This is a genomic window from Gordonia rubripertincta (genome assembly GCF_038024875.1).
GTDB classification, from domain to species: Bacteria; Actinomycetota; Actinomycetes; order Mycobacteriales; family Mycobacteriaceae; genus Gordonia; species Gordonia rubripertincta.
In genome coordinates this window covers 4,081,164-4,311,849 of sequence record NZ_CP136136.1, presented here as the reverse complement: position 1 = coordinate 4,311,849, position 230,686 = coordinate 4,081,164, and the positions used below count along the sequence as shown (strand labels likewise).

At 68.3% G+C, this 230,686-nt stretch carries 201 protein-coding genes, 1 tRNA gene, 10 pseudogenes and 1 riboswitch (2 of these 213 only partly in view); of the genes and pseudogenes, 152 read left to right on the top strand and 60 right to left on the bottom strand.

Features of this window, described 5'->3' with window-relative positions:
* The 14 genes from RVF83_RS19545 to RVF83_RS19480 form a co-directional block, all read left to right on the top strand.
* On the top strand, positions 1-414 hold the 3' portion of the coding sequence (locus RVF83_RS19545; protein ID WP_005197189.1) for a hypothetical protein. Its footprint begins 348 nt before the window's first position; 414 of the gene's 762 nt are visible here — the last part of the coding sequence; its start codon lies beyond the left edge, outside the window; it ends in the stop codon at positions 412-414.
* Positions 415-633: 219 nt separating this feature from the next.
* A complete protein-coding gene (locus RVF83_RS19540; RefSeq protein WP_005197187.1) occupies positions 634-1,113 on the top strand; it encodes a helix-turn-helix transcriptional regulator in 480 nt (159 codons plus the stop codon).
* A 45-nt stretch (positions 1,114-1,158) separates the two neighbouring features.
* Positions 1,159-2,013 (top strand): acyl-CoA thioesterase, encoded by an 855-nt coding sequence (locus RVF83_RS19535; protein WP_005197184.1) that lies wholly within the window; start codon positions 1,159-1,161, stop codon positions 2,011-2,013.
* The gene (pdxT, locus tag RVF83_RS19530; protein WP_005197183.1) at positions 2,010-2,630 is read left to right on the top strand and encodes a pyridoxal 5'-phosphate synthase glutaminase subunit PdxT; all 621 of its coding nucleotides are present in this window, start codon (positions 2,010-2,012) and stop codon (positions 2,628-2,630) included. Before RVF83_RS19535 ends, pdxT begins: the two co-directional genes overlap by 4 nt.
* A gap of 144 nt (positions 2,631-2,774) precedes the next feature.
* The gene (locus tag RVF83_RS19525) at positions 2,775-3,530 is read left to right on the top strand and encodes a YebC/PmpR family DNA-binding transcriptional regulator (protein WP_039880264.1); all 756 of its coding nucleotides are present in this window, start codon (positions 2,775-2,777) and stop codon (positions 3,528-3,530) included.
* Positions 3,531-3,639: 109 nt separating this feature from the next.
* On the top strand, positions 3,640-4,209 hold the full coding sequence (ruvC, locus tag RVF83_RS19520) for a crossover junction endodeoxyribonuclease RuvC (RefSeq protein ID WP_039880249.1): 570 nt from the start codon (positions 3,640-3,642) through the stop codon (positions 4,207-4,209).
* Positions 4,206-4,799 carry a Holliday junction branch migration protein RuvA gene (gene ruvA, locus RVF83_RS19515; RefSeq protein ID WP_005197177.1) on the top strand — a complete coding sequence of 198 codons (594 nt, stop codon included), beginning with the start codon at positions 4,206-4,208 and terminating at the stop codon, positions 4,797-4,799. Before ruvC ends, ruvA begins: the two co-directional genes overlap by 4 nt.
* Positions 4,799-5,887, top strand: coding sequence for a Holliday junction branch migration DNA helicase RuvB (ruvB, locus tag RVF83_RS19510; RefSeq protein ID WP_005197175.1), 1,089 nt, complete (start codon positions 4,799-4,801; stop codon positions 5,885-5,887). The genes ruvA and ruvB overlap by 1 nt, the downstream gene beginning before the upstream one ends.
* A gap of 175 nt (positions 5,888-6,062) precedes the next feature.
* On the top strand, positions 6,063-6,449 hold the full coding sequence (gene yajC, locus RVF83_RS19505; RefSeq protein ID WP_005197173.1) for a preprotein translocase subunit YajC: 387 nt from the start codon (positions 6,063-6,065) through the stop codon (positions 6,447-6,449).
* 191 nt (positions 6,450-6,640) lie between these two features.
* Positions 6,641-8,335: a protein translocase subunit SecD gene (gene secD, locus RVF83_RS19500; protein WP_005197171.1), complete on the top strand. Its 1,695-nt coding sequence runs from the start codon at positions 6,641-6,643 to the stop codon at positions 8,333-8,335.
* Positions 8,332-9,537 carry a protein translocase subunit SecF gene (gene secF, locus RVF83_RS19495; RefSeq protein ID WP_005197170.1) on the top strand — a complete coding sequence of 402 codons (1,206 nt, stop codon included), beginning with the start codon at positions 8,332-8,334 and terminating at the stop codon, positions 9,535-9,537. The genes secD and secF overlap by 4 nt, the downstream gene beginning before the upstream one ends.
* A gap of 10 nt (positions 9,538-9,547) precedes the next feature.
* Complete coding sequence (locus tag RVF83_RS19490; RefSeq protein ID WP_005197168.1) at positions 9,548-11,263, top strand: ABC transporter substrate-binding protein; 1,716 nt, start codon at positions 9,548-9,550, stop codon at positions 11,261-11,263.
* Positions 11,264-11,291: 28 nt separating this feature from the next.
* Positions 11,292-11,867, top strand: a complete 576-nt coding sequence (locus tag RVF83_RS19485) for an adenine phosphoribosyltransferase (RefSeq protein ID WP_005197166.1) — start codon at positions 11,292-11,294, stop codon at positions 11,865-11,867.
* A gap of 52 nt (positions 11,868-11,919) precedes the next feature.
* Complete coding sequence (locus tag RVF83_RS19480) at positions 11,920-14,274, top strand: RelA/SpoT family protein (protein ID WP_005197165.1); 2,355 nt, start codon at positions 11,920-11,922, stop codon at positions 14,272-14,274.
* 108 nt (positions 14,275-14,382) lie between these two features.
* Here the strand turns inward: RVF83_RS19480 and RVF83_RS19475 are convergent, their stop codons facing one another.
* Positions 14,383-15,303, bottom strand: coding sequence for a peptidylprolyl isomerase (locus RVF83_RS19475; RefSeq protein ID WP_005197164.1), 921 nt, complete (start codon positions 15,301-15,303; stop codon positions 14,383-14,385).
* A 218-nt stretch (positions 15,304-15,521) separates the two neighbouring features.
* On the opposite strand from RVF83_RS19475, the gene RVF83_RS19470 reads away from it, so the two are divergent.
* Both RVF83_RS19470 and hisS read left to right on the top strand, forming a co-directional pair.
* Entirely contained in the window at positions 15,522-16,268 is a 747-nt protein-coding gene (locus RVF83_RS19470; protein WP_005197162.1) for an MBL fold metallo-hydrolase, read from the top strand.
* On the top strand, positions 16,265-17,530 hold the full coding sequence (gene hisS / locus RVF83_RS19465; RefSeq protein WP_005197161.1) for a histidine--tRNA ligase: 1,266 nt from the start codon (positions 16,265-16,267) through the stop codon (positions 17,528-17,530). The genes RVF83_RS19470 and hisS overlap by 4 nt, the downstream gene beginning before the upstream one ends.
* On the opposite strand, the gene RVF83_RS19460 is transcribed toward hisS, so the two are convergent.
* Together RVF83_RS19460 and ypfJ are read right to left on the bottom strand one after the other, a co-directional pair.
* Positions 17,511-19,214 (bottom strand): DUF885 domain-containing protein, encoded by a 1,704-nt coding sequence (locus RVF83_RS19460; protein WP_005197151.1) that lies wholly within the window; start codon positions 19,212-19,214, stop codon positions 17,511-17,513. The genes hisS and RVF83_RS19460 overlap by 20 nt on opposite strands.
* A gap of 12 nt (positions 19,215-19,226) precedes the next feature.
* Entirely contained in the window at positions 19,227-20,087 is an 861-nt protein-coding gene (gene ypfJ / locus RVF83_RS19455) for a KPN_02809 family neutral zinc metallopeptidase (protein ID WP_005197150.1), read from the bottom strand.
* 193 nt (positions 20,088-20,280) lie between these two features.
* On the opposite strand from ypfJ, the gene aspS reads away from it, so the two are divergent.
* From aspS to aroB, 14 genes and pseudogenes are all read left to right on the top strand, one after another.
* Positions 20,281-22,113, top strand: coding sequence for an aspartate--tRNA ligase (gene aspS / locus RVF83_RS19450; RefSeq protein WP_005197148.1), 1,833 nt, complete (start codon positions 20,281-20,283; stop codon positions 22,111-22,113).
* 92 nt (positions 22,114-22,205) lie between these two features.
* Positions 22,206-22,394: pseudogene (locus tag RVF83_RS19445) on the top strand (transglutaminase family protein); the annotation flags it as partial.
* On the top strand, positions 22,391-25,147 hold the full coding sequence (locus tag RVF83_RS19440) for a circularly permuted type 2 ATP-grasp protein (protein WP_005197147.1): 2,757 nt from the start codon (positions 22,391-22,393) through the stop codon (positions 25,145-25,147). The pseudogene RVF83_RS19445 and the gene RVF83_RS19440, both read left to right, overlap by 4 nt.
* Positions 25,144-26,103, top strand: a complete 960-nt coding sequence (locus RVF83_RS19435) for a transglutaminase family protein (RefSeq protein WP_005197145.1) — start codon at positions 25,144-25,146, stop codon at positions 26,101-26,103. Before RVF83_RS19440 ends, RVF83_RS19435 begins: the two co-directional genes overlap by 4 nt.
* A 131-nt stretch (positions 26,104-26,234) precedes the next feature.
* Positions 26,235-27,467: a hypothetical protein gene (locus RVF83_RS19430; protein ID WP_005197144.1), complete on the top strand. Its 1,233-nt coding sequence runs from the start codon at positions 26,235-26,237 to the stop codon at positions 27,465-27,467.
* Positions 27,468-27,474: 7 nt separating this feature from the next.
* Positions 27,475-28,848 carry a replication-associated recombination protein A gene (locus RVF83_RS19425; protein ID WP_039880247.1) on the top strand — a complete coding sequence of 458 codons (1,374 nt, stop codon included), beginning with the start codon at positions 27,475-27,477 and terminating at the stop codon, positions 28,846-28,848.
* 101 nt (positions 28,849-28,949) lie between these two features.
* Positions 28,950-31,625 (top strand): alanine--tRNA ligase, encoded by a 2,676-nt coding sequence (alaS, locus tag RVF83_RS19420; protein ID WP_005197141.1) that lies wholly within the window; start codon positions 28,950-28,952, stop codon positions 31,623-31,625.
* Positions 31,625-32,074, top strand: a complete 450-nt coding sequence (ruvX, locus tag RVF83_RS19415) for a Holliday junction resolvase RuvX (protein WP_005197140.1) — start codon at positions 31,625-31,627, stop codon at positions 32,072-32,074. Before alaS ends, ruvX begins: the two co-directional genes overlap by 1 nt.
* On the top strand, positions 32,061-33,860 hold the full coding sequence (gene mltG, locus RVF83_RS19410) for an endolytic transglycosylase MltG (protein WP_005197138.1): 1,800 nt from the start codon (positions 32,061-32,063) through the stop codon (positions 33,858-33,860). Before ruvX ends, mltG begins: the two co-directional genes overlap by 14 nt.
* Positions 33,857-34,711 carry a shikimate dehydrogenase gene (locus tag RVF83_RS19405; RefSeq protein WP_005197137.1) on the top strand — a complete coding sequence of 285 codons (855 nt, stop codon included), beginning with the start codon at positions 33,857-33,859 and terminating at the stop codon, positions 34,709-34,711. Before mltG ends, RVF83_RS19405 begins: the two co-directional genes overlap by 4 nt.
* Before the next feature lie 51 nt (positions 34,712-34,762).
* Positions 34,763-35,146: an A24 family peptidase gene (locus tag RVF83_RS19400; RefSeq protein WP_005197135.1), complete on the top strand. Its 384-nt coding sequence runs from the start codon at positions 34,763-34,765 to the stop codon at positions 35,144-35,146.
* Between the two features lie 42 nt (positions 35,147-35,188).
* Positions 35,189-36,397, top strand: a complete 1,209-nt coding sequence (aroC, locus tag RVF83_RS19395) for a chorismate synthase (RefSeq protein ID WP_005197134.1) — start codon at positions 35,189-35,191, stop codon at positions 36,395-36,397.
* Positions 36,394-36,957: a shikimate kinase gene (locus tag RVF83_RS19390; RefSeq protein WP_005197131.1), complete on the top strand. Its 564-nt coding sequence runs from the start codon at positions 36,394-36,396 to the stop codon at positions 36,955-36,957. Before aroC ends, RVF83_RS19390 begins: the two co-directional genes overlap by 4 nt.
* On the top strand, positions 36,954-38,066 hold the full coding sequence (gene aroB / locus RVF83_RS19385) for a 3-dehydroquinate synthase (protein WP_005197130.1): 1,113 nt from the start codon (positions 36,954-36,956) through the stop codon (positions 38,064-38,066). Before RVF83_RS19390 ends, aroB begins: the two co-directional genes overlap by 4 nt.
* Positions 38,067-38,139: 73 nt before the next feature.
* Here aroB and RVF83_RS19380 read toward each other — a convergent pair whose 3' ends face one another.
* Positions 38,140-38,631 carry a B-4DMT family transporter gene (locus RVF83_RS19380; protein WP_005197128.1) on the bottom strand — a complete coding sequence of 164 codons (492 nt, stop codon included), beginning with the start codon at positions 38,629-38,631 and terminating at the stop codon, positions 38,140-38,142.
* A 109-nt stretch (positions 38,632-38,740) separates the two neighbouring features.
* Here RVF83_RS19380 and RVF83_RS19375 point away from each other — a divergent pair, with 109 nt between their 5' ends.
* The 18 genes and pseudogenes from RVF83_RS19375 (at position 38,741) to RVF83_RS19290 (ending at position 58,710) form a co-directional block, all read left to right on the top strand.
* Positions 38,741-39,859 carry a M24 family metallopeptidase gene (locus tag RVF83_RS19375; protein WP_005197126.1) on the top strand — a complete coding sequence of 373 codons (1,119 nt, stop codon included), beginning with the start codon at positions 38,741-38,743 and terminating at the stop codon, positions 39,857-39,859.
* Positions 39,860-39,880: 21 nt separating this feature from the next.
* Positions 39,881-40,444 carry an elongation factor P gene (gene efp, locus RVF83_RS19370; RefSeq protein WP_005197124.1) on the top strand — a complete coding sequence of 188 codons (564 nt, stop codon included), beginning with the start codon at positions 39,881-39,883 and terminating at the stop codon, positions 40,442-40,444.
* Between the two features lie 3 nt (positions 40,445-40,447).
* Positions 40,448-40,921, top strand: coding sequence for a transcription antitermination factor NusB (gene nusB / locus RVF83_RS19365; RefSeq protein WP_005197122.1), 474 nt, complete (start codon positions 40,448-40,450; stop codon positions 40,919-40,921).
* A gap of 162 nt (positions 40,922-41,083) precedes the next feature.
* A complete protein-coding gene (pyrR, locus tag RVF83_RS19360; RefSeq protein WP_005197120.1) occupies positions 41,084-41,668 on the top strand; it encodes a bifunctional pyr operon transcriptional regulator/uracil phosphoribosyltransferase PyrR in 585 nt (194 codons plus the stop codon).
* Entirely contained in the window at positions 41,668-42,618 is a 951-nt protein-coding gene (locus tag RVF83_RS19355; RefSeq protein ID WP_005197119.1) for an aspartate carbamoyltransferase catalytic subunit, read from the top strand. Before pyrR ends, RVF83_RS19355 begins: the two co-directional genes overlap by 1 nt.
* Positions 42,619-42,658: 40 nt before the next feature.
* Positions 42,659-43,969, top strand: coding sequence for a dihydroorotase (locus tag RVF83_RS19350; protein WP_168432561.1), 1,311 nt, complete (start codon positions 42,659-42,661; stop codon positions 43,967-43,969).
* Entirely contained in the window at positions 43,966-44,586 is a 621-nt protein-coding gene (locus RVF83_RS19345) for a hypothetical protein (RefSeq protein WP_039880244.1), read from the top strand. Before RVF83_RS19350 ends, RVF83_RS19345 begins: the two co-directional genes overlap by 4 nt.
* Positions 44,583-45,752 carry a glutamine-hydrolyzing carbamoyl-phosphate synthase small subunit gene (gene carA / locus RVF83_RS19340; protein WP_005197112.1) on the top strand — a complete coding sequence of 390 codons (1,170 nt, stop codon included), beginning with the start codon at positions 44,583-44,585 and terminating at the stop codon, positions 45,750-45,752. Before RVF83_RS19345 ends, carA begins: the two co-directional genes overlap by 4 nt.
* Entirely contained in the window at positions 45,752-49,087 is a 3,336-nt protein-coding gene (carB, locus tag RVF83_RS19335; protein ID WP_005197111.1) for a carbamoyl-phosphate synthase large subunit, read from the top strand. The genes carA and carB overlap by 1 nt, the downstream gene beginning before the upstream one ends.
* Positions 49,084-49,929 (top strand): orotidine-5'-phosphate decarboxylase, encoded by an 846-nt coding sequence (gene pyrF, locus RVF83_RS19330; protein WP_005197108.1) that lies wholly within the window; start codon positions 49,084-49,086, stop codon positions 49,927-49,929. Before carB ends, pyrF begins: the two co-directional genes overlap by 4 nt.
* A gap of 472 nt (positions 49,930-50,401) precedes the next feature.
* On the top strand, positions 50,402-50,716 hold the full coding sequence (mihF, locus tag RVF83_RS19325; protein ID WP_004021989.1) for an integration host factor, actinobacterial type: 315 nt from the start codon (positions 50,402-50,404) through the stop codon (positions 50,714-50,716).
* 40 nt (positions 50,717-50,756) lie between these two features.
* Entirely contained in the window at positions 50,757-51,386 is a 630-nt protein-coding gene (gmk, locus tag RVF83_RS19320; protein ID WP_174351881.1) for a guanylate kinase, read from the top strand.
* A gap of 41 nt (positions 51,387-51,427) precedes the next feature.
* Positions 51,428-51,727, top strand: a complete 300-nt coding sequence (rpoZ, locus tag RVF83_RS19315; RefSeq protein WP_005197101.1) for a DNA-directed RNA polymerase subunit omega — start codon at positions 51,428-51,430, stop codon at positions 51,725-51,727.
* A 13-nt stretch (positions 51,728-51,740) separates the two neighbouring features.
* Positions 51,741-53,000: a bifunctional phosphopantothenoylcysteine decarboxylase/phosphopantothenate--cysteine ligase CoaBC gene (gene coaBC, locus RVF83_RS19310; RefSeq protein ID WP_168432562.1), complete on the top strand. Its 1,260-nt coding sequence runs from the start codon at positions 51,741-51,743 to the stop codon at positions 52,998-53,000.
* Positions 53,001-53,103: 103 nt separating this feature from the next.
* Positions 53,104-54,312 carry a methionine adenosyltransferase gene (gene metK / locus RVF83_RS19305; protein ID WP_005200096.1) on the top strand — a complete coding sequence of 403 codons (1,209 nt, stop codon included), beginning with the start codon at positions 53,104-53,106 and terminating at the stop codon, positions 54,310-54,312.
* Between the two features lie 60 nt (positions 54,313-54,372).
* Complete coding sequence (locus RVF83_RS19300; RefSeq protein ID WP_005200095.1) at positions 54,373-56,340, top strand: primosomal protein N'; 1,968 nt, start codon at positions 54,373-54,375, stop codon at positions 56,338-56,340.
* Positions 56,341-57,300 carry a methionyl-tRNA formyltransferase gene (fmt, locus tag RVF83_RS19295; RefSeq protein WP_005200094.1) on the top strand — a complete coding sequence of 320 codons (960 nt, stop codon included), beginning with the start codon at positions 56,341-56,343 and terminating at the stop codon, positions 57,298-57,300. It abuts the gene before it with no gap.
* Positions 57,297-58,710: pseudogene (locus RVF83_RS19290) on the top strand (RsmB/NOP family class I SAM-dependent RNA methyltransferase). Before fmt ends, RVF83_RS19290 begins: the two are co-directional and overlap by 4 nt.
* 4 nt (positions 58,711-58,714) lie before the next feature.
* Here the strand turns inward: RVF83_RS19290 and RVF83_RS19285 are convergent.
* From RVF83_RS19285 to RVF83_RS19275, 3 genes are read right to left on the bottom strand one after another with little or no spacing between them, the layout of a single operon-like run.
* Positions 58,715-59,128, bottom strand: a complete 414-nt coding sequence (locus RVF83_RS19285; RefSeq protein WP_005200092.1) for a dihydrofolate reductase family protein — start codon at positions 59,126-59,128, stop codon at positions 58,715-58,717.
* Positions 59,125-59,604, bottom strand: a complete 480-nt coding sequence (locus tag RVF83_RS19280) for an SRPBCC domain-containing protein (protein WP_005200091.1) — start codon at positions 59,602-59,604, stop codon at positions 59,125-59,127. Before RVF83_RS19280 ends, RVF83_RS19285 begins: the two co-directional genes overlap by 4 nt.
* Positions 59,601-59,936 carry an ArsR/SmtB family transcription factor gene (locus RVF83_RS19275; protein WP_039880970.1) on the bottom strand — a complete coding sequence of 112 codons (336 nt, stop codon included), beginning with the start codon at positions 59,934-59,936 and terminating at the stop codon, positions 59,601-59,603. Before RVF83_RS19275 ends, RVF83_RS19280 begins: the two co-directional genes overlap by 4 nt.
* Positions 59,937-60,125: 189 nt before the next feature.
* Between RVF83_RS19275 and RVF83_RS19270 the strand changes: the two genes are divergently transcribed.
* The 19 genes and pseudogenes from RVF83_RS19270 (at position 60,126) to ppc (ending at position 82,392) form a co-directional block, all read left to right on the top strand.
* Entirely contained in the window at positions 60,126-61,385 is a 1,260-nt protein-coding gene (locus RVF83_RS19270; protein WP_174351909.1) for a DUF222 domain-containing protein, read from the top strand.
* A gap of 31 nt (positions 61,386-61,416) precedes the next feature.
* The gene (locus tag RVF83_RS19265; protein WP_005200088.1) at positions 61,417-62,010 is read left to right on the top strand and encodes a GNAT family N-acetyltransferase; all 594 of its coding nucleotides are present in this window, start codon (positions 61,417-61,419) and stop codon (positions 62,008-62,010) included.
* Between the two features lie 82 nt (positions 62,011-62,092).
* On the top strand, positions 62,093-62,398 hold the full coding sequence (locus RVF83_RS19260; protein ID WP_005200087.1) for a hypothetical protein: 306 nt from the start codon (positions 62,093-62,095) through the stop codon (positions 62,396-62,398).
* The gene (locus tag RVF83_RS19255) at positions 62,398-64,911 is read left to right on the top strand and encodes a hypothetical protein (protein WP_005200086.1); all 2,514 of its coding nucleotides are present in this window, start codon (positions 62,398-62,400) and stop codon (positions 64,909-64,911) included. Before RVF83_RS19260 ends, RVF83_RS19255 begins: the two co-directional genes overlap by 1 nt.
* 846 nt (positions 64,912-65,757) lie before the next feature.
* Positions 65,758-66,462, top strand: a complete 705-nt coding sequence (gene rpe, locus RVF83_RS19250; protein ID WP_039880968.1) for a ribulose-phosphate 3-epimerase — start codon at positions 65,758-65,760, stop codon at positions 66,460-66,462.
* 8 nt (positions 66,463-66,470) lie between these two features.
* Positions 66,471-67,496, top strand: a complete 1,026-nt coding sequence (gene ribD / locus RVF83_RS19245) for a bifunctional diaminohydroxyphosphoribosylaminopyrimidine deaminase/5-amino-6-(5-phosphoribosylamino)uracil reductase RibD (protein WP_005200079.1) — start codon at positions 66,471-66,473, stop codon at positions 67,494-67,496.
* A gap of 94 nt (positions 67,497-67,590) precedes the next feature.
* Positions 67,591-67,747: riboswitch (FMN riboswitch) on the top strand.
* Between the two features lie 44 nt (positions 67,748-67,791).
* Positions 67,792-68,415 (top strand): riboflavin synthase, encoded by a 624-nt coding sequence (locus RVF83_RS19240; RefSeq protein ID WP_341261970.1) that lies wholly within the window; start codon positions 67,792-67,794, stop codon positions 68,413-68,415.
* A gap of 57 nt (positions 68,416-68,472) precedes the next feature.
* Positions 68,473-69,786: a bifunctional 3,4-dihydroxy-2-butanone-4-phosphate synthase/GTP cyclohydrolase II gene (locus tag RVF83_RS19235; RefSeq protein WP_039879908.1), complete on the top strand. Its 1,314-nt coding sequence runs from the start codon at positions 68,473-68,475 to the stop codon at positions 69,784-69,786.
* Positions 69,783-70,295, top strand: a complete 513-nt coding sequence (gene ribH / locus RVF83_RS19230) for a 6,7-dimethyl-8-ribityllumazine synthase (protein ID WP_005194856.1) — start codon at positions 69,783-69,785, stop codon at positions 70,293-70,295. Before RVF83_RS19235 ends, ribH begins: the two co-directional genes overlap by 4 nt.
* Positions 70,292-70,756 carry a PH domain-containing protein gene (locus tag RVF83_RS19225; RefSeq protein WP_005194859.1) on the top strand — a complete coding sequence of 155 codons (465 nt, stop codon included), beginning with the start codon at positions 70,292-70,294 and terminating at the stop codon, positions 70,754-70,756. Before ribH ends, RVF83_RS19225 begins: the two co-directional genes overlap by 4 nt.
* A 10-nt stretch (positions 70,757-70,766) precedes the next feature.
* Positions 70,767-72,860: an excinuclease ABC subunit UvrC gene (gene uvrC / locus RVF83_RS19220; RefSeq protein WP_005194860.1), complete on the top strand. Its 2,094-nt coding sequence runs from the start codon at positions 70,767-70,769 to the stop codon at positions 72,858-72,860.
* On the top strand, positions 72,853-73,803 hold the full coding sequence (rapZ, locus tag RVF83_RS19215) for an RNase adapter RapZ (protein WP_051989240.1): 951 nt from the start codon (positions 72,853-72,855) through the stop codon (positions 73,801-73,803). Before uvrC ends, rapZ begins: the two co-directional genes overlap by 8 nt.
* Positions 73,800-74,820: pseudogene (locus RVF83_RS19210) on the top strand (gluconeogenesis factor YvcK family protein). The gene rapZ and the pseudogene RVF83_RS19210 overlap by 4 nt, the downstream one beginning before the upstream one ends.
* Before the next feature lie 70 nt (positions 74,821-74,890).
* On the top strand, positions 74,891-75,868 hold the full coding sequence (whiA, locus tag RVF83_RS19205; RefSeq protein WP_174310871.1) for a DNA-binding protein WhiA: 978 nt from the start codon (positions 74,891-74,893) through the stop codon (positions 75,866-75,868).
* A gap of 180 nt (positions 75,869-76,048) precedes the next feature.
* Positions 76,049-77,068 carry a type I glyceraldehyde-3-phosphate dehydrogenase gene (gene gap / locus RVF83_RS19200; RefSeq protein WP_005194868.1) on the top strand — a complete coding sequence of 340 codons (1,020 nt, stop codon included), beginning with the start codon at positions 76,049-76,051 and terminating at the stop codon, positions 77,066-77,068.
* A gap of 37 nt (positions 77,069-77,105) precedes the next feature.
* Complete coding sequence (locus tag RVF83_RS19195; RefSeq protein ID WP_005194870.1) at positions 77,106-78,317, top strand: phosphoglycerate kinase; 1,212 nt, start codon at positions 77,106-77,108, stop codon at positions 78,315-78,317.
* A 3-nt stretch (positions 78,318-78,320) separates the two neighbouring features.
* On the top strand, positions 78,321-79,109 hold the full coding sequence (gene tpiA / locus RVF83_RS19190; protein ID WP_005194872.1) for a triose-phosphate isomerase: 789 nt from the start codon (positions 78,321-78,323) through the stop codon (positions 79,107-79,109).
* Positions 79,110-79,219: 110 nt separating this feature from the next.
* On the top strand, positions 79,220-79,453 hold the full coding sequence (gene secG, locus RVF83_RS19185) for a preprotein translocase subunit SecG (RefSeq protein WP_006357231.1): 234 nt from the start codon (positions 79,220-79,222) through the stop codon (positions 79,451-79,453).
* Between the two features lie 98 nt (positions 79,454-79,551).
* Positions 79,552-82,392 (top strand): phosphoenolpyruvate carboxylase, encoded by a 2,841-nt coding sequence (ppc, locus tag RVF83_RS19180; protein WP_005194877.1) that lies wholly within the window; start codon positions 79,552-79,554, stop codon positions 82,390-82,392.
* On the opposite strand, the gene RVF83_RS19175 is transcribed toward ppc, so the two are convergent.
* Genes RVF83_RS19175 through tkt form a run of 7 tightly spaced genes read right to left on the bottom strand, consistent with a single transcriptional unit; the run spans position 82,389 to position 90,019 of the window.
* Positions 82,389-83,102 carry an NAD(P)H-dependent oxidoreductase gene (locus RVF83_RS19175; protein WP_005194878.1) on the bottom strand — a complete coding sequence of 238 codons (714 nt, stop codon included), beginning with the start codon at positions 83,100-83,102 and terminating at the stop codon, positions 82,389-82,391. The genes ppc and RVF83_RS19175 overlap by 4 nt on opposite strands.
* Positions 83,103-83,138: 36 nt before the next feature.
* A complete protein-coding gene (locus RVF83_RS19170) occupies positions 83,139-83,459 on the bottom strand; it encodes a pyrimidine/purine nucleoside phosphorylase (RefSeq protein WP_005194881.1) in 321 nt (106 codons plus the stop codon).
* Between the two features lie 19 nt (positions 83,460-83,478).
* Positions 83,479-84,219: a 6-phosphogluconolactonase gene (gene pgl / locus RVF83_RS19165; RefSeq protein WP_005194883.1), complete on the bottom strand. Its 741-nt coding sequence runs from the start codon at positions 84,217-84,219 to the stop codon at positions 83,479-83,481.
* A 5-nt stretch (positions 84,220-84,224) separates the two neighbouring features.
* Positions 84,225-85,226, bottom strand: coding sequence for a glucose-6-phosphate dehydrogenase assembly protein OpcA (locus RVF83_RS19160; RefSeq protein ID WP_005194884.1), 1,002 nt, complete (start codon positions 85,224-85,226; stop codon positions 84,225-84,227).
* Positions 85,223-86,791, bottom strand: coding sequence for a glucose-6-phosphate dehydrogenase (gene zwf / locus RVF83_RS19155; protein WP_005194885.1), 1,569 nt, complete (start codon positions 86,789-86,791; stop codon positions 85,223-85,225). The genes RVF83_RS19160 and zwf overlap by 4 nt, the downstream gene beginning before the upstream one ends.
* Positions 86,792-86,798: 7 nt before the next feature.
* Positions 86,799-87,920, bottom strand: coding sequence for a transaldolase (tal, locus tag RVF83_RS19150; RefSeq protein WP_005194886.1), 1,122 nt, complete (start codon positions 87,918-87,920; stop codon positions 86,799-86,801).
* Positions 87,921-87,940: 20 nt separating this feature from the next.
* On the bottom strand, positions 87,941-90,019 hold the full coding sequence (tkt, locus tag RVF83_RS19145; RefSeq protein ID WP_005194888.1) for a transketolase: 2,079 nt from the start codon (positions 90,017-90,019) through the stop codon (positions 87,941-87,943).
* 240 nt (positions 90,020-90,259) lie between these two features.
* Here tkt and RVF83_RS19140 point away from each other — a divergent pair, with 240 nt between their 5' ends.
* Complete coding sequence (locus RVF83_RS19140) at positions 90,260-91,252, top strand: heme o synthase (protein ID WP_005194890.1); 993 nt, start codon at positions 90,260-90,262, stop codon at positions 91,250-91,252.
* A gap of 46 nt (positions 91,253-91,298) precedes the next feature.
* Here the strand turns inward: RVF83_RS19140 and RVF83_RS19135 are convergent, their stop codons facing one another.
* Complete coding sequence (locus tag RVF83_RS19135; RefSeq protein ID WP_005194892.1) at positions 91,299-92,273, bottom strand: quinone oxidoreductase family protein; 975 nt, start codon at positions 92,271-92,273, stop codon at positions 91,299-91,301.
* Positions 92,274-92,348: 75 nt separating this feature from the next.
* On the opposite strand from RVF83_RS19135, the gene RVF83_RS19130 reads away from it, so the two are divergent.
* Positions 92,349-92,732, top strand: coding sequence for a hypothetical protein (locus RVF83_RS19130; RefSeq protein ID WP_039879909.1), 384 nt, complete (start codon positions 92,349-92,351; stop codon positions 92,730-92,732).
* A 67-nt stretch (positions 92,733-92,799) separates the two neighbouring features.
* Here RVF83_RS19130 and RVF83_RS19125 read toward each other — a convergent pair whose 3' ends face one another.
* From RVF83_RS19125 to mptB, 4 genes are all read right to left on the bottom strand, one after another.
* On the bottom strand, positions 92,800-93,831 hold the full coding sequence (locus RVF83_RS19125) for a COX15/CtaA family protein (RefSeq protein WP_005194896.1): 1,032 nt from the start codon (positions 93,829-93,831) through the stop codon (positions 92,800-92,802).
* Positions 93,828-94,631 (bottom strand): ABC transporter permease, encoded by an 804-nt coding sequence (locus RVF83_RS19120; RefSeq protein ID WP_005194898.1) that lies wholly within the window; start codon positions 94,629-94,631, stop codon positions 93,828-93,830. The genes RVF83_RS19125 and RVF83_RS19120 overlap by 4 nt, the downstream gene beginning before the upstream one ends.
* Before the next feature lie 11 nt (positions 94,632-94,642).
* The gene (locus tag RVF83_RS19115; RefSeq protein ID WP_005194900.1) at positions 94,643-95,593 is read right to left on the bottom strand and encodes an ABC transporter ATP-binding protein; all 951 of its coding nucleotides are present in this window, start codon (positions 95,591-95,593) and stop codon (positions 94,643-94,645) included.
* A 109-nt stretch (positions 95,594-95,702) separates the two neighbouring features.
* The gene (gene mptB, locus RVF83_RS19110; RefSeq protein WP_005194902.1) at positions 95,703-97,535 is read right to left on the bottom strand and encodes a polyprenol phosphomannose-dependent alpha 1,6 mannosyltransferase MptB; all 1,833 of its coding nucleotides are present in this window, start codon (positions 97,533-97,535) and stop codon (positions 95,703-95,705) included.
* A 176-nt stretch (positions 97,536-97,711) separates the two neighbouring features.
* Here mptB and RVF83_RS19105 point away from each other — a divergent pair, with 176 nt between their 5' ends.
* From RVF83_RS19105 to RVF83_RS19075, 7 genes are read left to right on the top strand one after another with little or no spacing between them, the layout of a single operon-like run.
* Positions 97,712-98,515 carry a helix-turn-helix transcriptional regulator gene (locus RVF83_RS19105; RefSeq protein WP_039879911.1) on the top strand — a complete coding sequence of 268 codons (804 nt, stop codon included), beginning with the start codon at positions 97,712-97,714 and terminating at the stop codon, positions 98,513-98,515.
* Positions 98,512-99,966, top strand: coding sequence for a Fe-S cluster assembly protein SufB (gene sufB, locus RVF83_RS19100; protein WP_005194908.1), 1,455 nt, complete (start codon positions 98,512-98,514; stop codon positions 99,964-99,966). Before RVF83_RS19105 ends, sufB begins: the two co-directional genes overlap by 4 nt.
* Positions 99,966-101,189, top strand: coding sequence for a Fe-S cluster assembly protein SufD (gene sufD / locus RVF83_RS19095; protein WP_005194910.1), 1,224 nt, complete (start codon positions 99,966-99,968; stop codon positions 101,187-101,189). The genes sufB and sufD overlap by 1 nt, the downstream gene beginning before the upstream one ends.
* A 55-nt stretch (positions 101,190-101,244) precedes the next feature.
* Positions 101,245-102,018, top strand: coding sequence for a Fe-S cluster assembly ATPase SufC (sufC, locus tag RVF83_RS19090; RefSeq protein WP_005194912.1), 774 nt, complete (start codon positions 101,245-101,247; stop codon positions 102,016-102,018).
* Between the two features lie 26 nt (positions 102,019-102,044).
* Positions 102,045-103,331: a cysteine desulfurase gene (locus tag RVF83_RS19085; protein ID WP_005194914.1), complete on the top strand. Its 1,287-nt coding sequence runs from the start codon at positions 102,045-102,047 to the stop codon at positions 103,329-103,331.
* Positions 103,332-103,333: 2 nt separating this feature from the next.
* Entirely contained in the window at positions 103,334-103,816 is a 483-nt protein-coding gene (gene sufU, locus RVF83_RS19080; RefSeq protein ID WP_039879912.1) for a Fe-S cluster assembly sulfur transfer protein SufU, read from the top strand.
* Positions 103,813-104,190: a metal-sulfur cluster assembly factor gene (locus RVF83_RS19075; protein WP_005194918.1), complete on the top strand. Its 378-nt coding sequence runs from the start codon at positions 103,813-103,815 to the stop codon at positions 104,188-104,190. Before sufU ends, RVF83_RS19075 begins: the two co-directional genes overlap by 4 nt.
* Before the next feature lie 13 nt (positions 104,191-104,203).
* On the opposite strand, the gene RVF83_RS19070 is transcribed toward RVF83_RS19075, so the two are convergent.
* Positions 104,204-104,527, bottom strand: coding sequence for a hypothetical protein (locus tag RVF83_RS19070; RefSeq protein WP_005194920.1), 324 nt, complete (start codon positions 104,525-104,527; stop codon positions 104,204-104,206).
* Between the two features lie 100 nt (positions 104,528-104,627).
* On the opposite strand from RVF83_RS19070, the gene RVF83_RS19065 reads away from it, so the two are divergent.
* Positions 104,628-105,704 (top strand): response regulator transcription factor, encoded by a 1,077-nt coding sequence (locus tag RVF83_RS19065; protein WP_005194922.1) that lies wholly within the window; start codon positions 104,628-104,630, stop codon positions 105,702-105,704.
* Positions 105,705-105,738: 34 nt separating this feature from the next.
* On the top strand, positions 105,739-106,131 hold the full coding sequence (locus tag RVF83_RS19060; RefSeq protein ID WP_005194924.1) for a DUF1992 domain-containing protein: 393 nt from the start codon (positions 105,739-105,741) through the stop codon (positions 106,129-106,131).
* Between the two features lie 14 nt (positions 106,132-106,145).
* On the opposite strand, the pseudogene RVF83_RS19055 reads toward RVF83_RS19060, so the two are convergent.
* Together RVF83_RS19055 and RVF83_RS19050 are read right to left on the bottom strand one after the other, a co-directional pair.
* Positions 106,146-107,298 (bottom strand): annotated as a pseudogene (locus tag RVF83_RS19055) (lycopene cyclase family protein).
* A 41-nt stretch (positions 107,299-107,339) separates the two neighbouring features.
* The gene (locus RVF83_RS19050; RefSeq protein WP_005194927.1) at positions 107,340-108,155 is read right to left on the bottom strand and encodes an SDR family oxidoreductase; all 816 of its coding nucleotides are present in this window, start codon (positions 108,153-108,155) and stop codon (positions 107,340-107,342) included.
* 99 nt (positions 108,156-108,254) lie between these two features.
* Here RVF83_RS19050 and RVF83_RS19045 point away from each other — a divergent pair, with 99 nt between their 5' ends.
* Positions 108,255-109,883 carry an ABC-F family ATP-binding cassette domain-containing protein gene (locus RVF83_RS19045; RefSeq protein WP_005194929.1) on the top strand — a complete coding sequence of 543 codons (1,629 nt, stop codon included), beginning with the start codon at positions 108,255-108,257 and terminating at the stop codon, positions 109,881-109,883.
* Positions 109,884-109,886: 3 nt separating this feature from the next.
* On the opposite strand, the gene RVF83_RS19040 is transcribed toward RVF83_RS19045, so the two are convergent.
* From RVF83_RS19040 to RVF83_RS19025, 4 genes are all read right to left on the bottom strand, one after another.
* Positions 109,887-111,431 carry an AMP-binding protein gene (locus RVF83_RS19040; protein WP_039879915.1) on the bottom strand — a complete coding sequence of 515 codons (1,545 nt, stop codon included), beginning with the start codon at positions 111,429-111,431 and terminating at the stop codon, positions 109,887-109,889.
* Positions 111,432-111,570: 139 nt separating this feature from the next.
* On the bottom strand, positions 111,571-113,181 hold the full coding sequence (locus tag RVF83_RS19035; RefSeq protein WP_005194932.1) for a GMC oxidoreductase: 1,611 nt from the start codon (positions 113,179-113,181) through the stop codon (positions 111,571-111,573).
* Positions 113,182-113,277: 96 nt separating this feature from the next.
* Positions 113,278-113,844 (bottom strand): TetR/AcrR family transcriptional regulator, encoded by a 567-nt coding sequence (locus tag RVF83_RS19030; RefSeq protein WP_005194933.1) that lies wholly within the window; start codon positions 113,842-113,844, stop codon positions 113,278-113,280.
* 15 nt (positions 113,845-113,859) lie between these two features.
* Positions 113,860-116,661, bottom strand: a complete 2,802-nt coding sequence (locus RVF83_RS19025) for an aconitate hydratase (RefSeq protein ID WP_005194934.1) — start codon at positions 116,659-116,661, stop codon at positions 113,860-113,862.
* A gap of 299 nt (positions 116,662-116,960) precedes the next feature.
* Between RVF83_RS19025 and RVF83_RS19020 the strand changes: the two genes are divergently transcribed.
* The 10 genes from RVF83_RS19020 to RVF83_RS18975 all read left to right on the top strand — a co-directional run bounded on the left by RVF83_RS19020 (position 116,961) and on the right by RVF83_RS18975 (position 127,876).
* Positions 116,961-117,596: a DUF6676 family protein gene (locus RVF83_RS19020; RefSeq protein ID WP_005194935.1), complete on the top strand. Its 636-nt coding sequence runs from the start codon at positions 116,961-116,963 to the stop codon at positions 117,594-117,596.
* A 371-nt stretch (positions 117,597-117,967) separates the two neighbouring features.
* On the top strand, positions 117,968-119,503 hold the full coding sequence (locus tag RVF83_RS19015) for an NlpC/P60 family protein (protein WP_005194936.1): 1,536 nt from the start codon (positions 117,968-117,970) through the stop codon (positions 119,501-119,503).
* A 142-nt stretch (positions 119,504-119,645) separates the two neighbouring features.
* Entirely contained in the window at positions 119,646-120,851 is a 1,206-nt protein-coding gene (locus RVF83_RS19010) for an AAA family ATPase (RefSeq protein WP_005194938.1), read from the top strand.
* Entirely contained in the window at positions 120,841-121,779 is a 939-nt protein-coding gene (locus RVF83_RS19005; protein ID WP_005194939.1) for a DUF58 domain-containing protein, read from the top strand. Before RVF83_RS19010 ends, RVF83_RS19005 begins: the two co-directional genes overlap by 11 nt.
* A gap of 3 nt (positions 121,780-121,782) precedes the next feature.
* Positions 121,783-122,751, top strand: coding sequence for a VWA domain-containing protein (locus tag RVF83_RS19000; protein WP_005194941.1), 969 nt, complete (start codon positions 121,783-121,785; stop codon positions 122,749-122,751).
* Between the two features lie 85 nt (positions 122,752-122,836).
* Entirely contained in the window at positions 122,837-123,571 is a 735-nt protein-coding gene (fabG1, locus tag RVF83_RS18995; RefSeq protein ID WP_005194943.1) for a 3-oxoacyl-ACP reductase FabG1, read from the top strand.
* Between the two features lie 70 nt (positions 123,572-123,641).
* Positions 123,642-124,481, top strand: coding sequence for an NADH-dependent enoyl-ACP reductase InhA (inhA, locus tag RVF83_RS18990; RefSeq protein WP_005194945.1), 840 nt, complete (start codon positions 123,642-123,644; stop codon positions 124,479-124,481).
* Between the two features lie 17 nt (positions 124,482-124,498).
* A complete protein-coding gene (locus RVF83_RS18985) occupies positions 124,499-125,584 on the top strand; it encodes a ferrochelatase (protein ID WP_005194946.1) in 1,086 nt (361 codons plus the stop codon).
* Positions 125,585-126,023: 439 nt separating this feature from the next.
* A complete protein-coding gene (locus tag RVF83_RS18980; protein WP_005194947.1) occupies positions 126,024-126,734 on the top strand; it encodes a hypothetical protein in 711 nt (236 codons plus the stop codon).
* Positions 126,735-127,168: 434 nt separating this feature from the next.
* A complete protein-coding gene (locus RVF83_RS18975) occupies positions 127,169-127,876 on the top strand; it encodes a hypothetical protein (RefSeq protein ID WP_005194948.1) in 708 nt (235 codons plus the stop codon).
* On the opposite strand, the gene RVF83_RS18970 is transcribed toward RVF83_RS18975, so the two are convergent.
* On the bottom strand, positions 127,846-128,676 hold the full coding sequence (locus tag RVF83_RS18970; RefSeq protein WP_005194949.1) for a hypothetical protein: 831 nt from the start codon (positions 128,674-128,676) through the stop codon (positions 127,846-127,848). The genes RVF83_RS18975 and RVF83_RS18970 overlap by 31 nt on opposite strands.
* A gap of 120 nt (positions 128,677-128,796) precedes the next feature.
* Here RVF83_RS18970 and RVF83_RS18965 point away from each other — a divergent pair, with 120 nt between their 5' ends.
* The 3 genes and pseudogenes from RVF83_RS18965 (at position 128,797) to RVF83_RS18955 (ending at position 131,349) form a co-directional block, all read left to right on the top strand.
* Positions 128,797-129,624 carry a DUF3097 domain-containing protein gene (locus RVF83_RS18965; RefSeq protein ID WP_005194950.1) on the top strand — a complete coding sequence of 276 codons (828 nt, stop codon included), beginning with the start codon at positions 128,797-128,799 and terminating at the stop codon, positions 129,622-129,624.
* 66 nt (positions 129,625-129,690) lie between these two features.
* Positions 129,691-130,119: an NfeD family protein gene (locus tag RVF83_RS18960; RefSeq protein ID WP_005194952.1), complete on the top strand. Its 429-nt coding sequence runs from the start codon at positions 129,691-129,693 to the stop codon at positions 130,117-130,119.
* A gap of 44 nt (positions 130,120-130,163) precedes the next feature.
* Positions 130,164-131,349 (top strand): annotated as a pseudogene (locus RVF83_RS18955) (SPFH domain-containing protein).
* Between the two features lie 5 nt (positions 131,350-131,354).
* Here RVF83_RS18955 and RVF83_RS18950 read toward each other — a convergent pair.
* The 3 genes and pseudogenes from RVF83_RS18950 to RVF83_RS18940 all read right to left on the bottom strand — a co-directional run bounded on the left by RVF83_RS18950 (position 131,355) and on the right by RVF83_RS18940 (position 133,432).
* A pseudogene (locus RVF83_RS18950) lies at positions 131,355-131,985 on the bottom strand (hypothetical protein).
* Entirely contained in the window at positions 131,982-132,620 is a 639-nt protein-coding gene (locus tag RVF83_RS18945) for a hypothetical protein (RefSeq protein WP_005194958.1), read from the bottom strand. The pseudogene RVF83_RS18950 and the gene RVF83_RS18945 overlap by 4 nt, the downstream one beginning before the upstream one ends.
* A 53-nt stretch (positions 132,621-132,673) precedes the next feature.
* The gene (locus RVF83_RS18940) at positions 132,674-133,432 is read right to left on the bottom strand and encodes a TVP38/TMEM64 family protein (RefSeq protein WP_005194961.1); all 759 of its coding nucleotides are present in this window, start codon (positions 133,430-133,432) and stop codon (positions 132,674-132,676) included.
* A 164-nt stretch (positions 133,433-133,596) separates the two neighbouring features.
* Here RVF83_RS18940 and RVF83_RS18935 point away from each other — a divergent pair, with 164 nt between their 5' ends.
* From RVF83_RS18935 to meaB, 3 genes are read left to right on the top strand one after another with little or no spacing between them, the layout of a single operon-like run.
* Positions 133,597-135,546, top strand: a complete 1,950-nt coding sequence (locus tag RVF83_RS18935; protein ID WP_005194963.1) for a methylmalonyl-CoA mutase family protein — start codon at positions 133,597-133,599, stop codon at positions 135,544-135,546.
* Positions 135,543-137,813: a methylmalonyl-CoA mutase gene (gene scpA, locus RVF83_RS18930; protein ID WP_005194965.1), complete on the top strand. Its 2,271-nt coding sequence runs from the start codon at positions 135,543-135,545 to the stop codon at positions 137,811-137,813. The genes RVF83_RS18935 and scpA overlap by 4 nt, the downstream gene beginning before the upstream one ends.
* Complete coding sequence (meaB, locus tag RVF83_RS18925) at positions 137,813-138,811, top strand: methylmalonyl Co-A mutase-associated GTPase MeaB (RefSeq protein ID WP_005194967.1); 999 nt, start codon at positions 137,813-137,815, stop codon at positions 138,809-138,811. The genes scpA and meaB overlap by 1 nt, the downstream gene beginning before the upstream one ends.
* Before the next feature lie 97 nt (positions 138,812-138,908).
* Here meaB and RVF83_RS18920 read toward each other — a convergent pair whose 3' ends face one another.
* Positions 138,909-139,940: a nucleoside hydrolase gene (locus RVF83_RS18920; RefSeq protein ID WP_168432563.1), complete on the bottom strand. Its 1,032-nt coding sequence runs from the start codon at positions 139,938-139,940 to the stop codon at positions 138,909-138,911.
* Positions 139,941-140,053: 113 nt separating this feature from the next.
* Here RVF83_RS18920 and RVF83_RS18915 point away from each other — a divergent pair, with 113 nt between their 5' ends.
* Together RVF83_RS18915 and RVF83_RS18910 are read left to right on the top strand one after the other, a co-directional pair.
* Positions 140,054-141,298: a M23 family metallopeptidase gene (locus tag RVF83_RS18915; protein WP_005200053.1), complete on the top strand. Its 1,245-nt coding sequence runs from the start codon at positions 140,054-140,056 to the stop codon at positions 141,296-141,298.
* 80 nt (positions 141,299-141,378) lie between these two features.
* Complete coding sequence (locus tag RVF83_RS18910) at positions 141,379-142,308, top strand: mechanosensitive ion channel family protein (protein ID WP_005200052.1); 930 nt, start codon at positions 141,379-141,381, stop codon at positions 142,306-142,308.
* Between the two features lie 62 nt (positions 142,309-142,370).
* Here RVF83_RS18910 and RVF83_RS18905 read toward each other — a convergent pair.
* Positions 142,371-142,456, bottom strand: a tRNA-Leu gene (locus RVF83_RS18905).
* A gap of 107 nt (positions 142,457-142,563) precedes the next feature.
* On the opposite strand from RVF83_RS18905, the pseudogene RVF83_RS18900 reads away from it, so the two are divergent.
* Both RVF83_RS18900 and RVF83_RS18895 read left to right on the top strand, forming a co-directional pair.
* Positions 142,564-143,899, top strand: a pseudogene (locus RVF83_RS18900) (M20/M25/M40 family metallo-hydrolase).
* Positions 143,900-143,959: 60 nt separating this feature from the next.
* Positions 143,960-144,505 carry a YbhB/YbcL family Raf kinase inhibitor-like protein gene (locus RVF83_RS18895; protein ID WP_005200049.1) on the top strand — a complete coding sequence of 182 codons (546 nt, stop codon included), beginning with the start codon at positions 143,960-143,962 and terminating at the stop codon, positions 144,503-144,505.
* Positions 144,506-144,573: 68 nt separating this feature from the next.
* On the opposite strand, the gene RVF83_RS18890 is transcribed toward RVF83_RS18895, so the two are convergent.
* From RVF83_RS18890 to RVF83_RS18880, 3 genes are all read right to left on the bottom strand, one after another.
* Entirely contained in the window at positions 144,574-145,710 is a 1,137-nt protein-coding gene (locus tag RVF83_RS18890) for a quinone-dependent dihydroorotate dehydrogenase (protein ID WP_005200048.1), read from the bottom strand.
* Entirely contained in the window at positions 145,704-146,027 is a 324-nt protein-coding gene (locus RVF83_RS18885; RefSeq protein ID WP_005200046.1) for a DUF5703 family protein, read from the bottom strand. The genes RVF83_RS18890 and RVF83_RS18885 overlap by 7 nt, the downstream gene beginning before the upstream one ends.
* A gap of 113 nt (positions 146,028-146,140) precedes the next feature.
* Complete coding sequence (locus RVF83_RS18880; RefSeq protein ID WP_005200039.1) at positions 146,141-147,199, bottom strand: hypothetical protein; 1,059 nt, start codon at positions 147,197-147,199, stop codon at positions 146,141-146,143.
* Positions 147,200-147,356: 157 nt separating this feature from the next.
* On the opposite strand from RVF83_RS18880, the gene RVF83_RS18875 reads away from it, so the two are divergent.
* The 6 genes from RVF83_RS18875 to RVF83_RS18850 all read left to right on the top strand — a co-directional run bounded on the left by RVF83_RS18875 (position 147,357) and on the right by RVF83_RS18850 (position 152,321).
* Entirely contained in the window at positions 147,357-148,199 is an 843-nt protein-coding gene (locus RVF83_RS18875; RefSeq protein ID WP_005200038.1) for an undecaprenyl-diphosphate phosphatase, read from the top strand.
* A 58-nt stretch (positions 148,200-148,257) separates the two neighbouring features.
* A complete protein-coding gene (locus tag RVF83_RS18870) occupies positions 148,258-148,995 on the top strand; it encodes an MSMEG_4193 family putative phosphomutase (RefSeq protein WP_005200037.1) in 738 nt (245 codons plus the stop codon).
* A 25-nt stretch (positions 148,996-149,020) separates the two neighbouring features.
* Positions 149,021-149,725: a DUF3090 domain-containing protein gene (locus RVF83_RS18865; RefSeq protein WP_005200036.1), complete on the top strand. Its 705-nt coding sequence runs from the start codon at positions 149,021-149,023 to the stop codon at positions 149,723-149,725.
* Between the two features lie 16 nt (positions 149,726-149,741).
* The gene (locus RVF83_RS18860) at positions 149,742-150,617 is read left to right on the top strand and encodes an SCO1664 family protein (protein WP_005200035.1); all 876 of its coding nucleotides are present in this window, start codon (positions 149,742-149,744) and stop codon (positions 150,615-150,617) included.
* Between the two features lie 88 nt (positions 150,618-150,705).
* Positions 150,706-151,956, top strand: coding sequence for a cysteine--1-D-myo-inosityl 2-amino-2-deoxy-alpha-D-glucopyranoside ligase (mshC, locus tag RVF83_RS18855; protein ID WP_005200034.1), 1,251 nt, complete (start codon positions 150,706-150,708; stop codon positions 151,954-151,956).
* 56 nt (positions 151,957-152,012) lie between these two features.
* The gene (locus RVF83_RS18850; RefSeq protein ID WP_006360419.1) at positions 152,013-152,321 is read left to right on the top strand and encodes a hypothetical protein; all 309 of its coding nucleotides are present in this window, start codon (positions 152,013-152,015) and stop codon (positions 152,319-152,321) included.
* 1 nt (position 152,322) lies between these two features.
* Here the strand turns inward: RVF83_RS18850 and RVF83_RS18845 are convergent, their stop codons facing one another.
* Together RVF83_RS18845 and RVF83_RS18840 are read right to left on the bottom strand one after the other, a co-directional pair.
* Complete coding sequence (locus tag RVF83_RS18845; RefSeq protein ID WP_341261969.1) at positions 152,323-153,390, bottom strand: alpha/beta hydrolase; 1,068 nt, start codon at positions 153,388-153,390, stop codon at positions 152,323-152,325.
* Positions 153,391-153,432: 42 nt separating this feature from the next.
* Positions 153,433-154,311, bottom strand: coding sequence for a PAC2 family protein (locus tag RVF83_RS18840; RefSeq protein ID WP_005200031.1), 879 nt, complete (start codon positions 154,309-154,311; stop codon positions 153,433-153,435).
* Between the two features lie 51 nt (positions 154,312-154,362).
* Here RVF83_RS18840 and metH point away from each other — a divergent pair, with 51 nt between their 5' ends.
* Together metH and RVF83_RS18830 are read left to right on the top strand one after the other, a co-directional pair.
* On the top strand, positions 154,363-157,953 hold the full coding sequence (metH, locus tag RVF83_RS18835; RefSeq protein WP_039880955.1) for a methionine synthase: 3,591 nt from the start codon (positions 154,363-154,365) through the stop codon (positions 157,951-157,953).
* Between the two features lie 25 nt (positions 157,954-157,978).
* Positions 157,979-158,755 (top strand): crotonase/enoyl-CoA hydratase family protein, encoded by a 777-nt coding sequence (locus RVF83_RS18830; RefSeq protein WP_005200029.1) that lies wholly within the window; start codon positions 157,979-157,981, stop codon positions 158,753-158,755.
* Between the two features lie 18 nt (positions 158,756-158,773).
* On the opposite strand, the gene RVF83_RS18825 is transcribed toward RVF83_RS18830, so the two are convergent.
* Positions 158,774-159,694: a manganese-dependent inorganic pyrophosphatase gene (locus tag RVF83_RS18825; RefSeq protein WP_005200028.1), complete on the bottom strand. Its 921-nt coding sequence runs from the start codon at positions 159,692-159,694 to the stop codon at positions 158,774-158,776.
* Between the two features lie 82 nt (positions 159,695-159,776).
* On the opposite strand from RVF83_RS18825, the gene RVF83_RS18820 reads away from it, so the two are divergent.
* Together RVF83_RS18820 and RVF83_RS18815 are read left to right on the top strand one after the other, a co-directional pair.
* On the top strand, positions 159,777-160,229 hold the full coding sequence (locus tag RVF83_RS18820; protein WP_005200027.1) for a MarR family winged helix-turn-helix transcriptional regulator: 453 nt from the start codon (positions 159,777-159,779) through the stop codon (positions 160,227-160,229).
* The gene (locus RVF83_RS18815; protein WP_005200026.1) at positions 160,226-161,701 is read left to right on the top strand and encodes an MFS transporter; all 1,476 of its coding nucleotides are present in this window, start codon (positions 160,226-160,228) and stop codon (positions 161,699-161,701) included. The genes RVF83_RS18820 and RVF83_RS18815 overlap by 4 nt, the downstream gene beginning before the upstream one ends.
* 9 nt (positions 161,702-161,710) lie before the next feature.
* Here RVF83_RS18815 and RVF83_RS18810 read toward each other — a convergent pair whose 3' ends face one another.
* A complete protein-coding gene (locus RVF83_RS18810; protein ID WP_005200025.1) occupies positions 161,711-162,010 on the bottom strand; it encodes a hypothetical protein in 300 nt (99 codons plus the stop codon).
* A gap of 208 nt (positions 162,011-162,218) precedes the next feature.
* Positions 162,219-162,458, bottom strand: a pseudogene (locus RVF83_RS18805) (alpha/beta fold hydrolase); the annotation flags it as partial.
* A 181-nt stretch (positions 162,459-162,639) separates the two neighbouring features.
* On the opposite strand from RVF83_RS18805, the gene RVF83_RS18800 reads away from it, so the two are divergent.
* From RVF83_RS18800 to hisG, 5 genes are all read left to right on the top strand, one after another.
* Positions 162,640-163,107: a CinA family protein gene (locus tag RVF83_RS18800; RefSeq protein ID WP_005200024.1), complete on the top strand. Its 468-nt coding sequence runs from the start codon at positions 162,640-162,642 to the stop codon at positions 163,105-163,107.
* Between the two features lie 4 nt (positions 163,108-163,111).
* Complete coding sequence (locus tag RVF83_RS18795; protein WP_005200023.1) at positions 163,112-163,906, top strand: helix-turn-helix transcriptional regulator; 795 nt, start codon at positions 163,112-163,114, stop codon at positions 163,904-163,906.
* Positions 163,903-164,628, top strand: a complete 726-nt coding sequence (locus RVF83_RS18790; RefSeq protein ID WP_005200022.1) for an HAD family hydrolase — start codon at positions 163,903-163,905, stop codon at positions 164,626-164,628. The genes RVF83_RS18795 and RVF83_RS18790 overlap by 4 nt, the downstream gene beginning before the upstream one ends.
* Positions 164,625-164,888 (top strand): phosphoribosyl-ATP diphosphatase, encoded by a 264-nt coding sequence (locus tag RVF83_RS18785; RefSeq protein ID WP_005200021.1) that lies wholly within the window; start codon positions 164,625-164,627, stop codon positions 164,886-164,888. The genes RVF83_RS18790 and RVF83_RS18785 overlap by 4 nt, the downstream gene beginning before the upstream one ends.
* A 71-nt stretch (positions 164,889-164,959) precedes the next feature.
* On the top strand, positions 164,960-165,805 hold the full coding sequence (gene hisG / locus RVF83_RS18780; protein WP_005200020.1) for an ATP phosphoribosyltransferase: 846 nt from the start codon (positions 164,960-164,962) through the stop codon (positions 165,803-165,805).
* 6 nt (positions 165,806-165,811) lie between these two features.
* Here the strand turns inward: hisG and RVF83_RS18775 are convergent, their stop codons facing one another.
* Both RVF83_RS18775 and RVF83_RS18770 read right to left on the bottom strand, forming a co-directional pair.
* Complete coding sequence (locus RVF83_RS18775) at positions 165,812-166,672, bottom strand: thioesterase family protein (protein ID WP_005200019.1); 861 nt, start codon at positions 166,670-166,672, stop codon at positions 165,812-165,814.
* A gap of 48 nt (positions 166,673-166,720) precedes the next feature.
* Positions 166,721-167,602 (bottom strand): RecB family exonuclease, encoded by an 882-nt coding sequence (locus RVF83_RS18770; RefSeq protein ID WP_005200018.1) that lies wholly within the window; start codon positions 167,600-167,602, stop codon positions 166,721-166,723.
* A gap of 163 nt (positions 167,603-167,765) precedes the next feature.
* Here RVF83_RS18770 and RVF83_RS18765 point away from each other — a divergent pair, with 163 nt between their 5' ends.
* The 3 genes and pseudogenes from RVF83_RS18765 (at position 167,766) to RVF83_RS18755 (ending at position 173,199) form a co-directional block, all read left to right on the top strand.
* The gene (locus tag RVF83_RS18765) at positions 167,766-168,596 is read left to right on the top strand and encodes a tRNA (adenine-N1)-methyltransferase (protein ID WP_005200017.1); all 831 of its coding nucleotides are present in this window, start codon (positions 167,766-167,768) and stop codon (positions 168,594-168,596) included.
* A gap of 182 nt (positions 168,597-168,778) precedes the next feature.
* Positions 168,779-170,566, top strand: coding sequence for a proteasome ATPase (arc, locus tag RVF83_RS18760; protein ID WP_005200016.1), 1,788 nt, complete (start codon positions 168,779-168,781; stop codon positions 170,564-170,566).
* Positions 170,567-170,681: 115 nt separating this feature from the next.
* A pseudogene (locus tag RVF83_RS18755) lies at positions 170,682-173,199 on the top strand (FHA domain-containing protein).
* A gap of 70 nt (positions 173,200-173,269) precedes the next feature.
* On the opposite strand, the gene glgP reads toward RVF83_RS18755, so the two are convergent.
* Positions 173,270-175,816 (bottom strand): alpha-glucan family phosphorylase, encoded by a 2,547-nt coding sequence (gene glgP / locus RVF83_RS18750; RefSeq protein WP_039880954.1) that lies wholly within the window; start codon positions 175,814-175,816, stop codon positions 173,270-173,272.
* 81 nt (positions 175,817-175,897) lie between these two features.
* Between glgP and dop the strand changes: the two genes are divergently transcribed.
* The 11 genes and pseudogenes from dop (at position 175,898) to RVF83_RS18695 (ending at position 188,156) form a co-directional block, all read left to right on the top strand.
* The gene (gene dop / locus RVF83_RS18745) at positions 175,898-177,397 is read left to right on the top strand and encodes a depupylase/deamidase Dop (RefSeq protein ID WP_005200013.1); all 1,500 of its coding nucleotides are present in this window, start codon (positions 175,898-175,900) and stop codon (positions 177,395-177,397) included.
* A 194-nt stretch (positions 177,398-177,591) separates the two neighbouring features.
* Positions 177,592-177,783, top strand: a complete 192-nt coding sequence (locus tag RVF83_RS18740; protein ID WP_004019064.1) for a ubiquitin-like protein Pup — start codon at positions 177,592-177,594, stop codon at positions 177,781-177,783.
* The gene (prcB, locus tag RVF83_RS18735; protein WP_005200012.1) at positions 177,780-178,676 is read left to right on the top strand and encodes a proteasome subunit beta; all 897 of its coding nucleotides are present in this window, start codon (positions 177,780-177,782) and stop codon (positions 178,674-178,676) included. The genes RVF83_RS18740 and prcB overlap by 4 nt, the downstream gene beginning before the upstream one ends.
* On the top strand, positions 178,673-179,476 hold the full coding sequence (gene prcA, locus RVF83_RS18730) for a proteasome subunit alpha (RefSeq protein WP_005200011.1): 804 nt from the start codon (positions 178,673-178,675) through the stop codon (positions 179,474-179,476). Before prcB ends, prcA begins: the two co-directional genes overlap by 4 nt.
* Positions 179,477-179,548: 72 nt before the next feature.
* A complete protein-coding gene (pafA, locus tag RVF83_RS18725; protein ID WP_005200010.1) occupies positions 179,549-180,907 on the top strand; it encodes a Pup--protein ligase in 1,359 nt (452 codons plus the stop codon).
* Between the two features lie 45 nt (positions 180,908-180,952).
* Positions 180,953-181,946, top strand: a pseudogene (locus tag RVF83_RS18720) (helix-turn-helix transcriptional regulator).
* Positions 181,946-182,914 carry a helix-turn-helix transcriptional regulator gene (locus RVF83_RS18715; RefSeq protein ID WP_005200008.1) on the top strand — a complete coding sequence of 323 codons (969 nt, stop codon included), beginning with the start codon at positions 181,946-181,948 and terminating at the stop codon, positions 182,912-182,914. Before RVF83_RS18720 ends, RVF83_RS18715 begins: the two are co-directional and overlap by 1 nt.
* Before the next feature lie 74 nt (positions 182,915-182,988).
* A complete protein-coding gene (tatA, locus tag RVF83_RS18710; RefSeq protein ID WP_005200007.1) occupies positions 182,989-183,249 on the top strand; it encodes a Sec-independent protein translocase subunit TatA in 261 nt (86 codons plus the stop codon).
* A gap of 20 nt (positions 183,250-183,269) precedes the next feature.
* A complete protein-coding gene (gene tatC, locus RVF83_RS18705; protein ID WP_005200006.1) occupies positions 183,270-184,244 on the top strand; it encodes a twin-arginine translocase subunit TatC in 975 nt (324 codons plus the stop codon).
* Positions 184,241-187,069, top strand: a complete 2,829-nt coding sequence (locus RVF83_RS18700) for a DEAD/DEAH box helicase (RefSeq protein ID WP_005200005.1) — start codon at positions 184,241-184,243, stop codon at positions 187,067-187,069. The genes tatC and RVF83_RS18700 overlap by 4 nt, the downstream gene beginning before the upstream one ends.
* 181 nt (positions 187,070-187,250) lie before the next feature.
* On the top strand, positions 187,251-188,156 hold the full coding sequence (locus RVF83_RS18695) for a DUF4333 domain-containing protein (RefSeq protein ID WP_005200004.1): 906 nt from the start codon (positions 187,251-187,253) through the stop codon (positions 188,154-188,156).
* Positions 188,157-188,167: 11 nt separating this feature from the next.
* Here RVF83_RS18695 and RVF83_RS18690 read toward each other — a convergent pair whose 3' ends face one another.
* Positions 188,168-189,124: a 5'-3' exonuclease gene (locus RVF83_RS18690; protein ID WP_005200003.1), complete on the bottom strand. Its 957-nt coding sequence runs from the start codon at positions 189,122-189,124 to the stop codon at positions 188,168-188,170.
* An 84-nt stretch (positions 189,125-189,208) separates the two neighbouring features.
* On the opposite strand from RVF83_RS18690, the gene RVF83_RS18685 reads away from it, so the two are divergent.
* Entirely contained in the window at positions 189,209-190,351 is a 1,143-nt protein-coding gene (locus RVF83_RS18685; protein WP_005200002.1) for a M24 family metallopeptidase, read from the top strand.
* Here the strand turns inward: RVF83_RS18685 and RVF83_RS18680 are convergent, their stop codons facing one another.
* Positions 190,352-190,753, bottom strand: a complete 402-nt coding sequence (locus RVF83_RS18680) for a pyridoxamine 5'-phosphate oxidase family protein (RefSeq protein WP_005200001.1) — start codon at positions 190,751-190,753, stop codon at positions 190,352-190,354.
* A gap of 64 nt (positions 190,754-190,817) precedes the next feature.
* Between RVF83_RS18680 and RVF83_RS18675 the strand changes: the two genes are divergently transcribed.
* From RVF83_RS18675 to RVF83_RS18660, 4 genes are read left to right on the top strand one after another with little or no spacing between them, the layout of a single operon-like run.
* On the top strand, positions 190,818-191,585 hold the full coding sequence (locus tag RVF83_RS18675) for an SDR family NAD(P)-dependent oxidoreductase (RefSeq protein ID WP_005200000.1): 768 nt from the start codon (positions 190,818-190,820) through the stop codon (positions 191,583-191,585).
* Positions 191,582-192,820, top strand: coding sequence for a bifunctional cobalt-precorrin-7 (C(5))-methyltransferase/cobalt-precorrin-6B (C(15))-methyltransferase (locus RVF83_RS18670; RefSeq protein WP_005199999.1), 1,239 nt, complete (start codon positions 191,582-191,584; stop codon positions 192,818-192,820). The genes RVF83_RS18675 and RVF83_RS18670 overlap by 4 nt, the downstream gene beginning before the upstream one ends.
* Positions 192,817-193,590, top strand: a complete 774-nt coding sequence (gene cobM / locus RVF83_RS18665) for a precorrin-4 C(11)-methyltransferase (protein WP_005199998.1) — start codon at positions 192,817-192,819, stop codon at positions 193,588-193,590. The genes RVF83_RS18670 and cobM overlap by 4 nt, the downstream gene beginning before the upstream one ends.
* Complete coding sequence (locus tag RVF83_RS18660; RefSeq protein ID WP_005199997.1) at positions 193,587-194,330, top strand: cobalt-precorrin-6A reductase; 744 nt, start codon at positions 193,587-193,589, stop codon at positions 194,328-194,330. The genes cobM and RVF83_RS18660 overlap by 4 nt, the downstream gene beginning before the upstream one ends.
* On the opposite strand, the gene RVF83_RS18655 is transcribed toward RVF83_RS18660, so the two are convergent.
* From RVF83_RS18655 to cobG, 3 genes are read right to left on the bottom strand one after another with little or no spacing between them, the layout of a single operon-like run.
* Entirely contained in the window at positions 194,283-195,860 is a 1,578-nt protein-coding gene (locus RVF83_RS18655; protein WP_005199996.1) for a precorrin-2 C(20)-methyltransferase, read from the bottom strand. The genes RVF83_RS18660 and RVF83_RS18655 overlap by 48 nt on opposite strands.
* 2 nt (positions 195,861-195,862) lie before the next feature.
* Positions 195,863-196,486, bottom strand: coding sequence for a precorrin-8X methylmutase (locus RVF83_RS18650; protein WP_005199995.1), 624 nt, complete (start codon positions 196,484-196,486; stop codon positions 195,863-195,865).
* A 13-nt stretch (positions 196,487-196,499) separates the two neighbouring features.
* Positions 196,500-197,681, bottom strand: a complete 1,182-nt coding sequence (gene cobG, locus RVF83_RS18645) for a precorrin-3B synthase (RefSeq protein WP_005199994.1) — start codon at positions 197,679-197,681, stop codon at positions 196,500-196,502.
* 204 nt (positions 197,682-197,885) lie between these two features.
* Here cobG and RVF83_RS18640 point away from each other — a divergent pair, with 204 nt between their 5' ends.
* The 5 genes from RVF83_RS18640 to RVF83_RS18620 all read left to right on the top strand — a co-directional run bounded on the left by RVF83_RS18640 (position 197,886) and on the right by RVF83_RS18620 (position 206,370).
* Complete coding sequence (locus RVF83_RS18640) at positions 197,886-201,521, top strand: cobaltochelatase subunit CobN (RefSeq protein ID WP_005199993.1); 3,636 nt, start codon at positions 197,886-197,888, stop codon at positions 201,519-201,521.
* A 97-nt stretch (positions 201,522-201,618) separates the two neighbouring features.
* A complete protein-coding gene (locus RVF83_RS18635) occupies positions 201,619-202,155 on the top strand; it encodes an FxsA family protein (protein WP_005199992.1) in 537 nt (178 codons plus the stop codon).
* Positions 202,156-202,220: 65 nt separating this feature from the next.
* Positions 202,221-203,861, top strand: coding sequence for an amidohydrolase (locus RVF83_RS18630; protein WP_005199991.1), 1,641 nt, complete (start codon positions 202,221-202,223; stop codon positions 203,859-203,861).
* Positions 203,858-205,540, top strand: coding sequence for an apolipoprotein N-acyltransferase (gene lnt, locus RVF83_RS18625; protein WP_005199990.1), 1,683 nt, complete (start codon positions 203,858-203,860; stop codon positions 205,538-205,540). Before RVF83_RS18630 ends, lnt begins: the two co-directional genes overlap by 4 nt.
* An 8-nt stretch (positions 205,541-205,548) precedes the next feature.
* A complete protein-coding gene (locus RVF83_RS18620; protein WP_005199989.1) occupies positions 205,549-206,370 on the top strand; it encodes a polyprenol monophosphomannose synthase in 822 nt (273 codons plus the stop codon).
* A 72-nt stretch (positions 206,371-206,442) separates the two neighbouring features.
* Here the strand turns inward: RVF83_RS18620 and RVF83_RS18615 are convergent, their stop codons facing one another.
* Positions 206,443-206,787 carry an RNA polymerase-binding protein RbpA gene (locus RVF83_RS18615; RefSeq protein WP_005199988.1) on the bottom strand — a complete coding sequence of 115 codons (345 nt, stop codon included), beginning with the start codon at positions 206,785-206,787 and terminating at the stop codon, positions 206,443-206,445.
* Between the two features lie 284 nt (positions 206,788-207,071).
* Here RVF83_RS18615 and RVF83_RS18610 point away from each other — a divergent pair, with 284 nt between their 5' ends.
* The 6 genes from RVF83_RS18610 (at position 207,072) to RVF83_RS18585 (ending at position 211,056) form a co-directional block, all read left to right on the top strand.
* Positions 207,072-207,356 (top strand): hypothetical protein, encoded by a 285-nt coding sequence (locus tag RVF83_RS18610; protein WP_005199987.1) that lies wholly within the window; start codon positions 207,072-207,074, stop codon positions 207,354-207,356.
* Positions 207,353-208,450, top strand: coding sequence for a DUF475 domain-containing protein (locus RVF83_RS18605; RefSeq protein WP_005199986.1), 1,098 nt, complete (start codon positions 207,353-207,355; stop codon positions 208,448-208,450). Before RVF83_RS18610 ends, RVF83_RS18605 begins: the two co-directional genes overlap by 4 nt.
* Positions 208,451-208,662: 212 nt before the next feature.
* Positions 208,663-208,884, top strand: coding sequence for a DUF3263 domain-containing protein (locus RVF83_RS18600; protein WP_005199985.1), 222 nt, complete (start codon positions 208,663-208,665; stop codon positions 208,882-208,884).
* 53 nt (positions 208,885-208,937) lie between these two features.
* Positions 208,938-209,267 carry a hypothetical protein gene (locus tag RVF83_RS18595; RefSeq protein WP_005199984.1) on the top strand — a complete coding sequence of 110 codons (330 nt, stop codon included), beginning with the start codon at positions 208,938-208,940 and terminating at the stop codon, positions 209,265-209,267.
* Positions 209,264-209,998 (top strand): VOC family protein, encoded by a 735-nt coding sequence (locus RVF83_RS18590; protein WP_005199983.1) that lies wholly within the window; start codon positions 209,264-209,266, stop codon positions 209,996-209,998. Before RVF83_RS18595 ends, RVF83_RS18590 begins: the two co-directional genes overlap by 4 nt.
* 89 nt (positions 209,999-210,087) lie before the next feature.
* A complete protein-coding gene (locus RVF83_RS18585) occupies positions 210,088-211,056 on the top strand; it encodes an oxygenase MpaB family protein (protein ID WP_005199982.1) in 969 nt (322 codons plus the stop codon).
* Between the two features lie 74 nt (positions 211,057-211,130).
* On the opposite strand, the gene RVF83_RS18580 is transcribed toward RVF83_RS18585, so the two are convergent.
* A complete protein-coding gene (locus tag RVF83_RS18580) occupies positions 211,131-212,255 on the bottom strand; it encodes an NAD(P)/FAD-dependent oxidoreductase (RefSeq protein WP_005199981.1) in 1,125 nt (374 codons plus the stop codon).
* A 69-nt stretch (positions 212,256-212,324) separates the two neighbouring features.
* Between RVF83_RS18580 and RVF83_RS18575 the strand changes: the two genes are divergently transcribed.
* The 5 genes from RVF83_RS18575 to RVF83_RS18555 all read left to right on the top strand — a co-directional run bounded on the left by RVF83_RS18575 (position 212,325) and on the right by RVF83_RS18555 (position 218,712).
* Positions 212,325-213,554 (top strand): glucose-1-phosphate adenylyltransferase family protein, encoded by a 1,230-nt coding sequence (locus RVF83_RS18575; protein WP_005199980.1) that lies wholly within the window; start codon positions 212,325-212,327, stop codon positions 213,552-213,554.
* Positions 213,533-215,233, top strand: coding sequence for a phospho-sugar mutase (locus tag RVF83_RS18570; RefSeq protein ID WP_051989340.1), 1,701 nt, complete (start codon positions 213,533-213,535; stop codon positions 215,231-215,233). Before RVF83_RS18575 ends, RVF83_RS18570 begins: the two co-directional genes overlap by 22 nt.
* A 34-nt stretch (positions 215,234-215,267) precedes the next feature.
* A complete protein-coding gene (locus tag RVF83_RS18565; protein WP_005199978.1) occupies positions 215,268-215,699 on the top strand; it encodes a helix-turn-helix transcriptional regulator in 432 nt (143 codons plus the stop codon).
* 20 nt (positions 215,700-215,719) lie between these two features.
* The gene (locus RVF83_RS18560; protein ID WP_005199977.1) at positions 215,720-216,130 is read left to right on the top strand and encodes a VOC family protein; all 411 of its coding nucleotides are present in this window, start codon (positions 215,720-215,722) and stop codon (positions 216,128-216,130) included.
* Between the two features lie 170 nt (positions 216,131-216,300).
* The gene (locus RVF83_RS18555; protein WP_168432565.1) at positions 216,301-218,712 is read left to right on the top strand and encodes an ATP-binding cassette domain-containing protein; all 2,412 of its coding nucleotides are present in this window, start codon (positions 216,301-216,303) and stop codon (positions 218,710-218,712) included.
* 153 nt (positions 218,713-218,865) lie between these two features.
* On the opposite strand, the gene RVF83_RS18550 is transcribed toward RVF83_RS18555, so the two are convergent.
* Together RVF83_RS18550 and RVF83_RS18545 are read right to left on the bottom strand one after the other, a co-directional pair.
* Complete coding sequence (locus RVF83_RS18550; protein WP_005194994.1) at positions 218,866-220,143, bottom strand: HNH endonuclease; 1,278 nt, start codon at positions 220,141-220,143, stop codon at positions 218,866-218,868.
* A 347-nt stretch (positions 220,144-220,490) separates the two neighbouring features.
* Positions 220,491-221,306: a hypothetical protein gene (locus RVF83_RS18545; RefSeq protein WP_247602307.1), complete on the bottom strand. Its 816-nt coding sequence runs from the start codon at positions 221,304-221,306 to the stop codon at positions 220,491-220,493.
* Between the two features lie 192 nt (positions 221,307-221,498).
* On the opposite strand from RVF83_RS18545, the gene RVF83_RS18540 reads away from it, so the two are divergent.
* The 3 genes from RVF83_RS18540 to RVF83_RS18530 all read left to right on the top strand — a co-directional run bounded on the left by RVF83_RS18540 (position 221,499) and on the right by RVF83_RS18530 (position 224,827).
* Positions 221,499-221,936 (top strand): globin domain-containing protein, encoded by a 438-nt coding sequence (locus tag RVF83_RS18540; RefSeq protein WP_005194997.1) that lies wholly within the window; start codon positions 221,499-221,501, stop codon positions 221,934-221,936.
* Positions 221,937-222,027: 91 nt separating this feature from the next.
* Positions 222,028-223,305, top strand: a complete 1,278-nt coding sequence (locus tag RVF83_RS18535) for a glycosyltransferase 87 family protein (protein WP_005194998.1) — start codon at positions 222,028-222,030, stop codon at positions 223,303-223,305.
* Between the two features lie 106 nt (positions 223,306-223,411).
* On the top strand, positions 223,412-224,827 hold the full coding sequence (locus RVF83_RS18530; RefSeq protein WP_174351871.1) for a cytochrome P450: 1,416 nt from the start codon (positions 223,412-223,414) through the stop codon (positions 224,825-224,827).
* 298 nt (positions 224,828-225,125) lie between these two features.
* Here the strand turns inward: RVF83_RS18530 and RVF83_RS18525 are convergent, their stop codons facing one another.
* The 8 genes in view from RVF83_RS18525 to RVF83_RS18490 are tightly spaced (at most 40 nt apart) and all read right to left on the bottom strand, a layout consistent with a single transcriptional unit that may run on beyond the window.
* Positions 225,126-225,725 (bottom strand): FKBP-type peptidyl-prolyl cis-trans isomerase, encoded by a 600-nt coding sequence (locus tag RVF83_RS18525; protein WP_005195000.1) that lies wholly within the window; start codon positions 225,723-225,725, stop codon positions 225,126-225,128.
* 35 nt (positions 225,726-225,760) lie between these two features.
* Entirely contained in the window at positions 225,761-226,228 is a 468-nt protein-coding gene (locus RVF83_RS18520; protein WP_005195001.1) for an SRPBCC family protein, read from the bottom strand.
* A complete protein-coding gene (locus tag RVF83_RS18515; protein WP_005195003.1) occupies positions 226,228-227,262 on the bottom strand; it encodes an LLM class F420-dependent oxidoreductase in 1,035 nt (344 codons plus the stop codon). Before RVF83_RS18515 ends, RVF83_RS18520 begins: the two co-directional genes overlap by 1 nt.
* A complete protein-coding gene (locus RVF83_RS18510) occupies positions 227,259-227,672 on the bottom strand; it encodes a nuclear transport factor 2 family protein (protein WP_005195005.1) in 414 nt (137 codons plus the stop codon). Before RVF83_RS18510 ends, RVF83_RS18515 begins: the two co-directional genes overlap by 4 nt.
* Positions 227,638-228,648, bottom strand: a complete 1,011-nt coding sequence (locus RVF83_RS18505; RefSeq protein WP_005195007.1) for a DMT family transporter — start codon at positions 228,646-228,648, stop codon at positions 227,638-227,640. Before RVF83_RS18505 ends, RVF83_RS18510 begins: the two co-directional genes overlap by 35 nt.
* Positions 228,645-229,772 carry an MSMEG_0565 family glycosyltransferase gene (locus tag RVF83_RS18500; protein ID WP_039879922.1) on the bottom strand — a complete coding sequence of 376 codons (1,128 nt, stop codon included), beginning with the start codon at positions 229,770-229,772 and terminating at the stop codon, positions 228,645-228,647. The genes RVF83_RS18505 and RVF83_RS18500 overlap by 4 nt, the downstream gene beginning before the upstream one ends.
* A complete protein-coding gene (locus RVF83_RS18495) occupies positions 229,769-230,632 on the bottom strand; it encodes a carbon-nitrogen hydrolase family protein (protein ID WP_005195012.1) in 864 nt (287 codons plus the stop codon). The genes RVF83_RS18500 and RVF83_RS18495 overlap by 4 nt, the downstream gene beginning before the upstream one ends.
* A gap of 40 nt (positions 230,633-230,672) precedes the next feature.
* Positions 230,673-230,686: the end of an MSMEG_0567/sll0787 family protein gene (locus tag RVF83_RS18490; RefSeq protein ID WP_005195014.1), read on the bottom strand. The gene runs 1,432 nt beyond the window's last position; 14 of the gene's 1,446 nt are visible here — the last part of the coding sequence; the start codon falls outside the window, past its right edge; its stop codon occupies positions 230,673-230,675.

Genomic DNA, 230,686 nt, shown 5'->3' with positions numbered 1-230,686 from the left:
TACGAGTTGAGCGTCTTCGCCCGTGCGCCACAGGTGAAGTCGGTGACCCGCCCCGAATTCAGCGGCGGCCACACCACCCAGGGTGTCCCGACCCTCACCGAGAGCCAGAAGCTGCTGATCGTCGTACTGGCGGAGGAGATCCTGCGCCGTGAGGGGACCGGCGCCTCGTCGATCCCGTCGTCGGCCCAGGCCGCCCGACGCCTCGGTTGGCCGCTGACCAAATTCAACCGCAAGCTCGACAACGTCTGCGACAAGCTCGATCAACTCGGCGTCAGCGGGATGCGCGGTGGTGGCGGCAAACTCGCCAGCAACCGCCGGACCAAGCTCGTCGAGTACGCGGTCTCCTCGCGCATCGTGACCCGGGAGGACCTACCGCTGATCGACGCGGAGGCCGCGCGGAACGCCGCCGGCTGAACCGGCCGGGGAGGCGAGGGGTAGTTCTGGGTACCCGTCGCGTCGCGCAGGGGCAGCCACCTCTCTGACCTGTGGTTATGGCATGGGTAGTTCTCCCCATGCGGTGGGGAGTTCTCCCCATCGACCCCGGCGCGGAACGCCCATAATCTTCATCTCATCGCCGGAACGACAGACCGGCACCACCACCGCCCGGTTCGATGAGTGAAGAGGAAGCACACAATGACCGCGATCGCCCACCAGGCCCCCCAGCACCTGCGCCAGATCAACGCTCGACGCGACGCCGAGGCGCACGCCCGCCGCCAGGAGGCCTTGGCCCGTCTCGCGGCCCGCCGGATGCCGCTCCCCGGACAGGTCTCCCGCCAGAACCAGCCCGGCCTCGGCCACCGCGCCGGACACCCGCACCTGCACCGTGTCGCCTCGCCGATGCCGACGCCGGAGACCGCGGCGACCGCCGAGGCGTCCACCGGTCGCGCCAAGCCGAACCTCACCTCCCGCGAGGTCGAGGTGCTGCGGACCTGGATGCTCGTCGACTCCAAGCCGGCCGTCGCCCAGGAGCTCTACATCTCCCTCGGCACGGTCAACACCCACCTGACCCGCATCCGCGCCAAGTACGCCGAGATCGGTCGTCCGGCCCCCACCAAGGCCTCGCTCGTGGCGCGCGCCATCCAGGACGGGATCATGACGCTCGACGAGCTGTAGAGGCTGACGTCGGGTTCGGTCGCCTCGTGCGGGATACTGGTCTGCGTGGCAGCCATCGAGGACATACTGCAGGTCGAGCAGATCGAGACCGACATCTACCGGGGTGGTGCGATCCCCAGCCACCTCCAGCGCACCTTCGGCGGACAGGTCGCCGGCCAGGCGCTGATGGCGGCGACGCGGACCGTCGACGCCGACCACTACGTCCACTCCCTCCACGGATACTTCCTGCGGCCCGGCGATCCCGACATCCCGGCGGTGTTCCTCGTCGACCGGATCCGCGACGGGCGGTCGTTCGTCACCCGGCGGGTCACCGGCATCCAGCGGGGCGAGGCGATCTTCACGATGTCGGCCTCCTTCCACGTCCGGACCGATCAAGGCTACGAGCACCAGGACCGCATGCCGCCGGTGCCGGATCCCGAGGAACTCACCGACCGCCTCGACGAACTCGGCGAGGAAGAGCGCGCGGTGTTCAAGGAATGGCGCAACTTCGATCTCCGCATCGTGCCGCCGGAGAAGATGGTCACCTCTCCGTATCTCGCTGCGCAGCAACGGGTCTGGTTCCGCTACCGCCACCCGCTGCCGGACGACACGGTGTTCCACGTGGGGACGCTGGCCTACATGAGCGACATGACGCTGCTCGGGTCGTCGCGCGTGCCGCACCCCGAGTCCAATCCCCAGGTCGCCTCCCTCGACCACGCGATGTGGTTCATGCGCCCGTTCCGCGCCGACGACTGGCTGCTCTACGACCAGACGTCGCCGTCCGCGGACGGCGGGCGTGCCCTGACGCAGGGTCGCATCTTCGACCGGAAGGGACGCATGGTCGCGGCGGTCACGCAGGAGGGGCTCGCCCGTACCGGACGCCAGATGCCCGAGGACCAGCACGCCCGGACCGATCGGTGAGCGCCGGATCGCGACCGCGGATCGGGGTTCTCGCACTCCAGGGTGACGTGCGCGAACACGTCCACGCCCTCGAGGCCAGTGGCGCCGACGCGCTGCCCATCCGCAGGCAGGCCGAGCTCGACGAGATCGACGGCATCGTCATCCCCGGCGGGGAGTCGACGACGATGAGCAAGTTGCTCGGCATCTTCGACCTGTTCGACCCGCTCGTCGAGCGGCTCTCCGACGGGTTGCCCGCCTACGGGTCCTGCGCGGGCATGATCATGCTCGCCTCCACGATTCTCGACACCCGTCCCGACGCGCGCCACCTCGATGCGCTCGACATCACGGTGCGGCGCAACGCATTCGGCCGTCAGGTGGAGAGTTTCGAGACCGATCTCGACTTCGCCGGCATCACCGATCGGGCCGGTGCGCAGCCGATGCGGGCGGTTTTCATCCGGGCTCCCTGGGTGGAATCGGTGTCACCCGACGTCGAGGTTCTGGCTCGGGTCCCGGAGGGGCCGGCCGAGGGGCGGATCGTCGCGGTGCGCCAGGGAACTGTGCTCGCGACGTCGTTCCATCCGGAGGTCACCGGAGACCGACGCGTACATGAATACTTCGTGGAGATGGTGCGTCGGTAAGATCGTGCCGAACCAGCGACAGTGCAAGCGCCTGCGGCAGCAGTCGGCAGGCTTGAGGATCGCCGGATGCGGGGCCACCGGCCCGGCATGCGTGCCGCGGGCACCCACCCGCCGCGCACCGGCACCGGGAAAGGATGCGACGACATGAGCGGCCATTCCAAATGGGCCACCACCAAGCACAAGAAGGCGGTCATCGACGCCAAGCGCGGCAAGATGTTCGCCAAGCTGATCAAGAACATCGAGGTGGCTGCCCGGACCGGCGGTGGTGACCCGGCCGGCAACCCGACCCTCTTCGACGCCATCCAGAAGGCGAAGAAATCGTCGGTGCCCAACGACAACATCGAACGTGCCCGCAAGCGAGGCGGTGGTGAAGAGGCGGGCGGCGCCGACTGGCAGACCATCATGTACGAGGGCTACGGCCCCAACGGCGTGGCGATCCTGATCGAGTGCCTCACCGACAACCGCAACCGCGCGGCCGGTGAGGTCCGCACCGCGATGACCCGCAACGGCGGCAACATGGCCGACCCGGGCTCGGTCTCGTACCTGTTCACCCGCAAGGGCGTCGTCACCCTCGAGAAGAACGGCCAGTCCGAGGACGACATCCTGATGGCCGTGCTCGACGCCGGTGCCGAAGAGGTCACCGACCTCGGCGACACCTTCGAGATCATCAGCGAACCCACCGACCTCGTCGCGGTGCGCACCGCCCTGCAGGACGCCGGTATCGACTACGACTCCGCCGAGGCGAGCTTCCGGGCATCGGTGGAGGTCGCCGTCGACGCCGACGGTGCGCGCAAGGTGTTCAAGCTGATCGACGCGCTCGAGGACTCCGACGATGTGCAGAACGTCTACAGCAACGTCGACATCAGCGACGAGGTCCTTGCCGAGCTCGAGAACGACTGATCGCCGACCGCCCTCCTGAGGGCGTGTTGATCAACGGAGTTGTCCGCCCGCCCCGATAGAATCTCGAACAATTGTTCGTAACATCGTTCGGATGCCTGGGAGGGTACGAGTGCGCGTCATGGGCGTCGATCCCGGACTCACGCGGTGCGGTATCGCGCTGGTGGAGTCGGGTCGCGGGAGGTCGGTGACCGCACTCGACGTGGACGTGGTGCGGACCCCGAGCGACATGGACCTGGCCGAGCGGCTGCTCGCGATCTACACCTCGGCGTGCCACTGGCTCGACGTCCACCAGCCCGACGTGGTGGCCATCGAGCGCGTGTTCGCGCAGAACCAGGTGTCGACCGCGATGGGCACCGCGCAGGCGGGCGGCGTCATCGCGCTGGCCGCGAGTCAGCGTGGCGTCCCGGTCCGTTTCCACACGCCGTCGGAGGTCAAGGCCGCAGTCACCGGCAGCGGTCGTGCCGACAAGGCACAGGTGACCGCGATGGTGACGCGAATTCTCGGCATGCAGACCAAGCCGAAGCCGGCCGACGCCGCAGACGCGCTCGCGCTCGCGATCTGTCACTGCTGGCGCGGACCCATGATGGAGCGGATGGCAGCCGCGCAGAAACAGGCCGACGCGGCCGCCGCGAAGCATCGTCAGCGGCTCGCCCAGGCACGAGAGGGGAGTCGCGCATGATCGCGTCAGTCCGCGGTCCGGTTCTGGAGATCGCCCTCGACCACGCCGTGATCGACTGTGCGGGAGTCGGTTACCGCGTACTCGCAACGCCGGCCACGCTGTCGCGGTTGCGTCGCGGCGACGAGGCGACGCTGTTGACCTCGATGATCGTCCGCGAGGACTCGATGACGCTGTACGGGTTCACCGAACCCGACGCCCGCGCGCTGTTCGCTCTGCTGCAGACCGTCACCGGCGTCGGCCCGCGGCTCGCGATGGCGACCCTGGCGGTCCTCGAACCGGAGTCGTTGCGACGCGCCCTGGCCGACTCCGACACCAAAGCGCTGACCTCGGTGCCCGGCATCGGCAAGCGTGTCGCCGAACGACTCTGCGTCGAACTGCGGGACAAGGTGGACCGTCCGTCGGGTGACACGGCCACCGGCACCGTCCCCGCCGGCGGGATCCGCGAACAGGTCGCCGAAGCGCTCGTCGGGCTCGGCTTCACCGCCGCGCCGGCCGAAAAGGCAGTCACCGCGATCCTCGCCGAGAACCCCGACGCCGACGCATCGACCGTGCTCCGTCGCTCGCTGGCGATGCTGGGCAAGGCCTCGTGATGACCGGCGATCCCGACGACCTCGAGGATCGCGAGGTCAACGCCACGCCGGTCCGTTCCGACGGCGACCTCGACGCCGGTCTGCGGCCCCGGTCCCTGGCCGACTTCATCGGCCAGCCGCGCGTCCGCGAACAGCTCGAACTCGTCCTGCACGGCGCCAAGGGGCGCGGCGGCACCCCCGACCACATCCTGCTGTCCGGTCCTCCGGGACTCGGCAAGACGTCGCTGGCCATGATCATCGCCTCGGAGATGGGCGCCGCGATCCGCGTGACCTCCGGGCCGGCGCTCGAACGCGCCGGTGACCTGGCGGCCATGCTCTCCAACCTCGTCGAGGGCGACGTCCTGTTCATCGACGAGATACACCGCATCGCCCGGCCTGCCGAGGAGATGCTGTATCTCGCGATGGAGGACTTCCGAGTCGACGTCGTCGTCGGCAAGGGGCCCGGAGCAACCTCCATCCCCCTGGACGTCGCCCCGTTCACCCTGGTCGGGGCCACCACCCGGTCCGGGTCGCTGACCGGCCCGCTGCGCGACCGCTTCGGGTTCACCGCGCACATGGAGTTCTACGAGCCCGCCGAACTCGTCCGGGTCCTCAACCGCTCCGCCGGCATCCTCGGCATCGAACTGGGGCCGGACGCCTCCGCGGAGATCGCACGCCGCTCGCGCGGCACGCCGCGAATCGCCAATCGCCTGCTCCGCCGGGTCCGCGACTACGCCGAGGTCCGGGGCGACGGCTCGATCACCGTCGACGTCGCCCGTGCCGCCCTGAAGGTCTACGACGTCGACGAACTCGGCTTCGACCGACTCGACCGCGCCGTCCTCGACGCCCTGATCCGGGCCTTCGGCGGGGGACCGGTCGGGGTGTCGACGCTGGCCGTGGCGGTGGGCGAGGAGCCCGCGACCGTCGAAGAGGTCTGCGAACCGTTCCTGGTCCGGGCCGGGATGATCGCCCGCACCCCACGGGGACGCGTCGCCACCGCGGCGGCCTGGCATCACCTGGGCCTGACACCGCCCGCCGGCGCGATGAACGCCTCCTTCGGCGCCCGTCCCCGCGAGATCGGCGGCGAGTCCCTGTTCGACGAACTCTGACCCGACCCGAGCCGGAACCCAGTGTGACGCGGGGCACCACCTGCGGGGATGCCTTCACAGGAGGACGTGGCACACTGTGTGGAGCACAGCGTGGCCATCGGACGCCTCGCGCCGATCGGCGCGGGGTGGTGGTGCACGCGGTACAACCCGAAACACAAAGGACTGACTCTCACCCATGGACACTCTGCTCTTCCCCCTCTTGCTGGCACTGCTCGCCGGCTTCATGTTCTTGTCGATGCGGAAGCAGAAGAAGCGCGCGACCGAGATGCAGGAGATGCAGGCCTCGGTGTCGACGGGTACCCGTATCCAGCTGACCTCGGGCCTGTTCGGCACCGTCATCGACGCGGCGTCGTCCGACTTCGTCGACGTGGAGATCGCCACCGGTGTGGTCACCCGCTGGAACCGTCTCGCGATCATGCGCGTCATCCCCACCGACGAGGCCGCCGCGACCTACCCGGGCCACACCGAGCCGGAGGCCGACTACAGCGACTACGCCGACGACTCGGATTCGGTCAGCCTCGACAAGCCGTCGTCCGACGACGCGCGCGACACCGACAAGTAATCCCGGAGCAGCGCCGCGCCGTCGACCGGCGTGGCGCCTCCTGCCCACCTCCCGCGCATCGCCTGTCTTGCCGAGGTCTGCGTGCCCCGCTGTGGTGAACAGCGTGTGCGCGTAGACCTTTCGGAGTCGGTGGGTCATGCGGTCCGAGCGCCCTCGGCCGGTTGACGTTCCCAAAGGAGACCTGAACAGCTGTGACAAGTCCTCGTTCGACCGCGAAGGCGGCCAAGTCCGCCGGCAAGCGGTCGCGACCGAGTCGAGAGATCCCGCCGTGGCGTCCGCTCGTGGCCTTCCTCGCTCTGCTCGCGGTCGTGTACGGGTTGATCTACTTCACCGGCCCCAAGACGCTCGAGCCCAAACTGGGCATCGACCTGCAGGGCGGAACCCGGGTGACGCTGACCGCGCGCACCGAGGACGGGAAGGAGCCGACCCGCCAGCAGCTCGATCAGGCCAAGCAGATCATCGAGCAGCGTGTGAACGGTCTCGGTGTCTCCGGATCCGAGGTCGTCGTCACCGGCAACAACCTCGTGATCACGGTGCCCGGTGAGGACGGCGCGCAGGCCAAGTCGCTGAGCCAGACCGCGCGTCTGTACGTGCGGCCGGTCGTCGGTGCCACGGCGGCGACGCCGCAGCCGCCGAAGCCGGAGGGCCAGGACGAGGACCAGGCCGACGGGATGCCCACCGAGGTGGCCGCGGCGGCAATCGCCGAACAGCGCAAGATCCGTCAGGCTCCCGGTGACGCCAAGCAAGAGCAGCTGGTCCCACTGCAGGAGCAGATGGCGAAGATGGACTGCTCGCCGACCGCCAACGACCCGCTTCGCGGCAACGACCTGCCCGACCAGTACCTGGTGGCGTGTTCCACCGACGGCAAGGAGGTCTACCTCCTCGGTCCGCAGATCATCGACGGCCGCGACATCAAGGACGCGTCCGCGGGCACCGATCCGCAGACCGGTGAATGGGTCGTCACCCTCGAGTTCAAGGGCAAGGCCGCGGACTTCTGGCCGAAGTACACCGCTCAGGAAGCGCCGAACCGCACGCAGACCGCGTTCACCCTCGACTCGGCCGTCGTCTCCGCACCCGCCATCAACGAGCCCATCCCGGGCGGCCAGACGCGCATCAGCGGCAGCAGCGCCGATCCGTTCACCGAGAAATCGTCGAACGAGCTCGCCAACGTGCTGAAGTACGGCTCGCTGCCACTGTCGTTCAACGCCTCCGACGCCGAAACCGTCTCGGCGACACTGGGTCTCTCGTCGCTCAAGGCGGGTCTGCTCGCCGGCGCCATCGGCCTCGTGGCGGTGTTGATCTACGCGCTGGCCTACTACCGGATGCTCGGCATCCTCACGATGCTGTCGCTGGTCCTCGCCGGCGCGATGGTCTACGGCATCATCGTCCTGCTCGGCCGCTGGATCGGGTTCACCCTCGACCTCGCGGGCATCGCCGGTCTGATCATCGGTATCGGTATGACCGCGGACTCGTTCGTCGTCTACTTCGAACGCATCAAGGACGAGATGCGTGAGGGCCGGAGTTTCCGCTCGGCGGTGCCACGCGGTTGGGCGAGTGCCCGCCGCACGATCTGGTCGGGTAACGCGGTCAGCTTCATCGCCGCCGCGGTGATCTACATCCTCGCGATCGGTGAGGTGCGCGGCTTCGCGTTCACCCTGGGACTCACCACGATCCTCGACGTCATGGTCGTCTTCCTGGTGACCCATCCGCTGGTGGTCTACGCGAGTAGATCGTCGTTCCTGTCGAAGCCGAGCGTCAACGGTCTCGGCGCGGTCAGCGAGGTGGCCCGCGAGCGCAAGGTCGCGGCCCGCCGCCAAGCCGAGGCCGCCGACGCCGAAGCGACCCCCGCCGACGCGTCCACCAGCGAGAAGGGGATTGTGCGATGACCCGTCCGGACAACCCGAACAAGGACTCGAGGGAGGCCGGCCAGACCGCGGTCGTCGAACCGCCGTCACCGTCGACCGGTACCGACGCGGACTTCGTCTCCGACAACAAGCGCGGCTTCTTCGCCCGGCTCTACACCGGTACCGGCGCCTTCGAGATCGTCGGCAAGCGCAAGACGTGGTACATCGTCGCCGCGGTGATCATGCTGATTTGCCTGGCGTCGATCGCGATCCGGGGCTTCACCTTCGGGATCGACTTCGAGGGCGGCACCCAGATGTCGGTGCCGGTCGCCTCGTCGGAGATCACCGCCGACTCGGTCGAGAAGGTCGTCACCGAGGCCCTCGGCGAGGAGCCCGAGTCGGTCCAGACCGCCGGTGCCGGCAACAGCGCCACCGTGCAGGTGCGCACCGAGACCCTCGACCTCGCCCAGGCCGAGGCGGTGACCCGAGCGCTCACCGAGGAGTTCGGTCCCGCACTGACGGCCTCCGAGGTCAGCATCTCCGACGTCAGCTCCACTTGGGGCCGCGAGATCACCGAGAAGATGGCGCTCGCGCTCGCGGTGTTCCTCGTCATCGTCTTCGTCTACATCGCGGTCCGGTTCGACCGGGAGATGTCGATCGCGGCGATGGCGTCGCTGGCCTTCGACATCGTCGCCACCGCGGGTGTCTACTCGCTGGTCGGCTGGGAGGTCACACCGGCCACGGTGATCGGTCTGCTGACCATCCTCGGCTTCTCGCTCTACGACACGGTCGTCGTGTTCGACAAGGTGCAGGAGAACACCCGCTCGGTGTTGCAGACCTCGCGCCGGACCTATGGCGAGCAGGCGAACCTGGCGGTCAACCAGACGCTGATGCGGTCGATCAACACGACCATCATCTCGGTCCTGCCGATCATCGCGCTGATGGTCGTGGCCGTCTGGCTGCTCGGCGTCGGCACACTGAAGGACCTGGGTCTGATCCAGCTCGTCGGCGTCGTGGTCGGCACATACTCCTCGATCTTCCTGGCCGCGCCGCTGCTGGTGACGCTGAAGGAACGCCGTGAGGACGTCTCCCGGCACACCGCCAAGGTGTTGAACCGCCGCGCCGGGATCGAGTCGGGTGTGGCGCCGGGCGCCGACGCCCGGCCGGTGCGCCGCCGTCGGGGCGCGTCCGACACGGACGACGCCGAACGGGTACCGACCGGCAAACGCCGTCGCAACCGCTAGTCTCACCCACGTGATCGTCAGGCACCGGGAGTTCATCAGGGTCCTGAGCCTGCTCGTCGGGATCGTCACGGGCGCCGGCGTCCTGACGGCCTGCGGCGACGACGGGCCGCCGACCATCGACTACGTGGTCGACGCCCACGTGACCAGCTACAACGCGAACACCGTCGACGGCAACGCCGACGGTGTGCTGATGGCGACCAGTCGTCTGCTGCCGGGTTTCAGTCTGCTCGGGCCCCAGGGGCAGGTCATCCCGGACCGCGACGTCGGCACGGTGTCCCGGATCCCGGGACGCGTACCGGCGTTGCGCTACGAGTTCACGCCCGAGGCGACCTTCACCGACGAGGTCGCACTCGACTGCGACGACCTGATGCTGGCCTGGGCGGCCATGAGCGGACGTTTCCCGGGGTTCACGCCGGCAACGACCGCCGGGTACCGCGACATCGAGAAGGTGGAATGCTCGCCGGGCGAGAAGTCGGCGACGGTCACGTTCGAACCGGGACGTGAGTACCGGGACTGGCTGTCGTTGTTCGGCGCGGGCACCTTGCTCCCGGCGCACATCGTGGCCCGCGAGGCCGGGCTCGCCAACGTCGTCGACCCCATCCGGGCGAAGGACCGCGGAGCGCTGGCCCGCATCGCGACGGCCTGGAACACCGGCTTCGACCTGACCTTCGGTCCGGTCGACCATGCCCGCTTCCCGGCGTCCGGGCCGTACCGCATCGACCGCTACTCGCGGTCCGGCGGACTGGTCCTGGTCGCCAACGAATCGTGGTGGGGGGACAAGCCCGAGACCTCGCGCATCGCGATCTGGGGACGCGGAACCGATTCCACGCGCCGACTGCCCGACGGCAAGTTCGACATCGTCGACGTGACCGCGGGCATCGTCGAAGGCGACCTCGCCGGGACGTCCGGACCGGACGGACCGGCGTCACCTGCCCGGGCGATCGGTGTGGAACAGATCGTGCTCTCCGGCAAAGGCGTCTTCGGGGACGTCCGGATGCGCCAGGCGTTCGCCTCGTGCGTGCCGCGCGCCGACCTCGCCCGCGACTTCTCCGGTGGCGCCGCCGTCTGGAATCTGCGCGTCCTCGCACCCGCCGACAACCTCGCGGGCCCGATGAACCCCGAGTTCGGCCGCGCCTATCAGACTCCCGACCGCGAGCGGGCGCGGAACCTGCTGCGCGCCGCGACCGGTCAGGGCGCGGGGGACGGGACCACGACCACCGCGAGCCTGCAGCCGCGTCGCGTCCGCATCGGTTACGTGGCGCCGACCCTGCGCTGGCAGCAGATGGTCGCGGCCATCGCAGCGTCGTGCCGGGAGGCCGGCTTCGTCGTCGAGGACGTCGCCACGCCGGACGTCCAGCCGAGCTCGTTGGGCAAGGACGTCGACGCGGTGATCATGGCCAGCGGCGCCTCCTTCGCCGCCGCCGGTGCCGCTGACCCGAGCCGGGACGCCTATTCGCTGCGCGGTGGCGACCCGCTCAATCTCTCCGGAACGCGGGACCCGCAGGTCAGTCGCGGGATCGATCAGTTCGCGGTCACCGTGTCCCAGCCCGACCGGCTCCGGCTGGCCCGCGCGATCGAGAACGCGAGCTGGTCGTCGATGCCGTCGATACCACTGTTCGGCTCACCGCGTATCCGGCAGTGGAAGGATCAGGTGGGTGGCGTCGCCGCGGGACTCAGTCGCGCGGGCACCGGATGGAACATGGATCGATGGACGATCAGCAAGTGACGGTGGAACAAGTGGCAGGGGAGTTCTGATGGGCGGCGTGGTACCCGAACGGACCGCGGAAGCTGTGACACGTGCCCAGGCGGCGATCGCCCGGCACACGCGACTCGTCGACGACTTCCCGAGCCCCGGGATCGCCTTCAAGGACCTCACCCCGGTCCTCGCCGACCCGGAGGGATTGTCGGCGATCGTCACCGCGCTGACGCACGGCTGTACCGAGATCGACCTCGTCGCCGGCATCGACGCTCGCGGCTTCCTCCTCGGCGGTGCGGTCGCCCGTGAACTCGAGGTCGGGGTCCTCGCGGTGCGCAAGGGCGGCAAGCTCCCGCCGCCGGTGCACGCGGTCACCTACAGCCTCGAATACGGCTCCGCGACGCTGGAGATCCCCGCCGACGGTCTCGACCTCACCGGGCAGCGGGTGCTGCTCGTCGACGACGTCCTGGCCACCGGCGGTACCGCGGTCGCCGCGGCGGACCTGCTCAACCGGACCGGAGCGAGGGTTGCCGGGGTGGCGGTGATCATGGAGCTCGTCGGACTCGGCGGCCGGGACACGATCGCCCGCGGACTCGGCCCGGACGTACCGGTCCACTCGGTGGCGCTCGACTGACCGTCGGGGATCTAGACTCGAAAAGACCACGACAGACGGAGGAGGACCGGAAATGCCCGATGAATCCGGCACGGCTCAGCACTCCGTGACTCCTGCCGACGCGTCCGGCGACGGCGTCGTCCAGGGTGCACCCGCCTCGACGTCGACCTCCCCGTCCGCCTCACGGCGCGTGCGGGCCCGCCTCGCCCGCCGGATGACCGCCACCCGCAGCCAGGTCCGCCCGGTCCTCGAGCCGCTGGTCACCCTGCACCGCGAGATCTATCCGAAGGCCGACGTCGCCCTGCTGCAGCGGGCCTACGACGTCGCCGAGGAGCGCCACAGCGGGCAGAAGCGCAAGTCCGGTGACCCCTACATCACCCATCCGCTGGCGGTCGCGACGATCCTCGCCGACCTCGGCATGGACACCACGACCCTGATCGCCGCGCTGCTGCACGACACGGTCGAGGACACCGGTTACTCGCTGCAAGCGCTGGAACGCGACTTCGGTCAGGAGGTCGCGCATCTCGTCGACGGTGTGACCAAACTCGACAAGGTCGCGCTGGGCAGCGCCGCCGAGGCCGAGACGATCCGCAAGATGATCATCGCGATGGCCCGCGACCCGCGCGTCCTCGTGATCAAGGTCGCCGACCGGTTGCACAACATGCGGACGATGCGCTTCCTCCCGCCGGAGAAGCAGGCACGCAAGGCTCGCGAGACACTGGAAGTCATTGCGCCGCTTGCACATCGACTCGGTATGGCCACGGTCAAGTGGGAGCTGGAGGACCTCTCCTTCGCGATCCTGCACCCCAAGCGGTACGAGGAGATCGTGCGCCTGGTCGCCGACCGCGCCCCGTCGCGCGACACCTACCTGGCGCGGGTGCGGGCCGACATCAACAACGCGCTGTCCGCGGCGCGGATCCAGGCGACGGTCGAAGGCCGGCCCAAACACTACTGGTCGATCTATCAGAAGATGATCGTCAAGGGACGCGACTTCGACGACATCCACGACCTCGTCGGCATGCGCATCCTCTGCGAGGAGGACCGCGACTGCTACGCCGCGGTCGGCGTCGTCCACTCGCTGTGGCAGCCGATGGCCGGACGCTTCAAGGACTACATCGCGCAGCCGCGGTTCGGCGTCTACCAGTCGTTGCACACCACCGTGATCGGGCCCGAGGGCAAGCCGCTCGAGGTCCAGATCCGCACGCACGAGATGCATCGGACCGCCGAGTTCGGTATCGCCGCGCACTGGCGCTACAAGGAGAGCGGTTACCGGAAGTCGGGGAAGAAGTCCGACACCGCCGAGATCGACGACATGGCGTGGATGCGTCAGCTCCTCGATTGGCAGCGTGAGGCCGCCGACCCTGGCGAGTTCCTCGAGTCGCTGCGCTACGACCTCGCCGTCCGCGAGATCTTCGTCTTCACCCCGAAGGGCGACGTGGTCACGCTGCCCGCCGGGTCGACCCCGGTCGATTTCGCCTACGCCGTCCACACCGAGGTCGGTCACCGGTGCATCGGTGCCCGCGTCAACGGTCGGCTGGTCGCGCTGGAACGGAAGCTCGAGAACGGTGAGGTGGTGGAGGTGTTCACCTCCAAGGCGCCGACCGCCGGACCGTCGAAGGACTGGCAGGGCTTCGTGGTGTCGCCGCGGGCCAAGGCCAAGATCCGCCAGTGGTTCGCCAAGGAACGCCGCGAGGAGGCCCTCGAGGCCGGTAAGGACGCGATCGCCAAGGAGGTCCGTCGCGGCGGACTCCCGTTGCAGCGCTTGCTGTCCGCGGAGTCGATGGCGGCGATCGCCAAGGAGTTGCGGTACCACGACGTCACCGCGCTGTACGCGGCGGTGGGCGAGAACCACGTCTCCGCACGGCATGTCGTCAACCGCCTGGTCGCATCCCTCGGCGGCATCGAGGACGCGGAGGAGGCCCTCGCCGAACGATCCACTCCGTCGACGATGCCGACCCGCTCGCGTCAGGGCGGGGATGCCGGCGTGGTCGTCGACGGCGTCGACAACGTGGTGATCAAACTCGCCAAATGCTGTACGCCCGTACCGGGCGACGACATCATGGGCTTCGTCACCCGCGGCGGCGGCATCAGCGTGCACCGCACCGACTGCACCAACGCGACCTCGCTGCAGCAGCAGTCCGAACGCATCCTCGACGTGTCGTGGGCGCCGTCCCCCGAATCGGTGTTCCTGGTCGCGATCCAGGTTGAGGCACTCGATCGTCACCGCCTGCTGTCCGACGTCACCAAGGTGCTCGCCGACGAACGCGTGAACATCCTGTCGGCGTCCGTCACCACCAGCCGCGACCGGGTCGCCATCAGCAAGTTCACCTTCGAGATGGGCGACCCCAAACACCTCGGCCACGTACTGAACGTGGTCCGCAACGTGGAGGGCGTCTACGACGTCTACCGCGTCACCTCGGCTGCGTAGTCGGACCCCGGAATGTAGTCGGACCCCGGAATCCAGAAATCCCGTTGCGTTCGGTCCCGGTGACCGGGAGGGAACGCAACGGGATCTCCGTCGGCTCAGCGGGTTTGGTCAGTCGATGACTGCGGTCTCGATGGTCACCGGGGTCTTCGGCTTGCCGTCGCCGGGCTGGCTGCCGGCCGGGCCCGGGGTGATCCCGCCCTCGTAGACCTTGTCCAGCACCGCGAGTCCGGGCTCGTCGACCTTGCCCACGATGGAGTAGTCGGCACCCAGCTCGCTGTCGTTGATGACGATGAACAGCTGGCTCGACCCGGTGTTGGGGTTCTGGCCGCCCTGGCTGCTGTTGGCGATGGCCACGGTGCCGCGCGGGTAGACGACCGGCTGCGATCCGCTCATCGGATCGGGCTGTCCGACCTTCTTCAGGTCGGTCGGCGGCTCGTCGGGGCTGGTCCAGCCGGGACCGCTCATGCCGGTGCCGGTCGGGTCGCCGCACTGCAGGATCTTCAGCTTGTCGCTGGTGGTCATGCGGTGGCAGGTCGTGTCGTCGTAGAACTTGTTCTCGATCAGCGAGGTGACCGCGGCGACGTTGCAGGGGGCGCCGTCACGTTCCAGGGTGATCGGCAGAACACCCTGGGTGGTCGTGAAGGTGGCCTGCTCGGTACCGGACTTCAGGACCTTGTCATCGGGCTTGGGGGACTTGCGTTCGTTCTTCGCCGCCGCCTTCAGCTCGTCGAGTTCGGCCTGGTACTGCGGCCGCTGATCGGCGGGCACGTTGTCGGGCACCTGGTCGGGAAGCTGGTCGAACCGGCTCGGGGAGTCCTCGAACGCACAGCTGGTCCAGCGTGCGGCCTCGCGGTCGTCCATGATCTTCTTCACCACGACGGCGGTCACGCCGGCGACGACGGCGACCACGACGGCGGTCGAGACCGAGGCGATGACGATCTTCCGCTTCCGGCGGGCGAGGCGCTCGGTTTCGAGGCGTTCCTCGAGCTTCCGCTTCGCTGCCTCGCGGCGCTCCTCATTGGTGGTCACGCGGGTGGATCCTCCTGAATCTCGGCATAGTCGTGCCGACAATCTGCGCGGATGTCACTTACTCGAGAGGCAAGTCTGCCAGTTGTACCTGAGAACAGCGTTCAGCGGGTGTTGGAGTGGGGTGTCGCGGACGGGGAAACGGCGGGTGGAGAACCGGTTGTCGGCCGCCGTGGGCAGCTAGGACACAATGGAGGGACCCGCGACCCTCGAGGAGTGCCATGCTGATCACCGGATTCCCCGCCGGCATGTTCCAGACGAACTGCTACCTCGTGGCGGCCGAAGCCGGGTCGGATGCGGTGATCATCGACCCGGGCCAGGACGCCGCGCCCCGCGTGCGTGAACTGCTCGCCGAGAACGACCTCACCCCGGTGGCCGTTCTGTTGACCCACGGACACCTGGACCACACCTGGAACGCCACGCAACTCTGCGACGAGTACTCCATCCCCGCCTACATCCATGCCGCCGACCGGCCGATGCTGACCGATCCCGGCCGGGGCATCGGGCGCGCGCTCGGCGCGATGATCGGCGACGAGGAGTTCCGCGAGCCGGAGAAGGTCATCGAGTTCGACGACGGTGAACCGGTCGAGCTCGCCGGCATCCACTTCGCGGTGGACCTCGCGCCCGGCCACACCCAGGGTTCGGTCCTGCTGACCGTCGACGTGGACGTACCGGGGGAGTCGGAGTCCGACGCCCCGACGACCGTGCCGGTCTGCTTCTCCGGCGACGTGCTGTTCGCCGGGTCCATCGGACGCACCGACCTGCCCGGCGGCAGCCATCAGCAACTGCTCGACTCCATCGCCGCCAAGCTGCTGCCGATGCCGGACGACACCCTGGTGCTGCCCGGCCACGGACCGCAGACCACCATCGCGCAGGAGCGCGCCACCAACCCCTTCCTGGTCGACCTGCGGGCTCCGGGAACCGACACCATCGCGACTGATCGACCGAAGGGACGACACGGACTGTGAGCGGAGCATTTCAGGCACCCCGGGGCATCCCGGACTACTTCCCGCCGAACTCGGCGGATTTCCGGAAGGTGCGGGACACGCTCACCGACGCGGCGCGTCGTGCGGGATACGGACACATCGAGTTGCCGATCTTCGAGGACACCGCGCTGTTCGCCCGCGGCGTCGGCGAGTCGACCGACGTCGTCAGCAAGGAGATGTACACCTTCAACGATCGCGGTGACCGGTCGGTGACGCTGCGCCCCGAGGGCACCGCGGGTGTGGTGCGCGCGGTCATCCAGCACGGACTCGACCGCGGACAGTTGCCGGTCAAGGTCTGTTACGCGGGACCGTTCTTCCGCTACGAGAAGCCGCAGACCGGTCGCTACCGTCAGCTGCAGCAGGTGGGCGTCGAGGCGATCGGCGTCGATGACCCCGCACTCGACGCCGAGGTCGTGGCCGTCGCCGACGAGGGTTACAAGCGTCTCGGACTGTCCGGATACCGCCTCGAGATCACCTCGCTCGGCGACGACGCGAGCCGCCCCCGCTACCGGGAGGCGTTGCAGGAGTTCCTCTTCAAGCTCGACCTCGACGAGGCGACCCGCAAGCGTGCCGAGATCAACCCGCTGCGCGTGCTCGACGACAAGCGTCCGGAGATCAAGGCGGCGACCGCGAACGCGCCGCTGCTGATCGACTACCTGTCCGACGAGGCGAAGGCCCACTTCGATCTCGTACTGGCCAACCTGGACCGCCTCGGCGTCGCCTACGAGATCAACCCGCGACTTGTGCGCGGCCTGGACTACTACACCAAGACCACCTTCGAGTTCGTCCACGACGGCCTCGGCGCGCAGTCGGGCATCGGCGGCGGTGGCCGCTACGACGGTCTCATGCGTCAGCTCGGCGCCAAGCAGGACCTGTCGGGCATCGGCTTCGGCATCGGTGTCGACCGCACGATGCTGGCCCTCGAGGCCGAGGGTGTCGCCGGCACGCAGGCGGCGCGCTGCCAGGTCTTCGGCGTTCCGCTCGGCGCGGACGCCAAGGCCGAACTGGTCGGTGTCGCGGGCGCTTTGCGCGCCGCGGGCGTCAGCGTCGACCTCGCCTACGGCGACCGTGGCCTCAAGGGTGCGATGAAGGCCGCCGACCGTTCCGGCGCCCGCCTGGCCCTGGTCCTCGGTGAGAACGAACTCGCGGAGCGTCGTATCGAGGTCAAGGACCTGAGCAACGGTGAGCAGCACCGCATCTCCCTCGACGACGTCGTTGCCGAGGTCACCCGCCTCCTCGGCTGAGGTCCCGCTGGTCGTCGGCGCCGGTCATCTCGTCGGCCAGCACATCCAGCGACACCCCGCCCAATGCCAATGCGCGCGTGTGGAAGTCCTTGAGCGTCCACTCCGGGTGGGCGCTGAGGGCGGCGTGCCGGGTCTGTTCCCAGACCCGTTGTCCCAGTGCGTACGACGGCGCCTGGCCCGGCCAGCCGAGGTAGCGGTCGAGTTCGAAGCGCAACACCGAATGGTCCATGGCCACCGAGGCGGTCAGGAACTCCCAGGCCTTGTCGGCGTCCCAGATCCCGCCGCCCAGAGACTCCGGCGCGGGCAGACGGCAGTGCACGCCGATGTCGACGACCACCCGCGCCGCGCGCAGTCGCTGGGAGTCGAGCATGCCCATCCGGTCGCCCGGATCTTCCAGCCAGCCCAGTTCGTCCATCAGCCGCTCGGCGTAGAGGGCCCAGCCCTCACCGTGGCCCGAGGTGAACGACGCCAGTTTGCGCCAGGCGTTGAGGTCGGGATCGACGATGGCCGAACCGAGTTGGAGGTGATGGCCGGGGACGCCCTCGTGGTAGACGGTCGTCTTCTCCTGCCACGTGTGAAAGACCGTCTGGTCGTCGGGGACCGCCCACCACATGCGGCCCGGCCGGGACAGATCGGCGGTCGGCTGGGTGTAGTAGATGATCCCGGTCGACGACGGCGCGAGCCGGCATTCGAGCCGCGACAAGCGGGCGGGGATGTCGAAGTGCCGCCCGGCGAGTCCGGTGACGGCGGCGTCGGAGGTCTCCTGCATCCAGTCGACGAATTCGTGGCGGTCGTGAATCTGGTACTGCGGTTGGCGATCCAGCCAGGCGAGTGCCTCGGCGACGCCGCGTCCGGGGAGGAGCGACTCGGCGATCTCGTGCTGTTCGGCGACGATCTGCTCGAGGCGGGTCAGCGCCCAGGCGTAGGCGTCCTCGGGATCGGCATCGGCACCGAGATACGACGGCAGGTGGAGCAGATAACGTTCGCGGCCCACCGCGTCGTCGTCGACGGAGCCCGGTAGGACCTCGGTCTCCAGGTAGTTGGCGAACGTGCCGAACGCGGTGCGGGCCGCGTCGAGGGCGGTGCCGAGGGTGCCGGCGAGCGCCGGGTCGGCGGCGATCGACGCGGTGTTGTCGGTGATGGCGTCGGTGGCCGAATCGGCTTGTCGCACCACGGCCGCGACCTGTCGACGCGCAACCGGGGGGCCGTGCCGCAGGCGGTGCGCCAGCCCGTCGACGGCGCGGTTCAACGCACCCGGGATGGCGGTGAGCCGGGCGAGGAACACCTCGCGGTCGGCGCGGGTGTCGGTGGGCATCAGGTCGAAGATGTCGCGCAGAGCCTGGAGTGGTGACGCGATCACGTTGCATTCGCCGATGTGCTCACCGGCGTCGGCGAGCGCGAGTTCCCGCCGCAGCGATGCGGACATCGTCGCGACCGTCACCCGGTCGATCGCGTCGACGACGGGTGCCCGGCCGAGTGCCGCCAGGGTGTCGGCGGCGACCGCGGCCCGTTCGGCACAGGCCTGTGCGGAGAAGTCGGTCAGGGCGTCGTCGTGTTCGCCGTGGCCGATCTCGGTGCCCAGCAGGGGATCGAGTTCACACAACCGGTCGAGGTGCGCCTCGGCGATCGCATCCACCTCGGTGCGTTCGCGGGCGCTCGTGGGGGTCGCGGCGGTGGGGGTCATCTCGAGGTCGTGTCAGAGATCGTTGGTCGCGAAGGTGTCGCACCGGTTGGGGTCGCCCGACTGGTATCCGATGCCGAACCACTTCGCGCGTTGCGTGGCCGAGCCGTGCGTCCAGCCCTCGGGGTTGGAGCCGGGCCCCTGGATGGTGTCGTCGCCGATCGCCTTCGCGGTCTGGATGACGGTCGCGATCTGCTGCTCGGAGATGGGGGCGAGGAGCGCGTCGGGACCGTTGTCCGCGTGGTACGCCCAGACGCCGGCGAGGCAGTCGGCCTGCAGTTCCACGCGCACCGACCCCGACCGCGGTCCCTGCGAACCCATCCGCTGGCCCTTGGCCAGGGCGCCGGTCAGGTTCTGCACGTGGTGGCCGTACTCGTGGGCCACCACGTACTCCTGGGCGAGGGGGCCGTCGCTGCCGCCCATGCGGCGCAACTGGGTGAAGAACGACGGATCGAAGTAGGCGGTCCGGTCGGCGGGACAGTAGAACGGCCCGGTCGCGGCACTCGCCGCACCGCACCCGGTGTTCACGGAGTCGGCGAAGATGACCGTCTTCGGCGGCTGGTAGCCCGGCATGAGTTCCGACCACACGTCGTCGAGGCTGACCGTGGTCGCCTTGATCCGGCAGATGGTGTTCTCGTTCGCCATCTCCCAGGTGCAGGAGTCGAGCTGCTGCTGGATCTCGGCCGCACCCGACGAAGTGCCCTGCTGGGGAGTCTGGCTGCCGAGGAGTTCGCCCGGGTTCACGCCGAACAGCAACGCCACGATCGTGATGATGAGACCCGCACCACCGCCGAGCGCGATCCGCCCGACACCGCCACCACCGCCCCCGCCGGAGACGTTGCCGGTGCCGATCGATCCGCTGCCTTGGAATGTCACGCGGTCATTCTGGCACGCCGCGGTGCGCGGACCGGGCATCTCGGGGTGGCCGGGTTCAGGACACCGACGCCGATGCGGCACGATGGATACCTGGCCTGCGTTTCCACCGGGTCACGAACAAGCCGACAACAAACAACGCCTCCGTCGCCGCCCGCGAGACCGGCCGGCCGCACGACGTTGGGAAGGACTCTCAGTGCTCCGCACGCATTCCGCAGGTTCGCTGCGCCGGGCCGACGCGTCGCAGACCGTCACCGTCGCCGGTTGGGTCGCGCGCCGACGCGACCATGGCGGTGTGGTGTTCATCGACCTGCGCGACTCCACCGGCCTGGTGCAGGTGGTGTTCCGCGAGGAGTCGGTCGCCGCGGCCGCCCACCGTCTGCGCGCCGAGTACTGCGTCGCCGTCACCGGCGTGGTCGAAGTCCGTCCCGAGGGCAGCGAGAACCCGAACCTGAGCTCCGGCGAGATCGAGATCAACGCCGTCGGACTCGAGGTGCTCAACGAGTCGGCGCCGCTGCCGTTCCAGCTCGACGAGTCGCCGGGTGAAGAGGCGCGTCTGCGTCACCGCTACCTCGACCTCCGCCGCGAGGGCCCGAGCGCCGCCCTGCGCCTGCGGTCGAAGGCCAACGCGGCAGCCCGCGGTGTCCTCGCCGCCCGCGACTTCGTGGAGATCGAGACCCCGACGCTGACCCGCTCGACGCCCGAGGGGGCCCGCGACTTCCTGGTGCCCGCGCGTCTGCAGCCGGGCACCTTCTACGCCCTGCCGCAGAGCCCGCAGCTGTTCAAGCAGCTGCTGATGGTCGCGGGCATGGAGCGCTACTACCAGATCGCGCGTTGCTACCGCGACGAGGACTTCCGCGCCGACCGTCAACCCGAGTTCACCCAGCTCGACATCGAGATGAGCTTCGTCGACCAGGACGACGTCATCGCGGTCGCCGAGGAGATCCTGGTGGCGCTGTGGAAGCTGATCGGCGTCGACATCTCGACCCCGATCCCGCGCATGACCTACGCCGACGCGATGCGCCGCTTCGGTTCGGACAAGCCCGATCTGCGTTTCGGCATCGAACTCGTCGAGTGCGCCGAGTACTTCGCGAACACCCCGTTCCGCGTCTTCCAGGCCCCGTATGTCGGCGCCGTCGTCATGCCGGGCGGTGCATCGCAGCCGCGTCGTCAGCTCGACGCCTGGCAGGAGTGGGCGAAGCAGCGCGGCGCCCGCGGCCTCGCGTACGTGCTCATCGCCGAGGACGGCACGCTGTCCGGTCCGGTCGCCAAGAACCTGTCCGAGGAGGAGCGCGCCGGTCTGGCCGCCCACGTCGGCGCGAAGCCGGGCGACTGCGTGTTCTTCGGTGCGGGAGAGGTCAAGCCGACCCGCGCACTGCTCGGTGCGGCCCGCGGCGAGATCGCCTCCAAGCTCGGTCTGATCAACCCGGACGACTGGGCGTTCGTGTGGGTTGTCGATGCGCCGATGTTCGAGCCGACCGCCGACGCCACCGCGTCCGGCGATGTCGCGCTCGGCCACTCGGCCTGGACCGCGGTGCACCACGCGTTCACCTCGCCCAAGCCGGAGTCGATCGAGAAGCTGGACACCGATCCGGGCGAAGCCCTGGCCTACGCCTACGACATCGTCTGCAACGGCAACGAGATCGGCGGCGGCTCGATCCGTATCCATCAGCGCGACGTCCAGGAGCGCGTCTTCGAGATCATGGGCATCGGCCACGACGAGGCGCAGGAGAAGTTCGGCTTCCTCCTCGACGCCTTCGCCTACGGCGCCCCGCCGCACGGCGGCATCGCCTTCGGCTGGGACCGCATCACCGCGCTGCTCGCCGGTGAGTCCTCCATCCGCGAGGTCATCGCCTTCCCGAAGTCCGGCGGCGGCGTCGACCCGCTGACCGATGCGCCCGCGGCCATCACCCCGCAGCAGCGCAAGGAGTCGGGCATCGACGCCAAGCCGGCACCGCGCGGTGGAGCCGAGCAGGCCGAGGGCGCCCCCGAGAAGGCTGCCGGGGAAAAGGCAGCAGCCGACAAGTAGCGAGAACAACGAAAAGCGGTGGCCGAGCGCGAGTTCGGCCACCGCTGCCGTCTGCGCGAGGCAGGTGTGCAGACGCCGGAGTACACGCTGTCGCCTACGATCGGCCGCCGGTGAACGCCGTGGAGGCCGAGTCACGTCGCAACGGGCGCTTCGCGGCGTCCGGTCACACCACCGGCATCGTCGACGTCGGCGTACTCCGGGAACGGCAGGCCCGACAGGCCATCGACTTCGGGGTCCCCGGGATCCTCGATCTACGACGGCCACGTACAGTTCTTCGGTGACCTCCACCCCGGGCAACGCTTCTGCGGTGTTCGATGCATCCACGGTTTTCGACCGTTACCGGAACGAGGGTTACACACTCTTCGACCTTGCCGGACCGGGCGATCCCGACCTCGTCTCGGGGGCCCACTACGACGAGCTACTCGACTCCGCCGGCATGGTGCGTCCCGCGTGGGAAGACCTTGTGCGGCTGTATCAGCGGCGCGGTGACAGCCGCCTGCGCGAGTCCGCGGACCGGGTCGCCGCGGCCGTCCGCGACGACGGCGTGGTCTACAACGAGTTCGACGGCCAGACCACCCACACCCGTGACTGGGACATCGACGCGGTGCCGCTCATCGTCGATGGCGTCGAGTGGGCCGAGCTGGAGAAGGCGATCACCCAGCGCTCGATGCTGCTCGATCTGCTGCTGCGCGATCTCTACCGCGATCAGAAGACCATCACCTCCGGTCTCGTGGCGCCCGAGATGGTCTTCGGGCATTCCGGTTACATCCGCAAGGCGGCGCGACTCGAGGTCGCCGGACCCCACGCCCTGTTCTTGCACGCGGTCGACGTCTCGCGTTCTGCCGACGGCCGGTTCGTGGTCTACCGGGACCGCACCCAGGCCCCGTCGGGCATCGGCTTCTCGATCGTCGGCCGGCGCCTGCTGACCAAAGCCCTCCCGCAGCTCTTCCAGGCGTGCGCGCCGCGTCCGGTGACCGGTTTCGCCGGGACGATGCGCCTCGCGCTCGCCGAGTACGCCCCGCCCGGCGTCGACGACCCCACGGTCGCCGTCCTGAGCCCAGGCAGCATGTCCGAGACCGCGTTCGACCAGGCCTATCTCGCGTCGTCGCTCGGCTACCCGCTGGTCGAGGGCGCCGACCTCACCGTCCGTGACGGGGCGGTCTACATGCGTTCCCTCGGGCGGTACAAGCGCGTCGACGTCCTGCTGCGCCGCGTCGACGCCGCCTACGCCGATCCACTCGATCTACGGACCGACTCCCGGCTCGGCGTGGCCGGTCTCGTCGAGGCGATCTCGCGCGGCAATGTCACGGTGCTGAACACGCTCGGTTCCGGTGTTCTCGAGAACCCCGCCCTGCACACGGCGCTCGAACGACTCGCGCCCGTCCTGCTCGACGAGGAGCTCGCGCTCGGCTCGGTCACCACGTACTGGGCCGGAGATGACTTGGAGCGCAGCAAGATCCAGAGCCGGATCGGATCGCTGGTGCTCACCAACACCCGCACCGACGAAGAGTTCGTCGGTCCGCTGCTCGACGCGCGGACGCGTGCCGAGATCGCCGCCCGGATCGACGCGCAGACCTGGCAGTGGGTCGGACGCGAACTCGACGCGTACTCGGTGGCGCCGACCATCACCACCGGCGCACGACCCGGACGCCACACCACCGCGTTGCGCGCCGCACCCGTGTCGATACGCGCGTTCAGCGTCGCCCAGGGCCCCACCTACGCCGTCATGCCCGGCGGTCTCGGTGCCGTCCTGGCCGACGGGGTCGAAGGCGCCGCCCACCACGTCGTGTCGGCCAAGGACGTCTGGGTCACCAGCACCGAGGTCGGCGGCCACGTGTCGCGCCGCTCGGAGACCCGCGTCGAACCGGCCGGTGAGGTCATCCCGGAGGCGGGGCGTGCCGTGTCGCTCGAGTATTCCGAGGTCGCGGCCGCCGCGAGTCCACGTGTGCTCGCCGACCTGTTCTGGCTCGGCCGCTACGCCGAGCGCACCGAGCAGGTCACCCGCCTCGCGAAGGTCTCGCGCCAGCGATATCAGGACTTCCAGTACCGGCCGTGGATGTCGGGGACCCCGGCCGTACCGCTGCTGCTGCATACGGTCACGACGATCACCGGCACCGACGGTTACCTCGACACCGCGGATCTGGTGCTGTCGGGAACCGACCGCCAGCCCTCGCCGGATCAGGTCAACGAGGCCATCGAGAAGATCGCCGACCTGACGGTCGCCCGCTCGATCCCGGGCTCGGTCGCCTACTCGGTCGAACGCCTCGTCGCTTCCGCCCGCGCGGTCCGCGATCAGATGTCCACCAGCACGTGGATGGTCCTGGCGCCTGTCGAACGTGTGGTCGCGAGCACCGCGCGCCTGGTCGCCCGGTCGCGGGCCGATTCCGCCGGCGCGGGCACGGAGGGTCTGGGCGACGCCGCCCTCGACCTCGGTCCCGACCTCGGGCGGACGCACGAGGAGATCCTGCACGGCGTGCTCGCGCTGACCGGACTCCAGGAGGAGTCCATGGTCCACGACCCGGGCTGGATGTTCATGGACCTGGGTCGGCGCATCGAGCGGGCGATCACGCTCGCCGACCTCACCAGGGCGATGTTCACGGAGGCCCACGACACCGACGTCGAACAGGCGTTGCTGGAGTCGTACCTGGCCGCCAACGAGTCGTCGGTGATCTACCGGCGCCGCAACCGCGGTCTGTACCGGTTCTCGAGCGTCGCCGAGCTGCTGCTGTTCGACCCGACCAACCCGCGCTCGATGATCTTCCAGCTCGAGAAGATGAACCACGATCTGACCTCGGTCCCCGAACCGTTGCGCTCGGCCGGTGCCGAACGAGGAGTGCAGGACATGATCGCCGAGCTGCGCCGCAGCGGACCGGCCGACCTCGCCGGCGTCGACCCGCAGGGCAACCGGACCGGGCTCGCGGAGCTGATGACCACGCTGCGCACCGGTTCGCGCGACCTGTCCGACCTGCTCAGCAGGACCCGCTTCGCCGTGCCGCAGCAGGCGCAGCCGATCTGGGGCGGGGGTGAGATGTGAGCACCCGTGTCCACCGGGTGATGCATCGCACCCGGTACACCTACAACGACGACGTGTCCTCGTCGTACGGCCGCTGCTACCTGACCCCGCGCGACCTTCCCGGGCAGCGGGTGCTCGAGGCCACCGTCGACATCGAACCCGAGCCCGACGACCGGTCGACGGGGATCGACGTCTACGGCAACAACGACACCTACTTCCACGTCCGCACCGCCCACCGGGAGCTCACGGTCACCGCGCGTTCGGTCGTCGAGGTGGACGGCGTCGACCAGGGCATGCTCATCGGGCCCGCGGCGCGGGCGACGTGGGAGTCCGCACGCCCGGCCGTGGTCGGGAGTCGCGAGGCCGCGCTCGCCGCCGAGTTCGTCCTCGACCTCGACCCGCCGGAGATCACCGCGGCGGTGCGCGACTACGCGGCGCAGGTGTTCACCCCGGGACGACCGCTGATCGAGGCCGTCACCGACCTCACCACGAGGATCTTCAACGACTTCACCTACCGCTCCGGATCGACGGCGATCTCGACGAAGGTCGACACGGTGATGGAGCGGCGCGAGGGTGTCTGCCAAGACTTCGCCCGGGTCGCGATCGCGTGCCTGCGCTCGGTCGGACTCGCCGCCCGCTACGAGTCCGGCTACCTGGCGACCGACCCGCCGCCGGGCAAGGAGAAGATCTTCGGCGCCGACGCGAGCCATGCGTGGGCGGCGGTGTGGATGCCCGACGACCGCTGGCTGCCGTTCGATCCGACCAACGACAAATTGGTCGACGAGCGTCACGTCACGCTGGCCTGGGGCCGTGACTACGACGACGTCCCGCCGCTGCGCGGGGTCATCTACACCGACTCGACCAAGAGCCACATCGACGTCTCGGTCGACGTCAGTCCGGCTGAGGACGAACCGGCGGACGCCGGTGCGACGCCCGCGGTTGCGACCGGCGAGGGCGCAACCCGGCACGATTTGTGAGCCGGCCCGCTAAACGCCTGGGAGGCGGCCGAATCGGTGTGTCTGAATCTCGATTCACCGGTCACGACGTCGTACAGAAGGATGAACACCGGTGTTGCGACAGGGTTGCAACGGGTACCTTGGGACACGACATGACGGTCATTACTGAAAGCCGCATCACCAGCGTGGTGCGGGCGGCAGAGGCGCTGCTGTCACACCGCGCCGGTTCCTCCGTTGTCCTCGACGACCCGGAGGACCTCGGGGGTAGCGGCCGTACGACGGTGGTTCGGGTGAGGGTGGCGCAGAACCCCCTCAGCCTGGACCGTTCGCTGGTGATCAAGGCACTGCCCGAGCACGAGGACCCGCAGGCATTCCACCGCGAGATCGCCTCGTACAAGTACGCCACCGCGCTCCCGAACGAGTCGCGGCCCGGTCCGCAGCTCATCGCCTCCGATCCCGACCAGCGGCTCATGGTGCTCTCCGACCTCGGCCACGGCCGGTCGATGCTGGAGTTCCTCGACGGCGTCGACCCGGTGGAGACCTCCCGTGCGGTGAGCGCCTGGGGCCAGGCCCTGGGCCGCATGCACGCGGCGACCGTCGGCGGCGAGATCGACTTCGACGCCCTGGTCCGCCGCGGCCCGTCGGGCACCGAGGGACGCGACATCCTCCGGGACGAGGCCCGCCGCTCCGTCGAGGCGCTCACCGGACACGCCACCGCACTAGGCGTGCGGGTGCCGGACCGCGTGATCGAGGCCCTCGAAACCGCCGCCGCCCTGTTCGACGACGGTGAGCACCGCGCGTTCAGCCCGTCGGACGTCGGACCCGAGAACATCATGCTCAACGACGACGGCGTGCAGTTCATGGACTACGAGTGGGGCGGTTTCCGCGACGCCACCCTCGACATCGCCTACGCCGTGGTCACCATGACCGCGCAGCTGCCGGCGCGTGCCGCGGCACGCGCCACCGACCTCGAGGTGTCGATGGTCGACGCCTGGCGGTCGGAGGTGAACCCGATCTGGCCGACCCTCGCGCACGAACGCGAGATGCAGCGCAAGGTGCTCGTCGCCCGGTTGCTCTGGGTGTGGCTGTCCACCGCGTGGATGCTGCCCGCCGACCCCGACCTCGTCGACCCGGACACCGCGGACGCGGACGCGAGCGTGGAGATCACCCCGTTCGATCCCGACCTGCAGAACTCCGCCGCGGGCACCCCCACCGAGGGCACGGGCGGATTCACCCACGACTGGGCACTGCACACCAACGACCCGCGCGTGCTCGTGTCTCGCTGGACCGACCTCGCGGCCGCCGCCGGTCGTGCCGGTGAGGACGAGATCGCCGACTTCGCGACTGCAACGGGTCTGGCGTTGCAGCGCCTCTGGATGGCCTGATCGGCTCGTGGACGGATTGTTCGACCCGCCCGTGGATCCCCGGGCCGGAGCCGGTGGGCTGACGCCCGGCGCGGACGGCCTGACCGCGTCACCCATACCGACGGCCCCGCTCGCGGTCCGTATGCGCCCGCAGACCCTCGACGAGATCGTCGGTCAGCAGCACCTGCTCGGCGACGGCTCACCGCTGCGTCGTCTGATCAGCGGTGTGGGAGCGGCCTCGGTGCTGCTCTACGGTCCGCCCGGTACCGGCAAAACGACGATGGCGTCGCTGATCGCGCGCGCGACCGGTGGCCGGTTCGAGGCGCTGTCCGCTCTCTCGGCGGGAGTCAAAGAGGTCCGCGCGGTCATCGACATCGCCCGTCGCCGACTCATCGACGGTCAGCAGACCGTCCTGTTCATCGACGAGGTCCACCGCTTCTCCAAGACCCAGCAGGACGCTCTCCTGGACGCGGTCGAGAACCGGATCGTGCTGCTCGTGGCGGCGACCACCGAGAACCCGTCGTTCTCGGTCGTCGCGCCGCTCCTGTCGCGGTCGCTCGTGCTGCAGTTGCGGTCCCTCACCGACGACGACATCCGTGAGGTCCTGACCCGGGCCGTCGCCGACCCGCGGGGCCTCGACGGGCAGGTCGAGGTGACCGAGGCCGCCTACGATCACCTGGTCGCGGTCGCCGGCGGCGACGCCCGGCGCGCACTGACGGCACTCGAGGCCAGCGCCGACTCGACGACCCACGTCGACCTCGCCGACGTCGAGACCGCGATCGACCGGGCGGCGGTGCGCTACGACCGTGACGGCGACCAGCACTACGACGTGACCAGCGCGTTCATCAAGTCGATCCGCGGTTCCGACGTCGACGCCGCCGTGCACTACCTGGCGCGGATGATCGCGGCGGGGGAGGACCCGCGGTTCATCGCCCGGCGTCTGATGATCCACGCCAGCGAGGACATCGGGATGGCCGATCCCACCGCGCTGCAGACCACCGTGGCCGCCGCGCAGGTGGTCAACCTCGTCGGCATGCCGGAGGCCAAGCTGGCCCTGACCCAGGCGACGATCCACCTGGCGACCGCACCGAAGTCGGCCGGCGTGGTCTCGGCGATCGGAGCGGCGCTCGCCGACGTCGAGGCGGGCAAGGCCCGGGCGGTGCCCGCCCACCTGCGTGACAGCCACTACGCGGGCGCCAAGAAGCTCGGCAACGGCGTCGCCTACCGGTACCCGCACGACCATCCCGACGGCGTGGTGTCGCAGCAGTACCCGCCCGACGAGCTCGTCGGCGTCGACTACTACGAGCCCACCGACCACGGGCTCGAACGCGAGATCGGGCCACGCGTGGCGCGCCTGAGATCCATCGTTCGTGGTGCCGTCACCCGCCGCCGATCCCGCTGATCGCGCCCGATGCGCCGGCGATGACGCCCGGAACCGGTTCCGCGACGCGCCGACGGTACTCTGGGATGTCGCGACAACCAACGGCGAGGACGAGACCAACAGTGCAGACGCATGACATCCGGAAGCGTTTTCTGGACCACTTCATCAAGGCCGGCCACACCGAGGTGCCCAGCGCCTCGCTGCTGCTCGACGATCCCAACCTGCTGTTCGTCAACGCCGGCATGGTTCCGTTCAAGCCCTACTTCCTGGGCGAGCAGACCCCGCCGTACGCCCGCGCGACGAGCGTCCAGAAGTGTGTGCGCACTCTCGACATCGACGAGGTCGGCATCACGACCCGCCACAACACCTTCTTCCAGATGGCGGGCAACTTCTCCTTCGGCGACTACTTCAAGCGCGAGGCGATCAACTTCGCCTGGACCCTGCTGACCAACAGCGTTGACGACGGCGGCTACGGCATCGACCCCCAGAAGCTGTGGCCCACCGTCTATCTCGACGACGACGAGGCCGAGGCGATCTGGCGGGACGAGATCGGCGTGCCCGCCGAGCGCATCCAGCGTCGAGGCCTGAAGGACAACTACTGGTCCATGGGCGTCCCCGGACCATGCGGCCCGTGCTCGGAGATCTTCTACGACCGCGGCCCCGAATACGGCGTCGAGGGCGGCCCGGAGGCCGACGAGGACCGCTACATCGAGATCTGGAATCTCGTGTTCATGCAGAACGTCCGCGGTCCGGGCGGCGGCAAGGACAACTACGAGATCCTCGGGCCCCTGCCCAAGAAGAACATCGACACCGGCATGGGCGTCGAGCGCGTCGCCTGCATCCTGCAGGGCGTCGACAACGTCTACGAAACCGACCTGCTCAAGCCGATCATCGACCTGGCCGCCGAACTCACCGGCCGCGCCTACGGCGCCGGATCGCACGCCGACGACGTGCGCTTCCGCGTGATCGCCGACCACGCCCGCACCTCGGCGATGCTGATCGGCGACGGCGTGCTGCCCGGCAACGACGGTCGCGGCTACGTGCTGCGTCGCCTCCTGCGCCGCGTCGTCCGCTCGATGCGATTGCTGGGCGCAGGCGACAACCAGGCCACCATGGGCACGATCATCGGCAAGGTCATCGACCTGATGGCCCCGTCGTACCCGGAGCTCGACACCAAACGCGACCACATCGTGAACGTGGCGGTCGGCGAGGAGACTTCCTTCGCCAAGACCCTCGCCGCCGGCTCCAAGCTCTTCGCCGACGCCGCGACCGCCACCAAGAAGTCCGCGAGCACCACCATCACCGGTGCCGACGCGTTCACCCTGCACGACACCTACGGCTTCCCGATCGACCTCACGCTCGAGATGGCGGCCGAGGCCGGCCTGGAAGTCGACCAGGAGGGTTTCACCGCCCTGATGGCCGAGCAGAAGCAGCGCGCCAAGGCCGACGCGACCGCCCGCAAGACCGGGCACGCCGACCTGAGCGTGTACCGCGACTTCCTCGACCGCGGACCCACCGAGTTCACCGGCTTCGACGAACTCGTCTCCGAGGCACGGGTTCTCGGTCTCGTCGCCGACGGCGCCCGGGTGCCCGTGGCGACGGCCGGGCAGGAACTCACCGTGGTGCTCAACCGCACCCCGCTCTACGCCGAGTCGGGCGGTCAGATGGCCGACGTCGGCACCATCACCACCGGTTCCGGTGTGCGCCTGTCGGTCACCGACGTGCAGAAGCTCGGAAAGTCGGTGTGGCTGCACAAGGTTCGCGTGGACGAGGGCGAGATCGAGGAGGGCGACGAGGTCCTCGCCGCCGTCGACACCTCATGGCGTCACGGCGCGACGCAGGGCCACTCGGGCACCCACATGGTGCACGCAGCACTGCGTGAGGTGCTCGGACCCGGTGCTACACAGGCGGGTTCGCTCAACCGGCCCGGTTACCTGCGCTTCGACTTCAACGCCAGCGGCCCGGTGACCGAGTCCCAGCGCCGGGAGATCGAGGAGATCGCCAACGCCGCGGTCGAGGCCAATTACCAGGTCAACACCTTCGAGACCGGGCTCAACGAGGCCAAGGCGATGGGCGCGATGGCGCTCTTCGGCGAGAACTACGGCGACGTCGTGCGCGTCGTCGAGATCGGCGGCCCGTTCTCGATGGAGCTGTGTGGCGGCACACATGTCGTGTCGTCGTCGCAGATCGGCCCGATCACCCTGATCGGCGAGTCCTCGGTCGGCTCCGGTGTGCGCCGCGTCGAGGCCTACGTCGGGATGGACTCGTTCCGCTTCCTGTCCAAGGAGCGTGCGCTGCTGGCCGGTCTGGCGTCCTCGCTCAAGGTGCCCTCCGAGGAGGTACCCGGCCGCGTCGAGCAACTCGTCACCAAGCTGCGTGACGCCGAGAAGGAACTCGCCCGCGTGCGTGCCGAGCAGGCGCAGGCGGCCGTGTCCGGTCTCCTCGACACCGCGACCACCGTGGGTTCCACCCTCGTGGTCGAGGGCCGGGTCCCCGGACTCGACGCCAACGGACTGCGTTCGGTCGTCACCGACCTGCGCGGCCGGGTCGCCGACCGCAAGGCCGTGATCGCCCTGTTCTCGCCGAGCGGCGACGGAGCGGATGCCAAGGTGCCCTTCGTGATCGCCACGACCGCGGCCGCCCGCGACGCCGGCATCAAGGCCGGCGACCTCGTCAAGGAGGTGGCTCCGCTCGTCGGTGGACGCGGCGGTGGCAAGCCCGACCTCGCCCAGGGATCGGGAACCGAACCCGGCGGGATCGACGCCGCCCTGTCGCGTATCCGCGAGTTCGTCGGCTGATGCCCATCGACCAGGATCCGCGACTGCAACGAGGGCGCCGCCTCGGCATCGACGTCGGGAGCGTCCGGATCGGCGTCGCGGTCTGCGACCCCGACGGGATCCTCGCCACACCGGTGGAGACCGTCCGTCGAACACCCTCCGCGACAACCGATCTCGATCGGATCGTGGAACTGGTCGCCGAATACGAGGCGATCGGCGTCGTCATCGGGCTGCCGAAGACGCTGAAGAACACCACCGGGGTCGCCGCGGAGACCGCGCGTGCCTTCGGTGATCGACTCGCCGAGCGCATCGCGCCGGCCGAAGTGCATTGGCAGGACGAACGATTCACCACCGTGACCGCGCAGCAAGCACTGCACGCGAGCGGCCGGACGGTGAAGTCATCTCGAGGAGTCATCGACCAAGCGGCCGCGGTAGCTATCCTTCAGGGATGGCTGGATGCGCGACGGTGAATCCGATGATCCCTCGACAGAGTCGGGAGGGGAGCCGGCGGTGACCGAAGAACGGCGTCGCACGCGACACCGGGACAGCCAGGGACGCCGTGCCGACGCGCGCCAGAGCGGTTCCGAGGGCATGGACCCGGAGCGTCTGCGGTACTTCACGCAGCCCGGCGAGGGAGCGCCCCACACCCGGCACCGTCGCCGGCGTGCGGCCCCGCCCGCGCCGCCCGGAGAGTCCACGCCCGCGGCCCAGAGCGGTCGGCCGGGTGAGGTTCCGGGGCGTGCGCAGCCCGTCCGGATCCCGCCGGGCGGTCAGCCCCCACAGCCGCCGCGCGCCCAGCAGGCACCACCGCCGCCCGCGGCCCCGCGCCGGCCCGAACCGGAATACGTCGAACCCCGTTACGACGACCGGGAATTCAGCGACGTCGACGCCCAGCCCGCCTACGACGAGCCCGTGTACAGCGAGCCCGTACATGACGAGCCCGTGTACAGCGATCCCGTGTACCGCGATCCCGTGTACAGCGAGCCGGCACGCACCGAGCCCGTGGCGACGACGCCGCGCGGCGTGCGCGGTCGCGCCGAGGACGACTGGTGGCCGGGTGCCGACGAGGCGGAGCCGGCGCCACGACGCCCGCGCCGACGCAGCCGCGAGAACCAGAAGAAGCGCCGCGTGGTGCTGGCACTCGCGATCGTGTTCATGCTCGCGCTCGTCGGCGGCATCGGCTACTACGGTCTGCGCTCCATGGGAGTCCTGGAGTCGCGCAAGGACTACACCAACACCGCCGGCGCCAGCGACGTGATCGTCGACATCCCGGAGAACTCGACCCTGTCCGACTTCGGCCGGATCCTGGTCGACGCCGATGTCGTCGGCAGCGTACGTGCCTTCATCGACGCCGCGGACAACCAGCCCATGTCCGGTGGCCTCTACAAGATGCGGACCCAGATCCCGGCGTCGACCGCTGTGGAGATGCTCACCGACGACAGTGCCCAGCACCGCGTCGGACGGGTGGTGATCCCGCCGGGGCTGCAGCTCGATTCCAAGACCGGTATCGACGGCAAGATCACGCCGGGCATCTTCCAGTTGATCCAGGACGCCACGACGACCGAGATCAACGGTCAGCCCGAGGGTGTCACGGTGGCGCAGCTCGAACAGGCGGCCGCCACCTCGACCCCCGAAGCGCTCGGGGTGCCGGACTGGGCGAAGGAGAACGTCGCGTCGATGACCGGCGACCACCGCCGCATCGAGGGTCTGATCGCACCCACCACCTGGGAACGCGTCGAACCCGATCACACCGCGGTGCAGATTCTCAACGAGATGATCACCAAGAGCGCGGCGATGTTCGACCAGTGGGGTCTGGTGGACGGCAACAAGTCCGGGCTCTCGCCCTACGAGACGCTGGTCGCCGCGTCGATCGTCGAACGCGAGGTGCGGCATGTCGAAGATGCGCCGAAGGTCGCCCGCGTCATCCGCAACCGGCTCGACGAGGATCAGCGGCTCGAGATGGACTCGACCCAGAACTACACCGCCGCCGTCACCAACATCGACGTGCACGGTGAGGCGTACAAGGCCGACAACGAGTGGAACACCTACCGCTACAAGGGTCTTCCGCCGACCCCGATCGCGGCCGTCGGCGTCCCGGCACTCGAGGCGATGCTCGACCCGGCCCCGGGTTCGTGGCTGTACTTCGTCACCGTCGACACCGCGGGCACCACGCTGTTCGCCGACACCTACGAGGAACACAAGCGCAACCGCAACGTCGCCTGCAAGAACAAGCTCGTGTCGACGGGATGCCAGTGAGCCGTTCGCCCTACGGTGACCGTCGACGGGCGGCGGTCCTCGGTTCGCCGATCGCGCACTCCAAGTCGCCCGCCGTCCACCTGGCCGCCTACCGGGCGCTGGGCCTGCACGACTGGACCTACGATCGGGTCGAGTGCACGGCCGACCGGCTGCCCGAGATCGTCTCCGGCGCGGCGCCGGAGTTCGTCGGGTTCTCGGTGACCATGCCGAACAAGCTGGCCGCCCTGGACTTCGCGTCCGAACGGACCGAGCGGGCCGAGCTCGTCGGATCGGCGAACACGCTCGTCCGCATCGACGACGGCTGGCGGGCCGACTGCACCGACATCGACGGGATGACAGGCGCGCTGGCCGAGCTGGGCGTCGACGCCGACCTCGCCGCGGGGGCCGCGCCCGACGCGGTCGTGGTCGGAGCCGGCGGCACGGCGCTGCCGACCGTCATGGCGCTCGCCGGGTTGGGCGTCTCGACGATCTCCGTCGTCGCGCGTGACGCGGGCCGGGCCGCGTCCGTCCTGGAGCTGTGCGAGCGGCTCGGCATCGCCGGTGAGGTCGTCCCCTTCGACGCCGGGACGGCGCTCGAACATCGTTGCCGGAACGCGTCCGTCGTGGTGTCGACGGTGCCCGCGCCGGCCGCCGAGACGCTCGCGCCCGCACTCGCCCACGCGGGCAAGGTCGTCGACGTGATCTACGACCCCTGGCCGACCCCGCTGGCCGCCACCGTGGCGGCGGCCGGTGGCGTGGTCGTCGGGGGACTGGTCATGCTGCTGAACCAGGCCTTCCGTCAGGTCGAGCTGTTCACCGGGCTCCCGGCACCCCGCGAGGCGATGACCAAGGTGCTCATCCCCAACGCCTGAGGCTGTGGAGACCGTCGAGGACGCTGCCCGGACACGCGCGATCCTCGGCACATGGTCGAACCCGCGATCCTGTTCTGGTTGCTCGCAATCGCCGCCACCGATGCACGCACCCGACGCATCCCCAATGCGATGGTGTGGCCCGGACTCGGCGCGGTGGCCGTTGTCGCGATCACCCAGCCCGCCGTGGGACTCGCTGCCGGGGTGGCCGCGGCACCGTACCTGCTGGCGTTCACGGCCCGATGGTGCGGCGGTGGTGACGTGAAGCTCGCCTTCGTCTGCGGCGGTCTCGCGTTGCGCTGGGACACCGCGATGGTGATGGTGGCGTGCGCCTCCCTCGTGACACTGGTGATCGCCCTGACGAGCGTCGGGCGGCGGGGACACGCACATGCCCCGGCGCTCGTCGGCGCGCTGATCGCCGTGTCCGATCTGGCCTGACGACGCCCGCCCCACGACCGCTGTCGGGGAGTTGCGGGGCACATGGAACAATTGATCACTGTGCTGCGCTGGATAACTGCCGGAGAATCCCACGGACCCGCCTTGGTCGCCCTCGTCGAGGGCATGGTCGCCGGGGTCGAGGTGACCTCGTCGGACATCGCCGAACAGCTCGCCCGTCGTCGCCTCGGCTACGGCCGCGGCGCGCGGATGAAGTTCGAGGCCGACAAGGTCACCGTGATCGGTGGCGTGCGCCACGGCCGCACTATGGGCGGCCCGGTCGCCATCGAGATCGGCAATACCGAATGGCCCAAGTGGGAAACCGTCATGGCGGCTGACCCGGTCGATCCCGCCGAACTCGAGGGCAGCGCCCGCAACGCGCCGCTGACCCGCCCGCGTCCCGGTCACGCCGATTACTCGGGCATGCTCAAGTACGGCTTCGACGACGCCCGTCCGGTCCTCGAACGCGCCAGTGCGCGCGAGACCGCGGCCCGCGTCGCCGCCGGCACCGTCGCCCGGAACTTCCTGCGTCAGGTCTTCGGCATCGAGGTGGTCTCGCACGTCATCTCGATCGGCGCGAGTGATCCCTACGTCGGTCCGCCGCCGCGCCGCAGCGACCTCGAGGCCATCGACGCCAGCCCGGTCCGCGCCTTCGACGCCGTCGCCGAGAAGTCGATGATCGACGAGATCGAGGCCGCCAAGAAGGACGGCGACACCCTCGGCGGCGTCGTCGAGATCGTCGCCACCGGTGTGCCCGTCGGACTCGGCTCGCACGTCAGCGGTGAGACCCGCCTCGACGCACGTCTGGCCGCCGCACTCATGGGCATCCAGGCGATCAAGGGTGTCGAGGTCGGCGACGGCTTCACAACCGCCCGCCGCCGCGGCAGCGAGGCCCACGACGAGATGGTTCCCGGACCCGACGGCGTGCTGCGCTCGACCAACCGCGCGGGCGGCCTCGAAGGCGGCATGACCAACGGCGAGGACCTGCGCGTACGCATCGCGATGAAGCCGATCTCGACGGTGCCGCGCGCCCTCTCGACGGTCGACATGGAGACGGGGGAGACCGCCAGCGCGATCCACCAGCGCTCCGATGTGTGCGCCGTGCCCGCGGCAGGTGTGGTCGCCGAGGCCATGGTGGCGCTCGTCGTCGCCCAGGCGGCACTGGACAAGTTCGGTGGCGACTCGGTCGCCGAGACCACCGCCAACCTCGGTGCCTACCTGACTGCCATCCACGCGCGCCCGCCGCGCCCATGACCCAGACGCCGACCCCCACACGGGCGACCACGGGGCGACGCCCCAGCGCCGTGCTGATCGGCTTCATGGGCGCCGGCAAGTCGACCGTCGGGCGGCTGCTCGCCGACCGGCTCGGGGTCGACTTCGTCGACACCGACATCGAGTTGGTCCGCCGTACGGGGCGCTCCATCCCGGAGATCTTCGAATCCGACGGCGTCGACGGGTTCCGCACGATCGAGGAGAACGTCGTCTGCGACGTCCTCGACAACCACGGCGGCGTGGTCTCGCTCGGCGGGGGCGCGGTCACCACGGCCGGTGTCCGCGACGCACTGGCCGCCCAGCGGGTGGTCTACCTGCGCGTCAGTCCCGAACGCGGCTACGAGCGGGTGTCCGGCACCGACCGGCCGCTGCTGGCCACCGCGGACCCGGCCGCCCGCTACGCGGAACTGCTCGCCGAGCGCACCGACATCTACTCGTCGGTCTGCACCTTCGAGGTCGACGCCGACGCCGCTCCGGACGCCGTCGTCGACGCCATCGTCTCCGAACTCGCCCGCGAACTCGACGTGAGGACATCAGAATGACCGACACCGAACCCGTCGCGATCCGCGTCAACGCCGGCGCGCCCTACGACGTCACCATCGGCCGCGGGCTGCTCGGCGAGGTCGCCGAAGCCGCCGCGGGCGCCGACCGTATCGCGATCCTGTACCAGCCGCCGCTGAACAAGACCGCCGAGCAGATCCGGGAATTCTTGGCAGACAGGGGATTCGATGCCCACCGCATCGAGATCCCGGACGCCGAGGCGGGTAAGGACCTCTCGGTCGCCGCCTTCTGCTGGGAGGTCTTCGGCCGGATCGGTCTCAAGCGCAACGACAAGGTCATCAGCCTCGGCGGCGGTGCCGCGACCGACGTCTCCGGCTTCGTCGCCGCCACCTGGATGCGCGGCATCGGCGTCATCCATGTCCCGACCACGCTGCTGGCGATGGTCGACGCCGCGGTGGGCGGCAAGACAGGTATCAACACCGAGGCGGGCAAGAACCTCGTCGGCTCGTTCCACGAACCCGACGCGGTCCTGATCGACATCGGCACCCTCGAGACCGTGCCCCGCAACGAGATCGTCGCCGGGCTCGCCGAGGTCATCAAGACCGGTTTCATCGCCGATCCGTCCATCCTCGACATCATCGAGGCCGACCCGGAGGCCGCGCTCGACCCCACCAGCCCGGTCCTCCCGGATCTGATCCGCCGCTCGGTGCAGGTGAAGGCCGACGTCGTCTCGGCCGATCTCAAGGAGTCCTCGCTGCGGGAGATCCTCAACTACGGCCACACCCTGGGCCACGCGATCGAGCGACGCGAGCGTTACCGCTGGCGCCACGGCGCGGCGGTGTCGGTGGGCCTGGTCTTCGCCGCCGAGCTGGCGCGCCTGGCCGGGCGTCTCGACGATGCGACCGCCGACCGCCACAAGTCGGTGCTGGAACTGGTCGGCCTGCCGACCACCTACGACCCCGACGCCTTCGCCGACCTGCTGGAGGGCATGGCGGGGGACAAGAAGAACCGTTCGGGTGTGCTGCGCTTCGTCGTGCTCGACGGGCTGGCCAAGCCGGGCCGTCTCGAAGGTCCCGATCCGGGTCTCCTCGCCGCCGCGTACTCGGCGGTCGCCGGTGGGGCGGGCAAGAGCACGTCGGTCCTGCTCTGACCGCGATCAGGCCGAGAACGAGCGAACCCCACGACCTCGAGGTCGTGGGGTTCGCTCGTTCTCGGAGTGGGCTCTACTGCGCGTTCGCGTCGGCGTGCCGGTCTTCGTGGACCGACCAGTCGTCCTCGGGGGCGCCCTTGTTCTGGTCGCGGCGGACCAGCCAGCGGCCGATGGCCGCGCCGACGAACGCCGGGACGAACACGAGCAGGGCGGTGAACGATGCGCCGGCGATCAGCTCGACGAACAGTCCGGCCTGGCCGATGCCGGCGAGGATCGTGTTGCCGAGGATCCAGGAGATCAGCCCGGCGAGCACACCGGCCAGGACGCCGGCCTTCAGCCAGCGCACGGTGAGGTCCCCGTAATCGTCCGGGTCGGGGTTCGCGCGCGCATCACGGATGCCGTCGAATCCGCCCCAGACCAGGGCGATCAGGACCACCGCGGCGATGGCGACGGTGCGCCACACGGTGGAGTTCAGCGGGGCCTCGACCACCGCGACACCGAGCAGGACCCGGGCGAGGACGTGAACGGCGGTCATCGTCAGACCGCGTACCAACCACGTAGACATGGGCGTCATACTACGCATCTGTGCCGTGATCGCGGACACACCCGGTCGATGTGACCGACTCCGCGTGCCGGGTTCGCGCCGTGCGACGTCCCGCCGTAGCGTTCCTCGGGTGCCGATCATCCACGACACAGCCGGCCGGCGAGACCGGCTGCGGAACGAGCTACGCGACCGCTCGGACGCCGACGGGCAGGTCTCGGCCTTCGTCGTCTCCGACCTCGTCAACGTCCGCTATCTGACGGGCTTCACGGGGTCCAACGCGGCGGTCCTCATCGACGTGTCCGATCCCGCGGGGGACCGGATCGCCACCGACGGCCGCTACATCACGCAGGTCGCCGCGCAGGTCCCGGACGTCGTGCCCGTCATCGAACGCGCCTGCGTCCCGGCGCTGGTCGCGCACGCGCGGACCGCGGGTGCCACGCGCATCGGCTTCGAGGCCGACGCCGAGACCGTCGCCGGCCACCGCGCCCTGACCGCGTCGATCGAGGACTCCGGGGTCGAACTGATCGGCCTCACCGGCGTCGTGCAGGGACTGCGGTCCGTCAAGGACGCGGGGGAGATCGCGCTGCTGCGCGCCGCCTGCGCGATCGGTGACGCCGCCCTCGCCCAGATCATCGCCGACGGCGTCCTGCGTGCCGGCACCACCGAACGCCAGGCCGCCCGTGCGCTGGAGTTCGAGATGTACCGCCTCGGCGCCGACGGCGTCGCCTTCGAGACCATCGTCGCCGCCGGCGCGCATTCGGCGATCCCGCATCACCGGCCCACGCACGCCGCGCTGGCCGACGGCGATCTCGTGAAGATCGACTTCGGCGCGGTCGTCGGCGGGTACCACTCCGACATGACCCGCACCTTCGTGCTGCGCCGCGCCGCGGACTGGCAGCGCGACATCTACGACCTCGTCGCCACCGCGCAGGCCGCCGGACGGGCGGCTCTGCGCCCGGGCGCAGAGCTGCGGAAGGTGGACGCCGCCGCACGCGACGTCATCGACGACGCGGGGCACGGCGACCACTACGTGCACGGCCTCGGCCACGGCGTGGGCCTCGAGATCCACGAAGCGCCGGGAATCGGCAAACTCGCGGCGGGTACACTGCCATGCGGTGCTGCGGTCACCGTGGAGCCCGGTGTGTACCTACCCGGATGGGGTGGGGTCAGGATCGAGGACACCCTGGTCGTCACACAAGGCGACCCGGAACTGTTGACCACCACCGACAAGACATTCACCGTCATCTGACTGCAAGGGAAGAAACACCACATGGCGACCACCGCCGATTTCAAGAACGGCCTCGTGCTGCGCATGGACGACCAGCTCTGGCAGATCCAGGAGTTCCAGCACGTCAAGCCGGGCAAGGGCCCCGCGTTCGTGCGCACCAAGATCAAGAACGTACTGAGCGGCAAGACCGTCGACAAGACCTTCAACGCCGGCGTCAAGGTCGAGACCGCCACCGTCGACCGTCGGGACATGACCTTCCTGTACAACGACGGCACCGACTACGTCTTCATGGACGCACAGGACTACGAGCAGTTCTCGCTGCCGCCGGCCGTCGTCGGCGACGGCGCACGCTTCCTGCTCGAGAACATGACCGTGCAGGTCTCGCTCAACGAGGGCAACCCGCTGTTCGTCGAGCTCCCGGTCACCGTCGAGCTCATCGTCGCCCAGACCGACCCGGGTCTGCAGGGTGACCGCTCCACCGGCGGCACCAAGCCCGCCACGCTCGAGACCGGCGCCGAGATTCAGGTGCCCCTGTTCATCAACACCGGTGACAAGCTGAAGGTCGACTCGCGTGACGGCAGCTACCTCGGCCGCGTCAACTCCTGACCTGTGAAACAACCCGGAACCCGACACAAGGCGCGACGCCGCGCGGTCGACCTTCTCTTCGAGGCCGAAGCCAAGAAGGTCAGCCCCGCGCAGCTCGTCGCCGAACGCCGTGAGTACGTCCGCAGCGACGAGAGCGTCGGCTCGATCCACGACTACACCGCCACGGTGATCAACGGTCTCGCCGACGATCAGGACCAGATCGACGCGGTCATCTCCTCCCATCTGCGGGAGTGGACGCTCGAGCGTCTGCCCGCCGTCGATCGCGCCATCATGCGCCTGGCGACCTGGGAGCTGTTCAACTCGCTCGACGTCGACACCATCGTGGTGGTCGACGAGGCGGTGGAGCTCGCCAAGGAGCTGTCCACCGATGACTCGCCGGCCTTCGTCAACGGCGTGCTCGCCAAGATCGCCGAACTCGCGCCGCAGGTCCGTGCCGCCGCGTCCGCCGAGGCGCGGCCGTCGGGTGACGCCGAGTAGTACGGAAGATCTCATGCCATCGGTCCCGGTCGTGTTCGCGACCGGGACCGATTGTTGTGGCGTAGGTCGCTGAAATTCGTCTGTCTCGCGACGCGGTGTAAAGTGTCGCAAGACAGACATCCTTTAACGATCCGTCCTGTGAGGCGGAGAAGGAGGTCGGCTTTGGCCAGCCCCGCCCCCAGGGTGCTGCTCGATGCCGCTGACGTGTCGCGCACGATTGCTCGTGTCGCACACCAGGTGATCGAGAAGACAGCTCTGGACTCGCCCGACGCCCCGCGCGTCGTTCTCATCGGAATCCCCACTCGCGGAACGTCTCTCGCGACCCGACTGGGTTCCAAGATCGGCGAGTTCGCCAACGTCGAGGTGCCGGTCGGCTATCTCGACATCACTCTCTACCGCGACGATCTGCGCGGAAAGCCCCATCGCCCGCTCGAACGGACCATGGTCCCGGCCGGCGGCGTCGACGGCGCGATCGTGATCCTGGTCGACGATGTGCTCTATTCCGGACGCACGGTCCGCGCCGCCCTCGACGCTCTCCGCGACCTCGGCCGCCCCGCCGCGGTCCAGCTCGCCGTGCTGGTGGATCGCGGTCACCGCGAACTCCCTTTGCGCGCAGACTATGTCGGCAAGAACATCCCCACCGCTCGCGACGAGCAGGTCTCGGTGCACCTCACCGAACACGACGGGATCGACCAGGTCGTGTTGAGTTCTGCCGCGAATACGGTTGCCGCCGAGGGTGATTCCTGATGCGGCATCTGCTCTCCACGCAGGACCTCAGTCGCGACGAGGCCACTGCGCTGCTCGACGACGCCGAGCGTTTCGAGCAGGCGCTGACGGGCCGCGAGGTTCGCAAGCTGCCGACGTTGCGGGGCCGCACCGTCATGACGGTGTTCTACGAGAACTCGACGCGCACCCGCGTTTCCTTCGAGGTCGCCGGAAAGTGGATGAGCGCCGACGTCATCAACGTCAGCGCCTCGAGTTCCTCTGTGGGCAAAGGGGAGTCGCTACGGGACACGGTCAAGACCCTGCACGCCGCAGGCGCCGACGCGCTGATCGTCCGGCACCCCGCCTCGGGCGCGCCGGCCCAGATCGCCGACTGGACCACCGGTTCCGACGGTGAGGGTCCGGCGATCATCAACGCCGGCGACGGCACGCACGAGCACCCGACGCAGGCGTTGCTCGATGCGCTCACCCTGCGCCAGCGGCTCGGGTCGCTGGACGGGCGCCGGATCGCGATCGTCGGCGACGTGGTGCATTCGCGGGTCGCGCGGTCCAACGCGCACCTGCTGTCCACCCTCGGTGCCGAGGTCGTCCTCGTCGCCCCGCCGACCCTGCTCCCGGCGGGTGTGGGCGAGTGGCCGGTCACCGTCTCGGGCAACCTCGATGCCGAACTGCCGTCGGTCGATGCGGTCATGATGCTGCGCGTGCAGGCGGAGCGCATGAACGGCGGGTTCTTCCCGAGTACCCGCGAGTACTCGGTCCGCTTCGGTCTCAACGACCGTCGCCTGGCGATGCTCTCCGACGACGCGGTCGTACTGCACCCCGGCCCGATGCTGCGCGGCATGGAGATCGGCTGGTCGGTCGCCGACTCGCCGAAGGCCACCGTCCTCGAACAGGTCCGCAACGGTGTGCACGTCCGCATGGCGGTGCTCTTCCGCCTCCTCGTCGGCTCCGATTCGGCGGGAGCCCAGCTGTGACACCGAGTACGCCCACCCCCACCACGTCAGGAGTTCGCACGTGACCGCCCCGGCAACCGGAACCGTCCTGCTCGGTGATGTTCGCCCCTACGGCGAAGACGAGCCGGTCGACGTTCTCGTCGTCGACGGTGTGATCACCGGGATCGGAGCGGGACTGTCCGCACCCGAGGGCGCCGAGCGCATCGAGGGCAAGGGCGGGGTGCTGCTGCCCGGTTTCGTCGACCTCCACACACATCTGCGCGAACCCGGCCGCGAGGACACCGAGACCATCCGGTCCGGCTCCGAGGCCGCCGCCCTCGGCGGCTACACCGCGGTCTTCGCGATGGCCAACACCAGCCCGGTCGCCGACAACTCGACCGTCACCGACAACGTGTGGCGCTCCGGTCGCGAGGTCGGCCTCGTCGACGTGTACCCGGTGGGTGCGGTCACCGTCGGACTCGAGGGCCGCCAGCTCGCCGAGATGGGCATGATGAACGCCGGCGCCGCGGGCGTCCGGATGTTCAGCGACGACGGCAAGTGTGTCTACGACCCGCTGCTCATGCGCCGTGCCCTCGAGTACGCGACCGGCCTGGGCGTGCTCATCGCCCAGCACGCCGAGGAGCCGCGCCTGACGGTCGGCGCGGTCGCCAACGAGGGCCCCACCGCATCCCGGCTGGGCCTGGCCGGCTGGCCGCGTGCCGCCGAGGAGTCGATCGTCATCCGCGACGCACTGCTCGCCCGAGATGCCGGCGCCCGCATCCACATCTGCCATGCCTCGACCGAGGGCACCGTCGAACTCCTGCGCTGGGCCAAGGACCAGGGGATCGCGATCACCGCCGAGGTGACCCCGCACCACCTGCTCCTCGACGACAGCAGGTTGCAGACTTATGACCCGGTGAACAAGGTCAATCCGCCGCTGCGGGAGGTCCGGGACACCGAAGCCCTGCGCCAGGCCCTCGCTGATGGGATCGTCGACTGTGTGGCCACCGACCATGCGCCGCACGCGGCGCAGGAAAAGTGCTGCGAGTTCGCCCAGGCCAAGCCGGGCATGCTCGGGCTGCAGACCGCGCTCCCGATCGTCGTCGAGACCCTGGTCAAGCCCGGGCTCCTCGATTGGCGAGGCGTCGCGCGGGTCATGAGCGAACGGCCGGCGCAGATCGTCGAACTGACCGATCAGGGCCGCCCGATCGAGGTCGGCGAGCCGGCAAACCTCACCGTTGTCGATCCGGACACCTCCTGGGTGGTCCGCGGCGCCGAACTGGCGAGCCTGTCGCGCAACACCCCGTTCGAGGAGATGACGATGCCGGCGACCATCACCGCCACCGTCCTGCGCGGCGTGGTCACCACTCGCGAGGGCCGGGTGACCCGATGAGCGTCGAGTCCCGGCGCGGACTGGTCCCGGGCGTCTTCCTCATCCTCGTGGCCGCGTCGCTCTTCGCCACCTGGCTCGGTTACGGCAAGTTCGTGTTCAACGCGTGGTTCATCGGCGTGTGTGTGCTGATCGTGCTCGGCCTGCTGTCGATGTTCTACCTGCTGATCACCGGCAACAAGAAGAAGCAGGCGGCACAGGCCGAGCTCATCGGCGAACTGCCGCCCACCCCGGCCGATCTCGGGGCGGAGCAGCGCGGCCCCGACACCGGCCTCTACCTCGGCAGCACCATCGCGCCGAGCTGGCAGAACCGCGTGGTTGCGGGAGACATCTCCGACCGCGCGTCGGCGACGATCGCCGAGTTCGCGCAGGGAATCCTCCTCTCCCGGCAGGGTGCGAGTGACATCTGGATCCCACGCGAGGCGATCACAGCGGTACGCACCGAACGCGGCATCGCCGGCAAGGTGATGAGCGCCGACGGTGTCCTGGTGATCCGATGGGTTCTGCCCAGCGGCACCGAGATCGACACGGGTATCCGCGCCGACGACAAATCGATCTATCCCGGCTGGGTGAATGCCTTTGCCGGGCAGCATGAAAGTGGACAGGGGACACAGGAATGAACACAGCGGTCTTGGTGCTGGAGAACGGCCAGGTGTTCACCGGCCGGAGCTTCGGCGCAGTGGGCGAGACCCTCGGTGAAGCGGTGTTCTGCACCGCGATGACCGGCTACCAGGAAACCCTGACCGACCCGAGTTACCACCGGCAGATCGTCGTGGCCACCGCGCCACAGATCGGCAACACCGGCTGGAACACCGAGGACGGCGAGAGCACCGGCAGCGCGGGCAGCACCGGGGTCGAGGGTGACTCCGGGAAGATCTGGGTGGCCGGATATGCGGTACGCAATCCCACGCGACGTGTCTCGAACTGGCGCGCCACCACCTCGCTCGAGGACGAACTCGTCAAGCAGGGGATCGTCGGCATCGGCGGCATCGACACCCGCACCGTGGTCCGCATCCTCCGCGACCACGGCTCGATGAAGGCCGGCATCTTCTCCGGCCCGGCGCTGGCCGACACCGAAGAACTGGTCGGCCGGGTCCGCAACCAGCCGGACATGAAGGGCGCCAAGCTCGCCGACGAGGTCACCACCTCCGACGGGTACATCGTCGAGCCGGTCGATCAGCACCGGTTCACCGTCGCGGCCATCGACCTCGGGATCAAGACCAACACCCCGCGCATGTTCGCCGAGCGCGGCGTCCGCACGCACGTGCTGCCGTCGAACATCGCGCTCGACGCGATCGCCGACCTCAAGCCCGACGGCGTGTTCCTGTCGAACGGTCCCGGTGACCCGGCGACCGCCGACGACGTCGTGGAGCTCACCCGCGGCGTTCTCGGCCGGGATCTGCCGCTGTTCGGCATCTGCTTCGGCAACCAGATCCTGGGCCGGGCCCTGGGCCGGTCCACCTACAAGATGAAGTTCGGGCACCGGGGCATCAACATCCCGGTTGTCGACCATGCCACCGGCAAGGTCTCGATCACCTCGCAGAACCACGGCTTCGCACTCGAGGGTGAGGCGGGGGAGGAGTTCGACTCCGACTTCGGCCGCGCGCGGGTCAGCCATGTCTGCGCCAACGACGGAACCGTGGAGGGCCTCGAGCTGCTCTCCGGCCGCGCCTTCTCCGTGCAGTACCACCCGGAGGCGGCCGCCGGTCCCCACGACGCCGCGTATCTGTTCGACAAATTCGTCACCCTGCTCGAGGGTGACCGTGCGCAAGGAGCGAGTGCCTGATGCCGCGCCGCGAAGACATCAACCACGTCCTGGTCATCGGTTCCGGCCCGATCGTCATTGGCCAGGCCTGTGAATTCGACTACTCAGGTACCCAGGCGTGCCGCGTGCTCAAAGCCGAGGGCCTGCGCGTGAGCCTGGTGAACTCCAACCCGGCGACGATCATGACCGACCCGGAGTTCGCCGACGCCACCTACATCGAGCCGATCACGGCCGAGTTCGTGGAGAAGGTGATCGAGGCCGAGCGTGACGCCGGTCATCCCATCGACGCCGTGCTCGCCACCCTCGGCGGGCAGACCGCGCTGAACACCGCGGTCGCACTGCACGATCGCGGGTCGCTGGAGAAGTACGGCATCGAGCTGATCGGCGCCGACTTCGACGCCATCCAGCGCGGCGAGGACCGCCAGATGTTCAAGGACATCGTGGAGAAGGTCGGCGGCGAGAGCGCCCGCTCCCGCGTGTGCCACACCATGGACGAGGTCCGCGAGACCGTCGCCGAACTCGGCTTCCCGGTCGTCGTGCGGCCGTCGTTCACCATGGGCGGGCTCGGTTCCGGCATGGCCTACGACGACGCCGACCTCGAGCGGATCGCCGGTGGCGGTCTCGCCGCCTCGCCGACCGCGAACGTCCTCATCGAGGAGTCGATCCTCGGTTGGAAGGAGTACGAGCTCGAGCTCATGCGCGACAACCGCGACAACGTGGTGGTCGTCTGCTCGATCGAGAACCTCGACCCGGTCGGTGTGCACACCGGCGACTCGGTGACCGTCGCCCCGGCGATGACCCTCACCGACCGCGAGTACCAGATCATGCGCGATCTCTCGATCGACATCCTGCGCGAGGTCGGCGTCGACACCGGCGGCTGCAACATCCAGTTCGCCCAGGACCCGCGCGACGGCCGCCTCGTCGTCATCGAGATGAACCCGCGTGTGTCGCGGTCGTCGGCCCTGGCATCGAAGGCCACCGGCTTCCCGATCGCCAAGATCGCCGCGAAGCTCGCGATCGGCTACAGCCTCGACGAGATCGTCAACGACATCACCAAGGAGACCCCGGCCTGCTTCGAGCCGACGCTCGACTACGTCGTGGTCAAGGCACCACGGTTCGCGTTCGAGAAGTTCCCCGGCGCCGACGACACGCTGACCACCACGATGAAGTCGGTGGGCGAGGCCATGAGCCTCGGCCGCAGCTTCGCCGAGGCGCTCGGCAAGGTCATGCGTTCGCTGGAGACCAAGGCCGGCGGCTTCTGGGTGGAGGCCAATCGGCCCGACCCGAAGACCGTCGACCTGCCCGCGCTGCTCGAGGAGATCAGGACACCGAAGGACGGGCGTCTGTACAAGCTGATGCTGGCCTTCGACGCCGGCGCCACGATCGAGCAGCTCTACGAGGCCACCGCGATCGACCCGTGGTTCCTGGCCGAGATCGGCGGCATCGCCGCGCTCGGTGCGGAGATCCGCGACGCCGACACCGTCGACGAGGCGCTGCTGCGCGAAGCCAAGTCGAACGGCTTCTCCGACCGTCAGATCGCTGCTCTCCGCCCGGAGTTCGAGGACGAGGCCGCGGTGCGCGCGCATCGTCTGTCGCTGGGTGTGCGCCCGGTCTACAAGACCGTCGACACCTGTGCGGCCGAGTTCGAGGCGAAGACGCCCTATCACTACTCGACCTATGAGCTCGATCCCGCGGCGACCAGCGAGATCGCGCCGCAGCCGGATCGTCCGAAGGTGCTGATCCTCGGTTCGGGCCCCAACCGCATCGGTCAGGGCATCGAGTTCGACTACTCGTGTGTCCACGCCGCGCTCACCCTGAGCGAGGCCGGGTACGAGACCGTGATGGTCAACTGCAACCCGGAGACGGTCTCGACCGACTACGACACCGCCGATCGTCTGTACTTCGAGCCGCTGACCTTCGAGGACGTCCTCGAGGTCTACTACGCGGAATCCCAGTCGGGCACCGTCGCCGGTGTCATCGTGCAGCTCGGCGGCCAGACCCCGCTGGGTCTCGCGCGCCGGCTCGAGGAGGCGGGTGTCCCGATCGTCGGCACCAGCCCGGCCGCCATCGACCTCGCCGAGGATCGCGGCGAGTTCGGCAAGGTCCTCACCGAGGCCGGCCTCCCGGCGCCGGCGTTCGGTACCGCGACCAGCTTCGCCGAGGCCCGCGACACCGCCGCCCGCATCGGTTACCCGGTGCTGGTGCGCCCGTCCTACGTCCTCGGTGGCCGCGGCATGGAGATCGTCTACGACGAGAAGTCCCTGGAGGACTACATCTCTCGCGCCACCGAGCTCACCCCCGACCACCCGGTGCTCGTCGACCGCTTCCTCGAGGACGCGGTGGAGATCGACGTCGACGCGCTGTGCGACGGCGACGAGGTCTACATCGGCGGCGTGATGGAGCACATCGAGGAGGCCGGTATCCACTCCGGTGACTCCGCGTGTGCGCTGCCGCCGGTCACCCTCGGACGCGCCGACCTCGAGATGGTCCGCACCTCCACCGAGGCGCTCGCCAAGGGCATCGGGGTGAAGGGCCTGCTCAACGTCCAGTACGCGCTCAAAGACGACGTCCTGTATGTCCTGGAGGCGAATCCGCGCGCGAGCCGCACGGTTCCGTTCGTCTCCAAGGCGACCGCGGTGCCGCTGGCCAAGGCCTGTGCCCGCGTCATGCTCGGTTCGACGATCGCCGAGCTGCGCGAGCAGGGCATCCTGCCGGAGACCGGTGACGGCGGCGAGGCCCCCTCGTCCGCGCCGATCTCGGTGAAGGAAGCGGTCCTGCCGTTCAACCGGTTCCGGCGTCACGACGGCAGCGGCGTGGACAACCTGCTGAGCCCGGAGATGAAGTCCACCGGTGAGGTCATGGGCATCGACGCCGACTTCGGTCGCGCGTTCGCCAAGTCGCAGACCGCCGCCTACGGCTCGCTGCCCACCAGCGGCAAGATCTTCGTGTCGGTGGCCAACAAGGACAAGCGGGCGCTGATCTTCCCGGTCAAGCACCTCGCCGATCTCGGCTTCGAGATCCTGGCCACCGAGGGCACCGCGGATGTGCTGCGCCGCAACGGGATCAAGTGCGAGACGGTGCTCAAGCACTTCGAGGCCGCCGAGGGGCAGCGGACCGTGGTCGACATCATCCGCGCCGGTGAGGTCACCATGGTGATCAACACCCCGTACGGCAACTCCGGCCCGCGCGTCGACGGTTACGAGATCCGCAGCGCCGCGGTGTCGGTCAACATCCCGTGCATCACCACCGTGCAGGGTGCGAGTGCCGCGGTACAGGGCATCGAGGCCGCGATCAACGGTGACATCGCGGTGCGCTCCATCCAGCGACGCCACGCGGACATGGCCGGCCGGTCATGACGGGAGCGTCCGGCTTCGGCGCCCGCTACCGGCAGGTGACGGCCGAACGCGGACGCCTGTGCGCGGGCATCGACCCGCATGCGGCGCTGCTGACCGACTGGGGTCTGGACGTGTCCGTCGACGGGTTGTCGCGTTTCGCCGACATCTGCGTCGAGGCGCTGGCCCCGGTGGCGGCGGTCATCAAACCGCAGGTCGCCTTCTTCGAGCCGTTCGGTTCCGCGGGTTTCGCAGTGCTCGAACGGGTCATCGCGGGTTGCCGCGAGGCCGGTGCCGTGGTGATCGCCGACGCCAAACGCGGTGACATCGGCTCGACCATGTCTGCCTACGCGCAGGCCTGGCTGGCCGATGCCTCGCCGCTGTGCGCCGACTCGGTGACCGCGTCGCCCTACCTCGGGTACGAGTCGCTGCGCCCGGCCCTGGATCTGGCGCGTGCGGGGCAGCGCGGCGTGTTCGTCCTCGCCCGTACGTCGAACCCGGAGGGCGGCGTCGTGCAGAAGGCCCTGACATCGTCGACGGTGACAGGGGAGCGGACGGTCGCCCAGTCCATCGTCGACGCCGCCGCGGCCGAGAACGCCGACGGCACGGCCACGGTGGGTCTCGTCGTGGGCGCCACCCGTGAGCACGGACTCGATCTCGCCGACCTGAACGGTCCGATCCTGGCACCCGGCCTGGGTGCTCAGGGAGCCACCGCCGAGGACCTGAAGGTGGTCTTCGACGGTGCCGATCCCGCCTGGGTTCTGCCGGCGAGTTCGCGCGGCGTGCTGCGGGCAGGTCCCGACGTCGCCGCACTGAGGGACGCGTTCGTACAGGCCCGGGACGAGGTCGAGGCCGCGCTCGGCTGACGCCGAGGCGTCCGGGGGAGCACGCGACACGCTCGAACTGCGATCGAATTCCGGGCGGATCTGGTCACATCACTCCAGTCACACCCGTCTCAGCGCGTGAATCGCGCGATCGCGGGTATTTCGCATTGCTATCGACCTCCGCCGACAGTGTCACTGCCGTGACCTGCGGCTTCGTTGCAAAAGCCGTAGTCAGAGCGTTGCGAAGATGAGTGACGCGTCGAGGCGGCGGAGCGAACCACTGCGGTGCACTACAACATGAGAAAACACCGCGAAAACGGGGGGTCGCGCTCGCAAATGCCTGCTCACGTCGGTACGGTCGCATTCGCCGCCAACAATCGGTGGTGCCGGACGGGTACCCCACCCGACCGCATCGTTGCGAAGACGACGCAGCCCCACCAGTGTGGCAACAGCCGTCGGACGCCTCAGGGCGGACGATGACAGTCCCAATCAAGAACGAAAGACGGAGGAACCCGTGGCCCTTCCCCAGTTGACTGACGAGCAGCGCGCCGCTGCGTTGGAGAAGGCAGCTGCCGCTCGTCGCGTCCGCGCGGAGCTCAAGGAGCGCCTGAAGCGCGGTGGCACCGATCTCCAGCAGGTGCTCAAGGATGCCGAGAATGACGAGATCCTGGGCAAGATGAAGGTCTCGGCGCTGCTCGAGGCCCTTCCCAAGGTCGGCAAGGTCAAGGCTCAGGAGATCATGACCGAGCTGGAGATCGCTCCGACCCGCCGCCTGCGCGGTCTCGGCGACCGTCAGCGCAAGGCTCTGCTCGAGAAGTTCAGCTCCTGAGCGTGAGCATCGCAACCGAACACGGCAGCGTGACGAGCTCGTGGGACCGGCGGTGACCAACCGGCCGGATACCGCGGGAGCCGCACGCACGAGGGGTCGACTGATTGTCTTGGTCGGCCCCTCGGCCGTCGGCAAGTCCACCGTGGTCGCCAGGGTGCGCGCCGCGTTGCCCGACCTGTATTTCAGCGTCTCGGCGACCACCCGCGCACCGCGTCCCGGTGAGGTCGACGGCCGCGACTACCACTTCGTGTCCGCCGAGCAGTTCGACGCGATGATCGCCGGTGACGAACTCCTGGAGTGGGCGGAGATCCACGGTGGCCTGCAGCGATCGGGTACGCCGCTCGCGCCCGTCCTCGCCGCTCTGGAGGCCGGCAAGCCCGTGCTGGTGGAGGTCGACCTCGTCGGTGCGCGCAACGTCGTCAGCCGACTCCCGGAGGCGACCACCGTCTTCCTCGCGCCGCCGAGCTGGGACGAACTGGTGGCCCGGCTGACCGGTCGCGGCACCGAGAGCCCCGAGGCGATCGAGCGCCGCCTGGCCACCGCAAAGGTCGAGATGGCCGCGCGAGACGAGTTCGACCACGTCATCGTGAACAGCGAAGTCGACCGAGCGGCCTCGGACTTGGTATCCTTGCTGGTCGGACCTGAACAGCCCACCGCGCCCGCGACCTGACCAGCCTTTCTGACATCCCAGACCTCGACGCAGGAGTTTGTGTGACCACCCCGACCAATTTCGACATCACCGAGATCGCCGACGCACCGGCATACGACACGCCGCTGGGTATCACCAATCCGCCGATCGACGATCTCCTCGACCGCGCCTCGTCGAAGTACGCCCTCGTCATCTACGCGGCCAAGCGCGCCCGCCAGATCAACGACTACTACAACCAGCTCGGCGACGGCATCCTCGAGTACGTCGGCCCGCTGGTCGAGCCCGGCCTCCAGGAGAAGCCGCTGTCGATCGCGATGCGCGAGATCCACTCCGACCTGCTCGAGCACACCGAGGGCGAATAGCCTCGGCGTCGGGATGACCACACCGACCAAGACACGACGCCGCATCCTCATCGGCGTCGGTGGAGGTATCGCCGCATACAAGGTGTGCTCGGTGATCCGCCACTTCACCGAGTCCGGGCACGAGGTCCGCGTGGTGCCGACCTCCGCCGCGCTCAAGTTCGTCGGCAAGGCGACCTTCGAGGCGCTCAGCGGCAATCCGGTCAGCACCACCGTCTTCGACGACGTCGACGAGGTCGCGCACGTGCGTCTGGGCCAGGGCGCCGACCTCGTGATCATCGCGCCGGCGACGGCGGACCTCATGGCGCGCGCCGCTCAGGGGCGCGCCGACGACCTTCTCACCGCATCGCTGCTCACCGTGCGGTGCCCGGTGCTCTTCGTGCCGGCCATGCACACCGAGATGTGGGAGCACCCGGCCACCCAGGCCAACATCGCGACGCTGCGCGCACAGGGATCGACGGTCATGACCCCGGCGTCCGGCCGGCTCACCGGAACCGACTCCGGTCGCGGCCGGCTGCCGGATCCGCAGGAGATCGCCCTCGTCGGTGAACTGCTCCTCGACCGCCCCGAGGCGTTGCCCTACGACCTCGCCGGTGTCCGCGTGCTGATCAGCGCCGGTGGCACCCGCGAGCCGCTCGACCCCGTCCGCTACCTGGGCAATCACAGCTCCGGCAAGCAGGGCTTCGCGCTGGCCCGTGCGGCCGCGCAGCGCGGCGCGAGCGTCACCGTCGTCGCCGGTTCGACCGCTGATCCGGGCGATCCCGCCGGCGTGCAGATCGTGCGGATCTCGACCGCCCAGGAACTCGCGGAGGAGATGACCAAACGCGCGGCCGACGCCGATGTCGTCATCATGGCCGCCGCCGTCGCCGACTTCCGTCCCGTCGCGGTGGCCGACGCCAAGATCAAGAAGGGCGACCAGGGCCCGGCCCCGATCGAGCTGACCACCAACCCCGACATCCTCCGCGGGCTCGTCGAAGCACGCGACGACGGTCGGATTCCGGCCGAGACCGTCATCGTCGGATTCGCCGCCGAGACCGGTGACGAGACGGGCGGGGTCCTCGACCACGGCCGCGCGAAACTCGCCCGCAAGGGATGTGACCTGCTGGTGGTGAACGCCGTCGGCGACGGCAAGGCGTTCGGCACGGAGGACAACACCGGCTGGCTGCTGTCGGCCAAGGGCGACGAGACCGCGCTGCCCTTCGGGTCGAAAACACTCATGTCGAGTCGGATACTTGACGAAGTGCGTCAACTGGTGCCTGATGGTCGGGGGGCCTGAGCGGCACCGTAGTTTTGAACTGACTCCACCGGCCACCACGACTGGCCGTACACCTGCCAAACGGCGCCGGAACCATCCGCGCGCGAGATCTCGAGAGGATCTGATGACCACGTCGTCACGCCTGTTCACGAGCGAATCCGTCACCGAGGGGCATCCTGACAAGATCTGTGACGCGATCAGCGACTCGATCCTCGACGCCATCCTCACCGACGACCCGAAGGCCCGGGTCGCGGTCGAGACGCTGGTGACCACCGGCCAGGTCCATGTCGCCGGTGAGGTCACCACCACCGCCTACGCCGACATCCCCGGCATCGTCCGCGCCAAGATCCTCGAGATCGGCTACGACTCCTCGACCAAGGGCTTCGACGGTGCGTCGTGCGGCGTCAACGTCGCCATCGGTGCGCAGTCCCCGGACATCGCGGGCGGCGTCTTCAACTCCCACGAGAGCCGCAGCGGTATCTCCGAGGACGAGATCGACAGCCAGGGCGCCGGCGACCAGGGCCTCATGTTCGGCTACGCCACCAACGAGACCCCCGAGCTGATGCCGGTGCCGATCGCACTCGCGCACCGCCTGTCGCGCCGTCTCACCGAGGTCCGTAAGGACGGCACGCTGCCGTACCTGCGTCCCGACGGCAAGACCCAGGTCACCATCGAATACGACGGTGACACACCGGTCCGCCTCGACACCGTCGTCCTGTCGACCCAGCACGCTGCCGACATCGACCTCGACAACCTCCTGGCTCCCGACATCAAGAAGCAGGTCGTCGACGCCGTTCTCGCCGACATCGACCTGCCGACCCTCGACACCTCCGACTACCGGTTGCTGGTCAACCCGACCGGCAAGTTCGTCCTCGGCGGTCCGATGGGCGACGCCGGCCTGACCGGCCGCAAGATCATCGTCGACACCTACGGCGGCATGGCCCGCCACGGCGGCGGTGCCTTCTCCGGCAAGGACCCGTCGAAGGTCGACCGCAGCGCTGCCTACGCCATGCGCTGGGTGGCCAAGAACGCGGTGGCCGCGGGCCTCGCCAACCGCATCGAGGTCCAGGTGGCCTACGCGATCGGCAAGGCGGCACCTGTCGGCTTGTTCGTCGAGACCTTCGGCACCGAGCACGTCGACCCGGCGGTCATCGAGCGTGTCATCAAGGAGAACTTCGACCTGCGTCCGCTCGCGATCATCCGCGACCTGGACCTGCTGCGTCCGATCTACGGTCCGACCGCCGCGTACGGCCACTTCGGCCGCACCGACGTCGATCTGCCGTGGGAGCGGACCGACCGCGCGGACAAGCTGCGCGCGGCCGCCGGTCTCTGACCCCGACGGGCGCAGTCCCTGCCCCCGAAAGGCGCACGGGTCCCGGCTGATTCGCTGCCGGTGGCCCGTGTGCTGCCCATTCTCGGACTCGCACACCTCGATCGACCGTTCGACTACCTGATCGACTCCGATCAGGATGCGACGGCGGTCCCGGGGGTGCGGGTCCGCGTTCGGTTCGCCGGTCGGCTGATCGACGGGTTCCTGCTCGACCGCATCGAGAAGAGCGATCACCCCGGCAAGCTGGGTTGGCTCGATCGTGTCGTCTCGGCCGAGCCTGTCCTGTCGCCGGAACTGGCATCGCTGTGCCGCGCCGTCGCCGATCGCTATGCGGGCACCATGGGAGATGTTGTCCGGCTGGCCATCCCGCCCCGGCATGCGCGGACCGAGAAGGAGACGACGCCGGAACCGACGACCGTCGTCGAGGCCCCGGACCTCGAGGCGTGGCGACGCTATCCGCTGGCCGAGTCGTTCTTCGAGGCGATCGCCGACGGTGGCCACCCGCGTGCTGCGTGGCAGGCGCTGCCGGGGGAGGACTGGCCCCGCCGGCTCGCCGAACTCGCCGCGACGACCCTGGCGGCCGGCCGCGGCTGCATCATCGTCGTGCCCGACCAACGCGACCTCGACCGGGTCTGGGCGGAATGCGAACCACTCATCGGCGATCAGGGGGTGGCGCTGGCGGCCGGACTCGGACCCACCGCCCGGTATCGGCGCTGGCTCGCCGCACGACGCGGTGCGGCGAAACTCGTGATCGGCACGCGCAGTGCGGTGTTCGCCCCCGTTCGCGACCTCGGTCTCGTCGTCGTCTGGGACGACGGCGATGACAGCATGGCCGATCCGCGCGCGCCGTACCCGCACCCGCGCGAGGTCGCGGTACTGCGGTCGCATCAGGAACGCTGCGGACTCGTCCTCGGCGGCTTCGCCCGGACCGCGGAGGCACAGGCCCTCGTGGCATCGGGGTGGGCACACGACCTCGTCGCCGATCGTCCGCTCGTCCGTCACCGAAGCCCGCGCGTACAGGCCATCTCCGACGACGACCGCCAGATCGCCCGCGATCCGATGGCGAGGTCCGCGCGAGTCCCCGAGGTCGCCTTCGACGCCGCACGTTCGGCGTTCGCCGCCGGCCGGCCGGTGGTGTTCAGCGTCCCGCGTCGCGGTTACGTGCCGTCGCTGGCGTGCACCCGCTGTCGTGAGCACGCTCGTTGCCGCGCTTGCAACGGACCGCTGCAGATGGACGGGAACCAGCGTCTGAGTTGCCGCTGGTGCGGTCGTCCGGAGCCGACCTTCCGCTGTCCCGAGTGCGGCAACACGAAAGTGCGTGCGACGGTCACCGGCGCCCGACGCACCGCCGAGGAACTCGGACGCGCCTTCGCGGGCGTGCCGGTCCACACGAGCGGCGGCGACTCCATCATCGACGAGATCGAACCGGGCGCACGGCTCGTCGTCGCGACACCGGGCGCCGAACCGGTCGCCCCGGACGGTTACGGCGCGGCGATCGTCGTCGACACCTGGGCACAACTCGACCGCGCCGATCTGCGCGCCGAAGAACACGCCGTCCGACGCTGGATGGCGCTGGCCGGCATGGTTCGGCCGCACGGCGAGGGCGGCCGCGTGGTCATCGTCGCCGACTCGACCCTCGCTCCCGTCCAGGCCCTGATCCGTTGGGACCCGGTCGGATTCGCATTGCTCCAGCTGAACCAGCGCGTCGAACTCGGGTTCCCGCCGGCGGTCACGATGGCCTCGGTCGACGGACCCACGCAGGTCATCACCGACTTCGTCGAACACCTCGAACTTCCCGAGGGTGCGGACGTTCTCGGACCGGTGCCACTTCCGCCCGGGGTGCGACCGCCGGCCGGTAGCGCCGAGTGGGAGGCCGCCGCGGACGACGAGATGGACCGCATCCTGGTGCGGTTGCCGCGCAAGCACGGCCGACTCCTGGCGCAGGCTCTCGCCGCCGGGCAGGCGCGGCGCAACACGCACCGGCAGACCGGGCCGATCCGGGTCCAGGTGGACCCGCCTACGATCGGATGAATGCGCATCGTTTTCGCCGGCACCCCCGAGGTGGCCGTGCCGTCGTTGCAGGCCCTTCTCGACTCGCTGTCGCACGAGGTCGTCGGCGTCATCACCCGGCCCGACGCGGTGTCGGGTCGTGGTCGCAAGGTGGTGCGGTCACCGATCGGCGTGCTCGCCGACGAGCACGGCCTCGAGGTGATCACCCCCCGACGCATGTCCGAACCCGACGTCGCCGAGACGTTGCGACGCTGGGCGCCGGACTGCGCGGCAGTGGTCGCCTACGGCGGCCTCGTACCCGAGGATCTGCTGGCGCTCCCGACCCATGGCTGGATCAACCTGCACTTCTCGGTGTTGCCCGCGTGGCGCGGCGCGGCGCCGGTGCAGGCCGCGATCGCCGCGGGTGACGAGGTGACCGGTGCCAGCACGTTCCGCCTCGAGAAGGGCCTGGACACCGGGCCCGTCTTCGGAATCCTCACCGAGACCATCCGGCCCACCGACACCAGCGGCGATCTGCTCGCACGTCTCGCCGACGCCGGGTCCGGCCTGCTCGTCAACACGCTCGACGGCATCGAGGCCGGGGAACTCATCCCCGAACCGCAACCCGCGGCCGGCGTCAGCCATGCGCCGAAAGTCGAGGTCGAGGATGCGCGCATCCGCTGGGATCTGCCCGCGCACATCATCGATCGCCTCATCCGCGCCTACACACCGGCTCCCGGGGCGTGGACGGGTCTCGACGACGCCCGGATCAAGGTGGGCCCGGTGCGTCCCGTCGCCGAGGACGATGCGTCGCTACCGGAACCGGTTCGTGCCGAGCCGTTGCCCGCGGGGGCGATCGCGGTGACCAAGAAGGCGGTGTTCGTCGGGACCGGTTCGACGCCGGTGAAACTCGGCACGGTGCAACCGCCGGGGAAGAAGCCGATGCCGGCCGCCGACTGGGCGCGCGGCGCCCGACTGACCGATGGGACGGTACTGGGATGAGTGCGGATCGCCGACCCAGCCAGGGCAAGCGGGACAACTCCGCGAAGTTCCGGCAGAAGGATCTGGACCCGGCGCGCGTCGCGGCCCGTGACACCCTGCGTGCGGTCCGGGAGCGTGACGCGTACGCGAACCTGGTTCTCCCGAAGATGCTGCGGGACCGAAAGATCGAGGGTCGCGATGCGGCTTTCGCCACCGAGCTCGCCTACGGCACCGCCCGTGCCCAGGGCCTTCTCGATGCCGTCATCGCCGCGGCGGCCAAGCGACCCGTCGACGAGATCGACGGCCCGGTGCTCGATGTGCTGCGATTGGGGTGCCTACCAGTTGCTGCGCACCCGTGTGGGTTCCCATGCTGCGGTGTCGACGTCGGTGGACCTGGTCCGTTCCGAGAACGGGATGGGCCCTTCGGGTTTCGCGAATGCCGTGCTGCGCAAGGTCTCGCAGAAGGACGAGGAGATGTGGGTCGACGAGCTCGCACCGTCGCCTGCCGAGGATCTCGTCGGCTACCTGGCCTTCCAGTACGCGCACCCTCGCTGGATCGCCGAGGTCTTCCGGGACGCGCTGGGCGGTTCGGCCGGTCAGTTGCAGGCGGCGCTCGCCGCCGACGACGAACGGCCGCCCGTCCACCTGGTTGCCCGGCCCGGTTACATCACCGCCGAGGAACTGGCGCTGACCAGCGGGGGAGAGGAAGGCAACTTCTCTCCCTATTGCGTGTACCTGCCCAGCGGTGATCCCGGCGACGTCGACGCGATTCGCGAGGGCTACGCCGGTGTTCAGGACGAGGGCAGCCAGCTGATCGCGCGGGCGGTCACGGTCGCCGAGGTCGCCGACGACTCCGGCCGCTGGCTCGACATGTGCGCCGGTCCGGGAGGTAAGGCCGCGCTGATCGGTGCGCTCGCCGAGATCGACGCTGCGCGTCTGGACGCGATCGAGGTGTCGAAGCACCGCGCCGAGTTGATCCGCAAGGTGGTCAGCGACCTGCCGGTGACGATCCACGTCGCCGACGCCCGCTCCAGCGGTCTCGAACCCGGATACGACCGCATCCTGCTCGACGCGCCCTGTTCCGGACTCGGCTCGCTGCGCAGGCGCCCCGAATCCCGTTGGCGTCGAACCCCTGCCGACGTCGACGAGCTCGTCGTCCTGCAGAAGGAGCTGCTGACCGAGGCGTTGCGCCTCGTCAAACCCGGTGGCGTGGTCGTCTATTCGACGTGTTCCCCGCATCCGGCGGAGACCACTGCGGTCGTCGCCGACGTGCTGGCATCGATCGACGGGGCCCGTCAGCTCGACGCCCGGCCGTTGGTGACCGTCGGCAAGCTCGGACCGGAGCTCCTCGGCGACGGACCGCACGTTCAGCTGTGGCCGCACATCCACGGCACGGATGCGATGTTCCTGGCGGCGCTCACTCGGGACTAGGCGTTCAGTTCCGCTGTGCGTCGACCACCGAGGCGACGCCCTCGCGGCCCGGCTTCGATCGCAGCGCGGACACTGCCTTCGCCGCATCGCCACCGAGGAGGGTCGCAGGCTGCCAGGGGAGCTCGGTGAGGGTGCTGCTGACGACGTACTTGGGTAGGTTGTTCATCCGCTCGGTGAACGGGTCGTCGGGGTCGGTGATCTCGGGCCAGTCCCGCGCGAAGGCCTCATAGGTCCGACGCCCCAACAGTAGTCCGTCGGCCAGGTCGAGCCACTCCGATGCCTGTCGGATGAAGGTCGCGTCCATGTGCGGGACGAGCCACCCGCCGGCGGTGAAGCCGCCGGAGGTGTCCTCGTCGGCCGACCCCGGACCCTGGGTGACGCCGTCGAGCGTCATGAACTCGGTGACGGTAATCCTCATTTCCCGGCTCCGTTCTCCACCAGTTCGGCGAGCGCGGTGGTGACCGAACCCCAGCCGTCGTAGAAGCCGAGGTTGTTGTGCCGGTTGCGGTCGGACGGATTGCCATGGCGCACAACCACGTTGTACTCGGTCCCGTCAGCATGCTCGGTGAGCGTGATCTCCGCGGTCATGGGGACGGGCGCGGGTACGGCCGGACGCCAAGAGCTGTCGATGGCGTTGGTGAACACGAGCCGTTCGCTGGGCTCGGCGACGAGGAAGACGGCATCCATGTGCGGCACGAAGGCCTCGCCGTCGTCGCTCATCTGCGTGACCAGTGCCCCACCGGGACGCGGTTCGAGCCGCTCGACCCGGGTGACGGTCGGGGACGGCGTCCACCACTTCGCGAACTGTTCGGGTCGCGTCCAGGCATCCCAGATCCGTTGGCGCGGAGCGCGGATGATGCGGTGCAGGGTCAGGTCGAGTTCGGGGTCGATCACGGTGTCTCCTCGGATTCGGTGACGAAGGCTTCGAGTCGGTCGGTGCGTTCGGTCCAGACGACGCGCTGATGTTCGAGCCAGGTCTGCAGACGTCGCAGGCGTCGACGGTCGAGCGTGCACATTCGGATTCGCCCGGTCTTCTTGGTCATGACCAGTCCGCTCTCCTCGAGAACCTTCAGGTGCTTCATGAAGGACGGGAGGGACATGGGGAAGGGGTCGGCGAGTTCGCCGACGCTCGCAGACCCGCGCCCGAGACGTTCGACGACGGCCCGTCGAGTCGGGTCCGACAAGGCGCCGAAGATCTCGTCGAGAGTCGCCGTACGGTTTGCCATGTGGCTAAGTGTCGCACGGCTCGTCACTTAACTCAATGGTTAAGTGAAGGATCTTCTTCGGGTTGTGGAAAACTCCGGCCGAGCCGGCGATATCGGCGTAGTATCGAATGTATGTACGAATCACCCTCGCGCGGAACATCGGGTCTGTCGACGGACGGTCTACGTGCCCTCCGGGGCCTCCTCGCCGGGATGCCTGCAGGCGTCGACGAGGCCGAGTCGGTGCAGCGGCTGACGCTGCTCGAGGAGATCAAGTCCGCTTCGACTGCGGCTCAGGTTCGAGAGACTGCAAACCTCGATCAGTTGCGTGCAGCAGATGAGGCCGCGCGAAATGTCCCGCCGCAGCGGCGGGGCCGGGGACTCGCCGCCGAAGTCGGGCTGGCACGGAAGGTCTCACCGAAGAAGGGGAGTCAGTACCTCGGGTTCGCTCGTGCTCTGGCACACGAGATGCCGCATACGATGTCTGCGCTCAGGGACGGCGTGCTGACCGAATGGCGGGCGACCATCCTCGTTCGCGAGACCGCTCATCTGACCCGAGAATCGCGGGAGGAGATCGACCGGCGGGTGTGTTCCGACCGCGAGGCCCTGGTCGCTGTGTCCGATCGCGAGATCGAAGCGCGGGCGAAGAGTCACGCCTACGAACTCGAGCCGGCGGCAGTGGTCGCGCGAAAGGCCAAGGCCGAGAAAGATCGCCATGTCAGTGTGCGGCCGGCGCCGGATCTGATGACCCAACTCTCGGCGTTGTTGCCGATGACACAGGGAATCTCCGTGTACGCCTCGCTCAAGAAGCACGCCGACTCTGTCCTCGGTGCCGACGATCGCACGCATGCTCAGATCATGGCCGACACGCTGGTCGAACGAGTCACCGGTCGATCCGCAGCGGAACCGGTTCCGGTGTCGGTAGACATGGTCTTGTCCGACGAGTGCCTGCTCGGGCTCAACGATTCGGCGGCCGAAGTGAGGGGGTACGGACCGATTCCGGCAGCAGTGGCACGGGAACTCGTCGCCGCGTCGGTGTCGACCGATGGTGAGACCGCCTCGACGATGCGTCGTATCTATGCACGTCCGTCGGATGGCGCACTGGTGTCGATGGAGTCGAAATCGCGAACCTTTCCGGCCGCGCTCGCGCACTTCGTCCGACTCCGAGACCAACGCTGCCGAACTCCGTACTGCGGTGCGCCCATCGCGGAGATCGACCACGCGAAACCACACCGCCACGATGGCCCGACCAGCGAGGCCAACGCCGACGGCATCTGCGTCATCCACAATCGGGCCAAAGAGGCCGACGGCTGGGGATATTCGGTTCGCATGGCCGGTGACACCCGGGTCATCGACGTCATCACCCCGACCGGTGCCCGTCATCGGAGCACCGCACCACCGGCGGTCGGGCACCAAAGTCCTGACCGCAGCGTCGTCGAGACGAAGCTGCTGCAGCTGCTCGCGGTCGCCTGAGCGGTGCCGGCGCCGGGTAACGTCCAACGGCGTGACGATCCGCCCTGTGATTCGGCCGGCGACTCCGGCTGACGTCGACGCTGCCGCAGATACTCTCGGCCAGGCCTTCGCCGACTATCCGTTCACCAGGCACACGGTGGATTCGCGCGACCATGGCCACCGGGTGAGGTCGTTGCAGCGATTGTTTCTCGCCGAAATCGGCATGCGGTGCGGCCGCGTCTGGGTCTCGGACGACCTTGCCGCCGTGGCGGTGTGGATCACTCCGTCCTCGACAGGTCTCGATGAGGCGTTCGGCAACATCGCACCCCGAGTCGTCGAACTGTACGGAGACAGAGCGGACATCGCCGCGCGGGCGGACGAGGCAACGGCTGGTCTTCGGCCGGCCGAACCTGTCTGGCACCTGGCCACGGTCGGGGTCGCGCCGCATGCTCAGGGCCGCGGACTCGGCAGAGCTGTGCTCGAGCCGGGGCTCGAGGGGGCGCGGACAGAGGGGTGTCCTGCATACCTGGAGACCTCATCCCCGGCGAACGTCTCGTTCTATGAACGACTCGGGTTCGAGGTGACCGGGAAGGTGTCTCTGCCCGACGATGGCCCGGACGTGTGGGCGATGACGTGTGGAAGGTGAATCCCCGCATCTCGTTGTCTCGTACTAAGTTGTCCGAGGGGAGTGGTGTCAGCACGCTGGCACCGGGGACGGGGGACTCACAGTGACTTATCGCCTGGAAGCCGAGAAGGGTGTGATCGAGGGCGTCGGCAAGACGTTGGCCGAGTGCTCTGATGTCACCCGGGCGCTCTGGTCGGGCAGTACCGGATTCGCTGACGCAGCTGCGGCGATGCCGGGTTCGGCATTCAATGGCGCCTGCGCCGGCAAGGACGACGTCGTTCGAACCCTTCTCGGTCGCGCAGCTGCTCGCATGGACGCGGTGTCGCAGACCTGCTACCAGGTTGCGACCGAGTTCGCCGACACCGACGAAGAGTTGGCGAGCGGCCTTCGAGCCATTTCCGTGTTCTGATGAGCCGTCCGACACGGTCGACCGTCAACAGCTGGGACGTGACGGTCCTGCTCCAGTCTGCGGAATCGCTGGAGACAACAGCCGAGAACTTGCGAACCCAGACCAAGACGATGGCCGATGCTCCCATGAACGTGGACGGTTGGTCGGGCAAATCCAGGCGCGCGTGCGAAGACCGTACGACATCCGACCGAGACGAGATCAACAAGCTCGGCATTGAACTCAGAGCGGCCGCGAGGGTGCTGCACGACACGGCCGCCGCGATCAGCCCCAACCGAAGCACTGCTCTGACGAAGGCACTCGGCCTCGAACTCGACAAGTTCAGCGTCTCGGATGACTGGACCGTGCGCGACGCCCGTGACTACGCGTCGGAGTTGGACGGTGTGGAGGCCGGAAGCGCGGCCGAACAGTCGATCCGAAACGACCAGGCCAAGCGCGCCGAGGAGGCGAAGACAGCGACGCTGTCGTTGCAGTCGCTGGCGGACCAGATCGGGGAGGACGACCGTAACGGTGCCCGCGCGCTGAATGTGGTCTTCGGCAACGCCGAGATCAACGCTCCGCTCAGCTCGAGCTTTTCCGCAGGACAAGCAAGCCGCGATGCTCAGGCGATCATGAGGGGGAACGCGACGCCTGATCAGAAGGAGCGGTTCTACCGTGCGACCAGTCTGACGCCCGAGCAGCGCGCGGCACTGGCGAGGGGCGACGATGCTGTCATCCCGAAAGAGCAGTTCGATTATCTGAAGGCCATCTACACCCCCATCTGGGGACAGAATGCGGATGGGCCCGCGCCCTATTCTCTCGACGCGTTGAAGCGTTTCGGAGACGAATACTCCGGCGCAGAACGTCTTCAGCTCAAGAACGCGCTAGGCGACGGTATCTACCTGCTCGGTAACCCGAGTTTGCGAACAGACCAGCAGGTCGAGCCGACGTTCCTTGCCGGACCACTGCAACAGATGGGATTGGCGCCGGGGCCTCGGTTTGTAGGAGGCGGGATAAATCAGCTGTCTACTCCGGTTAGGGAGGTGTTGACCAGTCCCGCGGCCGGCAGGGGGCACGTGAGTGTTCCGGACACGGGTCCTCATTCGGGCGGGGATCGACCGGTGACCGATCTGAAAACCTTCGAGCAGTTGCAGATTTTGATGGAAATCCTGGAGCATCGTTCAGTCGACACCGAACAGGGTTCCACGTCAGTTCAACTCGGCAGTGATGTAGACCGGGCCCTGATTGCCCGAGCCGGTGAGATTGCGGCTGTCGGGGGTGATGATCTCGTATCGAACCCAGGACTTTTCAATCATGGCGGCGTATCGAAGGCGGATGCCGAAGAGCTGATGATTCGCATGCTCGACATCGCCGGCAGCGATCACATCGCGGTGCATGATGCGGTGATGGCTGGGACTGGCGCTGCGGCAGATGGCTCTATGCCCACCGTGTCCGATGTCGACGGCAATGAGCACACTTTCAAAGGCTCGGGCATCTTGAAGGACTTGCTCACTTTCGATTGGACGGACGGCGCGGGCAAAGAGAGTTCCGGCGTGAACAAGCTGTTCAGCTGGATGACAGAATCCGCATATGCTTCGGAGGGAAGCTCGGCGGAGGCCTTGGCGGACAGTCGACGGGCAGGGCAGACTGCTACCGCGCTCACCCAGTTCTTTGGTGAGAACAAGGACGCATTCATCGACATCGGTGATGATAAGCGCGCCCTCGGTGAATTGAACGGTGAACTGGCCCGTACCCTGGCTTCGGCGCTGGGTCCCCACACTGCTGTGATGGGGGGTGCAGACCCTGAACACTTTGACTCACATGGGGTGTCTGAGGTTGATCTAACCGATCTGAAATCTACTTTTCAGATTCTGAACTCGGACGCCGAAGCCGGGAGAATCGTCAATTCATTGACTGCACTTCAGATCGACGTCCTGCAAGAACAGTTTGGCCGCAACCCGCACGACTATGGGCTCGGCGAGATCACCGGTCGTCTGGAAGGTGCGATGGCCGGCGGTCTGGATTCGCACATCGAGGAAACCAAGATTGACGGGCGTCACTTGGCGGCGCGCGATGCGGCTGCCAGGGGTGCAATGTTCGAGAGTGCGTACGGTTTGCTCTCGGCAGTACCGGGTCTGGACCCTGCTGTGAGAGTCTTGCTCGGTGGTGTGGCCCCACAGGCACAACTTCATTTCTCGGGGCTGCCTACGGACCCGGACACGATAATCGCAGATCCTGAGCTACAAGAATTGCGCGCTGAGATGTACACCCCGCAGATTGATCCCAACGCCAAATACTCACAGATTCTGGAGGGTTACTTCAGATCACATCCTGAGATAGTTGATGACCCAGATTTCCGTAGGCTTTTTGCGGCGGATGGTGAGATCGATTTTGAGCAGATGAAAAACAGCAGAACTATGCCTGAAGTAAGCGACAGTAGGGAGGCTGCTTCCTATGCTCAGCGCTTGCTGGGTTCCGATATCAATTCTTTCGGGCTCCGCCATAACGAAAACTTCGAACATGCGTACAAGAGGTAATCGCATGGGTGGGGGAGTCTCGGGAAGGGTACGTCTTCCGTATTCTCTCGTCGCGGTGCTTGCGATCATAGTTGCGGGCTGCAGCGAGGTTGCGGATTCGCGCACAGATTCCGAAGAATCTGATACTACGAAACCTCCGGTGGCGGCTGGCATGCCACCGAACCTGGACATGACCTTTCGCTGGGTACCTGCAGGCGGTCTCGACTTCATGAGCTCCGAAGGAACGTTCGTTCGTGCTTACGTCGAATCCTTTGAGCTCGCTTCCGAAGGACAGTCAACTGAGTGGGGGTACCCGGGGTTCGTGGAAGCGTCTCCGACAGGCATCGACGAACAAGTGAAGTTGGTGACGGGTAACAGTTTCAATCGCAAGGTTGTCAGCACCGTTTTCTATCGACCTCTACGGCGCGTCGTCAGCGGCGCGACGAGTCGCTTGGTCTTGTGCCGGAGTGAGAGCTTGTCTATTGAGCAACGATCTCCATCCCGCGATTCGGTGTGGAGAAGAATAGGAAAACCGTGGGGCTATGCGGTCATTATCGAGTTCACTCGATCTGCGAACGGAGGTCCGCCGGCGAAACAGGAAGGTGACAGGCGGGCTCCTTCGCATTCGGTGTTCGGAGACTGGCACGTCACCTTCTATGACCGGCTCGGCATGGGACCCGAAAACCGTGCTTACACCGTGGCGTGCGACGCCCTTCCTCCAAACCCGGATCTGCCTGCGGTCGGTGTCGAGATGGGACCGCAACCCTGGCCGACTCTGCCTCCGTCCCCAGGGTGGCCGGCCAACGGAGTCTGAGACGCCCGAACGCTTTCGTCCGCACCGCACCCCGCGCCCTACACTTGTCCACCATGTGCACCGCTGGTAACGCGCCGATGATCGCTCCGTCCATCCTGTCCGCGGACTTCGCGCATCTCGCCGACGAGGCGGCTGCAGTGGCCAAGCCCGGTGCGACTCGTGCCGATTGGTTGCACGTGGACGTCATGGACAACCACTTCGTGCCGAACCTGACCCTCGGGCTGCCCATTGTGGAGAGCCTGCTGAAGGCGACCGACATCCCGCTCGACTGCCATCTGATGATCGAGAACCCGGAGCGGTGGGCGCCGCCGTACGCCGAGGCCGGTGCCTACAACGTCACCTTCCATGCGGAGGCCACCGAGAATCCGATCGGGGTCGCCCGCGACATCCGTGCCGCCGGCGCGAAGGCCGGTCTGTCGATCAAACCGGGCACCGCGCTCGAGCCGTACCTGGAGATCCTCCGCGACTTCGACACCCTGCTGATCATGAGCGTCGAACCCGGCTTCGGCGGGCAGAAGTTCATCCCCGAGGTTCTCGAGAAGGCCCGTGCCATCCGGAAGTTCATCGATGCCGAGGACCTGAGACTGCTCGTCGAGATCGACGGGGGCATCAACGCCGACACCATCGAGGAGGCCGCCGAGGCCGGAATCGACTGTTTCGTCGCCGGATCCGCCGTCTACGGTGCCACCGACCCCGGTCAGGCCGTTGCCGCCCTGCGCGAGTCGGCAGCGACCGCACGCGCCCACCGCGACATCTGATCCCGCACATGGACATCGCCGCCGCCATGGACCGCGCCGTCGAGGCGTCGTCTGCGGCCATGGGTGTCAGCTCACCCAATCCGCCTGTCGGAGCGGTGATCCTGGCCGCCGACGGTAGCGTCGCCGGTGTCGGCGCGACCCAACCGCCGGGTGGCCCGCACGCGGAGGTCATGGCCTTGCGGGCGGCGGGTGAGGCCGCCCGGGGCGGTACCGCGATCGTCACGCTCGAACCCTGCAACCACACCGGACGCACGGGTCCGTGTTCGCAGGCACTCATCGAGGCCGGCATCGCCGAGGTCCACTACGCGGTCAGCGATCCCAACCCCGTCGCCGCGGGTGGCGCCGACACCCTGCGGGCCGCCGGGATCCGGGTGACCGGGGGAGTCGCGGCCGACACCGTGGCGAATGGTCCACTGCGTCCGTGGCTCACCCGGCAACGACTCGGCCGGCCGATGGTCACCGCCAAGATCGCGGCCGGCATCGACGGCCGCATCGCCGCCCCCGACGGCACCAGCCAGTGGATCACCGGCCCCGCCGCCCGCGACCACGCCCACGCCCAACGGTCACGCCTCGACGCCATCGTCATCGGCACCGGCACGGCCCTCGCCGACAACCCGACCCTCACCGCCCGAACCACCGACGGCGGGCTCTACCCGCACCAACCGGCCCGCGTGGTTCTCGGACACCGCGCCCTGCCGGCCGACGGCAACCTCCGCGGCGACACCGGCGGACCGCTGGTCCTCGTCGACTCCCACGACCCGGCCGACGTTCTCACAGCTCTGCCCGACGCGCTCTGGGTCCTGGTGGAGGGTGGCCCGCACATCCTCGGGGCCTTCTTCGCCGCGGGCCTCGTGGACGAGGTCCACGCCTACGTCGCGCCGATGGTCCTGGGCGCCGGACGCAGCTCCGTCGAGATCCCGGGGGTCACCACCCTGGGCGACGCCAGACGGTTCGAGACCCGCGAGGTCGCGACGCTCGGCAGTGACGTCTTGGTCACACTCGACCGCTCTCTGCAGGCATCGGCGCAGGACTGAGCGGGGAGAGATGCGCGACACACCCTTCGCCGACTGTTTCGCTCAGCGAAATTCCAATGCGACTCCGTTCTTGCATCGTGCTAGCGTCGATATCACCAGTTCTCGGGGCGGGGTGAGATTCCCCACCGGCGGTGATGAGGGTGCTATGGATATGCACCTTCCAGCCCGCGAGCGCCTGTCGGAAGACGGGGACAGCAGATTCGGTGAGATTCCGGAGCCGACGGTTATAGTCCGGATGCGAGAGAACAGGCGACACAGTGCCGCCCTGTCTGCTCCGAGCGAGCAGGAGGAGTGCGTGTTCACCGGAATCGTGGAGGAACTCGGCGTCATCGCCGACCGCGAGGATCTCTCTGATGCGGCCCGCTTCACCGTGCGGGGCCCCATCGTCACCGCCGATGCCGGCCACGGCGATTCCATCGCGGTCAACGGCGTGTGTCTGACCGTCGTCGACCTCCGGCCTGGCGAGTTCACCGTCGACGTGATGGGTGAGACGCTTCGTCGCAGCTCCCTGTCCGATCTCGCCGCGGGCAGCACCGTCAACCTCGAACGCGCCATGCCCGCGAACGGGCGTTTCGGCGGCCACATCGTGCAGGGTCACGTCGACGGGACCGGTCGCGTCCTGTCCGTGAGCCCGTCGGAGAACTGGACCGTCGTGCGTATCGGCGTGCCCGCGAAGCTCACCCGCTACCTCGTCGAGAAGGGTTCGATCACCGTCGACGGTGTGTCGCTGACCGTCTCCTCCGTCGGCGGAACGGGTGACGACTCGTGGTTCGAGATCTCCCTGATCCCCACCACCCTCAACGAGACCAACCTCGGTGCCACCGAGCCCGGCACCGTGGTCAACCTCGAGGTCGACGTGATCGCCAAATACGTCGAACGTCTGCACCTCGGAAACACCCCAAGCCGGCCCTGCGCATGAAGTCACAGGGACGAAATGAGCACAGCGGGCGAAATGAGCACAACGAGTGAGGTTCTGATGAGCGAATCGCCGCGTGAAGGTGAAGGCGCGACCACCGAAGGACGAGTCCAGCTCGACTCGATCGAACGCGCCATTGCCGACATCGCCGCCGGCAAGGCGGTCGTCGTGGTCGACGACGAGGACCGGGAGAACGAGGGCGACCTGATCTTCGCGGCTGAGAAGGCCACCCCGGAGCTCGTCGCTTTCATGGTCCGCTACACCTCGGGCTACCTGTGCGTCCCGCTCGACGGCGACGCCTGCGACCGTCTGGGTCTGCCCCCGATGTACTCGATGAACCAGGACAAGCACGGCACCGCCTACACCGTGACCGTCGACGCCCGCGAAGGCATCGGCACCGGTATCAGTGCGTCGGACCGCGCCACCACCATGCGTCTGCTCGCCGACCCGGAGGCCACCGCGGGTGACTTCACCCGTCCCGGCCACGTCGTCCCGCTGCGCGCCAAGGAGGGCGGCGTCCTGCGGCGTCCCGGCCACACCGAGGCCGCCGTCGACCTGGCCCGCCTCGCCGACCTCGCGCCGGCCGGCGTCATCTGCGAGATCGTCAGCCAGAAGGACGTGGGTTCGATGGCCCGCTCCGACGAGCTGCGTGTCTTCGCCGACGAACACGACCTCGCCATGATCTCGATCGCCGACCTCATCGCGTGGCGGCGTCGCCACGAGAAGCACGTCGTGCGCGTCGCCGATGCCCGGATCCCCACCCGCCACGGCGACTTCCGCGCGGTCGGCTACTCGAGCGTCTACGACGACGTCGAGCACGTCGCCCTGGTGAAGGGCGACATCAACAGCAACGACGGACACGACGTCCTCGTCCGCGTGCACTCGGAGTGCCTGACCGGCGACGTCTTCGGTTCGTTGCGCTGCGACTGCGGTCCGCAGCTCGACGCCGCGATGGAGATGGTGGCCGAGGAAGGCCGCGGCATCATCCTGTACATGCGTGGCCACGAGGGCCGCGGCATCGGCCTGCTGCACAAGTTGCAGGCCTACCAGCTGCAGGACGCCGGTGCCGACACCGTCGACGCCAACCTGGAACTGGGTTTGCCCGCCGACTCCCGGGACTACGGCCTCGGAGCCCAGATCCTCGTCGATCTCGGTGTGTCGTCGATGCGTCTCCTGACGAACAACCCGGCCAAGCGCGTCGGCCTCGACGGCTACGGTCTGCACATCGTCGACCGGGTACCGATGCCGGTGCGCGCCAACGCCGAGAACCTGCGCTACCTTCGCACCAAGCGCGATCGGATGGGACACGACCTCGTGGGCCTCGACGATCACGCACATACCGGCGACGACGCATCCGAAGGAGCCCCAGCATGAGTGGCCACGGCGAACCGACCCTCGAACTCGCCGATGCCGGCAAGCTCCGGCTGGCGATCGTGTCGTCGCAGTGGCACGAGAAGATCTGTGGCGCACTGCTCGACGGCGCGGTCCGCGCGGCCAACGAGAACGGTGTCACCGAGCCGACCGTCGTGCAGGTGGCGGGCGCCATCGAGTTGCCGGTGATCGTGCAGGCGCTGGCCCGCACCCACGACGCCGTCGTCGCACTCGGCGTCGTGATCAAGGGTGAGACACCGCATTTCGAGTACGTGTGCGACGCGGTGACCGCGGGTCTGACCCGCGTCTCGCTCGACGAGTCGACCCCGGTCGGCAACGGTGTGCTGACCACGCTCACCGAGGAGCAGGCCATCGCCCGCGCGGGCCTGCCCGGTTCGACCGAGGACAAGGGCGCCCAGGCGACCGTCGCCGCACTGGCGTCGGCCCTGACCCTGCGCGCACTGGCACGCGGCGAGGCCCTGCCGAATGCGGTCGGAGGAGCATCGGCGTGACCTCCCCGCGATGGGACCTGGTCTACCGGCCGCGCAAGTTGCCCCGCTGGGCGATCATCGCGGCCGTGATCGTGATGGCCATCCACATCACCTTCGGGTTGCTGCTGACGATCGAGGACGTGGGGGTCCGCAACCTCGGCAGCTCCGACCAGGTCGCGATCATTCTGATCGGCGTCCTCGTCTCGGGTGCCATTCTCCTGCTGACCCGTCCGCGGCTGCGCGTCGGGCCAGAAGGAGTCGAGGTGCGCAACCTCGTGCCGGTCCGGCTGTTCGGCTGGGATCAGGTGCTCGGACTGACCTACCCGGAGAAGGGTTACGGCGCCTGGCTGCTGTTCCCGTCCGACGAACACATCACCGTGCTGGCCGTGCAGGCGAACGACGGTCCGCGGGCCGTCGAGGCGATGGCCCGGTTCCGCGAGCTCGAAGAGCGCTATCGCGGGACCGTCCGACCCGCCAACTAGCCTGGAACACGTGGCCGACCCGACTACCTACCGTCCTGCTCACGGAACCATCCCGACCGAACCCGGGGTGTACAAGTTCCGGGACGAGCACGGCCGTGTCATCTACGTGGGCAAGGCCAAGAACCTCCGGTCGCGTCTGACCTCGTACTTTGCCGACATCGCCTCGCTGCACCCGCGCACCCGCCAGATGGTGACGACGGCGGCGTCGGTCGAGTGGACCGTCGTGGGCACCGAGGTCGAGGCACTCCAGCTCGAATACAACTGGATCAAGGAGTTCGATCCGCGGTTCAACGTCCGCTACCGCGACGACAAGAGCTATCCGATGCTCGCCGTGACCCTCAACGAGGAGTACCCGCGGCTGTTCGTCTACCGCGGGCCGCGCCGCCGCGGCGTGCGCTACTTCGGGCCGTATGCGCATGCGTGGGCCATCCGCGAGACCGTCGACCTGCTGACGCGGGTGTTCCCGGCGCGCACCTGCTCGGCGGGCGTGTTCAAACGGCACCGCCAGATCGACCGCCCCTGCCTGCTCGGGTACATCGACAAGTGCTCCGCCCCCTGTATCGGGCGGGTCGACGCCGAGGAGCACCGCGAGATCGTCGAGGATTTCTGCGACTTCCTGGCGGGCCGCACCGACCTGCTGATCCGCAAGCTCGAACGCGACATGACCGCCGCGGCGGAGGATCTCGACTTCGAGCGGGCGGCCCGACTGCGCGACGACATCGGAGCTCTCCGGCGCGCCATGGAGAAGCAGGCCGTGGTCCTCGGGGACGGCACCACGGCCGACGTCGTCGCGATCGCGGGCGACGAACTCGAGGTGTCGGTACAGGTCTTCCACGTGCGCGACGGGCGCGTCCGCGGTCAGCGCGGCTGGGTCGTCGAACGCAGCGACAACGGCACCGACGGCGACGTCATCGGCGAGTTCATCACCCAGTTCTACGGTGCGCAGGTCGATTTCGACGCCACCGTCGACGTCGGTGCGGACCGCGCACACGGCGAGTCCGTTCCGCGCGAGGTCCTGGTCCCCGAATTGCCGGCCGACACAGCCGAACTCGAGGAGTGGCTGAGCGGGCTGCGGGGGAGCAGGGTCACCTTGCGGGTGCCCCAGCGCGGCGACAAGAAGGCGCTGTTCGAGACCGTCGCCCGGAACGCCGGCGAAGCACTCACTCAGCACAAGCTCCGACGCGCCGGTGACCTCACCACCCGCTCGGCCGCCCTCACCGAGCTGCAGGAGAACCTGATGCTCGATCAGGCGCCGCTGCGTATCGAGTGTGTGGACATCTCGCACGTGCAGGGCACCGACGTCGTCGCCTCCCTCGTCGTCTTCGAGGACGGCCTGCCGCGCAAGTCCGACTACCGGCACTACGCGATCCGTCATGCCGCCGGCGATGGCCACTCCGACGACGTCGCGTCGATCGCCGAGGTCACCCGCCGCCGCTTCCTCCGGCACCGTGCCGACCGCGACGCACCACCGCCCGAGTCGGGGGAGGTCGACGCCGGGCCCGAGACCTCAGCGCAGCCACGGAAATTCGCGTACCCGCCCAACCTGTTCGTCGTCGACGGTGGCGCACCGCAGGTGCATGCGGCCGCGGCGGTCCTCGATGAACTCGGTGTCACCGACGTCTCGGTGATCGGACTCGCCAAACGCCTCGAGGAGGTGTGGGTGCCCGGCGAAGACGATCCGATGATCCTGCCGCGAAGCAGCCAGGCGCTGTTCCTGCTGCAGCGTGTGCGCGACGAGGCACACCGGTTCGCCATCACCTTCCACCGCAGCAAGCGCAGCAAGAGGATGACCGCCTCGGCGCTCGACGGCATCCCGGGTCTGGGGAAGACACGACGCACCGCGCTGGTGACCCACTTCGGGTCGGTGGCGCGCCTGCGTGAGGCATCCTTGGAGGAGATCGCCCAGGTGCCGGGGATCGGACTGACCACGGCGCGTGCGGTGCAGGGCGCGCTCGGCGGTGACACCGTTGTCGAGACGGTGCCCGAGTCCGAGGTGGAGCCGGAGTCCGAGGTGGTGCCGGTGGAGACGGTGGTGTCCGAGACGGTGAACGAAGCAGAGATGACGGTGGTGACCGGTGACGCGGGACGGGGTGTCGATGAATGAGCGGGCCAAGGCCGGACACGACGAGCAGCTGACCGGAGGCGTCCGGAACGGTGAGGTGCCGGACGGACTCACCGTCCTGTTCGTCACCGGCATGTCCGGTGCGGGCCGGTCCACAGCGGCCAACGTGCTGGAGGACGACGGCTGGTACGTCGCGGACAACGTTCCGCCGTCGCTGATCTCGACGATGGTCGGGATGGTGCGGGAGAGCGACCCGACGATCACCCGTCTCGCGATGGTATTGCGCGCCTCCCACCCCAACCTCGCCCACGAACTCGAGCAGCTGCGGGACAGTCTCGAGGAGTCGGGGATTCGTACCCGGTTGCTCTACCTCGACGCGAGCGAGGAGGCGCTGGTTCGTCGCTTCGAACAGGTGCGTCGCCGGCACCCGTTGCAGGGCAAGGAGACCCTCATCGAGGGCATCGCCCGTGAACGCACGATCCTCGCACCCATCAAGAACGTCGCCGACCTGGTCGTGGAGACCTCGGCGCTGACGGCGGCCAAGCTGCGCTCGGTGGTCGAGGGCGTGTCCCCGGGCGACACCGAACCGCGGCTGAGCATCGCGGTGCAGTCCTTCGGGTTCAAGTACGGACTGCCCATCGACTCCGATCTCGTCGCCGACGTGCGGTTTCTGCCCAACCCCCACTGGATCGACGAACTGCGCGACCACAACGGGCAGGAGGCGCCGGTCCGCGACTACGTCCTCGGCCAGCCCGACGCCGGTGACTTCCTCGACCTCTATACCGACCTGGTCTCCATCGTCGGTCGCGGCTACCTGCGGGAAGGCAAGCGTTACATGACGATCAGCGTCGGCTGCACCGGCGGCAAACACCGCAGCGTCGCCATCTCCGAGGAACTCGCCCGACGGCTCCGCAAGGCCGTCGACGACTCCGGTGTGGCCTCCTATGACGTGCGCGTGATGCACCGCGATCTGGGGCGCGAATGACCCAGAAGATCGTCGCACTCGGCGGCGGCCACGGCCTGTACGCGACCCTGACCGCGATGCGCTACCTGAGCACCGACATCACCGCGGTGGTGACGGTCGCCGACGACGGCGGATCGTCGGGCCGGCTCCGTGCCGAACTCGGGCTCATCCCGCCGGGGGATCTGCGAATGGCCCTGGCCGCGTTGATGTCCGCACCCCAAGGCGCTCGAGGACTTCCAGACCGCGGGCGATCCCGACACCCGTCGGCGCCACGAACTGTGGGCCGAGGTGCTGCAGCACCGATTCGGCGGTCGCGGTGCCCTCGCCGGACACCCCATCGGCAATCTGATGCTGGCCGGCCTCACCGAGGTCCTCGGCGACACGGTGGCCGCACTGCAGGAGCTGCGGTCGATGTTCGGGATCGTCGGGCAGGTGCTGCCCATGTCGACCGTCCCGCTCGACATCGAGGCCGATGTGTCCGGGCTCGAGGCCGACCCGCGCATCAGCCGGGAGATCCGCGGACAGGTCGCGGTCGCGACGACGCCCGGCAAGGTGCGGCGTGTACGGCTGATCCCGGAGGATCCGCCGGCCTGCGAGAGTGCGGTCGAGGCAATCGAATCCGCCGATCTGGTGATGCTCGGCCCGGGCTCGTGGTTCTCCAGTGTGATCCCGCACGTGCTGGTGCCCGAACAGCTGAAGGCGCTGCAGCGCACCGCTGCCCGTAAGGTGCTCGTGGTCAATCTCGCACCCGAACCGGGGGAGACCCCGGGGTTCTCGGTGGAGCGGCATCTGCACGTCCTGCACGCCCACGCCGACACCTTCCGGGTCGACAACGTCCTGGTCGACGCGTCGTCGGTGCCCGCCGGGCGCGAACGCGAACACCTTGTGCGCGCGGCCGGGCTGTTCGGCGCCGAACTCAACGTCGGCGACGTCGCCGTGCCGGGCCGTCAGGTCCATGACCCGGCGAAAGTCGCCGCCGTGGTGAACGAACTGTGCGAAGGTGAATCGAACCGTTACGCTGACCGGGCGGACGCCTGACACAGGCGATGATTCGGCGTTTTCTTCAGGGACGTGTGGGCTGTTGACAGGAGGACAGGGACCGGTGGCGATGACGGCGGCGGTGAAAGACGAGCTGAGTCGCCTGACGGTGACCCAGGTGAGTTGCCGGAGAGCCGAGGTGTCGGCCCTGCTGCGATTCGCCGGCGGCTTGCACATCGTGGCCGGCCGCGTCGTGGTCGAGGCCGAGGTCGACATGGGCAACGTCGCGCGGCGCCTACGACGCGAGATCCACGACCTGTTCGGCTACGGCTCCGACGTCCATGTCCTGCGCGGCGGCGGCCTGCGCAAGTCGGCCCGCTACATCGTGCGCATCACCAAGGACGGCGAGGGCCTCGCCCGACAGACCGGCCTGCTCGACCTGCGCGGCCGTCCGGTGCGCGGACTCCCGGCCCAGGTCGTCGGCGGAAGTGTCGCGGACGCCGAAGCCGCTTGGCGCGGTGCGTTTCTCGCGCACGGCTCGCTGACCGAACCGGGACGTTCGTCGGCCCTCGAGGTCAGCTGCCCCGGACCGGAGGCCGCGCTCGCACTCGTCGGTGCGGCCCGGCGCCTCGGTGTGACCGCCAAGGCCCGCGAGGTCCGCGGCGCCGACCGCGTCGTCATCCGGGACGGCGAGGCCATCGGCGCGCTGCTCACCCGGATGGGTGCTCACGACACCCGCCTCGTGTGGGAGGAACGCCGCATGCGCCGCGAGGTTCGCGCGACCGCGAACCGTCTCGCCAACTTCGACGACGCCAACCTGCGACGCTCGGCCCGCGCGGCGGTGGCCGCGGCGGCCCGCGTCGAACGCGCCCTGGAGATCCTCGGCGACGAGGTCCCCGACCATCTCGTCGCGGCGGGGCAGCTGCGCATCACCCATCGGCAGGCCTCCCTGGAGGAGCTCGGCCAGCTCGCCGACCCACCGATGACCAAGGACGCGGTGGCCGGTCGCATCCGTCGTCTGCTGTCGATGGCCGACAAGAAGGCCCGCCAGGACGGCATCCCGGACACCGAGTCGGCGGTCACCTCAGAGCTGCTCGACGAGGCCTGATCGGCGCGAGGAAGGCAACAGGCGGACCTGCGGTGTGCCGGACCCAACCCGGCCTACTAGGCTGAAGTCGACGTGTGCGGACCGGGGGTTGCCCCTGTGTGCCATCGGTGACCGCTCACGGCGCGGCCAGCAGGGCTTGACCCACAGGCCTGACCATGAATACCGCTAAGGAGCACAACTGTGACTGTTCGGGTAGGCGTCAACGGATTCGGCCGGATCGGCCGCAACTTCTTCCGTGCCGTCGAAGCGCAAAAGGCTTTGGGCACCACTGACATCGAGATCGTCGCGGTCAACGACCTCACCGACAACGCGACTCTCGCGCACCTGCTGAAGTTCGACTCGATCCTCGGCCGTCTGCCCGAAGAGGTCAGCCTCGAAGGCGACGACACCATCGTCGTGGGCGACAAGAAGATCAAGGCGCTCGAGGTCAAGGAAGGCCCCTCCGCGATCCCGTGGGGCGACCTGGGCGTCGACGTCGTCGTCGAGTCGACCGGCATCTTCACCGCACGCGCCAAGGCCCAGGGTCACCTGGACGCCGGCGCCAAGAAGGTCATCATCTCGGCCCCCGCGTCGGATGAGGACATCACCATCGTCATGGGCGTCAACGACGACAAGTACGACGGCAGCCAGAACATCATCTCGAACGCCTCGTGCACCACGAACTGCCTCGGCCCGCTGGCCAAGGTCCTCAACGACGAGTTCGGCATCGTCAAGGGCCTCATGACCACGATCCACGCCTACACCCAGGATCAGAACCTGCAGGACGGCCCGCACAAGGACCTGCGTCGCGCCCGCGCCGCCGCCCTCAACATCGTGCCGACCTCGACCGGTGCCGCCAAGGCCATCGGCCTGGTCCTCCCGGAGCTGAAGGGCAAGCTCGACGGCTACGCGCTGCGTGTGCCGATCCCCACCGGCTCGGTCACCGACCTCACCGCGCAGCTGGCCAAGCAGGCCACCGCCGAGGAGATCAACGCCGCGCTCAAGGCCGCCGCCGAGGGCCCGCTCAAGGGCATCCTCAAGTACTACGACGCCCCGATCGTCTCCTCCGACATCGTCACCGACCCGCACAGCTCGCTGTTCGACGCCGGCCTGACCAAGGTCATCGACGATCAGGCCAAGGTCGTGTCCTGGTACGACAACGAGTGGGGCTACTCCAACCGCCTCGTCGACCTCATCGGACTCGTCAGCAAGTCTCTCTAGTCCACTCGTCGTACAACGAAAGAGGAGTCAACGCCTCATGGGTGTTCCCACTCTGAAAAACCTTCTGGAAGAGGGTGTTTCGGGTCGCGGAGTGCTGGTCCGTTCGGATTTCAACGTCCCGCTCGACGGGTCGACGATCACCGATCCGGGTCGCATCCTCGCCTCCCTGCCCACCCTCAACGCGCTCATCGACGCCGGTGCCAAGGTGATCATCACCGCGCACCTGGGTCGGCCGAAGGGCGAGCCGGATCCGAAGTTCTCGCTCGCGCCCGTCGCGGCGCGTCTCGGCGAGGAGCTCGGTCGCAACGTGCAGCTCGCCGGTGACGTCGTCGGCACCGACGCGCTCGCCCGCGCCGAGGGTCTGACCGACGGTGACGTCCTGCTCCTGGAGAACATCCGCTTCGACCCGCGGGAGACCTCCAAGGACGACGCCGAGCGCGAGAAGCTCGCCAAGGCCCTCGTCGAACTCGTCGGCGACGACGGCGCGTTCGTGTCGGACGGCTTCGGAGTGGTCCACCGCAAGCAGGCATCGGTCTACGACGTCGCCAAGCTCCTCCCGCACTACGCGGGAGAGCTGGTGGCGGCCGAGGTCGACGTCCTGTCGAAGCTCACCGAAGAAGTGACCCGCCCGTACGCGGTCGTCCTCGGTGGCTCGAAGGTCTCCGACAAGCTCGGGGTCATCGAGGCGTTGGCGCCCAAGGTCGACACGCTCGTCATCGGTGGCGGCATGGCCTTCACATTCCTGGCCGCACAGGGCCACTCGGTGGGCACCTCGCTGCTGCAGGAAGACCAGATCGAGGTCTGCAAGAGCCTGCTCGAGCGCTTCGGCGACGTCATCCATCTGCCGGTCGACGTCGTGGTGGCCGACAAGTTCGCCGCCGACGCGGAGGCGAAGACCGTCGCCGCCGACGCCATTCCGGACGGCTGGATGGGTCTCGACATCGGACCGGAGTCGGTGAAGCGCTTCGCCGCGGTCCTCTCGGGTGCCAAGACGATCTTCTGGAACGGTCCCTCGGGCGTCTTCGAGTTCGAGAAGTTCTCGGCCGGCACCCGCGGGGTCGCCGAGGCCATCGCCGGCGCGACCGGCAACGGTGCGTTCACCGTGGTCGGTGGCGGCGACTCGGCCGCCGCGGTGCGGACCCTGGGTCTGCCCGACTCGGACTTCTCGCACATCTCCACCGGAGGTGGCGCATCGTTGGAGTACCTCGAGGGCAAGGAACTTCCCGGACTGAAGGTGCTGGAGAGCTGAGCCATGGCAACTCGTAAACCGCTCATCGCGGGCAACTGGAAGATGAACCTGAATCACCTCGAGGCCATCGCGCTGGTTCAGAAGATCGCCTTCGCCCTGCCGGCGAAGTACTTCGACAAGGTCGACGTGACGGTGATCCCGCCGTTCACCGACATCCGCAGCGTGCAGACCGTCGTCGACGGCGACAAACTCCTGCTCACCTACGGTGCGCAGGACCTGTCGCAGCACGACTCGGGTGCCTACACCGGCGAGATCAGCGGTGCCTTCCTCGCGAAGCTCGGCTGCACCTTCGTCGTCGTCGGCCACTCGGAGCGCCGCACCCTGCACGGCGAGACCGACGAGATCGTGCTGGCCAAGACCAAGGCCGCACTCAAGCACGAGCTCACCCCGATCGTCTGCATCGGCGAGGGCCTCGAGATCCGCGAGGCCGGCGAGCACGTCGCGTACAACGTGGCGCAGCTCAAGGGGTCGCTGGCGGGTCTCTCGGCCGCCGAGATCGCCAAGACCGTCATCGCCTACGAGCCGGTCTGGGCCATCGGCACCGGTCGCGTGGCCAGTGCCGCCGATGCGCAGGAGGTCTGCAAGGCCATCCGCGAGACCCTTGCGGAGATCGCCGACGCGGAGACCGCGGCCTCGGTCCGCATCCTCTACGGCGGTTCGGTGAACGCCAAGAACGTCGGCGACATCGTCGGCCAGACCGACGTCGACGGAGCTCTCGTCGGCGGCGCGTCGCTGAAGTCCGACGAGTTCGCGACGCTGTCGGCGATCGCCGCGGGTGGCCCCTTGCCCTGACGGGTCACACCCACGCGTACACTGTGGCAGGTTGGTGTCGATGTGCGTCGGCACCACCTGCCACAGCTGTTTCTCCAGGTGTTTACGGAAGGGCGTTTCGACTCGTGACTGTGCAAGGTGCACTCGACATCGGATTGATCGTGACCAGCGTGCTGCTGATCGTGCTCGTCCTGCTGCACCGCGGCAAGGGTGGCGGTCTGTCGTCCCTGTTCGGCGGCGGTGTCCAGTCCAGCCTGTCGGGTTCGAGTGTCGTCGAACGCAACCTCGACCGGCTGACCATCTTCGTCGGCCTCATCTGGGTGATCTTCATCGTGGGCGTGGGAGTCGACATCAAACTTTCCTGAGCAACTTTCTGCTCTCGACCTCGGGCGACGCGTGAAACGCGTCGCCCGTCGCTTTCCCCGGGATGCCGGATACCCCTGATCTCGGGATACTTGACGGCATGAGTGAAACCGCCCCCGCACAGGGAGCCCCGGCATCGCGTCCGTCCATCTCGATCGTCGACCACATCGTCGTCGACGACGAGGGCCGTGCACTCACCGAACCATTGCGTGAGGACATTCGTCTGCTCGGCGGAATCCTCGGCGAGGTCGTCGCCGAGCATTCCGGCACCGATGTCTTCGATCTCGTCGAATCCGCTCGGGTGGCCGCATTCGGCGTGCGTCGCAACGAGATCGACCGCAGCGAACTCGCGGACATGTTCGTCGATCTCGACGTGACCACCGCGGTGCCCGTCATCCGCGCCTTCAGCCATTTCGCGCTGCTGGCCAACCTGGCCGAGGACATCCATCGCGAACGTCGCCGTGCCATCCATGTGCGGGCCGGTGACCCGCCGCAGAAGTCCAGCCTGGCGGCGACCTATCGTCAGCTCGCCGACGCTGGACTCGGTGACGAGGAGGTCGGCAGGGCGCTCGCCGACGCCAACGTCGTCCCGGTCATCACCGCACACCCCACCGAGACGCGGCGCCGCACCGTGTTCGAGGCGCAGAACCGGATCACCGAGCTGATGCGTTTCCGCGGCCGCACCGAGTTGACGCCCGACGAGGACGCCGAGGTCACCGAGGCGATCCGGCGCCAGATCCTCACGCTGTGGCAGACGGCGCTCATCCGCCTCGAACGACTCACCATCCAGGACGAGATCCGTTCCGGCCTGCGGTATTACGACGCCTCGTTCTTCGACGTGGTGCCGGCGATCAACACCTCGGTGCGCGCCGCGCTGCGGTCGGCGTACCCGGAGGCGGGTCTCGCCGACGAGCCGATGATCCGCATGGGGTCCTGGATCGGCGGCGACCGGGACGGCAACCCGTTCGTGACCGCCGAGGTCGTCACCCTGGCGGCGACCCTGGCTGCCGAGACCGCGGTCGGACACCACCTCGCCGAACTCGAGAACCTGGCGCAGGAGCTGAGCATGTCGGCGCGACTGATCACCGGCACCGAGCCGCTGCTGGAACTTGCCGGCGCCGATGCCGACGATCCGGGCGCCGACGAACCGTTTCGGCTCGCGTTGCGGCACATCCGATCCCGTCTCGCTGCGACCGCGCGGGGTATGTTCGACGACGACTTCCTCTCCTCGAGCGATCTGTTCCTCGTCGACGGCAAGCCGCCCTACGACCACGCGTCGGAACTCCTCGCCGACCTGGACGTCATCGACGCCGCGCTGCGGGTCAACAACGACGCCACCATCGCCGACGACCGCCTCCAGTCCCTCCGGGAGTCGGTGCGCACCTTCGGTTTCCATCTGTCCGGACTCGACATGCGGCAGAACTCCGACATGCACGAGGAGGTCGTCGCCGAACTCCTGGCGTGGGCCGGCGTGCACGCCGACTACGCCTCGCTGGGCGAGGAGGAGCGCGTCGAGATCCTGTCCGCCGAGCTGCAGCGCCGCCGGCCGCTGACCAGTCGCGACGCGGAACTGAGCGAACTGGCGACCAAGGAGCTCGGGATCGTGCGGGCGGCGGCGAAGGCGGTCGCGACGTTCGGTCCGGAGGCGGTGCCCAACTACATCATCAGCATGTGCACCTCGGTGAGTGACATGCTCGAGGCCCTCATCTTGCTGAAGGAGGCCGGACTCTACGACCCCGGTGCTGCGGGCGAGAACACGCCGCGCTCGAGCGTCCGCGTCGTGCCGCTGTTCGAGACGATCGAGGATCTGCAGCAGGGCGCCACGACGCTGCTCGCCGTTCTCGACGTGCCGTTCTACCGGGCGCTCGTGGAGTACCAGAACGGCATGCAGGAGATCATGCTCGGCTACTCCGACTCCAACAAGGACGGCGGCTACATGGCCGCCAACTGGGCGCTGTACCGCGCCGAACTCGACCTCGTCGAGGCGGCGTCGAAGTCGGGAATCCGGTTGCGGCTCTTCCATGGTCGCGGTGGCACCGTCGGCCGCGGTGGCGGTCCCAGCTACGACGCCATCCTCGCCCAGCCGCCGGGTGCGGTGCAGGGATCGCTGCGCATCACCGAGCAGGGCGAGATCATCGCCGCCAAGTACGCCGAACCGGTGACCGCCCGCCGCAACCTGGAGACGCTGCTGGCCGCGACCATCGAGTCGTCGCTGCTCGACGTCGAGGGCCTCGGCGACGAATCGGAGTCGGCCTACGAGATCATGGACGACATCGCCGCCAAGGCGCGCGCGGCGTACAGCCGGCTCGTGCACGAGACACCGGGATTCGTCGAGTACTTCACCACGTCGACGCCGCTGTCGGAGATCGGCGCCCTCAACATCGGCAGCCGCCCGGCATCGCGCAAGCAGACCGAGAAGATCTCGGATCTCCGCGCGATCCCGTGGGTGCTGTCGTGGACACAGTCACGAGTGATGCTGCCGGGCTGGTACGGCACCGGGTCCGCGTTCGAGGAGTGGGCCGGCGACGATCCCACCCGTCTCGAGGCACTACAGCGCTACTACGAGAAGTGGCCGTTCTTCCGCACCGTGATGTCCAACATGGCGCAGGTGCTGGCGAAGTCGGACATGGGTCTCGCCGAACGCTACGCACAGCTGGTTCCCGACGAGGAACTGCGCGACAAGGTGTTCGGCATGATCGTCGACGAACACGAGCGAACGATCGCCATGTGCGCCAAGATCACCGGCACCAACGACCTGCTGCACGACAACGCGGCCCTGAAACGCTCTGTCTACAACCGTTTCCCGTACCTCGAGCCGCTCAACCTGCTGCAGGTGGAGCTGCTGCGCCGGTTCCGTGCGGGCGAGGACACCCCGCTGGTGCGGCGCGGTATCCAGCTGACCATGAACGGTCTCGCGACGGCGCTGCGGAACAGCGGCTAGATCGCGCAGTGCTGGTGCGCGGCGTTGCCCTCGACGCCTGGTGAGACATGGTCGTGGAGGCGGATCGAGTGGTCATAGAACTCGTCCTCCATCGGCAGGTACGCGATCGGTTCCTCCTCGGCGGCGTGGCCGAGGCGGTCGGTCAAGGAGCGTTCCACGGCACCGACCGTCGACGGGTCGACGTCGTCGGCCTCGGTGATGAGATGCGGTCGCAGCGGCTGCATGCCGGTGTACCAGAGGGTTCCGTGCAGGATCGGCCACAGTACATCGTCGATGTGGCCGCTGATCCCGCGCGGTCCGAGGCTGGCGTGCCGGTCCCCGGCGGTCACGACCAGGAGCGCCCGCTTTCCGATGAGTCCGCCCCGGCCGTACTTGAGGAATCGTCCGGTCTCGGGGTCGGGGACGTCGTAGGCGAATCCGCTCTCGAAGACCCGGTCGAACCAGCCCTTGAGGATGGCAGGCATCCCGTACCACCAGAGCGGGAACTGCACGACGACAAGATCGGCGTCGGCGAGTTTCCGCTGTTCGGCGCGGACATCGGCCTGTCCGTCGTCGGTGACGAGGAGCGGGTCCCATCTCATCCGGTAGAGGTCGGATTCGGTGACCCGCCAGCCCTTTTCGCGTAACGCTGCGACGCCGACGTTCCGCAGGTGGCTGCTCAGGGAGGACTCATCGGGGTGGGCGAGCACCCACAGTGCATTGCCGCGCATGTGGCGTGCAACACCGCGCCGTCGGTGAATAATTCCTCAGCCGTAGTGGCAGACGTAACTGACGGCGTCGGTGACCTCGATGTCGAACGACGAATCACCCGGTACGGAGAACGAGTCGCCTGCGCCGTAGGAGGCCCAGTCCTCACTGCCGGCGAGCCGCACCCGGCAGGCGCCGCTGTGGAGCTCCATGACCTCGGGTGTACCGGTGCCGAAGTTCAGCGTCGCGGGCAGGATGACGCCCGCCGACTTGCGGGTGCCGTCGGCGAGATGGAACGTGTGGCTCACGCACTTGCCGTCGAAGTAGACGTTGGCACGCGGGTCGAGGGTCACGTTCGCGTACGTGGAGGATTCAGTCACGAGGACTGAGCCTAGCGACTCAGCTGTCGAGCTTGCTCGCCGCGTCCTCGTCGAGGAACCAGATGGTCTCGTCGGTGCCATGTGCACCGGCGCAGGGCCAGTCCGCCGGGTCGGCACCGTTGTGGGCGGCGGCGACGGCCTCGGCCTTGTCGCCACCGGCGACGAGGAACCACACGTTGCGCGACCGGTTGACCACCGGCAGCGTCAGGGTGATCCGACGCGGTGGCGGTTTGGGGGAGTCCTGCACGGCGACAACGGATTTCTCGGTCTCCGCGGTGGCGGCGGTGTGCGGGAAGAGGGAATTGATGTGGCCTTCGCCGCCCATGCCCAGCAGATGCAGGTCGAACTCGGGGGCGATGCCGTCCGCGGAGCGGGCGGCCAGAATCGCTGCGTAATCGGCTGCGGCGGACTCGATGTCGTCGCCGAACGGACCGTCGGACGGCGCCATGGGGAAGACCCGCGAGGGGTCCACCGGCACCTTGTCGAGTAGTGCCTCACGCGCCTGGCCGGAATTGCGTTCTGGGTCGTCGGCCGGCACGAAACGGTCGTCGCCCCAGTACAGGTCGACCCGCGACCAGTCGAGGGCGCCGCTGTCTGCGGCCAGGGTCGACAGGATGCCGATCCCGTTGCTGCCACCGGTCAGGACGATGCTCGCGACCCCGCGTTCGCCCTGCGCGCGCGTCACGAGGTCGACGAAGCGGGCAGCGGCGGTGTCGATCAGTTCCTGCTTGGACTCGAAGACCAGGGTCTCGATGGCCACGTCATTCACTCCTCGGCGTCAGATGCTGCGGAATCACTCTGCTGTGCGGCGTGCTCGACGGCGGCTCGCATGTCGGCGCGGAGAAGTGCCTCCTGCTCCGGGGAGATCCGCTCCACGTCGGTGACGCCCGCCAGTGCCCTGGCGTACACCTCGTCGACGTCGAGGCGGCGCAACTCCTCGGCGATGCACACGGGCAGCGAGCGCGGCGTCATCGCGATCTTGCCGTCCGGCTTACCGGGAGCGGTCAGGACCGCGTTGTTGGCCTCGTCGACGGCCAGGACGGTGTCGCCGTCGGTCCGGACCAGTCGGACCTCGAAGCTGCCGGTGAACCTGCGCGTCGGCACGCCCAGCGCCGACCGCAGCCAACCGGCGAGCAGGTCGATGGCCGGACTGCGATCGGGTCCGGTCACATCGACCTCGAGGACCGGGGTGAACGGAGGACGATCGAGTGCCGAGGCCAGGATCGCCCGCCACGGGGTGAGCTGGGTCCAGGCGATGTCGGTGTCACCGGGGGAGTACCCGGCCAGACGCCGTTTGAGGACGGTGTTGAGACCCGGGTCGCGGTTGGCGTCCATGATCCGGCGGCGGCCCAGCGTGCCGAGCGGATCGGATGCCGGCTTCGAGGGACCGATACTCGGCCACCAGGTGACCACCGGGGTGTCCGGCAGCAGGAAGGGGATCACCACTGCGTGTGCGTGGTCGGCCATGTCGCCGGCGAGCGACAGCACGATGACCTCCGACGCGCCGGCGTCGCCGCCGACGCGGATCTCGGCGTCCATCCGCGAACGCGCATGGCGGACACCGCGGGAGACGACGATGACGCGGCTGGGGTGCTCGCGACTCGCGGCGATCGCGGCCTCGATGGCGCCCTCGGTCGGTTCGTCGTGTTCGGCACAGACGACCAGCGTCAGCACACGACCGTTGTTGACCGAACCCTCGGTCTCGTGGAGGTTGACCAGTCGCTTGGCGACCTCCCGGCTCGTCGTGTCAGGCAGGTTGACGATCATGGACGCCTCCACTGTCGGCCGTGGCGCGCGAGCATCTCATCGGCGGATGCCGGTCCCCACGTTCCCGCCTCGTACGCATCGGGTCGACCGTTCTCGGCCCAGTGGTCCAGCACGGGGTCCAGGATCTTCCAAGACAATTCGACTTCCTCGTTGACGGGGAAGAGGGACGGTTCACCGAGCAGCACGTCCAGGATCAGCCGTTCGTAGGCTTCCGGGGACGCCTCGGTGAACGCGGTGCCGTAACTGAAGTCCATGTTCACGTCGCGGACTTCCATGCTCGTCGCGGGCACTTTGGAGCCGAAGCGGAGCGTCATGCCCTCGTCGGGCTGGACGCGTATGACCAGCACGTTCTGGCTGAGTTCCTCGGTCATCGTCTGGTCGAAGGGCAGATGCGGCGCGCGCTTGAAGACCAGCGCGATCTCGGTCACGCGACGACCGAGGCGCTTGCCGGTGCGTAGGTAGAAGGGGACACCCGCCCAGCGCCGCGAGTCGACCTCGAGAGCGATCGCGGCGAAGGTCTCGGTCGTGGAGTCCTTGGCGAATCCGGATTCCTCTTTGAGGCCGCGGACCTTCTCGCTGCCCTGCCAGCCCGCGGTGTACTGACCTCGGGCCGTGTTCTCCGACAGCGGCTCGATGTTGCGGGTCGCGGCGAGAACCTTGGCCTTCTCCGCCTGTAATTGCTTGGGCTCGAAGGAGATCGGCTCCTCCATCGCGACCAGGGCCATCAGCTGCAGCAGGTGGTTCTGGATGACGTCGCGTGCCGCGCCGATGCCGTCGTAGTAGCCGGCCCGGCCACCGAGGCCGATGTCCTCGGCCATGGTGATCTGGACATGGTCGACGTAGTGCGAACTCCACAGTGGATCGAACAGCTGGTTGGCGAAGCGTAGCGCCAGGATGTTCTGCACCGTCTCCTTGCCCAGGTAGTGGTCGATGCGGAACACCGACGACTCCGGGAAGACGTGGTTGACGATGGCGTTGAGCTCACGGGCCGACTCGAGGTCGTGACCGAAGGGCTTCTCGATGACGACCCGACGCCAGCTGTCGCCGGTCGGTGCCGCGAGCCCGCTGCGCTCGAGCTGTTCACACACCGTCGGGAATGCCCCGGGCGGGATCGACAGGTAGAAGGCGTGATTGCCGTCCGTACCGCGTTCGTTGTCGAGCGACTTGAGGGTGTCGCGCAGCTTGTCGAACGCGGCGTCGTCGTCGAAGTTGCCCTGTACGAAGCGGAAGCCCTCGGCGAGGCGCTCCCACACCTCCTCGCGGAAGCCCGTGCGGGCGTGTTCCCGCACGGCGTCGTGCACGACCGCCCCGAAGTCCTCGTCGGTCCAGTCCCGTCGGGCGAACCCGACGAGAGCGAACGACGGGGGGAGCAGGCCGCGGTTGGCGAGGTCGTAGACCGCGGGCATCAACTTCTTGCGTGCCAGGTCTCCGGTGACGCCGAAGATGACCAGACTGCACGGCCCCGCGATGCGGGGTAACCGTTTGTCCTGTGGGTCACGGAGGGGATTGGTCCAGGAATGGGGTCCCACTGCATCGGGTCCCACCGAATCCTCGCCGACGGCCACGGTCGGATCAGCCCTTGATCGCTGCGGACAGTTGCTCGGCGGTCGCGTTGAGCAGGTCGTTCCAGGCGTCCTCGAACTTGCTCACGCCCTCCTCCTCGAGAACCGTGAAGACGTCGACGGTGTCGACGCCAACTGCCGAGAGCTTGTCGAAGACCTCCTGGGACTCCTGCGCGAGGCCGACGACCGAGCCGGTGTTGACCCAGCCGTGGTCGGCAAAGGCATCCATCGTCTTGCCCGGCATGGTGTTGACCGTGTTGGGCGCGACGAGCTCGCTGACGTACAGGGTGTCGGGGTAGTCCGGGTTCTTCACGCCGGTCGACGCCCAGAGGGCGCGCTGCGGGCGGGCGCCGTGGGCGAGTAGATCGGGGAAGCGCGACTCGACCTCGAACACCTGCTGGTAGGCCGAGTAGGCCAGGCGGGCGTTGGCCAGTGCGGCCTTGCCCTTGAGCTCCACCGCCTCCGGGGTGCCGATGGCGTCGAGGCGCTTGTCGATCTCGGTGTCGACGCGCGAGACGAAGAAGGACGCCACCGAGTGGATGTCGGACAGGTCGTGGCCGGCTTCCGCGGCGGCGTCGAGGCCGTCGAGGTAGGCGTCCATGACCTCCTTGTAGCGCTCCACCGAGAAGATCAGTGTCACGTTGACGCTGATTCCCTCGGCGATGACCTTGGTGATCGCGGGGAGCCCGGCCTTGGTGGCCGGGATCTTGATCAGCAGGTTCGGGCGGTCGACGATCTTCCACAGCTCGATCGCCTGGGCGACCGTGCCGTCGGTGTCGTGGGCCAGGCGGGGATCGACCTCGATCGACACCCGGCCGTCGACGCCGTCGGACTCCTCGTACACCGGCGCGAGCACGTCGCAGGCGTTGCGGACGTCGTCGGTGGTCACCGTGCGAATGGTGCCGTCGACGTCGGTGCCGCGCGCCGCCAGCTCGGTGACCTGCGCGTTGTAGGCGGTGCCCTTCGACAGTGCGGCCTGGAAGATCGACGGGTTGGTGGTCACGCCGACCACCGACTTGGTCGCGATCAGTTCCGCCAGGTCGCCGGAGCTGATCAGGTCACGGGACAGGTCGTCCAGCCACACCGAGACACCGGCGGCGGACAGTTCGGCGAGCTTCTCGTTCTGGGTCACGATTTCTCTCCTTGGGTTGATCAGCCGGCGACGACGCGCTCGGCGGCCGAGGTCACGGCCTCTGCGGTGATCCCGAACTTGGTGAAGAGCACCTTGTAATCGGCCGACGCACCGAAGTGCTCGATGCTGACGATCTCGCCACCCGCGCCGACGATGCGGTACCACGGCATCGCGATGCCGGCCTCGACGGCGACACGCGGAACCGACGGCGGGAGGACGTGGTCCTGGTACCCCTTGGGCTGCTCGTCGAACCACTCGACACACGGCATCGACACGACGCGGGCCTTGATTCCCTTGTCTGCCAGCGCCTTCTGCGCCTCGACGGCCAGGTACACCTCGGAACCGGTACCGATGAGCACGACCTGCGGGTCGCCCTCGGAGTCACTGAGGATGTAGCCGCCGTTGGCGACGCCCTGCGCCGAGGTGCCCTCGAGGATCGGGAGGTTCTGGCGGGTGAGCGCCAGGCCGACCGGGTGGTTGCGACGGGTCAGCAGGTGCGCCCAGGCGTAGGCGGTCTCGTTCGCGTCGGCGGGACGCACGACGTCGAGGTTCGGAATCGCACGCAGTGCGGCCAGGTGCTCGATCGGCTGGTGGGTCGGGCCGTCCTCGCCGAGACCGATCGAGTCGTGGGTCCAGACGTAGATAGGGTCGATCTCCATCAGCGCGGCCAGGCGGACGGCCGGACGCATGTAGTCGGCGAACTGCAGGAAGGTGCCGCCGTAGGCGCGGGTCGGTCCGTGCAGGGCGATGCCCGACAGGATCGAACCCATCGCGTGCTCGCGGACACCGAAGTGGAGGGTGCGTCCGTACGGGTTGGCCGACCACTTCTTGGTGCTGATCGACGTGGGGCCGAACGAGGGCTCGCCGTCCATCGTGGTGTTGTTCGAACCGGCGAGGTCGGCGGAACCGCCCCACAGCTCGGGCAGGACGGGCGCGAGGGCGCCGAGCACCTTGCCCGAGGCGCTGCGCGTCGCCACGTCCTTGTCGCCGACGTTCCAGGTCGGCAGGTTCTCGGTCCAGCCCTCGGGGAGCTCGTGAGCGGTCAGGCGGTCGAAGAGCGCCTTCTGCTCGGGGTTCTTCTCGGCCCACGCGTCGAAGGAGGCGGTCCAGGCCTTGCGCTGCTCCGCCCCCCGCTCGACGAGCTTGCGGGTGTGCGCGATGACCTCGTCGGTGACCTCGAAGTTCTTCTCCGGGTCGAAGCCGAGGACCTTCTTGGTCGCGGCAACCTCATCCTCGCCGAGAGCGGCGCCGTGGGCCATGCCGGTGTTCATCATGTTGGGGGCCGGGTAGCCGATGATGGTGCGCAGACAGATGATCGACGGACGGTCGACGACCTCCTGGGCGGCCTTGATCGCGGCCTCGATGGCGACGACGTCCTCGCCGCCCTCGACGGTCTGCACGTGCCAGCCATAGGCCTCGTAGCGCTTGGCGACATCCTCGGACAGGGCGATGTCGGTGTCGTCCTCGATCGAGATCTGGTTCTGGTCGTAGAACACGATCAGGTTGCCGAGCTGCTGCGTGCCGGCGAGCGAGCTGGCCTCGGAGGTCACACCCTCCTCGATGTCACCGTCGGAGGCGACCACGTAGATGTAGTGGTCGAACGGACTCTCGCCGACGCCGGCGTCCGGGTCGAACAGGCCGCGTTCGCGCCGGGCGGCCATCGCCATGCCGACCGACGAGGCGAGACCCTGGCCCAGTGGGCCGGTGGTGATCTCCACGCCGCGGGTGTGGCGGAACTCCGGGTGGCCGGGGGTCAGCGAATCCCAGGTGCGCAGCGCCTCGATGTCGGAGAGCTCGAGACCGAAGCCGCCCAGGTAGAGCTGGATGTAGAGGGTCAGGCTCGAATGTCCGCAGGACAGCACGAAGCGGTCGCGGCCGGCCCAGTCGGTGTCGGTGGGGTCGTGCCGCATCACACGCTGGAACAGCGTGTAGGCCAGCGGCGCGAGGCTCATCGCGGTGCCGGGATGACCGCTGCCGCACTTCTGCACCGCGTCGGCGGCCAGGAGGCGGGCCGTGTCCACGGCCCGGGTGTCGAGGTCGCTCCAGTCGTCCGGATGGCGGGGGGTGGTCAGTGCGCGGATCTCATCTGTGTCGGCCACGATGGTGATTGTCTCCTGTGCCTGCTCGGTTTTCGGCGCGTTCGGGTCCAGAGTAATCGGCTGCGACGGCGCCCCGCGCGCCGACCGAAAGTTACCCGCCGGTTCGCCGATCGTCGCCGGTCACGGGCCCCGCCACGACGCGATTCACGGTTCGCAAAGGCAAACGTCTACCATGCTCTGTAGTAGCCCGCGGCGATCTGTGCGGGCGGACGAGGAGTGTTCGTGAGGATAGGGGAGCGTGTGAGCGGAGACCATCCCGCCGCATCCCACTCGACCGACACCGCATCACAGCAGGTTTCGACCGAGCCGGTCATGCCGGCGGATCTGACGTGGGCCGGACGTGTGCGCGCGACGGTGCTTGCGTATGTCGCGCTGACCAAGCCGCGGGTCATCGAGCTGCTGCTGGTTGCGACGATCCCGGTGATGCTGCAGGCCGATCGCGGTCACGTGGACATCGCGGTCATCGCTTTCACCCTGATCGGTGGATGGCTCGGCGCCGGCAGCGCGAACACCCTCAACATGGTGGTCGACGCCGACATCGACAAGAAGATGAAGCGCACCGAGCGGCGCCCCCTGGCCCGTCGGGCCGTCGCCACGCGCAGCGCGCTGATCTTCGGCCTGGTGCTCTGGGCTGCATCGTTCGCGGTGCTGTACTTCGCGGCGAATCTGCTGTCGTCCCTGCTCGTCTCGGCGACGATCATCTTCTACGTCGGCGTCTACACGATGATCCTCAAGCGCCGCACCTGGCAGAACGTGGTGTGGGGCGGTGCCGCCGGTTGCATGCCGACGCTGGTCGGCTGGGCGGCCGTCACCGGGTCCATCAGCTGGCAGCCGATCGTGCTCTTCCTGGTCATCTTCTTCTGGACTCCGCCGCACACCTGGGCGCTCGCGATGCGCTACAAGGAGGACTACAAGGCGGCCGGCGTGCCGATGCTCCCGGTCATCGCGACCGAGGAACGCGTCACCCGTCAGATGCTCATCTACACCTGGCTGACCGTCATCACCTCGCTCACCCTGATCCCGGCGACGAGCTGGATCTACACCGTGATCGCCCTGGTCGCCGGCGCTTGGTTCCTGGAGCGGGTCACCAAGCTCTACCGCGACACCAAACGCGGTGCCGAGGTGAAGCCCCTCAAGGTGTTCCTGCAGTCCAACGAGTACCTGGCGATCGTCTTCTGCGGCCTCGCGATCGACGCGGTCGTCGGCATGCAGACGATCTCCTCGTACTTCTGACCTCGTACCGCTGACCTCGTACCGCTGATCTGAGCCGTCTGTCGCGTCAGGAATCGGTGGGCAGCAGCACGGTCGCACCCGTGGTCTTGCGCGCCTCGAGGTCCGCATGGGCCTGCGCGGCGTCGGCCAGCCGGTATCGCTGCCCCACCCGCACGTCCACGTCGCCGTCGCCGATCGCCTCGAAGTACTCACTCGCGCGCCAGTTCAGTTCCTCTGGCGTCGCGGTGAAATGCGCCAGCGTGGGTCGGGTCACCGACAACGAACCGGCCGGGTTGAGGCGCTGCAGATCGAATGGCGGCACCGGTCCGCTCGAGGCGCCGAACAGCACGACGATGCCGCGTACGGCGGTGGCGGCCAGCGACTGCTCGAAGGTGTCCGCGCCGACCCCGTCATAGACGACCGGTACGCCGCGGCCGTCGGTCAGCTCCCGGACGCGCGCGGCCAGGTCGTCGGTGTAACGCAGCACGTGGTCGGCTCCGGCCTCGCGGGACAGCTCTTCCTTCTCCTCGGAGGACACCGTCGTGATGACCCGCAACCCGTGGCGCTTGGCCATCTGGGTGAGGATCAGCCCCACCCCGCCGGCCCCGGCGTGGATCAGGATCGTGTCCTCGGGATGCGGGTGGGCGCTCCCGTCCAGGAGGTAGTGGGCGGTGAGCCCGCGGAGTAGCGACGACCCGGCGACCGCGTCGTCGATCCCGTCGGGGACCACGACAGCCTTCGAGGCGGGCACTGCCACGAGTTCGGCGTACGACGCGGGCGCGGCGCACCATGCGACCCGCTGACCGACCTCGAGACCGGACACCTCGGAACCCAGGGAGACGATCTCACCGGCACCCTCGGTGCCCGGGATGTACGGCGGGGTCGACGGGTAGAGCCCACGCCGGAGATAGGTGTCGATGTAGTTGACGCCCACCGCCGAGGTCCGGACGATCACCTCGTCGGGTGCCGGTATCGGGTCGTCGACGGTTCCGAAGGTCAGGACGTCCGGACCGCCGTGGCGGGTCACCTGTATCGCGCGCACGACACCCGTTGTACACGGCGAGCACGCCGGATGTGTTGCGCATCCCGCTATCGGGATCGGCACGGGCCCACCGGTATGCTGAGCGTCATGACTGACAGTGCCGCCACCGACACCACAGCCACGCCGACCGTCCGGGCCCCGGGCGATGTCGTCGCCTCGGTGAAGAAGTTCGTCGCCCGCGAGGGCGGCAGCGCCAAGGTCGTCTTGCAGGCGATCGGTGCGGCCGGTGTCCGGATCACTCTCGTCGGTGATGCGGGGGGTGTCCTCGGTGACCGCGTCGTCGCCGACCTCGCGACCGCGCAGGCCGTCGTCGACGCCGTCGACGGACTCGAGATCGCCGAGTGGGACCGCGATCTCACTTCGGAGACCACCGTCAAGCCGTCGCACTACCGCAAGATGGCCGGCTGGGTGGCCCGCCAGAAGCGCTTCCCCAAGGCGCGCAACCGCGCGATCCTCTGACCCGTAGACCAGAAACGACCCCCGGCGTGATCGCCGGGGGTCGTTTCTCGTTCGTGGCTCCGTCTGGTCAGGCCGCGTCGACGCGCGGCTGGTCGGTGGCCCGGGCGACCAGCACCTGCCAGGTGGCTCCGATGAGCAGCAGCGCACTGCCGAACATGTGCGCGATGACCAGCGCGACGGGCAGATCGGTGAAGTACTGGACGAAACCGATCACGCCCTGCAGGGCGAGCAGGCCCACGAAGACCTGTGCCGAGCGCTGTTGGGGACGCGCGAAGACACGGGCATAGACGAGAGCGGCCAGACCCAGACCGACGAGGACGAACACCGCATCGGCGTGGAGCTGAGTGGCGTTGTCGGGGTCCAGTCCGTTGCGCGGCGCGTCCACGTCGCCGGCGTGCGGGCCGGAACCGGTGACCACCGTGCCGAGGTAGATCGTCACCCAGGTGACCGCATATAGCAGCCACGCCAGGTAGATACCCAGTCGGCGGGTCGCCATCCCCGGCGTGTCGGTGTCTGCGGGGGCGGGCTCGGTGGGAGTCGGGTACGGGCGCATCCGGAAGACCAGTACGGTCGCCGCCGACACCAGGATCATCGACAGGATGAAGTGCAGCGCCACGACCCACGGGTTGAGGTCGGTGAGGACGGTGATGCCCCCGATCACGCCCTGGAACGGGATGCCGAGCGCGATCAGGGTGACGAGCCACTTGTCGCGCCGTGCCGATCCGGCGTAGCGGAGCACGGCGATCCAGGTGGCGATCGCGATGATGATCAGCACCCACGTCAGCATCCGGTTGCCGAACTCGATCGCGCCGTGGATGCCGAGTTCGCCGTGCGGGACGAAGGAGTCGTCGGTGCAGCGCGGCCAGGTCGGGCAGCCGAGTCCCGAACCCGTGACGCGCACGGCGCCGCCGGTGGCGACGATGCCCACGTTGGAGACGAGCAGCGCGATCGCCCAGCGGTGCACGAAGCGGATCGTCGGCCGGCCGAATCCCGGGATGGATCGCCAGAACCCGCTCATCCGCCGGTTGCCGCGCTGGTCGGGGGTCGCCCGGTCGGGGTCCGCCCCGTCGGGTCGTGTCGAAGTCTGCGACGTCGTCATCGGAATCGGAACCACCTCACTGCCAAGGTGCCGGCCACCGCGGCCCACACCAGCAAGACACCCACCCCGAAGGCGTCGAACGAACCACGTGCGGCCATCTCGAGGGCCTCACTGAGCGCACCCGAGGGGATGCACCGTGCCAGGGTGTGCACGGCGCCGGGAACGTTGGAGTCGACCACCACGAGGCTGCCGAGTCCGATGAAGGCGAACCAGAGCAGGTTCGCCAGGGCAAGGACGACCTCCGCCTTCAGCGTGCCGCCGAGGAGCAGCCCGAGCGCCGCGAAGCAGGCGGTGCCGATGACGATCACCAGCGCGCCGATGAGCAGTCCGATCGCGTCGGGCCGCCACCCGAAGGCGAATCCGATGGCGCCGAGGATGACCGACTGCAGGGCCACCACGATCAGCACCGCCACCGACTTGCCGACGATGATGCCCCACCGGGGAATCGGCGTGGCGCCCAGTCGTTTCAGGGCCCCGTACCGGCGGTCGAAGCCGACGGCGATGGCCTGGCCGGTGAAGGCGGTCGACATCACGGCGACCGTGAGGATCGCGGGGACGAAGAGCGTGGCGCGCTCGGCCGGGCCGTCGCCGAAGGTCGTGTTGATCGGAAGCAGACACAACCCGATGAGCAGGGTGATCGGGATGAACATCGTGAGTAGCAGTTGCTCACCGTTGCGGAGCAGGAGTTTGAGCTCGAGCGTCGACTGCGCGGCGATCATCGCCAGTAGGGATGCCGGACGCGGCGCCGGACGGAACATGCCGTCGGGGAAGAGTCCGGTGCCGGGGGCGGGGGAGTTCACTGCGGGGGAGTTCACGGTCGTAGTGCCCGTCCGGTCAGGTCGAGGAAAACGTCTTCGAGACTGCGGGTCTCGACACGGAGGTCGGTGGCGAGGACATTGATCTTCGCGCACCACGCGGTCACCGTGGCGAGGACCTGCGGGGTCATCGGGCCGATGACGAGGTACGAGCCGGGGTTCGCCTCGGTGCAGTGGTAACCCTCGGGCAGAGCGAGCATGAGCATCGAGAGGTCGAGGCCGCGTGGCGCGGTGAACCGCAACTCGTTCTCGGCACCGCTGCTGGTGAGGTCGGCGGGGGTTCCGGCGGCGACCGCGCGGCCGTGATCGATGATCACGACCTGGTCGGCGAGTTCCTCCGCCTCGTCCATCAGGTGGGTGGTGAGCAGGACGGACACCCCGTCGGTGCGGAGCCGGTCGACCAGTTCCCAGACGACGAGACGCGCGTGGGCGTCGAGGCCGGCGGTCGGCTCGTCGAGGAACACGAGTTCGGGACGGCCGACGATCGCGCAGGCGAGCGCGAGGCGCTGCTGTTGTCCGCCGGAGAGGCGTCGGTACGACGTGCGCCGGACGTCGCCGAGACCGAGTGCGTCGATGAGGAATTCGGGGTCGATCGGGTCGGCCGAGTAGGCGGCGACGAGCCGCAGCATCTCCTCGGCGCGGGCACCCGGGTACGCGCCGCCGCCCTGCAGCATCACGCCGACGCGGCGTCGGAGGGCGTCGTTGTCGACGATCGGGTCGAGTCCGAGAACCCGGACGGTGCCGGCGTCGGGGGCGGTGAACCCCTCGCAGATCTCGACGGTGGTGGTCTTGCCCGCACCGTTCGGTCCGAGGAGGGCGAGGATCTGTCCGCGCTCGACGGTCAGATCGAGTCGATCGACGGCGGTTCGGCCGCCGAAGGCCTTGACCAGCCCGCGTACTTCGACCGCGGGGGACGCGACGGGGTCGCTCGGCGGACGATCGTTCATTCGATCGTCATCGTTGATCTGCCGAGGGGTCGTGCTGCGCACACAGGTCAGACTATGCGCTCGGACCCCGTGGACGAAAAACGCCGTTCGCGGGTGCGGTGGGGGGTCGTCATGGCGTCGGGGCGTTCTCGGCGGGTTCCGGGGAGTCTTCCGATGCCCCGGTTCTGCGACGACGCCATCGACGCGGCGAACGGTCCTCGAAGAAGAGGGCAGTGAGCGCTGCGACCATGATCACACCGGCCAGAAGGCCCTGTGCGAGAACGACTCCGCTGGTGTTGGAGCTCGTGGGCATCACCACGATCGCGATGATCGCCGACGCGGCGATGGTCGAGATCCGGAACCACGCACCGGTCGCCCAGGCCGCGAGGGGGATCACGGCCCAGAGCAGGTACCAGGCCTGGACGAACGGAAAGAACAGGATGAATGTGGCCATCGACACACCGAGTGCGCCGAGTGGGTGGAGGCGTCCGCCGAGGGTTGCGAGCATCCACCGGATGATGAACAGACCAGCGACGAGCTGACCCACCGGACGCGCGACCTCGAGGATCGCCTGGGTGTGTTCGCCGAGTCCGAGGGTCACGCCGATTCGTCCGGTGGTCACACCGAGCAGGGTCGGCATCGACATCCACGACCGTACGATCTCGCCGGTCGACAGCGTGCCCGTCCAGCCGAATCCGAGCCCGGTCCCCAGCGAGATGCCGACCATCACGATGCCGAGCACCAACGCATAGAACGCGGCGGAGACGCAGAGGGCGTACACAGACCATCGAGATCGGATCCACCATTCGCGGATCGGCGCGTGCCGGAGGGCCGGCAGCGTGGCGCCCCAGCGCATGGCCAAGGCGATCCCGACGAACCCGAGCGCGAGCAGGGAGGCGACCTTGATCATCGCGGACGCCGCTATCACCGCGCCGCCGGCGATCAGGATCCACCCGGCTCTCGTGGGTATCAGTGTTCCCGGCTTCCGTAGCCGGTCGGCACCGTAGATGGCGCGGAAGCTCAGTTCGAGGCCCACGAGCATCAGACCGAGCATGAGGGCCTCGTTGTGGATGCCGCCCACCAGATGCAGGATCACGAGCGGGTTCATCGCACCGAGCCACAGGGCGGCGACCGAGGACACCCCGCAGCGTTTCGCCAGGCGCGGCAACGCCCACACGATCAGCGCGACACCGAGCAGCGCGACGACACGGTGCAGGAAGATCGCGGCGGTGATGTTCGCGCCGGTCACCTTGGTGATGCCCTCGCCGATCCAGAGGAACAGCGGTCCATAGGGTGCCGGGGTGTCCCGCCACAGGTTGGGCACCGATCGCGTCAGGATGTGGTCGACGCCGAGACCTCGTACCGGACTGACGGAGTAGGGGTCCATGTCCCGGTACGCGATGGCACTCTGAGCGAGGTAGGAGTAGACGTCCTTGCTGAGCAGTGGGGGAGCCAGCACGATCGGCGTGATCCACAGCATGAGGGTGCGGTCGGCCTGACGCCGGCTCATCCGGCGTTCCGGGCTGCGTCCGTGCCGGACCTCGACGCTGAGCCGGCCCACCGCGAAACGACCGATCAGCAGCCACGCGACCACCAGGGTGATGGTGCCGCCGATGGAGAGCGCGAGTGCGGTGCCGAACATCCGGGACGGCAGCGACAGCACACGCATGCCGGCCACCGGGTTCTGCAGCACCGGGACGGCGCCGGTGCCGAGTGCACCGATGAGGATCAGGACGGAGCCGGTGGCGCCGAAGAGCTTGATGCGGCGGAGGCGACGGGTCTCCGCGGCGTTGAGGGGGCCGACCTCGCGTTCGTCGTCGTGTAGGCGGGCGACGGTCTTTCCGTAGTCGCCGCGCTGCTCGGTGGCGTCGGCGTCGGGTTCGACCGGGCGATGTTTACGCAGACCGAGGTAGTCCAGCACGGTGAGCAGGTGATTCCACACGAGTCCGAAGAAGTCCGGCACACGGCGGCCAGCTGTGGTTTCGGGCACACGACGACTGTAATCGTCGGCAGCCGATACCTCGCGACCACCCTTTATCCGGACAATCGAGACACCGTGCCGGGATTTTCGTCGCTTCGCTAAGGGCACCCTTGCTGGCAGCGTGGAATCAATTACGTCACACTCGTGTTGTGAAAACCATGCGGAACGATGTTGTGCTGCCCTCGGGCAGCGGCGATGCCGTGCCCTCCGCTGGTACGGCAAGCCCCCAGCCGACCGCCGGTGCCGAACAGCACGACGGTCAGACGCGTGATGCCGTGGTGAACCTGCTCGTCGAGGACGGCCCGCTGACCGCGGGTGAGATCGGCGAGCGTCTCGGCATCTCCGCCGCCGGCGTGCGTCGTCACCTCGACGCGCTCGAGAGCGCCGGGGACATCGAGGTCGCCTCCACCGGGTTCGGTCAGCGTCGAGGTCGTGGACGCGGTCGCCCGGCGAAATGGTTCCAGCTCACGCCGGAGGGGCGGGGCAAGATGCGCCACGCCTACGATGACCTCGCCGGTGCCGCGATGCGCAAGCTCCGCGATCTCGGCGGCCACGACGCCGTCGCCGAGTTCGCGCGGGAACGCGTCGAACGGATCGTCGCCGACGTGTCCCCGAGCACCGACCCGGTCACGGTCGCCGACACGGTCGAGGAGATCGCCGACGCGCTGACCAGTGCGGGATACGCGACCAACACCCGGCAGGTCGGCAACGGCATGCAGATCTGCCAGCACCACTGCCCGGTGGCGCACGTCGCCACCGAGTTCCCCGAACTCTGTGAGGCCGAGACCGCGGTCTTCACCGAACTGCTCGGTACGCACGTGCAGCGCCTGGCCACCATCGCCAACGGTGACTGCGCCTGCACCACTCACGTACCGATCCATCCGCCGCCGGAGTCTTCACCGTCTTCCCGGCACGGGACCTCACAGACACTGCCCACGACAACCCGAAAGGCCACGCGATGACCGTCACCGATCCGGCCGCCACCACGCCGACCGCCCCGGCTCCCCTCACGCAGGAAGAGACGATTGCCGCTCTCGGCAAGTACGGCTACGGCTGGGCCGACTCCGACGTGGCCGGCGCCAGCGCCAAGCGCGGGCTGTCCCCGGCGGTCGTCGCCGACATCTCGGCCAAGAAGAGCGAGCCCGAGTGGATGCTCGAGCAGCGCCTCAAGGCACTGAAGATCTTCGACAAGAAGCCGATGCCGCACTGGGGCGCCGGACTCGAGGGCATCGACTTCGACAACATCAAGTACTTTGTGCGGTCCAGTGAGAAGCAGGCCGCCACGTGGGAAGACCTGCCCGAGGACATCAAGAACACCTACGACAAGCTCGGCATCCCGGAGGCGGAGAAGCAGCGCCTGGTTTCCGGTGTCGCCGCCCAGTACGAGTCCGAGGTCGTCTACCACTCGATCCGCGAGGACCTCGAGAAGCAGGGCGTGATCTTCCTCGACACGGACACCGCGCTCAAGGAGCACCCGGAGATCTTCCAGGAGTACTTCGGCTCGGTCATCCCGGCCGGCGACAACAAGTTCTCCGCGCTGAACACCGCGGTCTGGTCCGGTGGCTCGTTCATCTACGTCCCGCCGGGTGTCCACGTCGACATCCCGCTGCAGGCCTACTTCCGGATCAACACCGAGAACATGGGCCAGTTCGAGCGCACGCTGATCATCGTCGACGAGGGTGCGTACGTGCACTACGTCGAGGGTTGTACCGCGCCGATCTACAAGACCGACTCGCTGCACTCCGCGGTCGTTGAGATCATCGTGAAGAAGGGCGGCCGCTGCCGCTACACGACCATCCAGAACTGGTCGAACAACGTCTACAACCTGGTGACCAAGCGCGCCAAGGCCGAGGCCGGCGCCACCATGGAGTGGGTCGACGGCAACATCGGCTCGAAGGTCACCATGAAGTACCCGGCGGTCTGGCTCACCGGTGAGCACGCGAAGGGCGAGGTTCTCTCGGTCGCCTTCGCGGGTCCCGGCCAGCACCAGGACACCGGTTCCAAGATGGTCCACCTGGCCCCGAACACCTCGAGCAACATCATCTCGAAGTCGGTGGCCCGTGGTGGTGGCCGCGCGTCCTACCGCGGCCTGATCAAGGTCAACAACGGAGCGCACGGCAGCCGTTCGACGGTGAAATGCGATGCGCTGCTGGTCGACACCATCTCCCGCAGTGATACCTACCCCTACGTCGACATCCGCGAGGACGACGTCACGATGGGGCACGAGGCGACCGTCTCGAAGGTCAGTGACGATCAGCTCTTCTACCTGATGAGCCGTGGCCTGACCGAGGACGAGGCGATGGCCATGGTGGTCCGCGGCTTCGTCGAGCCGATCGCCAAGGAACTCCCGATGGAATACGCGCTCGAGCTCAACCGCCTGATCGAGCTTCAGATGGAAGGAGCCGTCGGCTGATGGCCGATCCGACACTCCCGGTCACCACACCGGGCTCGCATTCGCCTGTCGTCAACAAGGGTGAGCTGTTCACCTCGTTCGACGTCAACGCCTTCGAGGTTCCCAGCCCTCGCGAAGAGGCCTGGCGCTTCACCCCGTTCCGCCGCCTGCGCGGTCTGCACGACGGTTCCGCACAGCGGACCGCCGAGGCGACCGTGGAGGTGACCGTCGCCGGGAACGAAGTGAGCGGGACGAATTCCAACGGAGCGTCCGAGGGCGTCAGGGTCGAGACCGTCGGTCGCGACGACGAGCGCCTCGGCCAGGGCGGCGTGCCCTTCGATCGGGTTGCCGCACAGGCATACTCGTCGTTCACGCAGGCCACGGTCGTCACCGTGGGCCGTGAGGTCGAGCTGTCCGAGCCGGTCACCATCACGGTCACCGGCCCCGGTGAGGGCGAGACCGCCTTCGGTCACACCCAGGTCCGCCTCGAGCCCTTCGCCCGCGCCGTCGTGGTGCTGGACCAGAAGGGCGGCGGAACCTTCGCCGAGAACGTCGAGTTCGTCGTCGGCGACAGCGCCGCGCTCACCGTCGTCAATGTGCACGACTGGGATGACGACGCGGTACACGTCGTCGCCCATCACGTGCGCACCGGTCGCGACGCCGTGGTCCGCCACTTCGCGGTCAGCTTCGGCGGCAACCTCGTCCGGCTCTCGCCGATCGTCCACTACGACGCGCCGGGCGGCGACGTCGAGATGTGGGGTCTGTACTTCGCCGACGCCGGACAGCATCTCGAGCAGCGTCTGCTCGTCGACCACAGCCAGCCCAACTGCCGCTCGAACGTGGTGTACAAGGGGGCGCTGCAGGGCGATACGAGCGGCGACCGGTCGCGTGAGGCGCACACGGTCTGGATCGGCGACGTGCTGATCCGCGCCGAAGCCGAGGGCACCGACACCTTCGAGCTCAACCGAAACCTGGTGCTCACCGACAACGCGCGCGCCGACTCGGTGCCGAATCTCGAGATCGAGACCGGCGAGATCGTCGGTGCCGGCCACGCCAGCGCCACCGGGCGTTTCGACGACGAGCAGCTGTTCTACCTGCAGGCTCGCGGCATCCCCGAGGATCAGGCACGCCGTCTGGTCATCCGCGGGTTCTTCGGCGAGGTGATCGCCAAGATCGGCGTGCCCGAGCTCCGCGAACGGCTGTCCGCCGCCGTCGAGCGCGAGCTCGAACTCTCCGGCGCCTGACCAGCGACCGCGCCCGACTCAAACCTCCCACAGCCTGTAAGAGAGAACTCAGAACATGACCACACTGGAAATCCGTGACCTGCATGTCGATGTCGCCCAGACCGACGCCGACGCCGAGCCCATCCACATCCTCAAGGGTGTCGACCTGACCGTGAAGTCCGGTGAGACACACGCGATCATGGGCCCCAACGGTTCGGGCAAGTCCACGCTGTCCTACGCCATCGCCGGTCACCCCAAGTACCAGGTGACCTCCGGTTCGATCACCCTCGACGGCGAGGACGTCCTGGAGATGAGCGTCGACGAGCGTGCGCGTGCCGGCCTGTTCCTGGCCATGCAGTACCCCGTCGAGGTGCCCGGTGTCTCGATGTCGAACTTCCTGCGCACCGCCGCCACCGCCGTCCGCGGCGAGGCGCCGAAGCTGCGTCACTGGGTCAAGGAGACCAAGGAGGCGATGACCGCTCTGGAGATCGATCCGTCGTTCTCCGAGCGCAGCGTCAACGAGGGCTTCTCCGGCGGCGAGAAGAAGCGTCACGAGATCCTCCAGCTCGATCTGCTCAAGCCGAAGATCGCCATCCTCGACGAGACCGACTCGGGCCTCGACGTCGACGCGCTGCGCGTCGTCAGCGAGGGCGTCAACCGGTACAAGGAGCGCGACAACGGCGGCGTCCTGCTGATCACGCACTACACGCGCATTCTCCGCTACATCAAGCCCGAGTTCGTCCACGTCTTCGTCAACGGACGCGTCGTCGAGTCCGGCGGCCCGGAACTGGCCGACGTGCTCGAGGAGAACGGCTACGAGCGCTTCACCTCGGCGGCCAAGGCCGGCTGAACCAACACCCCTGGAGGTGCACGTACGTGACACTCTCGCCTGAGACAACAACTGCGGCAGCCGCATTCGACGTGGAGGCGCTGCGCGCGGACTTCCCGATCCTGTCGCGCACCGTTCGCGACGAGAAGCCGTTGGTGTACCTCGACTCCGGGGCCACCTCGCAGCGTCCCGTTCAGGTTCTCGACGCCGAGCGGTACTTCCTGACGCACCACAATGCGGCGGTGCACCGGGGAGCCCACCAGCTCGCCGAAGAGGCCACCGACGCGTATGAGGATGCGCGCGAGGTCATCGCCGGGTTCGTCGGCGCGTCGTCGGATCAGCTGGTGTTCACCAAGAATGCCACCGAGGCACTCAACCTGGTGACCTACACGCTCGGCGATCCGCGGTCGGCGTCGGTCCTCGGCGGATCGGCCTTGGGCCCGGGCGACACCGTGGTCATCACGGAACTCGAGCATCACGCGAATCTCGTTCCGTGGCAAGAACTCTGCCGTCGGACCGGTGCGACCCTGCGCTGGTACGGCGTCACCGACGACGGTCGCATCGACCTGGATTCGCTGACCCTCGATGAGTCGGTGAAGGTCATCGCGTTCACCCATCAGTCGAACGTCACCGGCGCGGTCGCCGATGTCGGAGAACTCGTCTCCCGTGCGCGGGCCGTCGGCGCGCTCGTCGTCCTCGACGCGTGCCAGTCGGTGCCGCACATGCCGGTCGACTTCGCCGCGCTGGACGTCGATTTCGCCGCTTTCTCCGGACACAAGATGTTCGGCCCGAGTGGTGTCGGAGCCCTGTACGGCAAGAGCGAGCTCCTGGAGGCCTTGCCGCCGTTCATCACCGGCGGCTCGATGATCGAGACCGTCACGATGGAGGTGTCGACCTACGCGCCGCCGCCGCAGCGTTTCGAGGCCGGTGTGCCGATGACCTCGCAGGTCGTGGGTCTCGGCGCCGCGGTGCGTTACCTGCAGACCATCGGCATGGAAGCCGTTGCCGCCCATGAGCATGCACTCGTCGAGCACGCGCTCTCGCGGCTCGGTGAGATCGACGGCCTGCGCATCATCGGCCCGACCACCACCGAGAACCGCGGGGGAGCGGTGTCCTTCCTCGTCGACGGCATCCACGCCCACGATCTGGGGCAGATCCTCGACGACGAGGGCGTCGCCATCCGCGTCGGCCACCACTGCGCATGGCCGCTGCACCGCCGGTTCGGCGTGGCCGCGACCGCCCGGGCGTCGTTCGCCGCCTACAACACGCTCGCCGAGGTCGACGCGCTGGCCGCGGCGATCGTCAAGGCGCAGAACTTCTTCGGGGTGAACTGAGCATGCGCATGGAGCAGATGTACCAGGAAGTGATCCTGGACCACTACAAACATCCGCACGGTCGAGGTCTCCGCGAGCCGTTCGGCGCCGAGGTCCACCACGTCAATCCGACGTGCGGCGACGAGGTCACCCTGCGCGTCGCCGTCTCGGCCGACGGCAGCACGATCGACGACGTGTCCTACGACGGGCAGGGATGCTCGATCTCCCAGGCCTCGACGTCGGTGCTGCACGACCAGATCGTCGGACAGTCGGTCGGCGAGGCCCTCGCCACCGTCGAGTCGTTCAACACGATGATGACCTCCCGCGGCAAGGATCCGGGCGACGAGGACATCATCGGCGACGGGATCGCGTTCACCGGTGTCAGCAAATACCCCGCGCGGGTGAAGTGCGCACTCTTGGGCTGGATGGCGTTCAAGGACGCGCTCGCCCAGACGATGGACCGCCACGACACCGACAGCCATGAGAGAGAAGCGGAATCAGCATGAGTGACGAGACAATTACGGACACCACCGCGGCCGGTACACCCGCCGAACCGGCGACCTCGCTGCCGGCCGTAGAGGACGTCGAGGAGGCCATGCGCGACGTCGTCGACCCCGAACTCGGCATCAACGTCGTCGACCTCGGACTCGTCTACGGCATCGAGGTGACCGACGAGGCCGTCGCCAAGATCGACATGACCCTGACCTCGGCCGCCTGCCCGCTGACCGACGTCATCGAGGACCAGTCCCGGGGCGCACTCGTCAGCAGCGGTCTGTGCACCGACCTCGAGATCAACTGGGTCTGGCTGCCGCCGTGGGGCCCGGACAAGATCACCGACGACGGCCGCGAGCAGCTGCGGGCCCTTGGCTTCACCGTCTAGGACGACGATCGCGCTACTTCGATCCGGCCATCTCCGAGGTGGCCGGATCGATCGTTTTGTCGACCATCACCTCGTGGATGGTGGGCGTGCTGTGGGCATCACTGACGTTCCGTGCACCCGAGGTGGACCAGATCTTCTCGAGGATTCCGACGTAGGCCCGGGAATGGGCGACGTCGGCGAAGTCGAGTTCGATGGTGACCTCGGTCGGATCGGTGACGCTGCGCATCACCCGGTACGCGAGGACCCCGTTGTCGACACGCACGGGTTCGTAGCGGTCGAATGCTCGGCGCCAGACGTCGAAGTCGGGGATGGTGTCGATGATGCGGAGTTGATACATGGCGGCGCCCTTTCTCGTTGAGTGGATTGTTCGACCGTACGAGCGGAGGCGCAGCCCGAACATCCCCACCACGGGGGATTTCCCGGCTTAGCCTTGACCCATGAGCGTCGATCTACTGAGTCGCATCGATCGCTCCTGTGCGCGCCACGCCGACGTGAAGAGTCTTCGGCTGGCGGTGCTCGGTGACCTCGGGGCCGCAGTGGCGTTCGACGCCCATGTGTGGCTCCTGACCGACCCCACGACGTCGGTCGGGACCTCTCCGCTGGCGACGCTGCCGGGTTTTCCGATGCCTCGTCTTCCCGATCTGATCCGTGCCCGGTACCTGACGACGAGTACTCGCTGGACCGGTCTGGCGGGGGCCCGGGTGCCGGCCACGTCGTGGTGCCGGTCGGCGGATCGCGCGACCGAGTCGGCGTCCCCATGGCGAGAGGTGTTGGCGGAGTTCGCTGTCGGTGACGTGGCGACAGTCGTCTTCGCCGATCGGTTCGGGTGTTGGGGTTGGCTGGACCTCTGGCGTTTCGAGCCCCGTCCGCCGTTCTCCGCGGAGGACATCCACCGGATGTCGCAGATCGCTCCACCAGTCACGGCCGCGCTGCGGTTTCGCCAGGCCAGGCACTTCGCCGAGCCTGTCCGGGCCGTCGACGCCACCGGTCCTGCGGTCGTGGTGATGGACCCGTCTCTGCGTCTTCGCGGACAGACCACCGGTGCCGGATCACGGCTACATCAGCTCAATCCGCCCGACGCCGGACCGGACAGGCGGGTGCCGGAGGTACCGGCGATCCCGGCCGCGGCGTTCAATGTGGCCGCCCAGCTCGTCGCCGTCGAGAAGGGCATCGACACGGCACCGCCGCGGGCGAGGGTGTTTCTCGAGCGGCACGGGTGGCTGACCCTCGAGGCGGACCAGATCGGTGCTGCCGGGCCGCCGGCCGATCGCGACATCGCCGTCACGATCGAGCGGAGTGATTTCGCCGACCGTCTGGACCTCTTCGCCCGTGTGCACGGCCTGACCGGACGAGAGCGGGAGATCCTCGGCCATGTCTGCGCCGGCGAGGACAATAGATCGATCGCCGCAGCGGTGTCGGTGTCCGAACACACCGTGCACGATCACGTGAAGTCGGTGCTGAACAAGTCCGGGTGCGGCAACCGGACGACCTTGCTCGCCCGTGTCGCCAGATGAGCATTGCGGGCGTGGGGCGAGTAGAACCGAGGATGTGCATCGCTACGAATCGCGCGTCGAGCGGATGATCCGCGAAGCGGCCGAACGCGGTGAGTTCGACGACCTGCCGGGCACCGGCAAGCCGCTCGACCTGTCGGACAGCGACGACCCGGACTGGTGGGTGAAGCGCAAGATCCGAGACGAGAATCTGGATTCCTCGGGCCTCCTCCCGGCGCCGCTCCAACTGCGCCGCGAGGCACAGGATTTCCCGGAGTCGTTGCGCGACATCGCCGAAGAGACCGCGGTCCGCGACATCCTCGTCGACTTCAATCACCGTGTCCGCGAAGCCCATCTGGCGTCGCGTCAGATCGCGATGCCCCACAGCGTCGTCGCGCACACGATCGACGTCGACGACATGATCCGGCAGTGGCGCGCCCTTCGCCGTTGACCGTCACCGAGCCTTCAGCCGCGCCGCAACCGCGAGGCCGAGCCGACGTCCCCCGCCCACGCGGGCGTGGACATCGCCCCGCGGGCCACGACGGCCCGCGTGCGCATGTCGACGGCCCGGATGACCCGGGTCATCGCACCCATCGTCCCGGTCAGATCGTCACGCCGGCTGAGGTAGCTGCGCTGCGCCTCGATCGGCATCGCGAAGAAGGCCTCGAAGAACGCGATCGTCTGGGTGGGGCTCAGTCGTAGCAGAGCGCTGAGCCCGCGCAGTCGCAGATTGTGGACGGCGCGCGCCGAGGCCGGCCACAGATCGGGCATCGGATCACGTCCTGCAGCCAGCGCGGCGACGACGTCGTCGACGCACATCAGCGAGTTGGCGACGCTGTAGCCCGTGGTCGGGTTCTTGAATCCGCCTGCGGCACCGAAGCAGAACGTCGACTCCCGCCACGGCTGTGGGGCGGACCCCGTCAGCGGGAACGCCACGCGCTCGACCCGGCGGACATTGGACGGCAGTCCGCCCAGCCGGACGTCGAGCCGACCCTTCAACTCGTCGAGACCGAGTGCCGGCATCCCGGCCAGGCAGGTCTCCTCCAGCAGATACTCGCCTTCGCCCAGGGGCACGACGTAGAGGAACGACGGCAGCTCCCGGCGGTCGACGATCCCGCCTCGCCAGTCCATCAGCAGCGCGGCGTGATCGGCGAGAACGGGCGCAGCCGCGGCCTCGTCGACGACGATGCCGTAGGCGGTCTGGCGCGGCGCCTCATGGGGTAGGGCGCCTCGGCAGTCGACCACCACGTCACCGGTGAGGACCCGACCGGATGTGAGATGTACTCGCGCCCCGTCGACCTCGGCCACCCGGTCGGTCACGATGTCCGCGCCGTCGAGGGTCAGGGAGCGTTGCAGACCGGGGGTGTCGAACACCGTGTAACCGCGGTTCACCTCTTCCAGGACGGTGCCCGCGACGCCGACCCGGTCGAGGCGCGCGGCGAAGGCCGCCGGGTCGAGCCAGCCGGGCAGTTCGTCGGACCAGCAGGCGAAGGTGGACTGCCACACCCGATCGGGGTGGATGTCGACCAGGGTCACCGGTACCGCAGCGGTGAGCAGCCGATGTGCCAGGGCACGCCCGGCCGGTCCCGCACCCCAGAACGATCACTCCGCCGGCCATGCCCTCGATCCTGCCATGAACCGGCGAGAGCCTCCTTCTCGCTAGGCGCCGCCCGTGGCCAGCGTGCCACCGTCGACGGCAAGGGTCTCGCCGGTGATCCAGGCAGCCTCGTCGCTGGCCAGGAAGGCGACCGCGCGGGCCACGTCCTCGGGTTCGCCGATGCGCTTCATCGGATACGCGGCGGCCGCCCGGGCCTCGTTCTCGCCCTCGATCAGGCCGGAGGCGAACTTCGTGCGCACGATCGCGGGCGCGATCGCGTTCACCCGGATGTTCGGGCCCAGCTCCCACGCCAGTTCCGCGGTGAGGCGGATCAACGCAGCCTTCGACGTGCCGTAGGCAGCGATCACCCCGGTCGACCGCAGACCGGCGACGGAGGAGATGTTGACCACCGCGCCACCGGTGTCCTTCATGCCCGCCCGGTACGCCTCCTGGACGAATCCCAGGGCGGCGACCACGTTGGTGTCGAAGGTCTTGCGGTATGCATCGAGATCGGCGTCCATCAGGGGCCCGGCGAGGGGAGCGATGCCGGTGTTGTTCACCAGGATGTGGATGCCGCCACCCTGTGCGACAGCGGCCGCGACCGCGCCCGCCCGATCATCGGCATCCCCGGTGTTCGCCGCGAAGGCGGTCACCGTCGCCGACGGCACGGCCGCCCGGATGCGCTCGGCGGCCTCCTCCAGGGGCTCCGGCTTGCGACTCGTGATGACCACCGAGGCGCCGCGTCGGGCGAGCTCGGTGGCGATCGCCTCACCGATGCCGCGGCTGGCGCCGGTGACCAGAGCCGAACGGCCGGTCAGGTCGGAGGTCTGAGGGAACGAGGAATGCGGAATCGTTGTGGATTGCGTCACGTTGCTCACCGTATCGGTCCACCGTGTCGAGGCGGGGCGACTCGACGAGGACGCCTGCGACGTCTCGGTGGACAAACCACTGGACGCGCCCCGGTAGACTGGCCTGTCGTGATCACCGCGACCGACCTGGAGGTACGAGCGGGCGCTCGGACCCTGTTGTCGGCGCCCGGCGACGCCCTCCGTATCCAGCCCGGCGACCGGATCGGCCTGGTGGGCCGCAACGGCGCCGGAAAGACCACCACCCTGCGCATCCTGGCGGGTGAGACCGAGCCCTATGCCGGCACCGTCCGCCGTTCGGGTGAGCTCGGGTATCTGCCCCAGGACCCCAAAGAGGGCGACCTCGGTGTCCTCGCCAAGGACCGGGTGCTCTCGGCGCGCGGGCTCGACGAGATCCTGCGCGACATGGAGAAGCAGCAGGCGCGGATGGCCGAGGCCGCCGACGACAAGCTGCGCGACAAGGCCGTCGCCCGGTACGGACGTCTCGAGGAGCGCTTCGCCGCCCTCGGCGGTTACGTCGCCGAATCCGAGGCCGCCCGCATCTGCAACAGCCTGGGCCTGCCGGATCGCGTCCTGAACCAGCCCCTGGGCACCCTCTCCGGTGGTCAGCGTCGCCGCATCGAGCTCGCTCGCATCCTGTTCGCCGCGTCCGACGGCTCCGGCAAGTCCGACACGACGCTGCTGCTCGACGAGCCGACGAACCACCTCGACGCCGACTCCATCGCGTGGCTGCGCAGCTTCCTGATGAACCACGAGGGTGGTCTGGTCGTGATCAGCCACGACGTCGAGCTGCTCGCCGACGTCGTCAACCGGGTGTGGTTCCTCGACGCCGTGCGCGGCGAGGCTGACATCTACAACATGAGCTGGAAGCGCTACCTCGACGCGCGCGCCACCGACGAGCAGCGGCGTCGCCGCGAACGCGCCAACGCCGAGAAGAAGGCCTCCGCACTGCGCGCCCAGGCCGCGAAACTCGGCGCCAAGGCCACCAAGGCGACCGCCGCCCAGAACATGCTCAAGCGCGCCGAGCGCATGATCGACTCGCTCGACGAGGAGCGGGTGGCCGACCGCACCGCCCGGATCCGGTTCCCGGAACCGGCGACCTGTGGCAAGACGCCGCTCATGGCCTCGGGGCTGTCGAAGAGCTACGGCTCGCTGGAGATCTTCACCGGCGTCGACCTCGCCATCGACAAGGGCAGTCGCGTCGTCGTTCTCGGACTCAACGGTGCGGGTAAGACCACACTCCTGAAAATGCTTGCGGGCGTGGAGAAGCCCGACACGGGTCAGCTCGAGCCGGGCTACGGCCTCAAGATCGGCTACTTCGCGCAGGAGCACGACACCCTCGACGACCAGGCCACGGTGTGGGAGAACATCCGCCACGCCGCGCCGGACGCGGGTGAACAGGATCTGCGCGGACTGTTGGGCGCCTTCATGTTCAGCGGTGCGCAACTCGACCAGCCCGCCGGCACCCTGTCCGGTGGTGAGAAGACCCGTCTCACCCTGGCCGGTCTGGTGTCGTCGGCCGCGAACGTGCTGCTGCTCGACGAGCCGACCAACAACCTCGACCCGGTGTCCCGCGAACAGGTGCTCGACGCCCTGCGCAGCTACACCGGGGCCGTGGTCCTCGTGACCCACGACCCCGGCGCCGCCGCCGCACTCGACCCGCAGCGGGTGATCCTCCTGCCCGACGGGACCGAGGACCACTGGAGCGACGAGTACCAGGAGATCATCGAGCTCGCCTGAAGCTCAGCTCGCGGGCCAGTACTTCTTCCGCAGTTCGCCCTTGACCAGCTTGCCGGTGGGTGTACGCGGCAGCTCGTCGACGAAGTCCACCGACCGCGGTGCCTTGTAGGCGGCGATGCTGTCCTTGGTGAAGGCGATGAGCTCGTCGGCCAGTTCGTCGGAGGGCTCACGACCGTCGGCGAGCTGGACGCACGCCTTGACGGCCTCACCGAGATCCGAGTCGGGCACACCGATCACCGCGACGTCGAAGACCGCCGGATGGTTGATGAGGACGTTCTCGGCCTCCTGCGGGTAGATGTTCACGCCGCCGGAAATGATCATGAAGGCCTTGCGGTCGGTGAGGTACAGGTAGCCCTCGTCGTCGACAAAGCCCACATCGCCTGTGGTGGACCAGTTCTCGTGTTCCGGGTGCTGGGCCTTGCGGGTCTTCTCCGGATCGTTGTGGTACTGGAAGGCGACGTCCTCGCGTTCGAAGAAGACCTGTCCGACCTCGCCGACGGGCAGTTCCTTGCCGTCCTCGTCGCAGATGTGGACCACGCCGAGCAGCGGCTTGCCGACGGAACCCGGATGATCGAGCGCCTCCTGCGGGCCGATGAAGGTGGCGCCGGCGGCCTCGGTGGAGGCGTAGTACTCGTGGACGACCGGGCCCCACCACTCGATCATCGCCTTCTTCACCTCGACCGGGCAGGGCGCCGCGGCGTGGACGGCGATCTGGAGGCTGCTGACGTCGTAGGAGTTGCGGACCTCCTCGGGGAGTTTCAGCATGCGGATGAACATGGTGGGCACCCACTGGCTGTGGGTCACCTTGTGGTTCTGGATCGCCGCGAGTGCGGCTTCCGGCTCGAACCGGTCGAGCATGACCACCGTGCCGCCGACCGAGTTGGTCATGCCGCAATAGCGCAGCGGCGCAGCGTGATACAGCGGAGCAGGGGACAGGTACACCGACGACTCGTCGAATCCGTACATCGGGGCGAAGATGGCCGTGTACATGTCGGGGATCTGATCCACCTGGCCGTCGGGCATCGGCGTCTTGATGCCCTTGGGGCGCCCGGTGGTGCCCGAGGAGTAGAGCATGTCGGTGCCGCGCGGCTGATCGGTACGGGGTTCGGCCGAGGCGTTGGCCAGCACCTTGTCGTAGTTGTCGAAGCCGTCCAGGTCACCGCCCCACACGACGCGGTGGCCGGTGCCGGTGAGGGCCTCGATCTCGCCGGACCGGGAGACGGCGTCGGCGACCGAGGCGCCGGCGAACAGCACCTGGGCGTTGCAGTCGTCGAGGATGTAGTTGGTCTCGGCCGCGGTGAGATGGCTGTTGACCGCGGTCACGTACAGGCCGCTGCGCAGCGCCGCCCAGTACACCTCGAAGACGTGGAGATCGTTGGCGGATACCACCGCGATGGTGTCGCCGCGCTTCAGGCCCAGCGACTCCAGGTAGTTGGCGAGCCGGGTCGAGTTCTCGTCGAGCTGACGATAGGTCAGCTGCTCGCCGGTGGCGGCACGGATGACGGCGGGCTTGTCCGGAGTGGACTTGGCGAAGACTCCAGGGAACAAAGGGTGCACTCCTCTGACGAAGGGGACGTTCACACCGAAAGTCCGTTATCTAACGATCGTTCGGGGTGTCGCGTGTCACACTACCCTAGCTTCCCCAACCGACCTCACTCCTTCTGGAGAGGACGGCCCGAAGTGGTGCTCAGTGGTTCGCCAGGAACCGATCCATAGTCCGCTCGGCGAGTGCGGTGATGGTCAGGGCCGGGTTCACCAGGCCCACGGCGCCCGGTACGAACGAGCCGTCGACGACGTAGAGGTTGTCGTAACCGCGGACCGCCCCGTCCATCGACGCCGCCTCGCCCATCACGACCCCGCCGAGTCCGTGATACGTACCCGCCGAACCGAATCCGACGGCGCGGGTGTAGATCGGGACGCCGTTCGCGGGGCGGCCGTGACGCGCTTCGGTGCGCTCGTGGAACTTGCCGACGAAGGCGGCCGCCTGACGGTCGACCTTGTTGTGGCCCTCCGGATACGGGTAGTTCAGCTTCGCGGTCCGACTCGCGTGGTCGAAGTCGACCGTGCCGCGCTCGTCGGTGTGGGTCTGGACGAGATGGGTGGTCCCGGCCTTGCCCAGGGGCGCGGGCAGCGGCGTGGCCTGATAGACCATCGACATCGGCGCCTCGCTGAGGCGGTCCTCGTAGATCCGCGCGTAACCCGGCCCGCCCTGGACCAGCCCGAAGTCGTCGGACGGGTTGGTGCGGATCGTCAGGAAGTCACCGTTGGTCCCGAACCCGTCGCCGATGCGCGGGGACAGTTGCGGCAGAGTGCCTTTGGCTCGAGCTTCGACCAGCATGCGGGTGGTGTGGAACGAGCCGGCCGCCATGAAGAGGTGATCGGCCTCGGCGGTCACCGTCCGGAGGGTGCGTCCCTGCTCGTCCCGGACCCGTGCGGTGACGACGAATCCCGCCCGGCGTGCGCGCGGCCGGATGTCGAAGACCTCGTGCATCGGCTTGATGGTGACGTTGCCCGTCCGCTCGGCGGCGGCGAGGTAGGTCCGGTCGGTCGATTTCTTGGCGCCGCTGTTCACGCCGTAGCTCAGTTCGCCGACGATGACCGACGGGCGCTCACGGCCGGCCATCTCGGCGCGCACGATGTCCCAGTCGATCGCGAAGTCGAAGAAGTGCGGGGTGGCGCCGTAGCGCGCGATCACCTTCAGCCATGATCGGGGACCGACATAGTTGGGGTGCCTGAGGATGTCGGCCGGCATCGGTGAGACGCCGAGTGCGTTCTTGGCGCGCGGATAGTAGGTCGACAAGAGCTCGGAGTAGTTCCCCGCGGCCGGGAAGATGTGCTCGAAGTCCTGACGACGGGGGACCGGGGTGAACGATCCGAACACCAGCGAACCGCCGCCGACGCCGACTCCGTAGACCGCTTCGATGCCGTTGCCGACCACGTGGTCCAGCACGCCCGGGTAGGGCTCGACGGGGATGGCCGTGGCGCTGTTCGCGCCGGCTGTGTTGCCGAACCAGGCGGCGCGCCTGTCGGGGCTGGAGAACGACGCAAAGGTGTTGCCGTCGGGGCGGATCGGCCAGCGGCGGCCACGTTCGAACACCGTTGTCGTGAACCCGGCTTCGCCGAGTCGCAGCGCCGCCACCGAGCCGCCGAAACCGGTGCCGATGACGATCGCCGTCCGTCCGGGTGCAGCGGTCGCGGGCGCCGCGGTGGCGGCCAGTGCGGCGAGAGCTCCGGCGCCGGCCGTCGATCGCAGGACGGTCCGCCGTGAGACGGCAGGGTTCGGTATGTCCGGGTTCACGAGGGAACCCTAACCGGCACTACTGAGGTAAGGAATACCTAAGCGATAATCGACGATGTGGGATGGATCACGCGGGAGCGATGGGGTCGGAGCCGGTCAGTCCTTGGCCCGCACCGATTCCTCCACGAGGTCGAGGACCGCGTGCAGATCGTCGGTGGGCTGACCCGACGCCAGCCGGGTGATCAGGCCGTCGAGGACGAGATCGAGGTACTTCACCAGGACCTCGGTGGGGACGTCGTCACGGAGCCGGCCCGCCTGGCGGCCGCGTTCGAGACGGCTGAGGGTGGCCTGTTCGAGCTCAGCCGAGCGGGCCATCCATTCCGCGCGAAAGCTGTTGTCGGTCCGTAGCTTTCGGGCGATCTCGAGCCGGGTGCCGAGCCAGTCGAAGTCTTCCGGCCGCGTGAGCATGTCGCGCATGACCTGCACGAGACCCTCTTCGGCGGCGACGTCGGCCATGCGCTCGGCGTCCTCGTGCGCGAGCGCGAGGAAGAGTGCTTCCTTGTCCCGGTAATGATGGAAGATCGCGCCCCGGGACAGGCCCGTGGACTCCTCGATCCTCTTGACGGTGGCTCCGTCGTATCCGTACTCCGCGAAGCAATGCCGCGCGCCGTCGAGAATCTCCCGACGACGCGCGGCAAGGCGGTCATCACTGACCTTGGGCACGTCGAGTGCTCCTCGTCAGCCGTTGATCATGTTCCGCAGCACGTACTGCAGGATGCCTCCGTTGCGGTAGTAATCGGCTTCGCCGGGGGTGTCGATGCGGACCTTGGCATCGAACTCCACCTTCGAGCCGTCCTCCTTGGTGGCGGTGACGTGCACGGTCTTCGGGGTCTTGCCCTCGTTGAGCTCCTCGATACCGGAGATGTCGAAGGTCTCGGTGCCGTCGAGGCCGAGTGACTTGTGCGACTCACCCTCGGGGAACTGCAGCGGGATGACGCCCATACCGATCAGGTTCGAGCGGTGGATGCGCTCGAAGCTCTCGGTGATGACCGCCTTGACGCCCAGCAGGCTGGTGCCCTTGGCCGCCCAGTCACGCGACGATCCGGTGCCGTACTCCTTGCCGCCGAGGACGACGAGCGGGATGTTCTGCTCGGCGTAGTTCTGCGCGGCGTCGTAGATGAACGACTGCGGTGCACCCTCCTGGGTGAAGTCGCGGGTGTAACCACCGGACACACCGTCGAGAAGCTGGTTCTGCAGGCGGATGTTGCCGAAGGTCGAGCGGATCATCACCTCGTGGTTGCCACGACGGGCGCCCAGCGAGTTGTAGTCCTTGCGTGCCACACCGTTGGCGTCGAGGTACTGCGCGGCGGGGGTGCCGGGCTTGATCGTCGACGCGGGGGAGATGTGGTCGGTGGTCACCGAGTCGCCGAGCTTCGCGAGGACGCGGGCGCCCTTGATGTCGGAGACGGGCGACGGCTCGAGCTGCATGCCCTCGAAGTACGGAGGCTTCCGCACGTAGGTGGACTTCTCGTCCCATTCGAAGGTCTTGCCCGACGGGGTGGGCAGGTTCTGCCAGCGCTCGTCGCCCTTGAAGACGTCGGCGTAGTCGGCGGCGTACTGCTCCGGCGAGATCGACGAGGCGATGGTCGCCTCGATCTCCTCGTTGGTCGGCCAGATGTCCTTGAGGAAGACGTCGTTGCCGTCGGTGTCCTTGCCCAGCGGGTCGTTCTCGAAGTCGAAGTCCATCGTGCCGGCGAGGGCGTAGGCGATGACCAGCGGCGGCGACGCCAGGTAGTTCATCTTCACGTCGGGGTTGATGCGACCCTCGAAGTTACGGTTGCCCGAGAGCACCGCGGTGGCGGTCAGGTCGTTGTCGTTGATCGCCTTCGAGATCTCCTCGGGCAGCGGGCCCGAGTTGCCGATGCAGGTGGTGCAGCCGTAGCCGACCAGGTAGAAGCCGAGCTTCTCCAGGTAGGGCCACAGGCCGGCCTTCTCGTAGTAGCCGGTGACGACCTGCGAACCGGGAGCCATCGAGGTCTTGACCCACGGCTTGGAGGTCAGGCCCTTCTCGACCGCCTTCTTGGCGAGCAGCGCGGCGCCGAGCATGACCGACGGGTTGGAGGTGTTGGTGCAGCTGGTGATCGACGCGATGGTCACGATGCCGTGGTCGAGGATCATCGAGCCGCGCTCTTCGGAGTCCACGCGCACCGGGTTGGTCGGGCGGCCCTCGGCGCCGTTGGCGGCCGAGTGCAGGGGCTCCGCGTCATCGTCGGCGAAGGTCAGCGTGGCCGGGTCGGAGGCCGGGAAGGTCTCCTCGACGGCCTCGTCGAGCTTGGTGTGAGCCGGGCTGTTGCCGTTCTCGACGTAGTTGTGGATGTCCTTGCGGAAGGCGTTCTTGGCGTCCCACAGTTCGATGCGGTCCTGCGGACGCTTCGGGCCGGCGATCGAGGGGACGACGTCGGCGAGATCGAGCTCGAGGTACTCCGAGTACACGGCCTCCTCGGCGTCCTTCTCCAGCCACATGCCCTGTTCCTTGGCGTAGGCCTCCACGAGGGCGAGCGTCTCCTCGCTGCGGCCGGTGAGGCGCAGGTACTTCACGGTCTCCTCGTCGATGGGGAACATCGCACAGGTCGAACCGAACTCGGGGCTCATGTTGCCGATGGTGGCGCGGTTGGCCAGCGGCACCTCGGCGACGCCGTTGCCGTAGAACTCGACGAACTTGCCGACCACACCGTGCTTGCGGAGCATCTCGGTGATGGTGAGGACCACGTCGGTGGCGGTCACGCCGGGCTTGGTGGAACCGGTCAGCTTGAAGCCGACCACGCGGGGGATGAGCATCGAGACCGGCTGGCCGAGCATCGCGGCCTCGGCCTCGATACCGCCGACGCCCCAGCCCAGGACGCCGAGACCGTTCTCCATCGTGGTGTGCGAGTCGGTGCCGATGCAGGTGTCGGGGTAGGCGACGCCGTCACGGACCATGATCGAACGCGCGAGGTGCTCGATGTTGACCTGGTGGACGATGCCGGTGCCCGGCGGGACGACGCGGAAGTCGTCGAAGGCGCCCTGGCCCCAGCGGAGGAACTTGTAGCGCTCCTCGTTGCGCTGGTACTCGATCTCGACGTTGCGCTCGAAGGCCTGGGCGTTGCCGAAGGCCTCGATGATCACGGAGTGGTCGATGACCATCTCGGCGGGCGCGAGCGGGTTGACCTTGTCCGGGTCACCGCCGAGCTCCTTGACGGCGTCGCGCATCGTGGTGAGGTCCACGATGCAGGGCACGCCGGTGAAGTCCTGCATGATCACGCGGGCCGGCGTGAACTGGATCTCGATGCTCGGCTCGGCACTCGGATCCCAGTTCGCCAGGGCCTCGATGTGTTCGGAGGTGATGTTGGCGCCGTCCTCGGTACGGAGGAGGTTCTCGGTCAGCACCTTGAGGGCGTAGGGGAGTTTCTCGGCGCCCTTGACGGCGTTCAGGCGGTAGATCTCGTAGCTGTTGTCGCCGACGGCCAGCGTGCCGCGGGCGCCGAAGGAATTGATACTCACGTCTAAATCCACTCTCCTCGTGTACCGACGGGCTGCGTCGGCAATGCTCGATGAATTTCTGAACCCGGCGGGCTGCACCGGTGCCATCGGATGTCCGCGAGGCGACCCGCGACAACATCGTCCAGTCTAACAGTACGAGCGTACTGTCCAAGCGGGGTGTCGACGACACGCCGTCGACGACTCACGCCTGTGGGCGAATACCCGGACGAGACCATTGTGTCGTACCGTGCAGGTCGAAGTCCGGCGAGCGTCCGCTTTGCTCGCCGTGGGGTGTCACCGACAGACAGGGGTGAGGACAGATGGGTCCCGAGCCGACGATGATGGTGCTGGCCGCACCCGCGGAGAACACCGAACTCACCGGGCTCGTCGGCGTCGACATGGCGCAACTGTCGCGCGACATCGCCGACGACGGTATCGCCGGCGCGACCCCCGAGCAGGTCCCGACGTTGCTCGAGGTCATCGAGTACGCCAAGGGCAAGGGGCAGGACTTCAGCTTCGTGGTCGTCGACCAGGTGCAGCCGCGGTTCAGCCTCTACCGTGACATCGCCAACCAGCTCCAGGAGCAGGTCGGCGGCACCGTGATCGTCCTCGGCCCCAACTCGGTGGGCAGTTCCTCGCCGGAGTTCAGCCGGGTCATCCAGGAGGAGGCGACGCAGAACCTCGCCCTCACCGACCCGCCCGGTGCGGCCCGGCAGATGGTCGATTCGATGACGGGTTCGCACGTCGACTGGACCGTCGTCGGTCTGCTCCTCATCCTCGTCGTCGTCCTCGGTGCGGTCGGCGCGCGCTTCCGCACCCGGCGCGCTCGCGCGGCGGCGGCGAACGGTCCGCTGGGCCCAGTGACCCCTACCGGCGCGGTCAGCGCGTCGCCCGACGATGTGGACGCTCCCACTCCTCACGACGGGACGCCGGCCGCGTCGCCGACGCCATCCTGACGCCTCACCACACATTCTCGCCGGCGTCACAGACGACCGTTTCCCGCGGTCCGGTGGCGTCGGTGTCGTCGTGCTCGGTCCCGATCCGGTTCGTGTACCGGTTTGTTGCGAATTCGAGACCTGTCCCGCAGTGGTGAACTATCTGCAGTTCACAGCATTTTCCCAGGTAATCACGCCTTTGTAATTCACTGCGATCGGTTTTCTCGTGTGGTTGATGTGACGTACGGTTCTGATGTCGCATGTGTGACCTGTGTTCCCTGCAGGGGTGGATGCGACGCATGTGCACTGTGTGGTCGGGGCGGCCCGCAGCGGCCGTTCGATCGAGATCCGGGGATCGGACAGGTCCCCGGAAGGAACCGCGAGGAGTTCAGGTGAGGCGAGTTAGAACAGGTGCGTCCTGGCCGGCGCGCGTCACGGCGGCCGTCGCCGCCGTTCTCATCTGTGCGGTCGGCGCCGGGCATGCCGTCGCGACCCCGAAGAAGGCACCCGAGTCGCCGGTGACCGGACTGATCAACGAGATCGCTTCGGTCAACCAGGACATCGCCGACCTCGACGAGGCGCTCGCGGTCCGGCAGGAGAACGTCAACCGCGCGATCGTCGACTTCCAGAACTCGCTCGCCCAGCGGCGTCTGGCGACCGTCGCCGCCCGCGGGGCGCGTACCGAGCTCGACCGCGCCGGGCAGGCCGTCACCGAGGCGCAGAAGACCTTCGACAACTTCGTCCGACTCGCGTACCAGCAGGGCGCCGAGCAGGGTTCGATGTCGAACTATGTCGCGTCCCCGGACCCCCAGGCGGTCCTCGACCGGATGAAGCTGCTCGACCAGGTCGGCAAGAAGCAGCAGGAGACCATTCGACGTCTCCAGGTCGCCCGCAACCAGAAGGCCAACCGCCTCGCCGCGGTCGAGGCGACCCGCCGGCAGGCCGCGTTCGCCGCCAAGAGCGCCGACCAGCGCAAGCGCGACGCCCTGGCCGCGGTCTCCGAGGCCAAGACCGCCATCGCCGAGCAGTCGGAGCGCAAGGCCTCGCTGGTCGCCAAGCGCGACCGCGTCCAGAAGAAGATCGACTCGATCCGCGGATACGTGCCCAAGAAGCAGGTCGCCGGACCGTCGACCCGTGACCTGCTCAAGAACATCTTCCCGGCCGCCCCGACCCTCCCGGACCTGCCGACGACCAACGTCTCCGACAACGAACTGCTCTCGATCGCGGCGCGTGCGGCTGCCCAGATCGCCGTCGACGTGGGCTCCGCGGCGCTCGGCATCGGCCTCGACATGGGTTCGCAGATGCTCAAGGGCATCATCGGCGAACAGCGACTGCCGCAGTCCGAACTCCTCAACGAGCTCGGTCTCGGCGGGATGGACCTCACCGGCAGCAGTGGTAACGACAGCCTGAGTTCCCGCCTCGGATCGGGAAGCCTCGGCTCCCTGTTCGGCGGCTCCGGCGGCGGTGGCGGCGGATCGGGCGGCCCGCTGCGGCCGGGTCTGCGTGGCCCGCAGGCGGTCGAGATCGTCGTCAACCGTGCACTGTCGCAGCTGGGTGTGACCTACGCCTGGGGCGGCGGTGACGTCAACGGTCCGACGCAGGGCATCCGCGATGGGGGCGTCGCCGACAGCTACGGCGACTACCGCAAGGTCGGGTTCGACTGCTCCGGCCTGATGATCTACGCCTTCGCCGGTGTCGGCATCGAACTGCCGCACTACACGGGCTACCAGTACACGTCGGGTCCGCACTTCCCGCTCTCGCAGATGCGTCGCGGCGACATGATCTTCTACGGTCCGAACGCGAGCCAGCACGTCGCGCTGTACCTGGGTGACAACAAGATGGTCGAGGCCCCGCAGTCCGGCTCCGTCGTCAAGGTGTCGCCGCTGCGCACCAGCGGTGCGATGCCCAACGTGGTCCGCCTGCTCTGAGAACGTCCGAACGACGGGCCGCGCATCTTCTTGGCGCCTTTTCAGTTCGCACGGCTAGGCTGGCACAAACACGCGGGGGTGTCTTCGGCCCCGACGTGGCCACACCAGTGAGCAGCACAGTTCAGACGAACAGGAGCACGGGTTGACCGAATCGCACTCCCTCGACAAGGCCGCCACGGGGGACCCGGCCGCGGCAGGCGCCGACTCGTCGGTGCTGAGCGACGCCGACGTCGCCCTGCTCGAGCGGGCCATCTACGAGGTCAAGCGCGTCATCGTCGGTCAGGACCAGCTCGTCGAGCGGATTCTCGTGGGCCTGCTCGCCCGTGGCCACATCCTGCTCGAAGGTGTCCCGGGTGTCGCCAAGACGCTCGCGGTGGAGACCTTCGCCAAGGTCGTCGGTGGTTCCTTCTCCCGAGTGCAGTTCACCCCCGACCTGGTGCCCACCGACCTCATCGGTACACGTATCTACCGCCAGGGCCGCGAGGAGTTCGACACCGAACTCGGTCCGGTCGTGGCGAACTTCCTACTCGCCGACGAGATCAACCGCGCGCCTGCAAAGGTGCAGTCCGCTCTCCTGGAGGTCATGGCGGAGCGGCATGTGTCGATCGGCGGCAAGACCTACCCCATGCCCGACCCGTTCCTCGTGATGGCGACGCAGAACCCCATCGAGAACGAGGGTGTCTACCCGCTGCCGGAGGCCCAGCGCGACCGCTTCCTGTTCAAGGTGCTCGTCGACTACCCGTCGGTGGAGGAGGAGCGCGAGATCGTCTACCGGATGGGCAACGTCCCGCCGACGGCCTCGCAGGTTCTGGACCCCGCGGCGATGCTGCGGCTGCAGAAGACCGCCGCGAACGTCTTCGTCCACCACGCGCTCGTCGACTACGTCGTCCGCGTCATCAACGCGACCCGCCGTCCGGCCGAGCTCGGTCTCAACGACGTCGCGTCGTGGCTGTCCTATGGTGCCTCGCCGCGTGCGACGCTGGGCATCGTGGCCGCGGCGCGCGCGCTCGCTCTGGTCCGAGGCCGCGATTACGTCATCCCGCAGGACATCGTCGAGATCATGCCCGACGTGCTCCGGCACCGCCTGGTGCTGTCCTACGACGCATTGGCCGACGAGATCGACGCCGATCAGATCATCACCCGGGTGCTGCAGACCGTCGGACTCCCGCAGGTCGGTGCTCAGCCGGTGCAGTCGTCGTACCCGGCGGCGCCCCAGGGGCAGGGCCAGACCGGCGCGCCCCCGGCAGGCGCACCCCAGCCGGCCCAGCAGGGCGCCAACGGCTATGCCGGACAGCAGGTTCCGCAGGGCTCCGGTCCGGTGAACCCGAATGCGCGGTATGGCGGCTAATCGCGACCTACCGAGCCTCGGTGCCGGGCTGCTCGAAGAGCCCCAGCTGACCGCGGCTCTGAAGATGCTGGAGCTCACCGTCCGTCGCAAGCTCGACGGCGTGCTGCAGGGCGAGCATCTCGGACTCATCCCCGGCCCGGGTTCGGAACCGGGGGAGGCACGTGCCTACCAGCCGGGTGACGACGTCCGTCGGATGGAGTGGTCCGTCACCGCACGCACCACCCAGCCGCATGTGCGCCAGATGATCGCCGACCGCGAGCTGGAGACCTGGCTCGTCGTCGACGCGTCGGCGAGCCTCGACTTCGGCACGGTCGGGTGCACCAAGCGCGACCTGGCGGTGGCCGCGGCCGCCGCGATCGTGCATCTCACCACCGGTGGAGGCAATCGGCACGGGGCCATCGTGGTGACCGGCGACGACGTCGTCCGGGTGCCCGCGCGAGCCGGACGCGCCCATGCCCAGAACCTTCTCAAGGCGATCGCGACGACGCGTCGTAGTGCGCCCGGTGTCCGCGGCGATCTCAAGGCCGGTATCGAGGCACTGCGCCGGCCGCAGCGCCGCCGCGGTCTCGCGGTCGTGATCAGCGACTTCCTCGGACCGATCGACTGGGAGCGCTCGCTGCGTGCCATCGGCGCCCATCACGAGCTGCTCGCGGTCGAGGTCCTCGACCCCCGCGACCTCGAGCTGCCCGCGATCGGCGAGGTCACCCTGGCCGATGCCGAGTCGGGGGAGATCCACGACGTCACCGTGACCGAAGATCTGCAACGCGACTTCGCCGCCGCCGCCCGCGCCCATCAGCAACGTGTGCACCGGACGCTGCGCAGTTGTGGGGGAGCGACACTGTCCCTCCGCACCGACCGCGAGTGGATCACCGACACCGTCAAGTTCATCGCCCAGCGCCGACGCGGCCTGGCCGCCGGGGTGGGGTAGCCGATGCTGTCCAGTCCCTTCTGGCTGTTGCTGCTGCTCGTCGTGGCGCTGCTCGGTGCCGCGTACGTGTACATGCTGCGTCGCCGCAAGCAGCGGGCGCTGACCTTCGCGAACCTCGATCTCCTGAAGTCGGTCGCACCCGCCGACCGCAACCGGCTGCGCCACCTGCCGATGGCGTTGCTGATCATCTCGCTGATCCTGCTGACGGTCGCGCTGTCCGGGCCGCAGGCCGACCGCAAGGTCCCGCGCAACAAGGCGACGGTGATCCTCGTGATGGACGTGTCGCGGTCGATGAACGCGACCGACGTCTCGCCGTCCCGCATCAAGGCCGCGCAAGAAGCGGCGAAGAAGTTCGCCGACGAGCTGACCGAGGGCATCAACCTCGGCCTGATCTCCTTCGCCGGCACCGCGGCGAGCCTGGTCTCGCCGACCCCGGACCACAACGCGACCAAGGTCGCCGTGGACAAGCTGAGACTCGACGACAAGACGGCGACCGGCGAGGGCATCTTCGCGGCACTGCAGCAGATCAGCACGCTCAACGCCGTTCTCGGCGGCGGCGAGGCGGCCCCGCCGGCGCGGATCGTGCTCCTGTCGGACGGCAAGGAGACCGTGCCCGACGATCCCGACGACCCGCGGGGTGCCTTCACCGCGGCACGTAAGGCCAAGGAGGAGAAGATCCCGGTCTCCACGATCTCCTTCGGCACCCGTACGGGCACCGTCGAACTCGAGGGCGATCGCGTCCCGGTTCCCGTCGACGACGATTCGCTGCGCAAGATCGCGAACCTCTCCGGCGGCGACTTCTTCACCGCCGCGAGCCTCGACGAGCTGAACAAGGTCTACGAGAAACTGCAGAACGAGATCGGTTACGAGACACGACGCGGGGACAACTCGAAGCCGTGGCTGATCGCGGGTACGTTGTTCGCGCTGGTCTCGGCGTTTGCAGCGCTCGCGATCAACCGCAGGTTGCCCTGACTCGCCCTCGGTCCGGACGGCCTGCGAGCCACGTCCGACGACCACCGCGCCGCCGACCCAAACAGAACGGATAGGTTAGACACCCATGACGGCATCCAGCAACGAAGCGCAGAACCCTTCCCGTTCGGTCCTGGTGACCGGCGGCAACCGCGGGATCGGCCTCGCCGTGGCCCAGCGCCTCGCCGCCGACGGCCACAAGGTCGCGGTCACCCACCGCGGCTCCGGTGCCCCCGAGGGTCTGTTCGGCGTGAAGTGCGACGTCACCGACTCGGAGTCGGTCGACGCGGCCTTCGCCGAGGTCGAGGCCCACCAGGGCCCGGTGGAGATCCTCGTGGCCAACGCCGGCATCACCGACAACATGCTGCTCATGCGGCTGTCCGAGGAGTCCTTCGAGAAGGTGCTCGACGCCAACCTCACCGGCGCCTTCCGGTGCGCAAAGCGCGCCACCAAGGGGATGCAGCGTGCCAAGTGGGGCCGCATGATCTTCCTCGGCTCGGTCGTGGCGATGTCGGGCATCCCCGGCCAGGTCAACTACGCGGCGTCCAAGGCCGGTCTCATCGGAATGGCGCGTTCGATCGCCCGTGAGATCGGATCGCGCAACATCACCTCGAACGTCGTCGCGCCCGGTTTCATCGAGACCGACATGACCGCGGCGATGGAGGATCGCTACATCGAGATGGCCAAGCAGGCCATCCCGCTGGGTCGTACCGGCAAGCCGGAGGACGTCGCGGCCGCGATCAGCTTCCTCGCCTCCGACGAGGGCGGTTACATCTCCGGCGCGGTCATCCCGGTCGACGGCGGCATGGGCATGGGCCACTGACCCTCCGGGTCACCACCGGCCGACGGCCACACCACATCTCAATCAACGTCGATCTCAGGAGCACATCTTCGTGAGCGGAATCCTGGACGGGAAGACCGTCCTCATCACGGGCATCATCACCGATGCGTCGATCGCCTTCCACGCGGCCGCCATGGCGCAGGAGCAGGGCGCGATGGTGATCATCACCGGCATCCCGGAGCGTCTGCGGCTGATCGACCGGATCGCCAAGCGCCTGCCGAAGGAGGTGCCGCCGGCCATCGGTCTCGACGTCACCGCCGAGGAGGACCTCGAGTCGCTCGCCGGCAAGATCCGCGAGATCGCTCCGCAGGGCATCGACGGTGTCATGCACTCGATCGCCTTCGCACCGCGCACCCTGATGGGCCCGGAGGCCAAGCCCTTCCTGGAGGGTCCCGGCCCCGACGCCGCCAAGGCGTTCGAGATCTCGGCCTGGAGCTATGCGTCGCTGGCCCGCGCCGTACTGCCTGTCATGAACGAGGGCGGCTCCATCGTGGGTATGGACTTCGATCCCCGCACCGCCATGCCCTACTACAACTGGATGGGCGTCGCCAAGGCCGCTCTCGAGTCGGTGAACCGCTACGTGGCGCGGGAAGTGGGCAACGCCAAGAACATCCGCTCCAATCTGGTCGCCGCAGGCCCCATCAAGACCCTCGCGGCCAAGGCCATCGCCGGCACCGCGACCGACGACGCCAAGCAGCTCAACATGCTCAACGAGTACTGGGACGGCGCGTCGCCCATCGGCTGGGACGTCGATGACCCGACCGTGGTCGCCAAGTCGGTCTGTGCGCTGCTGAGCGACTGGCTGCCCGGCACCACCGGTTCCATCGTCTACGTCGACGGCGGCGCCAGCCACAACACCTGGTTCCCGGAGGGCATGACCTCCGGGTCGTGAACCCGGGGAGAGACGTCGTGGAGACCGCCTTCGATTCCGTACTGTTCCTGTCCTTCGGTGGTCCCGAGGGCCCCGACGAGGTGATGCCGTTCCTGGAGAACGTGACCCGGGGCCGGGGTATCCCGCGGGAACGTCTGGAATCGGTGGCGGAACATTATCTGCACTTCGGCGGGGTGTCGCCGATCAACCGGTTGAACCTGGAGATGATCGACGGCCTCCGCGCCGACCTCGCACGTCGCGGCGTCGACGTGCCGGTGTATTTCGGGAACCGCAACTGGCACCCGATGGCCGAGGACACCCTGGCCGAGATGTACCGGGCCGGGCATCGTCGCATCCTGGTCTTCCCGACATCCGCCTGGGGTGGCTACTCGGGATGCCGTCAATACCACGAGGACATCGACCGGTCCCTCAAGGCACTGGCCGAGCGTGTACCCGGGTCCACGACGCCCGAGGGTGCCGTGGTGCTCCGCAAGCTGCCGCAGTACTGGTCGCACCCGGCATTCACCGCGGCCGGCGCCGACGCGGTCCGTCGCGCAATCGAGAAGCTCGGTGAGTCCGACGACCCCGTCCGCCTGGTGTTCACCGCTCACTCGGTCCCGAGCTCGGCTGATGCCGCGTCCGGGCCGGCCGCCGAGGGCGGGAGTCTCTACTCCCGCCAGGTGATGGCCGCGTCGCAGGCCGTTGCCGACGCCCTCGGCGTCGACGACTTCGACCAGGTCTGGCAGTCGCGGTCGGGACCCCCGCAGATCCCGTGGCTCGAACCGGATATCTGCGATCATCTCGAAGATCTTGCGGCGCAAGGTGTTCGCCGGGTCGTGGTCTATCCCGTCGGATTCATCTCCGATCACCTCGAGGTGATCTGGGACCTCGACAACGAGGCGGCCGAGACGGCTCAACGACTCGGGATCGATTACGTGCGCGCAGATACCGTCGGAACCGATCCGCGATTCGTCGAGATGATCGGCGAACTGGTGGAGACCTACGTCGGCGGCGCCGGCGACCTGGCCGCGATGGGCTGCGGCGACAATGGGCGGCCATGCCGGGATCGGTGCTGCGTGCCTGCTGCGCGTCCCTCGAGACCGAAGGTCGCGTCGGCCGACTGAGCGCGGGCGGCCCACCGGTGGCCGTCGGCGCCGAACTGGTCGGAACAGGTCGGTCCGCCCAGAATCGGCAAAGCGATCACAAGTCCATTGTTTACGATCGTTTCCGCATTTCCCGTGTGGTCCTTTGCAAAGGTAACGATCGAATAACAGGGGCAGCCTCGTATGGCAACTCGCTCCAGTAGATGACATTCTGGCAATACGCGGCCCACTCCGGGTGGCGATCAATAGAAAGGAATCCACAATGGCAGATGGGACCATCGAACTGGACGCCGATATTCTCGGACCGATCCTGGATACGCTCATCACCGGTTCCTTGGAGGGCGACGAATCGACGCCGCCTGCGTAAGAAGCCTTCTCGGGTGGGCCGCGTCGACGACGCGGCCCACCCGTGGTGTTTTCGGAGTTCTCCCACTGTCGCCGCCGAAGAATGCGAACCGCGATGATCGATGACCGAAACGGGGAAATCGAAACAACCGCCCTCACCGGTGACGATCTCGATTCCGTGGTCGATTTGCTCGCTCACGGGCTGAACGAGATTCCTCTGTACCTTTGGCTACTCGGTGAGCATATGGCCGATCATTCGCTTCGGAAATGGCTGGCGGAAATCCTCGTACGTCCGCTGTTGAACGTCGGATGCGTCCTCGGATCATTCCGGCGTGGCCAACTCGTCGGAATACTGGTGTTCCAGCCACACGACGTCGATCTCGCGCCCGGCGGGGAGCCGCCGCTGACGCCGGGGGACTTCTCCGCGGTAGCGGCCGTTCCGGGCCTGCGGGAACGAGTGGTCGAACTGCTGACCGGTTCGCGGCTGGCGCCGCCGGTGCACGACGCGGTCAATCTCCGGATCGGGATCGTGACGCCGGCGGAACGCGGCGGTCGAGTGCTGGTGGACCTGATGAGCGAGGTCGAGCGGTTCTGTACCGCGGCATCCCGTCCGTACTATGCCTGGACCGGTTCGGAGAGTCTGCGTCGTTACTACGCCCAGGTCTGGGGTGCGTCCGAGTTCGCGGTGGAGAACTGGAACGGAATCACGATGTACGGCCTCGTCTCGGATCGGCCACCGCGGCCTCGGCCCGAGGCCGTGCCTCGCGGGAATCGCCCGTCGTCGACATCCGAACCGGGTCGTCGACCCTTCGTCCTCCGTGGTTGACGTTTTTCCGCACGGTGGGTCAAATGACCATATTCATCACGGTCTCGAATCCAGTTCTCGATCCCTCTTTTTGGTCAATTGTCCATATCAGATCTCCGTTTAATGGCGTATAACGATCGGGTAACGGAAAATGTGATGTGAGCTCAATCACCATTTCCGGTGTAACTCTCTCATTGCGCGGTCCAACCCGGGGCAGCGCACGTCCAGGAGGATTACACCAATGGCTGAAGGACCCATCCGGCTCGAGATCGATGTGCTCGGACCGCTCCTCGAAACGATCTTCACCGGTTCCAGCAGCGGTAGTAGCGACAACGCCGAGGTGCCGCCGCCGAGCTAGGCCGTCATTCCGGGGTGGGCTGCGTCGCGACGATGTGGCCCACCCATCGGCATGTGTTGACCTGGCGATCCGCGACGTCGAAGGGGACAAATGCGCGATGAAAGCTCGACTTCAACAATCCGAGAAGGGAGACACGGTCACTCTCGCGCCCGGGGATCTCGAATCCGCGATCGCATTGCTGGCGGATCACGTTCACGAGGTCCCGCTGTATCGGTGGCTGCTGGGCGACCACATCTCTGATCTCGACTTACGGAAATGGTTGGCCGAAATTCTCGTCCGCCCGCTGCTGAATGCCGGGTGCGTCTTCGGTTCGCGTCGCGGCGATCGTCTCGTCGGCCTACTGCTCTTTCAACCGCACGACGCCGATCTCTCACCTGACGGAGCGCCGCCGCTGTCACCGGCCGACGTGACGCGAGTGGCATCGATACCGGGCCTGCGCGAGCGTTTCGTCGAATTGCTCACCAGCTCGCAGCTGGCGCCGCCGGTGGACGACGCGGTCAGCCTCCGGCTCGCGCTGGTCTCGCCGGCTGAGCGCGGTGGTCCTGCGCTGATCGGCATGATGCGCGAGATCGAACGGTTCTGTACCGAGGCATCGCGTCCGTACTACGCATGGACGGGGTCGGAGAGTCTGCGTCGCTACTATGCCGAGGTCTGGGGTGCGTCCGAGTTCGGGGTCGAGGACTGGAACGGCATCACGATGTACGGCCTCGTCTCCGACCGGCCCCCGCGACCTCGACCCGACGCGGAGCCGGCCGGCCGCGCGTCGCTCGCGGCTCAGCGTCGGAGTAGTTCGCCGATCGTGTGATTGACCGCGGCCGCTCGTGCGGTCCGGCTGAGTGTCTGTAACCCGCGTAGTGCGGAGTCGCCCGAATCCCATTGCCCGGCGGTGTCGCCGATCTCGACCCGGCGGGCATCAGCCAGGTCGACGATGGCCTCGACCTGGGCGGCGGTGTCGATCAGCCGCGTGGAGCGGGCGTCGAGCGCGTGCGGGGGCAGTGCGACGCGGTGCCGGGCGGTGAGGGCCGCAAGTTCCTTGCGTAGGTCGCCCGCGTCGACCGAGCGGCGTCCGCCGAGGCCGCCGATGATCGTCGCCGCATCGCGAACGGCTTGGCGCAGATCGTATTCCAGGTCACCCGCGGACGGCCCGGACGCCACCAGATGGTCGAGGTCGAGCCGCTCCGCATACCGGAAGGCGGTCCAGCGGCATGTCACGTACGGCGGATCCTCACCGAGAGTGGAGAAGTCGGGGACGAGTGCGAGGGTGCCCGCGGTGTCCGAGCCGTCGACCAGGAGAACCTCGCCCGCGATGAGGGCCCTCGACGTCGCGGGGTTCGGTGGCAGGCCCTGCGGATCACCGGTGGACGGGAGACGCACGGCCAGGCGCCGGGCCGGTTTCAGCAAGCCCAGCAGGTCGAGTACGCCGTTCCCGGATCCCGTTGGGGACGTGGACTGTTCGGTCGACACCTCATGCCGGTCGGCGGATTCGGCGAGCGCCTCGATCACGTCGTCGGGGGAGCAGCGCCCGGTCAGCCACGCGGCAGCCCACGCGCCGAGGGCGCAGGTCGGCCACGCGACGGTGGAGGGGAGGATGTCGCTGCGATTCATCAAGGAACCAGGATACCGCCGGCCCCCGACCGGTCGCCGGGCGTGGCAACCCGGCCACCGGGGGTCGGTGCGCTTACGGTGTTGGGCGCAGATGTCCAGGGACCGAAGAGGTGGAACGCGATGGATGACCGGTACGGGCGCGATGTGCTCTCTCAGCCGCGCCGGGCCAAGCCGCGTCCGGTGGAGGTCGCGGCCGAACGCGACCTGGTCGTGGAGGACGCCGCCACCGGTTTCTGCGGTGCCGTCGTCGGGCTCGAGAAGAGTTATGCCGGTGACCTGGTCCGCCTCGAGGACCGTCACGGCCGGACTCGCGTGTTCCTGATGAACCCCGGCGCCTTCCTGATCGACGGTCGCACCGTGACCCTCGTCAAGCCGCGCACACGCGGGCCCCAGAAACCGGCGATGACGGCCTCGGGTTCGCGCGCCGCGCCGCGCACCCGCGCGCGCACCGCACGGGCCAGCCGGATCTTCGTCGAGGGGGTGCACGACGCGACGCTGCTCGAACGTGTGTGGGGCGACGACCTACGGGCCGAGGGGGTCGTCGTGGTCAGTCTCGACGGTCTCGACAACCTCGACGAGGCGCTCGCCGAGTTCCAGCCCGCGCCGCATCGGCGCGCGGGCGTCCTCGTCGACCATCTCGTGGCCGGTTCGAAGGAAGCCCACCTCACCGCCGAGGTCGGCGAGCACGTGCTGGTGTGCGGCCACCCCTACATCGACGTCTGGGAGGCGGTGAAGCCCGCCTCGGTCAAGATCCCGGCCTGGCCGAAGATCCCGCGCGGCACCGACTGGAAGACCGGGGTGTGTTCCCAGCTCGGATGGGGTGACCCGCGGGACGGCTGGCGCCGGGTGCTGAGCGGCGTCAGCAGCTTCCGCGATCTCGAGGTGCCCCTCCTGCGGTCGGTGGAGGAACTCATCGACTTCGTCACCGCCGCCGAAGGGGCCGGTTAGCCCCGGCCGCTCGCTCGTGCAGTCGACGAGCCGAGTGTGCTCCGACATCTCTGGCAGACTGGACACATGAGCGCCCTGCTGTGGTTGGCGGCCGCGATCGTCTTGGCAATCGCGGAGATGTTCGGTGGCGAATTGGTGCTGCTCATGCTGGCCGGTGGTGCCTTCGCCGCGGCCGGCGTGGATTTCGTGTGGGAGCCGCCCCTCTGGGTCGACGGCCTGGTGTTCGCGGCGGTGTCGGTGCTGCTGCTCGTCGCCGTGCGCCCGATTGCCAAGCGACACATGCTCAACCGCCCCGCCGTGCTCATGAACACCGAGGCCCTCGAGGGTCGGCCGGCGGTCGTCACCGAGACGGTCGACGGCGACGACGGCCGCGTGAAGATCGGTGGCGACATCTGGTCGGCGCGGTCGGTTGATCCCGCTGAAGTGCTCGAACCCGGAACCCATGTGACCGTCGTCGAGATCGACGGTGCGACCGCAGTGGTGTGGCGCGCCTGACCGCTCGACCCGACCTGCTCGACGTTTCGCGAGAAAGGTGAATTGTGGACGACTTACAGATCTTCGGCCTGGTGGTCGTGGTCCTGCTGGTTCTGTTCGTGGCGGTGGTGCTGGCCAAATCGGTGGCCTTGATCCCGCAGGCGGAGGCCGCGGTGATCGAACGTCTCGGCCGCTACACCCGCACCGTGTCCGGGCAGCTGACGCTGTTGCTGCCGTTCATCGACCGGATCCGTGCGCGTGTCGACATCCGTGAACGGGTCGTGTCCTTCCCGCCGCAGCCGGTGATCACCGAGGACAACCTCACGCTGTCCATCGACACCGTCGTCTACTTCCAGGTGACCAACCCGCGTTCGGCCGTCTACGAGATCGACAACTACATCGCCGGAGTCGAGCAACTCACCATCACCACGCTGCGCAACGTGGTCGGCGGTATGACTCTCGAAGAGACCCTGACCTCACGCGATTCCATCAACGGGCAGCTGCGCGGAGTGCTCGACGAGGCGACCGGCCGCTGGGGCCTGCGCGTCGCCCGCGTCGAACTCAAGTCGATCATGCCGCCGCCGTCGATCCAGGAGTCGATGGAGAAGCAGATGAAGGCCGATCGGGAGAAGCGCGCGACGATCCTCTCCGCAGAGGGCCAGCGCGAGTCGGCGATCAAGACCGCCGAGGGCAACAAGCAATCGCAGATCCTCGCTGCCGAGGGTGCCAAGCAGGCCGCGATCCTCGCCGCCGAGGCGGAGCGGCAGTCGCGCATCCTGCGTGCCCAGGGTGATCGGGCGGCGGCCTACCTGAACGCGCAGGGCGAGGCGAAGGCCATCGAGAAGACGTTCGCGGCGATCAAGGCAGCCAAGCCGACTCCGGAACTCCTTGCCTACCAGTACCTCCAGCAGTTGCCGGAGATGGCGAAGGGCGAGGGCAGCAAGGTCTGGGGTGGTGCCGTCCGACTTTGGCTCGGCGCTCCAAGGTTTCGCGAAGTCCTTCGGCATCCAGGGCGACGACGGCGTGTTCCGGTACGAACCGACCGACTCGCCGCCCTCGCAGATCGACGAGTCGGAGACCGAGGACTGGTTCTCGCTGGCCTCCGACCCGAAGGTCGCGCAGGCGGTCGCCGAGGCCGAGGCGGTAGCCCGCAAGCCCGTCGCCCCCGAGATCGGCACCGGTGTGGGCCGGTCGTCACGTCCTGCGTCGCTCGACGCCGCGGTCGAGGAGACCGGCACCACTCCCGGTTAGAGCGGTCAGGTGGTGACGAGGTGTTCGATGCCGGCGAGGCCGATCGCCCACAGCACCGAGGCGAAGGTGCCCATGATGAACTGCTCGGACGCCTGCGGCGCCCGTAGTTCGGGATAGCGGGCGAGGCTCTTCACCGCGAGGATGATCGCGAGGCCTTCCGGCCACCCGGCCATCAGAGTCGTGACGACGGCCAGCCGTTCGAGATAGCCGATGACGCGGCCGCCCCGGAGCGGCCCGACCTCGTTCGGGTCGGACGGTTCGGTCTCCGCGTCGTCCGGGGTCTCGGTGTCATCGTGGTCCTCCGGGTCGGTTGTCGGCGTCCGATCCGCCCTCACGCCACCCCAATTTCAACACCGCCCGCACCACCGGGCCGCCACCGGTGACCGCTGCGACCGCGGCGATCACGGTCGCCGCCGCGGCGGGGGACCCGGTTGCGGGTCCGGCGGTGGCGGCGACGATCGCCGTCGCCGTGGCGAGTCCCAGTAGGACCGTCAGGCCGATCGCGTGCACGATCGTCGCAGACCGCGGCACGGGCCGACTGTCGAGTGCGCGGTCACGCATCAGCCGCTCCACCCCGAGCCACAGCACGGGTGCGACGGCGGTCAGCACGAGGAGGACGAGAGCGATCCCGGTCATCGGACCACCTTCGCATCCTGCGTCTGCTCGCCGGCCTGGCGCCGGTCGGCCTGGCGCCGGTCGGCCTCGGCGAGCGCATCGGCGAGGAGATCCAGCGAATCGGGTTCCAGGTCCCAGCCGGCTGCGCGGAGTCGTTGGCTCATGGCCTGGGGAGTGATGTCGAGGACGCCCGCCGCGTCGGCCTGGGTGAGTCCGCGTCGCATCAGAGCCACCGCCTCGACCCCGGCTGCACTTCGGGTGGCGACGATGTCGCTGATCAGGCGGCCGGCGGTTTGGGCGTGGCGGCACCATCGCGCATCGGGGCCGCGTACGCACAGCGGTATGCGCTGTCGCTTGGCCGCCTCGACCGCGTCCCGGGCGTGGACGAAGGCGGCGCCCCGGCCGGCGCGGGTGGACGAGGGGAGAGGCTGCTCGACGTCGCCGGTGCCGATGCCGACGCTCCAGTGGCCGTCGGCGGTCAGTTCGACGGCGAGCCGTGCCACGGTCACCGGATCATCGAGGACGCCTTGGATCTCGTCGCCTGCGGTGCGCTCGAAGGGGCGAACCGTGTCGGCGTCCCGGAGTCGTGTCAGGACGGCTTCGACCCGGTCGATGTCGGTGCGGCTGCCGCGCTGGTCGACGGTCATGACGAACATCACACAAGCTTATGGGCTTGATCTCTACCGATCAAGTCTTACGGCTAGATGAATCAATCTTCTGAACTTGATTCGTCCTGATTAGGTCCGGGGACTTGAGGGTTCTCGGCGGTCACCGGCAACCGGGCGTCGAGGATCAATCCGGCGATCCCGACGGCGAAGAGTGCTCCGCTGACCAGCAGCTGCGCGGGGTTGGCGTCGCCGGTCAGCGAATCGCCGAGCATGACCACGGCCGCGGTTCCGGGAGCCATGCCGATGATGCTCGCGACGGTGAACGGCAGCGGTCGTACCGAGGACAACGCCGAGCAGTAGTTCGCGACCGAGAACGGGCAGGCCGCGATCAGGCGGAGCGAGCCGACGGCCAGCCAGCCGCGCCTTTCCAGTCGGTACTCGACGGCCTTGACGACCGGCTTCTTGAGGAACGGTCGCACCCGGTCGCGGCCGAGTACCCGCACGAGTCCGAAGGCCGCGACCGCTGCGATCGACGAGGCGATCATCGCGCCGATGAACCCGACGAAGGGTCCGAAGAAGATTCCGGACATGACGGTGAAGGTCGACCGGGGGATCGGCGCGATCGTGACGACCGCGTACGCCGCGAAGAACAGCCATGGGAAGGCCGGGCCGAGGTCGTCGCCCCACGCTCGAACGCTGCCGATCGACGGGAGCGGGATGAAGTAGGAACCGAGCAGGACCACTCCCACGGCCGCGGCGGCGAGGAGTGCGCGCCGGACGACCCGGCGGTCGAAGGTGACCCGGCGTCGACTGCCCGTCAGGTCTGGTGTCACCTCGGTGACGGGGGCAGGCTCGGGCACTCGGACACTCTACTCTGGACTCACGAAGGCGCCTCGCCGCCGCGACCTGCTCGCACCCGTTGCGTGGTCCATTTCACGCCGACCTCGTTGATGGGCCGAGCGAGCGATCGGCTAAGGTCGTGTACGCGCTCGCACAGAGCATTCACGGAGGTGTGCTTCCCCACATGCCACAGCAAACTGACCAGCCCAAACCCGAGTCAGATCTCGGCCGTACAGAACTCGATCAGGCCTACCAGGCGTGGTCGAAGGCCGCCGCGGCCGTTCTGGCGAAATCACGTCGGGTCGACGTCGACGAGCTCCCGGATACTCCGGAAGCCCTGCTCTCGACGGACACCGCCGACGGGCTGACCATCCGGCCGCTGTACACACGTCGCGACGAGACGACCGAACCGGGCCTGCCCGGCCGGTTCCCGTTCGTCCGCGGTGCCGACCCCGCCCGTGACGTCACCACCGGGTGGCGCGTCACCGAGCGGTTCGGCGACGACGAGACCCCGGCCGAGGACGTCAACGAACTCGTTCTCGAGGCGATGGCCAACGGCACCAGCGGACTCTGGCTGTCCGTCGGCAAGCCCGGTGGCGGTCTCGGTGTCGCCGACCTCGCCACCGTCCTGCGCGGCGTCTACCTCGACCTTGTACCGGTGACGCTCGATGCCGGCACCGAGGGCATCGCCGCCGCCCGGGAACTGCTGTCGCTCAAGGAGAAGGCGCAGGCCGCGCCCGTCGCCGCGGCTCCCGCCGCCGCGACCACCCATTCCTTCGGTCTCTCGCCGCTGACCGCGGCGTTCTCCGGACGGGCCACTGTCGACGCCGACGAGGCCACCGCCCTCGCCGCGTCGAACCTGCCCGCCGGGGTCCGGACCTTCCGCGTCGACGGCAGCGACTTCGCGACCGCCGGCGCCGACAACGGCCTCGAACTCGCCCTCGTGGTGGCCGCGGCCGTCGCGCACCTGCGTGACCTGACCGCCGCCGGCCTGTCCGCCGAGGCGGCCCTGGGTCAGATCACCTTCGGGGTGTCGGCCGACGACGACCAGTTCGCGACGATCGCGAAGTTCCGTGCGCTGCGCAAGATCTGGGCCCGTGTGGCCGACGTCGTCGGTGCACCCGACGCCGGCGGCGCACTGACCCACGGTGTGACGGACCTGTCGATGTACTCCCAGCGCGACCCGTGGGTCAACATGCTGCGCAGCACCATCGCCGCCTTCGGTGCGGGTGTCGGCGGCGCCGACCAGTTGACGGTCCTGGCCTACGACGCGACGATCCCGGCCGACAAGCGCACCTCGAGTGCGTCCTTCTCGCGCCGCATCGCCCGCAACACCCAGCTCCTGCTGCTCGAGGAGTCCAACATCGGACGCGTCCTGGACCCGGCCGGCGGGTCGTGGTTCGTCGAGTCGCTGACCGACGACCTCGCCGCCAACGCCTGGACCGTCTTCACCGAGGTCGAGGCCGCCGGTGGCTACCGCGCCGCCCTCGACAGCGGCTGGATCGCCGACAAGGTCGATGCCTCGCTGGCGCGCCGCGATGCCGAGGTCGCGCACCGCCGCATCTCGGTGACCGGTGTCAACGAGTTCCCGAACATCGACGAGCGGGCCCTGTCCGACGCCCAGGGTGCCTCGGCGTCCGGCGTGACGGACGTGGTCACCGGAACCCCGAAGCTGGCCCGTGTCGGCCGTGCCTTCGAGGCCCTGCGCGACCGCTCCGACGTGGTGCTCGCCGAACAGGGCGCGCGCCCGTCGATCCTGCTCATCCCGCTGGGCAGCGTCGCCGAACACAACGGGCGCACCACCTTCGTGGCCAACCTGCTGGGTGCCGGCGGCATCGCCGTGGTCAACCCGGGTCCGCTGGCCGCGGACAAGATCGGCGACGCGGTGGCCGGTGCGAACACCCCGATCGCGGTGATCTGCGGCACCAAGGCCCGCTACGCGGAGGAAGGTCCGGCGGCCCTCGCCGCCGCCCGTGCGGCGGGTCTCTCGAAGGTCCTGCTCGCCGGTCCCGACAAGGAATGGCCCGAGTCCGACGATCGTCCGGACGGTTCGCTGCGGGTGGGCATCGACGCGGTGAGCACGCTCTCCGAACTCCTCGATCAGCTTCTCTCAACCTCGGGAGCGACGGCATGACCCAGACCGAACCCAATCCGACGCAGTCGATCCCGAGCTTCGCCGGGGTCGAGCTCACCGACGGGACGACCGCTCCGGCCGCCGGTCCCGGCGCACCCGTCACCGAGGAACTGGCCTCGGCGCACGGCTACTCGGTCGACCAGGTCACCTGGAACACCCCCGAGCAGATCGACGTCGCCCCGGTGTACACCCGCACCGACCGCAACGCGATCCTCGACGACGCCGAGCACCCGTACCCGCTCGACTCGGTTCCGGGTGAGGCACCGTTCATCCGCGGCCCGTACCCGACGATGTACGTGAACCAGCCGTGGACGATCCGTCAGTACGCGGGCTTCTCGACCGCCGCCGAGTCCAACGCCTTCTACCGCCGCAACCTCGCGGCCGGCCAGAAGGGTCTGTCGGTGGCCTTCGACCTCGCGACCCACCGCGGCTACGACTCCGACCACCCGCGCGTCGCCGGCGACGTCGGCATGGCCGGCGTGGCGATCGACTCGATCCTCGACATGCGGCAGCTCTTCGACGGCATCGACCTGGGCAACGTCTCGGTGTCGATGACGATGAACGGCGCGGTGCTGCCGATCCTGGCGCTCTACGTCGTGGCGGCCGAGGAGCAGGGTGTGCCGCCGGAGAAGCTGGCCGGGACCATCCAGAACGACATCCTCAAAGAGTTCATGGTCCGCAACACCTACATCTATCCGCCGAAGCCGTCGATGCGGATCATCTCGAACATCTTCGAGTACACCAGCCAGAAGATGCCGAAGTTCAACTCGATCTCGATCTCCGGCTACCACATCCAGGAAGCCGGTGCGACCGCCGACCTGGAGCTGGCCTACACGCTGGCCGACGGCGTCGAGTACATCCGCGCCGGTCTCGAGGCCGGCCTCGACATCGACAAGTTCGCGCCCCGCCTGTCCTTCTTCTGGGGCATCGGCATGAACTTCTTCATGGAGGTCGCCAAGCTGCGCGCGGCGCGCCTCCTGTGGAGCGAGCTGGTCGCAGACTTCGGACCGAAGAACGCGAAATCACTGTCGCTGCGCACACATTCGCAGACATCGGGCTGGTCGCTGACCGCTCAGGACGTGTTCAACAACGTGGCTCGCACCTGTGTGGAGGCGATGGCCGCGACCCAGGGTCACACCCAGTCGCTGCACACCAACGCGCTCGACGAGGCGATCGCCCTGCCGACCGACTTCTCGGCTCGCATCGCCCGCAACACCCAGCTGCTGCTGCAGCAGGAGTCGGGCACCACCCGCCCGATCGACCCGTGGGCCGGCTCGAACTATGTCGAGACGCTGACCCACCAGCTGGCGCAGAAGGCGCGCAAGCACATCCGCGAGGTCGAAGAAGCCGGCGGCATGACGCAGGCGATCAACGAGGGCCTGCCGAAGCTGCGTATCGAGGAGGCTGCGGCCCGCACGCAGGCCCGCATCGACTCGGGTCAGCAGCCCCTGATCGGCGTCAACAAGTACCAGGTGGCCGACGACGAGGAGATCGAGGTCCTCAAGGTCGAGAACTCCAAGGTGCGCGCCGAGCAGCTCGAGAAGCTCAGCAGGCTTCGCGCCGAACGTGATTCGGCTGCCGTCGAGGCTGCGCTGGCCGACCTGACGCGCGCCGCGGCGTCGTCGGAGGGCGGTATGGAGAACAACCTGATGGCCCTGGCCATCGAGGCCGCGCGACATCAGGCCACGGTCGGGGAGATTTCCGAAGCGCTCGAGAAGGTCTATGGTCGCCATCAGGCCGAGATCAAGACGATCAGCGGGGTGTACCGACATGAGGCAGGCGAGGTGAGCAACATCGACGCGGCGATCGAGGCCGTGCGCCAGTTCGCCGAGGCCGAGGGCCGCCAGCCGCGCGTGCTGGTCGCGAAGATGGGTCAGGACGGTCACGACCGCGGCCAGAAGGTCATCGCGACCGCCTTCGCCGACCTCGGCTTCGACGTCGACGTGGGCCCGCTGTTCGCCACGCCGGAGGAGGTGGCCGCCCAGGCCGCCGACAACGACGTGCACGTGGTGGGTGTGTCGTCGCTGGCCGCCGGTCACCTCACCCTGGTTCCCGCACTGCGGGAGGCGCTCAAGGAAGTCGGGCGCGAGGACATCATGATCGTCGTCGGCGGCGTCATCCCGCCGGGTGACTTCGCCGAGCTGTACGAGGCAGGTGCCGCCGCGATCTTCCCGCCCGGATCGGTCATCGCCGACTCGGCCGTGGAACTCATCGGCAAGCTGGCCGACACCCTCGGCCTGGAACTGCCCGGGGTGGCCGCGAACTGATGGCGGACAGTACTCGGCGTCGGGTCGACGTCGACGCGCTGGCCGATGCGGTTCTCGCGGATCGCCGCGCCGACCTGGCGCGTGCGATCACCCTGGTGGAGTCCAAGCGGCCCGATCACCGGGCGGCGGCGCAGGAGCTGCTGCTGAAGCTGACCCCGCACGCGGGCAACTCGTTCCGGGTCGGCATCACCGGCGTTCCGGGCGTGGGCAAGTCGACGACCATCGAGGCCCTCGGCATGCACCTGGTCGAACTCGGTCACAAGGTGGCGGTCCTCGCCGTCGACCCCAGTTCGACGCGCACCCGCGGCTCCATCCTGGGTGACAAGACGCGCATGGGCCGGTTGTCGACGGAGAAGAACGCCTACATCCGTCCCTCGCCGACCTCCGGCACCCTCGGCGGCGTGGCCAAGGCCACCCGTGAGTCCATCGTGCTGGTCGAGGCCGCCGGTTTCGACGTCGTCCTCGTGGAGACCGTCGGCGTCGGACAGTCCGAGGTCACCGTGGCCAACATGGTCGACACCTTCACCTTCCTGACGCTGGCCCGCACCGGGGATTCGTTGCAGGGCATCAAGAAAGGTGTCCTGGAACTCGCCGACGTGGTCGTGGTGAACAAGGCCGACGGCAAACACCTCAATGAGGCGAAGGGCGCGGCCCGCGAACTGCGCAACGCGCTCGGGCTGATCTATCCGCACGACGCCCTGTGGACCCCGCCGGTGCTGACGATGAGCGCGATCGAGAAGACCGGCGTCGACGAGTTCTGGAACACGGTTGTCAAACACAACCAGACCCTCAGAGACGCAGGCGAATTCACCGCTCGCCGCAACCAGCAGCAGATCGACTGGACGTGGTCGATGGTCCACGACATCGTCCTCAGCCGGCTCGCCGAGTCACCCGGCGTCCGTGACATCCGGAACGAGGTCGAGGACGAATTGCGCGAGGGCGTGCTGACACCGGCACTCGCCGCCCAGCGCATCGTCGACGCCTTCGACAACCGCTGAGCGACGGCGAACCCGGCTCAGCCGATCAGCAGGGCCGGCGTCTCGCCGAGCAGTGCGACCCGCCCCGGCACATGAGCGCAGCAGGCGGCTGGGCGCCTCAGGGTCGGACGAAGGTGCGCGCGAAGGCGCCGATCGTCTCGATGAGGTCGTCGAACACGGCGTCGAGGTCGGTGGACGTGGCGATCCGCGCATTGGGTCCCAGCGGCGACATCCGGCGTTCGTCCGCGACCGTCATTCCGCGCGTGAGGGTTCCGACGAGTTCGACGTCGACCCGCGCCGAGATGGTCGTGACGAGGTCGGGGTTCAATGCGACCATCGCCGCGAACGGGTCGTGGAGATGGGCGATGTAGCCCTCGTCGTGGTCGTGATGAAACTCGAAGTAGAACCGCAGGGCATCGGTGAGGTGCCGGATGATCTCGTTGGTCGCGACTGAGCGCAGCCCCCGCTCGTCGCCCGGGCCCGGGCACTCCGGCGGCGTGCTGCCCGACGCCATGGCCAGGCGCACGACGTGGTCCGGGGTCAGCACGACCTGCTCGGTGAGATCCAGCGCGCAGACGATGGGTGCCGGTGCGCCGTCGGTGCCGAACGCGCCGAAGACCTCCGCGGCGGCCTCCGGGTCGACGGCGACGTTCCACTCCGAGATCGGGGTGGTGTTCCCGTGCGTGTGGAACGCGCCGCCCATGATCACCAGGCGCCGCAGCCTGGAGGGCAGTCTCGGATCGCGGCGGATCGCGGTCGCCAGCGAGGTCAGCGGCCCGGTCACCAGTCCGACGAGTTCGCCGTCGTGCCGGCGCGACGCCTCGATCCACGCGTCTGCGGCGTCGAGACGACTGGGCGTGATCGTCGGCGCGGGCAACTCGGCGTGGCCGACGCCCCGTGGACCGTGCGTGTCCTCGGTCGTCATGAGCTCGGCGACGAGCGGCCCGGCCGGCCCGACGTGGACGGGGATCTCCGGGCGGCCGCAGAGTTGGAGCCAGGAGAGGTTGTTGGTGGTGACCACGTCGACCGGGACGTTGCCGGCCGTCGAGGCGATGCCGACGAGGTCGACGTCGGCGCGCGCCAGCAGGTAGAGGAGCGCGACCGAGTCGTCGATACCGGTGTCGCAGTCGAACAACAGGCGCTGGGTCACGTCACAATTGTGCCCGGTGTGCGGGGAGGGCCCCGCGCTGCCCCGCGGTTCCCTAGTATGCCTGGCAGACTGCCGGGCGGATCGCGTCGGCGCTACAGCCGCAAAGGAACGTGATGTTTCCACAACGACTTTCACCGGCAGTTCTGGCCGTGTGCGCGGCGCTCGTGCTGTCCGCCTGCAGCTCTGGTGAAGAAACCGGGGATGGTACGTCTGTACCGGTTCCGGCCGACCCGGTCCTCACCCCGGTGGTGGGGTCGGTGATGTTCGCACCGACCCCGTTCGCCGGGTCGGACGGTTCCGATCATCTCGTCTACGAAGTGTCGCTGACCAACTTCATGCGGACCCCGGTGACGATCACCGGGGTCAAGACGCTCGATGCCGGCGCCCAGGGCACTCCAGTGCTGACCGACCTCGACCAGGCCGGCGTCGCCGGGCGGCTCAAACCGACCGGTGTGGCCTCCGTCCCGCCGAGACCCGATGTGCCCGAGGGGTATTCCGAGGTGCTTGCGCCGGGGCAGAACGGCGTGCTGTTCCTGCACCTGCAGTTCGAGGGCGAGGCTCCGAAGAAGCTCGTCCACGAGATCTCGGTTCGCGCCGACGGGGCGCCGCCGGAGATGCGGGAGACCACCGAGCGGATCGCCGAGATCGAGGTGAACGACGCCGTCGTCCCGGTCCTGGGCCCGCCACTGATCGGCGAACACTACGTCGCCGCCGACGCCTGCTGCGACGCGGTGCGCCACACGCGCGCGATCCTGCCGTTGGACGGCACCCCCGTGGTCGCCCAGCGGTACGCGGTCGACTGGGAGCAGGCGGGACCTGACGGGAAGATCTTCGTCGGTGACGCCAAGGACCCGGCGAGCTACCGGATCCACGGCGACGACGTGCTCGCCGTCGCCGACGGCACCGTCGTCGCCAGCCGCAACGACCTGCCCGAGCAGGTACCGGGGGAGTTCCCCGCGAACCTGCCGATCGCCGACGCGGACGGCAACAACCTCGTCCTCGACATCGGCGACGGGTTCTTCGTGAACTACGCCCACATGCAACCCGGTTCGGTGCGGTTCGAGCCGGGGGACCGGGTACGACGCGGCGACGTCATCGGCAAGGTCGGCAACACCGGCAACTCGGTCGCACCCCACCTGCATGTCCACGTCATGAACGGACCGTCGTTCCTGATGTCACAAGGTGTACCGAGTGTCACCGACCTGTTCACGATCACCGGTCGGGTGGCCGACACGGACGCGTTCGATGCGTCGGAGGCCACCGGCGTCCCACTCGAGATGGCGCCCGGTGTGACGGTCTCCACACAGGAGGACCATATGATCCTCGATCAGAACATCGTCACGTTCCGCGCAGGCTGACAACGGTTTTCGGCGCCGACGCCGCCGATCTCGGGATGGTCCCGACTGGACAACGATCTCATCGTCCGTACGGTCGGGGCATGACCATTCAGAATCTGACCTTCGAATGGACCGACACGAATCGCGAATGGATCATCGAGAACCCGATCCGCATCGCGGCCTACATCCTGGTCGCACTGGTCGTGCGTTACGCCATTCACCGCACCATCGACCGCGCGACGCGTCCGCGTTCCCGGGACGGCGAGAAGTCACGCGGAGCGGCACTCATGCGGGGTCTGCGCACCAAGACGGTGACGACCGAACGCAGCGCCCAGATCGCCGCCAGGCGCGCGCAACGAGCCGCCACCATCGGCTCGGTGCTGAAGTCGACCGTGTCGATCGTGCTGCTCGTGTGGGTGGTGTTGTCGGTGCTGAGCGTCCTCGGCGTCAACATCGCGCCGTTCATCGCCTCCGCCGGCATCGTGGGTCTCGCGATCGGCTTCGGTGCGCAGAACCTGGTCCGGGACTTCGTCACCGGCGTCTTCATGCTCCTCGAGGACCAGTACGGGGTCGGTGACATCGTCGACCTCGGCGAGGCCATCGGCGAGGTGGAGACCGTGGGCCTTCGGGTCACCACGCTGCGCGACATCGACGGCACCCTCTGGTACGTCCGCAACGGCGAGATCGCCCGCGTCGGCAACATGAGTCAGGAGTTCGCGGTCGCCCGCGTCGACACCCCGGTCGCACCGGGCGCGGATATCGACAAGGCGCAGCGGGTCGCCGCCGAGGCGGCACGTCTGGCCGTCGAAGACGACGACACCGACATCCTGGGCGCCATCGAGATGCTCGGCGTGCAAGAGGTGTCCTCGGATCAGATCGTCCTGCGCCTGACGGTCAAGACCAAGCCGAACGGGCAGTGGGCCGTCCAGCGCCGGCTGCGACGCGCCATCCTGCAGGCCTTCGTGGAGAACAACATCGATCTGCCGTACTCGCGCGCCTGGGGATCGGTGCTCGAGAACGCCGGCACCTGAGTACCCCCGACAACGAGAAAACCCCCCGGCCGGAGCCGGGGGGTTTTCTCGTTGATCTGCGGTGTCCGAGGGGGGACTTGAACCCCCACGTCCGTTAATAGGACACTAGCACCTCAAGCTAGCGCGTCTGCCATTCCGCCACTCGGACTTGCTCTGCTGCGTTGCTCCGGCGGGGATTTCTCCTCGCCATCTCGCGGCAGCGGGATAACACTAACCGAGGTTGCCCGTGTATCCCAAATCCCGTAGGAGTGAGGGGTGTCTTCACAGTCTGCGACCACTGAAGTAGTCGATCTCGTCAGCCGGTTGATCCGGTTCGACACCTCCAACACGGGGGAGCCGGAAACCACGAAAGGCGAGGAAGAGTGCGCCAAATGGGTGGCGCAGCAACTCGAGGAAGTGGGATACACCACACAGTACGTCGAATCGGGTCGTCCGGGCCGCGGGAACGTCTTCGCACGCCTCGCCGGACCCCCTGACTCCGACCGCGGTGCCCTCCTGATCCACGCCCATCTCGACGTCGTGCCCGCCGAGCCGGCGGACTGGAGCGTCCACCCGTTCTCCGGTGCGGTCAAGGACGGCTACATCTGGGGACGCGGTGCCGTCGACATGAAGGACATGGCCGGGATGGCGCTTGCGTTGGCCCGCCAGTTCAAGCGCGACGGCACCGTCCCGCCGCGCGAGATCGTCTTCGCCTTCCTCGCCGACGAAGAGGCCGGCGGCACCTGGGGTGCCCACTGGCTCGTCGAGAACAGGCCCGACCTCTTCGAGGGGATCACCGAGGCGGTCGGCGAGGTCGGCGGCTTCTCGCTGACCGTGGACCGGCCCGACGGCACCCCAGAAGCGCCTGTACCTCGTCGAGACGGCCGAGAAAGGCCTGGGCTGGATGCGTCTCACCGCGGAGGCGCGTGCCGGTCACGGTTCGTTCCTGCACGCGGACAACGCGGTCACCGAGATCGCGGAGGCCGTCGCCCGGATCGGCCGGCACACGTTCCCGCTCGTCATGACGGAGTCGGTGAGTCAGTTCCTCGCCGAGGTCAGCGCCGAGACCGGGCTGGACTTCAGTCCCGACGCGCCCGATCTGGAGACGTCGCTGTTCAAGCTCGGCAACCTCGCCCGCATCATCGGCGCGACGCTGCGCGACACCGCCAACCCGACGATGCTCAAGGCCGGATACAAGGCCAACGTCATCCCGCAGAAGGCCGAAGCCGTCATCGACTGCCGCGTGCTGCCGGGACGGCAGACCGCTTTCGAGAAGGAGATCGACGAACTCATCGGCCCGAACGTCACCCGGGAGTGGATCACCCACCTCGACTCGTATGAGACAACGTTCGACGGCGACCTCGTCGACGCCATGAACAACGCGATCCTCGCCCATGACGAGCAGGGAAAGACGGTGCCCTACATGCTCTCCGGCGGAACCGATGCCAAGGCGTTCGCGAAGCTGGGCATCCGTTGCTTCGGGTTCGCGCCGCTGCAACTGCCGCCGGACCTCGACTTCGCGGCGCTGTTCCACGGCGTCGACGAGCGTGTGCCGGTCGACGCGGTCCTGTTCGGCACGAAGGTGTTCGAACACTTCCTGCTCCACAGCTGAGTTCTCGCATACAGTGTCGGGAGATCGTTCCGATGCGCGAAACGTCAGAAAGGTGAACACATGTCGTCCTTCGACCCGTACTCCCCGCTACCGAATCTGCCCGGTTTCACGCTGACCTCCGAGAGCCTCACCGACGGCTCACCGCTGGCCAACGGTCAGGTCAGCGGAATCATGGGCGCGGGCGGCGAGGACCTGTCACCGCAGTTGAGCTGGTCCGGATTCCCCTCGGAGACCAAATCTTTCGCGGTCACCGTCTACGACCCCGATGCACCCACCGCATCGGGCTTCTGGCACTGGGCCGTCGCCGACATCCCCGTTTCGGTCACCAGCCTGCCCGAGGGTGCCGGTGACGAGGACGGGTCGGGTCTGCCCGACGGAGCCGTGACCCTCACCAACGACGCCTCGCTGCGCCGCTTCATCGGTGCCGCGCCGCCCCCCGGACACGGACCGCACCGCTACTTCATCGTCGTGCACGCCGTCGACGTCGAGTCCCTGAACCTCCCCGAGTCAGCCACCCCGGCCTACCTCGGCTTCAACCTGTTCTCCCATGCGATCGCCCGCGCGACCCTGGTGGGCACCTACGAGCAGCCCAGCGAGAACGTCTGACGCAGATACCGACGACAAAGGCGTCCTGGCCGATGAGGTCGGGACGCCTTCGTCGTCAGGCCGATTCGCTAGGGCTGCCGGGTGGCGGCGCAGCCGACCGCGTCGGAGATCGACGCGAACCCGCCGGCACGCACCCGCTCGGCGAGACCGGAGTGCAGCTCGTACAGCCACAGCGGTCCGCCGTAGATGAACCCGGTGTAGACCTGCAGCAGGTCGGCGCCGGCACAGATGCGTTCCCACGCCTGATCGACGGTCTCGATGCCGCCGACACTCACGATCGCGATCTTCCCGCCCACGCGGCCGTAGAGGCGCATGAGGACGGCCAGCGACCGGTCGGCGACCGGGGCGCCCGACAGACCGCCCGCGCCGATCTCGCGCACCTCGGCGTCCGGTGTGCGCAGGCCTTCGCGGCCGATGGTGGTGTTGGTGGCGACGATGCCGGCCAGCCCGAGCTCGACGGCGAGGTCGGCGACCGCGTCGATGTCGTCGTCGACGAGATCGGGTGCGATCTTCACCAGGACCGGGACGTGGACCTCGGCCTGCACCGCGGCCAGGATCGGCCGCAGCGAGTCGACGGCCTGCAGGTCACGCAACCCGGGGGTGTTGGGTGAGCTCACGTTCACGACGACGAAGTCGGCAAGTGGCCCGAGAAGGCTTGCCGAGAGCCGGTAGTCGTCGATGGCCTGGTCGAGCGCGACCACCTTGGTCTTGCCGATGTTGGCGCCGATCGGTGCGGACACCGGACCGCGCCGGACCTCTTTGAGATGTTCGGCGGCGACGTGCGCGCCCGGGTTGTTGAAGCCCATCCGGTTGATGAGGGCACGGTCGGCGGGCAGCCGGAACAGCCGCGGCTGCGGGTTGCCGGGTTGCCCCTGGCCGGTGATGGTGCCGATCTCCGCGAAGCCGAATCCGATCTGCCCCCAGGCGTTCACGGCTCCCGCGGTCTTGTCGAAACCGGCCGCCAGACCGATGGGCACCGGGAAATCCACCCCGAACACCCGGCTGCGCAGGACCGGATCGTGGTGGGCCAGCAGCTTGGCCACCGGGAACGAGATCACCGAGAACCGGCTCACCGCGCGCAGCAGCACGAAGACGATGTGATGGATGCGTTCCGGCGGAAGCAGGAACATCAATTTGAGCAGCAGGGGATAGCACCGCCGGTTGAGTGCGATCAGCACCTTGGTGGCGGTTCGTGCGGTCAGCATGCCTGGGCGCTCCGGGAATCGTGGTCGGTGGAACGGTTCTCGTCGAGTGGGCGGGCCCCGCGCGGCGGACGTTTCCGCTTGAGCAGGACCTTTCGTGTGCCGTCTGAGTAGAGGCGGACCCGCGAGAGCTCCCAGCCGCCGAACTCGGCCTCGAGTGCGAGTCGCATCGAAGCGGTCACCCGGGTGACGTCCGGCGGCAGCTTCAGCAGGATGTACTCGACGTCCTCCGAGGTGACCTCCCAGCCGGCGGGGTACTTCGCGCCGACACGGGCGAAAGTCCGGGAGTGCCGGGTGTGTGGCCGTCGGTCAGTACTCATTCGGCCCGCTCTCTTCGTTCCCGGCGCCGGTACTCGTTCGGCCCGCTCTCTTCGTTCCCGGCGCCGGTACTCATTCGGCCCGCTCTCGTCGTTCCCGGCGCCGGTGCTCACAGTCACCGACCCGGCTCGACCGGCGTGACACCGAGAGGGGTGCCGGGCGGCGGGACGACCTGGAGCTTGCCGTCGCGTCCCGACAGGACATAGACGGTGCCCGCGTCGTCGACGGTGATGGTGTCGGGCTGGACGACAGACGCGAACCGCTGCTTCTCGGTCGGCTCGCCGTCGGCCAGGTCATACGCAACCACCTCGTTGTCACCGGTTGTCGACACCCAGAGCAGGTTGCGGGTGTCGTCGTAGTCTACGGCGTACGGGCCGTCGGCCACCGGGTAGCGGAATCGCATGACCAGCGGCGACCCGAAGAATCCGAGGATCTCGCCGTCGCGGGTGTTCGCGACCAGGATTCGGCCGAAACGGTCGACCGTCGAGTTCGTGGCGCCGTTGCCGGCACGCAGCGCGGGCCCGGGTTCGCCGGACTCCGGGTCGATCGGGGTCACCGACGACTGCGCACGGTCGAGGACGACGACCTGTCCGTCGAGGCCCTCGGCGGCGACCGGGGCCGCGGTGAGGGAGTCCACGCGGACGAACTCGCGCAGGTCGTGCTTCTTCTGGAACTCGCCGTTGGACTCGGCGTCGTAGATCAGGACCCGGCCGTCGGCGGTTCCGACGACGATCTGGCCGGACGCGGCACGTACGACCGCGGTCGGTTCGTCGGTGTCGAGCTCGGCGGTACGGGCGCGGCCCTCGGCGTCGACGACGACCAGCGATCCCGGTCCGACGCCGAGGTAGCCGCCGTCGGTGTCCGGGGCGAGCGCGGTCAGGCCCGGCACCTGGACCGGGGTGGGAGGCGAGGTCATGCGGGCGGCGTCGAAGCGGAGAAGTTCGTTGCCGTCCGGCGAGACGACGGCGACGGTACGACCGGAGGAGGCGAGCGCCCGGGAGCCGGCGGGTGCGGGGACCGTGAGGCCGGTCGGCTCGGATGTCGCGGGTGCCTCGACCGCGGTCGCGGGGGCGACGGTCGCGACGTCGGGGGTGCCCGAGTCATCCGACCCGCACGCCGTGATCATCGCCACACCCACGGCGAGAGTCGCAGCCGCGGAAACCGGGCGCCGCAACCGTGCGAGACCTCTCGGTGGCTGGTGACGGGGGCGCGGTCGTCGAGACGAGTGCATGAACCCATCTTGCGTGACCGCTCGCGTGCGACGCTCAGGCGGGTCGACGCGTGTCGCCGACCCGGGTCGGCGACCGGGGCTCCGCGTAGCATCGGGCGCCGTGACCGACACCATGACCTGGACCCAGTCGATCGTCCTCGGGGCGTTACAGGGTCTCACCGAGTTCCTGCCGATCTCGTCGTCCGGGCATCTCCGTATCGCCTCGGAACTGATGTTCGGAGAGGACGCCGGGGCGTCGTTCACCGCGGTCACCCAGCTCGGTACGGAGGCGGCCGTGCTGCTGTTCTTCGCCAAGGACATCGTCCGCATCATCGTGGCCTGGTTCCGCGGTCTGTTCCATGCCGAGGAGCGCAACCTCGACTACCGCATCGGTTGGTATGTGATCTTCGCGACCATCCCGATCGGCGTCATCGGTTTCGTCCTCAAGGACCAGATCCGCACGACCGGCCGGAACCTGTGGCTGGTGGCGATCATGCTGATCGTCTTCGCGGGTGTGTTCTGGCTGGCCGAGCGTTACGGCAAGAAGCAGCGTCCGATGGAGAAGCTGACGCTGCGCGACGGTCTGGTGATGGGCGGCGCACAGTGCCTGGCGTTGGTCCCCGGCGTCTCCCGATCGGGTGCGACCGCCAGCGCGGGCCTGTTCCTCGGCCTCGAACGCGAGGCCGCGTTTCGGTTCTCGTTCCTGCTGGCCATCCCGGCGGTGACGGCTTCCGGCCTGTTCAGCCTCCCGGACGCGTTCAATCCGAGCGGCGAGGGCATGGAGGCCACCGGGCCCCAGTTGCTGGTCGCGACGATCGTCGCGTTCATCGTCGGATACGCCGCCATCGCCTGGCTGTTGAAGTTCGTCGGCAACCACTCGATGAACTGGTTCGGCGCCTACCGCGTGATCCTCGGCGTCCTCCTGATCATCCTGCTGTCCACCGGCGCGATCTCCGCGACCTGACGATCCCGACGGTCCTCGTCGTGTGCGGGTCGCCTGCGCGCATGCCTATGGTTGTGGCATGACCGTGATCCTTCTCCGGCACGGCCGTTCGACGGCGAACACCTCGGGTGTGCTCGCCGGTCGTAGCCCCGGAGTCCACCTCGACGACCGGGGCCGCGCACAGGCCGACGACCTCGTGAGCCGCCTGGGCGACCACCTCGCCGGGATCAAGGCGGTGGTGCGATCGCCACTCGACCGCTGCGCGGAGACCGTCGCACCACTGCTGGCAGCTCTCGGCACCAACGGCGACCGCCCGCCGGAGGTCGTCGTCGACGACCTGGCCGAGGTCGACTACGGCGGCTGGACCGGACGTTCCATCTCCGAGCTGCTCTCCGAACCACTCTGGAAGGTCGTCCAGCAGCAGCCGTCGGCGGCGGTCTTCCCCGATGGCGAGGGCCTCGCCGACGTCCAGGCGCGGGCGGTGCGCGCCATCCGCGAACTCGACCGTGTCTACGGCGGACCGGACGGGTCCGGAGTGTGGGTCGCCTGCTCGCACGGCGACGTCATCAAGTCGATCATCGCCGACGCCATGGGCAGCCACCTCGACGCCTTCCAGCGCATCGTCGTCGAACCGGCGTCGATCAGCGTCGTCCGGTACTCCTCGTCGCGCCCGTACGTGCACACCGTGAACAACACGCAGAAGCTGTCGATCCCGACACCGCGCCCGCCCGCCGCCGACGGCCAGGCGGCCTCCGACGACGCCGTCGTGGGTGGGGAGACCGGTGCCGCTGCCACGATCCCGGCGACATCGGGATAATGAACACAACAATCAAGGAGGTGTGATGTCCCGAGCGATCCACGTGTTCCGCAGCCCGGACCGGTTCGTCGCCGGCACGATCGGCCAACCCGGCGACCGCACGTTCTACCTCCAGGCCGTCCACGAGACCCGCATCATCAGCGTGATGCTCGAGAAGCAGCAGGTCCAGATCCTCGCGGACCGGATCGGCGCGCTCCTCGACGAGATCCACCGTCGCTTCGGCACCCCGATCCCGCCGGCCACCGACCGTGTCGGCGACCTGAGCCCACTCGTCATGCCGGTCGACGCCGAATTCCGGGTCGGCACCATGGGACTGGGCTGGGACGCCGAATCCGAGGCCGTCGTGGTGGAGCTCCTCGCCATCACCGAGGGGGAGTTCGACGAGAGTGTCGTGCTCGACGACACCGACGAGGGGCCGGACGCGGTACGGGTCTTCCTGACCACCACGGCCGCACGGGAATTCGCGGCCCGGTCGTCGAAGGTCATCTCGGCCGGCCGCCAGCCGTGCCCGCTGTGCAGCGAACCGCTCGACCCCGAAGGTCACCTGTGCGTGCGCACCAACGGCTACAAGCGTGATGCGCAGCTGAGCAAGTCGATCGACTTCATCGACCCCGAGGTGTTCAACAGCCTTGCGGCGCAGACTGATCCGAGCTTCCTCGTCGACGAGGACGACGACCCGGAGGATTCCGACGACGAGGATCCGGGCACGTCCGGACCCTCCCAGCCGTGAGACAGGGGCACGGTCGTTGACGTCGGAGGCCGCGAGCCCGCAACCCGAGCCCTCGGACCCGGTGCCCGCTGAGGCGTCGACGCTCGAGATCCTCCGCGACGGCGAACTGACGATCCTCGGCCGGATCCCGTCGGCGAGCAACGCCACCCTCGTGTGCGACGCCGTACTCGACGAACAGACCGTCCGCTGCGTGTACAAGCCGGTCCGCGGCGAGGTCCCGCTGTGGGACTTCCCGGACGGCACGCTCGCCGGCCGCGAGGTCGCGTCGTACCTGATCTCGGAGGCCCTCGGCTGGGGCGCCATCCCGACGACGATCCACCGCGACGGACCGGTCGGTCCGGGGATGGTCCAACGCTGGATCGAGACGCCGGACAACACCGAACACCCGCCCGCCGAGAACCAGCCGCGCATCGACCTCGTCGACCTGTGTCCGGTCGACCGGGTACCGACCGGCTTCTTCGCCGTGCTCCAGGCCTACGACCCATACGGTGAACCCGTCGTGCTCGTCCATGCCGACGACCCGCGACTCCAGCGGCTCTCGGTGCTCGACGTCGTGCTGAACAACGCCGACCGGAAGGGCGGCCACGTCCTCGAAGGCCTCGACGGCGGGGTCTACGGCATCGACCACGGCATCTGCCTGCACTCCGAGGACAAGCTCCGTACCGTGCTGTGGGGCTGGGCGGGGGAGCAGGTGCCCGGGCACCTGGTCGCCGACGTCGCCGAACTGGCCGAGAAGCTGGAGACCGACGGGTGTGCGCTGCGAGACGAGCTGTTGCGTCACATCACCGCCGACGAGGTCGACGCACTGACGGTCCGGGCGATCGTGGTCGCCGAGAGTGAGACCATGCCGCTCCCGCCGGGCCACCGGCCCATTCCCTGGCCGCCGTTCTGACGTCCCGCTGTGATCCGCGTCGCCGGCCGACGCCGCCACCGGCCGGGCCGTGAAGACCTCGCGGTCCGTGGGCAATACAGTGGACGCCATGCAGTCGTGGCCCGATGTGGAACTTCCGGAGGTACCCGGCGAGGGACCTGCCCTTCGCCTCTATGACACCGCCGATCGTGCGGTCCGTCCGGTGACCCCCGGCCAGACCGCCACCATGTATGTCTGCGGGATCACCCCGTACGACGCGACCCACCTCGGTCACGCCGCCACGTATCTCACCTTCGATCAGGTCAATCGCGTCCTGCGCGACCAGGGGCACGACGTCCACTACGTGCAGAACGTGACCGACGTCGACGATCCGCTGTTCGAGCGCGCCGACCGCGACGGCGTCGACTGGCGCGATCTCGGTGCGCGCGAGACCCAGCTCTTCCGCGACGACATGACCGCTCTGCGCGTGCTACCGCCGCGCGACTACATCGGTGCCGTCGAGTCGATCGGCGAGGTCATCGAGGTCGTCGAGAAGCTGCTCGCCTCGGGTGCCGCCTATACCGTCGACGACGCCGAGTACCCCGACGTCTACTTCCGGACCGACGCCACCGAGCAGTTCGGCTACGAGTCCGGCTACGACCGCGAGACCATGGCCCGATTCTTCGCCGAGCGTGGCGGCGACCCCGACCGTGCGGGCAAGCGTGATCCCCTCGACGCCCTGTTGTGGCGCGCGAAGCGGGAGGGCGAACCGTCGTGGGACTCGCCGTTCGGTCCGGGACGTCCGGGCTGGCACATCGAGTGCTCGGCGATTGCGCTGAACCGGCTCGGCATCGAGTTCGACATCCAGGGCGGCGGCAACGACCTGATCTTCCCGCACCACGAGTTCTCGGCCGCCCACGGTGAGGCGCTCACGGATTCGCGGCGTTTCGCCCGCCACTACGTACACACCGGCATGGTCGGACTCGACGGCGAGAAGATGTCGAAGAGCCGCGGCAACCTGGTGTTCGTGTCGGTGCTGCGTCGAGAGGGCGTCGACCCGGCGGCGATCCGTCTGGCCCTGCTCGCCGACCACTACCGCGGTGACCGCATGTGGACCCAGTCGGTGCTCGACACCGCTGTCGAACGTCTCGATCGCTGGCGCACCGCCTTCGCCGCGGCGACCGGACCCGACGCGACCGACGTCATCGCACGTGTCCGCCAGCACCTGGCCGACGATCTCGACACCCCGAAAGCACTTGCCGCAGTAGACGCCTGGTGTGCCGATGTGCGGAGCGGCATCGGGTCGTCGGCGGAGGCGCCCGCGGCACTGGCCGCCGCGGTCGACGCCCTGCTCGGCATTCCGGCGACCCGGCAGGACTGATCCTTCCGGGTTGTACGGGGCGAACAGTGAGTGACCGCTCTGGGTACAGTGCTCTCGTGGCGCGCGTGCAAGAGATCAGACCAGACACCGACTCCGGGGTGTTCACCGTGGTCACCCGGACTTCCACCTACCTGCTCGACTTCGGGGAGATGACGCTGTTGCGTGCCCCCGGAGTCGGCGGCACGGACAGCGAGGACTGGACCGTCAGTCGGCTGCGCCGTGATTCCGAGGACATCCCGTTGCTCGGGGTGAAGTCCTGCCGGCTCGGCGAGTCCGCGCAGTTCTGGGTACGGGCCGCCGACGATCCCGACGTTCGCACGTGGCGGATCACCACCCCGGTCGTGTCGATCGAGAAGATCGGCTGAGCTAACCGCGGATCCGATCCCGTAGCGCGTTCAGGGCGTCGACGTAGAGCGATGGCCGCTGCCGGTGGATGTCGTGTCCCGACGGGATGCGGTCGATCAGCAGGCAGTCCGGCATGAGCGTGTGTGCCCGGACAGCATCGTCGGAGGTCATCGCGCCCAGCAGGACGCCGTCCTGCTCGTGGGTCGTCGTGTGCAGCAGTGTCGTGGGCACGAGGACCCGGCGGAGGGTCTCGGCCTGGTCGTATCCGGCGAGCCACGTGCCGTCGTAGAACATCTCCCCGTAGCGCAGGTCGTAGTCGCCGGTCCCGTCCTGTAGACACGCCGTGAGTGCGATGGCGCGGTTGAGGGTCGGCGGCAGCCACCACAGCTTCGGGATCACGTGCGGATCCCGGTCGAGGCGTCGCTCCAGCGGACCGCGCACCAACGCCTTCCACGCGCGGTCGCCGAACATCGTCTGCAGGTGGCTGTGCCGGACCCAGAACCGGGTCCAGCTGTCCGCATTCGCTGAGGTGCCGGCCTCGAGATGGCGGTGGATGTTCCGGAACGTGTCGAGCCAGGCGTAGGTCGCGTGCGCGCGGTCGGGTTCGGTGCCGAAGAACGGTGCGTCCTCGATGAGGGCGGCGCGGACGAGGGCGGGGAAGTCTGCGGCGAGGCGTGCGGCCAGGAGCCCGCCGGAGGAATGACCGGCCACGACGACGGGTGCGCCGACCACGTTCTCGACGAACCAGGCCAGGGCCTCGGTCTGCGGCAGGGCCGGATACAGCGCCGGCTCCTTGGCGGAACCGCCGTGGCCGAAGCAGTCCACCGCGAAGACATGCCAGTCGGCTGACAGTGCGCCGAGCACGGACGCGTAGTCGGTCCACGAGACCTGTTGTCCGGGGATGAGCAGGAGCGGTTCACCGCCCGGCGGGCCCTCTCCGTAGCCGATCACCGCGCCGTCGGGCATGGTGACCGACCGTGGGGTCATCCCGCTCGAGGCGAGGAGGGACGCCTCCCGGCGGTCGTAGGTCAGGTTCCGGGTGACATAGCCGGCGACCGCGGCTGTCGTGACACCCCAGACCGACCGCACCCGCGACACCGGCACGTCGCGCCGACGTCGATCGGTGGCTGCTCACCCGCCGAACGGCCCCTGGCCGCGACGCTTGAGATAACGCTCGAACTCGGCGGCGAGGGCATCTCCGTCGATCTTCGCCATCATCTCGTCGGGATCCATCTCGGCGTCACCGCGCTCCTCGAGCCCGCGGACGTAGTCGGCGATCTCCTCGTCGTCCTCGGTCATCTCGGTGACCGCGCGCTCCCACTCCTCGGCCTGCTCGGGCAGGGTGCCGAGCGGGACCTCGATGTCGAGGACCTCCTCGACGCGCGTCAGCAACGCGACGGTGGCCTTCGGGTTGGGCGGGGTCGACACATAGTGCGGCACCGCGGCCCAGAAGGACACTGCGGGCAGGCCCGCCTGCACGAAGAGGTCCTGCAGCACGCCGGTGATGCCCGTGGGGCCCTCGTAGCGGCTCTCCGTGAGGTTGTACCGGGCCGCCGACTCACTGCTGTAGGCCGTTCCGGTGACGGGCACCGGGCGGGTGTGCGGGGTGTCGGCGAGCAGCGCACCCAGCATGACGGTGGTCTCGACCTCGAGCTCCTGGGCCAGTTCGACGATTTCGGCGCAGAACGCACGCCACCGCATGTTCGGTTCGATGCCGCGGACCAGCACGATGTCGCGGTCGGCGCCGCGCGGACTGCAGTACGAGATCGACGTCGTCGGCCACTCGATACGCCGGGTCACGCCGTCCACCTGCTTGACAGTGGGGCGGTTGACCTGGAAGTCGTAGTATTCATCAGAGTCGATGTCGGCGAGGGGACGAGCGTCCCACTCGAGGGCGAGGTGCTCGACGGCGCTGCTGGCGGCGTCCCCGGCGTCGTTCCATCCTTCAAAAGCCGCGAGCAGAATGGGTCTGCGCAGCTGGGGGAGGTTCGACATCTGCTCAGCGTTCACCGAACCAGCCTACGACCGAACACGCAGAGAGGGCGAACTACGCTGTCAACCATGTCCTTCGAAAACTCCGGCCATCGACCGAGCGACTTCGACACGACCTTCATGTCGTCGATGTCGCGACGCGTGCTGATCGGCGACGGGGCGATGGGCACGATGCTCCAGGCCGCGGACCTCACCCTCGATGACTTCAACCAGCTCGAGGGTTGTAACGAGATCCTCAACGACACCCGCCCCGACATCCTCGAAGGCATCCATCGCGCCTACTTCGAGGCCGGCGCCGACGCCGTGGAGACCAACACCTTCGGCTGTAACCTGTCGAACCTCGGTGACTACGACATCGCCGACCGTATCCGAGAGCTGGCCTACAAGGGCACCGCGATCGCTCGCGGGGTGGCCGACGAGATGGGTCCGTCCGCCGACGGCATCGACCGGTACGTGCTCGGTTCGATGGGCCCGGGCACCAAGCTGCCCAGCCTCGGGCACACGACGTTCGCCACGATCCGCGACGCCTACACCGAATGTGTCATCGGCATGCTCGAGGGCGGCGCCGACGCGGTGCTCATCGAGACCTCCCAGGACCTGCTGCAGGTGAAGGCCGCGGTGATCGCGGCACAGCGCGCCATGGATCAGGTGGGTCGCCGCATCCCGATCATCAGCCACGTCACGGTCGAGACGACCGGCACGATGCTGCTGGGTTCGGAGATCGGTGCCGCGCTGGCAGCCATCGAGCCGCTGGGCGTCGACCTCATCGGCCTGAACTGCGCCACCGGTCCGGCGGAGATGAGCGAGCACCTGCGCTACCTGTCGAAGCATGCGCGCATCCCGGTGTCGGTCATGCCCAACGCCGGTCTGCCCGTGCTCGGCGCAAACGGTGCCGAGTACCCACTGACGCCGGAGGAACTTGCCGAGTCGATGGCCCAGTTCGTCGGCGAGTTCGGACTGTCCTTCGTCGGCGGTTGCTGCGGCACCACGCCGGAGCACATCCGCCAGGTCGCCGAAGCGGTCGCGCAGGTCACCCCCGCGACGCGCGCGCCTCAGCACGAGTCGGAGACGTCGTCTCTCTACACCGCGGTGCCCTTCGATCAGGACGCGAGCTTCCTGGTCATCGGTGAGCGCACGAACACCAACGGCTCCAAAGCATTCCGTGAGGCGATGATCGCCGAGGACTACCAGAAGTGCCTCGACATCGCCAAGGACCAGACCCGCGACGGCGCGCACATGCTCGACCTGAACGTCGACTACGTCGGTCGTGACGGCGCCGCGGACATGACCGCTCTCGCGAGCCGCTTCGCGACGTCGTCGACGCTGCCGATCATGCTCGACTCGACCGAGCCGGAGGTCATCCGCGCGGGTCTCGAGGCGCTCGGCGGGCGTTGCGCGGTGAACTCGGTGAACTACGAGGACGGCGACGGGCCGGACTCGCGGTTCAACAAGATCATGCGTCTCGTCGTCGAACACGGCGCGGCGGTCGTCGCGCTGACCATCGACGAGGAGGGGCAGGCGCGTACCGCGGACTGGAAGGTCCGGGTCGCCGAGCGTCTGATCGACGACATCACCGGCAACTGGGGTCTCGCCGAGGAAGACATCATCATCGATGCCCTGACCTTCCCGATCTCGACGGGTCAGGAGGAGGTCCGGCGCGACGGCATCGAAACCATCGAGGCCATTCGCCGGCTGCACGAGTCGCATCCCGACGTGCACTTCACGCTGGGTATCTCCAACATCTCGTTCGGCCTGAACCCGGCCGCCCGGCAGGTGCTGAACTCGGTGTTCCTGCACGAGTGCGTGCAGGCCGGCCTCGACACCGCGATCGTGCACGCGTCGAAGATCCTGCCGATGGCACGTATCCCGGAGGAGCACCGTCAGGTCGCCCTGGATCTGGTCTACGACCGCCGACGCGAGGGTTACGACCCGCTGCAGAAGCTGATGGAGCTGTTCGAGGGTGTCTCGGCCGCGTCGGCTCGCGAGTCGCGCGCCCAGGAACTGGCCCAGCTGCCGCTGTTCGAGCGGCTGGAACGACGCATCGTCGACGGTGAGCGCAACGGTCTCACCGACGATCTCGACGAGGCGATGACACAGGTCCCGCCGCTGTCGATCATCAACGACACGCTGCTGTCGGGGATGAAGACCGTCGGCGAGCTGTTCGGCTCGGGTCAGATGCAGCTGCCGTTCGTGCTGCAGTCCGCCGAGGTCATGAAAGCCGCTGTCGCCCACCTCGAACCACACATGGAGGCGACCGGCGAGGACGGCAAGGGCCGGATCGTGCTGGCGACCGTCAAGGGCGACGTGCACGACATCGGCAAGAACCTCGTCGACATCATCCTGTCCAACAACGGATACGAAGTCGTCAACATCGGCATCAAGCAGCCGATCACGACCATCCTCGACGTCGCCGCGGACAAGAAGGCCGACGTCATCGGCATGTCCGGTCTGCTCGTGAAGTCTACCGTCGTCATGAAGGAGAACCTCGAGGAGATCAACACGCGTGGTCTCGCCGAGGAATACCCGGTCCTGCTCGGTGGTGCGGCGCTGACGCGTTCGTATGTCGAGAACGACCTGTCAGACGTCTACGAGGGCGACGTGCACTATGCGCGTGACGCTTTCGAGGGCCTGCGTCTGATGGATGGCATCATGGCCCGCAAGCGCGGTGGCGGACCCGACCCGGACAGCGACGAGGCCAAGGCCGAGGCGGCCAAGACCGCCGAGCGCAAGGCTCGGCACGAGCGGTCCAAGCGCATCGCCGCGAAGCGCAAGGCCGCCGAGGAGCCCGTCGAGGTGCCGGCGCGGTCGGATGTGGCTGCCGACAACGAGATCCCGACCCCGCCGTTCTGGGGTTCGCGCATCGTCAAGGGTGTGCCGATCGCCGACTACCTGCAGTTGCTCGACGAGCGCGCGCTGTTCCTCGGCCAGTGGGGTCTGCGTGGCGCTCGCGGCGGCGACGGCCCGTCGTATGAGGAGCTCGTCGAGTCCGAGGGCCGGCCGCGTCTGCGCTACTGGATCGATCGGCTCGCGACCGAGAACATCTTGCAGCACGCCGCAGTCGTGTACGGCTACTACCCGGCAGTCAGCGAGGGCGACACCGTCCACGTGCTCACCGAGCCGCACCCCGATGCGCCGGTGCGGTTCAGCTTCTCGTTCCCGCGCCAGCAGCGGTCGAGGTTCCTGTGTATCGCCGACTTCATCCAGTCGCGCGAGGCCGCGAAGGCCGCCGGGCGGGTCGACGTCATGCCGTTCCAGCTCGTCACCATGGGACAGCCGATCGCCGACTTCGCGAACAAACTGTTCGCCGAGGACGCCTACCGCGACTACCTGGAGGTGCACGGCATCGGTGTGCAGTTGACCGAGGCGCTCGCCGAGTACTGGCATCAGCGTGTGCGCAGCGAGCTGAAGTTCGGCGACCGGTCGATGGACAGCGAGGATCCCGAACACGCCCAGGGGTTCTTCGACCTCGAATACCGCGGTGCGCGTTTCTCCTTCGGTTACGGCGCCTGCCCCGATCTCGAGGACCGCGCGAAGATGATCGAGCTGCTCGAGCCGGAGCGGATCGGTGTCCAGCTCTCGGAGGAGCTGCAGCTCCATCCGGAGCAGTCCACGGATGCGTTCGTGCTGCACCACCCGGAAGCCAAGTACTTCAACACCTGAGGCTTCGACATCTGAGCAGGGGGCGATGGGCGTGTCGGGAGTGATCGAACGGTCGCAGGGACCGGTCCGGGTCATCGGGATCGATCGTCCCGACCGCCGCAACGCCGTCGACCGCGCGACCGCCGACGCTCTGGCCGACGCGTTCCGTCGGTTCGACGCCGACGAGTCCGTGTCGGTCGCCGTGCTGTACGGAGAAGGCGGGACGTTCTGCGCCGGAGCCGATCTCAAGGCCATCGCCGACGGCACCCCGAACCGGGTGGAAGCCGACGGTGACGGCCCGATGGGGCCGACCCGGATGCGGTTGTCCAAGCCGGTGATCGCGGCGATCTCCGGTCACGCCGTCGCGGGTGGACTCGAACTCGCCCTCTGGGCGGACATGCGCGTCGTCGACGAGGATGCCGTGTTCGGTGTGTTCTGCCGGCGCTGGGGTGTCCCGCTGATCGACGGTGGGACGGTACGGCTTCCGCGGCTGATCGGGGAGAGCCGCGCGATGGATCTCATCCTCACCGGGCGTGCTGTCGCGGCCGACGAGGCGTTGCAGATCGGACTCGCGAATCGCGTGGTGCCGTCGGGGACGGCGCTCGACGCCGCCGTCGAGCTCGCGACCCAGATCGCGCAGTTCCCACAGACGTGCCTTCGCCAGGATCGGATGTCGGTCCTGGAACAGCACGGCCAGGATGTCGATGCCGCGATGAGCAACGAACTGCGCCACGGCATGGTGTCGCTCGCTGCGGACACCCTCACCGGCGCAGCGCGGTTCGCCGGCGGCGCAGGCCGGCACGGTGAGGGCCTCGGTGACTGATCTCAGGTCATAGGGATGTCAGGCGAACCCATCCGTCAGCTGCGGCACGATCTGCTTCTTCCGCGAGACTATGCCCTTGGCGAACGCGTGGCCGTCGGCGATCGTGATCCCGAGTGCACGTTCGACGGCGTCCACGGGTTCACCGACCACCAGGAGGTCGGAGTCGCAGGCGATCACATCGGTGATCAAGAGGAGGAACAGGTCGTGACCCGCGGTCTCCTTCTCGGCGGCCATGGCCTCGAAAAACTCGTCGCGGCGGGCGAGGACGGCGTCGGCGTCGACGGTGGTCAGTTGCGCGACGCGCACGCTGACCGATCCCATCGTGAAGGTCTTGGCGTCGAGTCCGATGATCGACGCCACCGGGGTGTCGCCGAGTTCCGTTCCGGCGCGGAGCAATCGGTTCCCGTAGTCCTCGAGGTCGACGCCGGCGATCGACGCGAGTTCCTCGGCGGCGATCCGGTCGGAGTCGGTGGTCGTGGGGGAGTTCAGCAGGAGGGTGTCGGAGATGATCGCCGACAACATGATCCCGGCGGTGTCGGCGGGGATCTCGACCTCGCTCTCCGCGTACATGCGCGTCAGGATCGAACACGTACATCCCACCGGCTCCACTCGCATGTACAGCGGCGCGGCGGTCTCGAAGTTGGCGATGCGGTGGTGGTCGATCACCTTGCGGACGGTGACGTCGGCGATGTCGGCGACGCTCTGCCGGCGTTCGTTGTGGTCGACGAGCATCACGTCGTGGGGGCTCGCGTGCTCGATGACGCGCGGCGCCTGCAGTCCGAAGTGTTCCAGGGCGAAGGCCGTCTCGCGGCCGGGGGTGCCGAGTGCGACGGCCTCGGCGTCGACGCCGAGTGCCTGTTCGAGGCGAGCCAGGCCGATCGCGGAACCGATGGCGTCGGTGTCGGGGTTGCGGTGTCCGATGACGAGGACCTTCGACATGGCGGCCAGCTTTCGTTCGACGGTGCTGCAGCCAGCCTACGGCGGTTGCCGAGGCGTATAGTTGTAAATCTACAATCGTTGTATGTCTACAACTGATGTCGGCCCGGGTGCCCGCTCGCAGACCGCGACCGAGGTGTGGTTCACCATGAACAGCCTCGTGCGTGATCAGGCCAAGGAGTCCCGCACCCGGATCAGCGAGGTCATCGACATCCCCTTCAGCAGGTTCCGTGCACTCCGTCGCGTGGCGGTGCGGCCCATGACGCAGCGTGATCTCGCTGAGCAGATGGGTGTGGACGCATCGGCGATGAGCGGGATCGTCAACGATCTCGTCGCCCGCGGGCTCGTGACGAGGGAGCCCGACGCCGACGACGGCCGGTGCAAACGCGTCACCGTCACCGATATGGGGCGTCGCGTGGTGGACGAGGTGACCGCGAACCCCGCCACTGCCCCCGACATGTTCGCCGCGCTCGACGAGGCGCAGCTCCGGCAGCTCGCCGATCTGCTCGATCTTCTCCGCGCGGCGGCCGAGTCGTGAACGCCGCCCGCGCTGCGCTGCGCGCCCGATCGGCCGACGGAACACTGACGCGGCGGGACCGGCTCGTCATCCTCGCCACCTGCTGCCTCAGTCTGTTCATCGTCGGCCTCGACGTCTCGGCAGTGAATGTTGCGCTGCCGTCGATCAGTTCGGACCTCGGCGCGACGCCGGCGCAGCTGCAGTGGATCCTCGACTCGTACGCGCTGGTGATCGCGAGCCTGCTGATCTTCGGCGGATCCCTCGGCGATCGCCTGGGCCGCAAGCGGATCTTCCAGACCGGCCTGGTGACCTTCGGCGTCGCCTCGGTGTTGTGTTCGCTGGCACCCACACCCGAGGTGCTCATCGGGGCGCGCATGCTGCAGGCCGTCGGCGGGGCGATGCTCAATCCGGTCGCGCTGTCGATCGTCACCAACGTCTTCGTCGATCCGCGCGAACGGGCTCAGGCAATCGGGTTGTGGGGCACCGCCTTCGGGATGAGCCTTGCCTTCGGCCCGATCGTCGGCGGGGCGCTCGTCTCCGGCATCGGCTGGGAGGCGATCTTCTGGCTCAATGTGCCGGTCTGCCTGCTCGCTCTCGCTCTGACGATGCGTTTCGTACCGGAGTCGAGGGCCGAGCACGCTCGTCGCGCGGACCCGGTCGGTCAGGTGCTGATCCTGACCCTCCTCGCGACCCTCACCTTCGCCATCATCGAGGGGCGTCCGCAGGGTTGGACGTCGCCGGGAGTGCTGGCGTGTTTCGCCGTATCGGCGTGCGCGCTCGTCGCGATGATCACCTACGAGAGCCGTCGGGAGGAGCCGCTGCTCGACCCGCGGTTCTTCCGGAGCGCGCCGTTCTCCAGTTCGGTGGCGTGTGCGGTCATCGCCTTCGCCGCGACCGGTGGCTTCCTGTTCCTCAACACGCTGTACCTGCAGGAGGTGCGCGGGATGTCGCCGCTGAACGCAGGACTGATGACCTTGCCGATGGCGGCCGCGTCGGTGGTCTGCGCGCCCATCGCCGGTCGGCTCGTGGGGAATCGGGGAGCCCGGACACCGATGGTGATCGGGGGCGTCGGGATGGTGGCGGGAGCCCTGTTGCTCACCGGCCTCGGCAACGACACATCCCTCGTCTACGTCGGCACCGCGTACCTGGTCTTCGGGCTCGGTTTCGGATTCCTCAACGCGCCGATCACCAACGGGGCGGTGTCCGGGATGCCCCGTACGCAAGCGGGTCTGGCGTCGGCCATGGCCTCGACGGGCCGTCAGGTCGGTACCGCGCTCGGGGTCGCGGTGTTCGGCGCGGTGGCCTTCGCCGGGATCGAGGGATCGGTCGCCGACGGGCTGGCCGCGGCCGCCCGCCCGGTGTGGATCAGCATGGCGCTGTGCGGCGCAGCAGTCCTCGTCCTCGCGTTCGTCTCGACCGGGACGTGGGCCCGTGGAACGGCTGCTCGCACCCGTGAGCGGATCGAGGCCACGTCGGGGACCTGGGTGCCGTGACCGTCCCGATCAGAGCGTTCCGGACTCGGTGACCGCCGGCGAGACCGTCGTGTGCGCGTCCCACCACGCCGCGATCCGCGCACCGACGATCTCGGGCGTGCGAAGCCAGCCGATGTGTGTCGTGATCCCACCGGCAGGGCACTGCGCGTCGTCGTAGCGCCAGTGCGTGATCGCCTCCGGGGAGAACGCGGCATCGAACGCCGCTGCCGCGCCGTCGGTGACGATCTCGTCGCCGTCGAGCCGGACCGACAGCGTCGGCGTCTCGATCGACCGGTCGAGCGTGAACGGCGCCCGACCGGTCAGGACCATCCGAGCCCAGCCGCATCAGCGTGCGGGGCGTCGGCCCGCCGAAACCTCGGCGCGGCCAATGGCCGACGATGGCCGACACCGGAGCGACGGCCGCACCGATCGAACCCAGGGGCACGCCGCGGATCCCGTAGTGGCGGAACGACGGCAGCGACGCGCCGATCGCGACGATGCCGTCGGGCGTGTGATCGGACGTTTGCGCCACCATCGCGACCAGCTGGGCGCCGAGGCTGTGTCCGACCACCAAGACCCGCGCGCCCGGGATCTCGGCTCGTGCCGCGGCGATCGCATCCGCGAGGTCGGCGGCCTCGTCCTCGTAGGACCAGTCCGCGGTACGTGACGGCGGAACGGCCCCTTCTTCGACGCCGCGGCGCGGGACCACGCGCACCTCGAGGCCATATCCGGTCAACGCCTCCACCAATCGCCGGTAGACGCGGGCCGGCACGGACATCGCCGGGGAGATCAGGACGGTGGTGGGCCGAATTGTGCCGGTCTGGGTCATGTGCCAAGGGTGACTCCGCGTCGGCGCGGACACCACTACCTACCAGGTAGTGGTTTGACCCGGCCCCGATCTGGATACCGTCCGGGGTGCTGTTCGTAATCCGCACACCGACCGAGAGGCGAGTGACCCGATGTCCGACGTGACCGATTTCTCCGAGACCTGCGCGCGTCTGGCCGACGCGATCGTGGAGCAGGGAGTGCACGTCGCAGTGGCTGAATCGCTGACCGGCGGCAACCTGGCGAGTGAGCTGAGCAAGGCCCCGCAGGCCGGTGACTGGTTCCGCGGCGGCGTCATCGCCTACCACGAGGACGTGAAGTTCGGCCTGCTCGAGGTGCCCGAGGGACCCGTCGTCAGCGAGACCGCGGCCCGCGCGATGGTCGCCACCACCGCGCGACTCTTCGACGCCGAGATCGTCGTCGCGGTCACCGGCGAGGCGGGCCCCGAACCCGACGAGGCCGCACCGGGCACCGTCTGGTTCGGGCTCGATCATCGTGGCAAGGTCTCGGCGTCCCGCAAGGAGTTCGACGGCGAGCCCGAAGACGTTCTCGCCCAGACCATCGCGTACTCACTCGAGCTGATCGAGAGCTGTCTACGATGACCCCATGACCGTCGAGGTGGGAACCCTGCTGCAGCAGTGGCGGTCTCGCCGGTCCATCAGCCAACTCGATCTGGCCTACGAGGTCGGGGTCTCCCCGAAACACCTCAGTTTCGTCGAGACGGGCAAGTCGCGGCCGAGTCCGGCGTTGCTCCATGTGCTCGCCGAACGCCTCGACATTCCTCTGCGAGAACGCAATTCGCTCCTCCTCGCGGCCGGTCACGCCCCGCGCTACAGCGAGGAGCCGCTCGACTCGGAGACCATGACCCGGGTGCGCGCCGAGGTCAGACGTCTGCTCGACGCACACAACCCCAACATGGGCATGGCCCTCGACCGCGCGTGGAACGTCGTGCTGGCCAACGACACCGCGATGCGGTTGCTGTCGCTGCTTCCGGAGGAGCTGCAGGCGAGACCGGTCAATCTGTTCCGGGTGTCGCTGCACCCCGACGGCTTCGCGCAGATGACGAACAACTTCGACGAATGGGCGACCTACCTGCTCGACCTGCTCCGCCGGATGGTGCGTATCACCGGTGACGAACGGCTTGCGCAACTCGAGCGCGAGATCTCGTCGTATCCCACCGTCGCTGGCCTGGACGGCGGGGGAGCGTCGACTGGAACGGGGGAGGTGGGGTCGCTGCTGGTCCCACTCGAACTCGCGCTCGGCGATCAGGTCCTGTCCTTCTTCAGCACCCTGACCACCTTCGGCTCGCCCCGCGACGTCACGCTCGAGGAGCTGACGATCGAGCTGTTCTACCCGGCGGACGAGCCGACCGAACAGTGGGTTGCGATGATGCAGGGGTGACCGACACCCCCGATTCCGCATTCCGTCTTCCCGCCGCCGTCCTCTGGGACATGGACGGCACCCTGCTCGACTCCGAGCCGATCTGGGAGATCGCGATGACCGAGCTGGCGGCACACCACGGCATCGCGATGACCCCGGAACTGCGCGAATCGACGCTCGGCAACTCCCTGCCCGACGCGCTCGCAAAAGTCCACGATGCCGTCGGGATTCCGCCCGAGGACCGGAATCCGGCGGCCGATGGACGGTGGACGCTGGACCGGGTGACCGAACTCTTCCAAGAGGGGCTCCCGTGGCGACCCGGCGCACTCGAGGCGCTGGAACTGATCGCCGGCGCCGGGATCCCGATGGCGCTGGTCACCAACACGGTGCGAGAGGCGGCCGATGTGGCGCTGGAGACGATCGGCCGTCATCGCTTCGCGGCCACGGTCTGCGGCGACGAGGTCGCCGTCGGCAAACCCGCCCCCGACCCGTACATGCGTGCCGCCGAGCTGCTCGGGTTCCCGACGGCCGAATGCCTGGCGGTGGAGGATTCCCCGACCGGCGCCCAGGCCGCGTCGGCAGCTGGATGCCCCACCCTCGTCGTCGAATCCGCGGCACCGGTCGAGCCCGGTCCGCTGCGGGTCTTCCGGCGGTCTCTCGTCGGATTGGGACTCGACGACGTCACCGAGGCATGGACCGGCGGTCTCGCGCGTATCGCGACATGCCAAAATGAGGAATCGTGAAGACATTCGAGGAGCTGTTCGCCGAACTCAGCGACAAGGCCGAGAACCGCCCCAAGGGGTCGGGCACGGTCGCCGCGCTCGACTCGGGTGTGCACACCCTGGGCAAGAAGATCATCGAGGAAGCCGGTGAGGTGTGGCTCGCGGCCGAGCACGAGTCCGACGAATCGCTGGGCGAGGAGATCTCCCAGCTCGTCTACTGGCTGCAGGTGATGATGATCAAGCGGGGCCTGAAGCTGGAGGACGTGTACCGACATCTGTGACCGGACGACCCGGCACCACAGACCACCACCTCCTGCTCAGCTGAGCGCAACCCCACGAAAAGGACATCGAGATGCTGCGAGTGGCCGTACCCAACAAGGGTGCGCTCTCCGAATCCGCGTCGGCCATCCTCGCCGAGGCGGGCTACCGCAAACGAACTGACTCCAAGGACCTGACGGTTCTCGACAACGGCAACGACGTCGAGTTCTTCTTCCTGCGTCCCAAGGACATCGCCATCTACGTCGGGTCGGGACGCCTCGACCTCGGCATCACCGGCCGCGACCTCGCCCGGGACTCCGGTGCCCAGGTCCACGAACAGCTCGCGATGGGCTTCGGGTCGTCGACCTTCCGCTATGCGGCCCCCGCCGACCAGGAGTGGAACGTCGCCGACCTCGCCGGCAAGCGGGTCGCCACGTCGTACCCGAACCTGGTGCGCGACGACCTCGCCGGCCGCGGCGTCACCGCCGACATCATCCGGCTCGACGGCGCGGTCGAGATCTCGATCCAGCTCGGGGTGGCCGACGCCATCGCCGATGTCGTCGGGTCTGGTCGCACCCTGCGCCAGCACGGTCTCGCCGCCTTCGGCGAGTCGCTGTGCGACTCCGAGGCCGTCCTGATCTCCCGACGCGACGCCGACCTCACCAAGGCCGAGAAGCAGTTCATCGCCCGCGTCCAGGGCGTCGTCTTCGGCCAGCAGTACGTGATGATCGACTACGACTGCCCGAAGAGCCTGCTCGACCAGGCGTCGGCGATCACCCCGGGCCTCGAGTCCCCGACGGTCGCCCCGATGGCCGATCCCGACTGGGTTGCCGTCCGCGCCATGGTTCCGCGCAAGGACCACCAGAACCTGATGGACGAGCTCTCCGAGCTGGGCGCCAAGGCGATTCTCGCCACCGACATCCGGTCCTGCCGGTTCTGAGAGCGATCAGCCGACGGCGTTGAGCAACACCGTCTGCGCCGACCGGCCGATGTAGCCGGAGGTGTCGTACAGGTCGCCGAGGGTCGCCCCGAAGCCGTCGGGTCCGGCGACCATGTTGGCGTCGATGCCGACCCACGGTCCGCTCGGCACCCGCGTCAGATGCACGGTGGTGTCGGTGTTCATCCAGGACCAGCGGTCCGGACGCAGTCGGGTACCCACGCCGTTGGCGACGTCGATGACGATGAACATGGCCTCGAGGTCCGAGGTCTTCTCGCCATCGACCAGCGGGAGGATTGCGCGCAACCACACCGCCGGGGTCTCGCCGTACCGACCCTTGGTGCGCGCCGACTCGACGGTTCCGATGAACCCGAGCGTGCCCCAGTCCACGGCCTCGCCGCTGTCGTCGGGGAACCCGGTCTGGCTCGGGAGCTCGTCGGGCAGCGGGGTCAGGGGAGCGGGACCGTTGGCGATCTCACTGGTGTCCGCGCCGCGGATGCGCCAGCCCACCGACTTCGCGGCTGTCCGGAACGAGCCGTCGGCCTGCTGCACCTCGAGTTCGGTCTCGACGAGGCTGATCTGTCGACCCGGGCGGGTCACACGAGCGTGAATGCGGTTGACGCCCAACCCGATCGGGCCGAGGATCTCGGTCGTCACGCGGGTGAAGTGCTGCGTCGGATCCGGATCGCAGCGCAACAGCGAGCGCATCATCAGGGCCGACGGCGGGCCGCCGTGCTGCATGGTCGGCGACCAGACGCTCAGGGTGGCGTCGGTCGGCTGGAAGTACTCATATCGCGCCGACGGGTCGCCGGCCGGGCTGGTGCCGTCGGACGCCGGGGCGTCGACGGGTACGTAGTACGAACTCTCCACTCGTCCAGCCTATGTGCATCTACATAATCGGGCGTCTCGGGGTGCGCGTCAGGCCACGAATCCGGGCGGCGGACCGGGATAGGGCGGGATCTCGCCGCCGAACTCCGGGCACCGCGACCGGTGTTCGCAGAACCGGCACATCCGGGACTTCCGCGGCCGGAAGTCGCCGGAGGCGACGGCCGTGCGGATGGCCTGCCAGATCGCGCGCAGCGTCCGCTCGAAACGGAGCAGCTCGTCGTGGTCGGGGTGGTAGATCAGCTGCTGGCCGTCGGACAGGTACATGAGCTGCAGCCGCGCCGGCACGACGCCGCGGGTGCGCAGGATCGCCAGCGCATAGAACTTCATCTGGAACAGTGCCTTGGCCTCGTAGGCCTCGCCGGGGGAGCGTCCGGTCTTGTAGTCGACGACGCGGATCTCGCCGGTCGGTGCGACGTCGATGCGGTCGATGAAGCCGCGCATCAGCATGTCGTCGGCCTCGATCTCGACGTGTTCCTCCACCGCGTCGGCGTCGAAGGCGGTGGGGTTCTCCATCGTGTAGTACGTCGCGATGAGCTTGTGGGCCCCGGCGATGAACGCCGCCTGACCACCCTCGCCGATCACCCCGGCGAGCTGCGGATCTTCCTCGCACAGCGCCGCCCAGGCCCCCTCGACGAGCAGTTCCGCTGAATCCTGGGTGCGAAGCTCGGCGGGCATGTCGAAGAGGTTCTCGAGTGCCGCATGGACGACGGTGCCCCGCGTCTGCGCCGCGGTCGGGGTCTCCGGGAAGCGGTCGATGGCGCGGAACCGGTACAGCAGCGGGCACTGTTTGAAGTCCGCCGCCCGTGACGGCGACAAGGCCAGGGGTCGTCCGACGATCCCGCGTGCCACCTCCGACGGGGGTGGCCCCGGCGCGGGGGCCACGCTCGTGGTGGGGTCGTCGGTGCCGGTCATCGTGCTCACATCTCGCAGACTAGGCCGCGGCCCCGACACTCTGCCGGTCCGACACCCACCTGCGGTCGGGTATCGTCCTCACGGCCCACCGGACTCCCGACCACCACCGATCCGCCCAGTGCGGAGGCGTCGGCTCCGTCCCGTTCACGAGAGGAAGCACCCAGTGCCCACCACCGGACCGTTCGCCGTCGGCGACCGGGTTCAACTGACCGATGCCAAGGGCCGAAAGTTCACGGTGCTCCTCGAAGAGGGCAAGCAGTTCCACACCCACCGCGGCGCCATCTCGCACGACGACCTCATCGGCTCGCCCGAGGGCAGCGTCGTCTCGGCCACCAGCGGCACCCAGTACCTCGCGCTGCGGCCGCTGCTCGTCGACTACGTGCTGTCCATGCCGCGCGGTGCGCAGGTCATCTACCCCAAGGACGCCGCGCAGATCGTCCTCGAAGGCGACATCTTCCCGGGTGCCCGCGTCCTGGAGGCCGGCGCCGGCTCCGGTGCGCTGACGTGTTCGCTGCTGCGCGCCGTCGGCACCGAGGGCGAGGTGAACTCCTTCGAGATCCGCGAGGACCACGCCGAGCACGCGATCCGCAACGTCGAGACCTTCTTCGGCGGCCGCCCGGACAACTGGAACATCGTCGTCGACGACCTCGCGAACGTCGACCAGGACGAGCGCTTCGACCGCGTCATCCTCGACATGCTCGCGCCGTGGGAACCGCTCGACGTCGTGCGCACGGTGTTGAAACCAGGCGGAGTCCTGACCATTTATGTGGCAACCGTCACCCAGCTGTCGCGGGTGATCGAAGCACTTCGGGAGCAGGAGTGCTGGACCGAACCGCGCGCTTGGGAGACCCTGTTGCGCGAGTGGTCGGCGGTGGGTCTGGCAGTGCGGCCCGAACATAAAATGCAAGGCCACACCGCGTTTCTCATCACCGCCCGCCGACTCGCCGACGGCACCACCACGTTGCGCCCGCAGCGTCGGCCGACGAAGGGCTGAGTTCGGCCGGTCCGCACCGGCCGCGAGATCGCGATTCCGTTGCGGAGGCGCACATTTAACACACCGTCAACACCGCCATTTGGCGGGTGAAGGGCGATTCTGCGTCCGTGCCGGTAGCGTAGGGATACGGCGCGAGCATTCCGATCGAGGGATCGGGTGATTGCCGGGGAGAGGAGTCAGCAATGACCGAATCTGACCGCCATGACGCCACCGGGGACCGTGCGGTCCCCGAGAGCGCGAGTGCACCCGACGAGGGCTTCACCCCTGCCTACACCCCGCCACTCGCGCGGAGTGGTTCCGAACGCCCGTCGTTCGGACGTCAGGCAGACACCGACAGCCTCCAGGAACGCGTCGACAGCCTCACGGCACGCAACGCGAAGCTGCTCGACACGCTCAAGGAAGCGCGTCAGCAACTCGTCGCCTTGCGCGAGGAGGTGGACCGTCTGGGACAACCACCCAGCGGCTACGGAGTTCTGCTCGAGGTGTACCCCGACGCGACCGTCGACGTGTTCACCTCCGGCCGCAAGATGCGGCTCACCTGCTCGCCGAACATCGACACCGAAACCCTCACCAAGGGGCAGACGCTTCGTCTGAACGAGGCCCTGACCATCGTCGAGGCGGGCGAGTTCGACACGGTCGGCGAGATCAGCACGCTGCGCGAGGTTCTCGGGGACGGCAAGCGGGCGCTGGTCGTCGGGCACGCCGACGAGGAGCGCGTCGTGTGGCTGGCCGAGCCGTTGCTGGGCGAGGTCGACGCGGAGGACGGCAAGCGTCGCAAGCTGCGTCCGGGCGATTCGCTGCTCATCGACACCAAGGCCGGGTTCGCCTTCGAACGGGTGCCCAAGGCCGAGGTCGAGGACCTCGTCCTCGAAGAGGTGCCCGACGTCGGTTACGAGGACATCGGTGGTCTGGGCCGGCAGATCGAGCAGATCCGCGACGCCGTCGAGCTGCCGTTCCTGCACAAGGACCTGTTCCGCGACTACCAGCTGCGACCGCCGAAGGGTGTGCTGCTCTACGGTCCGCCCGGTTGCGGAAAGACGCTCATCGCCAAGGCCGTCGCGAACTCCCTGGCGAAGAAGATCGCGCTGGCTCGCGGCGACGACGCCAAGGAGGCGAAGTCCTACTTCCTGAACATCAAGGGCCCCGAGCTGCTCAACAAGTTCGTCGGTGAGACCGAGCGTCACATCCGGCTGATCTTCCAGCGCGCCCGGGAGAAGGCGTCCGAGGGCACCCCGGTCATCGTGTTCTTCGACGAGATGGACTCGATCTTCCGCACCCGCGGATCCGGTGTCTCGTCCGACGTCGAGACCACGGTCGTCCCGCAGCTGCTCAGCGAGATCGACGGTGTCGAAGGCCTCGAGAACGTCATCGTGATCGGTGCGTCGAACCGCGAGGACATGATCGACCCCGCGATCCTGCGTCCCGGCCGCCTCGACGTGAAGATCAAGATCGAGCGTCCCGACGCCGAGTCGGCGATCGACATCTTCTCGAAGTACCTCACCGAGGAACTGCCGATCCACGCCGACGACATCGGCGAGTTCGGCGGCGATCGCACGGCGTGCATCAAGGCGATGATCGAGAAGGTCGTCGAGCGCATGTACGCCGAGAGCGAGGACAACCGGTTCCTCGAGGTCACCTACGCCAACGGCGACAAAGAGATCATGTACTTCAAGGACTTCAACTCGGGCGCGATGATCCAGAACGTCGTCGACCGTGCGAAGAAGTACGCGATCAAGTCGCAGCTCGACTCCGGTGCCCCGGGTCTGCGTGTGCAGCACCTCTTCGATTCGATCCTCGACGAGTTCGCGGAGAACGAAGATCTGCCCAACACCACCAACCCGGACGACTGGGCTCGAATCTCGGGCAAGAAGGGCGAGCGGATCGTCTACATCCGCACGCTGGTCACCGGCAAGTCCTCGGGGGCGAGCCGCGCCATCGACACCGAGACGAACACCGGTCAGTACCTGTAACACGCGCCTCACCCAGCAGACGACCGACTCCCCTGGGGAGTCGGTCGTCTGCTGTACAGAACGGCATGAAAACCGTCGTCAAGCACTAAAGTTGGCGGCGATGAACAGTACATCGATGGCTCGCGGTCGGGTGATCGTCGACGGTGGGGCGCCTCATCCGCTGGGCGAATCCCCGCGCATCACCCTGGGTCGGGAACCCGACAACGACATCGTGATCAACCATCCGATGGTGTCGCGTCGGCATCTCGCCATCGAGTGGCGCGGCACTGCCTGGTATCTCGTCGACATCGGTAGCACCAACGGCTTTTTCGCCGGGGGTCGACGCATGGCCGAGATGATCGTCGCCGGCCCGACGCAGGTCCGGCTCGGCGACGTGAGCACCGGCCCGGTCGTCGACCTGGTGATCGATCCGACCGCTTACCCGCCGCCCAGCGGCCGGATGCCGTCCTCGCCCGGCCGTCCGGGTCCGTTCCCGTCGGGGCCCCGATCGGCGGGGTTCGCCGCCCCCGGACATCCCGGACCGAACCTGCCGCCGTCGGGCCGCATCCCGGCGCGACCCCAAGGTGGTCCCGCTCGTCCCGGTGCGCCGGAACCGATGCCCGCCGAGCTGCGCAACGCCCCGCACTTGCAGGCGCTCAAACAGAACGTCTCTGCGGTGTACCGGCTCCCCGGAGCGCCGACCCCGCCCGAGCGGGAGTCGATCTCGCTGCGCGGGGTGCAGCGCATCGGCCGCACCCCGGACAACGACATCGTCGTCAGCGACGTCCTCGCCTCCCGCCACCACGCGCAGGTGTCGAGCCGCGGCGGCGTCCTGGTCATCGACGACCTCGGCAGCGTCAACGGCACCTTCGTCAACGGCCGGCGCGTGAACAACGCACCGCTGTCCGACGGCGACGTGGTCACGATCGGCAACAGCGACTTCGTGGTGTCCGGCGGCACCCTCATGCGCGGCCAGGAGAGCGCGGCCGTCGCCGACGGCCTCCACGTCCACGGGGTCAGCCTCGTCGTCGACGGCGGCAAACGGCTCCTGGCCGACGTCGACTTCAGCGCGAGTCCCGGCACGCTCACCGCGGTGATCGGCCCGTCCGGCGCCGGCAAGTCGACCGTGTCGAAGATCGCCGCAGGTCTGAACTCGCCGACGAGCGGCCTGGTCACCTTCGAGAGCCGCAACGTCCACGCCGAGTACGACGCCCTCCGCACCCGTATCGGCATGGTCCCGCAGAAGGACGTGCTCCACCACAAACTCACGTTGCGGCAGGCCCTGCGCTACGCGGCCGAGCTCCGGCTGCCGCCCGACCTGTCGAAGGAGGACCGCGACCGGGTCATCGACGGCGTCCTCAGCGAGCTCCAGCTCACCGAACACGTCGACACCCGTGTCGAGAAGCTCTCCGGCGGACAGCAGAAGCGGGCGTCGGTGGCGATGGAACTGCTCACCGGTCCGTCGCTGCTGATCCTCGACGAGCCGACGTCGGGTCTCGACCCGGCCCTCGACCGCCAGGTCATGGCAACCCTGCGGCGCCTCGCCGACGCCGGCCGCGTCGTCCTCGTGGTCACTCATTCCCTGACGTACCTGTCGATGTGCGACCAGGTGCTGTTGCTCGCCCCGGGCGGCAAGACGTCGTTCTGCGGCGCGCCCGCGCACGTCGAGCAGGAGATGGGGACCTCCGACTGGGCGGAGATCTTCGCCTACGTCGCCGACCAACCCGACGCCGCGCACACGCGTTACCTCGATCGGCATCGGCGCACACCGAATCCGCCTCCGCCGCAACGTCCTCCGGGTCCGCCGATACCGGTGCCGCACACCAGCTTCACCAGGCAGGCGTCGACGATCGCCCGACGCCAGGTGCGGCTGGTCTTCGCCGACATCGGCTATCTGGTGTTCCTGGTGCTGCTGCCGGTGGTCCTCGGGCTGCTGACGCTGGTCATCCCGGGGTCGAGCGGCTTCGCCCGGCTCGAGGTGATCCCGAATGCGCCGCCACCCCAAGGACGGTGCGGAGGCGATCCAGATCCTGGTCGTCCTCGTCGTGGGTGCGGCGTTCATGGGTGCGGCCCTGACGGTTCGCGACCTCGTCGGAGAGCGCGACATCTTCGAGCGCGAGAGAGCTGTCGGATTGCGTCCCGGCGCTTACCTGTTCGCGAAGATCGTGGTCTTCTTCGTCGCCGCGATCCTGCAGACGATCATCATGGTCGGCATCACCTTCGCCGGGCGCGGCCTGCCCGACTTCGGTGGTCCGATCCTGCCGCCGCCGCTGGCCTTGCTGTTCGCCGTCGCGGTACTCGCCTGTGTCAGTACTCTTGTCGGACTCGCGATCTCGTCGGCGGTGAAGTCCAACGAGCAGGTGATGCCACCGCTGGTCATCGTGGTGATGGTGCAGCTCGTCTTCTGCGGCGGCCTGTTCAAACTCGACGGTGTCGGCCTGCAGCAACTGTCGTGGATCTTCCCGTCGTTCTGGGGTTACGTCACCGCCGCCGGCAGCATCGACCTGTACAACATCAACGTCGCCGCACCCCAACGGATCACGCTGTGGGAGACATCGATCGCCCACAGCGCCATCGCCTATGCGGTGCTCGCCTTCATCAGCATCCTGCTGCTCGCGTTCACCTACTCACGATTGCGGTTGAAGAAGCGCTGACCACGACCCACTGCTGCCTGAGGTGCGAGGAGCGCAAGCGACGAGCCACGAAGGCCCGGCGAGACGACCTCTATCCAGACGCCACCGGGTACCGCACGAGTCCGAGTTCCGCGTCGTGCGAGAGCTGTTCGTGGCGGGGGAGTACGCGCACGGTGTAGCCGAGGTGCCCCGACGCCGGTGGGGCCGACAGCACCGAGAAGACCACCCGGCCCGACGCATCTCGTTCGGCGGCCGGGCTCATGTCGATGATCGCCGGGTCGACGATGTCGCCGTCGTCGGTCACGCGGCCCAGCACGAGTTGGACGCGGAGACTCTCGGGGTCGAGCTCGCCGACCGCCACATGTGCCGACACCCGCAAACCGTCGTCCTCGTTCTCCTCGTCCACGCCGGCGACGACGATCGAACCCCAACCGGTCTCGATGTCGCGCCGGTAGACCGCGAGGTCGCGGGCACCTGCGTAGTCGTCGGCACACGCGGCGACGTAGGCGGTCGCGGCCGGACAGTACAGCTCGGTGGTGTAGTCGCGGACCATCCGCGAGGCGAGAACCCGGGGTCCCAGGCGAGTCAGCGTGTGGCGCATCATCTCCACCCACCGCGTCGGCAGTCCGTTCTCGTCCCGCCGATAGAACAACGGGATCACTGTGTCCTCGAGAAGCGAATAGAGCGCCTCGGCCTCGAGATCGTCGCGCCGGTTCTCGTCCTCGACGCCCTCGGCCGACGGGATGGCCCAGCCGTTGTCGCCGTCGGCCATCTCGTCCCACCAGCCGTCGAGGATCGACAGGTTGAGCCCGCCGTTGAGCGCCGCCTTCATCCCCGACGTCCCGCACGCCTCCATCGGCCGAACCGGGTTGTTGAGCCACACGTCGCAGCCGGCGTAGATGTACCGGGCCATCGAGATGTCGTAGTCGGGCAGAAAGACGATGCGGTCGCGCAGCTGCGGATCCTCGGTGAAGCGCACCACCTGCTGGATGAGTGCCTTGCCGCCGTCGTCGGCCGGATGTGCCTTGCCCGCGATGACGAGCTGCACCGGGCGGTCGGGGTCGGTGAGGATGCGGCGCATGCGTTCCGGGTCGCGAAGCATGAGCGTGAGTCGCTTGTATGTGGCTGCGCGACGGGCGAAGCCGATCGTCAGCACCCCGGGGTCGAAGAGGTCGGCGGTCCAGCCGAGTTCGGCGTCGGTGAAACCACGTTCGCGGCCGCTCGCGTGCGCCCGGCGCCGGACCTCGGCGACGAGCTCGGCCCGCAGCGACTCGTGGGTGGACCAGATGGTCTCTGCGGGCAGCCCGGCGTAGACCTCGGGGGCGGAATCCTCGTCGCTCGAGGCGAAGTCACGCCACACCTTCGACACCCACGTGGGACCGTGCACGCCGTTGGTGACCGCGCCGATCGGCACATCGGCGGCGTCGAAGCCGGGCCACAGGTCGGCGAACATCTCCCGGCTCACCTCACCGTGCAGCTGCGAGACGCCGTTGCTGCGCTGGCCGAGCCGAAAACCCATGTGCGCCATGTTGAACACACCCGGGTCGGCCTCGTCGCCGAGTTCGGCGACGGTCGAGGCGGGCAGTCCGGGCAGCAGACGCGAGGTCCCGGAGTCGTCGGCGTCGAGATACCGGTTCACCAGATCGGTGGGGAAGCGGTCGATCCCGGCCGGCACCGGCGTGTGCGTGGTGAAGATGTTCGACGCCCGGACCACGGCCTCGGCGGTGTCGAAGTCGAGTCCGGCGGCCACGTACTCCCGGATCCGCTCGGTGCCCAGGAACCCGGCGTGACCCTCGTTCATGTGGAACACCGTCGGCTCGTCCCGGCCGGTGACCCGCACGTAGGCGCGGAGCGCGCGGACACCGCCGATGCCGAGCAGGATCTCCTGCAGGATGCGGTGCTCCTGATCGCCGCCGTAGAGCCGGTCGGTGACGCCGCGCAGCTGGTCGTCGGTGTTGGCCGCGATGTCGGAGTCGAGGAGCAGCAAGGGGATTCGGCCGACGTCCGCGACCCACACCTGTGCGGACAGGGTCCGACCGCCGGGCATCGAGATCTCGACGACGACAGGTGTGTCGCCTTCGGTGAGAAGGGTGAGCGGCAGATCGCGCGGGTCGTTGACCGGGTAGCGCTCCACCTGCCAACCGTCGTGGTCGAGGCCCTGGCGGAAGTAGCCCGACCGGTAGAACAGTCCGAGGCCGATCAGGGGTAACCCGAGATCCGAGGCCGCCTTCAGGTGGTCACCGGCGAGGATGCCGAGGCCACCGGAGTAGATCGGCAGGACCTCGGAGACCCCGAACTCCATGGAGAAGTACGCGATCCCGGGCGGTACCGGATGGGTCTGGGCGTACCCGCCGAACCACTGCGGCGCGTGGAGGTACTCCTCGAGACTCGCCTCCGCCGCCGACACCCGCGCCCGGAACTCGTCGTCGGCCGCCAGCTCGGTCAGCCGGACCGGATCGACGTCGGCGAGCACCCGCAGCGGATCACCCGTCGCCTGCCACCGCTCGGTGTCGATCGTTGCGAACAACTCCTGGGTCGGCGGGTTCCACACCCAACGCAGGTTGTGCGACAGGGGACCGAGGGCGGCGAGTTCGGGAGGCAGCGGCACCCGAACGGTGAACCGGCGGAGAGCTTTCACGGCGACGACGGTACTGGTGCCGGGCCCGCCCTGCGAGCGGGACGATGCGAGCCACTCCGCATCACCCTCTACCCTCGAAGCATGCAGCGAATCATCGGTACCGAGGTCGAGTACGGAATCTCCGCTCCCGGCGACCCGACCGCGAATCCGATCATGACCTCCACGCAGGCCGTTCTCGCCTACGCGGCCGCGGCCGGCGTGCCCCGCGCCAAGCGCACGCGCTGGGATTACGAGGTCGAGTCCCCGCTCCGCGACGCCCGCGGATTCGACCTCGGCCGCGGTTCCGGACCGGCCCCGATCATCGACGCCGACGAGATCGGTGCGGCCAACATGATCCTCACCAACGGCGCCCGCCTCTACGTCGACCACGCCCATCCCGAGTACTCCGCGCCCGAGGTCACCGACCCCATGGACGCGGTCATCTGGGACAAGGCGGGCGAACGCGTCATGGAGGCCGCCGCACGCCACGTGGCGAGCGTCCCGGGTGCGCCGAAGCTGCAGCTCTACAAGAACAACATCGACGGCAAGGGCGCCTCCTACGGCACCCACGAGAACTACCTGATGGCCCGCGAGACCCCGTTCACCGCGGTCATCGCGGGTCTGACCACGTTCTTCGCCTCGCGCCAGGTCATCACCGGCTCGGGCCGCGTGGGAATCGGCCAGTCGGGCGACGAGGCGGGCTTCCAGCTCTCGCAGCGCTCGGACTACATCGAGGTCGAGGTCGGCCTCGAGACCACCCTCAAGCGCGGCATCATCAACACCCGCGACGAGCCCCACGCCGACCCGGAGCGCTACCGCCGGCTGCACGTCATCATCGGTGACGCCAACCTCGCCGAGACCGCGACCTATCTCAAGGTCGGGACCACCGCACTGGTCCTCGACCTCATCGAGGCGGGCGTCGACTTCTCCGACATCGAGCTCGCCCGCCCGGTCCAGGCGGTGCACACCATCAGCCACGACCCGACTCTGACCGCGACCGTCGCACTCACCGACGGCCGCGAGCTGACCGGCCTGGCCCTGCAGCGCGAGTACCTCGAACGCTGCATGAAGTTCCACGAGCAGGAGCACTCCGACGACGCGCGGGCCAAGCATGTTCTGGAAACCTGGGCGGATGTGCTCGACCGTCTCGAGCGCGACCCGATGGAGTGCTCGGACATCCTCGACTGGCCGGCCAAGCTGCGCATCCTGGAGGGCTTCCGCCAGCGCGAGGGTCTGGCCTGGTCGGCGCCGCGCCTGCAGCTCATCGACCTGCAGTACTCCGACGTCCGACTGGACAAGGGGCTCTACAACCGCCTCGTCGCGCGTGGCTCGATGAAGCGCCTCGTCGACGAGAACGACGTGCTCGCCGCGATCCACGAGCCGCCGCGCAACACCCGCGCCTACTTCCGCGGCGAATGCCTGCGTCGTTTCGGGGCGGACGTCGCCGCGGCCAGCTGGGATTCGGTCATCTTCGACCTCGGTGGGGACTCCCTCGTCCGCATCCCGACGCTCGAGCCGCTGCGCGGGACGCAGGCCCACGTGGGCAAGCTCCTCGATTCGGTCAACTCCGCGGCCGAACTCGTCGACCAGCTGACCACCTGACACGCGCGGGGCATGTGCTTTGTTCCGCCCGAGTTGTCGCCGCCACAGGTAGTGTGGGAACACACGATTCCGAGGCCGATTCACCAGGGATCAACCCCCGGCGGAAGCCGGTGAGATCCCAGGGGTCGCGAGACCCGATGGTGGTCGGTCGCGGGTAGCCCGCCAAGGGGCGATCGGTTTCAAGGAGGCAGCAGATGGCGCAGGAACAGACCAAGCGTGGTGGCGGCGGCGACGATGAGGGCGTTGGCCCCGATTCCGGTGCCGGACAGGAACGTCGCGAGAAGCTGGCCGAGGACACCGACGACCTGCTCGACGAGATCGATGACGTGCTCGAGGAGAACGCCGAGGACTTCGTGCGTGCTTACGTGCAGAAGGGCGGCCAGTGAGCGACAGGTTCGGATCACTGCCCTTCTCACATTTTCGTACGGGTTCCGCCCCGGCCCCGAGATCGTCTCTGAGTGCGGACATCTCGTCGTTCACCGAGTTCCTGCGGATGCACGCGCCCGAGCAGCTTCCGCAGGCTCAGGTTGATCGCGTGGGGTCCTTCGCGGGTGGCGCCGACGGCGCCGGAGACATCCCTCACGGCACGACGATCGTTGCCGTGTCGTATCCGGGTGGCGTGATCCTCGCCGGGGATCGTCGCGCCACCATGGGCAACCTGATCGCGACGCGGGACGTCAAGAAGGTCTACATCACCGACGAGTACTCGGCGGCCGGTATCGCCGGCACCGCGGGTATCGCGATCGAGATGGTGCGGCTCTTCGCCGTCGAGCTCGAGCACTACGAGAAGATCGAGGGCGTCCCGCTCACGCTCGACGGCAAGGTCAGCCGGCTTGCGAGCATGGTCCGGGGCAACCTCGGCGCGGCCCTCCAGGGTCTCGCCGCCATCCCGTTGCTCGTCGGCTACGACATCGATCACGACGACCCGACCGAGCGCGGCCGGATCTTCAGCTTCGACGTCGCGGGTGACCGTCACGAGGAGTTCGGCGGGTACACGGCCATCGGTTCCGGGTCGGTGTTCGCGAAGTCGTCGCTCAAGAAGCTCTACCGCTCAGATCTGACCGCCGGTGAGGCGCTCGCCATCGCGGTGGAGTCCCTTTATGACGCAGCCGACGACGACTCGGCCACCGGCGGACCCGACCTGGTCCGCAAGATCTTCCCGATGGCCGCGGTCGTCGACGCACAGGGTGCCCGGGAGGTGGACGCGACCGAGATCGAGGATGCGGCGCGGGCCGTCGTCGAACGCCGTACCGCCGAGCACGAGGGAGGTGCCCGATGACCTTCCCGTATTACGCCAGTGCCGAGCAGATCATGCGCGATCGCTCGGAGCTCGCACGCAAGGGCATCGCACGCGGTCGGTCGGTGGTCATCCTGACCTACGCCGACGGCGTGCTGTTCGTCGCGGAGAACCCGTCGAACACCCTCCGCAAGACCAGCGAGATCTACGACCGCATCGGTTTCGCCGCGGTGGGCAAATACAACGAGTTCGAGAGTCTGCGCAAGGCGGGCATCCAGCTCGCCGACATGCGCGGCTACAGCTACGACCGCGCCGACGTGTCCGGTCTGTCGCTCGCCAACACCTACGCCAACGCCCTGGGCAGCGTCTTCACCGAACAGGCCAAGCCGTTCGAGGTGGAGTTGTGCGTCGCCGAGGTCGCCCGGGCGGGCAAGCCGAAACCGTCTCAGCTGTACCGGATCTCCTACGACGGCTCGATCACCGACGAGACCCGGTTCCTGGTGATGGGCGGCGCGACCGAACCCATCGCGGCGGCCCTCAAGGAGAGCTACGCGCCCGACATGGCGCTCGCCGAGGCGATCGGGGTCGCGGTCAAGGCGCTCGCCACCCCGGCCGACTCCGGCAACGGCGCCCCGGCGTCGCCGCGGGAGCTGACCGCCGGCGACCTCGAGGTCGCGATCCTCGACCGCAATCGGCCCCGACGGGCGTTCAAGCGCCTGACCTCGGCCGCGGTCGAGGAGCTCCTGCCGACCGCCGGGACCCCGGCCGCCGATGCGTCGGCGCCGGATGCACCGGCGGACGACACCACTTCCGGCGGGGACACTTCCGACGGATCGAATTAGAACGCGACGACGCGCGGTCGACCGGGCTGTTCTGCCCGGTCGACCGCGGGTCCCGCGAGTAGGGTTGGTCAAGTGCAGCGACGAATCATGGGCATCGAGACCGAATTCGGTGTCACGTGCACCTTCCACGGCCATCGACGACTGAGCCCGGACGAGGTGGCGCGGTATCTCTTCCGCCGTGTCGTGTCCTGGGGCCGCTCCTCGAACGTCTTCCTGCAGAACGGCGCACGGCTCTACCTCGACGTCGGCTCGCATCCCGAGTACGCGACGGCCGAGTGCGACAGCCTCATCCAGCTGATCAACCACGACCGCGCCGGCGAACTCGTCCTCGAGGACCTGCTCGTCGACGCCGAACAGCGTCTCGCCGACGAGGGCATCGGCGGCGACATCTACCTGTTCAAGAACAACACCGACTCCGCGGGCAACTCCTACGGCTGCCACGAGAACTATCTCGTCGTCCGGGCGGGGGAGTTCTCCCGGATCTCCGACGTCCTGCTGCCGTTCCTGGTGACCCGGCAGCTGATCTGCGGTGCCGGCAAGGTGCTGCAGACGCCGAAGGCCGCCACCTTCTGCCTGTCGCAGCGCGCGGAGCACATCTGGGAGGGTGTCTCCTCGGCGACCACCCGGTCGCGGCCGATCATCAACACGCGTGACGAGCCGCATGCCGACGCCGAGAAGTACCGTCGCCTGCACGTCATCGTCGGCGACTCCAACATGTCCGAGATGACGACCCTGCTGAAGGTCGGCTCGGCGGCCCTGGTGCTCGAGATGATCGAGGCCGGCGTGGCGTTCCGGGACTTCGCTCTCGACAACCCCATCCGCGCCATCCGCGAGGTCAGCCACGATCCCACCGGCCGACGCCCGGTGCGTCTCGCCGGCGGCCGCCAGGCCAGCGCTCTCGACATCCAGCGCGAGTACCACGCACGCGCGGTCGAGCACCTCACCAACCGTCGTCCCGATCCCGAGATGGACATGGTCGTCGACCTGTGGGGCCGCATGCTCGACGCGGTCGAGGCCGACGACTTCGCCAAGGTCGACACCGAGATCGACTGGGTCATCAAGCGCAAGCTGTTCCAGCGCTACCAGGACAAGTACTCGATGGAGCTGTCGGACCCGAAGATCGCGCAGCTCGACCTCGCCTTCCACGACATCAAGCGCGGACGCGGTGTGTTCGACGTCCTGATGCGCAAGGGGCTCGTGGCCCGCGCGACCACCGACGAGGCCATCAAGACCGCCGTCAACGAACCGCCGCAGACCACCCGGGCCAAGCTCCGGGGTGACTTCATCTCGGCGGCGCAGAAGGCCGGACGCGACTTCACCGTCGACTGGGTCCACCTCAAGCTGAACGACCAGGCCCAGCGCACCGTGCTGTGCAAGGACCCGTTCCGCAGCGTCGACGAGCGGGTCGACCGGCTGATCGCGTCCATGTGAGCGAGCCTCCGCACCGCCCGATCGGCGAGGATCTAACCTGACGCAGTGGCCACTCCCAAAGTCGAGCGACTGCTCAATCTGGTGATCTGTCTGCTGTGGACGAAGCAGTACGTCACCGCCGACTACATCCGACGCAACGTCGCCGGCTACCAGGACGGCGACAAGTCCGACGAGGCGTTCAACCGAATGTTCGAGCGCGACAAGAACGAGCTGCGCGACCTCGGCATCCCGCTGGTCACCGGACGTTCGCCGATGGCGGCGGGCGCCGAGGGGTACCGCATCGACCGCGACACCTACGAGTTGCCCGACATCTCCCTGGACTCCGACGAGGCCGCCGCGATCGCCATGGCCGCCGCACTGTGGGACACCCCTGAGGTCTCCACGCTGTCGCAGACCGCGATCCTCAAACTGCGCGCTGCGGGCCTCGACGTCCGCTCCGAGGACGACCTCGGCATCACTGCGGGCGGTTCGACGCGGTCGATGGGTTCGGAGCAGGTCATCGCCGGACTGCTCGGCGCGATCCAGGTCAAGCGCGCCGTCGAGTTCACCCATCGCTCCTCGGCGACCGCGACGCCTGCTGTCCGTCGGGTCGAGCCCTGGGGCGTGGTGTCCCACCGTGGCCGCTGGTATGTCGTCGGACACGACCTCGACCGAGCCGCCACCCGTACCTTCCGTCTGTCGCGGATCTCGTCCGTGACGCCGGTCGGACCCGCCGACGCCGTCGACGTGCCCGCCGGCACCGACCTCCAGCAGATCGTCTCCGCTGCGGTCGATTCCGCGGCGGGCACCGATGGTCGCGCCGCCCGTATCTGGGGTGGCCGCGGGCCGGGCCGCCGGACTCCGCCGGGCGGCGACCGCCTCCGAACCCGGTGACCTCGACGGTGAGGCGGGCGACGTGCTGACCCTGGACATCCACTCGCTGTCCGCGGTGGCGCGCATGGTGTTGGGCGTGGGCCGGGACGCCGTCGTCCTCGACCCGCCGGAACTCCGCGAGCTCGTGATCGCCGGACTCGACCGGCTGGCCGGGGTGAGCGCCTGATGGCCGGTGCACAACCGTCGCGTCTCAATCGACTGCTGGCGATGGTCCCGTATTTCCAGGCCCGACGCGGCATCTCGATCGAGCAGGCCGCACGCGAGCTCGGCGTGACCCAGTCGCAGCTCACCAAGGATCTCGAGCTGTTGTTCGTCTGCGGACTCCCGGGCTACTACCCCGACGACCTGATCGAGCTCGAGTTCAGCGAGGGCTTCGTCAACGTCGGCTTCACCGCGGGCATGGACCGGCCGTTGCGGCTCACGACCGTCGAGGCCAGCACCCTGCTCGTGGCGCTGCGCGCCCTCGTGGAGACGCCCGGTGTGGTCGACGTGACCGCCGCGCGGCGGGCGATCGCGAAGATCGAGGAGGCGGTCGGGGCGACCGCCGTGCCGGGCCTGTCCTCGGGGACCGAGACCGACGCGACGCCGGGGGAGAACCCGACCTTCACCACCGTCCGTGAAGCCGTCCGCCGAGGACGTGCGCTCCAGCTGAGCTACTACTCGGCGAGCCGGGACAGCGTCACCGAACGCGTCGTCGACCCCATCCGTCTGCAGGTGATGGACCAGCACACCTATCTCGAGGCCTGGTGTCGCATGGCGGAGGGCGTTCGACTGTTCCGCTTCGACCGCATCGACACCGCCGTCGCCCTCGACGAACCGAGCCACCCGCCGGCCGAGGCCGAGTCGTCGTCGCAGTCGGTACTCGTTCCGGAGAATCCGGATCTGCCGGCGGTCGAACTCGAGATCGACCCGGACCACCTGTGGATTCTGGACTACTACCCGGTGGAACCGACCACCTCGATCGACGACCGCGATCCGGACGAACCGGTGCGCGCCCGGATGGTCTACGGCTCTCCGGAGTGGCTGACCCGTTTCCTGCTCGGCTTCGGCGGCTCGGTCCGCGTCGTCGATGATCAGACGGTCGCGACTGCGGTGGTCGAATCGGCGGCGAGCGCGCGCGAACGCTACCGCTGACCGGGTGGTCCACCGCCCTCGGACAACTCGGGTAGCATTGGACACGGTCTGGATCCGATCTGAAGGGTGATCTCATGGGCTTCACTTCGTGGTGGCACTGGGCGATTGTCGCCGTCGTGCTGCTGATCCTGTTCGGCTCGAAGAAGCTGCCGGACGCCGCCCGAGGTCTCGGACAGTCGCTGCGCATCTTCAAGAGCGAGGTCAAGGAGATGCAGAAGGACGACAAGCCGGCCGACGCACCGGCCACCCCCGATGCCTCGCAGCGGGAACTCCCGCCGGCTGACACCACTCAGCCGAGTACGTCGTCGAACGCCGACACCAAGAAATCGGCTTAGGGGCGCGTCGGAGAATCCGAGTGCGCATCCCCTTCGACCCCCGATACCGCAAGCGCAAGCTCAATCCCGACGGCACGATGTCGTTGGTCGAGCACCTCTATGAGTTGCGCACCCGCATGGTCATCTCGCTGCTGGCGATCGTGGCCACCACGATTCTCGGGTTCATCTGGTACAGCCACGGCTTCCTGGGTATCCCGTCGCTCGGCGACATGCTGCGCGGGCCCTACTGCGACCTGCCGGCCTCGAGCCGTGCGACGCTGACCGCCGACGACTCCTGCCGTCTGCTCGCTACCGGCCCGTTCGACCAGTTCATGCTGCGACTCAAGGTCGCACTCACCGCCGGTGTCGTCCTGGCGTGCCCGGTGTGGATCTATCAGACCTGGCAGTTCATCACGCCCGGCCTGCACCAGAACGAACGGCGCTACGGCATCGCCTTCGTCACGGTCGCGACCACACTCTTCGTCGCGGGTGCCGTTCTGGCGTACCTGGTCGTCGCGAAGGCCTTCGACTTCCTGTTGACCGTCGGCAACGAGGTCCAGGTGACCGCGCTCGCCGGCGATCAGTACTTCGGCTTCATGATCAACGTGCTGGTCATCTTCGGTGTCAGCTTCGAGCTGCCCCTGTTGATCATCGCGCTCAATCTCGTCGGCGTGCTGACCTACGACCGCCTCAAGAAGTGGCGTCGCGGCCTGATCTTCGCGGTCTTCGTCTTCGCCGCCATCGTCACCCCGGGCCAGGATCCGTTCACCATGCTGGCACTGGCGATCGCACTGACCGTCCTGCTGGAGTTCTCCATCCAGTTCGCCCGCATTGCCGACAAGCGTCGGGGCAAGCGGGCGCCGAGCTGGGCCGGACTCTCCGACGACGAGGCCAGCCCGCTGCCGCCGACCCGCCCGGTCTCGCCCCCGTCCCCGGTCGCGACCTCGGCTGCGGGCAGCCCGAACGCCACCCGGACCTCGACGCGGGCACACGAGACGTTCGACGACGTCCTGTGAGTCAACTCGACGCGTTCACCTCGCGGCTGGACTTCGGACTCGATCCGTTTCAGCGCCGTGCGTGCGAGGCGCTCGAGGCCGGTCACGGCGTCCTGGTCTGCGCACCGACCGGCGCCGGCAAGACCATCGTCGGCGAATTCGCGGTGCACCTCGCCCTCGCCGGCGGGACCAAGTGCTTCTATACGACCCCGATCAAGGCGCTGAGCAATCAGAAGTACGCCGACCTCGCCGCCGTGCACGGTCACGAGTCGGTCGGTCTGCTCACCGGTGACAGCTCCATCAACCCGGACGCGCCGATCGTCGTCATGACGACCGAGGTCGTGCGCAACATGATCTACGCCGAATCCCGCGCGCTCGACGGACTGTCGCATGTGGTGATGGACGAGGTGCACTTCCTCGCCGACCGCTTCCGCGGTGCGGTCTGGGAAGAGGTGATCCTGCACCTCGAACCGTCCGTGCGGGTCGTGAGCCTGTCGGCGACCGTGAGCAACGCCGAGGAGTTCGGCGACTGGATCCAGACCGTCCGCGGCGACACCTCCGTCATCGTCGACGAGCACCGGCCGGTCCCGCTGTCGCAGCACATGCTGGTCGGCCAGCGGATGTTCGACCTCTTCGATCCGGCCGATCGCGATCCCGCCGACCGCAAGGGATCGCGCCCGCGGGTCAATCCCGAACTCAAACGGCACATCCGCCACCGCATCCTGCTCGCCGAGGACGAGCGTGATTCGTCCCGGGGCCGAGGCCGCCGGGGTGGCGGGGGACAACCCCGCCGACGCGACGGTCGGGGACCACTGCTCTCACGCCCCAACCTCGTCGGGCGTCTCGACCGTGAAGGGCTGCTGCCCGCGATCGGGTTCATCTTCTCCCGGGCCGGGTGCGACGCCGCCCTGGCTCAGTGTCTGCGGTCGGGTATCGCGCTGCTGACACCCGAGGAAGCCGCCGAGGTCGACGCCGTCGTCGACCGGCGCCTCACCGAACTGTCTCCCACCGACGCCGATGTGCTGGGTGTGCAGGAGTGGCGCGAAGGTCTTCGCCGAGGCCTGGCGTCGCATCACGCCGGGATGCTCCCGACTTTCCGGCACGCCGTCGAAGAGCTCTTCGTCCGCGGTCTCGTCCGCATGGTGTTCGCCACCGAGACACTGGCTCTCGGGATCAACATGCCCGCCCGGTCGGTGGTTCTCGAACGTCTGGTGAAGTACAACGGCGAGTCGCACGTCGACCTCACCCCCGGCGAGTTCACTCAGCTGACCGGCCGCGCCGGACGCCGCGGGATCGACGTCGAGGGCCATGCCGTCGTGGTCTGGACCCCAGAGGTCGTCCCCGAGGAGGTCGCCGGCCTCGCGGGTGCCCGCACCTTCCCGCTGCGCAGTTCGTTCTCGCCGGAATACAACATGGCGGTCAACCTGCTCGGCCGGCTCGGTCTCGACGGGGCCCGTGAGCTCTTGCATCGCTCGTTCGCCCAGTTCCAGGCCGACCGATCGGTGGTCGGGCTCGCCCGCAAGCTCCACGAGTCCCAGCGAGCGCTGCGCAAGCTCGACGGCGAGCTGGTCCGCGCCGCCGAGGCGCGGGGTCTGGAGCCCGGGGGAGTCGACGCCACCGGAGAACCGGCAGTGGGCGACGCGGAGGCGTACGCGGGGTTCCTCGGCTACGTCACGCTCCGCGAGGACATCCGGCGCCGTGAACGAGACCTCAAGTACCGCAAGCGGATCAACACCGAGGACGCGATCGTCGCCGATCTCGCCGCGCTCAAACGCGGCCACGTCATCGGGGTGCCGGTCGGACGCCACCGCGGTCTCGCGGTGATCGTCGAACCGGCCACCCAGGCAGCAGATCCCAAGCCGTTGGTGGTCACCGAGGACGCCTGGTGCGGTCGAATCGGGCTGCGCGACTTCGTCAATCCGCCCGAGGTCCTCGGCAACATGCGGTTGCCGAAGAACGCCGATCGCCGGACCGGACGCGGCCGTCGTGATCTTGCATCGGCCTTGCGCTCCACGGGGATCGAGATGCCCCGCGGCCGGTCCAAGAAGCGGGCCGACGCCGCCGACGACTCCGAGCTGGCCGCGATGCGACGCACCCTGCGGGCCCATCCCGCGCACCAGATCCCGAACGGCGACGAGCTGTTCCGGCTCGCCGAGAAGCGCAACCGCCTCCTGCGTGACATCGTCACCGCCGAACGCAGCATCGGTGAGCGCACCTCGACACTCGGCGTCACCTTCGACCACATCGTCGGTGTACTCAGCGAACTCGGTTACGTCGAACGCGTCCGCGAGGCGTCCGAGTCAACCGGCCACACCATGCGGGTGACCGAATCGGGGAAGCTGCTCGCTCGCATCTACAGCGAGAGCGATCTCGTGGTGACCGAGTGCATCCGTGCGGGTGTGTGGGACGACCTCTCGCCGGCCGATCTGGCCGCCGTCGTCGCCGCACTCGTCTACGAGAGCCGCCGTGACAGCTACGGCGGCGTCGACGCGCTGCCCGGGAGCACCTCGCTGCGCACGGCGATGGCCGCGACCGTCGACATCTGGTCGAAGGTGACCGCGGTCGAGTCGCGCCACCGGGTGACTCCCACCCGCGAGCCCGACACCGGTTTCTCGCTCGCGGTGGCGACATGGGCGTCGGGCCGGTCGCTCAGCGAGGCGTTGCTCCTCGCGGGTGAACGCGGCCAGCTGCTCTCGCCGGGCGACTTCGTCCGTTGGAACCGCCAGGTCATCGACCTCCTGGAACAGGTCCGGCTGTGCGTCGGCACCGACACCCGTCTGGGCGGCACCGCACGGTCCGCGGTCAAGGCGATCCGTCGGGGAGTGGTCGCCGCCGAGCTCGGTTGACCCCGTCGGTTCACCAGACGACGCTCCCGGCCACCCTGCGCTTGGTTGCCTGATAGTCGTGTGTGCCTGAGGTAACGTTCATCCCGCATTCGGTGTCAGGGAGGGATGTCCCGGCACTGCCGCGTGACGTCAGAAGTTCGCCGACACCTCGCCGAGGTGGGAGCCGAGTGGGAGGGGACTCATGACCGACCCGAACAAGCCGAATCCGTCCCAGCCCCAGCAGGGCGGGCCAGGCGCCGGCGACAAGACCGAGATCGTGAACACGGGCGGTTCCCAGCAGGGTGGCTCGCAGGCCGACCCCACGACGATGGCGCCCAACCCTGTTCACGGACAGCCCCCGCAGGACCCGAATAAGCAGGCTCCGTACCAGGCGAATCCCTATCAGCAGAACCCGTACCAGCAGGCTCCCGGTTATGCGCCCGGAGCGCAGGCACCGGGCCAGCCGCCCCAGAACCAGCCGACGCAGGTCGGGTACCCCGGGGCGCAGCCCGGCCAGTACGGGCAACCCGGTGGTCAGCCGGCCTATGGTGCCCCCAACCAGGGCGCGCCCAACTACGGCGGACCCGCGCAGCACTACGGCCAGCCCGACCCCGGTCAGTACGGCGCTGGTTCGTACGGCGCCGGTTCGTACGGTGCCGGTCAGTACGGGGCACCCGGTCAGTACGGTCAGCAGCCTTACGGCCAGTCGCAGCAGACCCCGGGCGCCTACGGCCAGAACCAGTTCGGCGGACCCGACCAGTTCAGCGGCATGGCGACGCCCAAGTCGAACAAGACGCTGCGGACCCTGCTGTTCGCCGGTGGCGGTGCGCTGATCGTGATCGCCGCGATCATCCTCATCACCGCATTCGTCGCACCCGGCTGGGCACCGAAGAACCTCGACCAGCAGGCGGCCCAGGACGGCGTACAGAAGATCCTCACCGAGGACTACCAGGCCAGCGACGTCAGCAACGTGAAATGCCCGTCCGGCCAGCGTGTCAAGGAGGGGTCGTCGTTCACCTGTTCGGTGACCGTCGGTGGACAGGACCAGCAGGTCACCGTCACCTTCATCGACGACGAGGGGCGCTACGAGGTCTCGCGTCCCAGCTGAGGCCGCCCTGATCAGACCTTGGGCCAGCCCAGCGCCTTCGACAACCGGCTCACCGACGCCCCGATGCCCAGCTCCTCGACGAGCGCGGCCAGCGCCTCGGGGTCGGCCGGTTCGGACGGCAGCAGATCCGGTCCGCTGTCGATGGTCTCGGCATCGGTGCGCACCGAGACGACGGTGCGTGCCGCCTCCAGATAGTCGGCGGCGGCGAGAAGTGCCTTGCGTGCCCGCGTCGGGACCGTCGACGACGAATCCCGTGCGGCCTCTTCGAGTGCGTCCAGGCTGCCGTATTCGCTGATGAGTTTCGCCGCGGTCTTCTCCCCGATGCCCTGCACTCCGGGAAGCCCGTCCGACGGGTCGCCGCGCAGCATCGACATCTCCGCGTAGCCGATCCCGGCGCGATCGGCGGGTACACCGTACTTCTCGCCGACCTCGACCGGCCCCATCATCTCGGCCTTCGCCAGTCCGCGCCCGACGTAGAGCACCCGCACCGGAACCGGATCGTCGGATACGACCTGCAGCAGGTCGCGGTCACCGCTGACGACGATCACCGGGTCCTGCGCTTCCTCCCAGGCGAGTGTCCCGATGACGTCGTCGGCCTCGCAGCCGACTGCCCCCGAGGTCGCGATCCCCGCAGCGGCAAGGACATTCATGATCATGTCGACCTGCGGCGTCAGTGCGTCGGGCACTTCTTCGACGTCGATGGTCTCCGTGCCCGTGGCGTCGGTCGCACCGTCCTCGACCGCGACGCGGTGCGCCTTGTAGGTCGGGATGAGGGCGGTACGGAACTCGGGACGCCAGTCGAGGTCGAGGCACACGACGAGCCGCGTCGGGTGTTCGCGTGTCACGAGATTCGCGATCGTGTCGATGAAACCCCGGACCGCGTTGACCGGTCGCCCGTCGGGGCTGGTCATCTTCTCGGGCAGGGCGTAGAACGACCGAAACCACAGGCTCGCACCGTCGAGCAGCATCAACGAATCCGTCACCTCCACACTCTCGCATTGACGGTGTCGCCGCGTCACCACGACTCGCACACCCGGCGGTAGTCTTCGACCATGGCTGCCACATCGACCACCGCCGGCTCGGCGGCACCGCTGTTCGATCCCGAGGTGTACCGCGAACGCATGCGACGCGCCGCGGAACTCACTCGCGACGCCGGCCTCGACGCGCTGGTGGTGGCGCCCGGACCCGACCTCCGTTATCTCGTGGGCTCGCGCGCCGACACCTTCGAACGCCTCACCGCACTGGTCATCCCCGCGACGGGTGACCCGAAGCTGGTCATCGCACGACTCGAGGTGCCGTCGCTGTCCGCCTCAGCCGTCGGCGATCTCGGCATCGAGGTGGCCGACTGGGTCGACGGCGACGATGCGCACGGTCTCGCCCTCTCCGGTCTGCCGTCGAATCCGACCATCGCGGTGTCGGATTCGATGCCCGCCCTGCACGTGATCCCGCTGGCCCGGCACACCGGCGCCACCCCGCAACTCGCCACCGCCGTGCTGCGGGAACTCCGGATGATCAAGGACGACGCGGAGATCGAGGCCCTGCGTCGTGCCGGCGCGGCCATCGACCGTGTCCATGCCCGGATGGGTGAGTGGCTCAAGCCCGGACGCACCGAGCGGGAGGTCTCCGACGACATCGCGGCGGCGATCCTCGAGGAGGGCCACACCGAGGCGGCGTTCATCATCGTCGGTTCCGGACCCAACGGCGCCGACCCGCATCACGAGTTCTCCGACCGGGTCATCGAACGGTCCGACATCGTCGTCATCGACATCGGCGGGCCCGTCGAACCCGGCTACAACTCCGACTCCACCCGCACCTACTGCTTCGAACCGCCGGCCGCCGACGTCGCCGATGCATACGCCGCCCTGCACGAGGCGCAGCGCGCTGCGGTCGCCGCCGTACGTCCCGGTGTCACCGCCGCCTCGATCGACGCGGCCGCCCGCGACCTCCTCCGCGAACGTGGCCTCGCCGAGGCGTTCATCCACCGCACCGGACACGGCATCGGCCTCTCGGTCCACGAGGAGCCCTACATCGTGAACGGCAACGACATCACCCTTCGCCCGGGCATGGCCTTCAGCGTGGAGCCCGGGGTGTATTTCGCCGGCCACTGGGGTGCTCGTATCGAGGACATCGTCGTGGTCACCGAGGACGGCTGCGAATCGTTCAACAACCGCCCGCACGAGCTCGTGCAGCTGTAGTTACCCGAGCAGCGACGCCGACCCGAGCACCCGGGACACGCTGATCTCGATGACGACGCGGCGCGGGTTCGGCTTGGGCTGCCGGTAACGGCGGGCGTAGCGCTCCTCGGCCTCCCGCACCCGCTCGGGTTCGCGGCTCACTCGGGCAGGTCCCTCGAGCGTGAGCCACCGCGGACCGTCGACATTGGTCACCGCCGCATAGCCGCCGCGTTCCACGTTGCGGACCTTCTGGCTGCCGTCGAACGTGATCACCCGCGCGAGGCCGGCGTCGGGATCCCAGGTGAACCCCACCGCGACCGAATGCGGTGTCCCGTCGGCGCGCATCGTCACGAGGGTGCCGAGGTGGCGGTCGGTGAGGAACTCGAGAGCGGCTGGGCCGATGTCGGCAGCGGTACGTGACATGGTTCCCACGCTAGCGCCGATGGGGTGACTTCGGCGGGCTGGGGCTGGTGCGATACTGCTGTGCATGGCCTCTGACACATCTCCGGGTTCGCTCGTCCTGTTCGGCGGCAGCAGTGAGATCGGGGTGGCCACCGCGCAGCGTCTGGCGCAGGGCCGGACGGTGGTACTCGCGGCCCGACGACCCGACGACCTCGCCGCACAGACCGCGCTCCTGCTCGAAGCGGGCGCCACCGCTGTGCATCCCGTCGCCTTCGACGCCGACGACACCGACAGTCATCCCGGGCTGATCGCGTCCCTGGTCGAGGAGTTCGGACCGATCGGCATCGCGATCATCGCCTTCGGGATCCTGGGGGACCAGGCGCGGGCGGAAGCCGATGTCGCGCATGCCCTGCAGATCGCGCACACGGACTACTACGCACACGTCAGCGTGCTGATCCCGCTCGCCGCCGCCCTGCGCGCACAGGGCTCGGGCACGATGATCGTCTTCTCCTCGGTCGCCGGAATCCGGGTCCGCCGCGCCAACTTCGTCTACGGCTCCACCAAGGCCGGCCTCGACGGATTCGCCAGCGGCATGGCGGACTCACTGCACGGCACCGGCGTCCGGCTGCTCCTCGCCCGACCCGGCTTCGTGATCGGCGCGATGACCAAGGACCTGATGGAGTCCGGGGTGAAACCCGCACCGTTCTCGAAGACTCCCGACCAGGTCGCCGACGCCGTCGCCCGCGCGTATCGCACCGGGCGCGGTGAGGTCTGGATTCCCTCGGTGTTGCGCCCGATGTTCTTCGGCATGCGTCTGCTCCCTCGCGCGGTGTGGCGGAGACTGCCCCGATGAGTGCCGAACCGCGGTTCGTGGTCGTCGGGATCGGCGCCGACGGCTGGCGCGGACTCGGCGACGCCGCGCGCGACGAACTGCGCAGTGCTCGCGTGATCTACGGTGCGACAAGGCAACTCGCACTCCTCGACGACGCCGCGGACGAGCTCACCGGTGCACGGCAGGCGTGGCGCTCGCCGATGTCTGCACATCTCGCCGACGTTCTCGAGAACGCTTCCGGTCAGGCCCACATCCTGGCCAGCGGTGATCCCATGTTCCACGGCGTCGGCGCGAGCATCGTCGCGCGGGTCGGGGTCGAGCATGTGCGGGTGTATCCGGCGGTGTCGAGCGCGAGCCTGGCGTGTGCACGTCTCGGCTGGGATCTCGCCACGACCCGGATCGTCAGCGCCGTGACGGCCGATCCCGAGGTGGCACTCACCGAGGCCACCGCAGGCGGACGTCTCCTCGTCCTCAGTCGGAACGAGACAACCCCCGCCGCAGTGGCGGAACTGCTCTCGCAGAATGGCTTCGGCGACTCGACGATGACCGTGCTCGAACAGCTCGGCGGACCGGACGAGCGCATCCGTTCCTCGTCCGCGGGAGCCTGGGTGCATTCACCCGTGGACCCGCTCAACATCGTGGCCGTCGACTGCGTCGGACCACGTCGTAGCCGGATGCCCGGCCGCGACGACGACACCTACGACCACGACGGCCAGATCACCAAGTCCACAGTCCGCGCGGTGACGGTCGCAGCCCTCGAACCCACCGGGGCACAACTTCTCTGGGACATCGGCTCCGGCTCCGGAAGTGTCGCCATCGAATGGTTGCGCGCCGACGACCGGGGACGGGCAATCGCCTTCGAACAGAACACCGAACGGGCCGAACGCCTCACCGCCAACGCTCACCGGCACGGCGTCGGCCATCGCCTGTCGCTACGCGGTGCCGCGCCCGAAGCCCTCTCCGACGCACCGCCTCCCGACGCGGTGTTCATCGGCGGCGGCCTCGACGAGAAGGTCCTCGCCGCCGCGTGGAACGCATTACGACCCTCCGGACGGATCGTCGTGAACGCTGTCACCGTGGAGAACCAGGCGATCCTGGTCCGCCGGCACGCCGAACACGGCGGCACCCTGCGGCGCCTGTCCGTGGAGACCGTCGCACCGCTCGGCACGATGACCACCTGGCGGCCGGCGCTGCCGATCGTCCAGTGGGCCGCAACAAGACACGACCCGGCGCCGGACGAGGAATCGGAAGCATGACCATCTACTTCATCGGTGCCGGCCCCGGCGCCCCCGACCTGATCACCCTGCGCGGCGCGCGGCTGCTAGGGGAGTGCCGCACCTGTCTGTACGCCGGCTCGCTGGTGCCCGACGAGATGCTCGAGATGTGCCCCGACGACGCCGTCCTCGTCGACACCGCGCGGATGCCGTTGTCCGACATCATCGATCACATCGTCTCGGCCCACGAACGCGGGGACGACGTCGCCCGCCTGCATTCCGGGGACCTCTCGATCTACTCGGCGCTCGCCGAGCAGCAACGCGAACTCCGTTCTCGCGGCATCCCATTCGAGATCGTGCCCGGGGTACCCGCCTTCGCCGCCGCGGCCGCGGCGCTCGACACCGAACTCACCGTCCCCGGCGTGGGCCAGAGCCTGCTCATCACCCGGGTCTCGACGCTGTCGACCGACATGCCCCGGGGCGAGGACCTGACGACCCTCGCGGCGACGGGTGTGACGCTCGCCCTCCATCTCGCCGCCCATCGTGCCGAACAGATCGTCGAGGCGCTCACACCGCACTACGGTTCGGAATGCCCCACGGCGACCGTCGCTTTCGCCAGTCGGCCGAACCAGCAGGTGGTGCGGTGTCCGCTGAGTCGGCTACCGGAGACCCTGGACGCCGCCGACATCCGCAAGACCGCGATCATCTTCGTCGGCCGGGTACTCGACGCCGCCGCGCATCCCGAGGTCACCGACAGCTACCTGTACTCCCACGCCCGGATGACGAAACTCCGTGAAACACCGCACCCATGACCGATGAACAAATTCTCATCCTCGGCGGCACCGGCGAGGCGCGTGCACTGGCGGCGTCCCTGACCGAGACCGGGAGGTCGGTCATCAGCTCACTCGCGGGCCGCGTGGACAATCCGCGCCTCCCGGTGGGCCCGGTCCGCATCGGCGGCTTCGGAGGAGTCGACGGTCTGCGGGAGTGGCTGCTCAGCAACCGGATTCAGGCGGTCATCGACGCCACGCATCCGTTCGCGGCCACCATCACCCACAACGCCGCGCAGGCCGCGTCGGAGGCGGCGGTGCCACTCCTCCGTCTGCGTCGTGAACCCTGGACCCCGACCGACACCGACCGCTGGATCCGCGTACCGGATCTCGCCACCGCGGCCGACGAGGTCCGACGCCGCGGCAACCGGGTGTTGCTGACCACGGGTCGCCAGGACGTCGGCGAGTTCGCCGGCATCGACGACGTGTGGTTCCTCATCCGGGTCGTCGATCCGCCGACCGCGGCACTCCCTGCGCACCACGAAATCCTGCGGTCACGCGGGCCCTACGACTACGACTCGGAACTTGCCCTCCTGCGCGAGAACCGGATCGACCTGCTCGTCACCAAGAACAGCGGGGGATCGCTGACGAAAGCGAAACTCGACGCCGCCGCGACCCTGGGCATCGACGTGATCGTCGTGGACCGCCCGACCGAACCCGACGTCCCGACGGTGTCAGACGTCGCTGCCGCCCAGGCTTGGCTCGAGCGGTTGCTCGGCTGACACCTGTTCCGGCTCGTCGGCCGGGGTGTGCCGGCGCGGCGTGAACACGAGGGAACCAGCGGCCCGCGCGACCGCTCGGGTCGCCGACGAACCGATGATGAGCAACGTGCGCATGTCGACCACTTCCGGGTCGAGGTCGGCGACGGTGGTCGTGGTCAGCGTCTGTTCCGGGCCGCCCACATCGCGACCGAGGACGACGACCCGGTCCGGTGAAACCGTCTGCAGAAGTGTGTGTTTGAGGGCTCCGACCTGCCAGGCGCGGCTCGCCGAACCCGGATTGTAGATGGCGATCACCAGATCGGCGGCCAGGGCGGCACGGATACGACGTTCGATCACCGACCACGGCTTGAGGCGGTCGGACAGGGAGATCACCGCGAAGTCGTGACCGAGGGGCGCACCGACGGCCGCCGCCACGGCGGTCGCGGCGGTGACACCCGGAACCACCCGGACCTGAACGTCATGCCACTGCGGTTCGGCGGCCACCTCGGCGACCGCGGCCGCCATGGCGAACACACCGGGATCGCCCGATGACACCACCGCCACCCGTGCGCCGCGTCGGGCGAGATCGAGGGCGAACTCGGCACGCTCGGACTCGACCCGGTTGTCGCTGGCGTGCACGCGCTGGCCGGGCCGCGGCGTCACGCGTTTGAGGTAGGTCGTGTAACCGACGAGGTCGGTCGCGGTGGCGAGTTCGGCGCGCACCTCGGGCGTCGTCCAGCTGTCGTGTCCCGGTCCGAGACCGACGACCACCAGCTCGCCCGGTACCGGTTCCGGCTCGAAGCGCGGGTTGTTCCGTCGTCCGGGAACCACGAGGATCGAGAAGTACGGCACCTCAGCCGGATTCACCTCCGCCGCCGGCAGCACACGCTCGACGGTGGTCGACGCCCGTTCGACGTAGAAGGCCTCGCCGAGGCGGCCGGCCTCGCGCAACGCCTCCCGCACCCGCTCGAAGGTGCGGCCCAGTTTCATCACCACGATGGCGTCGGCCGAACGGAAACGGAACAGCAGCTCTTCCGTCGACGCCGTACCCGGGACAACCGTCAAGGTCTCGTCGCCCTCCACCAGCGGAACACCGGTCGCCGCCGACGCCGCGCTCACCGACGTCACACCCGGCACGATCTCCGCATCGAAGTGCGGGGAGAGCCGCTTGTGCATGTGCATGTACGAGCTGTAGAAGAGCGGATCCCCTTCGGCGAGAAGGACGACGTCCCGGCCCGCCCGGAGGTGTACGGCGAGCCGCTCCGCACTTTCGGCGTAGAAGTCGTCGAGCGCGCCCTGGTAACCGCCGGGATGGTCGGTGGTCTCGGTGGTGACCGGGTACATGAGCCGCTCTTCGGCCTGGTCGCCGCGCAGATAGGGTTCGGCGACCGACCGCGCGATGCTGTTGCCATGGCGCGCACAGTGATACGCGACCACGTCGGCGGTGCTGATCACCCGCGCGGCCTTGACCGTCATGAGTTCGCTGTCGCCGGGACCGAGGCCGATTCCCCAGAGCTTTCCCGGGGTCGAGGCATCGTTGACTGCGGGCACATTCACTCCTGAGGGGTGGCGAGCGCGTTGACGGCGGCCGCGGTGATCGCCGATCCGCCGCGGCGTCCGGTGACGGTGATGAATTCGAGATCGGTGCGGGCGGCGAGGGCTTCGCAGGATTCCGCGGCACCGACGAATCCGACGGGCGCGCCGACAACTGCGGCCGGGCGGGGTGCGCCTTCGTCGATCATGTCGAGCAGGGCGAACAACGCGGTCGGGGCATTGCCGATCGCGACGACCGCTCCTTCGAGACGCGGCAACCAGAACTGCAGGGCGGCAGCGGTTCTCGTCGTGCCCATCTCCTCGGCCAGAGCGGGGAGGCCGGGTTCGGAGAGGTGGCAGAGCACCTCGTTGTCGGCGGGCAGGCGCTTACGCGTGATGCCGGAGGCCACCATGGACGCGTCGCACAGGATCGGTGCGCCGGCCTGGAGTGCGCCACGAGCCGCACGGACGACACCGGGCGTCGCGACGACGTCGCGCGTCAGGTCGGTCTGCCCGCAGGCGTGGATCATCCGGACAACCACGGTGGATACATCAGGAGAAAAGGCGGACAAATCCGACTCGGTCCGGATCGTCGCAAAGGACTGGCGGTAGATCGCGGCGCCGTCGCGCAGGTACTCGGTCATGATGCGCACGAGCCTAGCGGCGACGGCGGTCGTACTCGCCGTCGGGCGTGGCCTGCACCGACAGGTGTGTGCCGGCGGGGGAGCCGCAGCGACGCTCACAACCGACCCAGTGTTCGCGGCCGTTCAACGGGAGTCCGGCGCCGACGTGGGCGAGCAGGTCCTCACGCACCGCGGCGTGCGCCGACCCGCAGCCAGGGGCTCCCACACAGCAGCTCAGCCTCGCCCACGGTGAGGTCGCATCGAAGATCAGTCCCATCGGGGCCAGGACCCGCACCACGGTCTCGGCGACACCCTCGCCGAGGTCGCAGATGAGGATCTCGCGGTCCGGGGTGAACACGATCGGCGATTCGACCGCGGCGATGAACTCGGCGAGCCGCGCGGGCAGCCGTCCGAGTTCGACGACCGAACCGAGCAACACCGATCCGTCGTCCTGGTCGAACCAGCCCACGATCGGCTCCACCGGGTCCGGTACGTCGTCTTCGTCGGATTCGACGACGGGAGCCAGGGTCTCGCCGACGAGCCGCTCCAGGCGACTGCGGTCCTCGACCCCGAGATCGCGGACCCGCCACGCGCCGGGCGCCACCTTCTGCAGGCCGGTGGCCACCGCGATCAGTGTCGCGACGATCCCGTCGACGCCTGCGACCGACCCCACCGCGACCCCACCGACCAGGATGTCGGCGACCACGGGTTCGGCCGATCGCACCACCGCACACGCATCGGCGCCGCGGCGCCTGATGTCGCCGCGGCCGTCGTCGACCCCGAACAGGAAGCGTCCCGAGATCGAGGTCGCGGCAGGATCGGCACGCAAGGCGTCGTCGAGTGCGGCGGCCAGCGGACCGGCGTCGGCGATGCCGCCCATCCGCCCGGTCAACGGGCTGACCTCGATGTTGCGCACCTTGTCGTGCGACGAGCTGGGCGCGAGGCCGGCGCTCACCACGGCGTCGGCCACGGCCTCGACGTCGGTGATCCCGCGTAACTGCAGGTTCCCGCGCGCGGTCAGCTCGAGGAAACCGTCGGCGTGAGCGGTGGCCGCCTGGGCGAGGGTGGTGAGCTGATCCGGGCGAATCCGGCCTCCGGGGAGCCGGATTCGCGCCAGGGCGCCGTCCTGCGCCTCGTGCGTGCTGAACACGCCGGGACAGCGATCGGCGGTCTCCCGGCTCGCTGTTCCCGGAGCGGGGTCCGGCGACTGGGTCATCCCATCAGCGTACGACCGGCCCAGGTGAGGGGATCGGGGATGGGTCGTCGTAGGCTGATACCCAACCGCGAGCGGGCTGAAGCCGGTGTGATTCCGGCGCGGTCGCGCCACTGTGATGGGTTCCGTGCACGCGGGTACCCCAGCCAGACCAGTCCCTCGCACACACCCGACACACCGGGCGCGACAACCCGGCGAGGAGACACGATGATCCTGCTGCTCTCGACCTCGGACACCGACCTGCTGACCGCGGCGGCTGCATCCGAGGCAAACCCGGAGGTGGGGTTCCGCGGTGCGAATCCCGCCCGCATCCTCGTCGACGAGATCCCGGCCCTCGCCGCCGACGCCGACCTGATAGTCGTCCGCATCCTCGGCGGAACGCGCGCCTGGGAAGAGGGGCTCGCGGCGGTCGAGGCGACCGGCAAGCCGCTGGTGGTCTGTTCCGGCGAGCAGCAGCCGGACCCGGACCTGATGGCCCATTCGACGGTGCCGGCCGGCGTGGCCACCCAGGCACACGACTACCTCGCCGCCGGTGGCGTCGCGAACATCGTCAACCTGCACCACTTCCTCTCCGACACCGTGCTGTTCACCGGTCACGGCTTCGAACCACCGCAGCAGACCCCGGCCTGGGGGATTCTGGAGCGCGCGGAGCGCGATGGTTCCGAAGGGCCGACCATCGCGGTGCTCTACTACCGCGCCCAGCATCTCGCCGGCAACACCCGCTACATCGACGCGTTGTGCAGCGCCATCGAAGAGCGCGGCGCCCGCGCACTGCCGATCTTCTGCGCTTCCCTGCGCACCGCTCCCGACGACCTCATCGAGCTGCTCGGCACGGCCGACGCCCTCGTGGTCACCGTCCTCGCGGCCGGGGGAGCAACTCCGGCGACCGCATCGGCCGGCGGCGACGACGAGGCGTGGAACATCGAACGGCTTGCCGCACTCGACATCCCGATCCTGCAGGGCCTGTGCCTCACGGGTTCCCGTGCGGACTGGGAGGCGAGCGACGACGGTCTCTCGCCACTCGACGTCGCAACGCAGGTGGCCGTGCCGGAGTTCGACGGACGCATCATCACGGTCCCGTTCTCCTTCAAGGAGTTCGACGACGACGGCCTGCCCTGGTACCAGCCGGACCCCGAGCGCTGTGCCCGCGTGGCGGGAATCGCGGTGTCGCACGCGAGGTTGCGTCGCATCCCGGCCGCCGACAAGCGCATCGCCGTCATGCTGTCGGCCTACCCGACCAAGCACGCCCGCATCGGCAACGCCGTCGGCCTCGACACCCCGCGCAGCCTCCTGCGCCTGCTCTCCGCCCTGCGCGCGGCCGGTTACGACATCGGCCCGGAATCGGGTCCCGGCGCGATACCCGGCCTGGCCGACGATGACTCCGATGCGTTGATCCACGAGATCATCGCGACCGGCGGTCAGGACCCGGACTGGCTGACCGAGGAGACCCTCGCCGCCAACCCGATTCGACTGCCTGCCGCAGAGTACCGCGCCTGGTTCGAGACGCTTCCGGAGGAACTGCGCAGTGCCGTCGTCGAACACTGGGGTGAGGCGCCCGGCGAGCTGTTCGTCGACCGGTCGACCAATCCCGACGGCGATATCGTCATCGCCGCACTGACTTTCGGCAACATCGCGATCATGGTGCAGCCGCCGCGCGGATTCGGCGAGAACCCCGTCGCGATCTATCACGACCCCGACCTGCCTCCGTCGCACCACTACCTGGCGTCGTATCGATGGATCGCGGCCCGACGAGAAACGGGCCGTGCCGGTTTCGGGGCCGACGCGATCGTCCATGTCGGCAAACACGGCAACCTCGAATGGTTGCCGGGCAAGAACCTCGGCATGTCCGCCAACTGCGGGACCGATGCGGCGCTCGGCGATCTCCCGCTCGTCTACCCGTTCCTCGTGAACGATCCGGGGGAGGGCACCCAGGCCAAACGACGTGCCCACGCGGTGCTCGTCGATCATCTGATCCCGCCGATGGCGCGCGCCGAGTCCTACGGCGACATCGCCCGTCTCGAGCAGTTGCTCGACGAACACGCCAACATCTCCGCCCTCGACCCCGCGAAGCTGCCGGCGATCCGTCAGCAGATCTGGACGCTGCTCACCGCGGCGAAGATGGACCACGACCTCGGACTCACCGAACGGCCCGACGAAGAGGTCTTCGACGACATGCTGCTGCACGTCGACGGCTGGCTGTGCGAGATCAAGGATGTCCAGATCCGCGACGGGCTCCACGTCCTCGGCGAACCGCCTCGCGACGACGCCGAGGTCGACCTGGTACTCGCGATGCTGCGCGCCCGGCAGCTGTGGGGCGGTACGTCCGCGCTCCCCGGACTCCGCGAGGCACTGGGTCTGGTCGAGGACGGCACCGCCGAACGCGGGACCGTCGACACCGTCGAGGCGCAGGCCCGGGAACTGGTTGCCGCATGCGCGAAGGACGACTGGTCGGAGGCCGCGGTTGCCGAGGCCACCGCCGGATTGCCCGACGCGGTCGGCGACGTCCTGCGTTTCGCGGCCACCGAGGTCGTCCCGCGTCTGCGGCAGACCACCGGCGAGGTGCCGCGTGTGCTGCACGCCCTCGACGGCGGATTCATCCCGGCCGGCCCCAGCGGATCCCCGTTGCGCGGACTGATCAACGTGCTGCCGACCGGCCGCAACTTCTACTCCGTCGACCCGAAGGCCGTGCCCTCGCGACTGGCGTGGGAGACCGGCCGCGCGATGGCCGACTCGCTGCTGGAACGCTATGTCGCCGACCACGGCCACCACCCCGCATCGGTCGGCCTGTCGGTGTGGGGGACCAGTGCGATGCGCACATCCGGCGACGACGTCGCCGAGGTCCTCGCACTGCTCGGTGTGATGCCGGTGTGGGACGAGATGTCGCGCCGTGTCGTCGATCTCGAACTCATCGACCTCGTCGAACTCGGCCGTCCGCGCATCGACGTCACCGTCCGGATCTCCGGATTCTTCCGCGACGCCTTCCCACATGTGGTGGCGATGCTCGACGACGCGGTCGCGCTCGCCGCAGGCGCCGACGAACCGGACGAGCAGAACTTCGTCGCCGCCCACGTCCGTGCGTCGATGGCCGAACACGGCGACCGCCGGCGTGCGGTCACCCGTGTTTTCGGTTCCAAGCCCGGAACCTACGGTGCCGGGATCCTGCAGCTCATCGACTCCCGTGACTGGCGCAGCGACGAGGACCTGGCGCGCGTCTACACCGAATGGGGCGGTTACGCCTACGGCCGTGGCCTCGACGGTGTGCCTGCGGTCGACGACATGCGCGCCGCCTACCGGCGGATCGCGGTGGCCGCCAAGAACACCGACACCCGCGAACACGACATCGCCGACTCCGACGACTACTTCCAGTACCACGGCGGCATGGTCGCGACCGTGCGTGCACTCACCGGAACGGCGCCCGAGGCCTACATCGGCGACAGCACCCGGCCCGACTCGGTGCGCACCCGCACGCTGTCGGAGGAGACCGCCCGCGTGTTCCGCGCCCGCGTCGTCAACCCGCGCTGGATCTCGGCGATGCAGCGCCACGGATACAAGGGCGCCTTCGAGATGGCCGCGACCGTCGACTACCTCTTCGGCTACGACGCCACCACCGACGTCGTCGCCGACTGGATGTACGAGAAGCTCACCGAGTCCTACGTCCTCGACGAGACCAACCAGGAGTTCATGCAGCAGTCCAACCCATGGGCGCTGCACGGCATCGCCGAGCGGCTACTGGAGGCCGTGGAACGGGATATGTGGCATGAGCCGCCCGCCGAACTCCTCGATCAGCTGCGCAACGTCTACCTGCAGACCGAGGGCGACATCGAATCCCGCGGGGAAGACTGAGCACCACCGGGAGAAAAATCGCCCCCTCGATCGTTAACCCGCCAAGACCCTGACACCGAGGGTGCCCACAAGGCACCGAAAGACAGGTGAGACGACCATGGCACTCCGTTACTTCGCCGTGTACGCGCTGCTGGAGATCGCCGCCTTCGTGGGGATGGCGTTGTGGCTCGGGTTCGGCTGGGCCGTGCTGATCAGCATCGCGGCCGGCGTCCTCGGGTTCCTGACGTTGCGCTGGCAGGGCCGTAAGGTCTTCGGCGAGTTGCGCCGCGCCGCCTACAACGAGGTCGACGCACGGGCGCCGCTCGCCGACACGGCGCTCGTCGCCACGTCGACGATCCTGCTGGTCATCCCCGGCGTCGTGTCGACGCTCGCGGGCATCCTGCTGCTGTTCCCGCCGACCCGCAAGGTGCTGCGCCCGGTCGTGGTGGCCGTCGGTGTCAAGCGGATGGCGAGCGCGATGGACCGCGCGGGCCTGTACGCCACGGGCATCTACGGCAGCAGGATTCGCGGTGGTGGCGTCGGAGGTGGTGCGACCGTCGTCGACGGCTCCGTTGTGGAGTCCGACACCCCCGGGTCCGGCTTCGCCCCAGGATCCGAGCCGGTGACCACCCCGCAGCTCCCGCCCACGCGCTGACCTGGGCGCCGCCCACCACACCCCTCGCGGCCACATTCACCCACGGCAAGGCAGACTGAACGATCGTGGCAACCCAACTGCTCCTCGGCGGTGCCGTGTACTCGGCGGCCGCCCCCGACGCGACCGCGATGGCCATCACCGATGGGGTGGTGGTGTGGGTCGGCACCGATGACATCGGCCGGGCCCTCCACCCGGATGCCGAGATCATCGACCTGAACGGGTTGTTCGTCAGCCCGGGTTTCGTCGACTCGCACGTGCACCTCACGTCGACCGGGCTCTCGCTCGACGGTCTCACCCTCAACGAGGCGACCAGCCGGACGCACTGTCTGCGACTCGTCGCGAAGACGATCGCCGACGACGCCGCGGCCGGCCACGAGGAGGGTGACCTGCTCTGGGGTCTCGGCTGGGACGACTCGACCTGGGACGGCCCCGAACCCGAGGACGGCCGGTTCCCGACGACCAGCGAACTCGACGCCGTGGTCGGCGCCCGCCCCGTGTACCTCGCCCGGGTCGACGAACACTCCGCGGTCGCCTCGACCGCGCTCCGTCGCCTGGTGCCGGAGCTCGCGGACGCCGTCGGCTACCACCCGGAAGAGCCGCTCGTCGCCGAGGCGCATCACCTCGTCCGTGGTGCAGCCCGTCTCCTCGTCACTGCCGCACATCGTGAGCGGGCGCAGCGACGTGCGCTCGACGTTGCTGCCGCGCACGGGGTCGTCGCCGTCCACGAGAACGGCGGCCCCGACATCAGCGGCATGGACGACTTCCTGGCGATCGCCGACCTCGACCACCCCGTCGAAATCCGCCGCTACTGGGGACAGACCGTCACCGACGCCGACCACGCGGCCGAGCTCATGACCATCACCCGCGCCCACGCCCTCGGCGGCGACCTCTTCATCGACGGCGCGATCGGATCCCACACCGCGTGGCTCAACGAGCCGTACACCGACGCCCCGGACACCCGCGGCATCAGCTACCTCGACATGGAAACCATCCGCGATCACCTCCGCGGTTGCACGCTCGCCGGTATCCAGTCCGGGTTCCACGTCATCGGCGATGCCGCCACCGGTGCCGTCGTCGCCGCGCTCACCGAACTCGCCGACGAGCTGGGCACCCCGGCGATCGCCCGCTGCGCGCACCGGCTCGAGCACGCCGAGATGGTCACCGCCCGCGACGCGGAGGTCCTCGCCCGCTGCGGCGTCATCGCCAGCATGCAACCGCACTTCGACGCCGAATGGGGCGGTGCGGGCGACCTCTACGACGCCCGGCTCGGCACGGCCCGCGCGGCCACCCTCAACGACTTCGCGATGCTCGCGAAAACCGGTGTGGCGCTCTCATTCTCGTCCGACGCTCCGGTCACGCCGATCGACCCCTGGTCGACGATCCGTGCCGCGGTCCACCATCACCAGCCCACCAACGCGATCTCAGCACGCGGCGCCTTCGCGGCGGCCACCCGCGGCGGCTGGCGCGCCGGCGGCATCAACGACGGCCTCACCGGCACCCTGACCCCCGGAGCGCCCGCAAGCTACGCCGTGTGGGAGGTCGACGACCTCGTCGTGGCCGGCTCCCACGAGAAGGTGCAACGCTGGTCCACCGACCCGCGTTCGCGCGTGCCCGCCCTGCCGGACGTCTCCCCGGGAGCCGAGCTGCCGCGGTGCGTCCGGACCGTGCACCGCGGACAGGTCCTCTACGACCGGGACGCCGGGTGAACACCACCGACACGATGATGTCCGCTGAGGAGACCGAGGCGCGTGCACGTCGCTTCACCCTGACCTGGGACTGGAGTCTCCGTACCCTGGCCGCGATCGTCGCCGGTCTGGCGATGTGGGCCGCCTTCCCGCCCCGCAACTGGTGGTTCCTCGCGGTATTCGGGCTGGGTGTGCTGTTCACCGCGCTGTACGTGCGGCGCCCGCGGGTGCGCACGGGTGCATGGGTCGGCTTCGTCTTCGGGCTCGCCTTCTTCATCCCGCTGCTGCCGTGGATCGGTGTCTACGTCGGGCCGCTACCGTGGCTCGCGTTGTCGGTGCTGCTGTCCGGGTACCTCGCCCTGTTCGGCGCGATCGCCACCGTCACCATGCGACTCCCGGTCCCGCCGGTCTGGTTCATGTTCTCCTGGGTGCTCGTCGAGGCCGTGCGATCGGCGTTCCCGTTCGGCGGGTTCCCGTGGGGGAGAACTGCTTTCAGCCAGGTCGACGGGCCGCTGCTGCCTTTGGCATCCCTACTGGGCGCCCCCGGGCTGTCCGCCGGCGTCGCGCTGTTCGGCGCGTCGGTCGCCTGGTTGCTGATCATCCTGGTCTCCGCCTATCGCCGGTCCGCCCGATCGGCGGCGGCGCTCACCGGTGACCAGCCGTCGGGGTTCGTGCGGGTCGCGACGCTCGCCGTCGCCATCGCGCTGCTCGCACCCGTGGCGGCGATCGCGCTGACCCCGGCCACCATCGACCGCACCATCTCGTCGAAGTCGGTGCACATCGCGGCGGTCCAGGGCAACGTGCCGCGACTGGGGCTGGACTTCAACGCACAGCGTCGTGCCGTGCTCGACAACCATGTGCGCACCACCATCGGTTATGCCCAGGCGATCGACGCCGGCCTCGCCGCCCCGCCCGATTTCGTGCTGTGGCCGGAGAACGCCTCGGACATCTCACCGCTGGACAACGCCGACGCCGCCGCCGAGATCACCGCCGCCTCCGAGGGGGTCGGCGCACCGATCCTCGTCGGCACCCTGATCCGCAACTCCGACGGACGCCCGACGAACTCGGTGCTCGTCTGGGACGGGGCCAAGGGGCCGGTCGACCGCTACGACAAGCACATCGTGCAACCGTTCGGCGAGTACCTGCCCTGGCGCTCGTTCTTCCGTCTCTTCTCGTCGTATGCGGACATGGCCGGCAACTTCAAGCCGGGCACCGGTCCCACCGTCGTGGACGTGCCGGGCCGCTCGGGTGAGGTCACCGTGTGTGTCGCGACGTGCTGGGAGGTCGCCTTCGACCGCGCGGCGCGCCAGTCCATCCGCGACGGGGCACAGATGCTGTTCGTTCCCACCAACAACGCGACCTTCGGTCGCACCGAGATGACGTATCAGCAGCTGGCGATGTCGCAGGTGCGTGCCGTCGAACACGGACGTGCTGTGGTCGTCGCCGCGACCAGCGGTGTGAGCGCGATCATCGACGCCGACGGTTCGATCACCGAACAATCCGGCGTCTTCGCCTCGGATGTGCTGACCAGCACGCTGCCGCTCCACGACGGGACGACCCTCGCCACCCGTCTCGGGATGTGGCCGGGGGTCCTCGCGATCGTCGTGGCCGTGGCCGGTCTTTTGTTTGCGCTGGCCTCGCGTACTAGGTTCACACTCAAGCCACGCAGGGACGCCGCACGGGCGTCCGGTGACATTTAAGGAGCTCGATGGCATCGGGGATTGACGCCTCGGCAGGACAGCGGCAGTCAGGCGACACGCCGCAGCCGGTGGTCGGCGCCGACGGAGCGGGCGCACTGGTCGTCGTGCCGACGTTCAACGAGCGCGACAACCTGCCCGTGATCGTCGAACGCCTCCAGGCCGCCCTGCCCGGCGTGCACCTGCTGGTGGTCGACGACTCCAGTCCGGACGGCACCGGTGAGGTCGCCGAGGAACTCGCGCTCAAGGACGAGCAGGCCGGTCGTATCCACGTGCTGCACCGCCAGGAGAAGGACGGCCTCGGCAAGGCCTACCTCGCCGGTTTCGCGTGGGGCCTGAGCCGCGACTATCCGGTCATCGTCGAGATGGACGCCGACGGCAGTCACGCACCGGAGCAGCTGCACCGCCTGTTCGACGCCATCAACGACGGCGCGGACCTCGTCATCGGCTCCCGGTACGTCCCCGGCGGCAAACTCGTGAACTGGCCCAAGCATCGGGAGTTCCTCTCGCGCGGTGCCAACACCTACGCCCGCGTCGCCCTCGGCGCCAAGGTGCACGACATCACCGCCGGCTTCCGCGCCTACCGACGCAGCGTGCTGGAGAAAATCCAGCTCGACACGGTCGAGTCGGCCGGCTACTGCTTCCAGATCGACCTGGCCTGGCGGACAGTGCGCGCCGGTTTCGACGTTCGCGAGGTGCCGATCACGTTCACCGAACGCGAGCTGGGCGTCTCCAAGATGAGTGGTGGCGTCATGTCGGAGGCCTTCACGATGGTCGCGCGCTGGGGAATCCAGAGCCGCCTCGAGCGCCTGGGGATCGTCAAGAACTCCTAGCTCTGCACCAGACAAACGGATCGGCCCGGCAGGTGTACCTGCCGGGCCGATCTGTCTGTCAAGCGGTGGGGCTCAGTGCGCGATGCCCTTGCGACGCTGCTTCAGCAGGTCGAGACGCTCGTTGAGGAGCACCTCGAGCTCTTCCTCGCTACGACGCTCGAGCAGCATGTCCCAGTGGGTGCGCGGCGGCTTCGTCTTCTTCTCCTCGGGCTCTGCGCCCTCGAGGATCGTGCCTTCCATGCCGTTCTTGCACGGCCACTTCGACGGCACCTCGGCGTCGTCGGCGAAGGGGACGTCGAAGATCTCACCGTTGTCGGTGCGGTACTGGACGATGCGACGCGGCGCGAGGTCGTGGTCGCGATCGGTCTCGTAGCTCACCGCGCCGAGGCGGCTACCCCGAAGTACTCGATCTGCCATGAACAGTTCCTCTCAAAGCTTCGTCAGATTTCTCAGTTTGCCGGATCTATCAGCTGTGTTCACGCGGCGTTCACCTTCGAACGCAGCCAACTGAGTCGTCAACAGGAACATTCTACGCGCAATGTCGATGGCGGTTCGCCACCCGCCGACGACCCGTGTTGACCCGAGGCGGCCGCCCGACGTGCCACCCCGGTTTCCGGGCGTCCCATCGGGGTACGGTCTCCGATGTGGAACAGGTCTCCCATCACCGGCGTCGCCCGTACAACTGTGCGTGGTGCGGGTCGATGATGGTCGACTCCGAACTCGGCCGGCGGCGCAAATACTGCAAGCGTTCGTGCAGGCAACGCGCCTACGAACAGAGAACGCTGCTCGAGGGCACCTCCATTCCCGCCGACGCCGTGATCCTGTCGGCCGCCGAGGCCGCCGACTTCGGCGACCGCATGTTCGCTCTGCGGTGCGCTGCCGAGGACCTCGGCACCGCGGTCGCCGAACGTGCCGACCACGACGTCCTGGCCGAGCTGACCGACACTCTGCTCGAACTCGCGAAGGAAGCCGAGAAGCTACGGTGATCGCCCGCATCTTCGGCCTGTCCGCCGTCGTCTCGGTGGTGGCGCTGGCCATCGCGTATCTCTACCTGGGCTGGACCGGGCTCGCGTTGTGCGCGATCCTCGGCGTGCTCGAGGTGTCGTTGTCCTTCGACAACGCCGTCATCAACGCGACGATCCTCGAGCGGATGTCCGCGTTCTGGCAGCGCATGTTCCTGACCGTGGGTGTGCTGATCGCCGTGTTCGGTATGCGCCTGCTCTTCCCGCTGCTCATCGTCTGGATCACCGGCGGGTTGAACCCGGCCGAGGCGCTGCGGCTGGCCACCAACCCTCCGCCGGAGGGGCAGGCCTACTTCGCCGACGGCCAACCCAGCTACGAGACGATCCTGACCGACGCGCATCCGCAGATCGCCGCGTTCGGCGGGATGTTCCTGTTGCTGTTGTTCCTCAACTTCGTGCTGACCGAACGGGAGCGCACCTGGCTGACGTGGCTCGAAAGTCCGCTGGCCAAGATCGGCAAGCTCGACCAGTTACCGGTCGTGCTCGCGTCGATCGCCCTCGTGCTCTGCGGCGAGTTCCTCGCTGCCGACGACATCCGGGCCACGGTCCTGATCGCCGGAATCCTCGGCATGGTCACCTACATCACCGTCGACGGACTCAGTTCGCTGTTCATGTCCGACGGGCCGGGCCACGACGAACCGGGCCCGACCCCTGCGACCAAGGCGACCGGCAAGGCTGCGTTCTTCCTCTTCCTCTACCTCGAGGTGCTCGACGCGTCGTTCTCCTTCGACGGCGTGATCGGCGCATTCGCGATCACCTCGGATCCGATCATCATCGCTCTCGGCCTCGGCTTCATCGGCGCGATGTTCGTCCGGTCCATCACGATCTACCTCGTGCGCAAGGGCACGCTGGGGGAGTACCGGTACCTCGAGCACGGGGCGCACTGGGCGATCGGCGCGCTCGCCGTCATCCTGCTGCTGGGCGTGGAGTATCACATCGACGAGGTCGTCACCGGCCTCGTCGGAGTGGCGTTCATCGGGGCCTCGCTGGCGAGCAGCATCCGCGCGAACCGACGCGACTCGCGGCGTACCGAGACCCAGTCCTCGGTGAACGCCTGACGTCTCCCCGAGTGGGGTTTGCCGGGAATTCATGACCTTCCGGTGAACGTTCTGAGACACATTCGAATCACCCTGGGTCTCGTCCTCCCAACCGTCGGACGACAGGTGTAGAAAGGACGACGGCGGTGATGTGCGTCACGCACGATCCCATACTTTCGCTCCGCCGGGCTTCCGTCCCGACGCGACGTCGCAACAGCACATTTGGAGGTGGAATGAACGACAGGCAGCAGCAGATGATCCAGTTCGAGAAGTACTGGTACCCGCTGGGCGGCGGGTCGTCGAAGCAGATCATCGAGGAGTTCGGGCTGTCTGATCGAGACTTCTTCGCCGAGCTCAACCGGATCGTCGACGCCGATCCGCCGGAGGCTCTGAGCGCCGCCGAGTTGCGACGCATGCGTGAGGTCATCCGCCGTCGTCTGTGGATGGCCCGCTAGTCGCGCACCGGGCGCGTTCTGCCGTCGATCCGCGGTGAGGGGATAATCGGGCCGTGCCCTTCTCCGACGACGATCTCGAATCGTTCTACCGCGAGATCGAGGCACGGACGGCGTTTCACGAGCTGATGCACCGACGCCCCGCGGCACGATCGGAACGTCGGATCGAGACGGCCGAGTGTCCGACGCCGGACAAGCTTCCCTTCTCGTCGCCGGCCGATGCGCTCGACGGCATCGACCGCATCAAGCGGCGAGCACTGGGCACCCTGTCTCTCCGCTACTACGAGTGCACGTGCGGCGCCTGGCACATCACCAGCTCGGCGCAGCTGACGTACCGGCCCGCCCCACCGGCACCTCGCAGGCGAAAGGGTAAGAAGAAGCGGTGATCCCGCCGAATCCGTTCCCGACCGCGATCGTCGAACTCGCCTGTGCCGATCCTGCTCTCGCCGCCCGTGCTCACGAGATCCTTCTCGGTCTCTCCGGGGCGCCCGATCCCGATTCGCCGGGAGTGGTTCTCGGTAACACCGAGCTCCGGTTGCGTCAGGGACTCGTCGAGGAGGGTGACGCGGACGCCGGCCACCGCGTGTACTTCACGGTCGACGATGTCGCGCCGATGCACCGGCTGCTGACCCGACGCGGCTTCCCGGTCGTCGAGTCACCGCTCGGGGTGATCGGGGAGACGACCCCGCTCGGGATCACCGCCCGCGAAGCCGTGGGGGAGTCGGCACACGCCGTCGACGTGACCGGGATGGACCACCTTGTCTTCAACTGCGACAACCGCGATCGGGCGGTCGCGCTGTTCGGTGGCGTCTTCGGCCTGGATTTCCGGCTCGATCAGCCGATCGGCGACAACGCCCGGCAGCTGTTCTTCCGTGCCGGCGACCTCATCGTCGAGGTTGTGACCGCGGTGACCTCGACCGAGCCGCCCACCGCCGCCGCGACCTCGCTGTGGGGTGTCGCCTGGCGGTCCACCGACGTCGAGGCGACCCACGCGCGTCTGCGCTCGGGCGGCCTGGATCTCAGCGAGATCCGCACCGGCCGCAAGAAGGGCACCCGCATCTTCACCGTGCGAGAGCGCGCCCTCGGCACCCGCACGGTCATCATCGGCCCTGTCTGAGCGTCGAAACCTGGGTTTTCGACGCCCCCTACGGTAATCTGACTACGAATGTTGTCGAAATAGCTTTCGAAAACCACGTTGGGGGCACCATGACCGCGGTACACGACGAGCAGGCGGCCGCCGCACTCGAGGACACCGACCGCCTGATCAACCACCGCGACGACGAGATCGAGCTGATCCCACCCGACTCGCTCACCGCGCAGCTCACCGGTCTCTACACGTTCCTGCCGATCAACGGTGCGGCGTTCGTGATGCAGGTGATGCACCCGGTGATCGGCGACGTCGTCGGCAAGTATTCGGTGTTCCGCACGGACCCGGTGGGGCGGGCGATCCGGTCCGCCGACTCGGTGCTGCGCTGGACCTACGGCGGACAGGAAGCCATCGCCGAGGGGCACCGCCTCCGGAAGCTGCACCAACCGCTGCAGATGCGCAACGCCGAGGGCAAGCACATCAGCGCGCTCAACCCGGAGGCCTACGCGTGGGTCATCGCGACCGCGTTCCCGACCATGACCACCGCCGCGCCGCTCGTCCTCGGGCGTGAGTTCACCCTCGAAGAGCGCAAGGAACTGCTGCGCGACAACCGTCGCATCGCCAAGATCGTCCAGGTCCCGATGAAGGGCTACCCGGAGACCCTCGAGGAGTTCGACGAGTACTTCGACGACTTCATCGAGAACAAGCTGGTCCGCCACCCGGTCGCCATCGAACTCATCGAGCAGATGCGTGCCGCCCCGCCGGTGCCGAAGGCGGTGCCCAAGGCGCTGCGCCCGGCCGTCAAGAAGGTCGCCGTCACCGCGTCGGTCCCGTTTCAGGACTTCAACTACCTCACGACCGTGGGCGTCATGGATCCGCGCGTGCGCGAGATCCTCGGCCTGACCTGGACCGACGAGGAGCAGCGCCACCTCGAGAAGATCCACCGCCGCCTGCGGTTCGCCTACCGCACCCTGCCCGAGCGTGCGATCTACTTCCCGCTGGCCTACCACGCCCGTCGCCACCACGACGCGATCCAGGCCATGAAGAAACGCGAGAAGCAGAGCGCCGCTTACAAATACGCCACGTAGCTCCGGCGGTCGCGATCACGGGTTCCGTTCCCGCTCACCCGGAAATCGTGAGCGCGTACGGAAATCGTGAGCGCTCACCGGGCCTCGCCGCCCATCAACCCGACCACATACTCGCCGATTGCCAGGCACGACGTGATCCCGGGCGACTCGATGCCGAACAGATTGACCAGCCCGGCGTGCCCGTGCGTGGCCGGCCCGTCGATGACGAAATCCGCGGCCGCCTCGCCGGGGCCGCTGGTCTTGGGTCGGATGCCGGCGTACGCGGGAGCGAGTGCGCCGGAGGGTAATCCGGGCCAGTATCGGCGGATCGATCCCTCGAAGTCGGGCAGGCGTGTCTCGTCGACCGAGTAGTCGAGATCTCCGGCGTCAGAATCACCGTCCAACCACTCGACGTCCGGACCGAACCGTGCCGCGCCGGCGAGGTCCATCGTGAAGTGCACCCCCAGACCGCCATCGACCGGCACCGGGTACACCAGGTGCTGGAATGGCGCTCGTGCACCGGACAATCCGAAGTAGTTGCCCTTCGCCAGGTGACGCGGCGGGACCGGACCGTCGAACCCGTCCAGCGATCGGGCCACGTCCCACGCACCCAGTCCGGCACAGTTCACCAGCACGCGCGCCGACGCCGACCCACCCTCGGCCGTGTCGACGATGACTCCGCCGTTGTCGACGCGCCCGCCGATCACCCTGCTGCGCAACGCCACTGCTCCGCCCGCAGACTCGAGGTCCCGGCGCAGGGCGCCGACCACCCCGTCGACGTCGACGATCCCGGTCGACGGTGACAGCAGGGCGGCCACACCCTGCACGTCTGGCTCCAGCTCGTGGAGTTCGACGCCGTCGATCCGTCGCAGGTCGCCGACGCCGTTCGTGTGTCCGTGCCGGAGCAGGACATCGAGCCGGCCCGTCTGGGCGTCGTCGACGGCCACGATCAGCTTGCCCGGTCGACGCCAGGAAACACCGTGCTCGTCGCAGTACCGGGTGAGGAGCTTGCGTCCCCGCACGCACAACCGCGCCTTCAGGCTGCCCTCGGGATAGTAGATACCTGCGTGGATGACTTCCGAACTCCGCGAGGTCGTCTGTGTGCCGACCGAGTCGGCGGCCTCGAGAACGACCACCTCGCGCCCGGTCGCCGCCACCGCACGGGCCACGGCCAGACCCACGATGCCGCCGCCCACCACCAGGCAATCGGTCCGTTCCACCGGGCTCTCCCTTCTCATCGCTCGATCAGTCATCCCGGTACAGACCGAGCTCTCGGGCACACTGGGGTGATGCGGCACTCTGATGTTCTCGCGATCGTGCAAGCCGGTGGGCGTGGTTCCCGAATGGAGGTGTTGACCGATCGGCGGGCCAAACCGGCGCTGCCGTTCGCGGGAAACTATCAACTCATCGACTTCCCACTGTCCAACCTGCATCACAGTCACGTCGACGACGTCTGGCTGTGTGTCCAGTACGAGGCGGAGACGCTGACCCAGTTGGTCGCCGGCGGACGCCCCTGGGATCTCGACCGCACCAGCGGCGGACTGCGGATCGTCATGCCTGAGCAGACCGATGCCCCGGAGACCGAGGACGGCTTCGCCACCGGCAACGCCGACCTGCTGTACCGGATCCGCGACCGGATCGCCCGACACGGCCCGGCCGAGGTGATCGTCATGAGCGCCGACCACGTCTACGATTTCGACTTCCGCGACGCCCTCGACACCCATCGCAGCCGTGGCGCCGAATGCACCATCGTCACCACGACCTGTTCGCTGGAGGAGGCATCCCAGCACGCTACGGTCACCTCCCGCCGCGACGGTACTGTCCGCGAGTTCCGCTACAAGCCAGACCGTGCGACGACGCGCACGATCGCCACCGAGATCTTCATCTACGACCCGCAGGTGCTCATCGAAGGACTGGAAGGTCTGGCGCGCGAGACGACGGTGGGTTCGGCGAAGGACGACACCGGCCTCGGCGACTTCGGCGAACACCTCGTGCCGTGGTTCGTCGAACGCGGAAAGACGGTGGCGCACGCGATGTCGGGGTACTGGATCGACGCCGGCCGGCCCGAGACCTACCTGCAGGCACACCGAGATCTGATCGACGGCAAGATCGACGTCTTCCGCGCCGAGCGACCGGTTCTGACGAACCAGCCGCAACGTACCGCGGCCCGCATCGAAGCCGGTGCGGTTGTCGAGGACAGCCTCGTCAGCAGCGGCGCCCACGTGTGCGGAACCGTACGACGTAGCGTCCTCGGGCCCGGTGTGGTCGTCGAGAAGGGTGCCACCGTCGTCGACTCGATCATCTTCAGTGACACCGTGATCGGCGCCGGGGCGACCGTCGCGTGGTCGATCCTCGACGAACGTGTCCGGGTGGGGCCGAAGGCGACGATCGGCGGCCATCCTCGAACCCGGCCGGTGCCCACCGAGAAGATCACCCTCATCGGGATGGACACCCAGATCCAGCGCGGGGCGAAGGTGTCTCTCGGTGACCGCGTCGAATGTCAGCGTCGCATCCGCTGACTGATAGCGTCGCGCGGGTGATCGAGACCGCGCGTACCTGGCGAGACCACGACCCGGATCCGGTGACCCGTGGCGAACTCACCCGCCTCATCGACGCGGCGGACTCCGGAGATGCTGCGGCCGCCGCCGATCTCCACCACCGATTCCGCGGCCCACTCACCTTCGGTACGGCCGGCCTGCGCGGCGAGGTCGGGGCGGGGGAGACGCGCATGAACGTCGCGGTGGTCACCCGCGCCACATACGGCCTCGGTCGCCACCTCATCGACACCGTCGGACCCGACGCGCGCGTCGTCGTCGGGTGCGATGCGAGGCACGGTTCCGACGCCTTCCTCGAGGCCACCGCCGAAGTCCTTGCCGCACAGGGCCTCACGGTGTTGACGCTCCCTCGTCAGCTGCCGACACCGGTGACCGCGTACGCGACCCGCGCCCTCGACTGCGATGCCGGAGTGATGATCACCGCGTCGCATAATCCGCCCGCGGACAATGGCTACAAGGTGTATCTCGGCGGACGCGCGACCGACCCTGCCGGGTGTGGTGTCCAGATCGTCCCGCCTGCCGACGAATCGATCGCCGCCTTCATCGACGCCGCGCCACCGGCCGACGAGATCGCCCGCGACGCCGCCGCTGTCGTGGCCCTCGACGATGCCACCACCGACGCCTACATCGCCCGAACCGCCGGACTTCGACCCGGCACCGAACCCAGCTCGGTGCGCGTCGTCCTGACGCCCATGCACGGGGTCGGCGGTGCGACCGCTCTCGCGGTGCTGCGTGCCGCCGGCGTCGACGACATCCACGTCGTCGACGAGCAGTTCGCGCCCGACCCCGGTTTCCCGACCGTCGCCTTCCCGAACCCGGAGGAACCCGGAGCCCTCGACCGCGCCCTCGAGCTGGCCCGCGACGTCGGCGCACACGTCGTCATCGCCCTGGACCCAGACGCCGACCGCTGCTCGGTCGCCACCCCCACCGACGACGACTGGCGCCAGCTCACCGGCGACGAGATCGGTTGGCTGCTGGGGGAACAGGCCGCCCGTGACGACGACCGCAGCGGCGACACTCTCGCCTGCTCGGTCGTGTCGAGCCGGCTGCTGGGGAAGATCGCCGCCCATCACGGTCTGCGGTTCGCTTCGACCCTCACCGGTTTCAAATGGATTGCCCGGACACCGGATCTGCGATTCGGCTATGAGGAGGCCATCGGGTACTGCACCGACCCGGAGGCGGTGCGCGACAAGGACGGGATCTCGGCGATGGTCCGCGTCATCAGCCTCGTCGAAGAACTCGCCGCAGACGGCCGCACACTCGTCGACCTCCTCGATGACCTCGCCCGACGCCACGGCCTCCACGCGACCGCCCCGCTGACGATCCGCGTCGATGACCTCGGCGAGATCGGCCACATGATGGACCGGTTGCGCACCACGAGGATCGACACACTGGCCGGTTCCGAGGTCCTCGAGATCCTCGACCTCGCGCCGGGTTCCGCCGACCTTCCGCCGACCGACGCACTCGTCCTGCGTACCGCCGCCGACGATCGGGTCATCGTGCGGCCGTCGGGCACCGAACCGAAACTGAAGTGCTACCTCGAGGTCGTCCTCGCGTGCGCGGACCGCGAGATCCCGCACGCCCGCGCCGCCGAACGGCTGCAAGCGATCAGCGGGGACATGGCCGCACTTCTCCGCGGCTGACCCACGTTCCGAATCCGACGCCTACGATCAACCCGTGGCCCGCTCCGATTCCGACCAGCGACTGCGTGACCTGACCTTGCTCCGCCGGGTCCGCGACCGGATCGACCGCGAGTATGCCCAGCCGCTCGACGTCGAGGCACTGGCTCGGGGCGTGAACATGTCGGCTGGGCACCTGAGCCGCAAGTTCCGTCAGACCTACGGGGAGTCGCCGTACTCGTATCTCATGACACGTCGCATCGAACGAGCGATGACTCTGTTGCGTCGTGGCGATCTCAGCGTCACCGAGGTCTGTTTCGAGGTGGGCTGCTCATCGCTCGGCACCTTCAGCACACGGTTCACCGAACTGGTCGGGGTGCCGCCGACGGTCTACCGCGAGCAGTCCGCCGATGCCACCGACGGGATCCCCGCGTGTCTGGCCAAGAACATCACGAGACCGATCAGGAATCGAGAAGCGCAGCGGGGGTGAGGGTGCCTAGCCTGACTTCCATGAACATCACCATCCAGTACACCTTTCTTCCGCACACCGATGGCGAGGCCGCGCTCGGCTTCTACCGCGACCTTCTCGGCTTCGAGGTCCGCAAGGACGTCGGCTACGAGGGCATGCGCTGGCTGACGGTCGGACCGCCGAATCAGCCCGGCACCTCGATCGTGCTGCATCCGCCGGCCGCGGACCCGGGCATCACCGACGCCGAACGTCAGACGATCCTCGAACTGATCGCCAAGGGCAGTTACGGCGCGCTCACCCTCGCGACCGAGGACCTCGACGGACTGTTCGAGAAGCTGCAGGCCAGTGGCGTCGACATCATCCAGGAGCCGATGGACCAGCCCTACGGTGTCCGCGACGCCGCGGTGCGCGACCCCGCCGGCAATCTGATCCGTATCGACCAGGTCGCGTGAATCGTGTGCGGCGCCGGTCGATTGCCGCCACCTGAAGCCCTGGCCGGGGGAGTCGTCGAATCGCCGATGACTCTCCTGGTTGGATCCAGTCATACCGATACGACACCGGAAATACTGCCCGAACACGATGATGGCTGCGCACCGGCATGCGCCGCCGCGATGGAGACACGATGAGCCCAGCCGCGCGCACGAAGTCGACGCCCCGATCCGCCCCGGTCGAAGAGTACGACCCCCATCCCGCCGACACCCACGACCGCATCCGGGTGCACGGGGCCCGCGAGAACAACCTCAAGAACGTCGACGTCGAGCTGCCCAAACGTCGGCTGACCGTGTTCACCGGCGTGTCGGGTTCGGGAAAGAGTTCACTGGTCTTCAGCACGATCGCCGCCGAATCCCAGCGGCTGATCAACGAAACGTACAGTTCGTTCGTCCAGGGCTTCATGCCGTCGATGGCCCGCCCCGACGTCGACGTCCTCGAAGGACTCACGACGGCGATCATCGTCGATCAGGAACGCATGGGCGCCAACGTGCGGTCGACGGTCGGCACCGCCACCGATGCGAACGCGATGCTCCGAATCCTGTTCAGCCGTCTGGGTAAGCCGCACATCGGTTCCCCGCAGGCGTTCTCCTTCAATGTGGCGTCGATCAGCGGTGCGGGTGCGGTCACCGTCGAGAAGGGCGGCCAGAAGGTCAAGGAGCGCCGCAGCTTCTCGATCACCGGCGGCATGTGTCCGCGGTGTGAGGGCCGTGGCGACGTCTCCGACTTCGACCTCACCGCGCTCTACGACGCGTCGAAGTCGCTCAACGAGGGCGCACTGACGATCCCCGGTTACTCGATGGACGGTTGGTACGGGCGGATCTACCGCGGTTGCGGCTTCTTCGACCCGGACAAGCCGATCGCCAAGTACACCAAGAAGCAACTCAACGATCTGCTCTACAAGGAGCCGACCAAGATCAAGGTCGAGGGCATCAACATCACCTTCGAGGGCCTGATCCCGAAGATCCAGAAGTCGATGCTGAGCAAGGACCGTGAGGCGATGCAGCCGCACATCCGCGCCTTCGTCGACCGCGCCATCACGTTCCAGACCTGTCCGGACTGCGAGGGCACACGTCTGACCGCGGAGGCCCGTTCGTCGAAGATCAAGGGCATCTCCATCGCCGACGCCTGCGCGATGCAGATCAGCGATCTGGCGCAATGGGTCGCCGAACTCGACGAGCCGTCGGCCGCGCCGCTGATCAAATCGCTGCGCGAACATCTCGACGCCTTCGTCGACATCGGTCTCGGCTACTTGTCCCTCGACCGGCCGGCCGGCACGCTGTCGGGCGGTGAAGCCCAGCGCACCAAGCTGATCCGGCACCTCGGATCGTCGCTCACCGACGTCACCTACGTATTCGACGAGCCGTCGATCGGCTTGCACCCGCACGACATCCAGCGGATGAACGACCTGCTCCGTGCCCTGCGGGACAAGGGCAACACGGTGCTGGTCGTCGAACACAAGCCCGAGGTCATCGCCATCGCCGACCGTGTCGTCGACCTCGGTCCGCGAGCCGGCACCGACGGCGGCGAGATCGTGTTCGAGGGCACGGTCGAGGAACTCCGCTCGGCCGACACCCTCACCGGTCGTCACCTCGACGACCGTGCCTCGGTCAAACCCGAGGTCCGCACTCCCAGTGGCGCTTTCGAGGTCCGCGGCGCGAACATGCACAACCTGCGGAACGTCGACGTCGACATCCCGCTGGGCGTCCTCGTCGTGCTCACCGGTGTCGCCGGTTCGGGCAAGTCCTCGTTGATCAACTCGTCGGTCGCCAACGCCGAGGGCGTGGTCTCGATCGATCAGACCGCGATCAAGGGTTCCCGACGCTCAAACCCGGCCACCTACACCGGACTACTCGAACCGATCCGCAAGGCCTTCGCCAAGGCCAACGGGGTCAAACCCGCTCTGTTCAGCGCCAACTCGGAGGGCGCCTGCCCGAACTGCAACGGTGCCGGCGTCGTGTACTCCGACCTCGCGATGATGGCCGGGGTTGCGGCCCCCTGCGAGGTGTGTGAGGGCAGGCGTTTTCAGGCGGAGGTGCTCGAATACACCCTCGGTGGGCGCAACATCAGCGAAGTCCTCGAGATGTCCGTAGCGCAGGCCGAGGCCTTCTTCGCCGACGGTGACGCGAAACTGCCTGCAGCGCACAAGATTCTTCATCGCATGGTCGATGTCGGTCTGGGCTACATCAAGGTCGGCCAGCCGTTGACGACCCTGTCGGGTGGCGAGCGACAGCGTCTGAAGCTGGCGACGCACATGGGGGAGAAGGGCGACGTCTACATCCTCGACGAACCCACGACCGGCCTGCACCTCGCCGACGTCGAACAGCTCCTCGGGCTGCTCGACCGGCTCGTCGACTCGGGCAAATCGGTGATCGTCATCGAGCATCACCAGGCGGTGATGGCGCACGCGGACTGGATCATCGACCTCGGACCCGGCGCCGGCCACGACGGCGGTCGGATCGTCTTCGAGGGAACCCCGGCCGACATCGTTGCTGACCGGTCGACGTTGACGGGCCAACACCTGGCTGAGTACGTCGGGGCCTGACGGTGCCCGGTGTTCCGTCCTGCTCAGCATCTCTGCTGAGCAGGACGGAATCCGTCGGCTCGCTTTTCACACTGTGGACTTGTCAAAGAACGACTGCGGTCCCGGCTCGGTGCTCAATCGCCGGATGCGAAAGGTGCTACGCGAAAGCTGTTGTCATGCGGCGTCGTCGAGACGCATGGTGCGGCGGTTGTGGGCAGGGCGGGGTCGACGCTGCGGATCGATCTCGACGGGTGGGACCAGCCACGGATGCCGGTCGAACCCCATCACGATGTCCCAGCCGTGGTGGTGGACCTGGGTGTGGCAGCGTTGGCAGAGCAGGCAGCCGTTGTCGAGGTCGGTGTTCCCGTCGTCGGACCAGTGCAGGATGTGGTGGACCTGGGTGTGTGAGGGCGGTGCACCGCATTTGATGCAGGTCTGGTCGCGGAGGATGATCGCTTTGCGCAGATGTGGTGGGAACAGGCGCCTTTCGTGTCCCATTTGAAGGGGCACGGTCTCGCCGTCGATGATGATCTCGGTCAGGGTGCCATCGCATGAGAGTTGTTTGGCGGTGGCGTTGGTGACCGGCCCCGTCCAGGGCAGGTGGGCGGGGTCGTCGCCGTCGGCGGGAATGGTCAGCAATGTTTGGGTTCGCGGTGTGCCGATGGTGTCCATGGCGGCTCCGACGGCGGCTTGATCCAAAAGTGTTTCGAGGGCGTCGGCGCGTCGTTGATCGGCGGAGCGTCGGTCGGCGGCGCCGTCGGGTTCGGGACGAGGTATGGAGCGCTCGTCGATCATCGCGATGAATTTCTCCCCGACTGCCTGGTTGATGTTCGCGCGGATGTCGACGCGGGAGTCGTCGGTGAGGTGGTGAGACAGGGTGTTGAGAGTGCGGTCGTCGCAGGCAGGGTTACAGTCCTGGTCGTCGGCGAGGGTATTGCCGATCGTCTGTGCGCACCTCTGTATGTCTGTGGGTGTGGCACCGGAGAGGGCCTGGGTGAGCAGTTCGGTTTGATGGATGATGCGGTTGTCGTCGGATAGTGCTGTGGGGCAGCGTTTCTCGATCACAGCGACGCCGCGGACGATGGCGTCGACAATTTCGCCGGAGAGTCGACCGTCAGCGGCGCAGGCCTCGACCTTGCTCAGTGTGCCGAGAGCCTCGGCGATCCGTGTGGCGCGGGTGGCTGCTGCGGGCGGGAACCCCATCTCGACCAGCAGCTTCTTGGTGGTCGAACCCGTTTTGGCCGCGACGCCGAGATCGTCGAGTTGTGCTGCATGCGTCGCGATCTGGTGATCAGCCAGGTTGCGGATCAATCGCCAACATTCCAACTGTTCGTACGTCAGACGGCCGGTGGAATCGTCAGTGGGTGGGGTGATCTCGGCGAGTCGGTCGAGGACCGCGTCGAGTGAAGTGGTGAGCGCAGTGGTCTCAGTGTCGATCATGATGGCAGCCATCCCTCTTCTGAGGTATACGTGCGGTGGTGTGAAACCGTCGTTGACTACTGCTCTGTCATGAATAATCGTGTGTGGTCAGTTCTACATCGGTGGTCTGACAAGAACTGCCCGCCGGCTGCCCTGGCCCTTCTGGTCGAAGAGTGGGGTGAGCTCCGGCATGACTCCACAGTACCCGAACATACGTTCGAGTGCGAGGCTTTTCCACAGTTCGGGATTTGGAGGGGCCGCTGAACCAGCGGGATCTTCCGTGTGGTCGACCGTACGCCGGAACTGAGTTACACCAGTCACATTCGTGACGGATCACGGACACGAGTGGTGAGTTCTTCGAGCCCGGGTTAATGCCTCCTTCAGTCGGTGGGGTCGACGACAACGACCACCTGGAGGTCGCCGACCACGCCCAGGGTCGGGGTGCCCGCTGGCGCCGACACCGGCACGACCATCGAGAATGTTCCGGCCGACTCGGGCCGGCCCAGCCGTCGCACGATTCCGGTGACCGTCCCGGTCGGTGCGGAAGTCGACCCCGAGATCCTGAGCCGGTCATCGTCGAGGTCGACCTGAATATGCTCACCCTCGTAGGGGACGACCGTCCCCATACATATGGCCGGCCCCATGAGTGTGAGCGTCCGGCGTCGTAGATCTGTCGCGGCTCGGGCTTCAGCCGCGTCCGCCGCGGTCGGCTCGACCAGTACCAACTCGTCGAGAACAACCTCTACTCCGCCGGGAACCAGCACGGTCCCGTCGTCCTGGATCAGATCGGCGGGGAATCTCTCGACCGCAGTCACGAGCTGTCGGAGCTCGACGCGTGGCCGCTCAGGGCTGGGAACGGGCTTAAAGAAGAGCTGATGTGCCGAAGAGACCACCCCGGTCGCCTCGACACCTGCCGGGGAGTTGTCGTGCCACGACAGTGACATCGCGATCGGTCGGCCGAGCGGATCTCCGTGTGCCGGGTCCCACCGAGCGACGGCCTCACCGACGACGACATCACGGACACGATCCCAATGAGTGGCAACGGCCCGACCGTTCGGAGCCGGATACGCGGACAGCTGCCCGGTCAACGTTTCCCCGACGCGGGGAGGCGTTCGGCAGCAGCCGTATTCGAATGCGTCGACGTGGACGGGGACGCGCAGCACATCTGCGCGCAATACAGAATTTACGATAGCCATCGGAAGTTCGACGGTCCGTAGCGCGAAGGCGACGGGTTCCGATGCACCTGAACGTGGAGCCTACTGCGAGCTCCACCTGACCGCGAACCCGCGAAACATCTCACACACCTGATCCCCGCGTGTGAGATCACCGTTACCTCGAGCTTGCGGCACCACAGCCCAGCCGCAACGACGCGGCGGCAGGGTCTGCGCATGGACAAACAACTCTTGGAAGAAAGCCTGGCCCTCGTCGATCTACCCGATTCCGGTCTCACCGTCCGGTTCTACGACATCCTCTTCGAGCGCTATCCCGGCGTGAAACCGATGTTCCAGCGGGACACCCGCGTTCAGGCCGAGATGCTGCGCACCGCCGTCGTCTCGGTGCTCGACCATCTCGAGGACGCGGACTGGCTCACCACCAACCTGCACGCCCTCGGCAAGCGGCATGCGAGCCTCGGCGTCACCAGGCCGATGTACAGCGCGGTCGCCGAGTGCATGATCGCCGCCATGAGCGAGATCGGCGGCGAGTCGTGGAGGCCGGCGATGACCGCGGCGTGGGAGGAAGCGTTGGGCGCGATCGCGACGATCATGCTCGACGGCTATCCCGACGACGCCACGTCGGAAACCGCTGAGGAATCCGGCGCGGCCTGAGGCCCAGCACATGAGTCCTCAGCGGGGTCACCGCCGCCCCCGCTGATACTCCCGTCCGCCGCGATACGATCCCGCTCGGAAGAGAGGGCTCGTGACAGTTGTGGACATTCCCCGGTCGGTGATCGATCGCTATCTCCGTTCGGCATGGGCGCGCCGGTTGACGCTTGTCGTCTTCCTCGTGAGCGCGGCGGTCGCGATCTTCGTCCTCCCGAACCATCCGCCCGCGCCCTACCGCATCGACTTCGACGTCTACCGCATGGGCGGCCGCGTCTTCCTCGACGACGGCGACCTCTACGGCACGCTGCCGACGCTCGGCGGCGGCTCGTATCTGCCGTTCACCTACCCGCCGCTGGCCGCCGCGCTGTTCTCCGTGTTCACCTTCGTCCCGCTGGGGCTGGGGCAGGGACTGTTCACCGCGGTCACCATCGGTTGTCTGCTACTGGTCTGCCGGATCGTCGTCGCACTCCTGACCGATCGCCCATCGACGGACCTGTGGTGGCTCGCGACCGCCGCGACCAGCGTTGGCCTGTGGCTCGAACCGGTCCGCGACACCCTGAACTTCGGTCAGATCAACATCGTCCTGATGGCGCTCGTCATCGTCGACGCCCTGCTGGGTCGCGGACGGTGGTGGCGTGGGCTGCTGGTCGGTCTGGCGATCTCGATCAAACTCACCCCGGCGGTCTTCCTGCTGCTGTTCCTCCTTCGACGAGACTGGCGTGCGCTCATCGTCGGCGCCGTGTCGGCCGTCGCCTACGCCGGCGTCGGGTTCCTGCTGGCGGCCGACGACTCGGTCACCTACTGGACGTCCACCCTGTTCGACACCGAGCGCATCGGGAGTCCGCAGTTCGCCAACAACCAGTCGGCCAAGGGGGAGGTGGCCCGACTCGGCATCGAGTCGGAACTCGTCTGGTTCGGCGTGGCCCTCGTCATCGGGCTGCTCATCGCATGGTCGACATGGCGTCTGCTGTCCGCCTCGGCGGCCAGTCCGTCAGGTCGCGACGAGACGATCGAGGTCGCCGCCGTGCTGACCGTCGCCTTCGCGTGGCTGTACTGTTCGCCGGTCGCGTGGGACCACAGCTGGGTCTGGATCGTGCCGCTGCTGATGGTGCTGATCGCGTTGGCCGTACGCCCCGGCGCGTCGCAGATCTGGGGGTGGCTGGTCGGCACCGGACTGGTCATCTTCGCGTTTGCCCCGCATCAACACCTGCCGCAGCGCTACGACGCCGAGCTGTCGTGGGCCTGGTGGCAGCACATCGCCGGGTCGGCGTACCTGATCTGGGGTCTGGCCGTCATCATCTCGTTCGGCGTGCTCGCGCCGCGGCTCGCGTCGCCGGTGGCCGTCGAATCCGCCCAGAACGAGGCGGGCTGAGCCACCTCCACCTCCCGACACACGCCTCAAGAAACAATCGACAAAATCCGTTCCAATGGTGCATAGTGATGTAACGCACATCGGATCAATGGGGAGTGACGAGTTCATGGCCAGTCGGAAGAAGCAGATGCAGACCGCGCTCGGCAAGCTGAGCAGCCTGTACCCGAGCAAAGAGCGTCCGCTGGCCGATCCACCTGCGGGTTCCGGCCTCAAGCCGGTGATGGGCGATCCCGGTATCCCGTACCTGGGCAACACCCTGCAAGCCCTCGCAGACCCGCTGCAGTCGGCGATGGACCGCTTCGAGAGGTACGGCCAGGTGTCCTGGTCGGGTGCCCTCGGCATGAACATGGTGACCCTCGTCGGCCCCGACGCCATCGAGGCCGTCTGGATGAACCGCAACAAGGCGTTCTCCAGTGAGCTCGGCTGGGAGCCGATGATCGGCCCGTTCTTCCGCCGGGGCGTCATGCTCATGGACTTCGACGAGCACATGCAGCACCGCCGCATCATGCAGCAGGCCTTCAGCCGGCCCCGCCTGAACGGCTACCTGGACATCATGACCCCGCACATCGAGAAGACCCTCGCCAACTGGGAGGTGGGCAAGGGCTTCCACATGTACTCCAACACCAAGGACCTGACCCTCTCGCTCGCCACCGAGGTCTTCATGGGTGCGCATGTGAGCGAAGCGGAGGCGCACCGCCTCGAGAAGGCCTTCGAGGCCGCGGTCCGCGGCGGGCAGGCCATGATCCGCAAGGACGTCGGCAACTGGACCTGGGCGCAGGGACTCCGCGGCCGCGAGGTCCTGCAGGAGTATTTCCGTTCCGAGATCCCGCTGCGTCGCGGCAACGACGCCGACGACCTGTTCAGCGTCCTCTGCAACAGCGAGAGCGACGAGGGTGAGACCTTCACCGACGAGGACATCGTCAACCACATGATCTTCGTGATGATGGCCGCACACGACACGTCCACCATCGCGCTGTCGATGCTGACCTACTTCCTGGGTCGTCACCCCGAGTGGCAGCAACGCCTGCGCGAGGAGTCGCTGGCCCTCAACAAGCCGACCATCGACTACGACGACATCGACAAGCTCCCCAGCATGGAGCTCGCCTTCAAGGAGACGCTGCGCCTCAACGCCCCCGTCGGCATGCTGTTCCGCATGGCGATCGAGGACACCGAGATCTGCGGCCACCACATCCCGAAGGGCACCCTGCTGGCCATCCACCCGTGGGCGACCATGCTCCGCAAGGAATGGTGGCCGAACCCCACCCACTTCGACCCCGAGCGCTTCTCGGCGGAGCGTCGCGAGGACAAGGTTCATCGCTTCGCGTGGGCCCCCTTCGGTGGCGGCGCCCACAAGTGCATCGGCCTGTACTTCGGTGGCATGGAAGTGAAGTCGATCCTCCACCAGATGCTGCAGCGCTTCGAGTGGACCGTCCCGGCCGGTTACAAGCCCGAGCTCACCTACGGCACCGGCCCGACCCCGGCCGACGGTCTCCCGATCGACATCCGGCACCGCGCGCTGTAACGAGCGAGTTCTTCCGTCCAGCACGAGGCTCCGCAAGCCGGTCGACTTCAACCCCGACCTGCAGACTTCGATCGACGTCTGCCGGTCGAGTTGAGGTTCGGCAGTCGGAAGATGCGGTCGACGCACTACTCGATCCCTGAGGTGCGAGGAGCGGTCGACGCCACCACTCGCTCCCTGAGGTGTGCGAGGAGCGGTCGACGCCACCACTCGATCCCTGAGGTGCGAGGAGCGATAGCGACGAGCCACGAAGGGCTGGTGACCAAACGGTCACCAGCCCTTCGTGTTTCGTTCTGGACCCCTACGAAGCCGCGAGAATCCCGATCTCGAAGATGAGGGTGTCGCCGGGTTCGATGCCTGCGCTCGGCTGGCCCTGGGCGTAACCGTCGGCCGACGTCATCGCGACACCGACCTTGGAACCGACCTTCTGCCCGGCGATCGCCTTGCTGAAGCCCGGAATGACGCCGTTGAGCGGGAAGTCGACGGGGGTGCCGCTCTGGTAGGCGCTGTCGAATTCCTCGCCGTTGCGGCCGTTGACGCCGACGTAGCAGACCGTGACCGAGGCGGTCTCGGCGACGACGGGTCCGTCGCCCTCGACGAGGGTTTCGACCACGGTCTGATCGACGCTGAACGGCGACTGGACGGTGATCTTCGGCGCCTCGTTCTGGGTGGCGGCGACCATCTCCATCTCGCCGGTGGCGCCCTTCAGCGTCCACTGCGGCTCGGCGCCGTCCTTGGCCGACGCGGTGGGGCAGCTGGTGGGTGCCGAACCGGTGTCGGTGTTGCCTGCTGCGGCGGTACCGGTGGCTTCGGTTGTGCCGGAATCGGAATCGGAGTCGGAGCTACAGCCGGCCACCGTGAGGACGAGGGCCGCGCCGAGCGCGAGCGTCGCATTCTTCATGTTCACCCTGGTCACGCTACCCGAGCAAGCATGCCTCACCGAGCGCCGCCACCGCCCAGAATCCGGGCCGCGCGGGCCAGGTCGGCACGGATCGCTGTCGCCGCCGGCCACCGGTTCACCGCCAGCACCGGCACCCCGATGGCGGGTACCGTCAGCGTCGCCTCGGCGTGGACATCCGTCCCACCGTCACCCCGTTCCTCGAAGCCCAGCGTCAGCACCGCGTCGACGCTCCGCCACCCGCCGACCTCGCGCCACAGCCGGTGCGGTTCGCAGTCGGTCACCTCCAAACGCGGTGCCACCCCGGGCACGACGGTGACGTCGGTCCAGCTGGTGCCGACGTCACCCGCCCGGTCGCCGATGACCTGCAGGTCGTCGATTCGACGCAGACTCGACTGCCACGCAGGCCGATTGCTCGGGTCGGTGAGATAGTCGAACGTCTCCGCGACGGGCGTCGGGAACGCGACGACGTCGTCGATGATCGTGAACCGGGCGGGGGACAGCATCAGCTGATGAGGCCGGCGAGCTGATCGATCTCCTCGATGGTGCGCGGGGAGACCAGCATCGTGGTGACGCCGGACGCTTCCCACACCTTGATCTGCTCGCGGACGTAATCGACGTCGCCGACGATCGCCGAGTCCTCGACGACGGCGTCGGGAATGATCTGCGCCGCTTCCTCTTTGCGATTCGAACGGAACAGCTTGGTCACCTCGTCGACGACGTCGGAGTACCCCATGCGGCGGTACACCTCGGCGTGGAAGTTGGTGTCCTCGCTGCCCATTCCGCCCATGTACAGGGCGAGGAACGGTTTGATGGCGTCGTAGGTCGCGGCGCGATCGTCGGTGATGACGATCTGTGCGGTCGCGATGATCTCGAAGTCCTCGCGGCTGTGTCGCGCGCCCGGTTTCGCGAACCCTTCGTCGAGCCAGGCGTTGTAGGTGTCGGCCATGCGCGGTGTGTAGAACAGCGGCAGCCAACCGTCGGCGATCTCGGCTGCGAGCGCGACGTTCTTGGGTCCCTCGGCGCCGAGCATGACCGGGATGTCGGCACGCAGCGGATGCGTGATCGGCTTGAGCGGCTTACCCAGTCCCGACGCGCCCTCGCCGTTGTACGGCAGGGGATAGTGCGGTCCGGCGCTGGTGACCGGCGCCTCCCGCGCCCACACCTGACGCATGATGTCGATGTACTCGCGCGTGCGGCCGAGCGGTTTGGCGAACTTCTGCCCGTACCACCCCTCGACGACCTGCGGCCCGGACACTCCGAGTCCGACGATGTGCCGGCCACCGGACAGGTGGTCGAGCGTCAGCGCCGCCATCGCACAGGCGGTCGGCGTACGGGCCGAGAGCTGCAGCACCGAGGTGCCCAGCCGTACGCGGCTCGTCGACGACCCGAGCCAGGCAAGCGGCGTGTAGGCGTCGGACCCCCACGCCTCGGCGGTGAAGATCGAGTCGAAGCCGGCCTGTTCGGCGGCGGTCACGAGGTCGGCGTGACCGGCCGGCGGCTGCGCGGCCCAATAGCCCAGTTGCAGTCCGAGTTTCATGCGTTGGCACCGCCCGTTGTCTCGGCGGCTGCTTCGGCCGCGATCTGATCGAACTGTGCACCCATGGCCTCGGCGAGGGCCTGCGCACCCGACAGCGGCCGGACCATCACCATGAAGTCGTCGATCTTGCCGTCGTCGTTGACGTGGATGAAGTCGCAGCCGGTGACGGCCTTGCCGTTGACGGTGGCCTCGAAGACCAGCGCCGAATCCCGACCGCCCTCGTCGTTGATCTCCCGGACGTAGCGGAAGTCGGTGAAGACGCGCAGCACGCCCCGCAGGATCGCCGAGGTGATCGCCTTGCCCGGGTACGGCTTGAACGCGACCGGGCTGGTGAACACGACGTCGTCGGCGAGCAGATCCTGCATCGCCTGCGCGTCACGTGCTTCGACGGCCTCTCGGAACTGCTTCATGCATGTCCTCCTCATCCACGGCGGGGGTGCCGTTGTGCGTACGTCTCCGCTCGACGCTAACCGATCTCCGACGCCGAGCGGGAGCCATCAACAGGACGAGCGCCACCGCCAGCACCGCGATGCCCGCCCAGCCGATCGCGGTGATCGATTCCGACAGCACGACGACCGCCAGCACCGTGGCGACCGCCGGTTCGATGAGGGTGATGGTGGTGGCGGTCGAACTGTCGATCCGTCCCAGCCCGCGGCTGAACAGCACGTAACCGAGGAACTGAGGCACGACGATCAAATAGGCGAGGACGCCAAGGCTTTCCGGGTGATCGATCACCGACGGCACGCATACCGCGACCACCGGCAGCAACAGCACCCCGCCCAGTCCCATGACGCCACCGGCCGACGCCCCGCGGGCGAGTCCCTGGTTCATCAGGCGTCGCATCGCCCACGAGAACCCCGCATAGGTCGCGCCCGCGCCCAGCCCGAGTACGACACCCCAGGCCGACGCGGTGCTGCCGGTGACCGAGTCACCATGCGACGACTCGCTGCGCGACAAGGCCAGCGCAACACTGCCGGCGATGCCCAGGGCGCACGCGACGCACCACCGCGTCGTCAACGCCCGACCCTCCGCCACCCGTTCGATCACCGCCGAGAACAACGGCGCCGACGCCAGCGACACCACGGTGCCCAGCGCCACGCCACCGATCCGCATCGAGCCGTAGAAGCACAGCGGGTAGATCGCCACGCACACGCCGCCCGCCAGCACCGTCGGCCACCGCTGCACCAACGACGGCCACCCGGCACGCACCGCGCGAGCGTTGACGGCACCCTGCAGCAATCCGCCGCCCGACATCGCGACGGCACCGATCGTGACCGCGCTCAGTGCGGGAGCCAAGGCCGCGACCGTTCCCGACGTGCCCCACAGAAAAGCCGTCAGCATGACGGCGAGAATCCCGGCGCGCTCCGCCGCGCGCGGATGGGTCATGTGCGCGTGGGCATCGGATGCCGGGCGTAGAACTCGAGATGACGACGCGCCGCGTCCTCCCACGTCAACGACGCGGCCAACGACCGGCCGGCGTCGACGCGTGTCGGGTCGGGCGTGAGCGCGTCCGCCAGCGCATCGGCGAGTTCGGGCACCGTCGACGCGTAGGAAACCGTGTCGCCGAACACCTCCCGGAGAATGGGCAGCTCACGCGTCACCACCGGTCGCCCCGCGGACAGCGCCTCCATCGCGGCCAGCCCGAACCCTTCCTTGACCGATGGGAACGCGAACACCCGACTGGCCGCGACCAGCGACGGCAGCTCGTCGTCGGGCACATTGCCGAGGACGATCGGTTCGACGTCCAGTTGGGCCCGGCGACGGTCGAAGTCAGCTCGGTAGTCCCGATAGTCGAACAGCGTCTCCCCGCCGGCGAAGACGAGCGACAGCTCCGGATGCCGTTCACGAAGCATCGCATATGCGTTGAGCAGGTCGATGCTGCCCTTGCGCGGTTCGATCCCGCCGACAGCCAGCACGTACTCGCCGAGCTTGCCAGTCCACCGGGCGCGCGCCTCGATAGCTTCCGATACATCCGACGCCGCATTGGCAAACCGTTCGTACGCAACCCCATTGGGGATCACGTCCGGTGTCAGCCCCCAGCCGTGCTCAACCTCGTCGGCGACCGCCCGCGACACACAGATCCGCGCATACGGATTCACGACGGCCTTCTCATGGCATTCGACGAGGATCGGCGTCGTGAATTGATCGAGGTGATGGATCGTGCGGATACACGTCCCAACGGCGTTCGCGCTGATGCAGTCCTGGGCGTGCACGATGTCGTAGGCGCTCGCGTCGAAGGCGTCGCGCAGGGTGTCGATGGACCGCACGATGCGGTCGGTGATCGTCTCGTTCTCCCGGTCGGCGAACGGCACGAGCCGCAGCGACACCGCCGGATCCACCGCGCGGAAGAATCCGTCGTCACCGCCGCGGGCCAGCGACCAGACCGTCACGTCGACGCCGAGTCGCGCCATCGCCTCGGCCAGGTTCAGCGTGTGGACCACGCCGCCACGGGGTTTGGTGGAGTAGGTCAGCAGCGCGACGCGGAGTGAGGGGGAGTCCACACCGGTCATGATAGGTCCGCGATCGACCCGGCCTGAGGTCTCACGCTGCGGTAGGTGTCCGGGCGCAGTTCGGCGAGGTGGCTCAGCACGCGGCGGGCACGGTCGATCTCCGCGTCGACGTCGACGGTGACGCCGGCCAGTCCACCCTTCGACCGTGTGGTGGCGAGGATGTCGCCGCCGGGACCGACGACCTTGGCCTGTCCGAGGAACCGCAGCGAGCCCATCACGCCGGTCTGGTTCGACGAGACCACGAACACCTGGTTCTCCGCGGCGCGGGCGCAGTCGTACAGGTCGAACAGTCGTGACTGGCGGTCGGCGGGGAGCCGGGCGGCGCGGTCGGTCACGCTCGCCGGCCACGCGGACAGGGCGGCGATGATCCGCGCGCCGTCGAGGGCGAGGGTGCGGGCCGATTCCGGGAACGTCTTGTCGTAGTCGATGAGCATGCCGATCCGGCCGACCGGGGTGTCGAAGGCACGGAACTCGTCACCGGCCGCGTAGGCCAGGGACTCACCGGCGGGCTGGTGAACCTTTCGGTGCGAGCCGAGAATCCCGTCCCCGGACACGCACACCGCCGTGTTGAAATGCTTGTCGCCGCCGGCCTCGGTGTAACCGATACAAACCGTGGTGTCGCCTGCGGCGGCAATGATCGCGGCCAGTTCGGGTCCGTCGGGATCCAGCGCCGGAGGCAGCTCGTCGGGGTCGGGATTGCGCAGGTCGCCGAGGTAGCCGCCCAGGGTGGCGTCCGGGAAGACGAGCAGGTCGACGCCATCGCGCGCGGCTGCTTCGACGATGCCGACGGCCTTGGACACACCGCGCTCCACGTCGCGGCCGAAGTGCGCGGCGAGAGCACCGAGGGTGGCAGTGCTCATGGTCGAACAGTACCGGCCGAGAACCGACGGGAAGGTCCGATCACGCGGCCCCCA

What these genes read in the sequence shown, in the direction of transcription:
- RVF83_RS19540 (WP_005197187.1), top strand. Translation starts at nt 634, where the DNA reads ATGACCGCGATCGCCCACCAGGCCCCCCAGCACCTGCGCCAGATCAAC.
- RVF83_RS19525 (WP_039880264.1), top strand. Translation starts at nt 2,775, where the DNA reads ATGAGCGGCCATTCCAAATGGGCCACCACCAAGCACAAGAAGGCGGTC.
- ruvA (WP_005197177.1), top strand. Translation starts at nt 4,206, where the DNA reads ATGATCGCGTCAGTCCGCGGTCCGGTTCTGGAGATCGCCCTCGACCAC.
- ruvB (WP_005197175.1), top strand. Translation starts at nt 4,799, where the DNA reads ATGACCGGCGATCCCGACGACCTCGAGGATCGCGAGGTCAACGCCACG.
- yajC (WP_005197173.1), top strand. Translation starts at nt 6,063, where the DNA reads ATGGACACTCTGCTCTTCCCCCTCTTGCTGGCACTGCTCGCCGGCTTC.
- secF (WP_005197170.1), top strand. Translation starts at nt 8,332, where the DNA reads ATGACCCGTCCGGACAACCCGAACAAGGACTCGAGGGAGGCCGGCCAG.
- RVF83_RS19485 (WP_005197166.1), top strand. Translation starts at nt 11,292, where the DNA reads ATGGGCGGCGTGGTACCCGAACGGACCGCGGAAGCTGTGACACGTGCC.
- RVF83_RS19480 (WP_005197165.1), top strand. Translation starts at nt 11,920, where the DNA reads ATGCCCGATGAATCCGGCACGGCTCAGCACTCCGTGACTCCTGCCGAC.
- RVF83_RS19470 (WP_005197162.1), top strand. Translation starts at nt 15,522, where the DNA reads ATGCTGATCACCGGATTCCCCGCCGGCATGTTCCAGACGAACTGCTAC.
- RVF83_RS19460 (WP_005197151.1), bottom strand. Translation starts at nt 19,214, where the DNA reads ATGACCCCCACCGCCGCGACCCCCACGAGCGCCCGCGAACGCACCGAG.
- RVF83_RS19430 (WP_005197144.1), top strand. Translation starts at nt 26,235, where the DNA reads ATGACGGTCATTACTGAAAGCCGCATCACCAGCGTGGTGCGGGCGGCA.
- ruvX (WP_005197140.1), top strand. Translation starts at nt 31,625, where the DNA reads ATGCCCATCGACCAGGATCCGCGACTGCAACGAGGGCGCCGCCTCGGC.
- mltG (WP_005197138.1), top strand. Translation starts at nt 32,061, where the DNA reads ATGCGCGACGGTGAATCCGATGATCCCTCGACAGAGTCGGGAGGGGAG.
- RVF83_RS19400 (WP_005197135.1), top strand. Translation starts at nt 34,763, where the DNA reads ATGGTCGAACCCGCGATCCTGTTCTGGTTGCTCGCAATCGCCGCCACC.
- aroC (WP_005197134.1), top strand. Translation starts at nt 35,189, where the DNA reads ATGGAACAATTGATCACTGTGCTGCGCTGGATAACTGCCGGAGAATCC.
- RVF83_RS19390 (WP_005197131.1), top strand. Translation starts at nt 36,394, where the DNA reads ATGACCCAGACGCCGACCCCCACACGGGCGACCACGGGGCGACGCCCC.
- aroB (WP_005197130.1), top strand. Translation starts at nt 36,954, where the DNA reads ATGACCGACACCGAACCCGTCGCGATCCGCGTCAACGCCGGCGCGCCC.
- RVF83_RS19380 (WP_005197128.1), bottom strand. Translation starts at nt 38,631, where the DNA reads ATGTCTACGTGGTTGGTACGCGGTCTGACGATGACCGCCGTTCACGTC.
- efp (WP_005197124.1), top strand. Translation starts at nt 39,881, where the DNA reads ATGGCGACCACCGCCGATTTCAAGAACGGCCTCGTGCTGCGCATGGAC.
- RVF83_RS19355 (WP_005197119.1), top strand. Translation starts at nt 41,668, where the DNA reads ATGCGGCATCTGCTCTCCACGCAGGACCTCAGTCGCGACGAGGCCACT.
- RVF83_RS19345 (WP_039880244.1), top strand. Translation starts at nt 43,966, where the DNA reads ATGAGCGTCGAGTCCCGGCGCGGACTGGTCCCGGGCGTCTTCCTCATC.
- carA (WP_005197112.1), top strand. Translation starts at nt 44,583, where the DNA reads ATGAACACAGCGGTCTTGGTGCTGGAGAACGGCCAGGTGTTCACCGGC.
- carB (WP_005197111.1), top strand. Translation starts at nt 45,752, where the DNA reads ATGCCGCGCCGCGAAGACATCAACCACGTCCTGGTCATCGGTTCCGGC.
- pyrF (WP_005197108.1), top strand. Translation starts at nt 49,084, where the DNA reads ATGACGGGAGCGTCCGGCTTCGGCGCCCGCTACCGGCAGGTGACGGCC.
- coaBC (WP_168432562.1), top strand. Translation starts at nt 51,741, where the DNA reads ATGACCACACCGACCAAGACACGACGCCGCATCCTCATCGGCGTCGGT.
- metK (WP_005200096.1), top strand. Translation starts at nt 53,104, where the DNA reads ATGACCACGTCGTCACGCCTGTTCACGAGCGAATCCGTCACCGAGGGG.
- fmt (WP_005200094.1), top strand. Translation starts at nt 56,341, where the DNA reads ATGCGCATCGTTTTCGCCGGCACCCCCGAGGTGGCCGTGCCGTCGTTG.
- RVF83_RS19285 (WP_005200092.1), bottom strand. Translation starts at nt 59,128, where the DNA reads ATGAGGATTACCGTCACCGAGTTCATGACGCTCGACGGCGTCACCCAG.
- RVF83_RS19275 (WP_039880970.1), bottom strand. Translation starts at nt 59,936, where the DNA reads ATGGCAAACCGTACGGCGACTCTCGACGAGATCTTCGGCGCCTTGTCG.
- RVF83_RS19270 (WP_174351909.1), top strand. Translation starts at nt 60,126, where the DNA reads ATGCCTGCAGGCGTCGACGAGGCCGAGTCGGTGCAGCGGCTGACGCTG.
- RVF83_RS19255 (WP_005200086.1), top strand. Translation starts at nt 62,398, where the DNA reads ATGAGCCGTCCGACACGGTCGACCGTCAACAGCTGGGACGTGACGGTC.
- rpe (WP_039880968.1), top strand. Translation starts at nt 65,758, where the DNA reads ATGTGCACCGCTGGTAACGCGCCGATGATCGCTCCGTCCATCCTGTCC.
- ribD (WP_005200079.1), top strand. Translation starts at nt 66,471, where the DNA reads ATGGACATCGCCGCCGCCATGGACCGCGCCGTCGAGGCGTCGTCTGCG.
- RVF83_RS19235 (WP_039879908.1), top strand. Translation starts at nt 68,473, where the DNA reads ATGAGCGAATCGCCGCGTGAAGGTGAAGGCGCGACCACCGAAGGACGA.
- ribH (WP_005194856.1), top strand. Translation starts at nt 69,783, where the DNA reads ATGAGTGGCCACGGCGAACCGACCCTCGAACTCGCCGATGCCGGCAAG.
- rapZ (WP_051989240.1), top strand. Translation starts at nt 72,853, where the DNA reads ATGAATGAGCGGGCCAAGGCCGGACACGACGAGCAGCTGACCGGAGGC.
- whiA (WP_174310871.1), top strand. Translation starts at nt 74,891, where the DNA reads ATGACGGCGGCGGTGAAAGACGAGCTGAGTCGCCTGACGGTGACCCAG.
- RVF83_RS19195 (WP_005194870.1), top strand. Translation starts at nt 77,106, where the DNA reads ATGGGTGTTCCCACTCTGAAAAACCTTCTGGAAGAGGGTGTTTCGGGT.
- tpiA (WP_005194872.1), top strand. Translation starts at nt 78,321, where the DNA reads ATGGCAACTCGTAAACCGCTCATCGCGGGCAACTGGAAGATGAACCTG.
- ppc (WP_005194877.1), top strand. Translation starts at nt 79,552, where the DNA reads ATGAGTGAAACCGCCCCCGCACAGGGAGCCCCGGCATCGCGTCCGTCC.
- RVF83_RS19175 (WP_005194878.1), bottom strand. Translation starts at nt 83,102, where the DNA reads ATGCGCGGCAATGCACTGTGGGTGCTCGCCCACCCCGATGAGTCCTCC.
- RVF83_RS19160 (WP_005194884.1), bottom strand. Translation starts at nt 85,226, where the DNA reads ATGATCGTCAACCTGCCTGACACGACGAGCCGGGAGGTCGCCAAGCGA.
- RVF83_RS19130 (WP_039879909.1), top strand. Translation starts at nt 92,349, where the DNA reads ATGCTGAGCGTCATGACTGACAGTGCCGCCACCGACACCACAGCCACG.
- RVF83_RS19125 (WP_005194896.1), bottom strand. Translation starts at nt 93,831, where the DNA reads ATGACGACGTCGCAGACTTCGACACGACCCGACGGGGCGGACCCCGAC.
- RVF83_RS19115 (WP_005194900.1), bottom strand. Translation starts at nt 95,593, where the DNA reads ATGAACGATCGTCCGCCGAGCGACCCCGTCGCGTCCCCCGCGGTCGAA.
- RVF83_RS19105 (WP_039879911.1), top strand. Translation starts at nt 97,712, where the DNA reads ATGCGGAACGATGTTGTGCTGCCCTCGGGCAGCGGCGATGCCGTGCCC.
- sufB (WP_005194908.1), top strand. Translation starts at nt 98,512, where the DNA reads ATGACCGTCACCGATCCGGCCGCCACCACGCCGACCGCCCCGGCTCCC.
- sufD (WP_005194910.1), top strand. Translation starts at nt 99,966, where the DNA reads ATGGCCGATCCGACACTCCCGGTCACCACACCGGGCTCGCATTCGCCT.
- sufC (WP_005194912.1), top strand. Translation starts at nt 101,245, where the DNA reads ATGACCACACTGGAAATCCGTGACCTGCATGTCGATGTCGCCCAGACC.
- sufU (WP_039879912.1), top strand. Translation starts at nt 103,334, where the DNA reads ATGCGCATGGAGCAGATGTACCAGGAAGTGATCCTGGACCACTACAAA.
- RVF83_RS19075 (WP_005194918.1), top strand. Translation starts at nt 103,813, where the DNA reads ATGAGTGACGAGACAATTACGGACACCACCGCGGCCGGTACACCCGCC.
- RVF83_RS19070 (WP_005194920.1), bottom strand. Translation starts at nt 104,527, where the DNA reads ATGTATCAACTCCGCATCATCGACACCATCCCCGACTTCGACGTCTGG.
- RVF83_RS19065 (WP_005194922.1), top strand. Translation starts at nt 104,628, where the DNA reads ATGAGCGTCGATCTACTGAGTCGCATCGATCGCTCCTGTGCGCGCCAC.
- RVF83_RS19020 (WP_005194935.1), top strand. Translation starts at nt 116,961, where the DNA reads ATGGGTCCCGAGCCGACGATGATGGTGCTGGCCGCACCCGCGGAGAAC.
- RVF83_RS19005 (WP_005194939.1), top strand. Translation starts at nt 120,841, where the DNA reads ATGGCGGCTAATCGCGACCTACCGAGCCTCGGTGCCGGGCTGCTCGAA.
- RVF83_RS19000 (WP_005194941.1), top strand. Translation starts at nt 121,783, where the DNA reads ATGCTGTCCAGTCCCTTCTGGCTGTTGCTGCTGCTCGTCGTGGCGCTG.
- fabG1 (WP_005194943.1), top strand. Translation starts at nt 122,837, where the DNA reads ATGACGGCATCCAGCAACGAAGCGCAGAACCCTTCCCGTTCGGTCCTG.
- RVF83_RS18980 (WP_005194947.1), top strand. Translation starts at nt 126,024, where the DNA reads ATGATCGATGACCGAAACGGGGAAATCGAAACAACCGCCCTCACCGGT.
- RVF83_RS18975 (WP_005194948.1), top strand. Translation starts at nt 127,169, where the DNA reads ATGAAAGCTCGACTTCAACAATCCGAGAAGGGAGACACGGTCACTCTC.
- RVF83_RS18970 (WP_005194949.1), bottom strand. Translation starts at nt 128,676, where the DNA reads ATGAATCGCAGCGACATCCTCCCCTCCACCGTCGCGTGGCCGACCTGC.
- RVF83_RS18965 (WP_005194950.1), top strand. Translation starts at nt 128,797, where the DNA reads ATGGATGACCGGTACGGGCGCGATGTGCTCTCTCAGCCGCGCCGGGCC.
- RVF83_RS18960 (WP_005194952.1), top strand. Translation starts at nt 129,691, where the DNA reads ATGAGCGCCCTGCTGTGGTTGGCGGCCGCGATCGTCTTGGCAATCGCG.
- RVF83_RS18945 (WP_005194958.1), bottom strand. Translation starts at nt 132,620, where the DNA reads ATGTTCGTCATGACCGTCGACCAGCGCGGCAGCCGCACCGACATCGAC.
- RVF83_RS18935 (WP_005194963.1), top strand. Translation starts at nt 133,597, where the DNA reads ATGCCACAGCAAACTGACCAGCCCAAACCCGAGTCAGATCTCGGCCGT.
- scpA (WP_005194965.1), top strand. Translation starts at nt 135,543, where the DNA reads ATGACCCAGACCGAACCCAATCCGACGCAGTCGATCCCGAGCTTCGCC.
- meaB (WP_005194967.1), top strand. Translation starts at nt 137,813, where the DNA reads ATGGCGGACAGTACTCGGCGTCGGGTCGACGTCGACGCGCTGGCCGAT.
- RVF83_RS18915 (WP_005200053.1), top strand. Translation starts at nt 140,054, where the DNA reads ATGTTTCCACAACGACTTTCACCGGCAGTTCTGGCCGTGTGCGCGGCG.
- RVF83_RS18910 (WP_005200052.1), top strand. Translation starts at nt 141,379, where the DNA reads ATGACCATTCAGAATCTGACCTTCGAATGGACCGACACGAATCGCGAA.
- RVF83_RS18895 (WP_005200049.1), top strand. Translation starts at nt 143,960, where the DNA reads ATGTCGTCCTTCGACCCGTACTCCCCGCTACCGAATCTGCCCGGTTTC.
- RVF83_RS18890 (WP_005200048.1), bottom strand. Translation starts at nt 145,710, where the DNA reads ATGCTGACCGCACGAACCGCCACCAAGGTGCTGATCGCACTCAACCGG.
- RVF83_RS18885 (WP_005200046.1), bottom strand. Translation starts at nt 146,027, where the DNA reads ATGAGTACTGACCGACGGCCACACACCCGGCACTCCCGGACTTTCGCC.
- RVF83_RS18870 (WP_005200037.1), top strand. Translation starts at nt 148,258, where the DNA reads ATGACCGTGATCCTTCTCCGGCACGGCCGTTCGACGGCGAACACCTCG.
- RVF83_RS18865 (WP_005200036.1), top strand. Translation starts at nt 149,021, where the DNA reads ATGTCCCGAGCGATCCACGTGTTCCGCAGCCCGGACCGGTTCGTCGCC.
- mshC (WP_005200034.1), top strand. Translation starts at nt 150,706, where the DNA reads ATGCAGTCGTGGCCCGATGTGGAACTTCCGGAGGTACCCGGCGAGGGA.
- metH (WP_039880955.1), top strand. Translation starts at nt 154,363, where the DNA reads ATGTCCTTCGAAAACTCCGGCCATCGACCGAGCGACTTCGACACGACC.
- RVF83_RS18830 (WP_005200029.1), top strand. Translation starts at nt 157,979, where the DNA reads ATGGGCGTGTCGGGAGTGATCGAACGGTCGCAGGGACCGGTCCGGGTC.
- RVF83_RS18825 (WP_005200028.1), bottom strand. Translation starts at nt 159,694, where the DNA reads ATGTCGAAGGTCCTCGTCATCGGACACCGCAACCCCGACACCGACGCC.
- RVF83_RS18820 (WP_005200027.1), top strand. Translation starts at nt 159,777, where the DNA reads ATGTCTACAACTGATGTCGGCCCGGGTGCCCGCTCGCAGACCGCGACC.
- RVF83_RS18810 (WP_005200025.1), bottom strand. Translation starts at nt 162,010, where the DNA reads ATGGTCCTGACCGGTCGGGCGCCGTTCACGCTCGACCGGTCGATCGAG.
- RVF83_RS18800 (WP_005200024.1), top strand. Translation starts at nt 162,640, where the DNA reads ATGTCCGACGTGACCGATTTCTCCGAGACCTGCGCGCGTCTGGCCGAC.
- RVF83_RS18795 (WP_005200023.1), top strand. Translation starts at nt 163,112, where the DNA reads ATGACCGTCGAGGTGGGAACCCTGCTGCAGCAGTGGCGGTCTCGCCGG.
- hisG (WP_005200020.1), top strand. Translation starts at nt 164,960, where the DNA reads ATGCTGCGAGTGGCCGTACCCAACAAGGGTGCGCTCTCCGAATCCGCG.
- RVF83_RS18770 (WP_005200018.1), bottom strand. Translation starts at nt 167,602, where the DNA reads ATGACCGGCACCGACGACCCCACCACGAGCGTGGCCCCCGCGCCGGGG.
- arc (WP_005200016.1), top strand. Translation starts at nt 168,779, where the DNA reads ATGACCGAATCTGACCGCCATGACGCCACCGGGGACCGTGCGGTCCCC.
- dop (WP_005200013.1), top strand. Translation starts at nt 175,898, where the DNA reads ATGCAGCGAATCATCGGTACCGAGGTCGAGTACGGAATCTCCGCTCCC.
- RVF83_RS18740 (WP_004019064.1), top strand. Translation starts at nt 177,592, where the DNA reads ATGGCGCAGGAACAGACCAAGCGTGGTGGCGGCGGCGACGATGAGGGC.
- prcA (WP_005200011.1), top strand. Translation starts at nt 178,673, where the DNA reads ATGACCTTCCCGTATTACGCCAGTGCCGAGCAGATCATGCGCGATCGC.
- RVF83_RS18715 (WP_005200008.1), top strand. Translation starts at nt 181,946, where the DNA reads ATGGCCGGTGCACAACCGTCGCGTCTCAATCGACTGCTGGCGATGGTC.
- tatA (WP_005200007.1), top strand. Translation starts at nt 182,989, where the DNA reads ATGGGCTTCACTTCGTGGTGGCACTGGGCGATTGTCGCCGTCGTGCTG.
- RVF83_RS18695 (WP_005200004.1), top strand. Translation starts at nt 187,251, where the DNA reads ATGACCGACCCGAACAAGCCGAATCCGTCCCAGCCCCAGCAGGGCGGG.
- RVF83_RS18690 (WP_005200003.1), bottom strand. Translation starts at nt 189,124, where the DNA reads ATGCTGCTCGACGGTGCGAGCCTGTGGTTTCGGTCGTTCTACGCCCTG.
- RVF83_RS18685 (WP_005200002.1), top strand. Translation starts at nt 189,209, where the DNA reads ATGGCTGCCACATCGACCACCGCCGGCTCGGCGGCACCGCTGTTCGAT.
- RVF83_RS18680 (WP_005200001.1), bottom strand. Translation starts at nt 190,753, where the DNA reads ATGTCACGTACCGCTGCCGACATCGGCCCAGCCGCTCTCGAGTTCCTC.
- RVF83_RS18675 (WP_005200000.1), top strand. Translation starts at nt 190,818, where the DNA reads ATGGCCTCTGACACATCTCCGGGTTCGCTCGTCCTGTTCGGCGGCAGC.
- RVF83_RS18670 (WP_005199999.1), top strand. Translation starts at nt 191,582, where the DNA reads ATGAGTGCCGAACCGCGGTTCGTGGTCGTCGGGATCGGCGCCGACGGC.
- cobM (WP_005199998.1), top strand. Translation starts at nt 192,817, where the DNA reads ATGACCATCTACTTCATCGGTGCCGGCCCCGGCGCCCCCGACCTGATC.
- RVF83_RS18660 (WP_005199997.1), top strand. Translation starts at nt 193,587, where the DNA reads ATGACCGATGAACAAATTCTCATCCTCGGCGGCACCGGCGAGGCGCGT.
- RVF83_RS18650 (WP_005199995.1), bottom strand. Translation starts at nt 196,486, where the DNA reads ATGACCGAGTACCTGCGCGACGGCGCCGCGATCTACCGCCAGTCCTTT.
- cobG (WP_005199994.1), bottom strand. Translation starts at nt 197,681, where the DNA reads ATGACCCAGTCGCCGGACCCCGCTCCGGGAACAGCGAGCCGGGAGACC.
- RVF83_RS18640 (WP_005199993.1), top strand. Translation starts at nt 197,886, where the DNA reads ATGATCCTGCTGCTCTCGACCTCGGACACCGACCTGCTGACCGCGGCG.
- RVF83_RS18635 (WP_005199992.1), top strand. Translation starts at nt 201,619, where the DNA reads ATGGCACTCCGTTACTTCGCCGTGTACGCGCTGCTGGAGATCGCCGCC.
- RVF83_RS18620 (WP_005199989.1), top strand. Translation starts at nt 205,549, where the DNA reads ATGGCATCGGGGATTGACGCCTCGGCAGGACAGCGGCAGTCAGGCGAC.
- RVF83_RS18615 (WP_005199988.1), bottom strand. Translation starts at nt 206,787, where the DNA reads ATGGCAGATCGAGTACTTCGGGGTAGCCGCCTCGGCGCGGTGAGCTAC.
- RVF83_RS18610 (WP_005199987.1), top strand. Translation starts at nt 207,072, where the DNA reads ATGATGGTCGACTCCGAACTCGGCCGGCGGCGCAAATACTGCAAGCGT.
- RVF83_RS18600 (WP_005199985.1), top strand. Translation starts at nt 208,663, where the DNA reads ATGAACGACAGGCAGCAGCAGATGATCCAGTTCGAGAAGTACTGGTAC.
- RVF83_RS18585 (WP_005199982.1), top strand. Translation starts at nt 210,088, where the DNA reads ATGACCGCGGTACACGACGAGCAGGCGGCCGCCGCACTCGAGGACACC.
- RVF83_RS18575 (WP_005199980.1), top strand. Translation starts at nt 212,325, where the DNA reads ATGCGGCACTCTGATGTTCTCGCGATCGTGCAAGCCGGTGGGCGTGGT.
- RVF83_RS18570 (WP_051989340.1), top strand. Translation starts at nt 213,533, where the DNA reads ATGTCAGCGTCGCATCCGCTGACTGATAGCGTCGCGCGGGTGATCGAG.
- RVF83_RS18560 (WP_005199977.1), top strand. Translation starts at nt 215,720, where the DNA reads ATGAACATCACCATCCAGTACACCTTTCTTCCGCACACCGATGGCGAG.
- RVF83_RS18555 (WP_168432565.1), top strand. Translation starts at nt 216,301, where the DNA reads ATGAGCCCAGCCGCGCGCACGAAGTCGACGCCCCGATCCGCCCCGGTC.
- RVF83_RS18550 (WP_005194994.1), bottom strand. Translation starts at nt 220,143, where the DNA reads ATGGCTGCCATCATGATCGACACTGAGACCACTGCGCTCACCACTTCA.
- RVF83_RS18545 (WP_247602307.1), bottom strand. Translation starts at nt 221,306, where the DNA reads ATGGCTATCGTAAATTCTGTATTGCGCGCAGATGTGCTGCGCGTCCCC.
- RVF83_RS18540 (WP_005194997.1), top strand. Translation starts at nt 221,499, where the DNA reads ATGGACAAACAACTCTTGGAAGAAAGCCTGGCCCTCGTCGATCTACCC.
- RVF83_RS18530 (WP_174351871.1), top strand. Translation starts at nt 223,412, where the DNA reads ATGGCCAGTCGGAAGAAGCAGATGCAGACCGCGCTCGGCAAGCTGAGC.
- RVF83_RS18525 (WP_005195000.1), bottom strand. Translation starts at nt 225,725, where the DNA reads ATGAAGAATGCGACGCTCGCGCTCGGCGCGGCCCTCGTCCTCACGGTG.
- RVF83_RS18520 (WP_005195001.1), bottom strand. Translation starts at nt 226,228, where the DNA reads ATGCTGTCCCCCGCCCGGTTCACGATCATCGACGACGTCGTCGCGTTC.
- RVF83_RS18515 (WP_005195003.1), bottom strand. Translation starts at nt 227,262, where the DNA reads ATGAAACTCGGACTGCAACTGGGCTATTGGGCCGCGCAGCCGCCGGCC.
- RVF83_RS18510 (WP_005195005.1), bottom strand. Translation starts at nt 227,672, where the DNA reads ATGAAGCAGTTCCGAGAGGCCGTCGAAGCACGTGACGCGCAGGCGATG.
- RVF83_RS18505 (WP_005195007.1), bottom strand. Translation starts at nt 228,648, where the DNA reads ATGACCCATCCGCGCGCGGCGGAGCGCGCCGGGATTCTCGCCGTCATG.
- RVF83_RS18500 (WP_039879922.1), bottom strand. Translation starts at nt 229,772, where the DNA reads ATGACCGGTGTGGACTCCCCCTCACTCCGCGTCGCGCTGCTGACCTAC.
- RVF83_RS18495 (WP_005195012.1), bottom strand. Translation starts at nt 230,632, where the DNA reads ATGAGCACTGCCACCCTCGGTGCTCTCGCCGCGCACTTCGGCCGCGAC.